The 227,866-nt window shown below is 71.9% G+C and carries 211 protein-coding genes, 5 tRNA genes and 3 pseudogenes (2 of these 219 only partly in view); 125 read left to right on the plus strand and 94 right to left on the minus strand.

Annotated elements, in window-relative coordinates; all coding sequences use genetic code 11:
- From O7611_RS27530 to O7611_RS27545, 4 genes are all read left to right on the plus strand, one after another.
- Positions 1-810, plus strand: the 3' portion of a protein-coding gene (locus O7611_RS27530; protein WP_269697813.1) for an inositol monophosphatase family protein. The gene continues 15 nt to the left of window position 1, outside the view; the window shows 810 of its 825 coding nt (coding positions 16-825); its start codon lies beyond the left edge, outside the window; its stop codon occupies positions 808-810.
- Entirely contained in the window at positions 807-1,541 is a 735-nt protein-coding gene (locus O7611_RS27535) for a sulfotransferase family protein (RefSeq protein WP_194803454.1), read from the plus strand. Before O7611_RS27530 ends, O7611_RS27535 begins: the two co-directional genes overlap by 4 nt.
- Before the next feature lie 28 nt (positions 1,542-1,569).
- A complete protein-coding gene (locus O7611_RS27540) occupies positions 1,570-2,322 on the plus strand; it encodes a hypothetical protein (RefSeq protein ID WP_269697814.1) in 753 nt (250 codons plus the stop codon).
- Between the two features lie 97 nt (positions 2,323-2,419).
- Complete coding sequence (locus O7611_RS27545; RefSeq protein WP_194803456.1) at positions 2,420-3,100, plus strand: response regulator transcription factor; 681 nt, start codon at positions 2,420-2,422, stop codon at positions 3,098-3,100.
- A 75-nt stretch (positions 3,101-3,175) separates the two neighbouring features.
- Here the strand turns inward: O7611_RS27545 and O7611_RS27550 are convergent, their stop codons facing one another.
- From O7611_RS27550 to O7611_RS27560, 3 genes are all read right to left on the minus strand, one after another.
- Positions 3,176-3,847 (minus strand): helix-turn-helix transcriptional regulator, encoded by a 672-nt coding sequence (locus O7611_RS27550; protein WP_194803457.1) that lies wholly within the window; start codon positions 3,845-3,847, stop codon positions 3,176-3,178.
- 146 nt (positions 3,848-3,993) lie between these two features.
- The gene (locus O7611_RS27555) at positions 3,994-4,662 is read right to left on the minus strand and encodes a response regulator transcription factor (RefSeq protein WP_194803458.1); all 669 of its coding nucleotides are present in this window, start codon (positions 4,660-4,662) and stop codon (positions 3,994-3,996) included.
- Complete coding sequence (locus O7611_RS27560; RefSeq protein ID WP_228533084.1) at positions 4,629-5,987, minus strand: sensor histidine kinase; 1,359 nt, start codon at positions 5,985-5,987, stop codon at positions 4,629-4,631. Before O7611_RS27560 ends, O7611_RS27555 begins: the two co-directional genes overlap by 34 nt.
- 837 nt (positions 5,988-6,824) lie before the next feature.
- On the opposite strand from O7611_RS27560, the gene O7611_RS27565 reads away from it, so the two are divergent.
- Positions 6,825-7,346, plus strand: coding sequence for an alpha/beta hydrolase (locus tag O7611_RS27565; protein ID WP_194803460.1), 522 nt, complete (start codon positions 6,825-6,827; stop codon positions 7,344-7,346).
- A 146-nt stretch (positions 7,347-7,492) separates the two neighbouring features.
- On the opposite strand, the gene O7611_RS27570 is transcribed toward O7611_RS27565, so the two are convergent.
- The gene (locus O7611_RS27570) at positions 7,493-7,786 is read right to left on the minus strand and encodes a DUF4287 domain-containing protein (protein ID WP_194803461.1); all 294 of its coding nucleotides are present in this window, start codon (positions 7,784-7,786) and stop codon (positions 7,493-7,495) included.
- 181 nt (positions 7,787-7,967) lie between these two features.
- Positions 7,968-9,509, minus strand: coding sequence for a non-reducing end alpha-L-arabinofuranosidase family hydrolase (locus tag O7611_RS27575; RefSeq protein WP_269697815.1), 1,542 nt, complete (start codon positions 9,507-9,509; stop codon positions 7,968-7,970).
- A gap of 306 nt (positions 9,510-9,815) precedes the next feature.
- On the opposite strand from O7611_RS27575, the gene O7611_RS27580 reads away from it, so the two are divergent.
- The 7 genes from O7611_RS27580 (at position 9,816) to fxsT (ending at position 22,948) form a co-directional block, all read left to right on the plus strand.
- On the plus strand, positions 9,816-11,861 hold the full coding sequence (locus O7611_RS27580; RefSeq protein ID WP_269697816.1) for a hypothetical protein: 2,046 nt from the start codon (positions 9,816-9,818) through the stop codon (positions 11,859-11,861).
- 10 nt (positions 11,862-11,871) lie between these two features.
- The gene (locus tag O7611_RS27585) at positions 11,872-14,133 is read left to right on the plus strand and encodes a hypothetical protein (protein WP_269697817.1); all 2,262 of its coding nucleotides are present in this window, start codon (positions 11,872-11,874) and stop codon (positions 14,131-14,133) included.
- 273 nt (positions 14,134-14,406) lie between these two features.
- The gene (locus tag O7611_RS27590) at positions 14,407-14,580 is read left to right on the plus strand and encodes a hypothetical protein (protein WP_194800416.1); all 174 of its coding nucleotides are present in this window, start codon (positions 14,407-14,409) and stop codon (positions 14,578-14,580) included.
- 6 nt (positions 14,581-14,586) lie between these two features.
- Complete coding sequence (locus tag O7611_RS27595; protein ID WP_269697818.1) at positions 14,587-16,893, plus strand: FxsB family cyclophane-forming radical SAM/SPASM peptide maturase; 2,307 nt, start codon at positions 14,587-14,589, stop codon at positions 16,891-16,893.
- Complete coding sequence (locus tag O7611_RS27600) at positions 16,890-17,696, plus strand: aminoglycoside N(3)-acetyltransferase (RefSeq protein WP_194800414.1); 807 nt, start codon at positions 16,890-16,892, stop codon at positions 17,694-17,696. The genes O7611_RS27595 and O7611_RS27600 overlap by 4 nt, the downstream gene beginning before the upstream one ends.
- A 129-nt stretch (positions 17,697-17,825) precedes the next feature.
- Positions 17,826-19,016, plus strand: a complete 1,191-nt coding sequence (locus O7611_RS27605) for a TIR-like protein FxsC (protein ID WP_194800413.1) — start codon at positions 17,826-17,828, stop codon at positions 19,014-19,016.
- Positions 19,013-22,948, plus strand: coding sequence for an FxSxx-COOH system tetratricopeptide repeat protein (gene fxsT / locus O7611_RS27610; RefSeq protein WP_269697819.1), 3,936 nt, complete (start codon positions 19,013-19,015; stop codon positions 22,946-22,948). The genes O7611_RS27605 and fxsT overlap by 4 nt, the downstream gene beginning before the upstream one ends.
- Here fxsT and O7611_RS27615 read toward each other — a convergent pair.
- On the minus strand, positions 22,926-23,846 hold the full coding sequence (locus tag O7611_RS27615) for an alpha/beta fold hydrolase (RefSeq protein ID WP_194800411.1): 921 nt from the start codon (positions 23,844-23,846) through the stop codon (positions 22,926-22,928). The two genes, fxsT and O7611_RS27615, sit on opposite strands and share 23 nt — an antisense overlap.
- 34 nt (positions 23,847-23,880) lie before the next feature.
- Positions 23,881-27,294 (minus strand): NACHT domain-containing protein, encoded by a 3,414-nt coding sequence (locus tag O7611_RS27620; protein ID WP_194800410.1) that lies wholly within the window; start codon positions 27,292-27,294, stop codon positions 23,881-23,883.
- Positions 27,295-27,459: 165 nt separating this feature from the next.
- Here O7611_RS27620 and O7611_RS27625 point away from each other — a divergent pair, with 165 nt between their 5' ends.
- The 5 genes from O7611_RS27625 to O7611_RS27645 all read left to right on the plus strand — a co-directional run bounded on the left by O7611_RS27625 (position 27,460) and on the right by O7611_RS27645 (position 30,960).
- A complete protein-coding gene (locus O7611_RS27625; protein ID WP_194800409.1) occupies positions 27,460-28,068 on the plus strand; it encodes a class I SAM-dependent methyltransferase in 609 nt (202 codons plus the stop codon).
- Between the two features lie 72 nt (positions 28,069-28,140).
- Positions 28,141-28,671 (plus strand): hypothetical protein, encoded by a 531-nt coding sequence (locus tag O7611_RS27630; protein WP_194800408.1) that lies wholly within the window; start codon positions 28,141-28,143, stop codon positions 28,669-28,671.
- Between the two features lie 48 nt (positions 28,672-28,719).
- Complete coding sequence (locus tag O7611_RS27635; RefSeq protein WP_269697820.1) at positions 28,720-29,061, plus strand: DUF1330 domain-containing protein; 342 nt, start codon at positions 28,720-28,722, stop codon at positions 29,059-29,061.
- A 47-nt stretch (positions 29,062-29,108) separates the two neighbouring features.
- Positions 29,109-30,101, plus strand: coding sequence for a P1 family peptidase (locus O7611_RS27640; RefSeq protein WP_194800441.1), 993 nt, complete (start codon positions 29,109-29,111; stop codon positions 30,099-30,101).
- Positions 30,102-30,276: 175 nt separating this feature from the next.
- On the plus strand, positions 30,277-30,960 hold the full coding sequence (locus tag O7611_RS27645; protein WP_269697821.1) for an excalibur calcium-binding domain-containing protein: 684 nt from the start codon (positions 30,277-30,279) through the stop codon (positions 30,958-30,960).
- A 41-nt stretch (positions 30,961-31,001) separates the two neighbouring features.
- Here O7611_RS27645 and O7611_RS27650 read toward each other — a convergent pair whose 3' ends face one another.
- Complete coding sequence (locus tag O7611_RS27650) at positions 31,002-31,379, minus strand: winged helix-turn-helix transcriptional regulator (RefSeq protein ID WP_194800406.1); 378 nt, start codon at positions 31,377-31,379, stop codon at positions 31,002-31,004.
- Between the two features lie 78 nt (positions 31,380-31,457).
- Here O7611_RS27650 and O7611_RS27655 point away from each other — a divergent pair, with 78 nt between their 5' ends.
- The 3 genes from O7611_RS27655 (at position 31,458) to O7611_RS27665 (ending at position 33,918) form a co-directional block, all read left to right on the plus strand.
- Entirely contained in the window at positions 31,458-31,868 is a 411-nt protein-coding gene (locus tag O7611_RS27655) for a RidA family protein (RefSeq protein WP_194800405.1), read from the plus strand.
- A gap of 388 nt (positions 31,869-32,256) precedes the next feature.
- Positions 32,257-32,793 carry a hypothetical protein gene (locus O7611_RS27660; RefSeq protein WP_269697822.1) on the plus strand — a complete coding sequence of 179 codons (537 nt, stop codon included), beginning with the start codon at positions 32,257-32,259 and terminating at the stop codon, positions 32,791-32,793.
- A gap of 96 nt (positions 32,794-32,889) precedes the next feature.
- Positions 32,890-33,918, plus strand: a complete 1,029-nt coding sequence (locus O7611_RS27665) for a WD40 repeat domain-containing protein (RefSeq protein ID WP_269697823.1) — start codon at positions 32,890-32,892, stop codon at positions 33,916-33,918.
- A 168-nt stretch (positions 33,919-34,086) separates the two neighbouring features.
- Here the strand turns inward: O7611_RS27665 and O7611_RS27670 are convergent, their stop codons facing one another.
- The 4 genes from O7611_RS27670 to O7611_RS27685 form a co-directional block, all read right to left on the minus strand.
- The gene (locus tag O7611_RS27670; RefSeq protein ID WP_194800402.1) at positions 34,087-35,157 is read right to left on the minus strand and encodes a polysaccharide deacetylase family protein; all 1,071 of its coding nucleotides are present in this window, start codon (positions 35,155-35,157) and stop codon (positions 34,087-34,089) included.
- A gap of 449 nt (positions 35,158-35,606) precedes the next feature.
- Positions 35,607-36,041 carry a DUF6228 family protein gene (locus O7611_RS27675; RefSeq protein ID WP_269697824.1) on the minus strand — a complete coding sequence of 145 codons (435 nt, stop codon included), beginning with the start codon at positions 36,039-36,041 and terminating at the stop codon, positions 35,607-35,609.
- Positions 36,042-36,205: 164 nt separating this feature from the next.
- On the minus strand, positions 36,206-36,430 hold the full coding sequence (locus O7611_RS27680) for a hypothetical protein (RefSeq protein ID WP_269697825.1): 225 nt from the start codon (positions 36,428-36,430) through the stop codon (positions 36,206-36,208).
- 424 nt (positions 36,431-36,854) lie between these two features.
- On the minus strand, positions 36,855-37,412 hold the full coding sequence (locus tag O7611_RS27685) for a MarR family winged helix-turn-helix transcriptional regulator (protein WP_269697826.1): 558 nt from the start codon (positions 37,410-37,412) through the stop codon (positions 36,855-36,857).
- Positions 37,413-37,545: 133 nt separating this feature from the next.
- On the opposite strand from O7611_RS27685, the gene O7611_RS27690 reads away from it, so the two are divergent.
- Positions 37,546-38,478 carry an NADP-dependent oxidoreductase gene (locus tag O7611_RS27690; RefSeq protein WP_194800398.1) on the plus strand — a complete coding sequence of 311 codons (933 nt, stop codon included), beginning with the start codon at positions 37,546-37,548 and terminating at the stop codon, positions 38,476-38,478.
- A gap of 132 nt (positions 38,479-38,610) precedes the next feature.
- Positions 38,611-39,629: pseudogene (locus O7611_RS27695) on the plus strand (alkene reductase).
- A gap of 70 nt (positions 39,630-39,699) precedes the next feature.
- Here O7611_RS27695 and O7611_RS27700 read toward each other — a convergent pair.
- The 4 genes and pseudogenes from O7611_RS27700 to O7611_RS27715 all read right to left on the minus strand — a co-directional run bounded on the left by O7611_RS27700 (position 39,700) and on the right by O7611_RS27715 (position 41,419).
- Positions 39,700-40,536, minus strand: coding sequence for an LLM class flavin-dependent oxidoreductase (locus O7611_RS27700; protein ID WP_269697827.1), 837 nt, complete (start codon positions 40,534-40,536; stop codon positions 39,700-39,702).
- Between the two features lie 63 nt (positions 40,537-40,599).
- A pseudogene (locus O7611_RS27705) lies at positions 40,600-40,991 on the minus strand (LuxR C-terminal-related transcriptional regulator); the annotation flags it as partial.
- A 228-nt stretch (positions 40,992-41,219) separates the two neighbouring features.
- Positions 41,220-41,292: transfer RNA gene (locus O7611_RS27710), tRNA-Arg, on the minus strand.
- Positions 41,293-41,328: 36 nt separating this feature from the next.
- Positions 41,329-41,419 (minus strand) — tRNA-Ser (locus tag O7611_RS27715).
- A 645-nt stretch (positions 41,420-42,064) separates the two neighbouring features.
- On the opposite strand from O7611_RS27715, the gene O7611_RS27720 reads away from it, so the two are divergent.
- Entirely contained in the window at positions 42,065-42,886 is an 822-nt protein-coding gene (locus O7611_RS27720) for a hypothetical protein (protein ID WP_269697828.1), read from the plus strand.
- Positions 42,887-42,986: 100 nt separating this feature from the next.
- On the opposite strand, the gene O7611_RS27725 is transcribed toward O7611_RS27720, so the two are convergent.
- Entirely contained in the window at positions 42,987-43,760 is a 774-nt protein-coding gene (locus tag O7611_RS27725; RefSeq protein ID WP_030499361.1) for a CPBP family intramembrane glutamic endopeptidase, read from the minus strand.
- A 122-nt stretch (positions 43,761-43,882) separates the two neighbouring features.
- On the opposite strand from O7611_RS27725, the gene O7611_RS27730 reads away from it, so the two are divergent.
- A complete protein-coding gene (locus tag O7611_RS27730; RefSeq protein WP_194800394.1) occupies positions 43,883-45,004 on the plus strand; it encodes a globin domain-containing protein in 1,122 nt (373 codons plus the stop codon).
- A gap of 68 nt (positions 45,005-45,072) precedes the next feature.
- Here the strand turns inward: O7611_RS27730 and O7611_RS27735 are convergent, their stop codons facing one another.
- Positions 45,073-46,605 (minus strand): peptide deformylase, encoded by a 1,533-nt coding sequence (locus O7611_RS27735; protein WP_194800393.1) that lies wholly within the window; start codon positions 46,603-46,605, stop codon positions 45,073-45,075.
- A gap of 321 nt (positions 46,606-46,926) precedes the next feature.
- Here O7611_RS27735 and O7611_RS27740 point away from each other — a divergent pair, with 321 nt between their 5' ends.
- Entirely contained in the window at positions 46,927-47,709 is a 783-nt protein-coding gene (locus tag O7611_RS27740; RefSeq protein WP_194800439.1) for a hypothetical protein, read from the plus strand.
- 4 nt (positions 47,710-47,713) lie between these two features.
- Here O7611_RS27740 and O7611_RS27745 read toward each other — a convergent pair whose 3' ends face one another.
- Positions 47,714-49,492: a hypothetical protein gene (locus O7611_RS27745; RefSeq protein WP_269697829.1), complete on the minus strand. Its 1,779-nt coding sequence runs from the start codon at positions 49,490-49,492 to the stop codon at positions 47,714-47,716.
- Between the two features lie 208 nt (positions 49,493-49,700).
- On the opposite strand from O7611_RS27745, the gene O7611_RS27750 reads away from it, so the two are divergent.
- A complete protein-coding gene (locus O7611_RS27750; protein ID WP_194800391.1) occupies positions 49,701-50,411 on the plus strand; it encodes a class I SAM-dependent methyltransferase in 711 nt (236 codons plus the stop codon).
- Positions 50,412-50,443: 32 nt separating this feature from the next.
- Here the strand turns inward: O7611_RS27750 and O7611_RS27755 are convergent, their stop codons facing one another.
- The 3 genes from O7611_RS27755 to O7611_RS27765 all read right to left on the minus strand — a co-directional run bounded on the left by O7611_RS27755 (position 50,444) and on the right by O7611_RS27765 (position 52,234).
- A complete protein-coding gene (locus O7611_RS27755; RefSeq protein ID WP_194800390.1) occupies positions 50,444-50,977 on the minus strand; it encodes a YbhB/YbcL family Raf kinase inhibitor-like protein in 534 nt (177 codons plus the stop codon).
- Positions 50,978-51,017: 40 nt separating this feature from the next.
- Positions 51,018-51,707 (minus strand): DNA alkylation repair protein, encoded by a 690-nt coding sequence (locus O7611_RS27760; RefSeq protein ID WP_269697830.1) that lies wholly within the window; start codon positions 51,705-51,707, stop codon positions 51,018-51,020.
- A 437-nt stretch (positions 51,708-52,144) separates the two neighbouring features.
- Positions 52,145-52,234, minus strand: a tRNA-Ser gene (locus O7611_RS27765).
- A 183-nt stretch (positions 52,235-52,417) separates the two neighbouring features.
- Between O7611_RS27765 and O7611_RS27770 the strand changes: the two genes are divergently transcribed.
- Entirely contained in the window at positions 52,418-53,392 is a 975-nt protein-coding gene (locus tag O7611_RS27770; RefSeq protein WP_194800388.1) for an NAD(P)H-quinone oxidoreductase, read from the plus strand.
- Between the two features lie 2 nt (positions 53,393-53,394).
- Here O7611_RS27770 and soxR read toward each other — a convergent pair whose 3' ends face one another.
- Positions 53,395-53,847: a redox-sensitive transcriptional activator SoxR gene (soxR, locus tag O7611_RS27775; RefSeq protein WP_194800387.1), complete on the minus strand. Its 453-nt coding sequence runs from the start codon at positions 53,845-53,847 to the stop codon at positions 53,395-53,397.
- 46 nt (positions 53,848-53,893) lie between these two features.
- Here soxR and O7611_RS27780 point away from each other — a divergent pair, with 46 nt between their 5' ends.
- Together O7611_RS27780 and O7611_RS27785 are read left to right on the plus strand one after the other, a co-directional pair.
- Positions 53,894-54,577 carry a transketolase gene (locus tag O7611_RS27780; protein ID WP_194800386.1) on the plus strand — a complete coding sequence of 228 codons (684 nt, stop codon included), beginning with the start codon at positions 53,894-53,896 and terminating at the stop codon, positions 54,575-54,577.
- A 14-nt stretch (positions 54,578-54,591) separates the two neighbouring features.
- The gene (locus O7611_RS27785; protein ID WP_269698175.1) at positions 54,592-55,467 is read left to right on the plus strand and encodes a transketolase family protein; all 876 of its coding nucleotides are present in this window, start codon (positions 54,592-54,594) and stop codon (positions 55,465-55,467) included.
- 67 nt (positions 55,468-55,534) lie between these two features.
- On the opposite strand, the gene O7611_RS27790 is transcribed toward O7611_RS27785, so the two are convergent.
- The 6 genes from O7611_RS27790 to O7611_RS27815 form a co-directional block, all read right to left on the minus strand.
- Positions 55,535-56,245, minus strand: coding sequence for a glycosyltransferase family 2 protein (locus O7611_RS27790; protein WP_135242490.1), 711 nt, complete (start codon positions 56,243-56,245; stop codon positions 55,535-55,537).
- 79 nt (positions 56,246-56,324) lie between these two features.
- On the minus strand, positions 56,325-56,912 hold the full coding sequence (locus tag O7611_RS27795; protein WP_269697831.1) for a hypothetical protein: 588 nt from the start codon (positions 56,910-56,912) through the stop codon (positions 56,325-56,327).
- Between the two features lie 57 nt (positions 56,913-56,969).
- The gene (locus tag O7611_RS27800; RefSeq protein WP_194800384.1) at positions 56,970-58,376 is read right to left on the minus strand and encodes a sensor histidine kinase; all 1,407 of its coding nucleotides are present in this window, start codon (positions 58,374-58,376) and stop codon (positions 56,970-56,972) included.
- A complete protein-coding gene (locus O7611_RS27805) occupies positions 58,369-59,052 on the minus strand; it encodes a response regulator transcription factor (protein ID WP_194800383.1) in 684 nt (227 codons plus the stop codon). Before O7611_RS27805 ends, O7611_RS27800 begins: the two co-directional genes overlap by 8 nt.
- A 68-nt stretch (positions 59,053-59,120) precedes the next feature.
- On the minus strand, positions 59,121-59,633 hold the full coding sequence (locus O7611_RS27810; RefSeq protein ID WP_194800382.1) for a hypothetical protein: 513 nt from the start codon (positions 59,631-59,633) through the stop codon (positions 59,121-59,123).
- 108 nt (positions 59,634-59,741) lie between these two features.
- Positions 59,742-60,914, minus strand: a complete 1,173-nt coding sequence (locus O7611_RS27815) for a thiolase family protein (RefSeq protein ID WP_013289257.1) — start codon at positions 60,912-60,914, stop codon at positions 59,742-59,744.
- Positions 60,915-61,013: 99 nt separating this feature from the next.
- On the opposite strand from O7611_RS27815, the gene O7611_RS27820 reads away from it, so the two are divergent.
- Entirely contained in the window at positions 61,014-61,445 is a 432-nt protein-coding gene (locus O7611_RS27820) for a PH domain-containing protein (protein WP_194800380.1), read from the plus strand.
- Positions 61,446-61,448: 3 nt separating this feature from the next.
- Here O7611_RS27820 and O7611_RS27825 read toward each other — a convergent pair whose 3' ends face one another.
- Positions 61,449-62,390 (minus strand): rhomboid family intramembrane serine protease, encoded by a 942-nt coding sequence (locus O7611_RS27825; protein ID WP_181726503.1) that lies wholly within the window; start codon positions 62,388-62,390, stop codon positions 61,449-61,451.
- A gap of 25 nt (positions 62,391-62,415) precedes the next feature.
- Positions 62,416-62,946 (minus strand): peptidylprolyl isomerase, encoded by a 531-nt coding sequence (locus O7611_RS27830; RefSeq protein ID WP_194800379.1) that lies wholly within the window; start codon positions 62,944-62,946, stop codon positions 62,416-62,418.
- An 84-nt stretch (positions 62,947-63,030) separates the two neighbouring features.
- On the opposite strand from O7611_RS27830, the gene O7611_RS27835 reads away from it, so the two are divergent.
- Positions 63,031-63,852: a hypothetical protein gene (locus O7611_RS27835; protein WP_269697832.1), complete on the plus strand. Its 822-nt coding sequence runs from the start codon at positions 63,031-63,033 to the stop codon at positions 63,850-63,852.
- 97 nt (positions 63,853-63,949) lie between these two features.
- Here O7611_RS27835 and corA read toward each other — a convergent pair whose 3' ends face one another.
- Together corA and O7611_RS27845 are read right to left on the minus strand one after the other, a co-directional pair.
- Entirely contained in the window at positions 63,950-65,098 is a 1,149-nt protein-coding gene (gene corA, locus O7611_RS27840; RefSeq protein WP_194800377.1) for a magnesium/cobalt transporter CorA, read from the minus strand.
- 344 nt (positions 65,099-65,442) lie between these two features.
- Positions 65,443-66,537, minus strand: a complete 1,095-nt coding sequence (locus O7611_RS27845; RefSeq protein ID WP_194800376.1) for an aminotransferase-like domain-containing protein — start codon at positions 66,535-66,537, stop codon at positions 65,443-65,445.
- A 198-nt stretch (positions 66,538-66,735) separates the two neighbouring features.
- Here O7611_RS27845 and O7611_RS27850 point away from each other — a divergent pair, with 198 nt between their 5' ends.
- Positions 66,736-67,614, plus strand: a complete 879-nt coding sequence (locus tag O7611_RS27850; RefSeq protein ID WP_194800375.1) for a 3'(2'),5'-bisphosphate nucleotidase CysQ — start codon at positions 66,736-66,738, stop codon at positions 67,612-67,614.
- A gap of 101 nt (positions 67,615-67,715) precedes the next feature.
- Positions 67,716-69,272, plus strand: coding sequence for a hypothetical protein (locus O7611_RS27855; RefSeq protein WP_194800374.1), 1,557 nt, complete (start codon positions 67,716-67,718; stop codon positions 69,270-69,272).
- 58 nt (positions 69,273-69,330) lie between these two features.
- Here the strand turns inward: O7611_RS27855 and O7611_RS27860 are convergent, their stop codons facing one another.
- The 4 genes from O7611_RS27860 to O7611_RS27875 are packed head-to-tail and all read right to left on the minus strand — an operon-like array spanning position 69,331 to position 72,288.
- A complete protein-coding gene (locus O7611_RS27860; RefSeq protein ID WP_013289266.1) occupies positions 69,331-70,245 on the minus strand; it encodes a glycosyltransferase family 2 protein in 915 nt (304 codons plus the stop codon).
- Positions 70,242-71,243, minus strand: coding sequence for a sulfotransferase family protein (locus O7611_RS27865; protein WP_194800373.1), 1,002 nt, complete (start codon positions 71,241-71,243; stop codon positions 70,242-70,244). Before O7611_RS27865 ends, O7611_RS27860 begins: the two co-directional genes overlap by 4 nt.
- Positions 71,240-71,815 (minus strand): glycosyltransferase, encoded by a 576-nt coding sequence (locus tag O7611_RS27870; protein ID WP_194800372.1) that lies wholly within the window; start codon positions 71,813-71,815, stop codon positions 71,240-71,242. The genes O7611_RS27865 and O7611_RS27870 overlap by 4 nt, the downstream gene beginning before the upstream one ends.
- Entirely contained in the window at positions 71,812-72,288 is a 477-nt protein-coding gene (locus O7611_RS27875; protein WP_013289269.1) for a polysaccharide biosynthesis protein, read from the minus strand. Before O7611_RS27875 ends, O7611_RS27870 begins: the two co-directional genes overlap by 4 nt.
- 499 nt (positions 72,289-72,787) lie before the next feature.
- Between O7611_RS27875 and O7611_RS27880 the strand changes: the two genes are divergently transcribed.
- From O7611_RS27880 to O7611_RS27920, 9 genes are all read left to right on the plus strand, one after another.
- Positions 72,788-74,620 (plus strand): Wzz/FepE/Etk N-terminal domain-containing protein, encoded by a 1,833-nt coding sequence (locus tag O7611_RS27880; RefSeq protein ID WP_269697833.1) that lies wholly within the window; start codon positions 72,788-72,790, stop codon positions 74,618-74,620.
- Positions 74,617-75,624: a DUF3048 domain-containing protein gene (locus O7611_RS27885; RefSeq protein WP_194800370.1), complete on the plus strand. Its 1,008-nt coding sequence runs from the start codon at positions 74,617-74,619 to the stop codon at positions 75,622-75,624. The genes O7611_RS27880 and O7611_RS27885 overlap by 4 nt, the downstream gene beginning before the upstream one ends.
- On the plus strand, positions 75,621-77,105 hold the full coding sequence (locus O7611_RS27890; protein ID WP_194800369.1) for an O-antigen ligase family protein: 1,485 nt from the start codon (positions 75,621-75,623) through the stop codon (positions 77,103-77,105). The genes O7611_RS27885 and O7611_RS27890 overlap by 4 nt, the downstream gene beginning before the upstream one ends.
- Complete coding sequence (locus O7611_RS27895; RefSeq protein ID WP_269697834.1) at positions 77,105-78,310, plus strand: hypothetical protein; 1,206 nt, start codon at positions 77,105-77,107, stop codon at positions 78,308-78,310. The genes O7611_RS27890 and O7611_RS27895 overlap by 1 nt, the downstream gene beginning before the upstream one ends.
- A 16-nt stretch (positions 78,311-78,326) precedes the next feature.
- A complete protein-coding gene (locus tag O7611_RS27900; RefSeq protein WP_013477472.1) occupies positions 78,327-79,190 on the plus strand; it encodes a sulfotransferase family protein in 864 nt (287 codons plus the stop codon).
- Positions 79,157-80,770 carry an oligosaccharide flippase family protein gene (locus tag O7611_RS27905; RefSeq protein WP_194800366.1) on the plus strand — a complete coding sequence of 538 codons (1,614 nt, stop codon included), beginning with the start codon at positions 79,157-79,159 and terminating at the stop codon, positions 80,768-80,770. Before O7611_RS27900 ends, O7611_RS27905 begins: the two co-directional genes overlap by 34 nt.
- A 28-nt stretch (positions 80,771-80,798) precedes the next feature.
- Positions 80,799-81,728: a sulfotransferase family protein gene (locus O7611_RS27910; RefSeq protein ID WP_194800365.1), complete on the plus strand. Its 930-nt coding sequence runs from the start codon at positions 80,799-80,801 to the stop codon at positions 81,726-81,728.
- Positions 81,729-81,872: 144 nt separating this feature from the next.
- Positions 81,873-82,916 (plus strand): glycoside hydrolase family 26 protein, encoded by a 1,044-nt coding sequence (locus O7611_RS27915; RefSeq protein WP_194800364.1) that lies wholly within the window; start codon positions 81,873-81,875, stop codon positions 82,914-82,916.
- A 188-nt stretch (positions 82,917-83,104) separates the two neighbouring features.
- On the plus strand, positions 83,105-86,191 hold the full coding sequence (locus O7611_RS27920) for a malectin domain-containing carbohydrate-binding protein (protein ID WP_442929375.1): 3,087 nt from the start codon (positions 83,105-83,107) through the stop codon (positions 86,189-86,191).
- A 98-nt stretch (positions 86,192-86,289) separates the two neighbouring features.
- Here the strand turns inward: O7611_RS27920 and O7611_RS27925 are convergent, their stop codons facing one another.
- Positions 86,290-86,682, minus strand: a complete 393-nt coding sequence (locus O7611_RS27925) for a CBS domain-containing protein (RefSeq protein WP_135242510.1) — start codon at positions 86,680-86,682, stop codon at positions 86,290-86,292.
- A gap of 112 nt (positions 86,683-86,794) precedes the next feature.
- Here O7611_RS27925 and O7611_RS27930 point away from each other — a divergent pair, with 112 nt between their 5' ends.
- The 4 genes from O7611_RS27930 to O7611_RS27945 all read left to right on the plus strand — a co-directional run bounded on the left by O7611_RS27930 (position 86,795) and on the right by O7611_RS27945 (position 89,804).
- The gene (locus O7611_RS27930) at positions 86,795-87,250 is read left to right on the plus strand and encodes an NUDIX domain-containing protein (RefSeq protein ID WP_269697836.1); all 456 of its coding nucleotides are present in this window, start codon (positions 86,795-86,797) and stop codon (positions 87,248-87,250) included.
- 70 nt (positions 87,251-87,320) lie between these two features.
- Positions 87,321-88,052 carry a phosphocholine cytidylyltransferase family protein gene (locus tag O7611_RS27935; protein ID WP_269698176.1) on the plus strand — a complete coding sequence of 244 codons (732 nt, stop codon included), beginning with the start codon at positions 87,321-87,323 and terminating at the stop codon, positions 88,050-88,052.
- Positions 88,040-89,107 (plus strand): iron-containing alcohol dehydrogenase family protein, encoded by a 1,068-nt coding sequence (locus O7611_RS27940; RefSeq protein WP_269697837.1) that lies wholly within the window; start codon positions 88,040-88,042, stop codon positions 89,105-89,107. The genes O7611_RS27935 and O7611_RS27940 overlap by 13 nt, the downstream gene beginning before the upstream one ends.
- On the plus strand, positions 89,082-89,804 hold the full coding sequence (locus tag O7611_RS27945; protein WP_194800360.1) for a CDP-alcohol phosphatidyltransferase family protein: 723 nt from the start codon (positions 89,082-89,084) through the stop codon (positions 89,802-89,804). Before O7611_RS27940 ends, O7611_RS27945 begins: the two co-directional genes overlap by 26 nt.
- A gap of 12 nt (positions 89,805-89,816) precedes the next feature.
- Here O7611_RS27945 and O7611_RS27950 read toward each other — a convergent pair whose 3' ends face one another.
- The 3 genes from O7611_RS27950 to O7611_RS27960 all read right to left on the minus strand — a co-directional run bounded on the left by O7611_RS27950 (position 89,817) and on the right by O7611_RS27960 (position 91,806).
- Complete coding sequence (locus O7611_RS27950) at positions 89,817-90,209, minus strand: type II toxin-antitoxin system VapC family toxin (RefSeq protein WP_194800359.1); 393 nt, start codon at positions 90,207-90,209, stop codon at positions 89,817-89,819.
- Positions 90,206-90,490 (minus strand): type II toxin-antitoxin system Phd/YefM family antitoxin, encoded by a 285-nt coding sequence (locus O7611_RS27955; RefSeq protein ID WP_194800358.1) that lies wholly within the window; start codon positions 90,488-90,490, stop codon positions 90,206-90,208. Before O7611_RS27955 ends, O7611_RS27950 begins: the two co-directional genes overlap by 4 nt.
- A 65-nt stretch (positions 90,491-90,555) precedes the next feature.
- Positions 90,556-91,806, minus strand: coding sequence for a glycosyltransferase family 4 protein (locus tag O7611_RS27960; RefSeq protein ID WP_269697838.1), 1,251 nt, complete (start codon positions 91,804-91,806; stop codon positions 90,556-90,558).
- A 24-nt stretch (positions 91,807-91,830) separates the two neighbouring features.
- Between O7611_RS27960 and O7611_RS27965 the strand changes: the two genes are divergently transcribed.
- From O7611_RS27965 to O7611_RS27995, 7 genes are all read left to right on the plus strand, one after another.
- The gene (locus O7611_RS27965; protein ID WP_269697839.1) at positions 91,831-92,691 is read left to right on the plus strand and encodes an Fpg/Nei family DNA glycosylase; all 861 of its coding nucleotides are present in this window, start codon (positions 91,831-91,833) and stop codon (positions 92,689-92,691) included.
- Positions 92,692-93,015: 324 nt separating this feature from the next.
- Positions 93,016-94,521, plus strand: a complete 1,506-nt coding sequence (locus O7611_RS27970) for a sugar transferase (RefSeq protein WP_262012985.1) — start codon at positions 93,016-93,018, stop codon at positions 94,519-94,521.
- A gap of 33 nt (positions 94,522-94,554) precedes the next feature.
- Positions 94,555-95,778, plus strand: coding sequence for a sensor histidine kinase (locus O7611_RS27975; RefSeq protein WP_194800354.1), 1,224 nt, complete (start codon positions 94,555-94,557; stop codon positions 95,776-95,778).
- Positions 95,775-96,542 (plus strand): LytR/AlgR family response regulator transcription factor, encoded by a 768-nt coding sequence (locus O7611_RS27980; protein WP_013289288.1) that lies wholly within the window; start codon positions 95,775-95,777, stop codon positions 96,540-96,542. Before O7611_RS27975 ends, O7611_RS27980 begins: the two co-directional genes overlap by 4 nt.
- A gap of 95 nt (positions 96,543-96,637) precedes the next feature.
- The gene (locus O7611_RS27985) at positions 96,638-97,300 is read left to right on the plus strand and encodes a DUF5701 family protein (RefSeq protein WP_228531859.1); all 663 of its coding nucleotides are present in this window, start codon (positions 96,638-96,640) and stop codon (positions 97,298-97,300) included.
- 262 nt (positions 97,301-97,562) lie between these two features.
- Positions 97,563-97,913, plus strand: coding sequence for a DUF485 domain-containing protein (locus O7611_RS27990; protein WP_194800436.1), 351 nt, complete (start codon positions 97,563-97,565; stop codon positions 97,911-97,913).
- Complete coding sequence (locus tag O7611_RS27995) at positions 97,913-99,553, plus strand: sodium/solute symporter (RefSeq protein ID WP_194800352.1); 1,641 nt, start codon at positions 97,913-97,915, stop codon at positions 99,551-99,553. The genes O7611_RS27990 and O7611_RS27995 overlap by 1 nt, the downstream gene beginning before the upstream one ends.
- 44 nt (positions 99,554-99,597) lie before the next feature.
- Here O7611_RS27995 and O7611_RS28000 read toward each other — a convergent pair whose 3' ends face one another.
- Together O7611_RS28000 and O7611_RS28005 are read right to left on the minus strand one after the other, a co-directional pair.
- Positions 99,598-100,452 carry a hypothetical protein gene (locus O7611_RS28000; protein WP_269697840.1) on the minus strand — a complete coding sequence of 285 codons (855 nt, stop codon included), beginning with the start codon at positions 100,450-100,452 and terminating at the stop codon, positions 99,598-99,600.
- On the minus strand, positions 100,445-100,945 hold the full coding sequence (locus O7611_RS28005) for a SigE family RNA polymerase sigma factor (RefSeq protein ID WP_269697842.1): 501 nt from the start codon (positions 100,943-100,945) through the stop codon (positions 100,445-100,447). The genes O7611_RS28000 and O7611_RS28005 overlap by 8 nt, the downstream gene beginning before the upstream one ends.
- 151 nt (positions 100,946-101,096) lie before the next feature.
- On the opposite strand from O7611_RS28005, the gene O7611_RS28010 reads away from it, so the two are divergent.
- Genes O7611_RS28010 through O7611_RS28020 form a run of 3 tightly spaced genes read left to right on the plus strand, consistent with a single transcriptional unit; the run spans position 101,097 to position 104,031 of the window.
- Positions 101,097-101,861 carry an ABC transporter ATP-binding protein gene (locus O7611_RS28010; protein WP_135242523.1) on the plus strand — a complete coding sequence of 255 codons (765 nt, stop codon included), beginning with the start codon at positions 101,097-101,099 and terminating at the stop codon, positions 101,859-101,861.
- A complete protein-coding gene (locus O7611_RS28015) occupies positions 101,846-103,540 on the plus strand; it encodes an ABC transporter permease (protein ID WP_194800350.1) in 1,695 nt (564 codons plus the stop codon). Before O7611_RS28010 ends, O7611_RS28015 begins: the two co-directional genes overlap by 16 nt.
- Entirely contained in the window at positions 103,540-104,031 is a 492-nt protein-coding gene (locus tag O7611_RS28020; protein WP_269697843.1) for an SRPBCC family protein, read from the plus strand. The genes O7611_RS28015 and O7611_RS28020 overlap by 1 nt, the downstream gene beginning before the upstream one ends.
- Before the next feature lie 21 nt (positions 104,032-104,052).
- Here the strand turns inward: O7611_RS28020 and O7611_RS28025 are convergent, their stop codons facing one another.
- Positions 104,053-104,310 carry a hypothetical protein gene (locus O7611_RS28025; RefSeq protein ID WP_269697844.1) on the minus strand — a complete coding sequence of 86 codons (258 nt, stop codon included), beginning with the start codon at positions 104,308-104,310 and terminating at the stop codon, positions 104,053-104,055.
- A gap of 46 nt (positions 104,311-104,356) precedes the next feature.
- Between O7611_RS28025 and O7611_RS28030 the strand changes: the two are divergent.
- The 12 genes and pseudogenes from O7611_RS28030 to O7611_RS28085 all read left to right on the plus strand — a co-directional run.
- Positions 104,357-104,896, plus strand: a pseudogene (locus tag O7611_RS28030) (flavin reductase family protein); the annotation flags it as partial.
- 240 nt (positions 104,897-105,136) lie between these two features.
- A complete protein-coding gene (locus O7611_RS28035) occupies positions 105,137-105,505 on the plus strand; it encodes a DUF485 domain-containing protein (RefSeq protein ID WP_194800346.1) in 369 nt (122 codons plus the stop codon).
- Positions 105,483-107,156, plus strand: a complete 1,674-nt coding sequence (locus O7611_RS28040; protein WP_120572582.1) for a solute symporter family protein — start codon at positions 105,483-105,485, stop codon at positions 107,154-107,156. The genes O7611_RS28035 and O7611_RS28040 overlap by 23 nt, the downstream gene beginning before the upstream one ends.
- Before the next feature lie 67 nt (positions 107,157-107,223).
- Positions 107,224-108,201 carry an NAD-dependent epimerase/dehydratase family protein gene (locus O7611_RS28045; protein WP_269697845.1) on the plus strand — a complete coding sequence of 326 codons (978 nt, stop codon included), beginning with the start codon at positions 107,224-107,226 and terminating at the stop codon, positions 108,199-108,201.
- A gap of 74 nt (positions 108,202-108,275) precedes the next feature.
- Complete coding sequence (locus O7611_RS28050; protein ID WP_269697846.1) at positions 108,276-109,523, plus strand: LCP family protein; 1,248 nt, start codon at positions 108,276-108,278, stop codon at positions 109,521-109,523.
- A 203-nt stretch (positions 109,524-109,726) separates the two neighbouring features.
- A complete protein-coding gene (locus O7611_RS28055) occupies positions 109,727-110,941 on the plus strand; it encodes an LCP family protein (protein ID WP_194800343.1) in 1,215 nt (404 codons plus the stop codon).
- Between the two features lie 290 nt (positions 110,942-111,231).
- Positions 111,232-112,056 (plus strand): LCP family protein, encoded by an 825-nt coding sequence (locus tag O7611_RS28060; protein WP_442929376.1) that lies wholly within the window; start codon positions 111,232-111,234, stop codon positions 112,054-112,056.
- 28 nt (positions 112,057-112,084) lie between these two features.
- Complete coding sequence (locus tag O7611_RS28065) at positions 112,085-112,420, plus strand: rhodanese-like domain-containing protein (protein WP_013289303.1); 336 nt, start codon at positions 112,085-112,087, stop codon at positions 112,418-112,420.
- A gap of 15 nt (positions 112,421-112,435) precedes the next feature.
- Positions 112,436-113,227, plus strand: a complete 792-nt coding sequence (locus O7611_RS28070; RefSeq protein ID WP_194800342.1) for a glycerophosphodiester phosphodiesterase — start codon at positions 112,436-112,438, stop codon at positions 113,225-113,227.
- A 76-nt stretch (positions 113,228-113,303) separates the two neighbouring features.
- Complete coding sequence (locus O7611_RS28075; RefSeq protein WP_194800341.1) at positions 113,304-114,758, plus strand: sensor histidine kinase; 1,455 nt, start codon at positions 113,304-113,306, stop codon at positions 114,756-114,758.
- Between the two features lie 64 nt (positions 114,759-114,822).
- The gene (locus O7611_RS28080; RefSeq protein ID WP_370584918.1) at positions 114,823-115,239 is read left to right on the plus strand and encodes an ATP-binding protein; all 417 of its coding nucleotides are present in this window, start codon (positions 114,823-114,825) and stop codon (positions 115,237-115,239) included.
- An 86-nt stretch (positions 115,240-115,325) separates the two neighbouring features.
- Positions 115,326-116,210, plus strand: coding sequence for a DUF5926 family protein (locus O7611_RS28085; protein ID WP_194800339.1), 885 nt, complete (start codon positions 115,326-115,328; stop codon positions 116,208-116,210).
- A 10-nt stretch (positions 116,211-116,220) separates the two neighbouring features.
- Here O7611_RS28085 and O7611_RS28090 read toward each other — a convergent pair whose 3' ends face one another.
- Entirely contained in the window at positions 116,221-117,435 is a 1,215-nt protein-coding gene (locus O7611_RS28090; protein WP_269697847.1) for an arginine deiminase, read from the minus strand.
- A 162-nt stretch (positions 117,436-117,597) separates the two neighbouring features.
- Here O7611_RS28090 and O7611_RS28095 point away from each other — a divergent pair, with 162 nt between their 5' ends.
- The 4 genes from O7611_RS28095 to pheA all read left to right on the plus strand — a co-directional run bounded on the left by O7611_RS28095 (position 117,598) and on the right by pheA (position 120,522).
- Positions 117,598-118,335, plus strand: a complete 738-nt coding sequence (locus tag O7611_RS28095; RefSeq protein WP_194800337.1) for a hypothetical protein — start codon at positions 117,598-117,600, stop codon at positions 118,333-118,335.
- Positions 118,336-118,479: 144 nt separating this feature from the next.
- Positions 118,480-118,929 carry a hypothetical protein gene (locus tag O7611_RS28100; protein WP_194800336.1) on the plus strand — a complete coding sequence of 150 codons (450 nt, stop codon included), beginning with the start codon at positions 118,480-118,482 and terminating at the stop codon, positions 118,927-118,929.
- Between the two features lie 50 nt (positions 118,930-118,979).
- Positions 118,980-119,555, plus strand: coding sequence for a hypothetical protein (locus O7611_RS28105; RefSeq protein ID WP_194800335.1), 576 nt, complete (start codon positions 118,980-118,982; stop codon positions 119,553-119,555).
- A gap of 10 nt (positions 119,556-119,565) precedes the next feature.
- Complete coding sequence (pheA, locus tag O7611_RS28110) at positions 119,566-120,522, plus strand: prephenate dehydratase (RefSeq protein ID WP_194800334.1); 957 nt, start codon at positions 119,566-119,568, stop codon at positions 120,520-120,522.
- Between the two features lie 43 nt (positions 120,523-120,565).
- Here pheA and O7611_RS28115 read toward each other — a convergent pair whose 3' ends face one another.
- The 3 genes from O7611_RS28115 to O7611_RS28125 form a co-directional block, all read right to left on the minus strand.
- A complete protein-coding gene (locus O7611_RS28115; RefSeq protein WP_064448083.1) occupies positions 120,566-121,285 on the minus strand; it encodes an AIM24 family protein in 720 nt (239 codons plus the stop codon).
- 95 nt (positions 121,286-121,380) lie between these two features.
- Complete coding sequence (locus O7611_RS28120; RefSeq protein WP_194800433.1) at positions 121,381-121,725, minus strand: metallopeptidase family protein; 345 nt, start codon at positions 121,723-121,725, stop codon at positions 121,381-121,383.
- A gap of 89 nt (positions 121,726-121,814) precedes the next feature.
- The gene (locus O7611_RS28125) at positions 121,815-122,243 is read right to left on the minus strand and encodes an OsmC family protein (protein ID WP_013289315.1); all 429 of its coding nucleotides are present in this window, start codon (positions 122,241-122,243) and stop codon (positions 121,815-121,817) included.
- 163 nt (positions 122,244-122,406) lie between these two features.
- Between O7611_RS28125 and O7611_RS28130 the strand changes: the two genes are divergently transcribed.
- From O7611_RS28130 to O7611_RS28140, 3 genes are all read left to right on the plus strand, one after another.
- Positions 122,407-123,096 carry a hypothetical protein gene (locus tag O7611_RS28130; RefSeq protein WP_228531856.1) on the plus strand — a complete coding sequence of 230 codons (690 nt, stop codon included), beginning with the start codon at positions 122,407-122,409 and terminating at the stop codon, positions 123,094-123,096.
- Between the two features lie 167 nt (positions 123,097-123,263).
- Positions 123,264-124,085 carry an HAD family hydrolase gene (locus tag O7611_RS28135; protein WP_269697849.1) on the plus strand — a complete coding sequence of 274 codons (822 nt, stop codon included), beginning with the start codon at positions 123,264-123,266 and terminating at the stop codon, positions 124,083-124,085.
- Positions 124,085-124,897 carry an HAD family hydrolase gene (locus O7611_RS28140; RefSeq protein WP_194800331.1) on the plus strand — a complete coding sequence of 271 codons (813 nt, stop codon included), beginning with the start codon at positions 124,085-124,087 and terminating at the stop codon, positions 124,895-124,897. The genes O7611_RS28135 and O7611_RS28140 overlap by 1 nt, the downstream gene beginning before the upstream one ends.
- 36 nt (positions 124,898-124,933) lie before the next feature.
- Here O7611_RS28140 and O7611_RS28145 read toward each other — a convergent pair whose 3' ends face one another.
- Complete coding sequence (locus O7611_RS28145) at positions 124,934-125,524, minus strand: bacterial proteasome activator family protein (protein ID WP_135242545.1); 591 nt, start codon at positions 125,522-125,524, stop codon at positions 124,934-124,936.
- A 57-nt stretch (positions 125,525-125,581) separates the two neighbouring features.
- On the opposite strand from O7611_RS28145, the gene O7611_RS28150 reads away from it, so the two are divergent.
- Entirely contained in the window at positions 125,582-126,409 is an 828-nt protein-coding gene (locus O7611_RS28150; protein WP_269697850.1) for an alpha/beta hydrolase family protein, read from the plus strand.
- A 49-nt stretch (positions 126,410-126,458) separates the two neighbouring features.
- On the plus strand, positions 126,459-127,682 hold the full coding sequence (locus O7611_RS28155) for an ABC transporter substrate-binding protein (RefSeq protein WP_194800329.1): 1,224 nt from the start codon (positions 126,459-126,461) through the stop codon (positions 127,680-127,682).
- Between the two features lie 78 nt (positions 127,683-127,760).
- On the opposite strand, the gene ddaH is transcribed toward O7611_RS28155, so the two are convergent.
- Complete coding sequence (ddaH, locus tag O7611_RS28160; protein WP_269697851.1) at positions 127,761-128,594, minus strand: dimethylargininase; 834 nt, start codon at positions 128,592-128,594, stop codon at positions 127,761-127,763.
- Positions 128,595-128,653: 59 nt separating this feature from the next.
- Here ddaH and O7611_RS28165 point away from each other — a divergent pair, with 59 nt between their 5' ends.
- Both O7611_RS28165 and O7611_RS28170 read left to right on the plus strand, forming a co-directional pair.
- Positions 128,654-129,112: an Lrp/AsnC family transcriptional regulator gene (locus tag O7611_RS28165; protein WP_013289323.1), complete on the plus strand. Its 459-nt coding sequence runs from the start codon at positions 128,654-128,656 to the stop codon at positions 129,110-129,112.
- A 61-nt stretch (positions 129,113-129,173) separates the two neighbouring features.
- Positions 129,174-130,130 (plus strand): zinc-binding dehydrogenase, encoded by a 957-nt coding sequence (locus O7611_RS28170; RefSeq protein ID WP_269697852.1) that lies wholly within the window; start codon positions 129,174-129,176, stop codon positions 130,128-130,130.
- Positions 130,131-130,137: 7 nt separating this feature from the next.
- On the opposite strand, the gene O7611_RS28175 is transcribed toward O7611_RS28170, so the two are convergent.
- The 3 genes from O7611_RS28175 to mobA all read right to left on the minus strand — a co-directional run bounded on the left by O7611_RS28175 (position 130,138) and on the right by mobA (position 132,370).
- Positions 130,138-131,292: a T3SS (YopN, CesT) and YbjN peptide-binding chaperone 1 gene (locus tag O7611_RS28175; protein ID WP_269697853.1), complete on the minus strand. Its 1,155-nt coding sequence runs from the start codon at positions 131,290-131,292 to the stop codon at positions 130,138-130,140.
- A 65-nt stretch (positions 131,293-131,357) separates the two neighbouring features.
- Positions 131,358-131,615: a DUF6457 domain-containing protein gene (locus tag O7611_RS28180; protein ID WP_013289326.1), complete on the minus strand. Its 258-nt coding sequence runs from the start codon at positions 131,613-131,615 to the stop codon at positions 131,358-131,360.
- A complete protein-coding gene (mobA, locus tag O7611_RS28185; protein WP_194800324.1) occupies positions 131,612-132,370 on the minus strand; it encodes a molybdenum cofactor guanylyltransferase in 759 nt (252 codons plus the stop codon). Before mobA ends, O7611_RS28180 begins: the two co-directional genes overlap by 4 nt.
- A gap of 259 nt (positions 132,371-132,629) precedes the next feature.
- Between mobA and fdhD the strand changes: the two genes are divergently transcribed.
- Positions 132,630-133,484, plus strand: coding sequence for a formate dehydrogenase accessory sulfurtransferase FdhD (gene fdhD / locus O7611_RS28190; protein ID WP_194800323.1), 855 nt, complete (start codon positions 132,630-132,632; stop codon positions 133,482-133,484).
- A 39-nt stretch (positions 133,485-133,523) separates the two neighbouring features.
- Here the strand turns inward: fdhD and O7611_RS28195 are convergent, their stop codons facing one another.
- Positions 133,524-134,687, minus strand: coding sequence for a DUF4192 domain-containing protein (locus tag O7611_RS28195; protein ID WP_194800322.1), 1,164 nt, complete (start codon positions 134,685-134,687; stop codon positions 133,524-133,526).
- Positions 134,688-134,839: 152 nt separating this feature from the next.
- Between O7611_RS28195 and O7611_RS28200 the strand changes: the two genes are divergently transcribed.
- The 5 genes from O7611_RS28200 (at position 134,840) to O7611_RS28220 (ending at position 141,578) form a co-directional block, all read left to right on the plus strand.
- Positions 134,840-135,754: a fructosamine kinase family protein gene (locus O7611_RS28200; RefSeq protein ID WP_194800321.1), complete on the plus strand. Its 915-nt coding sequence runs from the start codon at positions 134,840-134,842 to the stop codon at positions 135,752-135,754.
- On the plus strand, positions 135,751-136,767 hold the full coding sequence (moaA, locus tag O7611_RS28205) for a GTP 3',8-cyclase MoaA (protein WP_194800320.1): 1,017 nt from the start codon (positions 135,751-135,753) through the stop codon (positions 136,765-136,767). Before O7611_RS28200 ends, moaA begins: the two co-directional genes overlap by 4 nt.
- A 2-nt stretch (positions 136,768-136,769) precedes the next feature.
- Complete coding sequence (locus tag O7611_RS28210; RefSeq protein WP_194800319.1) at positions 136,770-137,015, plus strand: MoaD/ThiS family protein; 246 nt, start codon at positions 136,770-136,772, stop codon at positions 137,013-137,015.
- 20 nt (positions 137,016-137,035) lie between these two features.
- Positions 137,036-138,298, plus strand: coding sequence for a metallophosphoesterase (locus tag O7611_RS28215; protein ID WP_269697854.1), 1,263 nt, complete (start codon positions 137,036-137,038; stop codon positions 138,296-138,298).
- Between the two features lie 94 nt (positions 138,299-138,392).
- Positions 138,393-141,578, plus strand: coding sequence for a UvrD-helicase domain-containing protein (locus tag O7611_RS28220; protein ID WP_269697855.1), 3,186 nt, complete (start codon positions 138,393-138,395; stop codon positions 141,576-141,578).
- A 30-nt stretch (positions 141,579-141,608) separates the two neighbouring features.
- Here O7611_RS28220 and O7611_RS28225 read toward each other — a convergent pair whose 3' ends face one another.
- Both O7611_RS28225 and O7611_RS28230 read right to left on the minus strand, forming a co-directional pair.
- Positions 141,609-142,238: a prepilin peptidase gene (locus O7611_RS28225; protein WP_194800316.1), complete on the minus strand. Its 630-nt coding sequence runs from the start codon at positions 142,236-142,238 to the stop codon at positions 141,609-141,611.
- Between the two features lie 11 nt (positions 142,239-142,249).
- Positions 142,250-143,257 (minus strand): EamA family transporter, encoded by a 1,008-nt coding sequence (locus tag O7611_RS28230; protein WP_228531854.1) that lies wholly within the window; start codon positions 143,255-143,257, stop codon positions 142,250-142,252.
- An 85-nt stretch (positions 143,258-143,342) separates the two neighbouring features.
- On the opposite strand from O7611_RS28230, the gene O7611_RS28235 reads away from it, so the two are divergent.
- Both O7611_RS28235 and O7611_RS28240 read left to right on the plus strand, forming a co-directional pair.
- Entirely contained in the window at positions 143,343-144,194 is an 852-nt protein-coding gene (locus O7611_RS28235) for an LppU/SCO3897 family protein (RefSeq protein ID WP_228531853.1), read from the plus strand.
- A gap of 143 nt (positions 144,195-144,337) precedes the next feature.
- Positions 144,338-145,573: an ATP-binding protein gene (locus O7611_RS28240; protein WP_194800315.1), complete on the plus strand. Its 1,236-nt coding sequence runs from the start codon at positions 144,338-144,340 to the stop codon at positions 145,571-145,573.
- Positions 145,574-145,593: 20 nt separating this feature from the next.
- Here O7611_RS28240 and O7611_RS28245 read toward each other — a convergent pair whose 3' ends face one another.
- A complete protein-coding gene (locus O7611_RS28245) occupies positions 145,594-146,142 on the minus strand; it encodes a GNAT family N-acetyltransferase (protein WP_194800314.1) in 549 nt (182 codons plus the stop codon).
- 135 nt (positions 146,143-146,277) lie between these two features.
- Between O7611_RS28245 and O7611_RS28250 the strand changes: the two genes are divergently transcribed.
- Positions 146,278-146,823, plus strand: a complete 546-nt coding sequence (locus O7611_RS28250) for a DoxX family protein (protein ID WP_194800313.1) — start codon at positions 146,278-146,280, stop codon at positions 146,821-146,823.
- Positions 146,824-147,029: 206 nt separating this feature from the next.
- On the plus strand, positions 147,030-148,454 hold the full coding sequence (locus O7611_RS28255) for a glycosyltransferase 87 family protein (protein ID WP_194800312.1): 1,425 nt from the start codon (positions 147,030-147,032) through the stop codon (positions 148,452-148,454).
- A 10-nt stretch (positions 148,455-148,464) separates the two neighbouring features.
- Here O7611_RS28255 and O7611_RS28260 read toward each other — a convergent pair whose 3' ends face one another.
- The 5 genes from O7611_RS28260 to O7611_RS28280 form a co-directional block, all read right to left on the minus strand.
- Complete coding sequence (locus O7611_RS28260; protein ID WP_194800431.1) at positions 148,465-148,890, minus strand: molybdenum cofactor biosynthesis protein MoaE; 426 nt, start codon at positions 148,888-148,890, stop codon at positions 148,465-148,467.
- A 35-nt stretch (positions 148,891-148,925) separates the two neighbouring features.
- Positions 148,926-150,185, minus strand: a complete 1,260-nt coding sequence (locus tag O7611_RS28265) for a molybdopterin molybdotransferase MoeA (RefSeq protein WP_194800311.1) — start codon at positions 150,183-150,185, stop codon at positions 148,926-148,928.
- 37 nt (positions 150,186-150,222) lie between these two features.
- Positions 150,223-150,693: a MogA/MoaB family molybdenum cofactor biosynthesis protein gene (locus O7611_RS28270; protein ID WP_194800310.1), complete on the minus strand. Its 471-nt coding sequence runs from the start codon at positions 150,691-150,693 to the stop codon at positions 150,223-150,225.
- Positions 150,690-151,181, minus strand: a complete 492-nt coding sequence (moaC, locus tag O7611_RS28275) for a cyclic pyranopterin monophosphate synthase MoaC (protein ID WP_013289345.1) — start codon at positions 151,179-151,181, stop codon at positions 150,690-150,692. Before moaC ends, O7611_RS28270 begins: the two co-directional genes overlap by 4 nt.
- Before the next feature lie 236 nt (positions 151,182-151,417).
- Positions 151,418-154,423 carry an AfsR/SARP family transcriptional regulator gene (locus tag O7611_RS28280; RefSeq protein ID WP_269697856.1) on the minus strand — a complete coding sequence of 1,002 codons (3,006 nt, stop codon included), beginning with the start codon at positions 154,421-154,423 and terminating at the stop codon, positions 151,418-151,420.
- Between the two features lie 596 nt (positions 154,424-155,019).
- Here O7611_RS28280 and O7611_RS28285 point away from each other — a divergent pair.
- The 5 genes from O7611_RS28285 to O7611_RS28305 all read left to right on the plus strand — a co-directional run bounded on the left by O7611_RS28285 (position 155,020) and on the right by O7611_RS28305 (position 160,755).
- Positions 155,020-157,548 carry a putative bifunctional diguanylate cyclase/phosphodiesterase gene (locus tag O7611_RS28285; protein WP_370584913.1) on the plus strand — a complete coding sequence of 843 codons (2,529 nt, stop codon included), beginning with the start codon at positions 155,020-155,022 and terminating at the stop codon, positions 157,546-157,548.
- A gap of 40 nt (positions 157,549-157,588) precedes the next feature.
- Positions 157,589-158,932, plus strand: a complete 1,344-nt coding sequence (locus O7611_RS28290) for a glycosyltransferase 87 family protein (RefSeq protein ID WP_269697857.1) — start codon at positions 157,589-157,591, stop codon at positions 158,930-158,932.
- The gene (locus tag O7611_RS28295; protein WP_194800307.1) at positions 158,929-159,561 is read left to right on the plus strand and encodes a phosphoribosyltransferase; all 633 of its coding nucleotides are present in this window, start codon (positions 158,929-158,931) and stop codon (positions 159,559-159,561) included. The genes O7611_RS28290 and O7611_RS28295 overlap by 4 nt, the downstream gene beginning before the upstream one ends.
- A 23-nt stretch (positions 159,562-159,584) precedes the next feature.
- Positions 159,585-159,980 (plus strand): TFIIB-type zinc ribbon-containing protein, encoded by a 396-nt coding sequence (locus O7611_RS28300; RefSeq protein WP_030499471.1) that lies wholly within the window; start codon positions 159,585-159,587, stop codon positions 159,978-159,980.
- A 94-nt stretch (positions 159,981-160,074) separates the two neighbouring features.
- A complete protein-coding gene (locus tag O7611_RS28305; RefSeq protein ID WP_194800306.1) occupies positions 160,075-160,755 on the plus strand; it encodes a maleylpyruvate isomerase N-terminal domain-containing protein in 681 nt (226 codons plus the stop codon).
- 6 nt (positions 160,756-160,761) lie between these two features.
- On the opposite strand, the gene dnaB is transcribed toward O7611_RS28305, so the two are convergent.
- A complete protein-coding gene (dnaB, locus tag O7611_RS28310) occupies positions 160,762-162,165 on the minus strand; it encodes a replicative DNA helicase (protein WP_194800305.1) in 1,404 nt (467 codons plus the stop codon).
- 397 nt (positions 162,166-162,562) lie between these two features.
- On the opposite strand from dnaB, the gene O7611_RS28315 reads away from it, so the two are divergent.
- Positions 162,563-164,239, plus strand: coding sequence for a hypothetical protein (locus O7611_RS28315; RefSeq protein ID WP_194800304.1), 1,677 nt, complete (start codon positions 162,563-162,565; stop codon positions 164,237-164,239).
- 66 nt (positions 164,240-164,305) lie between these two features.
- Here O7611_RS28315 and rplI read toward each other — a convergent pair whose 3' ends face one another.
- The 4 genes from rplI to rpsF all read right to left on the minus strand — a co-directional run bounded on the left by rplI (position 164,306) and on the right by rpsF (position 165,948).
- Positions 164,306-164,752, minus strand: a complete 447-nt coding sequence (gene rplI, locus O7611_RS28320) for a 50S ribosomal protein L9 (RefSeq protein WP_135242573.1) — start codon at positions 164,750-164,752, stop codon at positions 164,306-164,308.
- A gap of 14 nt (positions 164,753-164,766) precedes the next feature.
- Complete coding sequence (gene rpsR, locus O7611_RS28325) at positions 164,767-165,006, minus strand: 30S ribosomal protein S18 (RefSeq protein WP_013289355.1); 240 nt, start codon at positions 165,004-165,006, stop codon at positions 164,767-164,769.
- A gap of 41 nt (positions 165,007-165,047) precedes the next feature.
- Positions 165,048-165,575 (minus strand): single-stranded DNA-binding protein, encoded by a 528-nt coding sequence (locus O7611_RS28330; RefSeq protein ID WP_018788497.1) that lies wholly within the window; start codon positions 165,573-165,575, stop codon positions 165,048-165,050.
- 82 nt (positions 165,576-165,657) lie between these two features.
- A complete protein-coding gene (gene rpsF, locus O7611_RS28335) occupies positions 165,658-165,948 on the minus strand; it encodes a 30S ribosomal protein S6 (RefSeq protein ID WP_013289357.1) in 291 nt (96 codons plus the stop codon).
- Positions 165,949-166,579: 631 nt separating this feature from the next.
- On the opposite strand from rpsF, the gene O7611_RS28340 reads away from it, so the two are divergent.
- Together O7611_RS28340 and O7611_RS28345 are read left to right on the plus strand one after the other, a co-directional pair.
- Positions 166,580-167,362: a deoxyribonuclease IV gene (locus tag O7611_RS28340; protein ID WP_262012929.1), complete on the plus strand. Its 783-nt coding sequence runs from the start codon at positions 166,580-166,582 to the stop codon at positions 167,360-167,362.
- Positions 167,359-169,359: a hypothetical protein gene (locus O7611_RS28345; protein ID WP_269697858.1), complete on the plus strand. Its 2,001-nt coding sequence runs from the start codon at positions 167,359-167,361 to the stop codon at positions 169,357-169,359. The genes O7611_RS28340 and O7611_RS28345 overlap by 4 nt, the downstream gene beginning before the upstream one ends.
- 21 nt (positions 169,360-169,380) lie before the next feature.
- On the opposite strand, the gene O7611_RS28350 is transcribed toward O7611_RS28345, so the two are convergent.
- From O7611_RS28350 to O7611_RS28360, 3 genes are all read right to left on the minus strand, one after another.
- The gene (locus O7611_RS28350) at positions 169,381-170,937 is read right to left on the minus strand and encodes a glycosyltransferase family 87 protein (protein ID WP_194800302.1); all 1,557 of its coding nucleotides are present in this window, start codon (positions 170,935-170,937) and stop codon (positions 169,381-169,383) included.
- A gap of 120 nt (positions 170,938-171,057) precedes the next feature.
- Positions 171,058-173,865: a transglycosylase domain-containing protein gene (locus O7611_RS28355; protein ID WP_194800301.1), complete on the minus strand. Its 2,808-nt coding sequence runs from the start codon at positions 173,863-173,865 to the stop codon at positions 171,058-171,060.
- A 194-nt stretch (positions 173,866-174,059) separates the two neighbouring features.
- Positions 174,060-174,506, minus strand: a complete 447-nt coding sequence (locus O7611_RS28360; protein WP_013289362.1) for a DUF5318 domain-containing protein — start codon at positions 174,504-174,506, stop codon at positions 174,060-174,062.
- A gap of 175 nt (positions 174,507-174,681) precedes the next feature.
- Between O7611_RS28360 and O7611_RS28365 the strand changes: the two genes are divergently transcribed.
- Positions 174,682-175,320 carry a PadR family transcriptional regulator gene (locus O7611_RS28365; RefSeq protein ID WP_120572535.1) on the plus strand — a complete coding sequence of 213 codons (639 nt, stop codon included), beginning with the start codon at positions 174,682-174,684 and terminating at the stop codon, positions 175,318-175,320.
- Between the two features lie 23 nt (positions 175,321-175,343).
- On the plus strand, positions 175,344-176,423 hold the full coding sequence (locus O7611_RS28370) for an inositol-3-phosphate synthase (RefSeq protein WP_013289364.1): 1,080 nt from the start codon (positions 175,344-175,346) through the stop codon (positions 176,421-176,423).
- A gap of 65 nt (positions 176,424-176,488) precedes the next feature.
- Here the strand turns inward: O7611_RS28370 and O7611_RS28375 are convergent, their stop codons facing one another.
- Complete coding sequence (locus O7611_RS28375) at positions 176,489-176,968, minus strand: methylated-DNA--[protein]-cysteine S-methyltransferase (RefSeq protein ID WP_269697859.1); 480 nt, start codon at positions 176,966-176,968, stop codon at positions 176,489-176,491.
- A gap of 79 nt (positions 176,969-177,047) precedes the next feature.
- Between O7611_RS28375 and O7611_RS28380 the strand changes: the two genes are divergently transcribed.
- Both O7611_RS28380 and O7611_RS28385 read left to right on the plus strand, forming a co-directional pair.
- Positions 177,048-177,590: a hypothetical protein gene (locus O7611_RS28380; protein WP_269697860.1), complete on the plus strand. Its 543-nt coding sequence runs from the start codon at positions 177,048-177,050 to the stop codon at positions 177,588-177,590.
- Positions 177,591-177,615: 25 nt separating this feature from the next.
- Positions 177,616-179,124 carry a flotillin family protein gene (locus O7611_RS28385; RefSeq protein ID WP_194800298.1) on the plus strand — a complete coding sequence of 503 codons (1,509 nt, stop codon included), beginning with the start codon at positions 177,616-177,618 and terminating at the stop codon, positions 179,122-179,124.
- 56 nt (positions 179,125-179,180) lie between these two features.
- On the opposite strand, the gene O7611_RS28390 is transcribed toward O7611_RS28385, so the two are convergent.
- Together O7611_RS28390 and O7611_RS28395 are read right to left on the minus strand one after the other, a co-directional pair.
- On the minus strand, positions 179,181-181,217 hold the full coding sequence (locus O7611_RS28390) for a S8 family serine peptidase (RefSeq protein ID WP_269697861.1): 2,037 nt from the start codon (positions 181,215-181,217) through the stop codon (positions 179,181-179,183).
- A gap of 177 nt (positions 181,218-181,394) precedes the next feature.
- On the minus strand, positions 181,395-182,855 hold the full coding sequence (locus O7611_RS28395) for a CCA tRNA nucleotidyltransferase (RefSeq protein ID WP_194800296.1): 1,461 nt from the start codon (positions 182,853-182,855) through the stop codon (positions 181,395-181,397).
- A gap of 132 nt (positions 182,856-182,987) precedes the next feature.
- Between O7611_RS28395 and murJ the strand changes: the two genes are divergently transcribed.
- From murJ to O7611_RS28430, 7 genes are all read left to right on the plus strand, one after another.
- Positions 182,988-184,736 (plus strand): murein biosynthesis integral membrane protein MurJ, encoded by a 1,749-nt coding sequence (gene murJ / locus O7611_RS28400; RefSeq protein ID WP_194800295.1) that lies wholly within the window; start codon positions 182,988-182,990, stop codon positions 184,734-184,736.
- A gap of 411 nt (positions 184,737-185,147) precedes the next feature.
- Positions 185,148-186,758 (plus strand): protein kinase family protein, encoded by a 1,611-nt coding sequence (locus O7611_RS28405; protein WP_194800294.1) that lies wholly within the window; start codon positions 185,148-185,150, stop codon positions 186,756-186,758.
- Between the two features lie 43 nt (positions 186,759-186,801).
- A complete protein-coding gene (sigM, locus tag O7611_RS28410) occupies positions 186,802-187,506 on the plus strand; it encodes an RNA polymerase sigma factor SigM (RefSeq protein ID WP_194800293.1) in 705 nt (234 codons plus the stop codon).
- Complete coding sequence (locus O7611_RS28415; protein WP_269697862.1) at positions 187,503-188,450, plus strand: hypothetical protein; 948 nt, start codon at positions 187,503-187,505, stop codon at positions 188,448-188,450. The genes sigM and O7611_RS28415 overlap by 4 nt, the downstream gene beginning before the upstream one ends.
- Positions 188,451-188,627: 177 nt before the next feature.
- Positions 188,628-189,581: a thioredoxin-disulfide reductase gene (gene trxB / locus O7611_RS28420; protein WP_194800291.1), complete on the plus strand. Its 954-nt coding sequence runs from the start codon at positions 188,628-188,630 to the stop codon at positions 189,579-189,581.
- Between the two features lie 38 nt (positions 189,582-189,619).
- Positions 189,620-189,943, plus strand: a complete 324-nt coding sequence (gene trxA, locus O7611_RS28425) for a thioredoxin (protein ID WP_013289375.1) — start codon at positions 189,620-189,622, stop codon at positions 189,941-189,943.
- A 162-nt stretch (positions 189,944-190,105) separates the two neighbouring features.
- On the plus strand, positions 190,106-191,266 hold the full coding sequence (locus tag O7611_RS28430) for an N-acetylmuramoyl-L-alanine amidase (RefSeq protein WP_194800290.1): 1,161 nt from the start codon (positions 190,106-190,108) through the stop codon (positions 191,264-191,266).
- 8 nt (positions 191,267-191,274) lie between these two features.
- Here the strand turns inward: O7611_RS28430 and O7611_RS28435 are convergent, their stop codons facing one another.
- Positions 191,275-191,940: a hypothetical protein gene (locus O7611_RS28435; protein WP_013289377.1), complete on the minus strand. Its 666-nt coding sequence runs from the start codon at positions 191,938-191,940 to the stop codon at positions 191,275-191,277.
- Between the two features lie 282 nt (positions 191,941-192,222).
- On the opposite strand from O7611_RS28435, the gene O7611_RS28440 reads away from it, so the two are divergent.
- Together O7611_RS28440 and O7611_RS28445 are read left to right on the plus strand one after the other, a co-directional pair.
- Positions 192,223-193,536: an aminotransferase-like domain-containing protein gene (locus O7611_RS28440; protein WP_194800288.1), complete on the plus strand. Its 1,314-nt coding sequence runs from the start codon at positions 192,223-192,225 to the stop codon at positions 193,534-193,536.
- A gap of 7 nt (positions 193,537-193,543) precedes the next feature.
- The gene (locus O7611_RS28445) at positions 193,544-194,536 is read left to right on the plus strand and encodes a D-alanine--D-alanine ligase family protein (RefSeq protein ID WP_194800287.1); all 993 of its coding nucleotides are present in this window, start codon (positions 193,544-193,546) and stop codon (positions 194,534-194,536) included.
- A 2-nt stretch (positions 194,537-194,538) separates the two neighbouring features.
- Here the strand turns inward: O7611_RS28445 and O7611_RS28450 are convergent, their stop codons facing one another.
- The 9 genes from O7611_RS28450 to rpmH form a co-directional block, all read right to left on the minus strand.
- Positions 194,539-195,405 carry a hypothetical protein gene (locus O7611_RS28450; protein ID WP_269697863.1) on the minus strand — a complete coding sequence of 289 codons (867 nt, stop codon included), beginning with the start codon at positions 195,403-195,405 and terminating at the stop codon, positions 194,539-194,541.
- Positions 195,406-196,973: 1,568 nt separating this feature from the next.
- Entirely contained in the window at positions 196,974-198,014 is a 1,041-nt protein-coding gene (locus tag O7611_RS28455; protein ID WP_194800285.1) for a ParB/RepB/Spo0J family partition protein, read from the minus strand.
- 27 nt (positions 198,015-198,041) lie between these two features.
- Entirely contained in the window at positions 198,042-199,379 is a 1,338-nt protein-coding gene (locus O7611_RS28460) for a ParA family protein (RefSeq protein WP_269697864.1), read from the minus strand.
- Positions 199,380-199,624: 245 nt separating this feature from the next.
- Positions 199,625-200,488, minus strand: coding sequence for a 16S rRNA (guanine(527)-N(7))-methyltransferase RsmG (rsmG, locus tag O7611_RS28465; protein ID WP_228531913.1), 864 nt, complete (start codon positions 200,486-200,488; stop codon positions 199,625-199,627).
- Between the two features lie 236 nt (positions 200,489-200,724).
- On the minus strand, positions 200,725-201,312 hold the full coding sequence (locus O7611_RS28470) for a Jag family protein (RefSeq protein WP_135242593.1): 588 nt from the start codon (positions 201,310-201,312) through the stop codon (positions 200,725-200,727).
- Positions 201,313-201,523: 211 nt separating this feature from the next.
- Positions 201,524-202,525, minus strand: coding sequence for a membrane protein insertase YidC (gene yidC / locus O7611_RS28475; protein ID WP_194800284.1), 1,002 nt, complete (start codon positions 202,523-202,525; stop codon positions 201,524-201,526).
- Positions 202,526-202,765, minus strand: coding sequence for a membrane protein insertion efficiency factor YidD (gene yidD, locus O7611_RS28480; protein WP_013477538.1), 240 nt, complete (start codon positions 202,763-202,765; stop codon positions 202,526-202,528).
- A gap of 44 nt (positions 202,766-202,809) precedes the next feature.
- Positions 202,810-203,223: a ribonuclease P protein component gene (gene rnpA, locus O7611_RS28485; RefSeq protein WP_194800283.1), complete on the minus strand. Its 414-nt coding sequence runs from the start codon at positions 203,221-203,223 to the stop codon at positions 202,810-202,812.
- 34 nt (positions 203,224-203,257) lie between these two features.
- Positions 203,258-203,395, minus strand: a complete 138-nt coding sequence (gene rpmH, locus O7611_RS28490; RefSeq protein ID WP_018788530.1) for a 50S ribosomal protein L34 — start codon at positions 203,393-203,395, stop codon at positions 203,258-203,260.
- Between the two features lie 576 nt (positions 203,396-203,971).
- Between rpmH and dnaA the strand changes: the two genes are divergently transcribed.
- From dnaA to O7611_RS28515, 5 genes are all read left to right on the plus strand, one after another.
- Entirely contained in the window at positions 203,972-205,804 is a 1,833-nt protein-coding gene (gene dnaA, locus O7611_RS28495; protein ID WP_269697865.1) for a chromosomal replication initiator protein DnaA, read from the plus strand.
- A 1,014-nt stretch (positions 205,805-206,818) separates the two neighbouring features.
- A complete protein-coding gene (dnaN, locus tag O7611_RS28500; protein WP_194800281.1) occupies positions 206,819-207,952 on the plus strand; it encodes a DNA polymerase III subunit beta in 1,134 nt (377 codons plus the stop codon).
- A 39-nt stretch (positions 207,953-207,991) separates the two neighbouring features.
- A complete protein-coding gene (gnd, locus tag O7611_RS28505) occupies positions 207,992-208,864 on the plus strand; it encodes a phosphogluconate dehydrogenase (NAD(+)-dependent, decarboxylating) (protein ID WP_013283213.1) in 873 nt (290 codons plus the stop codon).
- Between the two features lie 16 nt (positions 208,865-208,880).
- The gene (gene recF / locus O7611_RS28510; protein ID WP_013473313.1) at positions 208,881-210,011 is read left to right on the plus strand and encodes a DNA replication/repair protein RecF; all 1,131 of its coding nucleotides are present in this window, start codon (positions 208,881-208,883) and stop codon (positions 210,009-210,011) included.
- Entirely contained in the window at positions 210,004-210,609 is a 606-nt protein-coding gene (locus O7611_RS28515) for a DUF721 domain-containing protein (RefSeq protein ID WP_194800280.1), read from the plus strand. Before recF ends, O7611_RS28515 begins: the two co-directional genes overlap by 8 nt.
- On the opposite strand, the gene O7611_RS28520 is transcribed toward O7611_RS28515, so the two are convergent.
- Positions 210,600-210,839 (minus strand): hypothetical protein, encoded by a 240-nt coding sequence (locus O7611_RS28520; protein WP_013283216.1) that lies wholly within the window; start codon positions 210,837-210,839, stop codon positions 210,600-210,602. The two genes, O7611_RS28515 and O7611_RS28520, sit on opposite strands and share 10 nt — an antisense overlap.
- Before the next feature lie 84 nt (positions 210,840-210,923).
- Here O7611_RS28520 and O7611_RS28525 point away from each other — a divergent pair, with 84 nt between their 5' ends.
- Positions 210,924-211,412 carry a MarR family winged helix-turn-helix transcriptional regulator gene (locus tag O7611_RS28525; protein WP_194800279.1) on the plus strand — a complete coding sequence of 163 codons (489 nt, stop codon included), beginning with the start codon at positions 210,924-210,926 and terminating at the stop codon, positions 211,410-211,412.
- Here the strand turns inward: O7611_RS28525 and O7611_RS28530 are convergent.
- Positions 211,397-211,951, minus strand: a complete 555-nt coding sequence (locus tag O7611_RS28530) for a hypothetical protein (RefSeq protein ID WP_013283218.1) — start codon at positions 211,949-211,951, stop codon at positions 211,397-211,399. The genes O7611_RS28525 and O7611_RS28530 overlap by 16 nt on opposite strands.
- A 548-nt stretch (positions 211,952-212,499) precedes the next feature.
- On the opposite strand from O7611_RS28530, the gene gyrB reads away from it, so the two are divergent.
- The 6 genes from gyrB (at position 212,500) to O7611_RS28560 (ending at position 218,501) form a co-directional block, all read left to right on the plus strand.
- A complete protein-coding gene (gyrB, locus tag O7611_RS28535; RefSeq protein ID WP_120572508.1) occupies positions 212,500-214,446 on the plus strand; it encodes a DNA topoisomerase (ATP-hydrolyzing) subunit B in 1,947 nt (648 codons plus the stop codon).
- A gap of 131 nt (positions 214,447-214,577) precedes the next feature.
- Complete coding sequence (gene gyrA / locus O7611_RS28540) at positions 214,578-217,097, plus strand: DNA gyrase subunit A (protein WP_064448044.1); 2,520 nt, start codon at positions 214,578-214,580, stop codon at positions 217,095-217,097.
- A gap of 3 nt (positions 217,098-217,100) precedes the next feature.
- Positions 217,101-218,027: a DUF3566 domain-containing protein gene (locus O7611_RS28545; RefSeq protein ID WP_194800278.1), complete on the plus strand. Its 927-nt coding sequence runs from the start codon at positions 217,101-217,103 to the stop codon at positions 218,025-218,027.
- A gap of 143 nt (positions 218,028-218,170) precedes the next feature.
- Positions 218,171-218,244, plus strand: a tRNA-Ile gene (locus tag O7611_RS28550).
- A 43-nt stretch (positions 218,245-218,287) separates the two neighbouring features.
- Positions 218,288-218,416 (plus strand): DLW-39 family protein, encoded by a 129-nt coding sequence (locus O7611_RS28555; protein ID WP_013283222.1) that lies wholly within the window; start codon positions 218,288-218,290, stop codon positions 218,414-218,416.
- Between the two features lie 9 nt (positions 218,417-218,425).
- Positions 218,426-218,501 (plus strand) — tRNA-Ala (locus tag O7611_RS28560).
- A gap of 55 nt (positions 218,502-218,556) precedes the next feature.
- Here O7611_RS28560 and O7611_RS28565 read toward each other — a convergent pair.
- Positions 218,557-218,853: a tyrosine-type recombinase/integrase gene (locus O7611_RS28565; RefSeq protein WP_269697868.1), complete on the minus strand. Its 297-nt coding sequence runs from the start codon at positions 218,851-218,853 to the stop codon at positions 218,557-218,559.
- Positions 218,854-218,969: 116 nt separating this feature from the next.
- Here O7611_RS28565 and istA point away from each other — a divergent pair, with 116 nt between their 5' ends.
- Together istA and istB are read left to right on the plus strand one after the other, a co-directional pair.
- Entirely contained in the window at positions 218,970-220,196 is a 1,227-nt protein-coding gene (gene istA / locus O7611_RS28570) for an IS21 family transposase (protein WP_269697870.1), read from the plus strand.
- Complete coding sequence (gene istB / locus O7611_RS28575) at positions 220,196-220,984, plus strand: IS21-like element helper ATPase IstB (RefSeq protein WP_178062895.1); 789 nt, start codon at positions 220,196-220,198, stop codon at positions 220,982-220,984. The genes istA and istB overlap by 1 nt, the downstream gene beginning before the upstream one ends.
- Before the next feature lie 47 nt (positions 220,985-221,031).
- Here istB and O7611_RS28580 read toward each other — a convergent pair whose 3' ends face one another.
- Positions 221,032-221,742, minus strand: coding sequence for a tyrosine-type recombinase/integrase (locus tag O7611_RS28580; RefSeq protein WP_269697871.1), 711 nt, complete (start codon positions 221,740-221,742; stop codon positions 221,032-221,034).
- Positions 221,739-221,921, minus strand: coding sequence for a helix-turn-helix domain-containing protein (locus tag O7611_RS28585; RefSeq protein ID WP_269697872.1), 183 nt, complete (start codon positions 221,919-221,921; stop codon positions 221,739-221,741). Before O7611_RS28585 ends, O7611_RS28580 begins: the two co-directional genes overlap by 4 nt.
- A gap of 105 nt (positions 221,922-222,026) precedes the next feature.
- On the opposite strand from O7611_RS28585, the gene O7611_RS28590 reads away from it, so the two are divergent.
- Positions 222,027-222,419 (plus strand): Imm32 family immunity protein, encoded by a 393-nt coding sequence (locus O7611_RS28590; protein ID WP_269697873.1) that lies wholly within the window; start codon positions 222,027-222,029, stop codon positions 222,417-222,419.
- A 734-nt stretch (positions 222,420-223,153) separates the two neighbouring features.
- Here O7611_RS28590 and O7611_RS28595 read toward each other — a convergent pair.
- The 6 genes from O7611_RS28595 to O7611_RS28620 all read right to left on the minus strand — a co-directional run.
- A complete protein-coding gene (locus O7611_RS28595) occupies positions 223,154-224,611 on the minus strand; it encodes a HEPN domain-containing protein (RefSeq protein ID WP_269697874.1) in 1,458 nt (485 codons plus the stop codon).
- A 146-nt stretch (positions 224,612-224,757) separates the two neighbouring features.
- Complete coding sequence (locus O7611_RS28600; protein WP_269697875.1) at positions 224,758-225,918, minus strand: XRE family transcriptional regulator; 1,161 nt, start codon at positions 225,916-225,918, stop codon at positions 224,758-224,760.
- The gene (locus O7611_RS28605) at positions 225,915-226,532 is read right to left on the minus strand and encodes a hypothetical protein (RefSeq protein WP_269697876.1); all 618 of its coding nucleotides are present in this window, start codon (positions 226,530-226,532) and stop codon (positions 225,915-225,917) included. Before O7611_RS28605 ends, O7611_RS28600 begins: the two co-directional genes overlap by 4 nt.
- Before the next feature lie 349 nt (positions 226,533-226,881).
- Positions 226,882-227,229, minus strand: a complete 348-nt coding sequence (locus O7611_RS28610) for an ImmA/IrrE family metallo-endopeptidase (RefSeq protein WP_269697877.1) — start codon at positions 227,227-227,229, stop codon at positions 226,882-226,884.
- A gap of 162 nt (positions 227,230-227,391) precedes the next feature.
- Positions 227,392-227,613 carry an NUDIX domain-containing protein gene (locus O7611_RS28615; protein ID WP_269697878.1) on the minus strand — a complete coding sequence of 74 codons (222 nt, stop codon included), beginning with the start codon at positions 227,611-227,613 and terminating at the stop codon, positions 227,392-227,394.
- A gap of 27 nt (positions 227,614-227,640) precedes the next feature.
- Positions 227,641-227,866 carry the final stretch of a DUF4240 domain-containing protein gene (locus O7611_RS28620; RefSeq protein ID WP_269697879.1) on the minus strand. It continues 362 nt past the right edge of the window, so the window shows 226 of its 588 coding nt (coding positions 363-588); its start codon lies off the right edge, out of view; its stop codon occupies positions 227,641-227,643.

The raw sequence follows: 227,866 nt of genomic DNA on the forward strand, positions 1-227,866 counted from the left end.
CAGGACCTCATCGACGTGGCGGCGCAGTCCGCCGTGGACGCCGGCCGCCTGGTCCGGCAGCGGTTCGGCGACCCGGTGGAGGTGTCCCGCAAGCAGGCGGCCCACGACGTCGTGACCGGGACCGACCTGGCCGCCGAGGAGTTGATCCGCGCCGCGTTGGGCGACGTCGGCGCGCGCTCGACGGTGGTGGGCGAGGAAGGCGGCCGGCCGGCCGGTGCCCCGGCCGGTCCGGACGATCCGGTGTGGCTCGTCGACCCGATCGACGGCACCTACAACTTCGTCCGGGGCATCCCGTTCTTCTGCGTGTCGATCGGCCTGCGGATCGGCGGTCGTACGGTGGGCGGTTGCGTCTACGACCCGCTGCGTGAGGAGCTGTTCACCGCGGCGGACGGCCGCGCGTGGTTGAACGGCACTCCGCTGCCCACGCGTACCTCCGCGTCGTCGGCGCCGCCGCTCGTGCTGTGCGACATCCCGAACGCCGGGGGGCCGCCGTCCACCGCCGAGACCGACCTGCTGGCCGCGCTGCTCACCGCCGCCGCGGACGTGCGGCGGCTCGGTTCCTCCGCGCTGGCGCTGGCGTACGTGGCGGCGGGCCGCGCCGACGTGGCCGCCAACGCGGACGTCTACGACTGGGACACCGCCGCCGGGCGGGCGCTGGTCACCGCCACTGGCGGCGGTTACCTGAGTCATCCCGATCCGCTGCCGACCCGTCGGCGGGGCAGCTTCGTCGCATGGGCCCCGGCGTACGCGGCCCTCGGCCGCGCGGTCGGCGAGGCCCTGCGCCCCGACAGCCTCGCGGAGGTCGCGTGACACGCCGGCGTTTTCTGATCATGGGCGGCCTGCACCGCAGCGGCACCACCCTGCTGGCCGCGCTGGTCGGCACGAATCCGCAGGTGGCCGGGTTCCGGCAGACCGGCGCGCCGATGGACGAGGGCCAGTACCTGCAGACCGTCTGCCCCTACGACGAGCAGCACGGCGGTCCGGGGCGGTTCGCGTACGCGCCCGAGGCGCACATGACCGAACACCACGAGCTGGCCGGCCCGGCCACCGCCCGGCTGCTGCGCGAGCAGTGGGGCCGCTACCTGGATCCCGGCCGACCGGTGGTGCTGGAGAAGTCACCGCCCAACCTGCTGCGCTTCCGGTTCTTCCAGCGGCTCTTCCCGGGCTCCCGGTTCGTGCTGGTCATGCGGCATCCGGTGGCGGTGGCGATGAGCACCCGGAAGTGGACGCCGGCGCTCACCGTGCGGCAGCTCGTCGAGCACTGGCTGCACGCCCACGAGTTGGCCCGGGCCGACGCCGCCCACGTCGACGCGATGCTGACCGTCCGTTACGAGGACCTGATGGACGACCCGGACCGCACGTTGGGGGGCATCGCGGCCTTCGCCGGCCTCCCACCCGCCTTCGACGTCGGCGGCCTGGACCGGGACACGAACACCCGCTACCTGCAGGCCTGGCGGCAGGGGCCGGGGGCCGGCGACGACCTCGCCGACCTCACCGACCGGGTCGCACGGTACGGCTACCGGCTGCCCGCGCCCGCCTGAACCGGCTTCGTCTGAGAGGGGAGAACGGATGTCCCGGCTGCTCATCGTGCACGGTACCGGCGGACCGCGGCGCTCCGACGACTCGGTCCGCCGGGAGTGGATCGGCTCCGTCGAGGACGGTCTGGCGCTGGCCGGCTATCCCGCGGCGGCACCTGATGCCGCCCTGGTCAACCTCGACGCTCCGGATCGCGTGCCGGCTGTCGGCGACAGCGATCCGGCCGCCGAGGCCGCACTGCTGCGGCGCTGCTGGCAGGCCGCCACCTTCGACACCGAGGCCGGTGCGGAGCCGGTCGGCGTGGACGCGTTGGCCGGGCGGCTGGCCTGGTCCCGGTACTTCTGCGGCCTGACCGCCGAGGAGCTGACCGGAACCCTGCGTCAGGTGCTGGCGTTCGCCACCGGCGCGGCGGCCGGGCATCCCGCGATCGACGCCGTACGCGCCGCGCTCACCCCGGACACCGAGATCGTGATCGGCCACTGCCTGGGCGGGGTGGCCGCCGCGCTGGCCCTCGCCGACGCCGGTGCCGCCGCTCCCGCGTTGATCACCCTCGGCGCACCGCACCCCCCGGCCTTGGGGCCGCCCGCCTTGGGGCCGGCCGTCTGGGTGGATGTCGCCGACGTGCAGGACACGCTGCTCCTGGCGGCCGGGAGCGGCCCGGCCGGCGTCACCGGGAGGGTGTCACTCGACTGCGACCCTCGGCTGCGCGGCGCTCGCAACTATCTGGCCTCGCCGGAGTTCGGCAAGGTGCTCGGCAGCCTGCTGGAGACGTGCGACGGCGGTTGACCTCCGGAGCATGTCCGGAACGAGACATGGTCCTGGAAGGGGTGTGCCGCACTCCGTTTCGATGATTCGTGTGACTCCGAGTGAGAGGAGCGCGGTCATGACCGCGACGATCGTCGAACACCATCCGCACCGCGAGTCGGCAAGCCTGCGCATCGCACTCGTCATGATCAACGACATCCTGCGGGACGGTCTCAGCGTGGCGCTGCGCGGCCTGGCCCTGACCACGTCCGTCCGTTCCTACCGCTCGATGCCCGAGTTGCTGACCGAGGCCGTCGACAAGCGACCGGAAGTGCTCGTCGTCAACGCTGCCGACGGCGTCGCGGGCATCGCGGCCGCCGGGCTGATCGCCCCGGAGAGCAAGATCGTCATGCTGATCCACGACGCCCACGCCGCCGAGTCGGTGCTGGCCGACGGTGTCGTGGTGGACGGCTTCCTGCTCCAGCAGGACCTGTCCGGTCGCACCTTGGAGAACGCGCTCCGGGCGATCATGACCGGTGAGGTGCCGATGCCCGCCGTCCTGGCGCAGCAACTGCTGGCCCGGGCCGGCATCCGCCGTACGCCGTCGTCGATGGCGCCCATCAAGCTGACGCCGCGCGAGCACGAGACGTTGTTGCTGCTCGTCGAAGGGTTGAGCAACAAGCAGATCGCGCGACGCCTCAAGATCTCCGACCACGGCGCGAAGCGGCTGGTGGCAGGGGTGCTGCTCAAGCTCGGCTGCACCAATCGGACGTCGGCGGTGGTCACCGCCATCCGCTCCGGCCTGGTGGAGTGCGCGTAGCGCGAGCTTCCGCGCCGGCGCGCGGGACCACGAAGGTGGCGGCACCGGAAGTGGTGCCGCCACCTTCAGGGTTCCTCAGACCGCCTGACGTAGCGGCGGCCGCTCGTAGAGGCCGTGCGCGGCCAGCTTGATGCCGAGTTCGAGCCGGCTCCGGGCACCCACCATCTGCATGATCTGCGTGACCTGCCGCTGGACGGTACGGGTGGACACGGCCAGCGCCCGCGCGACCACGTCGTCGGTGGCGCCGCCGGACAGCCGCCGCAGCACGTCACGCTGCAACGGGTTGAGCCTGCCGTGCAGGTCGCTCACGTCCGCCCGCGCCTCGGACCAGTGGTGGTGGAAGATCGTCGTCAGCGCCTGCACAGCGGTCGGCGATCGTACGGCCAGCGGTGACGCGGCCCCGCCCCGCGACACGATCGCCAGGTTGCGGTCCAGCACGACCATCAGAGTGGGCGAGTGCTTGCCGCTCCGCACGTCGGCCCGGACGCCCAGCAGGGCCCGCAGCCGGGCGCCCCGGTCCAGCAGGGTCTCCCCGGCCACCACCGCGCGCACCCGGGCGGCGCCGGACCATCCCGCCCGGTGCGGCCAGGCCCGGCCCGGCTCCTGATCGGACAGCAGCGCACAGTTGGCGGGTATCAGCGCGAGCACCTCGTCGCGCGCGGCTCTGATCACCCGCGCCGCCAGGCGCCAGCCCGCAGCCTCGGCCTCGACGACCGTCGGCTTCGGTTCCACGGCTTCGTTCTGCATCAACTCTCCCCCGAGTTGCCGTCGCACGCACGTGGTCATGCGACAAGCGGACAGTGATTGAAACGTAGCGATGGGCGAACGTCGCGGGTACCGGGGAATCCCTCCCTCGCCCAGCCGGGTTTCACCGGCTCACCCCCCGGACGGGCCTAGGGTCCCCAGCCGGCGGAGGTGTTCGACCGGAGGTACATCAGCACCGCCCGCACCCGCCGGTGCACACCCTCCGACGCGTCGATCTGCAGCCGCTCCAGAATGCTCGTCACGTACGACTCGATGGTCTTGCTGCTCAGACGCAGACGGTCGGCTATCGCCCGGTTGGTGAGCCCCTGCGCCATCAGCGCCAGCACCTCCTGCTCCCGGACGGTCAGGCGGTCGATCCGGCCACCCGTCCGACGCCGGGCCATCAGCTCCTCGACGAGGGCCGGATCGATGACCGCTCCACCGCTCGCCAGCTCACGCAACGCGGTGACCACCTGCTCGACGTCGAGGATGCGCTCCTTGAGCAGATATCCGACGCCACCCTCACCCGAGTTGACGATCGCCAGCGCGTACTCCGTCTCGATGTGCATGGAGAGGACCAGCACCGCGATGCCGCTGTAGTCCCGCCGGATCCGCTCGGCGACCGCCAGCCCCTCGGTGGTGTAGGTCGGTGGCATCCGGATGTCGACGATCACCGCGTCCGGGCGGTGCCCGGCGACCGCGTCCAGCAGTTCGTGCGCGTCCTTGACCGCCGCGAGCACCGTCATCCCGGCCTGCCGCAGGAGGGCTGACAGGCCCTCCCGGATCAGCACCGCGTCGTCTGCGATGACGATGCGCACGGGATCACCGTCCGCAGCGTCGTGCCGACACCTGGTCGGCTCTCCCACTCCAGCCGGCCGCCGAGTGCCTCGGCGCGGCGGCCGAGGTGACTCAGGCAGTCTTCGTCCTCAAGGGTCCGGGTCGAGCCGGAGCCGTCGTCGCACACCTCCAGGTGCAGGCAGTTCTGCTCCATCCGCATCCGGATCACCACTGTCGAGGCGCCTCCGTGCCGGACCGCGTTCGTCAACGCCTCCGCCGCGACGAAGTAGGCGGCTTCCGCCACCTCACGCGGAACCAGGCGGGGCCGGCCCTCGATCCGCACCGTCACCGGCGTGTTCGTGGTCAGGACGGCCAGCGCCTCGTGCAGCTCACGCCGCTCCAGCGCGGGCGGACGCATCCCGCGGCTCAGCAGCCGCAACTCGGTGAGTGCCATGGCGAGTTCGGTGACCGCCGCGTCCAGGTGGGCGTCCGCCTCGGCGGTGTCCCGCATCGTCCGCCGCGCCATCTGCAACAGCAGGGTCGCGTTGACCAGCCGTAGCTGCGCGCCGTCGTGCAGGTCCCGTTCGATCTCGCTGCGCGCCCGGTGCCGGCCGTTGCGCGCCTCCTGCTCGTATCGACGTTCCCAGAGCGCGGCGTCGGCCCGCCAGCCGCGAGCCTTGGCCAGCAGCACCAACGGTGGTATCAGGATCTGCAGGACCACACCTGCCGCATTGCTCACCAGCCAGGCCGGATGGGACGGGGTGGTGAACAAGGGCACCATCGCTGCGGCGCCCACCTGCAGGCAGAGCAGGACGCCCGGGAGCACGACGATCCGCTGCGCGCCCTGCCACCGCCTGACCAGGTGGACGGCGAGCCAGATCGCCACCACCGTGACCACCAGCCGCGCGACCACCGGCTGGTACGGCGCGGCGGCCCAGCCCGGTTCGGGAAGGCAGGCCAGGCACGGGTCGATCGCGCCGGCCGGTGCGGTATAGCTGTCGATGACCAGCAGCGGCAGCCCGCCGAGCGCGACGGCCAGCAGGACGCGGTCCGCCCGGTTACGCGTACGGCCGCGCGGCTGGGTGACCAGGATGGCCACCAGGAGGGTCCAGATCAGCGGGTGCGCGACGGCGGCCACTCCGGTGCCTGTCTCACCGTGCAGCGGCCCGGCGCTGCGGGCCAGCCACACCATCGCGACGGCGAAGAACAGCATGCCGGTCAGCGGGTTGGCGGCCGACCCGATCAGGATCATCCCGGCGGTGCCGTAGGAACAGACCAGGGCCAGAGCGGTAGCGACGAAGAGCGTGGTCTCCGGATCACCGGATTGGATCACCCGAACCGCGGCGACCAGGCTCCCGCCCAACATCACACAGACCAGCATCGCGACAGCCGCGCCCCGCAACGCTGGTCCCGCGTCGACTCGGCTGACTCTGCCGGGCATCGCAAGCCGGACCAATCATCCCTCCGCGGTCGGTAGCCGATGGGAGCCGACCAGCGGACGGTGGTGAACCGATGAACGGTCGCTCGACGGTCGCGACACGATCCCTGAAGATGACCAGACCGCCCGAATCGATCTCCTCGATCGGCGTCAATACTATCGCATCGTCGATTAATCGGGGGCCGGTAAATCGTAAAAGAGATTCCGCAAAAGCGGTCATTACTCACCCACAGCCGCCGTAGCGGCCCCAAGCGCTCGAACCGGACACCGCCGAGCCGTAGCCCGATATCACCTATGATTCTGAGGGTATTTACCTTCCGTTCGGAACAGCAGGTCGACGCACTCCTTATCCGCCCTGCCCCGGTCGCACGGCATCGCATTCCACCCTGCGGGCACGCTTCGGCGATGGAGCAGGTGGACAGACCAGCAGGCGATCCGCCGGGCGGAGGCGACGACACATCCCGGCAATCAGGATAATTGTCGTCCACTCCCCGGAAACAGGCCCCGCGCATACCACCTGCGGCCAGATGTCGGGGGCCCGACACAATAGAGGGACCTCGGCGGGCGATCCCCGCAAGGCGTGATCGGAAACCCGACCCGCCCGCAATTCGCCTGGCCATCCGCCGCATGGAGCCGAACTGCACGTCCGAAAGGCGACACTGTTCCGAGCACGACTCGCGACTGCGGCCCTCCGGGAACGGCGGACAGCATCGATCGAGACGAGGCACTAGCGTGACGCATCGATCGAACGAGAGGGAGGCGATCATGGCGAATCGGCGCGCGGTACTCGCACCGGGACGGGGCTACGACACCCGGGGGCCGCTCTTCGTCTACATCGGGGAGGCGTTGCGCCGGCTCGGTTTCGAGGTGCACGAGGTGACCTGGCGGTCGCTGGGCGAGCTGCGCCTCGACAGCGCGCCGGAGTGGGTCGCCGAGCAGCTGGACCCGGTCCTCGACGCCGGGGTGGACCTGCTCGTGGGAAAGTCGCTCGGCAGTTTCGCCGCGCCGCTCGCCGCCGACCGGGGCATCCCGGCGGTCTGGCTGACGCCGCTGCTGACCGACCCCGCCGTACGGGAGCCGCTGGGCCGGGCCACCGCGCCGTTCCTGCTGGCCGGCGGCACCGGCGATCAGGTCTGGGACGGCGCGGTGGCGCGCCGGCTCACGCCGTACGTGGTGGAGGTCGCCGACGCCGACCACGCGATGATGGTGCCCGGACCGCTGGCGGCCTCGGCCGAGGCGCTCGGGCGGGTCTGCACCGCGGTGGAGGAGTTCGCCGCCGGCCGTTGACAGGTCAGCGGCGACCCCGTCGCGTCCACACCACCGCCGCCACTGCCGCGATGAGCGGCAGCAGGCAGCAGAGCGTCAGGACGAACAGGTGCCACGGCTTGATCGCTCCCATGTGGCGAACGATAGGCGTCGCTGTCCACGCCCCGCTACGCGGAGGCTCGGGCGGCCTTGCCGTCCAGCCACAGGGTGTCGGTGTCGTCACGATGGGATCCGGTGGTTCCGACGTGCCTGGCGCTGATCGTCGGCCCGTTCCTGATCACGTGGACCAGCGCCATCGCGTGTCCCCGGCCGAGTCCGTACTCGTCCTTCAGCCAGCCCACGATCACGGCGGCCTTCACGTCGGCGGCGTCGTAGCCGCGTTCCCTGGCCTGGTCGACGAGCGTGCGCGGGGTCTTGCCGGTCTTGTCCTCGATCGCGTCGAGGTATGCCTGGAAGGACATCTGCCCAACCCTTCGCTCGGGAGGTGGTGACGACTCCAGCCTCCCGGGCGGGGCGGCGCCGATCAACGACGGACCGGGCCACCGTCGTTGCCTCCAGGGCAACGATCGCCGTCGGGCGGGACGCCGGAGAGCCCGGCCCGCGTGGTCGCGGGCCGGGCTCTCCAGATCTCGGGGTACGCGCTCAGCGCTGGAGGGTGAGCAGTCCGGGTCGGTAGGGCAGGAGGCCGTAGTCGCCGCCGGAGTTGGGGGAGCGGCCCTGGTAGAGCAGTTGGAGGTTGCAGGGGTCGACGGTGAAGGTCTGGTCGGCGGTGGTGCGGATGAGTTCGCCGTGGCTGATGTCGTTGGTCCAGGTGGCGCCGCTGTTGGCCTTGCCGGCGAACGGGTTGGACTCGGTGGCGGCCTGCGGGGTCCAGGAGCCGCCCAGGCTGGTGGCGGTGAAGGAGCGGAAGTAGCGGCCCTGGGAGCCGATGGCCTCGACGATCATGAGGTAGCGGGTCTGGCCCTGGAGTTTGTAGACCTGCACGGCTTCGAACAGGTTGTTCGTCGAGTCGCTCATGATGGTGGTGTAGTTGGAGCCGAAGCTGCCGGGGAAGTTCCCGATCGGCATGCTGGAGCGGTAGATCTTGCCGTTGTCACCGGCGAAGAACAGGTACATGTTCTGGTCGTCGGCGATCAGGGTCTGGTCGATCGGGCCGGTGCCGGAGCCGGAGATGCTGCCGGTGAACAGCGGCTGCGCCGAGGACCACCCGTTCGGGTTCGTCGGATTCGTCGAGGTGCGGTAGGAGAACGCGGTCGGTCCCCACTGGTAGGCCAGGACCCAGATGTTGCGCGGCGCGAAGTAGAACAACGTCGGCGCCACAGTCCCCGACGACATCGCGTTCTGCGACGCCGTGGCCATCTGCGACCAGTTCGAGAACAGACCGAAGTTCATCGACCCCCACGACGACCCGGTGTCGTGCGTGGTGGCGTAGACCAGGTGCTGCCCGTTGTAGGGCACCACGGTGAAGTCCTTCAGCGACACCCAGCCCGAGCGCGGCTGCGCCAACGCACCCGTCGACGACCACCGGTACGACGACGGCAGGTTGCACGTACCGCCCGGCGGCGGGGTCGTCGGAGGCGGCGTGGTGGGGTTGCCGCCGCCACCGTCCACCCGGACGAGCTGCCACTGCTGGTTGGCGCCGTTCCAGTCGTCGTACTGGACGATGTTTCCGCCGTCGGCGGTCGAGGCGCCCTGCACCTCCACCACCTTGTTGCTGTTGCGGTTGATCAGCCGGACGTAGCCGCTGTCGGAGTCGGCCAGCCGGAACTGCTGGTTGGTCCCGTTGAGGTCGGAGTACTGCACGATGCTGCCGCCGTTGGCGGTCGACCAGTTGTAGACGTCGAGCACCTTGCCGGACAGCCGTGACTTCAGCCGGTAGTAGCCGCCGCCGGAGTCGACGAACTGCCACTGCTGCTGGTTGCCGTTGTTGCGAGACCACTGCACGATCCGCGCGCCGTCGTTCGTGGCCAGGTTGTAGACGTCGAGCGCCTTGCCGCTGTTGCGGTTGACCAGGACGTACCAGGCGTTCGTGTCGACGCTCGCGGCGGCGGCGGGCGCGGACACGGCAGCCACCGCGGCGGCGCCGACGAGGACCGCGGTCGCGCCGGACGCGACGACTCGCGGCAGCCATCCGCGCCGTCGCGGCGGCGACACCGTCGATGGGGACCTACCGAATGCAAACATGTTCCTCCCTCTGATCACATGTTGTGAGCGCTAACAATTCGTCGTAGCGCACTGATCCCACACCCGGCCTGCCACGCGGCCACCCGCGCCCGCCCGGTGGGCCATCGATGCCGCCGTCCCGTGCCATCGACTGTGAGCGATAACACGTCGTTCGTCAAGTCGTAACAGTCGATGGACCGGGGAGCGCGCCGTCGGGGGACCATGTCAGCTTCTCGACCCAGCACTACCGCCGCCCGCACCACGGCCCGACAGTGCACACGGCTGGAGGGGGTGGGGGAATTGGGGCAGCCGGCGAACGAATCCGTCATGATCCGGGACTGGTTCAGCGTGCCGCGGGTGCCCGCCGAGGACCGGGTCGCGGTCTTCGGCGCACGTACCCAGGACCCACGGGTGGAATTCGTCGCGCTGACCGTCAAGTACTGGATGGACGCACACGCCACACGCTCGATGACCCGCGAGCGCGTGCTGGCCGCGATGACCGGCCGCATCACTCCGGAGAACGTCTGGGACCTGGTCTCGATGCTCGCGCGACTGCGACTGGCCGAGGCGTTCTTCGACCTGGCCGCCTCCGACGTCGACTCCGACGGCACGTTCCGTCGCTACCTGCTCGGTCTCGACCCCGCGCTGCTCGACGCGATGCGGCACTACGCGGCCTGGAACGGGATCAACCCGAAGCTGTTCCTGGACGGCTTCGCCGTCGGCGTCGGGGAGTCCGTGGCGACGGTGGTGGTCGACCTCGGCAAGCTCGTGCACTTGATCGGCCGCCTCCAGCAGGAGCAGTTCACCACGCTCATCGTGCTCACAGTCGACCCCCGCGCCGGTGTCCAGCGCCTCGCCGACCAGGCCACTGTCGTACGCCAGGCGCTGGCCGGCATCGTCGCCGCGCTGGACCCGACCACGGTTCCGGAACGGCTGCTGGCGCTGTGGCGCGGCTGGGCGGCCGAGTTCGCCCGGCACCTGGAGAACCTCGACCCGTTCGCCGCCGGCCGCCTGCTCGGCCGCGTCGCCGGCGACCTCTATCAGGTGCTCACCGGGCTGGTGCATCTCGCCCGGCTGCTCGGCGGCGTCGCGGTCCGCGCCGCCGTCCGGTACGTGCCGCTGCTGCTCGCGGGCGCCCGGGAGGCGCGCCTGCTGACCGCCCGGACGGCCGCGCTGCTGGTGGCGATCGGCCGGGCAGCGATCCTCGCCGCGCCCCAGGTGGGCCTCGCGATGCTGCGGACGCTCTTCCCGCCGAAGGTGCTCGACGCGCTGTTCCGGCAGGGCCGGATGCTGCTCGCCGACGCCGAACTCACACTGACCCTGTTCAACCAGGCGGCGCACGCCGAGGCGTTCGCCGGCGCCGGGGCGGGCACCCGGCTCGGCGCGCTGGTGAGCCTCGACGGCCGGCCCGTGCTGATGGCGAGCATGTCGGAGACGGTGTCGTCGGCCGGCCGGGCCGCGACCCGCGCCGAACTGAACGAGGCGCTCGACGAGATCATCAAGCGGGTCGAGGACCTGCGCGAGTTGACACCACCGAAGACACCCCGGGACATCCGGGCCGCCGTCGTACGCGCCGCCGTCGCCCGGCAACTGGAGCAGCGGCTGACCACCGCGTTCAACAGGGCGCTCCAAACCGTCGCGTACGAGGAGTACCGCGCGTTGCGCAAGGCCGGGCAGGCGCAGCCGTGGCGGCTCGGTCAGCAGGTGCACCGGCGGATGGCCGCCGAGGTCGCGCAGCTCGCCGGCCGGTCACCGGGCCTGGAGCCGTTCGCGGAGAAGTCGCTGGCGACGGTCGTCGAGGCGGTCCGCGCCGCCCACCCGGAGCTGGCGCCCGCGCTGCGCGGCTCCGAGACGGTGCTGCGCCGGACGGTCGCCCAGATGCTGCTCGGCCACCCGGACCGGGATCTGCTGCTGCGCCTCGTCGGGTTCACCGGCAACCCGGCCGCGACCGGCGCGGAGAAGGCGCTCGCCGGCCACCTCGCCGAACGGTTCCGGTGGAAGGCGTCGACCACTGTCGGGGACCTCCGCTCCGACCTGCTGCTCGTCGACCCCGAGGCGGCCCGCGTCACGAACGTCGACTGGACCTCCTCGACGAAGCTGGAGCGCTTCGAGAAGACCTGGGGGATCGTCGCCGACGACCTCGGGGAGACGTTCGACGGGCGCTGGGAGGCCGTCGCGGAGGCGTACCAGCGGGCCGCGAAGGGCGGTGTGCCGGCGGAGGTCGTCGCCGGCCTCGACGAGCTGACCGCGCACGCCGTACGCGAGACGGTCGTCCGCCAGGCCGCCCTCAGCCAGTTGTTCCCCGGGTTCTTCGTCACCTCGCACGAGATGGCGTACCGGGGCCTGCAAGCCCTGTTCAACCTGCCGCTGTAAAGGAGCACCGATGGGCAGAGTCGTCGTCGCCGACGCCGATCCGGCGACGCTTGGTTTCAGCACCGCGCATTCCGACCGGTACGTCTACTCCAACTACTTCGTACCGGTCCGGCTCACGTTCGGCGGTGGCGAGACGCCCATCCTGCCGTTCTACGTCAAGCAGGCGCTGATCGAGGCGATCCGCTACGGCGGACTCGACGGCGACCGGCTGCCGCACCTGCTCAAGGAACTCGGCCTCTACGACCTGTGGAAGGCCAACGACATGGACGCCGCCACCGAGGCGCTGCCGGGCGCCGACTCGGGCATGTCGTACCGGGAGCCGCCGGCGCGGCGCCAGACGCTGCTCGGCGACCAGCAGGCGGAGTTCCTCGCCGGCCTGCTCCAGTCCGACGTGGGCATCGCGTTCCTCGACCGCACCCGGATCCGGCCGGTGGGCTTCGCGCTCGGCGAGCACGTCTACGCGCTGGCGCTCGCCCCCGGTGAGGAGGCGGTGCTGGAGCAGCGCACCTACACCAAGCGCGAGCTGACCCTGGAGGAGCAGAACGAGTCGGAACAGCAGACCGATGTCGAGCTGACCAGTGCGCTCACCACCGAACTCCAGGAGGGCTTCGAGCGGCAGAAGTCGCTCACCGACACCTGGGGGCTCAACGCGAGCCACACCGGCCAGTACACCAGCCCGACCGGCATCTGGGGCACCTTCAACGCCAGCCACACGATCGGCTTCGCCAGCAGCGTCACCGCGGCGAGCCAGGAGACGAGCCGCCGTGCCGTGAAGGACAGCCGGACCGCCACCTCGAAGGTCGCGGCGCGCTACCGCACCCAGCACAAGACCGACTTCAAGCTGGTCACCGAGACCGGCGCGGAGTCGTCCTCGAAGCGCACCGTCCGCAACCCGAACCGGGCCACGCCGATCACGCTGCACTACTTCAAGGTGCTGCAACGGCTGGAGCTGGCCCACGAGCGGTACGGGGCACGGGTCTGCTGGGCCCCCACGATCAAGGATCCGGCGTTCGCCTTCGCCCAGAAGATCGTCGACGGACGGCAGCGGATCCGCGACAACGCGGTCGCCGCGCTGCCCCCGATGCCGGTGAAGCCGGAGCGCCCGCCGCGTGGCGCGCCCGCCGCGGTGGAGACGCGCGTCGTGTACTCCCCCGTGGTCACGCTCGACAAGTGGGGATTCACCGGCGACATGAGCGCCGACTACGACGTCGACGTCGCGTTCGAGGCCGGCTGGGAGTGGGACGGCGACGTCGACACGATCCGGCAGAACCTCACGCTGATCACCCGCCGTCCGCCGGACGCGATCGCCGCCCGGGTGGTGGGCGTGCCGGTGGTCACCGAGGCGGACGGCCGGCCGGTGCTCCGCGTACGCGTGCACGTCGGCGCCCGGAGCTGGCTGGCGGGTCCGGGTGCCGACGTGCAGCTCGCCGCAGGCTTCCGGCGTACCCCGACGGTGGTGGACCAGACCGCCGACGACGCGGCGTACAACGCGCTCGTCGCGGGTCACCTGACCGATCTCCAGGAGTGGCAGGACCGGCGCGACGAGGCGCTGGCCGCGGCAGAGGCGGCCGGGGACGAGTTCGAGGCGCGGCTGCGGGCCGGTTTCTCGCCGGTGAACGAGATGGTCTCGCAGATCGTGGAGACGCACTTCCCGGCCAGCGTGCGGGACGAGGCGTGGGAGATCGACTTCTGGCACCGCGTCTTCGACTGGGAGCGCGCGTCGTTCGTGGCGTACCCCGGCTGGTGGTCCGGCGGCGACGCCCGCGCCCCGGAGCGCGACCCCGGCGACTTCGTCAACGCCAGCTGGGCGAAGCTCTACCTGCCGGTACGGGCCGGGATGGAGCTGACCGCGCTGCGGTGGATCTTCGGCAAGGTGGTGGCGACGCGCCTGGCACCGGCGGTGGAGCGGGAGCTGGAGGCGTTCGTGGACGAGCTGACGACGTACCGGACCGGCCACCTCGGCTCCGGCGACGAGATGCCCGAGCTGACCACCGAGTGCCAGGACGTGCCCGAGCGGGTGTACTGCCTGGCGAAGTGGACCGAGCTGATGCCCACCGACGGCACCCACCTGGAGGTGGTGCAGGGCGTCACGACAGCGGCCGACGCGGTGACCGCCAAGGAGATCAGCGACGCGGAGGCGCTGCGGGCGGCGCTGCTCGACGGCGAGGTGCAGACCAACCGGCTCCGGACCAAGGCGTACGACCAGATGACCGAGCCGGCCGACGTCGACATCCGCCTCGGCACGCCGTCCGGGAGCGGCCCGGCCGTCTGAGCCGCTCGTCCACCCCGGTCCCTCGGCTGACCAGGGGATCGGGGTGGACGATTTCTGCAAAAGTCTGGACTTTTGATTCGTAGCCTAGATCGGTAAAAAGGCGCATAATTGATCCCTTACGGTCGCTCTCCCGGGCGACGACGACGCCGGCCGGCGAACCGTCCAGAGATTCACCTTCGCGCCGATGGGTCCATTGTGCTGGATCCCCCGGAGCTAATAGTGTGCCGTCGCTGCTGTGCTCGACGGGCGCATACACGAACCTAAGGAAAAGTCATGACAACCGTCCCCATGCGCCAGGAAGAGCCCCCGGTGTCGCTGGGCAGGGTCCGCGCGGAGCCCCTCGACCGGCTCTCCGCAGCGGACATATCCCCGATAGTGCGCCGGGTGATGGCGGCTCATCTCGACAAGACCCGGGTCCCCGCGGCGAAGTTCGGCTCGTTCATCTGATCTGCGATGTCCCCCGGGCCGGCCCGCGCGGCGCTCACCGAGTTCGTCCTGAAGGTGCACGCCAGGTGTGACCTGGCGTGCGACCACTGCTACGTCTACGAACACGCCGACCAGAGCTGGCGCCGCCGCCCGGTGCGGATGACGCCGGACGTGCTCCGGGCCGCGGCCGGACGGATCGCCGAGCATGCCGCCGCCCACCGGCTGCCGGACGTCACTGTCGTCCTGCACGGCGGTGAGCCGCTGCTCCTCGGCCCCGAACGACTGGGTCAGGTGCTCGCCGACCTGCGGCGTGTCATCGGCCCGGTCACCCGGCTGCGGATCGGCATGCAGACGAACGGCGTACTGCTCTCCGAACGGTTCTGCGACCTGCTCGCCGACCACGACGTCGCGGTCGGCGTGTCGCTCGACGGCGACCGGGCCGCCAACGACCGGCACCGGCGCTTCCGGTCCGGCGCCGGCAGCTACGACCAGGTGCTGCGCGCGCTCGCGCTGCTGCGCCGCCCGGCGTACCGGGGGATCTACGCCGGCCTGCTGTGCACGGTGGACGTGCGCAACGACCCGATAGCGGTCTACGAATCGTTGCTCGCCCAGGAACCACCACGAATCGACTTCCTGCTCCCGCACGCCACCTGGGACGACCCACCGTGGCGGCCGGCCGGCGGCGGCACCGCGTACGCGGGGTGGTTGCGCACCGTCTACGACCGCTGGCGGGCGGACGGCCGGCCGGTCGCCGTCCGCCTCTTCGACTCGCTGCTGTCCACCGCCGTGGGCGGACCCAGCGGCACCGAGTGGCTCGGTCTCGATCCGGTCGACCTGGCGGTGATCGAGACGGACGGCGAGTGGGAGCAGGCGGACTCGCTCAAGACCGCGTACGACGGCGCGCCGGCCACCGGTATGACCGTCTTCTCGCACGCGGCCGACGACGTGGCGGCCAGCCCGCTCCTGGCCCGCCGCCGCTCCGGCCGGGCCGGTCTCAGCGACGAGTGCCGGCGGTGTCCGGTGGTCGACCAGTGCGGCGGCGGACTGTTCGCCCACCGGTACGGCGCCGGGCACTTCGACCATCCGAGTGTCTACTGCGCCGATCTGAAAGAGCTGATCGTGCACGTGAACGAGAACCCACCGGCACCCGTCCGGCTCGACGCCGGCCTGCCCGACGACTTCCTCGACCGCCTCGCGGCGCCGACCGGCGACCGGGTCGCCATCGGCCGGCTCGTGGAGGCACAGATCGCCATCGTCCGCGCGCTGCTCGCCGAGGTGGCCGACCGGCTGCCGGCCGGCGGGGCCGGAGCCGACGGCTGGGCGGCGCTGGCCGCGCTCGACCGTGGTGCGCCGGATTCCGTGGCCCGGATCGCGGCCCACCCGTACGTGCGGGCGTGGGCTGTCGACTGCCTCGCCGGCACCGGCACCGGCGCCCGGCAGGGGCCGGACTACCTGAGCGCGCTCGCGGCCGCCGCCGCGCTCGACGCCGGCACCCCGGTACGTCTCGACGTGCCGGTGCGGCACGGCCGCCTGCACCTGCCGACGGTGGGCACCGTCCTGCTGCCCGAGGTGGGCGACGGCACCGCGCGGGTCGAGACCGGCCCGGGCTCGCTGCGGGTGACCGCCGGAGACGTGAACGTGGCGATCCGCACCGGTACGCCCGGGGACGCGCCCCGGTGGTGGCCCACCCGCGTGCTCGCCGCCGCGGACGTGAGCGTCCTGCTGGAGGACGGCGATCCGCACCGCGACTGCCACCGGCTGCCCGCCGGCGACCGGCTCGACGACGCGGGCGCCGCGCGCTGGGCCGAGACGTTCGCGGCGGCGTGGCAGGTGATCCGGGACGAGGTGCCGGGCCACGCCGAGGAGCTACGTACCGGGCTGCGGGCCGTGGTCCCGTTGCGGCGCAGCGGCGCGGGTGTCAGCGAGGCGTCGACCGCGCGGCAGGCGTTCGGCGGCGTCGCGGCCACGGAGACCGACGCGGGCTCGCTCGCGGTGCTGCTCGTGCACGAGTTCCAGCACAGCAAGATGAACGCGCTGCTGGACGTCTGCGACCTGGTCGACGGCACCCGCCCGATCGACATCACAGTGGGCTGGCGGCCCGACCCGCGGCCCGCCGAGGCCGTCCTGCACGGCATCTACGCGCACGTGGCGGTGGCCGACATCTGGCGGATCCGGGCCGACCGTCAGGTCGACGGCGCGCAGGCGGTCTACCGCCGGTACCGCGACTGGACGGCCGAGGCGATCGGCGCGCTGCAACGGGCGGACGCGCTCACCCCGGCCGGTTCGCGGCTGGTCCGGCAGGTCGCCCGCTCGATGTCCGGGTGGCCGTCGTGACCACCGCCGTCCCGCCCGCGTACCGGGTCGACACGCTCACCGCCGACCTGCGCGCGCTCGGGCTCGGCCCCGGCGACGTGGTGCTCGTGCACTGCTCCCTGCGCGCGCTCGGACCGGTCGACGGCGGGCCGGCCACGCTGGCCGGCGCCCTGCGGGCCGCCGTCGGCCCGTCCGGCACCGTCGTGGTCCCGGCGCAGACCCCTGACAACTCGGTGAGCAGCCCGGCGTACCACGCCGCGACCGCCGGGCTCACCGACGAGGAACGTCTGGCGTACGAGGAACGGATGCCCGGCTTCGACCCGGCCGTCACGCCGTCGTTCGGGGTCGGCGCGTTCGCCGAGCACGTACGCCGGCTGCCCGGCGCGGTCCGCAGCCGGCACCCGCAGACGTCGTTCAGCGCGTGGGGGCCGCGGGCGGCGGAGCTGATGCGCGTCCACGACCTCGACTCCCATCTCGGGGAGCGGTCCCCGCTCGCCGCCCTGGAGGCGGCCGGCGCCCGGACGCTGCTGCTCGGTGTCGGTTATGCGACATGCACCGCGCTGCACCTCGCCGAGTACCGGCTGCGGCGCCCGCCGCCGCGTCGTCCGTACCGCTGCTACGTGCTGCGCGACGGCCGCCGGGAACGGCTCGACTTCGAGGCTCCGCACCTGGATGCGGCCCCTTTTCCGGCGATCGGCGCGGAACTCGACCGGGCGGCGTTCACCCGGCGCGGGACGGTCGGTGACGCACCGGCCCGGCTGCTGCCGATATCCGACGCGGTCGGCGCCGCCGTCACGTGGATGGACGCCCACATCGGACGGTGAGGGCCTGGTAACCCGGGCGCAACCTCTCTACCCTGATCGATAGACGCCGCATCGTGTCGACTGGGGAGCAGCGCGTGATCATTACCGGTTGGGGGTCAGACACTCGTCCCGTGGAACGGTCGTGTCGTCGTGACCTCTGAGCGGCCCACGCTGCCGGGCCCGCCCTATTTCTTCCTCAGCTATGTCCCCCCGCCGACACACAACGACCGCACCCCGGGCGACCACTGGGTCCGCCGCTTCTACCACGATCTCAACCTGGCGATCGACGGCCGGCCCGGCGACCGGGTACGCCGGCAGGGCTTCGCCGACTTCATGGTGCGGCCGCCGGAGGCCCGGACGGAACGAAAACGCACCGCGCTGGCCGAGGCGGAGGTGTTCGTCCCGCTGTATTCGCCGGACTACCTCAACCGGGACGACTCGCGCCGGGAACGGGAGTGGTTCCGGCAACGGCTGATCCGGGCCGGTCGCCCGCCGGACGGCGACAACATCCTGCCGGTCCTGTGGATCCCGTCGCCCGCCGCGCTCCACGCGCCGGACCAGGCCCGGGCCGTGGCGATGGCCGCCGACGTGGACGTGTACGCCGCGAACGGCATGAGCGCGCTCTGCCGGCTCCAGAAGTTCCAGGACGCCTACAAGGAGGTGCTGGGCCGCCTGGCGCAGCACATCGTCGACACCGCCGAGCAGACGCCGCTGCAACCGGCCGAGCCGCCGACCGGGCCGACCGACCTGCCGTCGTCCCCGACCAGCGAGGTGCCGTTCCGGGCGGTGGTGATCGCACCCGACCAGCCGGCCGACCCGGGGCGGCTCAACGGCCGGTCCGACACCCACGCCGGCCGGTGGCGCCCGTTCCGCGGCCGGCCACCGGTGATCGAGGACGTGACCGACGCGGTGCAGCGACTGCGGATGCCGATCGACGTCCGCGACTTCGTCCCCGACGCCGGACTGTTCCGGTCCTGTCCGGGCGTACTCATGATCGATCCTCTGGTGGTCGAGACGCCGGACGGCGCGGAGGCCGTCCAGGCGGCCGTCGACTGCCTGCACGGCTGGGTGGGGGTCGTGCTGATCAGCGAGGACGCCCACCACGCCCACCGCTCGCACGCGGCCGGGTTGCTCGACCGGGCGGTGAGCATGCTCTCCGCCACCACACGCCCGCTGAAGATAACCACGTGGGACGACTGGCGGACCGAGATCCACGATCTGGTCCGCCGGATGCGACGCCGCTACCTGGAGGCGGGACCGACCTACCCGCCACCGGGACCGCCCATCAACAAGCCCCGGCTCTGGGAGAACCCGCCGTCCGACGAGGGAGTGGACACATGACCCGACGTGAGGGACAGGTCGTCACCTTCTACTCCTACAAGGGCGGCACCGGCCGGACGATGGCGCTGGCGAACGTCGCCTGGATCCTCGCCGCCAACGGCAAGCGGGTGCTCGCCGTCGACTGGGACCTGGAGTCCCCCGGCCTGTCGCGCTTCTTCGCGCCGTTCATCGACCGGGACGCGCTGGAGAGCACCGGCGGGGTGATCGACCTGATCCGGGAGTACGAGTGGGCGACCACCACCAAGCAGGACAAGGGCGACGACCGCTGGCACGAGCAGTACGCCCGGGTGCACAAGTACTCGTTCTCGCTGAACTGGTCCAACTTCCCCGGTGACGGGACGCTTGACTTCCTCGGCGCGGGCCAGCAGAACAACGACTACGCGGGCGCGCTCGCCGGGATGAACTGGGACGAGTTCTACGAGCGGCAGGGCGGCGGCTACTTCTTCGACGCGCTGCGCGCCGACATGAAGCGCAACTACGACTACGTGCTGATCGACAGCCGCACCGGGTTCTCCGACGTCGCCGACATCTGCACCATCCAGTTGCCGGACGTGCTTGTCACCTGCTTCACCCTCAGCGAGCAGGGCATCACCGGCGCGGCGAAGGTCGCGCGGCTGGTCGAGCACCGGTACGGGTCGCGGCGGATCCGGGTGCTGCCGGTGCCGATGCGCATCGACCCGGCGGAGAAGGTGAAGGCGGACACCGGGCGGGCGGTGGCGCGGCAGCGCTTCAGCGGTCTGCCCAGCGCCATGAGCGAGGCCGAACGGGACCGGTACTGGGCCCGAATGCAGGTGCCCTACCAGGCGTTCTACGCGTACGAGGAACTGCTCGCCACGTTCGCCGACCAACCAGGCGTCAACGGGTCGCTGCTGTCCGCGTACGAGCTGCTGGCCCGGGAGATCACCCGGGGTGAGGTGGAGTCGCTGCCGCCGATGAGCAGCGCGATCCGCGAGCGGGTCAACGCGCGGTTCACCCGTACCTCCAACTCGGTGGAGAACGAGATCATGCTCCGGCACGCCCCGTACGACCGGGTGTGGGCGGAGTGGATCGGGCACCTGCTGGTCTCGGCGGACGTCCGGGTGACCGACCCGTGGTTCACCGACGACGAGGCGCCCCGGACGGCCCGGGAGCTGATCATCGTCTCCGAGGCGAACGCCAACGAGGAGGCGGTGCTCGCCGCGCCGGACCGTTCGCCCGACCAGGTGCCGCTCGTCGTCTACGTGGCGGACGTGCGGCGCCTGGCGAACGTGCCGGCCGCGCACACCGTCTCGGTCGCCGGGTTGGAGGCGCGGACCGCCGCCGCGCGGATCCTGCGCCTGGTCGGCCGCGAGGGTGTGCCCGCGGACCTGGAACTGCCTACCGGTCCCCGGTTCCCCGGCCGGGACAACACGGTGTTCGAGGTGCCGGGCCGCAACAAGCGCTTCACCGGCCGCGAGGCGGACCTGCGCGAGCTGCGGACGCTGCTGCGCAGCAGCCCGAAGGTGGTGCTCTCCGGCACCGGGCCGGTGGCGTTGCAGGGCATGGGCGGCATCGGCAAGAGCCAGCTCGCGCTGGAGTACGCCCACCGCTACCGGGCCGCGTACGACATGGTGTGGTGGATCGACGCCGACCAGGTGCCGTTCATCGAGTCCGCCATCGGTGACCTCGCACCCTACCTGGGCGTGCCGTCGTCGGAATCGAACCGGGAGAACGCCCGGCTGGTGCTCCAGGCGCTGCGCCGCACCGACCTCCGGTGGCTGCTGATCATGGACAACGCCGACGAGGTCGACGGCGTCCTGCCGTACGTGCCGGACGGCAAGGGCCACGTCGTCATCACGTCCCGGAACCTGCAGTGGGTCGAGCGGGCCACCACGATCCCGGTCGACGTGTTCAAGCGCGCGGAGAGCATCCAGCACCTCACCGAGCGGGTGCCGACGATGCGCGTCGACCAGGCCGACCGGATCGCCGCCCTGCTGGGCGACCTGCCCATCGCGGTGACCGCCGCCGCGGCGTGGCTGGCCGACACCGGCCACTCGGTCGACAGCTACCTCACCGAGATCGCCAAGTTCGGGCCGGGCGCGGTGATGGAACCGAACAGCAACGTCTCGGTGGAGGCCACCTGGGAGCTGTCGCTCAACCACCTGCGGACCCGGAACCCGGCGGCCTACCGGGTGCTGCAACTGTGCTCGGTGTTCGCGCCGGAGATCTCCGCCGACCTGGTCTACAGCGACGAGTTCGCCGAGGCGCTGGTGCCGTTCCACCCGCAGGCGAAGGAACGGCTGGTCCGCCAGCAACTGGTGCAGCAGGCCAACCGGCTCGCCCTGGTCCGGGTCGACCTGCGGGCCGAGAGCCCGTCCGGCGGCGAGCGGGGCCGGGGCGGCCTGGTGCTCATGCACCGCCTGCTCCAGCACGCCGTCCGGTCCCGGATGACCGAGGAGGAACTCGACGAGGCGCGCCGCCAGGTCCACCTCGTGCTCGCCGCCGCCCGTCCCGAGGGCGAGGTGGACGACCCCGACGGCTGGCCCCGGTTCCGGGTCATCTGGCCGCACCTGGAGGCGTCGAAGGCGCCGCTTAGCCACCGGGTGGAGGTGCGGGCGCTGATGATCGACCGGGTCCGCTACCTCCAGTTGCGCGGCGACCTGGAGACCGGCCGGCGGCTCGGTGAGGAGGTCGCGCAGACCTGGGAGCAGATGCTCGCCGAGGAGACCGACGCACGGGCGCGCGACGACCTGCGCCGGCAGTTGCTGCACCTGCAGTTCAACCTCGCCAACATCCTCGCCTTCCTCGGGCAGTTCACCGAGTCCCGGGCGCTGGACGAGGAGGTCCTCGCGGCCCAGCGGGAACTGCTCGGCGAGGACCACCCGCACACCCTGATGACCGCCGGCGGGCTCGCACGCGACCTGCGCGGCATGGGCAAGTACAACGAGGCGCTGCGCCTGGACGAGATCACGTTCAACGCGTGGAAGCGGAACTTCACCGAGGAGCACCCGCGCACCCTCGTCGCGCTGAACAACCTCGCCACCACCCAGCGCCTGATGGGCGACTTCCGGGAGGCCCGCAAGAACGACGAGATGGTGCTGGCCGGGCGCCGCGCAATCCTCGGCGAGGACCACCCGGACACGCTCGCCTCGTCCGCGTACGTGGGCATCGACATGCGCGACGCCGGCGACTACGAGCAGTCCATCGCCCGGCTCCGCGGCGTCCACCGGGACCTGCTGCGCACGGCCGGTGCCGAGCACCTGATGACCCTGCGCGCGCAGACCAACCTGGCGGTGTCGCTGCGCTCGGCGGGGCACGCGGTCGAGGCGGGCAAGCTCCTCGAAGCGGCGTACGAGCTGCTGAACGAGCGGTTCGGGCCGGACAACCCGGAGACGCTGACCTGTCGGCTGAGCCTGTCCGTCAACCTGCTCACCGTCGACCTGTTCCAGCGGGCCAGCCGGGAACTGACCGAAGTGCACCGCGTCTACCAGAACAACCTCGGCCCGGGGCACCCGCTGACGCTCGTCTGCTTGGTCAACCTCGCCATGGTGGCCCGCCGCGCCCGGGACTTCGTCGAGGCCCGGCAGCTCGCCGGCCAGTCCGCCGACGCGCTCGCCGACGTGCTGGGCGACGAACACCCGTACCCCCTCTCGGGGTGGATGAACCAGGCCATCTGCATCGCCGAGCAGCCCGACCCGCCGGAAGGCCGGGAGGCGGCGGACCTGGAGGCGCTGGCGCTGTTGCGACGTGCCCACGACGGCCTGGACCGGATGCTCGGCCGCGACCACCCGAACACACTGCGCTGCCGGGCGAACCTCCTGGTGATGCAGGAGCGGGTGGAGGGCGGTCGGCGGGCGGAGCTGGAGGCGGTCACCCGCGAACTGACCTACCGGCTGGGCGAGAGCCACCCGGCGGTCGAAACCCTCCGGGAGAACCGGTTGCAGCGGCGCATCATCGACCCGCATCCGATCTGACGGTGGCCCGCTCCACCGGATCGGCCAGCCAGGCGAGGATCTCCGGCAGCACCTCCACCGCGCCGAAGTGCGCGCTGCGCGGCTGCACGTGCAACTGCGCGCCGGGGATCTGTTCGGCCAGCCAGCGGGTGTGGCTGGCCGGGGCGAAGTTGTCGTCCGCGCCGTGCCAGAGACGTACCGGCATCCGGATGTCCGGGAGCGTGACGCCCCAGTCGGCGCGCAATGCCAGCACGTCGTCGATCCAGCCGTGCGGCCCCTGGCGCAGCGCCTCGGCATAGGCGTCGGTGAGCTGCCGGCGGATCGGCACCCCGGCCACCACCCGGCGGTCGGCCTCGGTCATCTGCCCGACCAGCAGCGCCAGCAGCGAGCCCGGGTCGTCCATCGTGCGCTCGGCCCGCAGCCGCAACTGCTCGGCGAGCATCGGCACGTCGTGCTCGGCGGCGCCGTAGTCGCGCACGTTGGCGTCGGTCATGCCGCCGAACCAGTCCAGCCCGGTCGCGCCGGCCGGGGCGAGGCCGACCAGGACCGCGGTCCGCCGTACCCGGTCCGGCAGCAGCGCGGCGCAGGCCAGGGCGTGCGGACCGCCGCCGGAGCGCCCCACCACCGAGAACCCGTCCAGGCCCAGGTCGTCGGCGATGGCCGCGACGTCCGCCGCGGCGTCCGCGACGCGGCGGCCGGGCAGCCGGCTGGAGCCGCCGTAACCCGGCCGGTCGTACGAGATGAGCCGTACACCGAGCCGGTACAGCACGATGGACCGTGGTCGTGGACCGTTGCGGCTGCCGGGTGTGCCGTGCATGAGGAACACGGGCCAGCCGCGTTCCGCCCCGGCGATGTCGACCGCCAGGTTCCTCCTTCCCGTCCGGACGATGTGCTCTCGGTGCCTGGGCGAGTGTGCCAATCGGGGCCTCCGGACGGGTGGTGGCGGTACGGGGTCACACCGCGGCGCGCAGCGTGTCGAGGGCTGACGCCAGCGAGACCTCGGCGGGCACCCGGTCGTGGGCCCGCAGGTAGTCCACGAGCAGCCGGCACAGGCTCGCCTCGTCGAGGAACTCGTCCGGCAGCCGGTGCGCGAGCAGGGCGTGCATCGTCTTCGGCGGGATCTTCGGCCAGGCCAGGTCGGCGTACTCGTCCAACGCCATCAGCAGCCACAGCGCGGTGCGGTTGTCGACCCGCGCGGCGGCGAACTGCTCGGCCATCTCGGCCGACACCACGCCGTCCTCCAGCGGCAGCTCCGCGAGCCGGTCCTCGATGTCGGCGAGCACCCGCCGGACCCGGGGCACGTACCGCTGCGGCAGCCGGTGCAGCCCGTGCCGCAGGATGAGGGCGTGCAGCACCGCGTGGTCGTCGGTCGTGCCGAGCGAGTCGACCAGCTCCGGGAACTCGTCGATCAGGTACGGGCACGAGATGATCAGCTCGGGTGGCGCGGTGGGCGAGTCGGGCAGCCGGCTCAGCGCCACCCGGGTCAGTCCGCACACCACCTCGCGGGGCAACTGCGCGCCGTCCTCGGCGAGGCATTCCAGCAGGACCGTGGCGCTCGTGCTGGACACCGCCTCCGGTGACTCGACGGCACGCGCCCACAGCCGCCGGTAGCTGCGCTCGTCGTACAGGATGAGCTGGTGCAGCGACGGCACCGGCCAGCGGCGGGTGGCGAGCGACACCAGGTCGGCGTGGAACCGGCCGGCCTCGAAACTGTCCGGCTGCTGGCCGCGCCACGTCCGCGCGCCCGCCTGCAACTGGCCGTAGGTGGTGATGTCGCCGAGCAGCCGCGCCTCCTCGGCGGCCACGTTCACCGTCTCCCCCCGGCGTTCGCGCCGCCGCTCGGCGATGATCCGGCCGTCGGCGTCCCGGTTCAGCCAACTGATCATCGCGAGCTGGCCCTTCTCGTCCAGCCCCGCCCGCCACAGCCGGACCGTGGACACCCAGGTCGCCTCGTCCATCAGGTCGGTGTGGCGTACGCCGTCGGGTGACACCAGCGCGGCGAGCGCGACCAGGTTCGCGGTGTACGCGGCGAGCAGCCGCACCGGGTCGTACGGCGCCGGCCGGTAGCCGTCCACGCCGGCCAGGTCGGTCCGCTGCCGGGCCTCGGCCAGCAGGCCGGCGATGGTCTCCACGATCGCGTCCCGCTCCTGCGGATGGCGGGAGCTGAGATCCCGCGCGAACTCGACCAGCGCCTCCCGCTTGACCAGCGGCTGGTGGGAGAGCAGCGCCCGGAACTGACCGGTGTCCAGCTGATAGCCGAAGCCGGCCGGGCTGCGGGTGTGCCGGCGCAGCTCGGCCAGGCTCCGCAGCGCCCCTACGACGTACTCGGCGATCAGGAAGTCCCCGATCGTGGTGTGCAGGAACTCGTACGTGCGCCGGGCGTCCTCACCCTGCACGTCGTCCGGGCCGTACACCACGAAGAACGCGGCGGTGACAAGCTGCTCCGGGCCGAGCACGTCGCCGAGTTCGAACCGGGAGCCGTCACCGCTGCGGGAGCCGAAGCAGTCCAGGTCGAGGCGGAGCGCGGCCCGGTTCACCAGTTCCCGGTTGCGGTTGAACATGGCGAACGCGGTGATCGCCAGGTCGCGCCGGAGCTGGTGCTCGCGGGCCTCCCGCTCGTGGTGCGCGAGCGCGGTCGGCGCCTTCTCGCTGACCTGCCGCCTGATGAACGCGGTCAGCAGGCCGGTGAACAGGTCGGACCGGGAGATGGCGGCGCCGGGACGACGGTCGGCCCAGTGCTCGTTGTAGTAGATCGCGAGCAGCGTGAGCAGCAGCGGCTGGCGGGCCAGCTCGCCGTGCGACAGCAGTTCCCGGGCGGACAGCCGGCGGTAGCCGGGCCGGTCCTCGTTCGCCGCGTTGACGGCGGCCAGCCAGGCGGTCACCTGGGCGTCGGTCAGGTCTTCCAGCCGGACCAGCACGGTGCCCTGCGGCACGCTGGCGCGGTCCATCACCAGGATCCGGGACGTGATGATCGGAATGATCGAGTAGCCCAGGTCCCACTGGGCCTCCTGGAACTCGGCCACCCGGTCGATGTACTGCGAGTGGGCGGTGCCGGTGACCTGGACGAGTTCGTCGAACCCGTCGAAGATCACCACGACGGTGGTGTGCTGGGTGGCCCGGCGCAGGTCCGCCCAGCGGATGCGCTCGTCCATCACCTGCTCGATCGCGGCCTCGATCTGCTCGGTCGGCGACGTGTCCCCGGACATCCGGCGCAGCGGCACCACTATCGCGGTGAACCGGCTCGCCGGCAGCCGGGCCGCGATCACCCGGGTCAGCAGCGTCTTGCCGGCGCCCGGCTGGCCGAGGAGCAGCAGCGGACGGTGCAGGCTCGCCGGGTCGGTCAGGTACCGGGAGAGGAACCCGACGAGGTCACCCCGGCGCGGCTGGTCGTCCCACCAGGCCTCCCGCTCGGGTGACGTGTGCTTGCCGTACTCGGCGGCCCGGAAGTCGGGGCTGATGAAGCCGCTGTCGACGTTCGGCAGCCGCAGGTGGAAGTCGACGTCCTTGATCCGCAGCAGCGGCTGCCGGAACACCGCCGCGAGCGAGCCGGTGAGCCGGTCGAGGGACTCGCGGAGCAGGTCGGGCCGGTCGGCGGCGACCGGCCCGGACAGCTCGGCGAGGTTGCGGTAGAGCTCCGCCAGTGCGTCCAGCCGGGCCGAGACCTCGGTGGTAAGCGTGCGGTTGTCGATCAGGTTGTGCTCGATCGCCTGGCGCATCATGCGGAACCCGAACTCGGGGAGGTCCGTGGCGAGCCGGTCGAAGCGGTCCTGGTAGTGCGACATGGCCCGGGTCACCACGCGGGAGCGCAGCGACGTGAGGTCGAGCCCGCGCCGCACCGACGGCCAGGCGGCCAGGCCCTCGCAGAACGCGATGGTGGCGTCGTAGAGCCGGACGTACGCGACCTCGACGTCCCGGCGGGTGTCGTCCATGCCGTACACCGAGGAGGGCAACGGGAAGTAGCCGCCGTCGATCTCCTGCGGAAGCGTGTGGTGCCGCCGCTCGGCCGACACCATGCCGACCTTTTCCTCGTCGGTCAGTTCCAGCCTGTCGAAACCCGGCCCGACCTCGTCCCGGAAACCGTCGAAGAACGCGGAGAGCGCCAGCACGGTGTGGCTGGCCTCCAGCAGCTCGTAATACGATTTTCCGCCGGTTGTCCGGATGCGGCCGGCCTGGTTTCCGGTGGCGTCCCGGACGAGCTGCACGAGTGCGTTCTTCGGGCCGAGCAACGCGAGCGCCGTACCGTGGGAGAGGGCCCCAGCGCCCAGGATCCCCGCGCTGACGACCTTGTCGGTCTCGGTGATGCGCGTGCTGCCCGGGGCCAGCAGTCGTAACGCATCTCGATAGCTGAGGCTCGAACGGCGCGGCATGCCGCCCCTTCCGCTGCTGGCGATCGGATTCTTCAAGGATAGAAACTTCAGTGACGGAAAGCTATCGATTCCTCACCGGGCGGCGGCTTTACGACGACTTTTCCATTCATTCATCTCATTCATCCGGTAAATGCGGCGAAGGCGTCCGACCCCTATGGTCGACGGATGGACCACACACGGGTACGGCAGGCGTACGGGGCGGTCGCGACGCTCTACATCGAACTGTTCGGCACCACCGGCAAGGTGCACGCGGACGACCTCGCCCTCATCGGCCGGCACCTGACCGTCCGGACCGGTCCGGTGTTCGACCTCGGATGCGGACCCGGTCACCTCACCGACCATCTCCGTTCGCTCGGCGTCGACGCCACCGGGATCGACATGGTTCCCGAGTTCGTCGCGCACGCGCGGGCGACACATCCGGACGGCGCGTACCGGCTCGGGTCGCTGGACGACCTCGCCGTCCCCGACCACTCCGTCGCCGGCATCCTCGCCTGGTACTCGCTGATCCACCTCCCGCCACCGGAACTCGACGGCGTGCTGGCGGAGTTCCGCCGCGCGATCGTGCCGGGTGGACGGCTCGTGGCCGGCATCTTCGTCGGCGACGAGGTGGGCACCTTCGACCACAAGGTCGCCACCGCGTACCGCTGGCCGGTGGAAGAGTTCTCCGCGCGCCTGCGGCGGGCGGGGTTCGCGGAGGTCGAGCGCCTGACGCGCCTCGACGACGAGGCCCACCGTCCGCACGCCGCCGTCGCGGCCGTGGCGTCCGGGGCCTGAGCGCGCACCATCGTCACCAGGCCGCAACCGAACGCGGATCGCGGAGTGACACGGCGCTGTCACCGTCGGAGCATGGCCGCGCCAAGGGGTACGAGGACACGCCGGGCCGTCGCGACACCGGCCGCCGCCCTGATCGTGCTGGCCGGGCTGAGCGCCTGCACACCGGAGGTGAAGGGCGTCACCGGCCTCACAGTGGACGCCCGTGGCCGGCCGCACGCGGCGCTCGCCTGGTGCGGGGACCGGCCGCCCGACCTCGTGGTGCTCACCTCCGTGGCGGAGTCCGCCTCGCCCGGTGCGCCCACGCCGGAGCGGTCGTACCGGCCGAGACGGAAGTACGACGTGCCGCGCGACGCGACCGCGCCCGCCCTCGTACCCCTTGCGGGTTTCCCGCCCGGGCCGGTGGTCGACGCGCAGGCGGCGTTCCGGGTCTCCGGCGCCACCCACGACAACAGCTTCCGGACCGAGGGCGTGGACTTCCGGATCGCCGAACTGGCCGAGCTGCGGCCGGGGTCGGTCCTGGTCACCGATTTCGACGACGACGGGGAGGTGCTGCGGACGGTCCCGCTCGACGAGTTCACGGAAATGGGCGAGAACAACTGCTGACCGCCGTGTCAGGATCGGCGTTCGTAGTTCGACGGCCGGAAGGACACCATGCCCGCGTACGCCATCGCCCACCTCCAGGACGCCGCCCCGCACCCGGACATCGCCGAGTACGTCGAGCGTCTCCCCGGCACCCTCGCCCCGTACGGCGGCCGTTTCCTCGTGCACGCCACGCCGCACGAGGTGAAGGAGGGCACGTGGCCCGGTGCCGTCGTGATGCTCGGCTTCCCGGGCATCGCCGAGGCCCGGGCCTGGTGGGACTCGCCCGCCTACCAGGAGATCGCGCCGCTGCGCTCGCGGCACATCGAGGGCGACATCATCCTGGTCGAGGGCGTCCCCGACGACTACTCCCCGACCGGCATGGCGCAGGCGATCCGGGCGGCGGCGTCCTGAGTCGGTCCGGCCGGCGCTCCCGCGACCTGGGGATCGTCGTCGGGTCGCTGCCCACCGGGCCGGACAACGCGATCACCGACGTGCCCGGCGTCCTGGTCGGTCACACCACCGTCGACGACGGCGCCGACCTGCACACCGGCGTCACCGCGATCGTGCCGAGCGGGCTCGGCCCCGGACGGTGGACGCTGCCCGCCGCGGTGTACGCCGGCAACGGCCACGGGAAGCTCGTCGGCTCGACGCAGGTGGACGAGCTCGGCGTACTGGAGTCCCCGGTGGTCCTGACCGCCACGCTGTCGGTGTTCCGGGCGGCGGACGCGCTGCTCGGGCACCTGATGGAGCGCCGGCCGGACGGGCTGTCGTTCAACCCGCTGGTCGGTGAGACCAACGACGGGCACCTGTCGGACATCCGCCGCCGCCCGATCACGAAGGCCCACGTCCTGGCGGCACTCGCCGGGGCGAGCGGCGGACTCCCCGCCGAAGGCTGCGTCGGCGCCGGTACCGGCACCACCGCCCTGGGCTACAAGGCGGGCATCGGCACCTCGTCCCGCACGGTCAAGACCGCCGGCCACACGCGGACGGTCGGGGCGCTGGTCCAGTCCAACTTCGGCGGCGTCCTCACCGCGCTCGGGGTGCCGCTACCGGTCGACGAGCTGGTCCCGGCCGCCGACCGGACCGAGCCGCCCGGCAACTCGTGCATGATCGTGGTGGCGACCGACGTACCAGTGGACGCGCGCCAGCTCCGCCGGCTCGCCCGCCGGGCCGTGTTCGCGATGGCCCGGGTGGGTGCGTCGTTCAGCAACACCAGCGGGGACTACGCGATCGCGTTCACCACCTCGGATCAGCAGCCGATCCCGGACGCCGCAATCGATCCCGTGTTCGCCGGCGTGCTGGACACGGTCGAGGAGGCGCTGCTCAATTCGCTGTTCACCGCCGTCACCACTACCGGTGTGGGCGGCCGTACCAGTCACGCGGTTCCCCATCGGGCCGCCGTCGAGCGGCTGGCGGCAGCGGGACGGCTCACGGCCCGGCCGTACGCCTGATCCACCGTGCCCCTCGCCGTCGGCCGTTCGGCGAGGGGCCGAGTCCGATCATCCGCCGCATCGATGCCGATGTTCCGGCCGATGCCGACCGTTTCGTCGCTTATCACGCCGGTAAGGTCCGGTCTGTCGGCTCAGTGACACTGCGGGCCGCAGGCGTCGCTCCACACTGCCCGCTGTGACCGAACTCCCTCCCCAGGATCCGCGGCGCGAACAGGCGCCGCTGCCCGACAAGCCCGGCATCCCGCTCTCGGCACCGCCACGGCCGTCGTGGTGGAGCCGCCGACCGGCTGCGATCAAGGTGTTCCTCGGCCTCGCCTGCAGCGGCGCGCTGCTGGGCATCGGCATGACCGGATGCGCCACTTCCGAGCCGAGCGGGTCGCCGGAGAAGGTGGCCCAGGGGGTGCCGACAGTGGCGGCGCCCACCACCACGGCCCCAGCGCCCGAGCTCAGCACCGTGTCGCCCGAGCCGTCGCCGTCACCCACCACGGCCGCGCCGGCCACCGCGAAGCCCGCGTCGAAGCCGAGCCCGCGCAAGACCACGAAGCCCGCCGTCTACTACAAGAACTGCGATGCCGTACGCGCAGCCGGCAAGGCGCCGCTGCTGCGCGGCCAGCCGGGGTACCGGACCGGGCTGGATCGCGACCTCGACGGCGAGGCGTGTGAGCCGAGTGGCGGCAACGGCGAGTCCGGCGGTGGCAGCACGGGCGGTGGCGGCAGTTCGGGTGGCGGCGGCAACGACCCGCGCTTCGGCACCTGCAAGGAGGCGAACGCCAACGGGTACGGGCCGTACCGGCAGGGCAAGGATCCGGAGTACTACTGGTACATCGACCGGGACAACGACGGCATGGTCTGCGAGTGACGTCCGGCACCGGGGCGGACCGGACGGTGCCGCCCCGGTGGTCACTCCAGCTCGTCGTCGAATGCCCTGCGGGCGCGCTCGATCTGCGCCATGTGGGCGTCGGCCCAGTCGAGCAGGACGTCGACCGGTGCACGCAGCGTCTTGCCCAGCGGGGTGATCCGATACTCGACAGCGACCGGGCGCGTCGCCACGACGTGCCGTTCCACGATGCCGTTGCGTTCGAGTCGCCGCAGGGTCGCCGTCAGGGACTTCTGCGTCACCGCCGGGATCGCGCGGCGCAGCTCGTTGAAGCGGCACGGACGCTCGCACAGCTCGTTCAGGACGCTCAGCGACCACTTGTCCAGCACCTGATCGAGCAGTTCGCGGTGCGGTGCGTCGACGCGCAGCTCGGCGGCACCGGCGGCGGCGGTATCGCTCATGAAACCAGGTCTCCTTGAAGTGTCCTCCGTCAACTAGGTATCAATGGTAAACCTCAGTTGCCCAGTGGAGGAGCACCGATGTCCGTCACCCGTCTCAGCCCTGCCGGTCTTCAGCCGAACACGCCGTACCACCACGTGGCAGTCGCCACCGGATCGCGCCACATCCACGTCAGCGGCCAGGTCGCACGACTGGGCGACGGCTCACCCGTCGCCACCGGGGACCTGGCCGGGCAGGTCGCGCAGGTGCTGCGCAACACCGGCCGCGCCCTCGCCGGCGCCGACGCCTCGTTCGAGGACGTGGTCCGGCTGACCTTCTACGTCACCGACTGGACGCCCGAGAAGATCGGGCCGTTCATGGCCGGGATCGAGTCGGTCGCCGAGGAACTCGGACTGCCGCAGCCGCTTCCGCCGGCGTCGCTGATCGGCGTCGATCACCTCTTCGAGCCGGACGTGCTGGTGGAGTTGGAGGCGACAGCGATCGCACACTGAGCAGCTTTCTGCTCGACGTACATCACATCCATCGTCATTCGCGCATCCATGGAACGAGCCCTGCCCTCGGGTAGATCCACCACCACAGGACGTGCGCGGGTGGCCAGTAGGTCACGGCGGCGATGGCGAGATACCAGGGACGTCATCCGTCGAGCAACCCGCGGTAGCCGTGGGCGTCGGCCCAGCCGTGCACGGCCCAACTCCACAGCGCATAGCCGGCAAGGAGAGCGAGGGACCAACCGATCCGTGCGGACTTCCCGAGCCTCCGCCCACGTCGGCGGCCCGGTGCCTCTCGCGCAGGCCACGCCACGCGTACATCATGATCCTGCCTTGCAAGGTCACCCGATCCGCGCGGGGCGGTCACCCGACCTGATGGGAAGTTGAGGCCATGATCCGGCGGAATGACCCGCTCGCCCTGTTGGCGATCGCCATGGGCACGGCGGCCGGCGCCTTCGTCCTCGTGACGCCCTCCCGCGTCCCCCATACCCCACAGACGCTGCTGATGGGTCTCACGCTGCTCGGCACGCTCGTACTGTTCATGTACCTCGCGGGGCCGGCTGCCTTCGTGGCGGTGACCCACACGCACGTCGTCGTGGGTAACCCGCTCGTCGGATACCGCGTCCCCCGGTCACTGGTCGACGGAGTCCGGCTCGACGGGTTCGACATCGAGCTGCGGGTCTCGGGGCACGCGCCCATTCCGATTGCCGCCCTGATCCCGGCCCTGGGCGGCCACAACCGACTGCGTCCCGAGGATTACCAGACGCGCTTGAACAGGCTCGCGGCGCTCTTGAACCACACGCCGGCGACGCTCGTAGCCGGCACGATGGCGCGCCGGTACCGGTATGTGCACCTCGTTCTCTTGGCGGTGGACGTGCTGGCTCTGGTCGGGATGGTGCTCTCCATCAGCACCGACCCCCTGGCGTAGATGTACGGCGCCGGAAGCGTCGGCCCCACCGGCCCACGGTCACGTGGCGTCGTCTGGGAAGCTGGCCCGTCGATCTTCATGGATGATGGGAGCGGGATGTCGCAGGACTGGGAACTGGACGACAGGCAGGCGTTGACCTCGGTGGCGGTGGACACCGGAGACAGCGGCTTCATAACCGCATTGGCCGCCGGTACCCGCAACGGTCAGCCGGTGTTCGCCTCCGGCTCCGAGGACGCGACGATCCGGCTGTGGGACGCGGCCACCGGCGGAATCATCGACTCCCTGGACGCCGGCGGCGCGGTCACCTCGGTGGCCTTCGGCGGGCCCGACCGGGACATCGTGGTGGGTGTCACCGACCAAGGGGTGGTGCAGCGCTGGGACGCCAACTCGGGCGCGAAACTGGGCGACCCGCTGCATCACGGCGACCATCCGATGTATGCGGCGGTCACTGTCGACATCGGCGGCCGCTGCCTGCTCGGCGTCAGCGGAGCAGACCAGACGCTGCGAATCTGGGACATCGTGACGGCCGAACCGCTGGCCCAGGTTCCGGTGGGCCAAACCGTCCGATCCCTGTCGATGGCCGCAGCCGGCGAGAGACTCCTGGCGATGGTGCACGGCGACATTGTCGGCGACGCGGATTGCCTGGCGGATTCCATGGCTGCGCTGTGGGACGTATGGGCCGCAGAGCGGGTCAGGCAGCCGCTACAGCTCAGCGACCGCGCCGACGTCGCCGTGCTCGGCGTGCTGAACGGCCGGGCGGTGCTCGTCCAGGGCCTGGACGTCGGCGCCGACGACTTCGACTTCGACCCGGCGGGCATGGACGATCTGCAGTTGCGGGACGCCGTGACCGGCGAACTCCTCCGCGAGTTCGACGATCACGGGAACGGCCGTTGCAGCACGGTGGAGCTGATCACCGCCGCCGGACGGACCTGGGTCGTCTCAGGCCACGAGGGTGGTGTCGTGCTGCTCGACGACGGACTCCGGCCGGTCGGCGACGCCTACGACGGGCACGACGGCGAGGCCGTCGACCTGGTTGCCGGGACGGAGGCGGGCGGTGACCTGGTGATCGCCTCCGTCGGCGACGCGAACAGCGTGCAGATCAGGCGGGCCACGCTCCCGGGCTGAGCCGGCCCGCCCCGGGCCTCCGGCACGGGGTGTGGTGGCAGACGGTGACGACGGCGACATCGCCCCATCGTGAACGCCGCGATGGGGCGATGCCCGAACGTCAAGTCCGCCGCTTTCGACCGAGCCCAGCCCTGAGCCGTTTCCAGTGGCCTGGGCAGGTTACCGGGGTCAGCCCGCGGTGCAGGAACGGATCTGGGGCCTGGCGCTGCTGTTGCCGTTCATCATCGTGGTGAAGCCGAAGGTGTTGCCGCTGCCGTTGGACCGCATCGTCATCACGTAACCGGTGCTGTCCCAACTGGGGGAGCCGTTCCAGGTGGTGGAGACCCGCTGCGGCGGGGTCAGAGCCACGACCACGGTCCAGTTGCCGGCCCCCTGAACCGTCACCGAGGTGTTGTACCGGTCACCCCAGACGTTGGGGGTCGTCGCCGTCGCTGTGCACCCGCCGCCGCTGGGAGGCGGAGTGGTCGGCGGCGGAGTGGTCGGCGTGCCGGTCGGCGCCGGAGTGGTCGGCGGCGGAGTGCCGTCCGGGGCCACCGCTCGGCCGGTGCTCGGTGAGATCATGCCCGGGCAGAGGTTGCGGCTGGTCAGGTTGGCCATGATCTGCGGAATCGCGTCGCGGGTGTTCTGAATGCCGTCGTGCATCAGGATCACCTGGCCGGCCTGGAGGCGGCTGGCGTTGGAGACGATCTGGCTGACGCTGGCGCCGTTCCAGTCCTGGGAGTCGACGTCCCAGATCACCTGGCGCAGGCCGAGCGACGAGGCGACCGACTGGAGGGTCGAGTTGGTCTCCCCGTAGGGCGGGCGGAACAACTGCGGCCGGACGCCGGTCGCCGCCTGGATCGCCGAGTTGGTCTGGGAGAGGTCCGACTGCATCTGACTCTGACTCATCGAGGTCATGTGCGCGTGGTTCCAACTGTGGTTGGCCACCCACATGCCCGCGTCGACCTGGGCCCGCGCGGCGGACTGGTTGCTCTGCACGTTCTGCCCGACGTTGAACATGGTCGCCCGTACGTTGTTCGCGCGCAGCACGGACAACAGGGCGCTGGTGCTGCCGGTCGGCCCGTCGTCGAAGGTGATGCCGACGTACCCGTTGCAGGTGGCGGCGCTGGACGGAGTGGCGGCGACCGCGAGACCGGCGGCACTCAGCGCCACAGTGGAGGCGAGCACTGCCAACCGGACGGTGAGACGCGATGTTCGAGGTGCGGACGGGCGGCGGGAGCCGCGGATGCTGGCGTACATGCGCAGGTCCTCCTTGGGACGGGTGATACCTGACGACGCATGGCGTCAATCGAAAGAGATTGATGTTGCCGGCGCTCGGAGTATTGCAGCGGCGTTTCGAGCACGTCAATGATTTTCCGGAATTTTTCCGGAAGTACGTGCCTGGGTGACGTGCCGGATTCCCTGGACAATGCCCATGAACTGGCCATTCACCGTCTCACCTAACCGGTAGCGCAGCGAACAGCGGCGGCAAGGAACCGCCCTGCACATGCTGCGAGAACCAGAAGGCCACGTGATCCCCAAGTGCATGTCCAGGCCGTCCGGGGGTCGCCTGGTCCGGGTCCTCAAGCACTCGGCAACTCGATCGCCCGTTCCGGGGCTCGGCGGGCTGGTCGCTCCGGTCCTACGTGGTCTGCCCCACCGGTCTGCCCTCACCAGTGGCACGCAGAGACATGTCGTCGCCGTGGCGGCTACGTACGGAGGAGGTGCGTGAGGTCAGCGGCGAAGCGGGTCATCTCCTCCCCCGCTTCGAGCACGAGGACCGCCCTGGCGGACCAGGCTTTGTCCTCCACGTCGAGACCAGGAGCCCGGAGAGTCACGCCCAGCGACACGTAGCCACGTCCGTCGTGCCGGGCATCGATAGCGAGTTCGCGCTCCACGGACGTCCAGGTACGAGTCCCGTTCCAACCACGCCAGTCCGCTGCGAGCCGCTCAACGAACGCCGGCAGCGTCGTCGCCAGGTCGGCATAGCGGCCGTCGATCTTGGCGACCGTCGAAGCGGTCACACCCTCTTCGTGCAACGCAGTCGCGATCGTGAAGACGTAGCCGTCACCGTACGGATCCTGCGGCGGATGGACGACCCATCGCGCGCCGCCGTAGGGCTGCAGAACGAACGGCTCAGTCATGGTGGCTCGCAGTATGCAGGGTCACTGACGCCCTCGCCTCTGTGAGGGGGCCAATGGCTCCCACAACCACACCGAGCCCGCCGAGGACGGATACGAGAAAGCCCTCCGGGTGGCTCCGTCCGTACCCCGTGGTCCGAGTTGTTGCTGTCAACAGCTGCTGTCAGTCATTGCGCCCGGTCCCGGCACCCGCAGCGGTTCATGACGCCGCGGTACGCGTCCACTCGCCCATCGAGCCGCTCCACCAAGAGGTGGTCGTCTTCGCGCCAGATCGTTTCGCCGGGATGCACGACGACCGGTTGGTCCAGTACGAAGTGGCGCCAGCGATCAATCAGCGTGAGGCGGTCTGCCCGCTCGCGCGACGATGGGCTCTTCCTCCTGGCCGTGCTCATGCTCGACAGCATCGATCAGGCGGCGGACGGGCTGCAACAGCTAGCCGAGAAGTCCTGACCGTAACCGCAGTGACCTACGAATTACGAGATGATCAAGTTGCTGACCACGGTCTACCTGCACCAATGTGGCTGGCCTGCGGAAACCGTCGCGGCATCTCTCGGCGCCAGCCGCCGGGGCTCGACCTCTTGAGGACTGTAGCGGGCGGACGTCGCCGCCACCATCGACGACGCCGAGGCGCGGATCCGGCGGGCGCTGCCCATCGCCACCGCGATCTACCTCGAACTCGACATCGACCGGCAGCCCGCCCGCACCAGCGCCACCTGACCCGGAGGTCCGGGTCGCGGTGCCCGGGTCGCCGACGTCGGCGTAGTGCCGAGGAAAGCGGCGGGGACTGCCGTCCGGGCGGGCTGACGGCGGAGCGCGTCAGTCGGCCTGGGCCGGGGTGTCCGGCGTGGACCTGGGGCGGCGCTTGCGTGGTGCGGCCGAGCGGGGCGGCAGCGCGCGCATGTGGTCGCGTACCCGGGTCATGATGTCGCCGAGGTGACGTACGTCGTCGTCGGAGAGCGGGTTGAACAGCAGCAGCCGCGACACCTCGATGTGGCCGGGCAGGATCCGGCGGAACAGGGCAGCACCCGCGTCGCTCAGGGCGACGAGGGTGGCCCGTTCGTCACCGGGAAAGCTGCTGCGAGTGATCAGGCCGGCCTTCTCCAGCAGTCCGGCCTGATAGGTCAGCCCACTGCGGCTGTAGACGACGCCGTCGGCGAGCTGGGTCATGGTCAGCGGCGTCTCGGACCGCGCGAGGTTGGCCAGCAGTTGGAACTGCACGTAGCTGATGCCGCCCTCGGTGCGTAGCTGCTGCTCGACGTGGTGTTGCAGCAGGCTGACGGCCTCCAGGAGCGCGAAGTAGGTCTGCAGCTGTTCGGGGTGCAGCGGCGGCACCCCGTCGTCGCTGTCGTCCCCCGCCGTGCGGGTGGATGTCATGTGCGCACCTTACCTGCTTCGAACTCGCAGCATTGTGAGTGGTGTCACGCCTCGCGTGGCTTTGCTTCGAACTCGAAGCGACCTAGCGTCGAGTCATGCTTCGAGTTCGAAGCGATTATCCGAGGAGGACACCATGAAGGCAGTGCGCTACCACTCCCACGGCGGCAGCGACGTGCTCACCTATGAGGACACCGAACGGCCGGTGGCGGGAGCCGGAGAGGTCGTCGTCCAGGTGGCCGGCACCTCGTTCAACCCGGTGGACGTGGCGATCCGCGCCGGCTACCTGCGGGACGTCTTCCCGCTGACCTTCCCCCACACGCCGAACTTCGACGTCGCCGGAACCATCACCGAGGTGGGCGAGGGCGCCGGCAACTGGAACGTCGGTGACGCGGTCCTGGCGTTTACGCCGATGGCCGCGCCGGGAGCGGCCGCCGAGTACGCGGTCGTCCCCGCCGAAGCGCTTGCCGCCGCGCCGCGTACCGGCGAACTCGCCGACGCCGCGGCCCTGCCCTCCGCCGGCCTGACGGCCTGGCAGTCGCTGTTCGAGCACGCCGGCCTGACCAGCGGGCAGCGCATCGTCGTCAACGGTGCGGGTGGCGCGGTCGGCGGATACGCCGTCCAGTTGGCCAAGCAGGCCGGTGCCGAGGTGACCGCAACCGCCAGTGCGCGCAGCCGCGACCGGCTGCTCTCCTACGGTGCCGACCGGATCGTCGACCACACCACCACCGCGCTCACCGACGCCGTGGCGGGCGAACGGTTCGACGTGGTGCTGAACCTGGTGCCCATCACTCCCGAACAGGGCGCCGAGCTCGTGGATCTGGTCGCCGACGGCGGCGCCTTCGTGAGCACCACCGCTCCGGGCCCGGAGCAGCCCGGACGCGGCATCCGCACGGTACGGGTGTTCGCCCGCAGCGACGCCGCCCAACTCGCCCAGCTGGTGGCCCGCGTCGACGCCGGTGACCTGCGCATCGACGTCAGTCAGCGGCGGGCCCTGCGCGAGTTGGCCGCCGTGCACGACGAGTCCGAGGCCGGCCGGCTGGCCGGCAAGACCGTCCTCATTCCGTGAGTCACCCGCCCCCTTCGCGGGGCGTCTGCCACGACCCACCCCCTGCACGGAGGACAGATCACGATGACGACCGCATTCGAACCCGTCAGCCTCGCCGGCACCAAGCTGAGCAACCGGATCGCGATGGCGCCGATGACCCGCAGCCGCGCCCACGGCCCGGGCGCCGCGCCGACCGCCGACACCGCCACCTACTACGCCCAGCGCGCCTCCGCCGGTCTGATCGTCACCGAGGGCATCCAGCCCTCGGTGATCGGCCAGGGCTACCCGAGTACGCCGGGCCTGCACAGCGCCGAACAGGTCGCGGCGTGGCGTCAGGTCACCGATGCCGTCCACGCCCAGGGCGGGTCATCTTCGCCCAGCTCATGCACACCGGCCGGATCGGTCACCCCAGCCTGCTGCCCGAGGGCCTCGTCCCGGTCGGTGCGTCACCGGTCGCCGCCGCCGGAAAGGTGCTCACCGCACAGGGCCCACAGGACTTCGTCACGCCCCGCAAGCTGACCGACGCGGAGATCCTCACGACCATCGGCGATTTCGCCGCCGCTGCCCGCAACGCCGTTGCCGCCGGGTTCGACGGCGTGGAGGTGCACGGCGCCAACGGTTACCTGCTGCACCAGTTCCTCTCCACCAATGCCAACCAGCGCAACGACCGCTGGGGCGGCACGGTCGCCGGCCGTATCCGGCTGACCGTCGACGTCGTCCACGCGGTCGCCGACGCGATCGGCCCCCACCGGACCGGACTGAGGATCTCTCCCGCCAACCCGTTCAACGACATCACCGAGGACGCACACCAGCACACCTACACCGCGCTGGCCGACACTCTCAACCCGCTCGGCCTGACCTACCTGCACATCGCCGAGGCCGACGACCGCGACCTCACCCGTGAGCTGCGCCGCCGGTGGGACGGCCCGCTGATCCTCAACCCGTTCACGCCCGGAACGGTCACCGGCCCCGAGCAGCTCGCGCTGATCGAGGACGGCACCGCCGACCTGATCAGCTTCGGCGGCCTGTTCCTCGCCAACCCCGACCTGCCCGCCCGGCTCGCCGCTGGCGGGCCCTACAACACACCCGATCCGGCCACCTTCTACGGCGGCGACGCCCGCGGCTACATCGACTACCCCACGCTCGACGGCAGTCCGAGCGCGGTGAGCTGACCACCGCCGCGCGCAAGGCCTGCCCCACCGGACGCCGCGGGCAGGCCTTGCGCGGAGCGACATCGGCCGCCTACCGCACCAGTGGACCGACCTGCTGTGCGGTGAACCGGACGAAGCCCTCGAGGTCGGGTTCGTCAGCGGTGGGCTGCAGGATCACGGCGTCGGCTCCGGCGTCCCGGTAGCGGTTCACGACAGCGGCAATGGCGGCTGCGTCGCCGGCCGCTGCGGCGTCCCAGCCGTCCGACTCGTTCCACGACTCCAGCTCGCGTGCCATGCGTGCCTCGGCGTCGGGGCCGGTCGCCGCATGGACGTACACGGTGACGGCCTTGGCCGTCGCACTGACGGCGGCCACCTCCTGCGGAGGCGTGCCGGCGGTCAGCAGGATCCCGTCGGCGGCCTCGCAGACGAGAGCACGCGTCTTCGGCCCGGTCGCGCCGGCGTAGATCCGGGCCGTGCCCACCGGCGGGTAGTCCAGCTTGACCTTGTCGAGCTTGACGTACCGACCCGACGTCGTGACCGTCTCGCCGGCCAGCAGCGCCTTCAGCGCCTCGACGTGCTCGCGCAGCAGCGTCAGCGGCGAGCCCACCCGCGCTCCGACCTGCTCCATCCAGTCCTGGACGCCGTGGCCCACGGTGAGCAGCACCCGGTCGGGGAAGAGCCGGTGCAGCGTGGCGGCCTCCATGGCGAGTGCCGCGACGTTGCGGAACGGCACCGGCAGCAGCCCGACGCCCACCGCCAGCCGGTCGGTCCAGGCCAGGGCCGCGGCGGCGGTGGCGATGCCGCTTTCGAGGAAGCAGTCCTCCCAGAGCCACAACTGGTCGAGGCCGGCCTCGTCAGCGGCGCGTGCGACGGAGCGGAGGCGTTCGGGTGGATTCTGGGGCCGGAACACCACGCCGAGGGTCGTCATGACGGCCAAGCCTAGCCGCGGAGGGGCCCCGCCATCCATGCACTTTCCGGGAGGACGACCCGCTCAGCGTGGGCCGCCCGGCCCGACCAGGCCGGTTTCGTAGGCGACGATGACCAGTTGAGCCCGGTCCCGTACCGCCAGCTTGGTCAGCAGCCGCCCGACGTGCGTCTTCACGGCGGCCAGGCTGATACCGAGGTGCCCGGCCAACTCCGCGTTGGACAGGCCCCGGCCGATCAGCGTGAGGACCTCCCGTTCCCGCTCGGTCACCCGAGCCGTCGTGGCAGCGGCCGGGCCGGTTCGGGCCGACGGGCGAACTCGTCGATGAGCCGCCGGGTCACCGTCGGCGCGAGCAGTCCTTCTCCGGCGGCCACCACCCGGATGCCGGCCAGTAGTTCCGCCGGCGGGGTGTCCTTGAGCAGGAACCCGCTGGCTCCGGCCCGCAGTGCCCCGTAGACACCGGCGATGCCGGGCCGGTGGGGCAGGGCCTGGTCGGGGCCCAGCTCCGCTCGGGCGAAGGAGAACCGGGCCAGCGCGGCGCACGCCAGGTAGCCGACCGGCGCGAGCAGCGCGATCCCGGCGTCGCCGTGCGTCGCCGGCGGGGAACAGGTGCCACCGTCCACCCAGGCCAGACAGCACAAAGGGCCTGACCCGCGTTTCCACAGGTCAGACCCTTCACGATCTTGTGCGCCCGAAGGGACTCGAACCCCTAACCTTCTGATCCGTAGTCAGATGCTCTATCCGTTGAGCTACGGGCGCCTGGTGCTCGGCCAGTCTACACAACCGGCTTTCGCGCGGAGACTCCGGGATTCGAACCCGGGAGGGGCTTTAAGACCCCAACCGCATTAGCAGTGCGGCGCCATAGACCAGACTAGGCGAAGTCTCCCTGGTGACCCACGAGGTCACCGCGCCCGAGGATACAGGCCCGCACCCGCCCGGGGCAAAGCGGATACCGGGACCGGCCCTCGCCACCGCGTTTCCGTCGTGTGCCGGATCACGTCCACGGCTACGCTCCATCGATATGCAGGAGCAGCCGCCGAGCGATCCGCCCCGTCGCGAGCCCGCCCCCAAGGCCCGGCGGAGCCGCTCCCCACGACCGACGTTCAACCCACCGACACCGGATCCCGCCGCGGAGAACGCGACGAGCGACACACCGCCGCCCCGGCGTCCGCGCCGGTCCGCGCCCACTGTCGTCTTCCAGCCGCCGACGCCGGCCACCGCCGCACCGCCGGCACCGCGCCCGCGTCCGGCCGCCGATCCCTCACCAGCCGATCCGGGTACGCCCGCCGAGCAGGCCACCCCGGAGGCTTCCACGGCTCCTTCGGGTACGACTGCCGCACAACCTCCGCCGAGCGCCGGGGAGGGCACGGCCCCGACCGATGAGAGGCCAGTCACGGCGGAACAGGATCGAGCCGTCGAGCCTCCGGCAGCGCCGGGCGCACCACCGGTCGGGGCAGAGGCGCCGAAACGGACGCGCCGCGCTCCCGCCGCCAAGAAGGCCGCCCCGGTCGCGAAGAAGGCGACCCCGGCGGTGAAGAAGGCCGCCCGGAAGGCGTCGCCCCCGAGGCGGGAGACGGCGATCACTACCCCGGAGCCCACAGAACACGAAGCGCCACAGATCGAGGTCACCGCCGCCGACACCACGGCATCCCACGCGGGGCAGTCCGCCGAGACGACGCACGGCACGGTCGTCGCGCGGGCACCCGGACAACCCGACGTCACGCGTACCCCGGAAACGGGCTGGCGGGCGGTGGGGCCGCAGCTGCGCGACCACCCCGGGTTCGCGCCGGAGCTGCTGGCCCTGGCGGCGGTCGACGCGCTCGGGCCGCGGGCCTCGGCCTGGGCGGAGCAGGTCCGTCGGGCCTACCCGGAGGCGGACGCCGACGGGGTGGCCCGGCTGGCGACGCGGCGGTTCGTCCGGATGGCCGGTACGGGTGGGGCGCTGGCGGCGGGCGCCGGGTTGTTCGCGCCGGTCGCGGAGCTGGCGTCGGTGCTGTGGACGCAGGCGAACCTGGTGCTGCATCTGGCGGCTGCGTACGGGCGGGATCCGGCGCACCCGGATCGGGCGGCCGAGCTGCTGGTGCTCACGCTGGTGCACCCGGATGACGGCACCGCGCGGGCGGCGCTGGCGGCGGCCCGTGCTGCCGACGCGCCAGCGGACGGGCCGTGGGGGCGGGTGGCGGAGGCGGCCTGGCGGCTGGCCACGCCGGTGGCCGCGCAGGCGGGTGGCTGGCTCGGGCTGCGGTTGGCCGCCCGGTTGCTGCCCGGTGCGGCGGCGCTGGCGGCCGCGACCGGCGGTACGGCAGCCGCGGAGCGCCTCGCCGCGCGGGCGGTCGCCCGGTATCGGGTGTGATCGACACCGGTTCGGCGAGCTGGCGTGGTCAGGCGGGGCCCGATGCCGCCACTTCCCCGACCTGGCGGCGGACGGAACGCGTGCCGGGCCGGCAGCCGGATCAGAGCCAGTCGAACCAGGACTTCGGCAGCATCGCGTAGCCGACGAACGCGAAGATGTCGAGCAGCGTGTGCGCGACGATCAGCGGGGCGACCCGGCGGGTGCGCAGGTAGAACAGCCCGAAGATCACGCCCATCACGGCGTTGCCGACGAACGCGCCGAAGCCCTGGTAGAGGTGGTAGGAGCCGCGCAGCAGCGCGCTCGTGGCGAGCACGGCACCGATCCGCCAGTTGAGCTGCCGTAGCCGGGTGATCAGGTAGCCGACCACGATCACCTCCTCCAGCACGGCGTTCTGCACGGCGGCGAGGATCAGCACCGGCACCGTCCACCAGAGGTCCGGCAGCGCGGCCGGGACCAGCGTGGCGTTCAGGCCGAGCTGTGCCGCCGCCCAGAACAGCGCCAGCCCGGGCAGGCCGATGAGCGCGGTCAGGCCCGCGCCCCGGGCCAGGTCCGAGCCGGGCCGGCGGAAGTCGACACCGAGCGTCCGTGCCGGGTCGCCGGGGTCGCGCGCCAGCAGGTGTACGGCGAGCAGCACCGGCAGCAGCGCGAAGACGATCCCGAGCAGCTGGTACGTGAGGTCGAGGTACGGCCGGGCCGACGCGGAGGTGTTCAGGGCCGCGGTCTGCTTGGACAGTCCGCCGGTCGCGGTGAGCTTCGCGATCAGGGACACCAGGGCGTACACGGCCGACTGGCCGAGGGACAGACCGAGCACGAGCAGCGTCTCGGTGCCCAGCATCCGGCGGGAGACCGGACGGGCCAGCTCGTCAACCGTCACCGGACCATGAAAGCACTTCGGTGACCGGGCCGGACGGTCGCACAGCCTGTGCGACCGGCGTACACGCTCCGTGGACATTCTATGCGGGCCGATCCGCCCGTACGGAGAAGGAGCGTGCCCCTGTGGAGAACTTCGCGCGGCTGCTGAAGGAGAGCTGGACCCTGGTCGAGGAGCACCGGGAGCGGCTCAGCGGTCACTTCTACGCCCGGCTGTTCCTCCTCGATCCGGAGCTGCGCAAGCTCTTCCCGGTGCAGATGAACGGCCAGGGGGACCGCATCCTGGAGGCCATCGTCACAGCCACCCAGACGGTGGGCGACCCGGAGAGCTTCGACGAGTACCTCCGCGCGCTGGGCCGGGACCACCGCAAGTACCACGTGTCGGCCGAGCACTACGCGACGATGGGCGTCGCGCTGCTCGACGCGCTGCGCAGCACCGCCGGGGACGGCTGGAACCTGGAGTACGACCAGGCGTGGCGGGAGGCGTACGCGGGCATCAGCGAGCGGATGCTGGCCGGCGCGGAGGCGGACGAGAACCCGCCGTACTGGCACGCCGAGGTGCTGACGCACGAGCGGCACGGCCCGGACACCGCGGTGCTGACAGTGCGCGCGCTCCAGGATCCGCTGCCCTGGCGGGCCGGGCAGTACGTGAGCGTGGAGGTGCCGCGCTACCACCCGCGGGTGTGGCGGACGTACTCGGTGGCGAACGCGCCGAACGAGGAGAACGTGCTGGAGTTCCACGTGCGGACCCCACCGGGTGCGGCCGGGTGGGTGTCCGGCGCGCTGGTACGCCGTACCAAGCCGGGTGACCTGCTGCGGGTGGCCGCGCCGATGGGCTCGATGACGCTTGATCCGGGGTCCACCCGGGACGTGCTCTGCGTGGCCGGCGGTGTCGGCCTGGCGCCGATCAAGGCGCTGGTGGAGGAGCTGACCCGGGTCAACCGCACGCGCTGGGTGCACGTCTTCTACGGCGCGCGCCGCCCGGACGAGCTGTACGGGCTGCCCGGCCTGGAGGACCTCGTCGCGTCCCACCCGTGGTTGTCGGTGACGCCGGCGTGCAGCGAGGACCCGGACTTCGGCGGCGAACTCGGTGACGTCTCCGAGGTGGTCACCCGGTACGGCCCGTGGACCACGCACGACTGCTACGTCTCCGGCTCGGCCGCGATGGTCCGGGCCACCCTGCGGGCGCTCGCCGCCGACGACGTCCCGCCGGACCACATCCGGTACGACACGTTCGGCAACCTCTGAACCTTGCTCCCCCCGAGCCGGGTCGCGTGCCCCCGCCCCCTGGGGCACGCGACCCGGCCCCCCGTTTATCAGTAACGCCAGGGGGTGCCGGTCTCGCGGTACTCCTCCACCGGCACCAGCGGCACGCCGGGCGCCATGCGGTCGACGTAGAGCCGCCCCTCCAGGTGGTCGATCTCGTGCGCGACCAGCCGCGCCATCGCGTACTCGAAGGACGTGATCACCCGGCTGCCGTCCCACAGGGCGTGTTCCACGTCGATCCGCAGCGGCCGGGGCACCAGGCCGCGGTGGTCGAAGAAGGACAGGCAACCCTCGTACTGCTCGTCGGTCTCGGCGGCGGCGTCGACCACCCGGGGGTTGAGCAGCACCACCGGATCGGCCGCCCGGTCGGCCGGGCGCACGAGCGCCGCCGACCAGCCGATGCCGAGCTGGGGCGCGGCGAGGCCGACGCCCTTGCTGAACGGGTGCAGCTCGTCCAGCCGGACCAGCATCGCGGCGAGCCGGTCCATCACCTGCCGGGCGTGCGCCTCGTCGGCCGGCAGGTCGAACTGGCGGGCCCGCTGCCGCAGCAGGTCGTCGCCGCGCTGCACGATGCCCACCGCGCGCATCCGGTCGCTGGCCCGCACCCGGGCGCCGCCGGTGGGCGCGCTGTCCGGTTCGGCGTCCGGCTCGGGGCTGCGGAACCGCCACTGCATCCGGTAGCGGGCGTTCAGCGGCGGGTCGTCGGTCCCCCAGTCGAAGACCACCCGGCCGCCGTCCACCGAACGCTGGATCGGGGTACGCAGCGGCCCCTCCTCCGCCGACAGCGAGGTCTCCGCGCCCCACACCTTGGGGTCGAGGTCCGCGGGCAGGTCGAGCCGCACCGCCAGGTGCCGGGTGGGCAGGCGTACGGCCCGCTGGAACCAGGGGCCCCACTTGTCCCGGCCGACGCGGTACGCGTACTCGATGGTGACCCGGTCGCCGGGGTAGAGCGGGAAGCGTCCCTCGTCGTTCTCGAACAGCAGCCAGATCTCCTTGAACGCGTCCCGGTCGTGTTTGGCCCGCCAGTGCATCGGCTCGCGTCCGTTGCCGTCGTCCCGGTACGCGGTGAGTTGCAGCTCGGCGAAGGTGAGCGGGTGTTCCCGGTGGTGCCGGTTGGAGCGGCCGGGGTCGTTGGGGTAGCGGTCGACGGCGACCCGGACCAGGTAGCGGGTGACCGGTTCGGTGCCCGCGTTGTACAGCTCCCGCCGGATCGCGCAGTGGTAGCCGTCACCGGTGTGGGTGAGCGTCGCGACCTCCCGTTCCACCACGAGGCCGGTCCCCGGGGGCAGCCACTGGCCGGGGACGGGCGGGTCGCGGTGGGCCACGCCGGTGCGGCCGTGCCGCAGCTCGTCGTACTCCCGGAAGCGCTGCCAGATCGCGCCGCTGGCCTCCAGGACGGCCTCGGCCCGGCGGGCGAAGTCCTCGGTGGGCCGGTGCCGGCGGCCTTCGACGTGGCTGACGTAGGACGGGTCGAAGCCCATCATCGTGGCCAGTTGCTTCTTGGACAGCCCTCGGCCGGTCCGGTGCCGGGCGAGTTCGGCCGCGAACGAGTCGGCGGCACGCTCGATCGGTGAGGTCGTCATCAGCTTCCTCGTACGCGGGAAGACCATTTTCACGTTGAGTGGCCGAACGTGTACGGAAACTGCCTCGTATTCGACACTCACCTTGACTTTTCAGCGGCACACATCGATCCTTATGCCGTCTGCCGCCGGTTCTCCGGCGGCGTTTTCCGTCTCCGAGGCCGGGTAGTACCCGACGGCCGTGGAGTGACGGGGGCCTCCCCTCGATACCGCGGCATCTCTTCCCCTCCCGCCGGGAGGGTGGTTAGGCTAGCCTTAGCTTGGGTCGACGGCACGCGCCGACCGCAGGGCGACAGGACAGGGGACGGCCAGGTGACTGCGGTGATGCCGGGGCGCGACGCCGCCACCCCGCTCGCCCCGGTGACAGCGACCCTGCGCGCCATGTTCGGCACCGACGATCTGCCCGGGCTCGCGCCCGGCCTGCTTGTGCACGACGAGCTGGACCGCTGGTCCCCCGCCACCCGCCTGATCGACGGCGCGCTGCTGTCCGAGTTCCTGACCCGCGCCGGGCGCCGCTGGGGCGGCACCCCGCACGCGTGTGCCGCGCTGGCCTGGAAGTCCTACAGCTACTGGACCGCGCTCCCCGCCGTGCTCGGCTGGGCGTCCGCCCGCCGGGTGCCGCTGCTCGACCCGGCCGACGTGCTCGTGCACTTCGAGGACCACCACCAGCTCCTCACGCTGGGGCTGCGCGCCTCCACCCCGGTGGCGGTGCTGCCGAGCGACCCGCTGGCTCTCGCCGGAGCTCCGGGCGTACTTGTGGTCCCGGACGAGGCGGCGCTGCTCGGCGCGCTGCGCGCGTCCCTGCTCGACGCCCACTTCGCGCCGCTGATCGGCGCCATCCAGGGCGAGGTCCGGATCGGCACCCGTACGCTGCTCGGCTCGGTGGCCTCCGGCATCGCGCACGGCGTCCTGCGCGCGTCGGACGCGCTGCCCGGCTCGGCCACGGCGGCCGTCGGCACGCTGCTCGCCGCGCTCGACCTGAGCGACCTGGTCGAGCTGGTGCCCGGCCCGGCCGGCGAGCCGACGGTGCAGCGGCGCACCTGCTGCCTGGCGTTCACGCTGCCCCGGCCCAAGGTGTGCCAGGGTTGCTGCGTCCGCCAGGGCTGACCGCTCAGCCGGCCAGCGGCCGGACGTCCCACAACCACACCCCGCCGGTACGCCTCGGTGTGATCCCGCTCAGCTCCGTCATCGCCCGGCGCAGCGCCTCGGTCTGCGGCAGCCGGGGGTCGAGGATCACCGCGCCGGCCCGCCAGTAGCGCAGGTCGTCCACGGCGGCCACCCGGTCCTGCGGCGTGATCGGCGGGACCGCGTCGGTGCGCCGTACCGTCTCGAAGAACGTGCTGGTGGGACGCGGCGGCGCGGTGAAGAGGGCGATCCGGTCCCCGCCGGGGCGGGTGTCCGGATAGAGGAAGTAGCCGCGGGCCAGCGGCATGTCCAGCCGGGTCTCGGCGGACCAGCGCAGCGGGACCGCGTACGTGGTGTCGGGTAGCGGCAGCGTGACGATGCTCCGCCCGTCGGCGACGTAGGGGCGCCAGGCGCCGGAGGTGACGAACGCCGGGGTCGGGTCGAGGCGCTTCGCCGGCAGCGGGGTGGGCAGGATCGGCAGCAGCGACATGGCGAGCACGGTGACGGTGGCGAACCGGATCTGGTCGCGCGTGTCCGGGTGCCGTACGGCCAACTGCCGGACCCGCTCGGCGCCGAACGCGAGCAGCACGCCGATGATCGGGGTGAGCGCGAGCGACCAGCGGGTGGGCACCACCGAGTGCAGGACCGGCAGGTTCTCCAGCGCGGCCCAGGGGCCGGGGATGCCGGTGTCCTGCCCGTCGTAGCGGATCTCCCGGCCGAGCGAGAAGAGCGCGAACACGAACCCGACCGCCGCCAGCCCGAGGACCACGGCGTTGCGGCGCAGCCACCAGACGAGCGCGACCACGAGGACCACCAGCGGCCAGCCGAAGAACGCGTTCTCCTCGGTGGCGTTCTTGACCAGCGGCTCGCTGCCCCGGGCGTCGCCCGCCACCGACTCCCGCGACCAGGCCACGTACGCGGCGAGGTCGGTGGAGTAGCCGCGGATCAGCGTGGAGAGCCCGCTGTACGCGCCGGGGCCGAAGAACTGGACCCAGAGCGGGTACGCGAGCAGCGCCCCGGCGACCACCGCGGCCACAGCGAGCCCGGCGGCGAACGGGCGGGCCGCCGAGCGCAGCGCGGGACGGCCGAGGGCGAGCGCGAGCACCACCACGCCGAGCCCGATCGCGGTCATCAGCAGGATCTCCAGGTTGAGGAACGCCTGCCAGACGATCACCAGGCCGAGCAGGACGCCGTTGCGCAGCCACCGGCCGGGTTCGGCCAGGCGCAGCGTCCGCCAGATGATCAGCGGCACCACGAACTGGCTGACGATGTTGGGGTGCGAGTTGGCGTGCGAGATCATCGCCGGCGCGAACGCGCAGAAGGCGGCACCCAGCCAGGCCGGACCGCGGGACTTCACGACAACTCGGGAGAGCAGGAAATACCAGGACACGCCGGTGGCGGCGAGCCCGAGAGTGAGGAAAATCAGAAAGGACCAGCGCGGACCTGCCCAGAGCGTGATCGGGGTCAGCGGCAATGAAACGGATAATACGGACGTATTAGCCATGAGATTGACGACATCCGGCACATTCATCCGGTTCGAGGTGAACGGATAGGCGAAATCAGTGACGACGCGGGCACCATGCGCCATCATCCATTCGAATTGCGCCTGATCTGTCCGGTTGTCCCGGATGCCATTGCGCGGATCGACCCATAGTCGAGCGGTCACCCAGAACGCGAGCAGCACGAAGCTGAGCACGGCGAGCGCGTCGATCCGCCTACCCTGCCCCGATTTCGGCGCACTCGCGCCGCTTTCCGGAGTAGTCATGACATTTCAGAGCGTAGTCAGGGTATGGCGGGCACGTGCAATGTTCCGGGGAATCACGTACTATGTGCCGAGTTCGCCGAACGCCGAACAGGCACCCCTCCGGATCACAATTCGGCCCCCCTCCGTCCCCCGATTTCCCCCTCAGCCATCCAGATGGTTGACTCTGACGGTCCAGGCGCGGGTCAGTCATATCGTGAGGAATCGACGCATGGCAGAAATCACTGGGGATCAGCGCGTCCAGTCCGAGGTGCTCGAAGGCCTGGCGACGGCTGTCAACCACCGGCAGTGGTTCGTCGAACTGGCGGTGCCCTACCTCGGTGACAACCCGATCGAGATCGGCAGTGGCCTCGGCGACTACGCCTCCGCCTGGGCGGCGTACGCACCCCGGATCACCGCCACCGAGGCCGACCCGGACCGGCTGATCCAGCTCAAGGAGCGGCTGTCCGACCACCCCGGCGTCGAGGTCCGGCAGATGCTGCTCCCGCACCACGAGCGCGGTGACTACAGCGCGGCCGTGTCCTACAACGTGCTGGAGCACATCGACGACCACGTGGGCGCGCTGCGCAGCATGCGGGATCTGGTCCGCCCCGGCGGCGCCGTGGTCATCATCGTGCCGGCGTTCCAGTTCGCCATGAGCCCCGCCGACATCGCCACCGGCCACGTCCGCCGCTACACGAAGAAGACGCTCGCCGCGGCGATGACCGAGGCGGGCCTCACCGTCGAGCGGATCCACTACGCCAACGCGCTCGGCCTGATCGGCTACTTCATGGCCACCAAGGTCTTCCGGCTGATGCCGAAGGAGGGCCCGATGGTCAAGGTGTACGACACGCTCGTGCTGCCGGTCACCAAGGCCGCCGAGCAGCGCGTCCGGCCGCCGTTCGGCCAGTCCGTCTTCGCTGTCGCCCGCGTACCGGCCTGAGGCCGGGGGCCGCGACGGCCCCCGGCCGCCGGTCACTCCTTGATCTGGTACGTGGGGCGGATGACCGCCCGAGCCAGGGTGTGGAACGCCAGGTTGAAGCCGACGAAGGCCGGGCTGGCCCCGGCGGGGATGTCGAGGCGGTCCACGTCCACCGCGTGCACCGCGAACACGTACCGGTGCGGACGGTCCCCGGCCGGCGGCGCCGCGCCCCCGTAACCGGTGTCGCCGTAGTCGTTGCGGACGCTGAACGCGCCGTCCAGGTCGGCCTCACGCACGCCGGTGGGCAGCTCGGTGACGGACACGGGCAGGTTCACCAGCACCCAGTGCCAGAAGCCGCTGCCGGTCGGGGCGTCCGGGTCGAAGCACGTGACCACGAAGCTCTTGGTCTCGGCCGGGAAGCCCGACCAGGACAGCTGCGGTGAGACGTTCTCGCCGCCGGTGCTGCCGTGCGCGTACCGCGCGTCCATCGGCTCGCCGTTGTGCACGTCGTCGCTGGTGAGGTCGAACGACGGCACCGTCGGCAGCAGCTCGTACGGGTCCGGGGCGATCGGTCGTTCCAGGGTCATCGAAACGGTCCTTCCGGGTACGCGAATGTCCTGCGCCCCTTCATACCCCGTTGTCCGCGCCACCGTGCTGCCGGCGCACCATCTCGTTGATCCAGACCGGCGCGTAAGGCGACGTGCACCCGGGCGGCGTCGGATAGTCCTTGAGGACCCCGAGCCGCTCGCCGATCTCGATCGCGCGCTCCCGGTACGCGGCGTGCTCGATCCCGATCTGCGCCAGGCAGTGGTTCATCGCCCACTGGAGGCGCTCCGGCGCATCCGCCATCTCCGCCTCGATCACGTCGAGCAGACCGGCCAGGTCCAGCCCGTCCGGGTTCCGCGCCACCCGCTCGGTGGTCAGCGCCCAGCCGGCGCTCGCCACGACCGGATCGGGATCGGCCGACCAGGCCAGGCGCAGCGGCTCGGCGTGCGGGCTCTTCTTCACCACGTAGTTCACGAGCCAGTCGTGCACCTTCGGCGTCCGCGCCTCGCGCAGCATCGCGTCCAGCTCGTCCCGCCCGTACGCCTTCGGCCGGCAGATCAGCATCGCCAGCAGCCGCGCCGCGCTGTCGCCGGTCGCCCACAGCTCGCGGGCCAGCTCCTGCTGCGTCTTCAGCCGCTTGGCGACCGCCCGCAGCTTGCCCAGGTTGACCCCGTGGTCGTCGCCGTGCCGCTCGTTGATCGCACGGATCTTCGGGTCGTCGAGCGAGGCCAGCTCGGCCGTCACCCCGGCCATCGTCGTCGTCTCCGCCAATCCGGCCTCCCACCGTCGCCGCGACCCGCAGCCTACGACCGGCGCGACGCTCCCGCTGTTTCTCCCCTCCGCCGCCCTGCCGTGTCGTGCCGTCGCCACATCACGGCATCCCATATCCGTCGCGCTGGTCGTGATGCCGGGCTGACCGACGGATGCGCGCTTGCCCTCAACGACCCAGTAACGGGTGATCGGGGAGTGGGGGATCGGAGAGGCGGCTGGCAGTCGCGGTTGCAGCATCGACGTCTGATGCTCGGCGCCCCGGGAGAAAGAACATCTCTCGTTAAGGCTTATGCCTCTCGGTCATATTTATGCCTGAGAGGCATAAGCCGTAGAGGTCATGACTTCTCTCCAGCCGACACGCCCGGCGGGGCCGCCCACCAGCCGACTACTTCCGCCCCTGGAGCATGGGCTGAGCTGTGTGAAAGGCGATCAACTACTGGCGGAGGGTGTGGGATTCGAACCCACGAAGACATCGCTGCCTTACCGGTTTTCAAGACCAGCGCCATCGGCCACTAGGCGAACCCTCCCGGCACGCCCCCGAGGGGTGCGCGACCGGGGACCAGTCTGCCACGAACGCCGTACCGGGCAAGCCGCCGTCCCACCTCCGAATCATGGCCGCCGGCAGGTCCACAGTGGCCGAAGGGCCGGCGAGGCGGCTGCCCCGGGCGGTGCACCTGCGCGGCGACGGGCGGATCGGGTAAGACTGAGTCATGCGCGCGATCACGATCACGGAACCCGGCGGACCCGAGGCGCTCGTCTGGACCCACGTGCCGGACCCGGAGCCCGGTCCCGGCGAGGTGATCGTGGAGGTGCGGGCGAGCGCGGTTAACCGGGCCGACCTGTTGCAGCGGCAGGGGCACTACCCGCCGCCGCCGGGCGCGTCCGCGTACCCCGGTCTGGAGTGCTCGGGGACGGTGCGTGCCCTCGGTCCCGGCGTGACCGGCTGGTCGGTGGGCCAGGAGGTGTGCGCGCTGCTCGCCGGCGGCGGCTACGCCGAGCAGGTCGCGGTGCCGGCCGGGCAGTTGCTGCCGGTGCCGGCCGGGGTGGATCTGGTCGACGCGGCGGCGCTGCCGGAGGTGGCCTGCACGGTCTGGTCGAACGTGGTGGACCTGGCCCGGCTGGCCGAGGGCGACACGCTGCTGGTGCACGGCGGCGGCAGCGGGATCGGCACGTTCGCGATCCAGCTCGGCGTGGCGCTCGGCGCGACGGTGGTGGTGACCGCCCGCTCGGCGAAGCACGACCGGCTGCGGGAGCTGGGCGCCGCGCACACGATCGACTACCGCGAGCAGGACTTCGTCGACGAGGTACGCCGGATCACCGACGGCCGGGGCGCGGACGTGATCCTGGACATCATGGGCGCCTCCTACCTGCCCCGGAACGTGGCCGCGCTGGCGACCGGCGGGCGGCTCGTGGTGATCGGCATGCAGGGCGGCCGCAAGGGCGAACTCGACCTGGGGATGCTGCTGGCGAAGCGCGCAGCGGTGCACGCGACCGCGCTGCGGTCCCGCCCGGTCGAGCAGAAGGCGGCTATTGCCCGGGGCGTACGGGAGCAGGTGTGGCCCCTGGTGGAGGCGGGCCGGATCCGGCCGGTGGTGCACGCCCGGGTGGACATGGCCGACGCCGCCGCCGCGCACCGCCTGGTGGAGACGAACGACCACCTGGGCAAGGTGCTGCTGGTCCGGTGAGGTCAGCCCTGGCCGGGGCGCGGGAGCATGAGGCGCGGGCCGGGGCCCTCGGCGGCGAGTGAGTCACCGGGGTTGTAGAGCGTGCAGCGCTGCAACGACAGGCAGCCGCAGCCGATACAGCCGTCCAGGTCGTCGCGGAGCTTGCCGAGCAGCCGGATCCGCTCGTCGAGCCGGTCCCGCCAGGCGCGGGACAGCGCGGCCCAGTCGTCGGGGGTGGGGGTACGCCCCGCCGGCAGCGAGTCGAGCGCCGCCCGGATCTCCTCCAGCGAGACGCCGACCTGCTGGGAGATCCGGATGAACGCGACCCGGCGCAGCTCGGTGCGGGCGTAGCGGCGCTGGTTCCCGCCGGTGCGGGCGGCGTGGATCAGGCCGAGCCGCTCGTAGTAGCGCAGCGCCGAGGCGGCGACGCCGCTGCGGTCGGCGAGCTGTCCGATGGTCAGTGTTGCTTCGTGCATCACACGGCCTTGAGTTGAAGTTCGCTTCAAGTCCGAGGCTATCGGTATGACGACGACCACCGCCACCGACCTGGGCGCGTTCCTGGATCGGGTGCGCGCCGGCCGCGAGTTCGGCGCCAACGTGTACTCGACGCTCGACGTGCTCCAGGTGCTCTACGACCGGGTGCTCCGGATCACCCCGGCCACCCTGGACGACCCGGACCGGGACCGCTTCCTGCTCTCCAAGGGCCACGCGGTCGCCGGGTACTACGCGCTGCTCGCCGCCCGCGGCTTCCTGCCGGCCGAGTGGCTCGACGACCAGGGCGGCCCGGCGAGCCGGCTCGGCGACCACCCGGACCGCACACTCGTGCCGGGTGTGGAGATCGGTTCCGGTTCGCTGGGCCACGGGCTCGGGCTGGGCGTGGGCACCGCGCTCGGGCTCCGGGCCCGGGGCCGCACCGGACCCCGGGTGTACGTACTGCTCGGCGACGCCGAACTGGACGAGGGCTCCAACCACGAGGCGATCGCGTACGCGGGCGCGACCGGGCTGGACAACCTCACCGCGATCGTGGTGGACAACCGCTCGGCCACGTACGGCTGGCCGGGCGGCGCGGCGAGCCGGTTCACGGTGAACGGGTGGAGCGCCGCAACAGTCGACGGGCGCGACCACGACGCCCTGCACGCCGCCCTCACCGGGCACGACGGTCACCGGCCGCACGTCGTCGTCGCGGTCGTCACGGACGGGGAGTGAGAATGAGCAGCACCATGCGGGACGCGTTCGTCACCAGCACCGAGGAGGTGCTCGCCGATCCGCGGACGACAGTAGTGCTCGCCGACATCTCCGCCGCCGCGTTCGAGCCGGCCGCCGCCCGCTACCCGGACCGGGTCGTCAACGTGGGCATCCGCGAGCAGCTGATGATCGGGGTCGCGGGTGGGCTGGCGCTGACCGGCCAGCGGCCGATCGTGCACAGCTACGCCCCGTTCCTGGTCGAGCGGGCGTACGAGCAGATCAAGCTGGACCTCGACCACCAGGACGTCGGCGCGGTGCTCGTCGGCATCGGCGGCTCGTACGATCGCGCGGCGGCGGGACGCACCCACCTCGGGCCGGCGGACGTGGCGTTGCTGGACACGCTCGACGGCTGGACGGTGCACGTGCCGGGGCACCCGGACGAGGTCCGGCCACTGCTGCGCGACGTCGTGTGCGGGCAGGACTCGGCGTACCTGCGGCTGTCCATCCAGGCCAACGCGCAGGCGTACCCGCAGGCGGGTGACCTGCATGTGGTGCGCGACGCCGGGCCGGGCGCGCCGCTGCTGGTGGCCGTCGGTCCGGTGCTCGACGCGGCGGTGGCTGCGACGGCCGACCGCCCGGTCACCGTGGCGTACACCCACCGGCCCCGGCCGTTCGACACCGCCGGGCTGCGGGCGCTCGCCGCGACCGAGGTGATAGTGGTCGAGCCGTACCTGGCGGGCACCTCGACGCGGGTGGTGTCGGAGGCGCTCGCCGACCGGCCGCACCGGCTGCTGGCGCTCGGCGTGGGCCGTAAGGACCTGCGCCGCTACGGCAGCGCCGAGGACCACGAACGCTGGCACGGCCTGGACGCCGCCGGGCTGCGCCGCTCGGTCGACGCGTTCCTCACCTGAGCGGCCCGGACACGACGGAACCCCGCGACCTCGGCTCGTGCCGGGCTCGCGGAGTTCCGTCGACGGCTCAGTGCGCGGCGGCGGGACCGGCCGGGCGGCGGCGGGCGCGCTCGCGGGCCAGGATCCAGATCGCCTCGACGCCGTCCTTCCAGGTGATCTTCTTGCCCTCCTCGCGGCCCCGGGCGCGGTAGCTGATCGGCACCTCGTACGGGCGGATGCGGCGGCGCAGCAGCTTGCCGGTGACCTCCGCCTCCATGCCGAAGCCGCGGGAGCGGACCTGCAGCGAGCGGTACAGCTCCAGCGGCATCAGCTTGAAGCAGGTCTCCAGGTCGCCGATGTAGGAGTTGTAGAGCACGTTCGCGGCGAGCGTGACGCCCTTGTTGCCCATCACGTACCAGAAGCTGTACGAGCTGTGGCTGCCGAAGGTCCGATTGCCGTAGACGACGGTCGCCCGGCCGTCGAGCACCGGCTCCAGCAGGCGCGGGATGTCCTGCGGGTCGTACTCCAGGTCGGCGTCGAGGATGACCATGTACTCACCCTCGGCGCTGTCGACGGCGGTCTTGATGGCCGCGCCCTTGCCGGCGTTGCGCTGATGGGTGATCACCCGCAGGCGGGCGTCGTCCACGCGGCCGAGAACCTCGCCGGTGCCGTCCCGGCTGCCGTCGTCCACGACGACGAGCTCGATCTCGCAGGGGTAGTCCACCGCCAATGCCTGCTTGAGGGCATCCGCGATACGTTCTTCCTCGTTGTAGACCGGCATGAGGATCGAGAGCTTCACGGAATCTCCACGGAGGCGATGGCAGGTCGGGGCATAGCGTAGCCTGGCACATTGCTCAGGTCACGACAGCCCGGGCACCCTATTCCTGGCGAAGTGGTACGACCACGAGCCGGGCCACGCTCCGGTCGCCCTCCTTGGCGCCGGCTACCCCGACCGTCGTACCGATCTTGATGTCGCTCGATCGGATCGTGGTCCGGCGCTCGACCACCCGCAGCTTCTCGCCGAACGTCCACGTCACTGTGAAGCCGTCGGTGGACTTGACGGTCATCGACCTGTCGTCGATCGCCGTCACCTCGCCGCGCTGGACCGTGACGGTCTTCGTGCCGCCGTCCCTGGTCCGCACCACCGCCTCGCCGTGCAGCGTGTTGCGCCGCAGCAGCACCCGCGCCCGGTGCCGCTGGTGTCCCTGCTTCGCCCGCTCGCCCTCGCCGCCCGGCCCGGCCTTCGGGCTGCCGGAGGGCGCCGGCGCGGCCAGCGGATCCACGTCCAGTTCTCCGGCGTCGACGCCGAGCGCGGCGAGCGCCTGACCCTCCGTACCCAGGGCCGCGCTCACCTCGACCGCGTCGTCCGGTGCCGCGCCGGGCCGGGCCGCGCCGCACCCGGCGAGCCCGAGCGCGGCCGCGGCGAGCAGTGCGGTGGCGCCGGTGACGATTCGCTGACGTGCCATCAGTGGTCCTCTCTCGCGGTGACGACCCGAGCGTTCCGCACCGATGCGAGGAGACGGTCAAGCCGATGTTCGAGCCGCGTAAGGATCCGGCGGCACCCGGACGGTGAACGCGGCCCCGCCCTCCGGGGCGTGCCCGGCGGCGATGTCCCCGCCGAGCCGGCGGACCAGCCCGGCGGCGAGCGCCAGGCCGAGTCCGCTGCCCACCTTGCGCACGCCCCGGTACCGCTCGTGCAGCGCACCGCGCTCGAACGCCACCCGCAGGTCGTCGTCGGTGAAGCCGGGCCCGCCGTCCCGGACCTCCAGCACCCCGCCGCCCGCCGGGCCGTCGGCGCGGACCGCGAGCACCACCGGCGCCCCCGGCGGTACGACCCGCAGCGCGTTCTCCAGCAGCCCGTCCACCACCTGCCGGATCCGGCCCGGATCGGTGTACGCCGGCACCGGCACACCCGGCGTCTCCAGCCGGAACGGCACCCCGAGCGCCGCGTACCGGCCGGACCAGGCGCGCTCCGCGTCGGCGGCGAGCCCGGCCAGGTCGACCGGCACCGGTTCCAGGGGGAAGTCGACCGCCTCCAGCCGGGCCAGCGCCAGCAGGTCGCGGACCAGCCGGTCCAGGTGTTCGGCCTCGGCGAGCACGGTCCGGCCGGTCGCCGGCACCGCGTCGGCCTCGATCACGCCGTCGGCCAGCGCCTCGGCGTAGCCGCGGATGGCGGTGAGCGGGGTCCGCAACTCGTGCGAGACGGAGAGCAGGAACTCGCGCTGCCGCCCCTCGCTCGTGGCGAGCGCGGCGGCGAGGCCGTTCAGCGCGTACGCCAGGTCGGCCACCTCGTCGGGCGGCTCGACCGGTACGCGGACCGCCCGGTCCCCGGCACGCAGCCGCGCGGCGGCGGTGGCCGCGGTACGGATCGGCCGGGCCAGCCGGCGGGCGAGCAGCAGTCCGGCGGCGGCCCCGGCGGCGAGCCCGGCGAGCAGCGGCAACCAGAGTCCCCGCAGCACCTGCCGCCAGGGCGCGGCGCTGCGGGCCCGGGTCAGCACCACACCGTCCCCGCCGGGCAGCGCCCGCGCCTCGACCAGCCGGCGTTCCCCGTCGACGAGCCGCCGGCCGGAGACGTTCTCGCCGCCGGCGACCCGCGTCACGAGCGGTCGGGGCAGGCCCGGCCGGTCGGCCCGGCCGTCCCGGATCACGTACACCTCGATCTGCTGCTGGCGTAGTTGCCGGATGAGCCGGTCCCCGGCGCCGTCGCGCTGGCGTGCCGGCCGTACCCGGAGCACGTCGGCGGCGAGCCGGGCCTGGGCGGCGAGCGCCTCCTGGTCCCGGCGTTCCGCGCCGCGTACCGCGAGGGGCACCGCGACGAGCGCGGTGACGAGCACCGACACCAGCGCCACCGCGCAGGTGGCGAGCACGGCGCGGGCGGTGAGCGTCCGCCCGGGTCGGCGCGGCATCGGTCGGGTCGGCTGGTCAGGCATCGGCGGCGTACCCGACGCCCCGGTGGGTGCGGATCACGCTGTCCGGGCCGAGCTTGGCCCGCACCTGCGCCACGTGCACGTCGACGGTCCGGGTGCCGGCGTGCGCCGCGTACCCCCACACGCCCGCCAGCAGCTCCTCCCTGGTGAACACCCGGCCGGGCCGCGCCATCAGGTGGGCCAGCAGGTCGAACTCGGTGGAGGTGAGCTGCACCGGCGTACCGGCGGCGGTCACCGTGCGGCGGGCCGGGTCGAGCGTGACGGCGCCGAGCGTGCGGGGCTGCTCGGCGGGCACGCCCGCGGTGCGGCGCAGCACCGCCCGCAGCCGGGCGAGCAGTTCGCGCGGGCTGAACGGCTTGGTGACGTAGTCGTCGGCGCCCAGTTCCAGCCCGACGACACGGTCCACCTCGTCGTCGCGGGCGGTGAGGAAGATGACCGGCGTCCAGTCGCCGGCCGCGCGCAGCCGGCGGCAGATCTCGGTGCCGGCCAGGCCGGGCAACGCGATGTCGAGCACGCAGGCCACCGGGCGCAGGCGCCGCGCGGCGGCCAGCCCGGCCTCGCCGTCACGTTCCAGGTGTACGCCGAACCCGTCCCGGGTCAGGTAGAGCCGGACCAGGTCGGCGATGGCCGGCTCGTCCTCCACCACGAGGACGAGCCCGGGCGGGGCGGCGGTGGTCACCGGCTCATGATGACCGACCGGCGACCGGCGGGCCGGTCAGGAAATGTTCGGATCAGGTAAGGAGAAGGTCAGCGGGCCGGGGCGGGCCGCAGCACCGTCGGGCGGGCGCCCGCCGCCGGCTCACCGATGGTCGCCACCACCCGCTCGGCCGGCGTACGCAGGCGGGTGCGGAAGGCGTGGTTGAGCAGCGCGTCGAGCTGCCACACCTGCTTCGGGTGGTGGGTACGCAGGACGAAGCGCTCGCGCACCCCGTCGATCGCGGTGGCCGCCAGCTCCACGCTGTGCGCGCGGGCGTCGGGGCTCCACGTCACGTTGCTCAGCTCGCGCAGTTCGGTGTTGAGGTGCAGGCGCAGCCGGTGCAGCACCCGGGTCTGCCGGGTGACCACCAGCCGCCGGTGGGTGAGGAGCATCAGGTAGTCGCCGCCCACCGGGTCGTCCGGGCGGCTGCACCGGGTGACCAGGATGGTCGCGTCGCCGGAGCCGACGCACCGGCGGAACACCGGCATGTGCCGGGTGACGGTCTGGGTCGCCAGGCCGGTCTCGGCGGCGGCCGGGAGGAACGTTCGCGAGAACACGTCCATGCCCGGTCCAACGAGCCGATGACCAGGGGTGATATGGGTCACGCCCGATTTCTGGAACTTCCACACGTGCAAGTCGCACCCGCGGTGCGACACCGGCGGCCCGTCGGATCAGAGCAGCTCGACGATCGTGGCGTTGGCCATGCCGCCGCCCTCGCACATGGTCTGCAGGCCGTAGCGGATGCCGTTGTCCCGCATGTGCTGGAGCATCGTGGTCATGATCCGCGCGCCGGACCCGCCGAGCGGGTGACCGAGCGCGATCGCCCCGCCCCGGGGGTTGAGCCGCTCCGGGTCCGCCTCGGTCTCGGCCAGCCACGCCAGCGGCACCGGGGCGAACGCCTCGTTCACCTCGTACACCCCGATCTCCTCGATGCCCAGCCCCGCGCGGCGCAGCGCCTTCGCGGTGGCCGGGATCGGCGCGGTGAGCATGGTGACCGGGTCGTCGGCGGCGACCACGGCGGTGTGCACCCGGGCCAGCGGGCGCAGGCCGTGCCGGCTGGCCCACTCGGCGGTGGTGACCGCGAGCGCGGCGGCGCCGTCGGAGATCTGCGACGCGGACCCGGCGGTGACCACGCCGTCGGCGCGGAACGGGGTGGCCAGCTCGCCCAGCTTGGCCAGCGAGGTGTCGCGGCGGATGCCCTCGTCGGCGGAGAACTTGCCGCCGTCGGCGAGCGCCACCGGGGCGAGTTCGGCCTCGAACGCGCCCGCGTCCTGCGCGGCGGCCGCCTTCTCGTGGCTGGCCAGCGCGAACTCGTCGAGCTGGGTACGCGAGAAGCGCCACCGCTGCGCGATCAGCTCGGCCCCGACGCCCTGGTTGAACGGCAGTGGCGAATCCTCCGCGACGCCCTCGACGCCGCGGTAGCGCTCCAGGATCGCCGCGCTGAACGGCATGCCACCGGCGACGCTGGAACCCATCGGCACCCGGGTCATCGACTCGACGCCACCGGCGACGACCAGGTCGGCCTGGCCGGAGAGGACCGTCGCGGCGGCGAAGTGCAGCGCCTGCTGGCTGGACCCGCACTGGCGGTCGAGCGTGGTGCCGGGGACCGACTCCGGCCAGCCGGCCGCGAGCACCGCGTTGCGGGCCACGTTCCAGGACTGCTCGCCGACCTGCGACACGCAGCCCCACACGACGTCGTCGACCTGGCCCGGGTCGATGCCGGTGCGCTCGGCGAGCGCGCGCAGCACGTGCGCCGAGAGGTCGACCGGGTGCACTCCGGCGAGGCTGCCCTTGCGCCGCCCGACCGGGGTCCGTACCGCGCCGACGATGACCGCGTCACTCATGTCTACTCCCCGGTAACCTCGCTTGCCCCGATCCTACGTGCTGATCCGACCGGTCGTCCTCCCCCGGTGTGCGGCAGGTGCGGCTGGCATGCTGAGCGGATGGATCCACAGTCGCCGCCGATCAGGCAGTGGCGGGTACCGCGCGAGGTGCCGGTGCTCAAGGCGGTGGGCGCGCTCGCGCTCGTGGCCCTGGGGCTGGTCTTCGCCGGCGGTGACCCCGTCCGGCCGGCGCTCGCCGGCCTGGCCGCCGCCGGTCTGCTCGCCTGGGCGCTGCGCGACGTGGTCGCCCCGGTCCGCCTCGCCGTCGACAGGGACGGGCTCACCGTGCTGCGGGGGTTCGCCGGGCGGCGCCGGCTGCCGTGGGACGCCGTGGAGGCGATCCGTCTGGACCGGCGCAGCCGGCGCGGGATCACCGCCGAGACGCTGGAGATCGACGCCGGAGAGTCGCTGCACCTGTTCGGCCGCCGCGACCTGGACGCCCCGCTGGACGAGGTGGCCGCGGCGCTGGACGAGGCCCGCCCCGCGCGCTGAGGCTCAGCCGAGCAGGGCGGCGGTGCGGACGAGCGTCAGGCCGATCAGTGCGACCAGCACGATCGCGCAGCCCGCCACCTGGAACACGGTGCGCCGTGACCGTGGCGCGTACGCCAGGACCAGCGCCACCAGCGCGCCGGCCACCAGACCGCCGAGGTGCCCGGCCACCGAGATGCTCGGCACGGTGAACGTGAAGATCAGGTTGATCACCAGGATCGGCACGATCGCCGAGGTGTCCCGGCCGAGCCGCCGCATGATCACGAAGACGGCGGCGAACAGGCCGAACACGGCGGTCGAGGCGCCGGCCGTGAACCGGTTCGGCTCGGTGAAGACGTACGCGGCGACGTTGCCGCCGAGCCCGGCGAGCAGGTAGAGCGCCAGGAAACGCAGCGGCCCGAGCACCGCCTCCAGCGTCCGGCCGAGCACCCAGAGCGCCCACATGTTCAGCAGCAGGTGCAGCACGCCGTAGTGCAGGAACATGGCGGTGACCAGCCGGTACCACTCGCCGTCGGCCACCCCGCCGACGTGCCCGTCAGGGAAGCGCGCCAGGCCGAGCACCGCACCCCACTCGGTGAGCGGCGTCCCGTTGCCCATCAGGCCGCCCAGGCCACCGCCGGCCACCGCGGTCCCGCTGCGGGCCGAGAGGATGGACAGCAGCATCATCACCACGTTCAGCGCGATCAGCGCCTTCGTGACGTTGCCCTGGCGGCCGGCGGCACCGCCACCGAAGGCGGTACGCGCCGGCCGCACGCTGCGGCGGCCCTCGGCGACGCACTCCGGGCACTGGTGGCCGACGGACGCGTCGCGCATGCACTCGGTGCAGATCGGCCGGTCGCACCGGGTGCACCGGATGTACGTCTCCCGGCCGGGGTGCCGGTAGCAGACCGGAGTGGTCGGCACCGGACCCCCGGTGGCGTCGCCTGGCTGGCCGGAGCGCTCAGTCATGCGAGCAAAGGTACCCGCGTGCCGCTCAGGACTGCTTGTGCTCGATCTCGACCCGCTCGATCACCACGTCCTGCAGCGGCCGGTCGCTCGGGCCGGTCGGGGTGTTGGCGATCGAGTCGACCACCTTCGCGGACTGCTCGTCGGCCACCTGGCCGAAGATGGTGTGCCGGTTGTTCAGGTGTGGCGTGGGCGACACCGTGATGAAGAACTGCGAGCCGTTGGTGCCCGGCCCGGCGTTCGCCATCGCCAGCAGGTACGGCCGGTCGAAGCGCAGCTCGGGGTGGAACTCGTCGGCGAACTTGTAGCCCGGACCACCGCGGCCGGTGCCGGTCGGGTCGCCCATCTGAATCATGAAACCGCTGATCACGCGGTGCGAGACGGTGCCGTCGTAGTACGGCCCGCTGCCCGGCTGACCGGTACGCGGGTCGATGTACTCCCGGGTGCCCTCGGCCAGCTCCACGAAGTTGCGGACGGTCTTCGGCGCGTGGTTCGGGAAGAGCTCCAGCCGGATCGGGCCGGCGTTGGTGTGCAAGGTGGCGTAGACAGCCTCGGCCACGGGTACTCCTCACTCGTAGTTCAGTTCCTTGCGGATCCTCCCATGTGCCCGATCTGGCCATGCGGAGGCATTCGAAGGTGGAGGATGACGAAGGAACAACTCCCAGGAGGTGGGACCGTGTTTGGAATCGGGCGGCGAAAGACCCAGGGCCAGCTCGCGAAGGTCGAGTTGAACCAGGGCATCGGTCACCTGAGGCAGGCCGCCACGCACGCGGCGAAGGGTGCCGGCGCCACTGTCGGCCCGCGGGTCCAGGCAGCCCGGGTCGCCGTCGCGCCGACCGCGGTCCTGGTCCGGGACCGCGCGTCCAGCGGGTTCGCGTCGACCGCCGCGGCGCTCGCGCCGGTTCTGCTGGCCGTGCGCAACGCCCGGGTCGAGGCCGCCGGCAAGGCGTCGGACGGCCGCAAGGTGATGGCCAAGAAGCAGGCCGCGATGACCAAGAAGGCGAAGAACATGAAGGCCGGAAAGAAGAAGCAGCGCAGGTCGCGGGGCATGACCGCGGGCCTGATGGTGGCCGGCACCGTCGCCGGCCTGGCCGGTGCGATGGCCATGCGCCGCCGCCGCGAGCAGCAGGAGTGGGCCGAGTACGACCCGACCGGCACGCTCGGCGCGAGCGGTCGGGACAAGCTGGAGCCGATGCGGGAGGACGTGGACACGATCGTGGTGGAGACCCCGGACGCGAGCGCGAAGGTGACGCAGGCCGGCCCGACCGGCGCCGGCTCCTCGGCGGTGGCCAAGGGCAGCAGCGCGTCGACCGCCACCTCCGGCAGCCAGCCGGTGATCCACCCGACCGACCAGGTCCCCTCCGTCGCCGAGGGCGCCCGGGACGTCTCCGGCCGCCCGGCCGACGACATCACCAAGGCCGTCCAGGCCGGCAAGAACGCCGCGAAGGCCGGCGGCCGCCGCTGACCTCGTACCGTCGGATCAGCGCCGGCACGCGGGGCGACCCGCGTGGCCGGCGCTTCCGCGTGTACGGGCGGCGCGGCGGCCCGCCGTGACGCTGCGGTTACAGCCAGCCGTTGCGGCGGAACAGACGGTAGAGCGTGAAGGACGCCACGAGCATCAGCGCCCAGACGCCCGGATAGCCGTACGTCCATTTCAGCTCGGGCATGTTGTCGAAGTTCATGCCGTAGATGCCGGCGATCGCCGTCCACACCGCACCGATCGCGGCCCACGCGGCGATCTTGCGCATGTCGTTGTTCTGGTCGACGGTGACCTGGGCCAGCCGGGCCTGGAGGATCGAGTTGAGCAGGTCGTCGTAGGAGTTCACCTGCTCGACGGTGCGGCTGAGGTGGTCCTGCACGTCGCGGAAGTAACGCCGTACCTCCTGCGGCACCGCACGGTTGACCTGCGAGGTGAGCGTGATCAGCGGGCGCTGCAACGGCACCACCGCCCGCTTGAACTCGACCAGCTCCCGCTTCATCTGGTAGATCCGCTGGATCCGGCCGCTGCTCTGCCTGTCGAAGACGTCCGCCTCCAGCACGTCGAGGTCGTCCTCCAGCCGGTCGGCCACCTCCAGGTAGAGGTCCACCACGCGGTCGGTGATCGCGTACGCGACCGCCCACGGGCCGTGCCGCAGCAGGTCCCGCTTCGCCTCCAGGTCGGCGCGAACCGGCGCCAGCCGGCAGGCGTCGCCGTGCCGCACGCTGATCACGAAGTGCGGCCCGATGAAGAGCATCACCTGGCCGGTCTCCACCACCTCGGAGTTCTCGGTCAGCTCGGCGTGCTCGCAGTAGCGGGCGGTACGCAGCACCAGGAAGACGATCTCGCCGAAGTGTTCCAGCTTCGGGCGCTGCTGGGCCTTGACCGCGTCCTCCACCGCCAGCTCGTGCAGGCCGAAGGTGGCGGCGATCTCGGTCATCTCGGTCAGGTCCGGCTCGTGCAGGCCGAGCCAGACGAAGCCGTCGCGTTCCTGCCGGGCGGCGGCCAGGGCCTCGGCGTACCCGGGGCGGCCGGGGCGGCGCTCGCCGTCGACGTACAGCCCGCAGTCGACGATGCCGCTGCGTTCCGGGCCGGCCGGCCGGGGCGTACGCGGGGAGCCGTCCGCGTTGAGGATGCGGGACATCGCGCGTACCGGGGCCGACCAGGCGCGGGGGCGCAGGGCCCGGCTGCCGTCGGTGCCGGCGGTTCGGTCGCGTGCCACCCGGTCCGTCATCTCTCGCCCCCTTCCCCTGAAGCTGCGGCTTGCAGGTTACGCCGACCGGCGGGAAGCGCAGCGCGGCCGTGGGTGCGGGGGACTGGTGGTTGCGACGGGCGTCACGCGGCGGCGCCGGGCGGGCCGGGCCGCGTCAGGGGGGTGAGGGGCGACACGGCCCACCCGGCACCCCTTGGGGGCGGGAGTGATGCTGGGCGTGCCGCCGGCCCGGCCGGTCGTCCGGCGTGCGGGCTGGTCACCGGCAGAAGGTGAGCGGCACTCGCAGCATTGTGGGGGTGCCGGCCGGTCCGGCGGGAGTGCCGAACCGGCCAGCGGGGCCTTTTTGTCAGAAACCCGACAGAAAATCAGCCGCGAACGGCGGCCATCGCCTCGGCGAGACGCCGCACACCCTCGTCGATCCGGTCCGCCGTCACCGCCGAGTACGCCAGGCGCAGCGCGTGCCGGCCGCCGTCGACCATGAAGTCGCTGCCCTTCACCACCGCCACGCCGCGTTCGGCGGCCGCCGGGGCGAGCCGGTCGACGTCGACGTCCTCGGGCAGTTCCACCCAGAGGAAGTAGCCGCCGTCCGGCTCCACGAACCGGGCCTCCGGGATGTGCCGGCGCAACGACTCGGCCAGCACCGCCGACCGCTCGCCGAGCGCCGAACGGACCGTCCGGATCGACTCGTCGATCGCGCCCGAGACGCAGAACTGGTGCACGATCGCCTGCGCCACCATGCCGGGCGAGATGTAGAGGTTTGTGGCCCGCTTGGCGATCGCCGCGATCAGCTCGGCCGGGCCGACCAGGTAGCCGACCCGGACGCCCGGGCAGACCGTCTTGGTGAAGCTGGAGGCGTGCACCACCACGCCCCGGGTGTCCATCGACAGCATCGAGGGCAGCGGCTCGCCCCGGAACCGGATGTCCGCGTACGGGTCGTCCTCGAAGATCGTGAACTCGTACTCGGCGGCCAGGTCCAGCAGCTCACGGCGCTTCTCCAGGGAGAGCGTCACGCCGGCCGGGTTCTGGTAGTTGGGGATCACGTGGGCCAGCCGCGGCCGTACCCCGGACTCCAGCAGCTTGCGCAGCTCGGCGGTGTCCAGACCGTCCGGCTGGATCGTCACGCCGTGCACCTCGCCGCCCATCTGCTTGAGGTTGAGCAGCGTGCGGTCGTACGTCGGGCGCTCGACCACCACCGCGTCGCCACGGCGGACCAGGTGGTCGAAGAGGAACGCGTCGGCCTGCAACGAACCGTTGGTGATCAGCACCTGGTCGGCCTCGACACCGTGCTTCTCGGCGATCCACTTCCGCAGGGGCGGGTAGCCGACGGAGGTGCCGTACGCGGTGACCCCGGCGGGGTCGGCGTCGAAGGCGCGGACGGCGGCGGCCTTGAGCCCTTCGACATCGACGATGTCCAGCGAAGGCGCGCCACGGGCGAACGAGATCAGCTGCTCGGCGGTCATGCGCAGAGCCTAGGGCCTGGCCCGGCGGGTCCGACCGCGATACACGCGAAGTTCAACATGCGGGCGGCCGGCCAGGTCACCGGTGCGTCCGGGGGATCCGAGACCGCCTCGCGACTGTCTACGATCCGACGGACGCTGGCGCCGGTCCGACCGGACGCCGAAGGATGACGGGTCGCGGCAGACCCGGGAGAACAAGGGATGAGGCTCGTGACCGAGGACGAGGCGGGACGGCTCGACGACCAGCGGTTCGCGCAGTGGCTGGCGACCGAGGCCGGCAAGGCGCTCACCGCGCTGCGGGACCGGCAGGGCTTCGCCGACCCGAAGGCGCTCAAGGACGCCGGCGACCGCGCGTCGCACGAGCTGATGACGGCGGCGCTGGCCCGGCTGCGGCCGGCCGACGCGGTGCTCTCCGAGGAGGAGGCCGACTCGCGCCGCGCGTGGGCGGACGGCGAGTGCGCGCCCCGGCACGAGGCGGACCGGGTCTGGATCATCGACCCGCTGGACGGCACGCGCGAGTTCTCCGAGGAGGGACGCGACGACTGGGCGGTGCACGTGGCGCTCTGGCAGCGCTCCGCCGCCCCGGACGGCGCCCTGGTCGCCGGCGCGGTCGGCATGCCGGCCCGGACCACGGTGGACGGTGCGCCGCTCGTGCTCGGCACCACCTGCCCGCAGCCGAAGGCGTCCGACGGGCCGATCCGGATCGCGGTGAGCCGCAGCCGCCCGCCGGCGTTCGTGGGCGAGCTGGTCGAGATGCTCGGCGCCACCGCCGTGCCGATGGGCTCGGCCGGTGTGAAGGTCTGCGCGGTGGTGACCGGCGAGGTCGACGCGTACGTCCACGCGGGCGGTCAGTACGAGTGGGACAGTGCCGCACCGGTCGCCGTGGCGCTGGGCGCGGGCATGCACGCGTCCCGGATCGACGGTTCGCCGCTGCGCTACAACCGGGCCGACCCGCGGCTGCCCGATCTGCTGGTCTGCCGGCCCGAACTGGCCGACCAGTTGCTCGACGCGATCGCCCGGACCGGGGTCGAGATGCCCGCTTCGACCGTCACCGGTGACCAGGGTGAGGCGTTCGGCTGAGTGTCACGGTACGTACGGCCAGGTGGATGAGGGTTATCGTCGGGCAGGTATGCGTGGCGATCTGAGCCCCGACCACGGGCCGCCGACAGCCAGGGAGGGTCATGCCGGCCGACCGAGAGCCGCACAATGCCTTCGGGCAGCCGACCGGCCTGTGGCCGGGTCAGGACATTCCACGCCAGGTGGGCGGCCCGTCGCTGCCCTGGCCGGAGGCCGAGAGCGCGCCACCGCCACCACCGGCCCGGCTGGGCGGTGACCTGCCCTGGCCCGAGCGCGACCGGCCCGACGCCGGTCACCACGACGGGCCCGGGCACGACCCGGCCGGCTGGGACGCCGCTGCCGGCACGACGAACGGCTGGGCGCCGCAGCACGGGCCGGCGGGCCACGGCGGTGACGCCTGGCCCCCGGGTGAGCCGCACGACGACGCCTGGGCCACTCAGGCCGGTCCGGCGGGTGAGGCGGGCTGGGGGGCGAGCACCACGGCGACCGCCACGCTGACCGGACCGCCCCCGGTGGACGCTCCGCACGGACCGGCCACCGGCGGTCCGGGCGACCCGCCCGCGCCGCCGCTCGCCCCGGCCCCCGTGCCGTCGTCCGGCGGCTCCCGTCGTCGCTGGCGGGTCGCCCTCGCGGCGGCACTGGTCCTGGCCGTGGCCGGCAGCGGGGTCGCGGTGGCCACGCTGCGACCCGACGCTGCGGAACGGCAGGCCGGCGGGACGCCCGGCTCGGTCGGGCCGGCCACCTCGATGGGCCCGGGCGCGCCCGCCACCCCGGGCGCGTCCCCGACCGCCGACCAGGGTCTCGGGGGCAAGCCCTCGACGCGCCCGTCGCCCTCCGCCGCCGCCGGGCCGGCCTTCAGCGGTACGCGACTGACGCTGCCCGGCGCCTCGATCGGTGTGCAGAGCGGGGAGACGTTCGGTCAGGCGCTGGCCCGGTCCGACCGGACCTTCGGCAAGCTGCGGATGGCCCGGATCTTCTTCCCCGGCCTGCCGCCGGCCTGGTCCGGCAGCCGTGCCGACGTGGTGGACCGGACCGTCGTGGTGTCGTTCAAGGCGTCGCCGCAGGAGGTGAACACCGGCAAGTTCGACTCCCGCCTGACCTCCTGGTTCTCCTCGATCCCGCGCGAGCACAACGTCTACTGGTCGTACTTCCACGAGCCGGAGGACGACGTCGAGCGCGGCGCGTTCAGCACGACGGCGTACCGGACGGCGTGGAAGCGGATCGCCGGCCTGGCCGACCGGACCGGCAACCCGAAGCTGATCAACACGCTGATCCTGATGTGCTGGACGCTCGACCCGAAGTCCGGCCGCAGCTTCGACGCGTTCTACCCCGGCGGCGACGTGATCGAGGCGCTCGGCTGGGACTGCTACAACTGGGGCAAGAAGTGGAAGCGGTACGCCTCGCCGCAGGAGATCTACGGCCCCATGATCAGCAAGTCGAAGGCGCTCGGTAAGCCGTGGGGCGTCGCCGAGACCGGCAGTGACCTGGTGCCCGGTGACGCGGGCACCGGACGGGCGGCCTGGATCCGGTCGATGACCGGCTTCCTCAACGGCCAGCGGCCGGAGTTCGTGGCGTACTACAACCAGACGGTCAGCCAGGGCGACTTCCGGCTGCTCGACCAGCCGAGCATCCAGGCGTGGAAGTCCTTCTGCACGGCCTGATCGCAGCGGAACGAGAACGGGCGGGCGACCGAGGTCGCCCGCCCGTCTCGCGTACGGCTCAGATGCCCCGGCCGCGCTTGTGCAGCGTGCGCAGCACCCGGTCGGCCTGCACGGCCCGGCTCGCCACCGCCAGCGCCAGGTAGGCGCGCGGCTCCTTCGGGTTGCGGGCCAGCGTGCGCCGGGCCCAGCGGACCGCGTCGCGCCGGTTGCCCATCGCGGCCTGCGCGAAGGCGATCTGCCCGGCCACCCGCGCCTCGCCGTGCGGCACGGTGGCGAACTCCGGGTAGCGGCGCAGCAGCCACTGCAACGCGGTCGAGATGGTCTCCCAGCGCTGCGCGAAGTAGGACCGCTTGTGCCAGCGGACCAGCACGTACGGGCTCTCCACGTTCACCAGCGGGGCGTACCGGGCGGCGCGGAGCAGGAACTCGTAGTCCTCCGCGTAGCTGCCCGGGATCTGCTCGTCCACCAGGCCGATCGCGTCGAGCAGCGCGGCGCGGCGGATCAGGAACGTGGACGGGTGCAGCTCGGTGAGCCGGTCGCGCAGCAGCGCCTCCAGCGAGATCCGGGCCCGGTCCAGCGAACGGTCCACCGTACGGTCGTCGTAGCTGACCCGGATGCCGCAGCTCACCAGCGCGCCGTCCGGGTGCGCGTCGAGCGCTCCGAACTGGGCGGCCAGCTTGCCGGGCAGCCATTCGTCGTCGTCGTCGCAGAACGCCACCCAGTCGCCGGTGGCCGCCTCGATGCCGGTGTTGCGCGCGCCGGCCAGCCCTGCGGTACGAGTATTCGTGATCACCCGGATCCGCCGGTCACCCCGGTCGGTCTCCAGCGACCGGTCCGGCTCGGACTGGTCGTAGACGACGATCGCCTCGATCAGGCCCGGGTGGGCCTGGCTGAGGATCGCGTCGAGCGCCGCACGCAGCAGCTCCGGACGGTCCCGCGTCGGTACGACGACCGAGATGCTCGGCCCACTCATGCTCTCTCCACGGACTCGTCGGATCCCCGCTGGCCCAGATAGCCGTAGCGGACCCGCAGGGGAAGCGTGGCCAGGCTGACCACGGCACGGCTGCGGCGCGGCAGGCGGTCCCGCCACGCCTCGTCCCGGCGCACCGTCAACGGCCCGCCGCTGAACCGCAGCGGGTTGCCGGCGACGCTGTGCGCCCGGAACGGCGCGGCCGGCTCGGGCGCCGCGCCGGTGTCGTCGGCCCCGGCCAGGATGCGCAGCGCCGCCGGGTCGTCCGGCAGGCCGGCGAAGTCCCGCACCCGGCGTACGGTGCCGGCCGGGTCGGCGGTGAAGTCCTCGTAGCGCAGCCGCAGCACCTTCGCCCGGGACGCGAGCAGGTGGAACGCGGCGTTCTGCGCGGTCCACAGTTTGCTCACCTCGAACGGCGAGAAGGTCGGCATGTAGTCCTCACCGTCGACCACCTCGGGGCGGCGCACCTGCTTGCCCCACGAGTACGCCACCGCCCGGCTGTCCCGGACCAGGTGCAGCACCCGCAGGTCGAGCCCTTCGGCCCAGCGCAGCGCGAAGGCGAGCGAGGCGTGCTTGCTGGAGTCCACCACCACCCGGGCGCCGGTCGCCGACAGCGCGGCCCGGTAGATCCGGGTGTACAGGTCGGCGTAGCGGCGCACGTCGGCCAGCTGCTCCGGCGGGAGCGCGTCCTTCGCGAGCCGGGGGATGTGCCGGGTCCGGTCGACGCGGTCCTTCAGTGCCAGCACGTCGTCCCGGTCGACAGCGGCCCAGCCGCCGAACGCCTGGTCGCCGACCTGGCGCCAGAACGGGCAGGCGGTGAACCGCTCGCCGCAGCCGCACCGCTCGTCGGCGCCGAGTGCCCGCTCCCACAGGTGCACCACCTCGCCGACGGCGCACACGTCGGCGCTCTGCGCCAGCAGCAGCTCCAGCAACGTGGAGCCGCTGCGCCCGAGGCCGCCGACGAAGAGGACCCGCGGCGGCGCCGGATCCGGGGCGCTCATCCGCGACGCCCGACGGCTCGTCGCCGTACCCGGCGGGCCACCAGCTCGTCGATCACCGCGCCGACCCGGGCGACCGCCTCGGCGCGCGGGTCCGGGCGGTTCGGGTCGGCGGCCAGCACGAACCGGTTCGGGTCGGCCAGGCCCTCGTCCAGCGCGGCGAGCAACTCGGCCTCGGACTCGCACAGCCGCACCATGCCGGCCGCGCCGAGACGGCGGGAGAACAGCTGCTGGTGGTTGTCGACGTGCTCGTCGTGCGACGGGTCGCGGGGCACCACGATCGGCAGGTGGCCGTTGCGCCGCGCCTCGGTGATGGTGGCCGGGCCGCCGTGGCTGACCACGAGCGTCGACTCCGCCATCGCCCGCTGGAGTTCCTCGTGGCCGAGGAACGGGGTGGCCTCGGGCAACGCCGGGGTGCGGCTGTGGCCGTACTGGAGGACCAGCCGGACCTCGGGCCGCGACGCGTGCCAGCGCTCCAGCCAGCCGACCAGCCGGTCGAAGCGGTGCACGTCGGTGCCGACGACGACAAGCACGTACGGCGCCGCGGAGCGCCGGTCCCGCTGCCGGGGGATCACAGGAGGTTCCCCACGACGGTCGCCTCCGGGTACATCCGGCGCTGCTCGTCCCACTGCACGAGCATCGCGGAGAGGAAGGGACGGCAGAGCCGGGCGGTGAGCGTCGCGCTGTCGATCCGGTCGTACACCTCGATGTAGACCGTCGGGATCTTGCGCATCCGGGCCGCCACCACGAACGGCAGGGCGACCCCGGCGCCGGTGGTGACCACCGCGTCGACCTGACGCCGGCGGATCACCTTAAGCGCGAGGAACGCGTTGCGTACCAGGTTCTTGACGTTGCGTGTGGTGGGGTGGTGCGCCCAGACCACGTCCTCACCGGCGAGCAGCGAGCGCGCGTCGGGGGTGTCGAACGTTACCCATGCGCGGCGCCGATCCCGGTACCACGGTTCCAGGGCCAGGAGCTGGGCCAGGTGCCCGCCACTGGAACCCACCAGCAGGACCTGCCCCGAGTCCTCGGTTGACCCGCTCACCACAGAGTTCCTCCCGTACGCGGATGACGCGTCCGGATTTTGTGAAAGCCCCTCGGACGCGTCCTGACAACCTACTGGCGCGCCCCTGGGCAACTGAAGGGGCCATTGGACGGATCCTGGCGCGCCGGTCGGCTCACCTCTCGATTCCCGTCGCTGGGATGCCCACCCGCCGGTCACCGTCCAGGTCAGCCCGGTTCGCCCCGCGCCGCCGGGGCGGGCCACCGGAAGAAAGTGAGATGTGTCAGGATTCCGTCACCGCTCCGCACGAGAGCCGTCGGCGACGCCGGCTTATCCGGGGACAGGTCGGGCCCGACACCGGGAAACCCGCCGAATGGTCAGCGCCGATCGGCCATTTCTACGCGGGCTGCCCACACCCGGGCAGGCTTACCGGAACGTGAGCAGACTTTCCCTCGTCGTTCGGATCGGGGACACTCAAGGCCACGGTCAGGTCCAGCTGTGCCGTGGACTGCCCGGCTCGGTCGAAAGGGAGCGACAGACTCTGATGCCCTCACCCCATTTGGCCGAGAGCGACGCCGACGGTCTTGCCCTGATGGCCTACCTGGGCTGGCTGCGCCGCCGCTGGTGGATCCTGCTGCTCGCCGCGGTCCTCGGGCTGGGCGGTGGGCTCGTGCTGAACCAGATCCAGGAGGCGCGCTACACCTCGACCACGTCGCTGCTGGTGCGCCCGCTCGGCTCGGGCGCGGAGAGCAACCCCAACACCAAGGTCAACCTCGACACCGAGGCCCAGGTGGTCCGTTCCCTGGTCGTGGCCGAGCGGGCCAAGGCGCTGATGAAGGTCGACACCGGGGCCGACCAGCTCGTCAAGTCGGTGACCGTCAAGGTGCCGCCGAACAGCCAGATCCTCCAGGTGGTCTACGAGACGAACAGCCCCGAGGGCGCCCAGTCGGGCTCGCACGCGTTCGCCCAGGCGTACCTGGACCTGCGCAAGGCCACCGCGCAGAAGACGCTGGAGAACGAGACGAACGCGCTCAAGCAGCAGATCGCCGAACTGAACAAGCAGCTCAGCGCGGTCGCCGGGCGGATCGCGGCGGCGCCGTCGAACTCGCCCGAGCGGGAGCGGGCCGAGGCCGAGCGGAGCGTCCTGACCAACCAGATCACCGGCCTGAACAACCGTCTCAGCCCGCTGGTGTCGGCCGGCTCCGACCCGGGCGAGATCATCTCCGACGCCCGGCTGCCCGACTCGCCCAGCTCGCCGAACCGCACGCTCAACCTCGCCAGCGGCATGGGCGCGGGCCTGCTGCTCGGCATCGTGCTGGCGCTGGTGCTGGACCGGCTCGACACCCGGATCCGGCGCGGTCGTGACATCTCCGACCGGGTCGGCCTGCCGCTGCTCGTGGAGCTGCCGTCGCGGACGCCGTCGCTGGCCGTCCTGCCGGCCACCCACCGGGTCTCCCGCGAGCTGGGCCGGCTGCGGAACGTGCTGCTGTCCGCCGTGCCCGAGCCGGCACAGGGCGGACGCGGCCGCCAGCTGCTGCTCTGCGACGCCTCGGCCGGCTCCGCCGCCGGGTTCGTCGCCGCCAACCTCGCCGCCGCGTACGCCCGTACCGGCCAGCAGGTCGCGCTGATCACCACCAAGCCCGACTCGACGGTGGGCGCCATCACCGGCGTGGCCGAGGGCCGGCACAACCTGGCGTCCGTGCTGCGCCGCGACGTACCCCCGCTCAAGGCGCTCGCGCCGGTCCCGGGGCTGGGCCAGCTCCGGGTGCTGGTGCCGGGCGACCTGGACGCGGAGGTCGAGCTGCCGGTCGCCGGTCTGCTGGAGATCCTGCACGAGCTGTCCGCGCGCTTCGACCACGTGATCATCGAGACCGCGCAGCCCACCTTCGCCGTGGAGGCCCAGGCCCTGGGCCGGTACGTCGACGCCGTGATCATGGTGGCCGAGGCGGGCAAGACCCGCAGCGGCGAGATCACCGCCGCCCTGCAGCAGTTCGAGCAGGTGAACGCACCGGTGATCGGTGCCGTGCTGGCCCCGCGCCTGGCCGCCCAGCCGGCCGGCGCCGCCCGGCCGGCGTCCTCGGGCGGTTCGGGCACGCCGAGCACGCCGAGCACCCCGGTGGCACCGGCCAACCGGCCCAAGCCCCGGCCGAGCCCCGGCCCGTCCGCCGAGTCGACGATGGTGCTGCCGCGCATGCAGTCGTCCCGCCCCGCCCCGGCGAAGCCGGCACCGGGCAAGGCCACCCCGCCGCCGAGCCCCGGCAACCAGGGCATGCCGGGCAAGCCGGTGCCGCTCAACGGCACCGGCGGCACGTACCGCTCCCGGGGTGACGGCGACGGCCGCAGCTACGCCCTCGACTCCGGCGAGGACCTGGGGTGAACCGCCGGCAGATGCTCCGCGCCGCCATCGCCCCCGCCGTCGTCCTCGGCGTCGGTACCGGGTGCAGCGAGCCCGAGCCCAAGCCGGGCAAGGTCCAGGTGGTGGACCCCGGCGACGTCACCGCCTCGCCTTCTGCGGCCAGTGCCTCGCCGACCCTGCCCACCGGCCCGCTCACCGGCGCGCCGGTGAGCACCCCGGCCGCTGCCACCCGCCAGGCGGTCGCCGTGCCGCTGCGGGTGAGCCCCGCGACCACCCCGGCCGGCCTGGACGCCGCCGACCTGGTCTACGCCGAGTTCGCCGAGTCCGACACGCTGCACCTGACCGCCGTGTTCCACTCCAAGGACGCCACCAAGATCGGCCCGGTCACCGAGATCCGGCCGGTCGACATCCGGTCGCTCGCCGTGCTGCGCCCGTTCGTCGGCTACGACGGCGGCCCCACCGGCTTCCTCACCCAGTTCGAGAACTCCGACCTCGACGGCGTGACGCCCGACGACGACAGCAAGGTCTTCTCCGGCGACTACACGTCGACCGCCGCGCTGCTCAAGGCCGCCCCGAAGGGCGGCCAGCCGCCCACCCCGCCGATCGACCACGCCGGCGAGGGCGACGCGCTCGCCGTCCGCGACCTCGCACCGGCCACCGAACTCACCGTCACCGTCTCCGGCGGCCCGCCGATGGTCTGGCGGTACGACCAGGCCAAGTCCGTCTGGGTCGGCAAGGTCGGCAAGGTCACCGTGACCGCCGCCTCCGTCATCGTGCTGACGATGGAGTACCGCACGCTGGAGGTGCGTAAGCCGTCGGCCCGCTCACTGCCGTCGGCGAACGTCTTCGGTGAGGGTGCCGTGGTCGCGGTGTCCGGGCCGAACAGCGCGAAGGGCCGGTGGCGCAAGCCCGGCCTGAGCATGGTCTGCACGCTCGCCGACACCGGCGGCGACCTCCTGCACCCCCGGCCCGGCAACGCGTGGGTGATCTACGCGCCGACCACCGCCAAGGTCACCGTGAAATGAGCACCGCCACCCCGCCCCGCACCGCGCGCGGGACGGTTCCGGTCGGGGCGGTGTCGCCTCCGGACGGGAACCGCCTGCGGACGGTGACGGTACGGCCGGAGAGCTGGTCGTGGCGGCTGCCGACGGCATGGCCGCTGATCTCGGTCTTCCTGCTGTACCCGCTGTGGTGGGTGCTCGGCGTGTCGAGCTTCGTCTTCGTCATCTTCGCGGTGCCGATGGTGGTGCAGATGCGCAAGCGGGGCCCGATCCGGGTGCCGCCCGGCTTCGGGATCTGGATGGTCCTGCTGCTCTGGGTGTTCCTGTCCGTGCTCACCCTCGACCTCACCGCGCCGAACACGCTGCCCCCGGGCGGCAGCGGCAAGTACATCGGCTGGGGCATCCGGCTCGCCAACTACGTCGCCATGACGGTGACCATGCTCTACGTCTACAACCTGCGGGAGCGGGAGCTGTCCCAGCGCCGGATGGTCCGCCTGTTCGGGTTCATGGGCGTGGTCGTGGTGCTGGGCGGCTGGATCGGCTCGCTGTACCCGAACCTCACGTTCGTCGCGCCGCTGCGTTTCGTCCTGCCCCAGTCGATCGCCGGCCACCCGTACGTCACCTCGCTCATGGAGATCAAGTTCGCCCAGGTGCAGCAGGTGATCGAGGGGGAGGCCAGCTCGCCCCGCCCGTCCGCGCCGTTCACCTACACGAACTCGTGGGGCCAGAACACCGCCATCCTGCTGGTCTGGCTGATCGTCGGCTGGGTCGTGCTGGGCAAGCCGATGCGCCGTACCGCGGGCGTGGCGATCGCCCTGGCGGCGATCTTCCCGATCGTCTACTCGCTGAACCGGGGCCTCTGGATCGGTCTCGGCATCGCCGCCGCGTACGTCGCGCTGCGGCTCGCGCTGCGCGGCCGGATGGTGGTGCTCGGCGGGCTCGCCCTGGCGGTCGGGCTGATCGGGGTGCTGATCGTCGCCACACCGCTCGGCCGCACCTTCGACGAACGCCTCCAGAACGGCCACAGCGACGACATCCGGACCACGCTGTCCCAGGGCGCGGTCACCGCGGCAAACCATTCGCCGATCCTCGGGTACGGCGGCAACCGGGCGCTGATCGGCAGCAACCGGTCCATCGCCATCGGCAAGTCCGAGGACTGCAAGCAGTGCGGCAACCGGGAACTCGGCAGCAACGGCCAGGTCTGGGCGCTGCTCGTCGGGCAGGGCTGGGTCGGGGCGATCTGCTACAACGCCTTCTTCATCTACTGCATCTGGCGCTACCGCCGCGACCACAGCGCGGTCGGCATCGCCGGCACGCTGGTGCTCATCCTCATGCTCTTCTTCCAGTTCACCTACGGTGCGATGGAAGCGACACTCGCCTACGCCCTGATCACTGTCGCCCTGCTGGCCCGCAACGACCGGATACGCCGGTCGCTCGCGCCGGCGCCACCCCAGGGCACGATCGCCGGGCTACGGGCCCGACTGGAAAAGACCGGTGACAGCTGATGGTGTTCCGCGTACCCCCGGACGGCGACGGCCGTGCCGCGTACCTCGGTGAACTGGCCGGGCTGATCTGGCCCGCGCCGGCCGAGCCCAGCCTGCGCCGCGGCGGCGCCGGCTGGGTGGTGGTGCCCTCGGCGTCCCGCCCCCGGCTGCTCGTGCCGACCGGCTCGGGCCGGGCGGCGGCGAGCGCGGTCCGGCACTCCACCGAGGCGGTCGGCCGCAAGGCCAAGCTGGTCCGGCAAGGGCTGTCCACCGCGTTCCGGCTCGGGCTGGGCCCACTGGTGTTCCGCGACCGGCTGGTGGTCGACGGCGGCGGGCTGGACGCGTACCTGACCGAGGTGCTCGGCGAGCCGGCGCTGGTGAGCCTGCACATCGGGCCGGCCCGGGCGAACCGCAAGCCGGTGCTGCAACTGCTCGCCCCGGACGGACGGGCCCTCGGGTACGCCAAGCTCGGCGTCGACCCGCTGACCCGCGCGCTGGTGCACGCCGAGGCGGACGCGCTGCGCCGCCTCGCCGAGGTGCCGCTCGGCCCGGTGGTGCTGGCCGGGGTACGCCACCACGGCGACTGGCACGGCCACGCGCTGCTGGTGCAGGAGGCGCTGCCGGTGCGGCTGCCCCGGGCCGCTCCCGCCGCCGCGGAGGCGGCCGAACGCGACGCGATGGTGACGGTCGCGGGCTGTCTCGGCGTACGCCGGCAGTCGTGGGCGGCAAGCGGGCACGCGGCCCGGCTCACCGCCGCGGTGGACGCGCTCGGGCCCCGGCCGGAGGCCGGGCGGCTGCGCGCGGCGCTGAAGTCCGTCGCGGACGCCGACCCGGTGGTGGCCTTCGGCGCCTGGCACGGGGACTGGAACGGCGGCAACAGCGCGGTGCTGGCCGACGGCCGGGTGCTGGTCTGGGACTGGGAACGGTTCGAGGCGGACGTGCCGGCCGGGTACGACGCGCTGCACCTGGCGGTGCAGGGCGCGATGAGCCACGACGGGGTGGAACCGGTCGAGGCAGCCCGCGCACTGATCGCCGGCGCCGGGGCCACCCTGGCGCCGTTCGACCAGACCGGTGGGGGCGCCGATCTGGTCGCCGTGCTCTACCTGGTGGAGCTGGCGGCGCGCTACCTGCGGGACCGGCAGGCGGAGGCGGGTGCGCGACTGGGGCACGTCGACACCTGGCTGCTGCCCGCCGTCGAGGAACACCTGGCCCGCCGGGCCGGCTGAGTTGAGGAGTGGGGACGTGACGCTGGCCAAGGAGCAGGCGCTCCGCGCGGTGAAGTCGGTGAGCCGGACGGTCGGCCGGCTGACCGCCGGTTCGCGGATGGTGCCGGGATTCCTGATCGTGGGGGCGCAGCGCTGCGGCACCACCTCGCTGTTCAAGACGCTGTCGCAGCATCCCGGTGTGCTGCCGCCCGCGTACCACAAGGGCGTGCACTACTTCGACATGGACTACCACCGGGGGATGAGCTGGTACCTCGGGCACTTCCCCACCACCGGCAAGGCCGAGGCGGTGAAGGCACAGATCGGGGTACGCGGGATCACCGGCGAGTCCAGCCCGTACTACATGTTCCACCCGCTGGCCGGGCAGCGCATCGCCCGGGACCTGCCCTCGGTGAAGCTGCTGGTGCTGCTGCGTGACCCGGTGGAGCGCGCCTACTCCGCGCACTCGCACGAGCTGGCCCGGGGTTACGAGACCGAGGCGGACTTCGAGCGGGCGCTCGCGCTGGAGGAGTCCCGTACGGCGGGCGAGCGGGAGCGGATGATCAGCTCCGCGTCGTACGCCAGCGAGCACCTCCAGCACAACGCGTACCTGGCCCGGGGCCGCTACATCGAGCAGCTGGAGCGCCTGGAGGCGCTGGTCGGCCGGGACCGCATGCACGTCATCGACAGCGACGACTTCTTCGCCGACCCGCGTCCCTCCTTCGACGCGGTGTGCGACTTCCTCGGGCTGCCCCGCTGGGCGGACATCGCGTTCGGCAAGCACAACTCCCGGTCCCGTTCGCCCATGTCGGCGGAGCTGCGGACCCGGCTGGAGGACCACTTCGCGCCGTACGACGAGCGGCTGGCGACGTGGTGGGGACGCGTGCCGTCGTGGCGGCGGTGACGCGGGCGGACGCCGGCGGCACCCCGACGCTCACCGCACCACCCCCCGGGCCGGGCGCGGGGCTGGGCGGCGCGGCCCGGCAGGGCTTCGCCAACCTGGTCGGGGTCGGGCTTGCCGCGGTTGCCGGCTTCGGCCTGAACATCGTCATCGCCCGCGGCTGGTCGGTCCGCGAGGCGGGCATGTTCTTCGCCGCCACCAGCGCGTTCATGATCGCCGCGTCGGCGGCGCGGCTCGGCACCGACGTCGGCACCGTCTACTTCGTCAGCCGCCAGCGCACCCTCGACCGGCGCGACCAGATCCGGGGCACCATCCTGGTCGGGTTGCTGCCGGTGCTCGTGGTCGGCACGCTGCTCGGGCTGGCCGGCTGGCTGGCCGCGCCGGCCCTGGCCCGGGCCACCATGCCGGAGGCCGGGCCGGAGGCGGTGACCGCGCTGCGCATCCTGCTGGCGTTCGTGCCGCTGGCCGCGCTCAACGACTACGCGCTCGCCGCCTGCCGCGGCTTCGGCCAGATGCGCCCGCTGCTGACCGTGGAGCGGCTCGGCCGCACGCTGGTGCAGTTCCTGGCCGTCGCGGTGGCCGCCTGGCTCGGGCTGTCCGCCACCGTCGCGCTGCCGCTGGCCTGGGTGGTGCCGTACCTGATCGCCGCGGTGGTCGCGCTGTTCTGGCTGAGCCGGCTGGTCGGCCGGGCCGGGCGGCAGGTGACCCGGCCGGTGCCGGCGCGTGAGCTGGCCGGACCGTTCTGGCGCTTCACCGGGCCCCGTGCGGTCAGCAGCCTGGCCGCGATCGTGGTGCAGCGGCTCGACATCGTGCTGCTCAGCGCGTTGCGCGGCCCGGCCGACGCGGCGATCTACACGGCCGCGACCCGGTTCCTGGCGCTGGGTCAGCTCTCCAGCGTCGCGCTGTCCAGCTCGGTGCAGCACCGGCTGGCCGCCGCGTTCGCCCGTAACGACCGGGCCGAGGCAGGTCAGCTCTACCAGGTCGCCACCGGCTGGCTCGTGATCCTCTCCTGGCCCGCGTACCTGATCTTCGCGGCGTTCGCCACGCCGATGCTGGCGCTGTTCGGATCCGGGTACGGCGACGGCCGCCGGGTCGTGGTGCTGCTGGCGCTGACCATGCTGCTGGCCACCGGGTGCGGCATGGTCGACATGGTGCTCAACATGGCCGGGCGCACCGCGTGGACGTTCTACAACGCGATGACCGGCACCGTCCTCAACGTGGTCGGCAACGTGGTGCTCATCCCGCGTTACGGCATCCTCGGCGCGGCCCTGGCCTGGACCGTCTCCATCCTGGTCACCAACCTGGTGCCGCTGACCCAGCTCTGGTGGTCGATGCGGCTGCACCCGTTCGGCGCCGGTACCCGGGCCGCGATGGCGCTCGCCGTCGTGACGCTGGGCCTGCCGCTCGGCGTGGCGACGCTGCTCGGTGCCGGTTCGCTCGTGCTCGCACTGGTGACGGTCGCCGGGCTGGTCGCGTACGCGGCGGGGGTCTGGCGCTGGCGGCGCACCCTGAACCTCGACGCGCTGCGGTCCCTGCGCCGTGGCCGTAACCGGGCCGGGGCGGACCCGGCCGCCCAGTCCTGACCGATCCTGCGCACCGATGGGACCTTCGATGACAAGCGACTCCCCCGCCCCGCACTCCGGCCTGTCCACCGTGAAGGCCGCGAAGCTCGCCGCGGTCGGTCTGCTGGCGGACCGCAAGGAACGCCGCGAGCTGGAACGGCCGGTCGAGGGGGGCGGCCGCCGGCTCACCCTGAAGGTGGAGCGTCCGATCTTCATCCTGGGCGCCCCGCGCTCCGGCACCACGTTCCTCGGCAGTTGCGTCGGCGCGCTGCCGGACGTGTCGTACCACTTCGAGCCGCGCCTGACGAAGGCCGTCGCGCGCTGTGTCTACGAGGGAAGCTGGACGCCGCAGCGGGCGGCCCGCTACTTCCGCGGCTACTACGGCGCGCTGCTCGCCGCGTCCGGGCACGGCGGACTGCGGTTCGCCGAGAAGGACCCGGAGAACTGCTTCATCGTGCCGTTCCTGACCGAGGTCTTCCCGGACGCGGTCTTCCTGCACGTCTACCGGGACGGGCGGGACGTAGCGGTGTCGCACGCCGAGCAGCCCTGGCTGAACGCCGCGTCCACCGGTACCGGCCGCAGCGGCCGGGGCGGTACGCCGTGGGGCGCCGCGCCCCGGTTCTGGGTGGAGCCGGAGCGGCGCGAGGAGTTCACGCAGGTCTCCGACCTGGGCCGGTCGGCCTGGATGTGGCGGCGGTTCACCAGCAGCGCGCTGACCCAGCTCGCCGAGCTGCCCGCCGAGCGGGTGAGGCACCTGCGGTACGAGGACGTCGTCACCCGCCCGGCCGAGGCGGCCGAGGTCGTGGCCGACTTCCTGGAGGTCGGTGACCCGGCCGGACGGGAGGCGCTGCACGCCCGCTTCGCCAAGGCGCGGCCGGGTTCGGTGGGCCGCTGGCGGCAGCGACTGACCGAAAAGGATCTGGCCGACGTGATGACTCAGGCCGGGCCGCTGCTGACGCGACTCGGCTACCCCGCCTGAGCGCCGCGTCACAGGTAGAGTGCCAGGGGTCGCCCGCCCGGCCCGGCGTGCCTCTCCGCCCACGCGGATCCGTCAGGGCCCCCATACCGTGGCCGGCGACCGTCCTGGGGAGAGGTTGCGGTGGTACGACGGTTACGACTGACGATGGCTGCCGTGTTGGGCCTGGCCTTCCTGGCCCCGGCCGTGGCGGCCTGTGACATCGGCTCGGAGCGATCCGACGAGACGGCGACGGCGGTGCCGCCCCCGCCGACTGTGACACCGCGGACCGCTCCGGTCCGCACCACCGGATGGGGGCCGGAGCCGCCGGAGAAGGGGGCCTGGCTCGGCACCTGGGTCAAGCCGCAGTACCACAACGCCAGCGGGCGGGCCGCGGCGTTCGACGCGTTCAACCAGGCGGCCGGCGGCAATCTCACCATCGCGCACATGTTCCACGAGTGGAACGAGCCGTTCCCGAGCGCCACCGAGAAGTTGTTCCAGTCCCGGGGCAAGCTCCAGATGATCTCGTGGCAGGGCACCGACACCCGGTCCACAGTCAGCGGCGTCTACGACGCGCTGATCCGGGAACGCGCGAAGGACGTCAAGGAGTTCGGCGTTCCGGTGCTGCTGCGCTACCGGTGGGAGATGGACCGGCCGAACCTGGCCGCGAGCATGCACTCGCCGGAGGACTACGTCGCCGCCTGGAAGCACGTCCGCGGCATCTTCGCCGAGATGGGCGTCACCAACGCGGGCTGGGTGTGGTGCCCGCACGCGGACGGGTTCGCCGAGCCGCAGCGCCGGGCCGCCGCCTACTACCCGGGCGACGACCAGGTCGACTGGCTCTGCGCGGACGTCTATCCCAGTCCGGAGTGGAACAGCTTCTCCAACCGGATGGACCACTTCATGGCGTTCGCCAAGAAGCACCCGCGACCGGTCATCATCGGCGAGTACGGCCTGACCCAGGAGGGGCGGCCGGGCCAGCGGGCCGAATGGATGCGCGAGGTCGGGCCGTACCTGAAGAAGCACCCGCAGATCAAGGCGGCGGTCTACTTCGCGGCCCGGCAGACGGAGAAGCCCATCTACGACAGCACGTTCGGCAACGACCCGGAGAGCGAGCAGGTCTTCCGGGAGATGGCGACCGATCCGTACTTCCAGCCACCGATGCCCGACCTGAGCGTTTCCTCAGGAACACCCTCCGTGTCCGGGGACTGATAGTCGCTCGTCTTTTCGTGTGACCCGGGCCCTTTCCTCGGCCAAAAAGGCCGAACCCGGGTGGACGGGCGACGGCCGAATGCGAGAAGGTATTGCTCTCACGTCTGCGGTCGGTCGAGTGACGCCCCGCCTCATGTCGGCACCGACCACGATCGCAGCGCCTCCGACGTTTCCCCCCGGAGTAGCCTGTGGCTTCCTCGATCCTGAGACACCGCTCGGTGTCCGCATTCGGCGCTGCCGTGCTCGGCATCGCCACCTTGTTCACACCGGTGCCGGCGCTGGCCGCACCGGCGGCGGCGCCCGCGCCCGACCACAGCACGTTGGTCGGCGAGGTGCCCTCGGACAAGACGCCGAACATCAACGACGGCAACGTCGTGGCCATCCACGACGCCGGCAGCAAGGTGATCGTCGGCGGCTCGTTCACAAACGCGCAGAACCGGGGCTCCTCACCCACCCCGGTCGACCGCCGCGGACTGCTCGCCTTCGACAAGGCGACCGGCAAGATCGACAACGCGTTCGCGCCGGTGCTGGACAACGACGTCACCGCGATCATCGCCGGACCGACCCCCGGCACGGTGTACGTCGCCGGCAAGTTCAACAAGGTCGGCGACAAGAACTTCCGCAAGCTGGTGCTGCTGAACGTCGCCGACGGCACCCCCGTCGAGGGGTTCAAGGGCCCGGCGTTCAACGGCACGGTGAACGACATCGCGCTCGTCGACGGTCACCTGCTGGTCGGCGGCATCTTCACCACGGCGACCGCGACGATCAACCGCAACGGGCTGGCCTCGCTGAACCCGACCACCGGCGCGGTGGACGAATACCTCACCGTGGCGCTGACCGAGAACCACAACTGGACCCCGACCAACAACGGCGCCTCGGCCGGTGTCGGCGTGGAGAAGCTCTCCGTCTCCCCCGACGGCAAGCACCTCGTGGTGATCGGCAACTTCAAGAAGGCCGACGGCGTCGTGCACGACCAGATCGTGCGGATCAACCTCGGTGAGAGCTCCGCGACCGTCGCCGACTGGAACACCGACGGCTACTCCGCGGCCTGCAAGTACACCGCGTTCGACTCGTGGGTGCGCGACGTCCAGTTCTCCCCGGACAGCAAGTACTTCGTGGTGGTCACCACCGGCGCGTCGTACCCGGGCACGCTCTGCGACTCCGCCGCCCGCTGGGAGACCTCCGCCACCGGCGCCGGCCAGAAGCCGACCTGGACGAACTTCAGCGGCGGCGACACCTTCCTCTCGGTCGGCATCAGCGAGAAGGCCATCTACGTCGGCGGCCACTTCCGCTGGTCGAACAACCCGCTCGCCCGCGACAAGGCCGGACCGGGCGCGGTGCCGCGGGCCAGCATCGCCGCGCTCGACCCGGTGAGCGGCCTGCCGCTGTCCTGGAACCCGGGCCGCCACCCGCGCGGCTACGGCGTCACCGAGATGCTGGTGACCCAGGAGGGCCTCTGGCTCGGCAGCGACCAGGAGTACATCGGCAACTTCGACTACCAGCGCAAGCGGATCGCCTTCTTCCCGCTGGACGGGGGCAGCACCCCGCACTCGACCAGCACGAAGGGTCTGCCGGGCAACGTCTACCAGGCCGGCCGCGCGGCGCAGACCGAGGTGCTCTACCGGGTCAACGCCGGCGGTCCGGCCATCCCGGCGACCGACGGCGGACCGGACTGGGCCGCCGACAGCGCCACCGAGCCCAGCCCGTACCACAACACGGGCAACCAGGTCACCAGCTACACCACGAACGCGACGTTCGACCCCACCGTGCCGGCGAGCACGCCGGCCACGCTGTTCAACACCGAGCGGTGGGACGAGGCGACCGCGCCGGACATGCAGTGGGACATCCCGGTCGCCGCAGGCACCCGGGTCGACGTCCGGATCTACATGGCCAACCGCTGGTCCGGCACGAGCAAGCCGGGTGCCCGCAAGTTCGACGTCAGCATCGACGGCGTCCTCAAGCTGAACGACTTCGACCCGGTCGTCGCCGCGGGCGGAACCGACCGCGGCACCATGCAGTCCATCTCGGTGGTCAGCGACGGCGTCGTCGACATCGACTTCGGCCGGGTGCTGCAGAACCCGCTGCTGCACGGCATCGAGATCGTGAAGACCGCGCCCACGCCGGACGCCTCCGACGTGCTCTACCGGGTCAACGCGGGCGGCGACCAGCTCGCCGCGCCGAGCGGCCCGGCCTGGGCCGCGGACACCGCCGCCGCGCCGAGCACCTACCACAACGCCGGCAACCAGGTGACCAGCTACACCACGAACGCCACGCTCGACGGCACGGTGCCGTCGGGTACACCGGTCGAGCTGTTCAACGCGGAGCGGTGGGACGAGTCGCCCGCGCCGGACATGCAGTGGGACTTCTCGGTCCCGGCCGGCACGCCGGTGCAGGTGCGCCTCTACCTGGCCAACCGCTGGTCCGGCACCGCCACCGCCGGCAAGCGCAAGTTCAACGTGTCGATCGACGGCGTGGTCAAGCTGAGCAACTTCGACCCGATCGCCGCGATCGGCGCCACCAACCGGGGCACCATGCGGGCGTTCCCGATCACCAGTGACGGCAACATCGACATCGACTTCGGTCGCGTCCTGGAGAACCCGCTGGTGCAGGGCATCGAGATCGTCAAGCTGCCCCCGGTGCCGCCGGCCACCACCGTCGACAGCATCACCAAGCGGACGTACGACGGCGCCACCTCGGTCGGCAACGCGATGTCGGTGCCGAACGGCGACAACACCGGCTGGTCGAACATCAAGGGCGCGTTCTGGGTCGGCGGTGACCTGTTCTACGGCGTCGGCGGCGACCTCTACAAGCGCTCGTTCGACGGCAGCGAGTTCGGCACCCCGAAGAAGCTGGACCCGTACCACGACGCCAAGTGGGACCTGGTCGTCACCGGCTCCGCGCCGGAGGGCTCCACCTACGCCGGCATGACCGGCAACTTCTCCGCGGAGCTGCCGAACGTGACCGCGATGTTCTACTCCAGCGGCCGGATCTACTACTCGCTGGCCGGTCAGAGCACGCTGTTCTGGCGCGGCTTCACGCCGGACACCGGCACCGTCGGCGCCGAGCGCAACACGGTCACCGGCACCACCGCCTTCGCCGACGCGGGCGGCCTGTTCCTGGACGGCGACACGCTCTACGTCGTCTCCCGGAGCACCGGCAACCTGTCCACGATGGCGTGGTCCGACGGCGTGCCGACCGGCTCCGCCACGGTGCGCAGCGGTCCGAGCGTCGACGACGTGGACTGGCGCGGCACCTCGGTCTTCGTCGGCCCCTGACGGGCGGGCACGACCGAAACGGAACAGATACGACGATGGCCCGGCCGATATCGGCCGGGCCATCGCCCTTTCTCCGGCGCCGCTCGCGCCGGACCACATCAGGTACGGGTCGGCGCGTGCTCACCCGCCCAGACCCGCATCAGGTCCCGTACCGAGATCACTCCCGCCACCTCCCGGCCGTCGAGCACGACCAGGTGACGGAACCCGCCGCGGGCCATCGCCGCGGCTGCCTCCTCGATCGTCCAGTCCGGGCCGGCGTAGACGACGTCCCAGGTCAGGTGCGCCCCGGTGCGCTCGACATCCGGGTCGAGCCCGGCGCCGATCGCCTTCAGCACATCGCGTTCGGTCATGATCCCCACTCCCTCGGAGTCCGGGTCGATCACGACCGCCGACCCGACACCGCGGGCCGACATCATCCGGGCCGCCTGCCGGAGCGTGTGCTCCGGCCCGACCACCAGTACCTCGCTGGACATCGCTTCCCGTACCTGCATCACACATCACCCCTGTGGGACGGCGACTGAGTACGGACATGGTGGGCCATCGATGCGTACCGGGACAAGAACGGGCATCGCCGGAGACGGCCCGGATGGCTACTGTCGGAGGGTGCCCACCGAGCCCCTCCGCTGCGCCGGCGCGCTGATCGTCGACGACGACGGCTGCATCTTCATCCAACGCCGATCCCCCGACCGACGCCTCTTCCCGAACTGCTGGGACATCGTCGGCGGCCACCTCGAACCGGGCGAGGAGATCGACGACGCGCTGCGCCGGGAGGTCACCGAGGAGACCGGCTGGGCCGTGTCGCACGTGCTCGGCCTGGTCGGGGAATACCGCTACACCGCCGACGACGGGCTGACCCGGGTGGAGACCGACTTCCTGATCCGGGTGGACGGCGACCTCAGCCGGCCCCGGCTGGAGGTCGGCAAGCACACCGAGTTCCGCTGGCTGGCGGAGTCGGAGATCGCGCTGCTCGACGAGCACCGGGACGTCAACGACGGGCTGATCCGGCGGATCGCTGAGGACGGCTTCGCCGCGCTGCGCTCGATCGGTCTGACGGGCTGAACCACTGCCGCTCCGCGCCCGGCGATATCCTCGCCGGGTGGAATCGGGTCGAGAAGAGGAGCGTGTCGGCATGATCGGGATGGTGCTCGCCGCGGGAGCGGGGCGCCGGCTGCGGCCGTACACCGACACCCTGCCCAAGGCCCTGGTGCCGGTCGACGGGGAGACCACCATCCTCGACATCGCGCTGCGCAACCTCGCCGAGGTGGGGCTGAACGAGGTCGTGATCGTGGTCGGCTACGCGGCCGACGCGGTGCGGCAGCGCCAGGCCGCCCTGGAGGAGAAGTACGGCGTCACGATCACGCTGGTCCACAACGACAAGGCCGAGGAGTGGAACAACGCGTACTCGCTCTGGCTGGCGCGGGAGCACTTCTCCCGTGGTGTGCTGCTCGTAAACGGCGACACCGTGCACCCGGTGAGCGTGGAGAAGACGCTGCTGGCCGAGCGCGGCCCAAGCATCCTGCTCGCCGTGGACACGCTCAAGCCGCTGGCCGAGGAGGAGATGAAGACCACCTTCGACGCCGCCGGCCAGCTCACCCGCATCACCAAGCTGATGGACCCGGGCGAGGCGTACGGCGAGTACATCGGCGCGACGCTGATCGAGCCGCAGGTGGCGGTGCCGCTCGCGGACGCGCTGGAGGCGACCTGGCGGCGCGACCCGAACCTCTACTACGAGGACGGCTACCAGGAGTTCGCGGAGCGCGGCGGCGAGGTGCGGGCGGCCCCGATCGGTGACGTCTCCTGGGTCGAGGTCGACAACCACGCCGATCTGGCCCGGGCCCGGGAGATCGCGTGCCGCTACTAGCCCGCAGCGTCCTCACCCCACTGCACATCGACGTGCGGCGGGGCGCGGTGGCCGACCTGGCGGCGATCCTCTCCGACGGGCGGATCTCCGCCGGCGGCGACGTCGCCGTGGTGGTCGGGCCGGGGCAGGGCGAGCGGATCGCCGAGCTGATCCGGCCGTCGCTGCGCTCGGCCGACGTGTTCACGGTCGCCGGGGGCACGCTCGACGCCGCCGACGACCTGGGGGCGAAGCTGCGCACCCGGTCGTACGACGCGGTCGTCGGCATCGGCGGCGGCAAGACGATCGACGTGGCCAAGTACGCCGCGACCCGGCGCGGTCTGCCGATGGTCTCGGTGGCGACCGCGCTGGCGAACGACGGCATCGCCTCCCCGGTGGCGAGCCTGATCACCGAGGGCCTGAAGGGCTCCTACGGCGTGCACATCCCGATCGCGGTGATCGTGGATCTGGACTTCGTGGAGGCCGGGCCGGAACGGCACAACCGGGCCGGCATCGGCGACGTGGTGAGCAACATCAGCGCCCTGGCGGACTGGGATCTCGCCCGCCAGGTACGCGGCGAGCGCGTCGACGGGCTGGCCGCCTCGCTGGCCCGGGCCGGCGCGGAGGCGGTGCTGAACCACCCGGGCGACATGAGCGACGACGCGTTCGTGACCGTCCTGGCCGAGGCACTGATCTCCAGTGGCCTGGCGATGGCGATCGAGGGCACCAGCCGGCCGTGCAGCGGCGGCTGCCACGAGATCATGCACGCGATCGACGCGCTCTTCCCCGGCACCGCCTCGCACGGCGAACTGGCCGGGCTCGGTGCGCTGTTCTGCACGTACCTGCGCGGCGACGAGCGCCGGTTCGCCGAGATGGCGGCCTGCCTGACCCGGCACGGGCTGCCCCGGCTGCCCGCCGAGGTCGAGCTGACCGACGACCAGTTCGTCGAGGCGGTGCAGTTCGCGCCGGCCACCCGGCCGGACCGCTACACCATCCTCGAACACCTCACGATGTCGTCTACCGAGACGCGGGAGCGGCTGGCAGACTACGCCGGTGCCCTCCGCGACCACATTGGCTGAGCCCCGCCCCACCGTCGCCGACTTCCACCGGGTCAACCGGGGAGGCGGCCTGTTCAGCGAGTCGATCAGCCAGTGGATCGGGGCGGCCTTCGCGCTTGCCGCCCAGCGCCTGGGGTTGCGCCCGACCGCGTTGACGCTGACCAACCTGGTGCTGGGGCTGGCCGCCTCGGTCACCGTGGTGGCGCTCGCCGACGACGTGGCCGCCGGCACCGTACCGGCCTGGACAGTGGGGCTGTTCGCGCTGGTCGCGTGGCAGATCGCGTACGCGCTGGACTGCGCCGACGGGCAGCTCGCCCGGGTGACCGGTCAGGGCAGCGCGGCCGGTGCCCGGATCGACGTACTCTGCGACGTGGCCGCCCAGATCGCGCTGGTGGCTGCCATCGGCGCGACAGCCGTGGCGCAGCGCCCGTCCACGCCGGTGTGGCTGGTGGCGGTGTTCGCGGGCACCTGGATGGTCAACCTGGTGACCTCGGTGATGCAGTCGGGGCCGAACGCGGCCAGCATGGTCACCTCGACCTCGTTCCCGGTACGCCTCGTGAAGCTGGTCCGCGACTACGGCGCGGTGATCTTCGTGGCCGGTCTGGTGCTGGCCTTCGCGCCCGCGCTGGCGTTCTGGGTGATGGTGGCGTTCACCGTCGTCAACGGCGGCTTCCTGCTGGCGAGCATCGCCTTCTCCGCCCGCGCCTCCCTGCGCTGAGGTGCGGGAGACCTAGTCCGTGCCGGGAGCCGCGACCGGTAAGCCCACCGAGACTGCGACGTCCGACATCCGCTTGTCGTATGTGACCAGCGTGTCGAGCGCATCTCCGAGGGCCTGGGCACTCGCCACGTGTAGCGCGTCCAGCGTCCGGATGCCGGCGGGCAGGGCAGCCGCCGAATCACGGACCTCCTCGGTCACCAGGATCTCGGTGAAGTTCCGTACCAGCATCTGCATGGCGTCCGGGTAGTCGCCGATCCGGTCGAGGGTGCGTACCGTCTCGACGAATCCGACTGAGCTGGTTCCCATCGGCATGCCCGCCCGGCTCGCCAGGAACTCCTGAAGTTCCGTCACGTAGGTACGGCCGGCGATCAGAGTGATCAGGGCGGACGAGTCCAGATAGATCACCGCTCGTCGTCCTCGCGGTCGGCCAACAGCAGCTCGAGGGGCGACACGTCGGGCGGCACGTCGTAGCGGGCCAGCCGGTCGATGTCGCTCGTGGTGGTCGCCTTGAGGCGGATCACCCCTTTCGCCACCAGGGACGCGTACCTGCCCAGCGTCCCCGAACCCGGCAGCAGCACGGCGATCACGCTGCCGTGCCGCGTGACCTCGATCGTCTCGCCCTGTTCCACCCGGGCGAACATCGCGCTGGGGTTGTAGGAGAACTCGCGCACGGACACGGTGCTCACCACGCACCTCCCTTGTGCCGACAACAGCGCGATTGTACCTACAAGCCGGCCGCACCGACCGACGCTCAGGTGAGCGAGGCGTAGATGTCGATCAGGCGCTTGGTGATCACGTCGGGGTGGAAGGTGCGCTCGTAGCGGGACCGGGCCGGACCGGCGAGCATTCCCGCCTCGGCGGCGGCCAGCGGCAACGCTGCGGCCAGCGCGTCCACCTCCGGCGCCACCACCCAGCCGGCTTCGCCGCGCTGCACCCCGGCCGGCAACGCGACCCGCCCGTCGCCCGGCGCCGCGGTGGCCACCTCGGCCGGGCCGGTGCCGGCGGGCTCGCGCGGGCCGTCCGCGCCCACCAGGTACGGGATGCCGCCGAGTGCGGTGCCGAGCACCGGCCGCCCGGACGCCAGCGCCTCGATGATCACCGTGGGCAGCACGTCGTGCCAGGTGGAGGTGGCCAGCACCACGGAGCTGTCGGCCAGCACCGCGCGTACCCCGGAGCGGTCGAGCTGGCCCAGGTAGTGCACGTCGGGCCGTTCGGCGGCGGCCGCCTCGGCGAGCGGACGCAGCTCGCCGTCACCGGCGATGCGCAGCGGGCCGAGCGCGCCCACCGGGTGCCGCCGCCACGCCGAGAGCAGCAGGTCCAGGCCCTTCTCCGGGCTGAGCCGCCCCATGAAGAGGAAACCGTTCCCGGCCGGCGCCGGGGTGCCCGGGTCGGGCACCGCGTTCGGCTTGACCACGATCCGAGCGTCCGAAATGCCGTAGTCGCGCAGATGATCAGCGACCGCCGTGGTGAGCGCGATGTACCGGTCCACCGACTTCCAGGTCGGGCGGTGCACGGCGAGCGTGGTGGCCATCAGCGCGCTCTGCGCCCGGGAGTTGCGGTAGCAGCGGTGCACGATCGCCGGCACACCCAGCGCCCGGCCCCGGCAGTCCTGGCAGATCACGCCGTCGCGGAAGTACAGGCCCGAGGAACAGACCTGCCGGTAGTTGTGCACCGTCTGCACCACCGGCACCCCGCGCCTGTGCGCGGTCCGCACCACCCAGGGCGAGAGCAGAGGGTACGGGTTGTGCAGGTGCAACGCGTCCGGCCGATGCTCGGTCAGCAGGCGGTCGAGGTCGTGCTGGGCCTTCGGCGCCCAGATCGGCGAGATCGGCAGCAGCGCCTTGGCCGGCTTGGACATCGACGGGATCTCGTCCGAGCTGCGCAGGAACGGCAGCACCTCCACGCCGGCGGCGGTGAGCTGGGCGATCTCCGCGTCGACGATGGTGTTCTCGCCGGAGGGCTGGGCTTCCCGGTACCGGTTGTGCGCCACCACGATTCTCACGGGAAAGAAGGCTACCGTTGTACCGTGCCCGAACTACCGGAGGTGGAAGCGCTCGCCGGTTACCTGCGCGAGCGTGCGGTGGGCCGCCGCGTCGAGCGGTTCGAGGTCGCCGCGATCAACGCGCTGAAGACGTACGACCCGCCGCCGAGCGCGGTCGCCGGCCGCGCCGTGACCGGCGCCGGCCGGTACGGCAAGTTCCTGGACGTCCGGTTCGACGAGGGCCTGCACCTGGTGGTCCACCTGGCCCGGGCGGGCTGGCTGCACTACCGGGAGGCGTTCCCGTCGGCGGCCCCGCTGCGGCCCGGCAAGGGCCCGATCGCGGTGCGCGTACGCCTCGACGACGGCTCCGGTTTCGACCTGACCGAGGCCGGCACCCAGAAGAAGCTGGCCGCCTACCTGGTCACCGACCCGGCGACGGTGCCGGGGGTGGCGAAGCTCGGGCCGGACGCGCTGGAGGCGGATCTCCCCACCTTCGCCGAGCGGCTGCGCAGCCGTAAGGGCCAGGTGAAGGGCGTGCTGACCGACCAGTCGGTGCTGGCCGGGGTCGGTAACGCGTACTCCGACGAGATCCTGCACGCGGCGCGGCTCTCGCCGTTCGCGATCACCGACCGGCTCACCGACGACCAGCTCGCCGGCCTGCACGCGGCGACGCGCACGGTCCTCGGCGACGCGGTGCGCCGGTCGATGGGCCAGCGGGCCGCGGAGCTGAAGGGCGAGAAGCGTTCGGGCCTGAAGGTGCACGCCCGGAAGGGGCTGCCGTGTCCGGTCTGCGGCGACACCGTGCGGGAGGTATCGTTCGCCGATTCGAGCCTCCAGTACTGCCCCACCTGTCAGACCGGCGGCAAGCCGCTGGCTGACCGAAGGTTGTCCCGGCTCGTACGGTGAGTAACTGGATTCGCCGGTTACCGAGCGGAATCGACCGGCGATCGCCGAAGGTCCGGTCCGCCCCTCTACCTGAGTCGTCATCCATCGGTATAGTGGCTCGGTCCCCGGCTTCACAACTGATTCGGAGCCGGCCAGATCTCACCGAGCACCAGCGGAACGGCTTCCTCGCGGGGGCCGGTCCGGGCCGGGCCCGCGTGGGAGACTGGGACGGTGAGCGACCCGGGCCCTCACGGCGAGTGAGGACGCGGGTCATGCGGGAGGACATGGGTTGAGGTGACGACAAGCCTCCAGCGCCCGGTAACCGACAGAGGCCGGAGCAAGAGCGTGCGGCACGTCGACAGCTTTGAGATCCAGCCGCCGACTCCGCCGTCGCACAACGGCGTACCGCGGTCGGCGTGGGCCCGCGCCCGCCGCCGGGTGTCCCGGTGGCACCGGCCGTACATCGCCCTCCTGCTGCTGCTGGACTTCGGTGCGGCCGCCCTGGCCAGCTTCCTGGCCGTACAGATCTTCGAGCAGGCCGCCTCCGGCTTCCGCGACGCGCCCGAGGCGTGGTTCTACACAGTGGCGTTCGTGCTCCTGCCGCTCGGCTGGGTGCTCATCCTCTGGGGCAACCGGGCCTACGACCGGCGCTACCTGGGGCTCGGCCCGGACGAGTACAAGCGGGTGATCCGGGCCGGCGTGGCGGTCGCCGCGACGGTCTCCTTCCTCGCCTTCGCCACGAAGACCACCCTGTCCCGGTGGACGGTCGGCTTCGCGCTGCTCGGCGCCCTGCTACTGATCCTGCTCGTCCGCATGATCGCCCGGGCCTGCCTGCACACGCTGCGCCGCCGCGCTGGCCACGCCGGGCACCGGATGGTGCTGGTCGGCACGCTTCCGGAGTGCCTGGAGGTCTACACCACTGTCACCCGGAACCCGTCCGTCGGCCTGGTGCCGGTGGCCATCCACCTCACCGACGGGTACGCCGCCGCGCGCGGCCTGGAGACCCCGGTGCCGGTGTACGCGGGCCGGGACGTCCTGGCCCTGGTACGTGAGGTCGGCGGCGACACCATCGCGGTCTGCGGCTCGGCCAGCGCCGAGCCGGGTGAGCTGCGCCGGCTGGCCTGGCAGCTGGAGGGCTCCGGCGTCGACCTGGTGGTCGCGCCCCAGCTCACCGACATCGCCGGTCCCCGGGTGCACATCCGCCCGATCGAGGGCCTGCCGCTGCTGCACGTCGAGGAGCCGACCCTGTCCGGGCCGGCGCTGCTGGCCAAGAACCTGATGGACCGGGTCGCCGCCGGACTGGGCCTGCTGCTGCTGGTCCCGCTCTTCCTCGCCGTCGCCGTGGCCATCCGGATCTCCGACCCCGGGCCGGTCTTCTTCCGCCAGCCCCGGGTGGGGCACGAGGGGCGGACGTTCCGGGTCTGGAAGTTCCGGACCATGTACGTCGACGCCGAGGAGCGGCTGGCCGGCCTGGTCGACCGCAACGAGACCGACGGCATGCTGTTCAAGATGAAGCAGGACCCCCGGGTCTTCCCGGTGGGCCGCTTCCTGCGCGCCACGTCGCTGGACGAACTGCCCCAGCTGATCAACGTGCTCTGGGGCGAGATGTCGCTCGTCGGCCCGCGCCCGCTGCCCGCCGACGACGGCGACTTCCTGGGCGACGTCCGCCGCCGGCTGCTGGTCCGGCCGGGCATGACCGGTCTGTGGCAGGTCTCCGGCCGTTCCGACCTGTCCTGGGACGAGGCGGTCCGGCTCGACCTCTACTACGTCGACAACTGGTCGCTGGCGTACGACCTGAGCATCCTGTGGCGGACCGTGGGCGTGGTGCTGGCCCGCAAGGGCGCGTACTAGCGCTACCGGGCCGGCACCCGGCAGGATCGCTGCGTGGGTGGCAACCTCTCCGCCGTCTTCGCCGTCGTCTCGCTGGTCACCGCGTTGGCCGCGGCGCTCTGGGCGGTGCTGCGGCTGCGCGGCCGGCGGGGCATCGCCACCGCCACGCAGCGGGCCACGTACGAGGTGCTGCACACCGCGGGGCTCGCCGCCGAGCCGCTGCGCGCCGGCCTGACCGAGGCGGACGCGGCGAAGGCCGTACGCCATCTGCGGGCCCTCGTCGGCGCGGCCGGGCTGGCGCTGACGGACCGGGACGCGTTGCTCGCGATCGACGGGCAGGGCGCGCACCACGGTGACCAGCTGGTCGCGGCGGCCCGGCGGGCGGCCGAGGGCGGGCGCTCGACCGTGCTGGGCGAGTCGGAGCTGCGCTGCGACCTGGTCGACTGTCCGGTACGCGGCGCGGTGGTGGCGCCGCTGCGCGCGGACGGGCGGGTGGTCGGGGCGCTGGTGGCGGTGGCCGACGAGCGCCCGGCCCCGGGTCTGGTGCAGGCGACGCTGGAGACCGCGCACTGGGCCGGTGACCAGCTCGCGCTGGCCGAGCTGGAGTCGTCGCGGGAGCGGCTGGCGCGGGCCGAGGTACGCGCGTTGCGCGCCCAGATCAGCCCGCACTTCATCTACAACGCGCTGACCGCGATCGGCTCGTTCGTGCGCACCGACCCGGAGCGGGCGCGGGAACTGATCCTGGAGTTCGCCGAGTTCACCCGTTACTCGTTCCGGGCGCACGGCGAGTTCACCACGCTCGCCGAGGAGCTGCGCTCGATCGACCGCTACCTGACCATCGAGCGGGCGCGTTTCGGCGAGCGGCTCCAGGTTCGCCTCCAGATCGCGCCGGAGGTGCTTCCGGTGACGTTGCCGTTCCTCTGCCTCCAGCCGCTCGTGGAGAACGCGGTCCGCCACGGGTTGTCCCGCAAGCCGGGCACCGGCATGGTGAGCATCGAGGCCCGGGACGCGGGCGCGGAGTGTCACATCACGGTGGAGGACGACGGGGTGGGGATGGATCCGACGACGCTTACCGCCGGCATCGCCGAGGTGTCGGGCGCGACCGGCGACCCGGCCGACGACCCGGGGCAGCACGTCGGCCTCTCGAACGTCGACGAACGGCTCCGGTCGGTCTTCGGGGACGGGTTCGGCCTGGTCGTGGAGACCGGCCTGGGTTCGGGTACGAAGGTCAGCATGCGCGTACCGAAGTTCCACCCCGGCGTCCGGGCGTCGTCGTGACAGTCACCGGCACCGGATTCCTCCGGGTGCTGGCGGTGGACGACGAGCCGCCCGCACTCGACGAGCTGGCGTACCACCTGCGCGCCGATCCCCGGGTGGCCCGGCTGCACACGGCCGGGGACGCGACCGAGGCGCTGCGGGTGCTGCGCGACGACGACGTGGACGTGGTGTTCCTCGACATCCGGATGCCGGGGCTGGACGGCATGGAGCTGGCCCGCGTCCTGCGCCGGTTCGCCCGGCCGCCGGCGATCGTGTTCGTCACCGCGTACGACGACGGCGCGGTGGACGCGTTCGACCTGGGCGCCACCGACTACGTGCGCAAGCCGGTACGCGCCGAGCGGCTGGCCGAGTCGCTGCGCCGGGTGATCGGCTCCCGGGTGGTGCCGTCGCATCCGGCCGCGCTGGCCCGGGCGGAGGAGGATCCGACCATCCCGATCGAGCTGGCCGGCACCACCCGGATGCTGCCCCGCTCGGCGGTGCGGTGGGTGGAGGCGCAGGGCGACTACGCGCGGCTGCACACGGCGGAGGGGTCGCACCTGGTCCGGGTCTCGCTGGCGACGCTGGCCGAGCGCTGGGCCGACGCCGGTTTCGTCCGGATTCACCGCTCGTATCTGGTGCAGTTGCGGCTCATCGCCGAGCTGCGGCTGGTCAACTCCGGTTACGTGGTGGTGATCGACGGATCGGAGCTGCCGGTGAGCCGCCGGCACACCCGGGAGCTGAAGGACAAGCTGGTGCGTGCCGCGAAGCAGGACTGGAGTCGCTGAGGGCCGGGCCGCCGTCGGCGCGCGGTCGTCGGCTTGTCGCTGCCGCGCGCTGGCGTACAATGTACGGCAGACCGTACGACAGGGTGGGGGACCGCATGTCCGACGACCGCTTCGACGCCGCTACCGAATTCGACAGCCAACTCGACCGCCTCGTGCAGCTCGGCTACCCGGCACTGGCCGGGCAGACCGAGGAGGAGTTCCGGACGCTGCTCACCCCGCTGCGGGACGCGGCGGTCACCGGTGCCGCCGGCCTGGCCGGGCCCACCGACGCGCGGGTGCCGTTCCTGCTGGTGACCACGCGGGAACTGGTGCCGGTGCCGGAGCGCATCGCGCTCACCACGCTGGCCGGCAAGCGCAAGACCGGCGTCCTCGACCGCAACTTCCCCGCCGACGACCTGCCCACCTTCCACCCGATCAAGGAGTTGGAGGTGCCCGCCGGGCCCGCGTACCTGCTGTTCGACGTGGACCGGGGCGAGGAGTACCGCAACGTGCCGCCGTCGGCAGCGCTGGAGGACATGACCGCGAAGGACCGGCTGCCGATCACCATCGACGAAGGGCTGGCGTTCGTCACGCTGCACCCGCAGGCACTGGCGAGCAACAGGTGCTTCTCGCTCGTGGGGTCGCGCTGCGGCGACCGCCGGGTGCCCGCGCTGTGGATCAGCCAGGGCGCGCCGAAGCTCGGCTGGTGCTGGTTCGGCAACCCGCACACCTGGCTCGGCTCGGCGACCGCCAACCCGGTACGGGTGGCCCTGGGCTGAGGCCGTCCACAACGTCTCCGCGTCATCCACCGGGTTATCCACAACAGTGAAGCGTTATCCACAGGTTGTGCACAGGGCTCGGAACCGTGCTCTTGACATTCCCGCTGAGCGGGCGAGACTGCCGGAGGTGACCGGAGCCGAGGAACAGCATCTGACGGGGCGGCCCACCGAGGCCGCCCCGGTTCCCGGTCCGCGCGCGTCCCCACCTACCGCCGAGCCGGGAAGCGCGCCGGCGCCGGCCGCCGCGCCGAAGCGGACCCGGATCGTGCTGGCCGAGGTCTCCCGGGTCGGCAATCCGGCCGACCGCACCCGCTCCGAGCTGACCCAGCAGACCCCGGTCGGTGAGACGCTGGTGCAGGGGCTGATGCGCGCCCAGCTCTCCCTCGCGCTGCGGCTCAGCCTGCTGGTGCTGGTCGCGCTCGGCGGCCTGCCGTGGCTGTTCGCCATCGCACCCACCGTAGGCCGGGTCACCGTGCTCGGGGTCAACCTGCCGTGGCTGCTGCTCGGCGTCGTGTCCTTCCCGTTCCTGATCGTGGTCGGCTGGGCGTACGTGCGCCTGGCCGAACGAAACGAGCAGGACTTCGTCGACCTGATTCGACGGCCGGAACGCTGATGTCAAACGGCTACGTGGTCCCGGCGATCGTCGCCGTCACCCTGGTCACCGTCGGCATCGGCTTCTACGGGCTGCGGCTGGCCCGCACCACCTCGGACTTCCTGGTCGCGTCCCGGGCGGTCAGCCCGACCTGGAACGCCGCCGCGATCGGCGGGGAGTACCTGTCGGCGGCGAGCTTCCTCGGCGTCGCCGGGCTGATCCTCAAGTACGGCGTGGACGTGCTCTGGTACCCGGTCGGCTTCGCGGCCGGATACCTCGCGCTGCTGCTGTTCGTGGCCGCGCCGCTGCGCCGCTCCGGCGCGTTCACGCTGCCCGACTTCTGCGAGGTGCGGCTCGGTTCCCGCCGGCTGCGCACGCTCGCCACCGTCTTCGTGATCTTCATCGGCTGGCTCTACCTGGTGCCGCAGTTGCAGGGCGCCGGGCTGACGCTGGCCACGCTCACCGGCTCGCCGTATCCGCTCGGGGCGCTGCTGGTCGCCGTGGTGGTGACGGCGAACGTGGCGCTGGGCGGCATGCGGGCGATCACGTTCGTGCAGGCGTTCCAGTACTGGCTGAAGCTCACCGCGCTCGCCGTACCCGCGGTCTTCCTGGCATTGCAGTGGCAGGCCGACGCCCGCCCCGCGGTGACCCCACCCGACGGGCCGACGTTCCGGACCGCGACCACAGTCGTGGTCGAGCACCGCGCGACGCTCACCCTGCCCGACGGTGACATCCGGGAGGTACGCCCCGGCGACCGCCTCGAGTTCGCCGCCGGTGACCCGGTGCCGGAGGTGTCCGGCGCGGCGACCGGCGTCACCGAATGGCTGCTGCCGGACACCGCGGGCGAGGACGACAGGGGACTGTTCGCCACGTACTCCCTGATCCTGGCCACGTTCCTCGGCACGATGGGCCTGCCGCACGTGCTGGTCCGCTTCTACACCAACCCCGACGGCGCCGCCGCCCGCCGGACCACGCTCGTGGTGCTGGCGCTGGTCGGCGTCTTCTATCTGCTGCCGACGGTCTACGGCGTGCTTGGCCGCATCTACACCCCGCAACTGCTGGTGAGCGGCCAGACCGACGCGGTGGTGGTGCTGCTGCCCGGTGCGGCGCTCGGCGACGGCACGACCGGTCGGCTGCTCGCCGCGCTGGTCGCGGCCGGCGCGTTCGCGGCGTTCCTGTCCACCTCGTCCGGCCTGCTCACCAGCGTCGCCGGGGTGATCTCGACGGACGTGCTGGGCCGCGGCTCGGTACGCGGGTTCCGGCTCGCCACGGTGATCGCCGGTGGGGTGCCGGCGGTGCTCTCCCTGAACGTCTCCGGGCTGGACGTGTCGCAGGTGGTGGGGCTGGCGTTCGCGGTGGCCGCGTCCAGTTTCTGCCCGCTGCTGGTGCTCGGCATCTGGTGGCGCGGCCTGACCGACCTGGGCGCCGCCGCCGGGGTGCTGGTCGGCGGCGGCGCGGCGGTCGGTGCGGTCCTGCTCACCGTGCTGGGCCCGCCGTTGACCGGCTGGCCGGCGACGCTGACCACCCAGCCGGCGGCGTGGACGGTGCCGCTGGCGTTCACCGTCATGGTGGTCGTGTCGATGGCGAGCCGGCGGCGGCTGCCCCGCGACGTCCGCGCGACCATGCTCCGCCTGCACACCCCGGAGTCCCTGCGCCTGTGAGGCGGGGCCGCTCGCGCCGGCCACGCCGCACACCCGAGCACCGGTCAGCAGGTGTCCGTGCCGGCGCAGAGGCGGTTGACCACCCACCCGACCACTCGCCTGGCCTCGCTCGGCGTGGTCTGATGATCGACTCGCAGTTGGGCGACCAGGTCGCCCTGCCGCACCACCACCCAGCGGGCAGGCGTCCCCATGTCGCCGCCCACGAGCACCGCGTCGTCGCCGCCGAGCGACTCCGCCATGATGGACAACGAGTCCTCCGGGCGCGTCGGCCGGCAGCCCGTGACCAACTGGCGGACCCGCTTCATGACAGTGTCGGCCGAGGTGCCCGAGTGCCGCGTCACCCGCTCGACGATCCAGTCGCTGGGTGAGTCGAACTGCACCGACCTGCTGGCCACCTGACCGGCGTTCAGCGCCGGCGACTCGTTCTCGCAATAGATGGTCACGGACTCCAGGGACCAGTCCCCCTCCACCTTTGTCGTCATCGTGAAGCCCGTCGGCAGGTCGGCGAGCTGAAGCATCGCCGCCGCCGGAATCGTCCTGGTCGGCGCGCGGCCGGTCTCGCCGCCGGTCGTGCCGGGTGGCCGTCCGGTGGTGCGGCTCGGCGTCGGCGACCCGCTCTCGGACGGCTCGGCCGACGGCGTGGAACTCGGCGTGGGCGCCGGCGTCGGTTTCGGCGGGGTGGGAACGACGGTGGCCGGCGGCACGGGTGGCGGTGCGGCGTCGGGACGGGCCAGCGCCACACCTGACGCGACGACGCCCACCGCTACCGCGGCGGCCAGACCGGCGGCGAGCTGGATACGCCGCGTCCGCTGCCGGCCTCGACGCCGCACCTGCTCGGTGGGTGGCCAGACGAGGTGCTCGGTGTCCCGGTAGAGGTCCGAGAAGATCGGATCAGGCATTGCGGATCTCCTCCGGCAGGGTCATGTCGAGCAGGGCGGCGAGGGCCTTGCGGCCCCGGGAGAGGCGAGCCTTGACCGTCCCGCTGGGTACGCCGGTCTGCGCGGCGATCTCCGCGACCGAGAGGTCGGCCAGGTGATAGAGGACCACTGCCTGCCGCTGGTCCGCGGAGAGCTGCCGCAGTGCGGCGACCAGCGCCACGGTGTTCTCCGAGGGTGGCCGCACCGGCGGTGGTGGACCGTGCCGCCGGTAGGCGACGACGCTGTTGCGCACCTTGCGCCACCGGTTGACCAGCAGGCGGTGGCCCACGGTACGGACCCATGCCTCCGGGTCGTCGTACTCGCTGACCTGCGACCAGCGTTGCCAGGCCCGCGCGTACGCCTCCTGGGCGGCGTCCTGCGCCTCGGCCCGGTCACCGCCGAGCGCGTACAGCACCGTCACCACGCGTTGTCTGCTGCTCCGGTAGAACTCCTCGAACGCACTGTCCGGATCCATGTCTCTCCCCGCTGCCGTCCCTGGGACTGACACCCACCGCCCGGGTCGCCGGTTGCAGGCCGTCGGCAATGCGACTCGTACCTCTCAGGGATGATGCGAGATCATCCTGCCGCCCGAGCGGCCGCTGGCCGGAGCCCGATACGGTCGGACCATGACCGATCAGCACCCGGCACTGTCCCTTCGTGGTCTGGCCAAGCGCTTCGACACCAAGGTCGCGGTGGCGGGCGTCGACCTCGCGGTGCCGACCGGCTCGTTCTACGGCCTGCTCGGCCCGAACGGCGCGGGCAAGACCACGACCCTCTCCATGGCCGTCGGCCTGCTGCGGCCCGACGCCGGTGAGGCGCGGGTCCTCGGGTACGACGTCTGGGCCGACCCGGTACGCGCCAAGAGCCTGCTCGGCGTGATGCCGGACGGCGTACGCCTCTTCGACCGGCTGAGCGGGGCGGAGCTGCTGGCGTACCACGGTCTGCTGCGCGGCATGGACCCGGCGGTGGTCGACCAGCGGGCGGCGGAGCTGCTCGACGTGCTGGCGCTCTCCGACGCCGGCCGCACGCTCGTGGTCGACTACTCGGCCGGCATGAAGAAGAAGATCGGGCTGGCCTGCGCGCTGCTGCACGGTCCGCGCCTGCTGGTGCTGGACGAGCCGTTCGAGGCGGTCGACCCGGTCTCGGCGGCGCTGATCCGCGACATCCTGCACCGGTACGTCGGCGGCGGCGGGACGGTGATCTTCTCCAGCCACGTGATGGAGGTGGTCGAGCGGCTCTGCTCCCACGTGGCGATCCTGGCCGAGGGCCGGATCAAGCGGGTGGGCACGCTCACCGAGGTGCGCGGCGACCGGTCGCTGGAGGACGTCTTCGTGGAGGTGGTCGGCGGCCGGACCGCCACCGGCGAGGAGCTGTCGTGGCTGTCCCGGTGACCGTGCCCGAGCGCCCGGCCCGGCGGGTGTCGCCCTGGCACTTCGTCCGGCTCAAGCTGCGGGTGCTCGGCAACAACTTCCGGGGCCAGACGTGGCGGGTCGCGTTGTTCGTCCTCGGCCTGCTGTTCGGGCTCTGGTTCGCCGCCGTCGGGTTCTTCCTGCTGGCCGCTCCGGGCCTGGCCGGTGAGTCCCGGTACGCGTTGATGATCGCCGCCTTCGGCGGTGGCCTGCTCACGCTCGGCTGGCTGCTCCTGCCGCTCGTCTTCTTCGGCGTGGACGAGACGCTCGACCCGGCCCGGTTCGCGCTGCTGCCGCTGTCCCGCCGCACCCTGGTCACCGGCCTGCTCGCCGCCGCGCTGGTGAGCGTGCCGGCGCTGGCGACGGCGATCACGGCGGCCGGGCTGGTGGTCACCGCCGGCGCGCTCGGTGGGTGGGCGGCCGCACTGGTCGGCGTGCTCGGCGTGGTCGTCGGGCTGCTCGTCTGCCTGGCCGGTGCCCGGGCGCTGACCAGTGCGTTCGCGACGATGCTGCGCTCCCGCCGGGTCCGCGACCTGGCCGCCGTGCTGCTCGCGGTGCTGGCCGCGCTGCTCGGGCCGTTGCAGTTGCTGGTGCTCGCCGCGGTACGGCAGACCGACTGGGACCGGCTGGACGGAGTGGCAGGGGTGGTCGGCTGGACGCCGTTCGGCGCACCGTGGACCGCTGGTCTGGACGTGGCCCAGGGCCGGGCCGGCGCGGCGGTGGTGAAGCTGCTGATCGCGCTCGCGACGCTCGGCGTACTCCTGTTCTGGTGGTCCCGGTCGCTGGAGACGGCGATGGTGGGCGCGGCGAGCAGCGGCCCCGCGCGGACGCCGCGCGCTGTGGCCGGCGGCGCGGTCGCGCAGCTCTTCCCCCGCGCGGTGGGCTGGGCCCGGCGGGACCGGTTCGGCGCGATCGTCGCCCGGGAGTGCCGCTACTGGTGGCGGGACGCCCGCCGCCGGGCCAACCTGATCACCATCGCCGTGGTCGGCGTGTTCGTGCCGCTGATGGTCAACCTGGGCGGCCCCGCGTTCCTGTCCGAGGGCGGCGCCGCGTTCGACCAGGCCACAGCCGATTCCTCACCGGCGATGGTCAGCCTCACCATGATCTTCGTGGGGGCGCTCGCGTCGTTGACGCTCGCCAACCAGTTCGGCTTCGACGGCAGCTCGTACGCGGCGAACGTGGTCGCCGGTGTGCCGGGGCGGGTGGAGCTGCGGGCGCGGATGGCCGCGTTCTCGATCTACGTGGTGCCGATGCTCGTGGTGATCGCGGTGGCGCTGGCGATCGTCCTCGGCCGGCCCGAATGGCTCGGCGTGATGGGTGGCGCGTTGTTCGCGGCGTACGGCTGCGGGCTGGCGATCAACGCATTCGTCTCCGTGCTCGGCGCGTACTCGCTGCCCGAGTCGAGCAACCCGTTCGCCCTGAACAGCGGCGCGGGCTTCACCAAGGGTCTGCTCACGCTGGTCTCCATGATCGGCTCGGCGGTGGTGGCGGTGCCGTTCGTGGTGGCCGCCGCGCTGCTCGGCGACGTGTGGCTCTGGCTGGCGCTGCCGCTCGGCCTGGCGTACGGCGGGGGCGCGGCACTGCTCGGCGCGTACATGGCCGGGGACACGCTCGACCACCGGCAGCCGGAGCTGCTCGCCAACGTCACCCCGAGGCGCTGATGCCGGTCGTCGAGGCGGTCACCACCGTCCCCGTTCCCCCGGAGCTGGCGTTCGCCGTCTCCCAGACCACCGCCCCGGTGCGGTACCGCTGGGACCCGTTCGTCCGGGAACAGCACTTCGTCGACGGTGCGACGCGGCCCGGCCGGGGCGTGCGCACGTACACCCGCTCCCGGCACGGCCTGGTCATGGTCAGCGAGTACGTCTCCTGGTCGCCGCCGACGAACGTCGGCATGAAGATGGTGCGCGGACCGTGGTTCTTCGAACGGTTCGGCGGCGGCTGGCGGTTCGCGCCCGGCCCCGATCCCGGCACCACGATCGCGACGTGGCGGTACAACTTCCGCTGCCGCCCGGCGTTCCTGCGCCCGGTCGCCGAGCGGATCGGGGAGTGGTTGCTCGGGCGCGACATCCGGCGCCGGATCGCCGGGTACGCGGACGGCTGCGCCGACCCGGAGGTGCTGGCCGCCGCCCGCCGGTTGCTCGCCGACGATTGATCCGCGCGTCTCGGCCCGCCGTCAGGCGGTGCGGCGCATCGCCGCGTAGACGTGGTGGCCGTCGCCGACGCTGGTCATGGTGACCAGCTCCCAGCCGTAGTTGGACAGGTGCTCGACCGCTTCCATCAGCGGCTGGAACGCCCGGCGACCCCAGGTGTTGTTCGCCCGGAGCAGCAGGTGCCGGTGCGGATAGGCGCGCAGGTCGACCTGGCCGCCGAGGACGGCGTCGGCGGTGACCACCCGTTCCTGGGCGAGCTGCTGCGGGGGGATGAGATTCATGCCCGGAAGGGTAGGGCGTTCCGTCGAACCTCGCCCGCCGGCGGGCGGCACAATGTTTCACGTGAATCCAGAGCCGGGCGCGCAGATCCACTCCACCGACCCGTTCGCGGCACCGACCGCGCAACGCTCGCCGGTACGCCGGCTGCGCGGCCGGCTGGCCGCCCCGGTGACGCTCTGGACCGCGCCCGGCCCGGCCGGGCTGACCGTCTCCTCCACGCTGGTCGCCGAGGGCGAGCCGGACCGGCTGCTCGGTCTGGTCGACGCGGAGTCGGACCTGTGGGCGGCGATCGAGGAGGCGGGACGGTTCGCGGTGGCCCCGCTGGGCCCGCAGCACCGGCAGCTCGCCGACCGTTTCGCCGGACTGTTCCCGTCGCCCGGTGGCCTGTTCGCGCTGGACGCCTGGACCGAGACGCCGTACGGGCCGGTGCCCGCGGACGCCGGCGGGTGGGCGGGCTGCCGCCTGGACACCGCCCGCGAGTACGGCTGGGCCCTGCTGGTGGAGGCGACGATCGAATCGGTGGACCTGCCCCGTGACACACCCCCGCTGCTGCACTACCGGGGCCGCTACCGCGACCTCCCCGGCTGACCCCTCCGCTCCGTCGATCATGAGGTTGGCCGCGTTCCGCGTTCGATTTGTCGCCGTCAACCTCATGATCGACGGGGTGGGGGTGACCGGTTAGCGGAGTGACGTGGGTCACTGGGCGCAGTGGGGGTGCCGTTCGGCGCAAGCGTCGACCGGCCCTCGGCGGAGCCTTCCCGGGCCGGGAGCGCGCTCTTTACCGTGCGCGAAACTCCCCCCACGCCTTGCGAAGGTGGTGATCCACAGATGTCCACGGACACACCCGCGTCCGCACCCGCCGAGTCGGCGGCGGAACGGTACCTCGCCGTCCAGCGGTCGGACGAGTTCGCCGGGTTGCGGCGCACGCTGCGCGGCTTCGTCTTCCCGATGACCGTCGCGTTCTTCCTGTGGTACGCGCTCTACGTCATCCTCTCCGCGTACGCGCGGGGATTCATGGGCACGAAGCTGATCGGCAACATCAACGTCGCCCTGGTCTTCGGCCTGCTCCAGTTCGTCTCCACGTTCCTCATCGCCTGGTTCTACTCGCGGTTCGCCAGCCGCCGGATCGATCCGGTCGCCGACCGGCTCCGCGACGAGATGGGGGAGGTGACCCATGAACACGGTCCTCGCGGCTGAGGCGGGCAGCACCACCGCCCGGAACCTCACCATCACGCTGTTCCTGGTCTTCGTGGCGATCACGCTGGCGATCACCGTCTGGGCCAGCCGGCAGACCAAGACCGCCACCGACTTCTACGCCGGCGGCCGGTCCTTCTCCGGCTTCCAGAACGGCATGGCGATCGGCGGCGACTACATGTCGGCGGCGTCCTTCCTGGGTATCGCCGGCATCATCGCGCTCTACGGCTACGACGGCTTCCTCTACTCGATCGGCTTCCTGGTCGCCTGGCTGGTGGCGCTGCTGCTCGTGGCCGAACTGCTGCGCAACTCCGGCCGGTACACGATGGCGGACGTCCTGGCGTTCCGGATGCGGCAGCGGCCGGTCCGGACCGCGGCGGCGGTCTCCACCATCACGGTGTCGATCTTCTACCTGCTGGCCCAGATGGTCGGCGCCGGCGCGCTCGTCGCCCTGCTGCTCGGCATCAAGCCGGGCACCACGTTCCTCGGCATGGACGCCGACACCGCGAAGGTCGCCACCATCATCATGGTCGGCGCCCTGATGATCATCTACGTGACCGTCGGCGGCATGAAGGGCACCACGTACGTCCAGATCGTCAAGGCGTTCCTGCTGATGGGCGGCGCGCTGGCGATGACGCTGCTGGTGCTCGCCAAGTACAAGTTCAACCTGTCCTCGCTGCTCGGCGACGCGGCCAGCGCCTCGGGCAAGGGAGCGGCGTTCCTCGAACCCGGGCTGCGCTACGGCGTGGAGACACCCGGCGACGCACTGAAGACCTTCTACAGCAAGATGGACCTGCTCTCGCTGGGCATCGCACTGGTCCTCGGCACGGCCGGCCTGCCGCACATCCTGATCCGCTTCTACACCGTGCCGACCGCACGGGCGGCCCGTAAGAGCGTGCTCTGGGCGATCGGCATCATCGGCACGTTCTACCTGCTCACCCTGGCGCTGGGCTTCGGCGCGGCGGCGATCGTCGGCGGGCAGGCGATCACCGAGCAGGACAAGGCGGGCAACACGGCGGCGCCACAGCTCGCCGAGGCACTGGGTGTGGACTTCCTCGGCGGGAACCTGGGCGGCGCCACACTGCTGGCGATCATCGCGGCGGTCGCGTTCGCCACGATCCTCGCGGTGGTCGCCGGACTCACCCTGGCGTCGTCGTCCAGCCTGGCGCACGACTTCTACGCCAACGTGATGAAGAACGGGCAGGCGTCGGAGCGGCAGGAGGTGAACGTCGCCCGGATCTCCGCGCTGGTGATCGGCGCGGTGTCGATCGTCCTGTCGATCTACGCGCAGAACCTGAACGTGGCGTTCCTGGTCGCACTGGCGTTCGCGGTGGCCGCGTCGGGCAACCTGCCGGCAATCCTCTACAGCCTGTTCTGGAAGCGGTTCAACACCTCGGGCGCGGTCTGGGCCATCTACGGCGGCCTGCTCGCCGCCGTGGTGCTCGTCTTCTTCTCGCCGGTCGTCTCCGGCGCGCCGACGGCGATGTTCCCCGACCACGACTGGCAGTGGTTCCCGCTGTCGAACCCGGGCATCATCTCGATCCCGTTCGGCTTCCTGTGCGGCTGGCTCGGCACGATCCTGTCCAAGGAGAGCGACGAGGAGAAGTACGCGGAGCTGGAGGTGCGCTCGCTCACCGGAGCCGGCGCCCACTGAGCACCACGGTCGAGCGGGGCCCCTGCCTTACGCGGGGGCCCCGCCTCGCGTGTATAGGCTGACCGCCATGAAGGTCGCTCCCCGCTTCGGTACCGGACACCGCATCCTCGTCACCGGCGGCGCCGGTTTCGTCCCGTCCCACCTCGTCGACCGGCTCGTCGAGCGCGGCTGCACCGTCGTGGTGCTGGACAACTTCGTGACCGGGTCCAAGGACAACGTGGCCCACCTGCTGGACCAGCCGACCTTCACGCTCGTCGAGGCGGACATCTCCGACGGCCTGCCGCAGCACCCGGCGATGGCCGAGCGGTTCGACGCGATCCTGCACATGGCGTCCCCGGCCAGCCCCACCGACTTCGAGAAGCTGCCGGTGGAGATCCTCCGGGTCGGCTCGGTGGCCACGCTGGCGCTGCTGGAGCGGGCCACCGACGACGGCGCGCGGTTCCTGATGGCCTCCACCTCCGAGGCGTACGGCGACCCCAAGGAGCACCCGCAGCGCGAGACGTACTGGGGCAACGTCAACCCGATCGGCATCCGGAGCGTCTACGACGAGGCGAAGCGCTTCTCCGAGGCGGCCACCATGGCGTACCACCGCAGCCGGGGCACCGACACCGCGATCGTGCGGATCTTCAACACGTACGGCCCGCGGATGCGCCCGGACGACGGCCGCGCCATCCCGACGTTCATCTCCCAGGCGCTGCGCGGCGAGCCGATCACCGTGCACGGCACCGGCAACCAGACCCGCTCGATCTGCTACGTCGACGACCTGGTGCGCGGCATCCTGCTGCTGCTCGACTCGACCCAGACCGGGCCGATCAACTGCGGCACCGAGCACGAGATGTCGATGCGGCAACTGGCCGAGACGATCGTGTCACTCACCGGAAGCACATCCGAGGTGAGCTACATCACTCGTGCCTCCGATGACCCGGAGATGCGCCGCCCGGACCTGACCCTCGCCCGCGAACTGCTGGGATACGAGCCGAGCGTCACGCCCGAAGACGGCCTCCGACGCACGATCGAGTACTTCCGCGGGCGTCTCGGGTACTGAACCCGCCGGGGACGCGGCTGACATCGGCGCGCGTACGAGGGCGTCGGTGGCCCGGCCGACCTACCCTCGGTTACATGTCAGCGACCTCGTCTGCCGGCGCCCCGATCCCCCGACACCTCAGCCGGGGCGCGGGCCGCGCCTCGGTTCCCGGCTCCGGCCGGGCCGCCACCGGGCGCGCCCGGCCCTCCGAAACCAGGTGGTACCCCGCACACGACGAGGCGCCCCGCTCGGGCGGTCCCGGCGGCCCGGCCGGACCGGCCGGGCCCGGTGGTCCGGGCGGTGACGGTCCAGGCGGGTCCGGGCGGCGTGGCCCCCGGCCGCGCTGGGGGCGCATCGGCCTGGTGGCGGGTGTCGCGGTGCTGGTGCTGGCGCTGCTCGGCGGCCTCGGCGCGTGGTTCTACGCCCGCAATCTGGACGACGACCTGGCGCGCACCGACCCGTTCGCCGGGATCACCGGCGGCCGGCCGGCCAAGCAGGTCGAGGGCGCGTTCAACATCCTGCTCGTGGGCAGCGACTCGCGGGATCCGGACGCCCCTGTCGACGGTTCCGGCAAGTGGCGCGCGGACACCGTGATCGTCATGCACATCCCGGCCGACCACAAGAGCGCCTACCTGGTCTCGGTGCCGCGTGACCTGTACGTGCCGATCCCGGAGAGCGCCGGCGCGTCCTGCGACTCGGGCTCGCGCAACAAGATCAACGCCGCGTTCGCGTTCGGCGGCCTGCCGCTCGCGGTGAAGACCGTGGAGTGCTTCACCGACGTACGGATCGACCACGTCATGGCCATCGACTTCGGCGGTTTCAAGGAGGTCACCGACGCCCTGGGCGGGGTCGACCTCAAGGTGGAGCGGACCATCACCTCGATCCACAAGCCGTACCGGACGTTCACCAAGGGCGTGAACCACATGAACGGCGCCGAGGCGCTGGACTGGGTCCGGCAGCGCAAGCAGTTCCCGGACGGCGACTTCGCCCGGATGCGGCACCAGCAGGAGTTCCTGAAGGCGCTGATGGACAAGGCGGCCAGCACCGGGACGCTCACCAACCCGAAGAAGCTGAACGACTTCCTCAAGGCGGTGACCGCCGCCGTCACGGTCGACCAGGGATTCTCGTTGACCGACATGGCAGTGCAGTTCCGCAGCCTGCGGGGCGAGAACCTGACCTTCGTCACCAGCCCGCACCTGGGCGGCCAGACCATCGACGGCCAGTCGGTGGTGGTCTCCGACCGGGAGAAGGCGCTGGCGATGTACAAGGCGATCGCCGCGGACCGGATGGCCGAGTGGATGCAGGCCAACAAGAAGGGTTCGGGCGACAACGCGGGCGGCTGACGTCGGCACGACATGACCGGCAACGAGCGCTAGAGCCTCGCCACCACGGAGGCCAACCGCCGACCGGCTCCTTACTCCTGCCCGTTCGGCCACAACCCGAGGATGTAGGCCGGTATTGACGGGAATTGCGAGCCTACGAGGTCGCGAATACGGGAACAGATACGTAAAGTGGTCCCGCCCCCGATCACCGAGCTGGAGCACGCATGTCGGTCCAGACCAGCCGTCGCCCGCAGTCACCGGCACCCGGATCATCCGGGCGGGTCCCTCCGGTCATCCCCACACAGCCCGGTTCCGGCGGTCGCGGTCCCGGCGGTGGCAAGAAGAAGCGCACCAAGCGCAAGGACCCGCTCTGGGCGAAGCTCACGCTGGTGCTCGGCGCCGTGCTGATGGTGACCAGTGGCGTCGCGATCGTCGGCAGCAAGGCGGTGATCGGCCAGGCCACCGACAACATCGCCCAGCGCAACCTGCTCGGCGGAGCGGGCAAGAGCGAGGCCGAGGGCGGTAACAGCCTCGAAGGCCCGATCGACATGCTGCTGCTCGGTGTGGACGCCCGCGAGCGCTGGGCCGCCGATGACGTACGGTCGGACACGATCATCATCCTGCACATCCCGGCCAGCCACGACCAGGCGTACCTGATCTCGATCCCCCGGGACACCGAGGCGCGTATCCCGGCGTTCGAGAAGAGCGGCTACAGGGGCGGCACCGACAAGATCAACGCGGCCTTCTTCCACGGCGCCCAGAACGGCGGCGGCTGGGAGGGCGGCGCTCAGCTGATGGCCAAGACGATCAAGTCGATGACCGGGATCGGCTTCGACGGCGCCGCGATCATCAACTTCGGCGGCTTCAAGAGCGTGATCGACGCGCTCGGCTCGGTGCGGATCTGCGTGAGCCACGAGGTCAAGTCGCACCACATGTCGTACGTCGACGGCAAGCCGATGTGGAACGCCGACGCGAAGAAGACCGGCAAGCCGTACAAGGCAGTGGTGCACAAGAAGGGCTGCCGGGAGATGGAGGGCTGGGAGGCGCTCGACTACTCCCGCCAGCGCTACGGCCTGCCGAACAGCGACTACGACAGGCAGCAGAACCAGCAGCAGCTGATCAAGGCGATGGCCAAGAAGGCCACCGAGGGCGGCATGCTGACCAACCCGCTGAAGCTGAACTCGCTGATGAAGGCCGCGGGCAAGGCGTTCGTCCTGGACACCGGCGGCGTGCCGATCGCCGACTTCATCTTCACGCTCAAGAACCTCAACGGGAACGACCTGGTCACCCTGCGGACCAACGGTGGCACCTTCGCCGGCAACGACAACGGCCGGGAGACGTTCAACGAGACGACGATGGACATGTTCCAGGCGGTCAAGAACGACAAGCTGGCCGACTTCGTGGTGAACAACCCGGACGTCCTCTCCACCCGGAAATGACCCGCTGACCTGCGCGAAAGCGATACCGGTCAGCCGATCCCCCCGTAGCCTGACGTGAGCGGGTCTCATGTCGCGGCTACGGGGGGATCGTCACGTCCAGGCCAGCACGGAACCGACGCGGGCGGGGTGGACCCGCCCGCTGGGCCCGGTTCCTGCTCGGCACCGGCCTCGTCCTGGTCCTGCTCGCCACGCTCGGCGTCGCCGGGCTGCACTGGCTCACCTCGCGCTACGACCGCACCGTCGCCAAGGAACAACTGCTCGACCCGGCCGCCCGCAAGAAGCGGACGGACTTGGACGGCGCACTCAACTACCTGCTGATCGGCTCGGACCACCGGCCCGGCGCGAACCCGGAGGACCAGCGCTCCGACAGCATCCTGATCGTGCACGTGCCGGCCGGGATGCGGCAGGCGTACCTGATCTCCGTGCCGCGCGACCTGCTGGTGGCGCTCCCCCCGGCACCGGGCTTCCCCGGCGGCCAGGACAAGGTCAACGCCGCGTACGAGCACGGCGGCGGCGGTGAGGGCGGCGCACGCCTGCTCAGCACCACCCTGAACCGGCTCACCGGGATCCGCTTCGACGGCGCGGCACTCGTCGACTTCTCCGGCTTCAAGGAGGTGATCGACCAGCTCGGCGGCATCCGGATGTGTGTGGACACGCCGGTCCGCTCGATCCACACCCGGTACCAGTTCGAGGCCGGCTGCCAGCAGATGGACGGCGCGCGGACGCTCGACTACGTGCGGCAGCGCTACGACCTGCCCGGTGGCGACTTCGACAGGCAGCGGCACCAGCAGCAGATGCTGCGGGCGGTGCTCGACCGGGCGGGCGAGACGCGGCTGCGCAGCGACCCGGTCAAGCTGGACCGGGTGCTGCGCGCCGCCGGCGGGGCGCTGACCGTGGACACCAACGGCGTACCCCTGGACGAGCTGTTGTTCGCGTTGCGCGGCCTGCCCGCGGACGCCGTGCGCGGGGTTCAGGTGCCCTCCTACCCGCAGACCATCGACGGCGTCTCGTACGTGGTGCTGGACGACGGCGGCGCCGGGCTGTTCGGCGCGCTGCGCGACACGCGCGTGCCGGAGTGGGCCGGCGCCAACCCGCGCTGGGTCAACCGGCTGTGAGCGCCACGGGCGACTAGGCTTGGTTACCGTGTTCGGAGCCTCACTACCCAGCGTGCCCGCGTCGGCCGTGCCCGACGACGTCTACCTGCTCGACGTCCGCGAGGACGACGAGTGGGCCGCCGGCCACGCGCCGGCCGCCCACCACCTGCCGATGACCGAGTTGCCCGCCCGGATCGCCGAGATCCCGCAGGACCGCGACGTGGCGGTGATCTGCCGTTCCGGCGGCCGGTCCGCCCAGGTGGTCGGCTACCTCATGCGCAACGGCTGGGACCAGGTCCGCAACGTCGACGGCGGGATGGGCGACTGGGCCGCCGCGGGCCGTCCGGTGGTCACCGACGACGGGCAGCCGGGCCGGGTCGCCTGAGCCGGTGACACGGCCATGACCGTCCCCCTGGTCTTCGCCCATCGCGGCGCCTCGTACGACCTGCCGGAGCACACTCTCGCCGCCTATCTGCGCGCCCTGGACGAGGGCGCGGACGGGCTGGAGTGCGACGTCCGGCTGACCCGCGACGGGCACCTGGTCTGCGTGCACGACCGCCGGCTGGACCGCACCAGCAACGGCCACGGCCTGGTCAGCGCGCGGACTCTCGCCGAGCTGGAGTCGCTTGACTTCGGTTCCTGGCACCGGGCCGCGACGCTCGCCGAGGACGACGTGCCGCTCGACGAGTCGCACACCCGGCTGCTCACGCTCGAGCGGCTGCTCGACGCGGTGCTGGCCGCCGGGCGGCCGGTCCGGCTGCTGATCGAGACCAAGCACCCGTCCCGCTACCGGGGCGAGGTCGAGCGCCGCCTGGTCGAGATGCTGCGCCGGTACGGGCTGGCCGAACCACGGCCGGACCATCCGGTCCAGGTGACGGTGATGTCGTTCTCGCCGCTCGCCGTACGCCGGGTCCGGGAACTCGCACCGGCGCTGCCCACCGTGCTGCTGCTGGAGGTGCTGCCGCGCCTGCTGCCGCTGGGCCGGCTGCCGTTCGGCGCCCGGATCGCCGGCCCCGGCGTGGACCTGGTCCGGGCCCGCCCCCGCCTGGTCCCCTCACTGCGCGCCGCCGGCAACTCGGTGTACGTCTGGACCGTCAACGAGCCGGAGGACCTGGAACTCGTGCTGGAAGCGGGCGTGGACGGGGTGATCACCGACCGGCCGGCCCACGCGCTGGCCCGGTTGGGCCGGTGAGCCCCGTCGATCGGTACCGGAGACGGTCGACCGGCCGGGGGTGTCCCGGACGCGGACGGCGCGGCACACTCGGGACATGCCGGAGCGAACCGACTACCCCGCCCTCATCGCCGGCCACACCGCAGTGATCAACATGATCAACTCGGGCGAGTCCGGCCTCGCCGTCCTCACCCGCCTGCTCCGCGAGGTCGAACCCGCGGTCGGCGCGGCCGGCCTGGTCTTCGTGGAGTTCACCCCGGCCGGCGGACGGGTCGTCGCCGCGACCGGCAGCGCCGAGTTCGTCCTCGGCCGCCCGCTGCCCGCCACCGACCCGGCCACCGTCTGCCTGCTCGCCGGCCCGCCGGTACGGGAGGTCCGGGTCGACGCGATCCCCGGTGCGCTCGCCGACGAGGTCGCCGGCCGAGGCCTCTGCCGGATGATCGTGGCGCGCGCCGAGATCGGCGGGCTCACCATCGGCAGCCTGCACGCGCTCTACCCGCTGGGCGAACCGCTGCAACCCTCGCAACGCGCCGTCATCGGCTACATCGCCGCCTGCATCGCCCACATGTACGGCGACCAGACCGGCCTGCCCGTACACGGGGACGGCCCGGTCGTGGCGGCGCTCGCCGACGGCCTCGCGGTGGTGGACCGGGACGGCCGGGTCCGGCTCTGGAACCCGGCCGCGGTCGAGGTGACCGGGCGACCGGCGGACGAGGCGCTGAGCCGGCCGCTGCCGTTCCCGCTGCCGCCGCCCGGTCAGGTGCTCGACCACCGGCTCCCGGACGGCCGCTGGCTGCGCATCACGTCCGGCGAACTGCCCGGCCCGAACGCGCTGCGCGTGGTCAGCTTCCGCGACACCACCGACCAGCAGCGGCGCGACCACGACCGGGACCTGTTCGTCGCGGTGACCAGCCACGAACTGCGGACCCCGGTCACCGTCATCAAGGGGTACGCGGACACGCTCACCGACCACTGGGACTCGCTGAGCGACGGCGACCGCAGGCAGGCCGCCCGGATCATCGGCCAGCGCGCCAACGAACTGGCCCGCCTGGTGGACCGGCTGCTGACCACCGCCACCGAGAACCGTCCCGGTGGCGAGCCGGCCGCGCCGTTCGACCTGGTCGACGCGCTGCGCGCGGCGGTGGTGGACCTGCCGGCGGACGTCCGGCACCGGGTCGTGCTCGATCTGCCCGCCGACCTGCCCAAGGCGCTCGGCGACCGGCACAGCCTCGCCACGGTCCTCACCGAACTGGGTACGAACGCCGGGAAGTACTCGCTGCCGGACACACCGATCGAGATCACCGCCGAGGCCAACGAGCGGACCGTCTCGTTCCGGGTCGCCGACCGGGGCATCGGCATCCGGCCGGAACACGTGGAGCGGGCCTTCGACCGGTTCTGGCAGGGGGAGTCCGGCGACCGCCGCCGGTATCCCGGTGCCGGGCTCGGTCTCTATCTCGTCCGCCAGATCGTTGAACAGCAGAATGGATGGGTATCCCTCCGGCCCAGAGCCGGTGGCGGTACGGTCGCAGAGGTGCGGCTGCCCCGGGGTTGACCGGGGCGCTCACGGGCGGGGAAGGAACGACGTGTCGACTGGTCCGGCCGAACGGTCGTGGTGCGTGGTGGTGCCCCACGACGCCACCGGCGCGCGCCTGGCCCGGCATCGGCTCGCCGACGAGCTGACCGGTGTCGTACCCCCGGTCCTGGTGGCCGACCTGGTCGCGGTTCTCGCCGAGCTGGTCGGCAACGCGGTCCGGCACGCCGACTCCCTGCCCGGCGGGGTGGTGCGGGTCGCCTGGCGGCTGCGCCCGACCGAGCAGGGGCCGAGCGTCGAGCTGCGGGTCACCGACGGCGGTTCCGGTGCCGGCCCGTGCATGCGTACCGCCTCGCCGGACGCGGCCGACGGCCGCGGGCTGCACATCGTCGCCGGGCTCGCCAGCGGCTGGGGCGTGGAGCGCGACGGCCTGGGCCAGAGCGTGTGGGCGCGGTTCGACCCGGTCCCGGCGCAGCGGACCGACCTGGTCGCCGCCGGCTGACCGACGCGGCGGACGGGTCCGGCCCCCGCCGCCGAGACCCGGCATCTAGGCTGTCTCGCCATGACCGAGCGGAGCGGAGCGGGCGCATGAGCAAGCGTCGGAAGAACCAGCGGGCCGGCGAGGCCACCCCGAAGCGGGAGAAGGTGCGCGACGTCTTCGTGCCCCGGCCGTTCGAGGGCCTGGCGGACGAGCCGGAGTGGATCGCCCTGCGCGAGTTGGTCCCGGCGGCGTCCGCGCCGCTGCGGCTGACCCCGGAACTGATCGAGGAGTACGGCGACCGGCCGGTCACGCTGGCGACAGTGCTGCCGATGGCCGCACCGGCGATGACCAAGCCGGACGGGCGCGTCTTCATCGGCCTGCAGCGGCACCAGCAGTCCGGCGACGTCTCCCGCGACCTGGCCGACGCGCTGATCTCCGCGCTGCGCACCGAGCCGGGCGGCCAGGTGAGCGTGCCGCCGCTGCCCGGGCCGGGCCCCCGCCTCCAGGACATCCTGGTGGACGGCCCGCTGGAGATCACCATGCACGACGGTTTCGACTTCTGGCTCGACCCGGGCGCCGCCGACGACCCGAACGTCCAGGCGTCCCTGGAGCGGGCCAACTCGGCCATCTACCCGACCGTCAAGCTGGCCGCCGCGCCGGCCGCGTACTGGTGCCAGGTGCCGGAGAAGGCCCACGTGCGCCTGGTCCTGCCGGAGGACGAGGACACCGCGCTCGACGCGCTGTCCCGGCTCGCCGCGGCGGGCGCGCTGACGCTCGGTGACGACACGAAGTTCGCGGGCATGTTCCGGGCGCACGGGCGCCTCGCGCCGGTCTGGGACCTGCCGGAGGACACCCCGGCCGCCGAGTGGGAGGCGCCGGTGGCGGAGTTCGCCAAGCGCTACGCCGAGGCGGTCGCGGAGCGGGAGCCGCTCGACGCGGCCGGCCGCCGGGCCCGCCAGGGTCTGCTCGGCCGCCAGCTGACGCTGCGCTGACGTCTCCGGGTCAGGCGGCCCCGCCCTCCTCCCGCACCAGCGGGCAGGACATGCAGCGCGGGCCGCCCCGCCCGGAGCCCAGTTCGGACCCGGCGATGGCGATCACCTCGATGCCGGCGCGTTCCAGTTGCGCGTTGGTCTCCACGTTGCGCTCGTAGCCGACGCACAGCCGGGGCGCGAGCGCGAGCGTGTTGTTGCCGTCGTCCCACTGCTCGCGTTCGGCGGTGACCGGGTCCAGACCGGTGTCGATCACCCGGAGCTGGTCCAGGTCCATCGCGTCGGCGGCGGCCCGCAGGAACGGCGCCGGGCCGTCGACCCGCAGGTCGTCGCCGTCCGCGCCGGCGATGACCGTGTACGCGGACAGCTCGTGGGCGACGTTGGGGTACATCAGCACGGCGTCCACGTCGACCATCGTGCAGATGGTGTCCAGGTGCATGGTGGCGCGTTCCTGCGCGATCGGCACCACCAGGATGGTGTGCGCCAGGCCGGCCGCGAACACCTGCCGGGCCAGCCGTTCCGCGCCGGCCGGGGTGGTGCGTTCACCGACGCCGACGGCGAGCACCCCCGGCGCGAGCAGCAGCACGTCGCCGCCCTCCAGGTGCTCCATCCGGGGGTGGTAGACGAATTCGGTGCCGACGAAGCGCGGGTGGTAGCGGTAGATCGCGTCGGTGAGCGTGGTCTCCCGCCGCCGGGCCGGCATGGCCAGGCTCGTCACGCCGACCCGGTCGCCGATCCAGACCGACGAGTCGCGGGTGAACAGCAGGTTGGGCAGCGGGTCGATGACGAAGTCGTGCCGGTCCATGAGCGTCCAGACCAGACCGCCGGGGCGGTCGGCGCCGAGCCGCAGTTCCTCGTGGGCGAGCCCGGCGGTGAGCACGTCGGCCAGCCCGGCCGGATCGAGGAACGCCAGATGGTCGGCGACGCGGCGCCGCAGGGTGTGGCCGAGCCGGCGGGACCGCAGCACCTGCTCGGTCAGTTCGGCCCGGGCGTCGGGCACGGCGAGCATCTCGGCCAGCAGGTCGGCCAGATAGAGCACCTCGACCCCGCGCGACCGCAACGCCGCCGCGAACGCGTCGTGCTCCTCCTGCGCGCGTCCCACCCACGGGATAGCGTCGAACAGGAGGCTGTCGTTGTTGCGTGGGGTGAGGCGGGCCAGTTCCGGCCCCGGGCGGTGCAGCAGCACCGTCCCGAGCCGGGCGACTTCGCTGTCCACATAGTGGGTCACCCCCGCAGCCTAGGGCAGGCTTACGCACCATCCGGAAAAGAAGTGTGAATGAATATGGCATTCATCCGCACTCACTCCGGCGGTCCAACTTGCCGAGCCCCCGGGGGCGCAACGTAGGGTAGTGGAGACATAACTTCGAGAGACCTTTTGCCGGAGGTCGCGATGACTGTCTTTCCCGCTCGTCAGGCTGTACCGAGCAGGGCACTGCCGCCCCGCACGGTGCCGCACTCCCGGGTCGAGCCCACCTCGGTGCTCGAGCCGGCCCGACCGACTCCATTGGAGTGGGCCCGGCGTCGCCGGGCGGAGCGGGGGGCCCGCCGGTTGGAAGCGGCAGGGGCTCGCGCCCTCGGCCAACTCGACCACCTCGGTCCCGCCTGGCACGTCATCGAGTGGCCCCGGACGGACCCGGCCGACATGCTGCTCGACCGCGGCCGCGACGACCGGGCCGGGTTCCTGGCCATCGGCCCGAGCGGTCTGTTCGCGGTCACCATCGCCGACCACGGCCGGGCCCGCGTGCTGGTGGCCGGCGACGTGGTCCAGATCAACGGCAAGCGCCCGCCGTACGTGCAGGAGGCCCGCCGGGACGCCAAGCGCGCCAGCAAGGCCCTCTCCGACGCGGTCGGCCTGCCGATCCCGGTGACGCCGGTGCTGACGTTCGTCGGCTCCGGGGTGATCAGCGTCTACGGCCTGCCGAAGGACTGCCTCATGGCCACCCACCGCGAGCTGGACCGCCTGCTCGTGGCCGGTGGGAACCGGATCAGTCCGGCCACCGCCGAGAAGCTCTCCCGCGTCGCGCAGGCGCCGGCCACGTGGTTCAACGGCACGTACCGTCCAACCGCCGACTACCGGTGGTATGACGAGGGCCGAACGGCCGCTGACAAGCGGGCCGCCCGCCGGTAACGTCTCCGGCGACGCCACGCGGCCCACGGCACCGCCCCCGGCTGGTTCCGTCGGTCCGCGCCGTCGCCGGCCGCCCGGCAGCCGATGCTTCCGCCGCACCGACCGGCTAGCGTGGACAGACCGTCGGTGTACATAGGAGGCGCGGTGGCCCACGTCGAACTCTCACTCTCGGAAGTGTTCGCGCCCGCGGCATCCACCGAGCAGGAGTCCGACAACTTCGGGCACTGGTCCGGCATGGTCTCCCGGGCCGCCGAACCGTGCCTGCTGATCGACGCCGGCACCACTGTCGTGGCGATCTCCTCGTCCGGCTGCGACCTGCTCTGCCTGGGCGCCCCGGAGGACGTGATCGGCCTGCCGCTGCTGGAGGGCGGCCTGCGCCTCGTCGACTTCACGGCGAGCCCGAGCGAGCTGACCGAGCAGGAGACCGACAAGATCCCGCCGTTGCTCGCGCTGCACTCCGGGCGGCTCGCCCGCGGCCTGCTGCGGGTGCAGGGGCCCGGCTCCGACGCCGGCCGGACCGTCGACGCCATCTCCACGCCGGTGCTGACCGACGGCACGGTGGCCGGCTCGCTCACCTTCCTCTCCGCCGTCTGATCCGCGACCAGACCCGGCGCCCTTCACCCGGGCCGGTTCATCCTCCTACGATGGCCTCGGCCCCACCACACGACGACACCCCTCGATGCCCCGAGGACGCCCCCGTGCCCCGCACCCCACACCCCCGGCGCCGCCACCGCCCGCTGGCGCTGCTGACGCTGCTCGCCCTCACCGCCTGCGGCGCCCCGCCCGAGCTGCGCGCGCCGTCCGCCGCCGCCACGCCACTCCCGGTCCCGTCGGTGTCCGCCACGCCCACGCCGAGCGCGAACTCGGCCGCACCCGTGCCACCGCCGGCACCGACGCTCTCGCCGGCCGTGCCGGTGTCGGCGGCGCCCTGCCGGGGACGGCCGTCCGGCGACCGGATCGTCGCGCTGCTGCGCGGATCCGCCGGCGTCCTGCCCCGCGACGTCCGGGTCACCGTGGCGACCGGTCCGCTCTGCGCCGAGGGCTGGCAGTACACCGTGCTGACGGTCACCGGGCACGAGGAGTTGCAGGTGGTCACGCGCGGCGAGACCGGCACGCCGCAGCTGGTCACGGCCGGCACGGACGTGTGCGGCGTCGAGGTGCGGACCCTGGCGCCGGTCGGCATCCGTACCCTGGCCTGCGACGGCACGCCGGGTGCGTAGGCTGGTCGACATGCCGGGAACACCGCCGACCCGCTTCGTCTACCTGGGCCCCGAGGGCACCTTCGCCGAGCAGGCCCTGCGTACGGTGCCCGCCGCCGAGCGCGGGGACCGCACACCGGCCCGCAGCGTCGGTGAGGCGCTCGACGCGGTACGCGCCGGAGAGGCGGACGCGGCGCTGGTGCCACTGGAGAACTCCATCGGCGGCGCGGTCGGGGTGACGCTCGACGAGCTGGTCGAGGGCGACCCGCTGGTGATCACCCGCGAGGTGGTCCTCCCGGTGGAGTTCGTGCTGGCCGCCCGCGCCGGCACCACGCTGTCCGGCGTCCGTTCCGTCGCGGCCCACCCGCAGGCGTCCACCCAGTGCCGGGGCTGGCTGCGGGAACATCTGCCGGACGCCACAGTGGTCGACGTGCTCTCCAACGGCGCCGCCGCGGCCGGGGCGGCGAGCGGCGAGTACGACGCCGCCATCTGCGCCCCGATCGGCGCGAGCCGGCACCGCCTGGCGGTGCTGGCCGACAAGATCGCCGACCACCCCGACGCGGTGACCCGGTTCGCGCTGGTGTCCCGCCCCGGGCCGCCCCCGCCGCCCACCGGAGACGACCTGACCTCGCTCGCGGTGTGCCTCGCACACGACCGGGTGGGCGCGCTGCTGGCGGTGCTGATGGAGCTGGCCGTACGCGGCGTGAACATGACCCGGATCGAGTCCCGCCCGACCGGCGAGGCGCTCGGCCGCTACGTGTTCTTCCTTGACTGCGCCGGGCACGTCGCCGACGTACGCCTCGGCGAGGCGTTGCAGGGGCTGCGCCGGGTCTGCGCCGACGTGCGGTTCCTGGGGTCGTACCCCCGGCACCGCTGGAGCACGGCGGCGGGCGACCAGCAGACGCCGGTGCCGCCGGGGCTCACCGACGCCGACTACGCCGACGCGGCGGCCTGGGTGGCCCGGCTGCGGTCCGGTGAGCTGAGCTGACCGGCCCGGGGCGACCTCGGCGGACGCCCCGGGCACCGGACGGTCACTGCAACAGGCCGCCGAGCACGCCGCCCTGCTGCTGGGAGCCGCTGCCGGCCACCGGAGGCTCCTCCGAGGGCTGGACCACGACGAAGCCCTGACCGGCGAAGCTCATCGTGAACGCCTCACCGGTGCTGCGGCCGAGCAGCGTGCCCAGGCCGAGCTGCTCCGCGCGGTGGTAGCCGGTCTGGAGGTTCGCCGACCAGCACACCGCCGCCTGCGGGTCCACGTACGTCGGGGCGTCCACGTTCAGCACCACCGGGGTGCCCTTTGTGGTGATGGCGATCCGGCCGTGGCCGGTGAAGACGCAGTTGAACAGGCCGGACGAGGACGCGAAACCGGCACCGCCGACCATCTTGATGTCGTACTGGAGCGTCGAGTCGAACGCCAGCACGCTGGAGCCGTTGATGGACAGCGCGTCGCCCGGCTCCAGGTCGATGACGTGCACGTCCTTGGCGAAGTCGGCGAGGAAGACGTCGCCGCGCCCGGAGACCTTCATCAGCGGCACGCCCTCACCGGTGAGCCGCTGCTTGATGAACTTGCCGATGCCGCCGGAGCCGAGCGCCTGGAACTGCACCTGCCCCTGGTAGGCGACCATCGACCCGACCCGGGCCATCGCCTCGCCGTTCAGCTCGATCTTCAGCATCTTGGAGTTCTGCAACCGCATGCCCGGCTGCTGGGACTCCTTCTCAAGGTTCTCCGCGGAGAACAGCGCGCTGCGCATGGGTTTTCCTCCTGCATCAGGATCTGCCTGACCCGCAGGTTAGGGGACCGGCGCAACCGCCGGAATCAGCCGGGCGGGGACGCGCCGGAGGCCGGTCAGCCCCAGCCCAGGGCGTGCAGACGATCGTCGTCGATGCCGAAGTGGTGGGCGATCTCGTGCACCACTGTGATCGCGACCTCGTCGACGACGTCGTCGTCGGTGTCGCAGATCGCCAGGATCGGGTTGCGGTAGATCAGGATGCGGTCGGGCAGCACACCGGAGTAGTCCCAGCCGCGAGAGGTGAGCGCGTGCCCCTCGTACAGGCCGAGCAGGTCCTCACCCGGCGGCGGGTCGTCCTCCACCAGGATGACCACGTTGCTCATCAACCCGAGCAGTTCCTCGGGCACCTCGTCGAGCGCCTCGCCGACCAGTTCCTCGAACCGGTCCCGGCTCATCTCCACGGCCACGCGGCCCGGTCACTCCCTCCGGATCGGGCACACCGCACGGCGAGGGCGTCCCGCAGGACACCCCCGCCGTGCCGTACGCGATGTCAGGCCAGACGGGCGTTCAGCGTGATCTGCGCGCCCGGCGACAGCAGCCGGGAGATCGGGCAGTTCTCCTTGGCCGCCTCGGCGAGCTTGGTGAACTCGGCCTGGTCGATGCCGGGAACCTGGCCCACGGTCTCCAGGTCGATGCGGGTCACTGTCATGCCGGCGTCGGTCTTGTCGAAGTGCACCTTGGCGGTGGTCTCCACCGCGGTCTCCTGGGCGCCGGCGTCGGCGAGCTGCTTGGAGAGGGCCATCGAGAAGCAACCGGCGTGCGCGGCGCCGATCAGCTCCTCGGGGTTGGTGCCCTCGCCCTCCTCGAAGCGCGACTTGAAGGAGTAGTTGCCGGACAGGCCGCCCTTGCCGGTGCGGACGGTGCCGGACCCCTCGGTGAGGTTGCCCTGCCAGCGAGCGGATGCGGTACGGATAGGCATGGCACCGACGCTAACCGAAAGCGAGCCGCCCCGCACCGGACCCCGGGGTCGCGATCCGGGCCGGCGGGAGCGGGCTGTGCCATGATTCGACGCAGGCCCGCGTACGGGAAGGGTGGCCATGTCGCAGGATCTCCCCGTTCCCCGGCAGGACAAGCGAATCCCCATGCAGGACACCAGGTCCGACGACACCACGATCGTCGAGTGGGGCGACACCGAGCCGGAGTCGTCCGGCCGGGCCGCGCGCTCGCTCGCCGCGCTGGGCCGGGACCGCCGCCTGCCGCCCGTGCTCACCGGGCTCGGCGCGGTAGCCGCGCTCGCCTCGCTGATCGGCGAGTGGCTGGCGATCACGGTGCCGGCCGAGACCCGGGGCGAGGACGCACCGGCCCGGCTGACCAGCGGCATCTCCGAGATCGGCGGGCTCGGTACGGCGTACCTGGTGGGCCTGCTCGGGCTGTCGGTGGCGGTGGGGCTGGCGCTGCGCGGTGCCCCGGCGGTGCGGCAGCATGCCCGGCTGGCCGGGCTGGGTCTCGCGGCGGCCGTGCTCGGAGTGCTGGTCGCGACCGCCGCCTCCCTCGAACAGTTGGCCCGGCGCATCCTGTTCTTCGTCAGCGAGCAGAGCCTTCAGGTCGAGCACGGACGCGGCCTGGTCAGCGCGTTCGTCGCCGTCGCACTGCTGGCGGCCGCGCTGCATCTGGCCGGCCGGGCAGCCGGCGGGACGCCCACCGACGGGGAGCCGGACGAGGACCGGCCCGAGCGCCGCCGCCGGGCGGACGAGGACGACGTGCCGCCGGGCCCGGCGGACCTGACGGTGCAGCCCACGGTGCCGTTCGCAGGCCCCGAACGGGCGTACTGAACCAGCTCCGGCAGCGCGTCCGGCGGCCACCGGAGCTTCGCCGCCGATTCGCCGGAAAGCCGTGGTTGCCGCCCGTTCCGCGAGATACGGTTGCTGCCCGCCGTCCCATGGTCGCGGCACCGAGGACCTGGTCGGCCGGCGTGACGGCGGCGGGCGAAGGAGGAACCATGACCCGCCCGGGACTGCCCAAGCTGATCGCCACCGACCTGGACGGCACGCTCGTCCGCAGCGACGAGACCGTCTCCGCGTACACCCATCGGGTGCTGGACCGGGTGCGGTCCGCCGGGATCCCGGTGGTCGGCGCGACCGGCCGTGGACCGCGCCTCACCGAGCTCACCCGTAACGACATCCGGGCCGCCGACTTCCTGGTGATGGCCGGCGGCGGCCGGGTGGTGGACCAGAGCGACCCGGAGGGGCCCCTGGTGCTGCGGGACGAGCGGCTGCCCGGCGAGGTGCTGGCCCGGATCCTCACCGACCTGGAGGCGGCCGTCGGCCCGCTGACGGTCATGGTGGAGGCGTCGGACGAACACGACGCGCCGCTCTGGGGCGACTACCACCCGAGCTGGCCCTACCCGGACCGGTTCGAGGCCCGCAGCCGGGTCGAGTGCCTCTCCTGCGACGTGATCAAGGCGTTCGCCCGTACCGCCGACCACCACGTGGACGAGCTGCTGGCCGCGGCGCGGACGATCGTGCCGCCGGACGTGGCGACGCTCACCCAGGCCGGGCTCGGCTTCATCGAGATCTGCCCGCCGCGTACCGACAAGGCCAGCGGGCTCAGCGTCATCGCCGAACGGCTCGGCGTGGACCCGGCCGACGTGCTGGTCTTCGGCGACCAGCCGAACGACCTGCCGATGTTCGGCTGGGCGGGATGGGCCCGGGTGGCGGTGGCGAACGCCCACCCGGAGGTACGCGCCGCGGCGGACGAGATCACCTTGCGCAACGACGACGACGGCGTCGCGGTCTACCTGGACCGGCTACTCTCCCGGTGATGGAAGATCCACCTCGGCTCGTCGCCTCCGACATCGACGGCACGCTGCTGCGCGACGACCGGACGCTCAGCCCGCGTACCGCCGCGGTGCTGGCCCGCATCGCCGCCGCCGGCACGCCGGTGGTCCTGGTCACCGGCCGTCCGATCCGCTGGCTCCAGATGGTGTACGAGCAGCTCGCCGAGCCGTTGCCGGCGATCTGCGCCAACGGCGCGGTGGTGTACGACCCGGCCACCGACCAGGTGCTGCGGGCCGACCCGCTCGCCCCGGAACTGCTGGCGGAGGTGGCCCGGCGGCTGCGCGCCGAGGTGCCCGGGGTGAGCTTCGCGGTGGAGATCGTGGACAGCCGGCAGATGCGGCACGAGGCGCACTACCCGCTGCGCTGGGACGCCGACCTCGACGCGATCCGGGCCGTCGAGTCGCCGGAGGAGCTGCTGGCCGCGCCCGCGGTGAAGCTGCTGGCCCGGGCCGGGGAGCAGGACCCGGACGTGTTCGTCCAGGTGGTGGCGGGCGCGCTGGAGGGGCTGGCCGAGGCGACCCACTCGTCGTACAGCGGGCTGATCGAGATCTCGGCCGCCGGCGTGACCAAGGCGGCTGGCCTGGCCTGGTACGCGGAGCGGCTCGGCGTCGACGAGCGGGACGTGGTGGCCTTCGGCGACATGCCCAACGACGTGCCGATGCTGGCCTGGGCCGGACGGGCGGTGGCCGTCGCCAACGCCCACCCGGCGGTACGGGAGATCGCCGACGAGGTCACCGGGCCGAACACCGAGGACGGCGTGGCCGCGTACCTGGAGAAGGTCTTCGAGCTGGACTGAGCGGCCGGGGCACCGTGCGGCGCCCCGGCCGACGGGTCACAGGTACTGGCCGGGCGCGTGGCCCTCGCCGGCGCCGGGCATCCCCGGCATGCCCGGCATCACGCCGCCCGGGCCGCTGGGCAGCGCCTGGCGGCCGGAACGCATCTGCTCGAGCTGGACGCGGGCGGCCATCTGCTGGGCCACCAGTGCGGCCTGGATGCCGTGGAACAGCCCCTCCAGCCAGCCCACCAGCTGGGCGTGCGCGATCCGCAGCTCACCCTCGCTCGGCGCCTGCTGCTCGGTGAACGGCAGCGAGATCCGCTCCAGCTCCTCGCGCAGCTCGGGGGCGAGGCCCTCCTTCAGCTCGACGATCGAGCGCTCGTGGATCTCCCGCATCCGGTGCCGGCTCGCGTCGTCGAGCGGCGCCGCCTTCACCTCCTCCAGCAGCTGCTTGATCATGCTGCCGATCCGCATCACCTTGGCCGGCTGCTCGACCAGACGGGTCGGGTCCTCGCCCTTGCCCTCGTCGGTCTGCACCGTGCCGACCGGGCGGCCGTCCGGCCCGACCACCACCACGGTGCCCGGGATGCCATCGTTGCCCTGTTCGTCGTCGTGTCCGGCGGAGTGCGCTTCGGTCATGGCACCCATCTTTACCCACGCCGACCATGTGCACGCGGCCGGTCCGGGGGACGCTACGGTCGCCGCATGCTCTCCGACCCACGCGAGGTGCTGACCCGCCCGTCCCCGCCCCCGGATGCCACCGTCTCCTACGGCGACCACCCGGACCAGTGCGCCGACCTGCGACTGCCGGCCGGCGACGGGCCGCCGCGGCCGCTCGTGGTCGTGGTGCACGGCGGTTTCTGGCGGGCGGAGTACGACCGGGCCCACACCGGCCCGATGGCGGCGGCGCTGGCCGCGCTCGGCCACCCGGTCGCGCAGATCGAGTACCGGCGGACCGGCCGGCCGGGCGGTGGCTGGCCGCACACGCTCACCGACGTCCGCGCCGGGATCGCCGCGCTGCCGGCACTAGCCGCCGCCGCGCTGCCCGGCCGGGTGGCGCCCGTACCGCCGATCCTGGTCGGTCACTCCGCGGGCGGGCACCTGTCCCTGTACGCGGCCGCGCACGCCCCGGAGACGGTCGGCGGGGTGCTCGCGCTGGCGCCGGTGGCCGACCTCGCGCAGGCGTACCGGCTGGACCTGGACGAGGGTGCGGTGACCGCGCTTCTCGGCGGCGGCCCGGACGACGTGCCGGACCGGTACGCGGCAGCCGATCCATCCACATTGGTACCCATCCGAACACGCACAGTAGTCATTCACGGTGATCAAGATATCCAGGTTCCGATCGCGATCAGCCGGTCCTGGGTGGCCGCAGATCACGCTGCCGGAGGCTCCGCCACGCTCATTGAGCTGCCCGAATGCGAGCATTTCGGGCTGATCGCACCGGGCTCCACCGCGTGGCCGCAGGTGGTGGCGGCGTTGCGGTCGCTTCACGATGATCTTCAAGGCATTGACGCAGCGTCGTCGACCAGGTAGAACGCCGAAGGGGTGTGCACCATGGCCACCCCGTCGGGAAGGAAATTCGGTGGCACAGATGAACCGCAGGCGGGCGCTGCAACTGCTGGCCGCGCTGGGTACCACCGGACTGGCGGCGGGTTGTGGCTCCGGGGACGACGAGTCCGGGGACCAGGCCGGATCCGGCAGCCCGATCAAAGTCGGGCTGATCGTGCCCGGCAGTGGAGCGAACAAGGCCATCGGTGACGAGATCACCAACGGCTTCCAGCTCTTCCTCAGCATGCGCGGCCAGCAGATCGCCGGCCACCCGGTCACGCTCGTGACCGCCGAGGAGGGCGACACCGCCGCCACCGGAAAGGCCGCCGTCGACCGGCTGCTCAAAGAGGGCGTGCTCGCGCTCACCGGCGTGGTCAGCCCCACCGTGATGACCGGTATCAAGGACGCGGTCGAGGAGGCCCGGGTGCCCCTGCTGGGCTCCAACGCCTCCCCGTCGACGCTCCAGGGCGTCGTCTACATCTGGCGTACCTCGTACGTGCTGACCGAGCCCGGCGAGGCGCTCGGCGAGTACCTGCGCCAGAAGCTGGACGCCTCCAGCCGGATCGCCATCTTCGGCACCCGGGGCCCGGGCAGCCAGGACGTCATCGAAGGGCTGCGGCGCGCGTACGAGCGGGGCCGCCGGCTCACCGAGGACCCGATCTTCACCGAGGACGACCCCAACCCGTCCCGGACGCTCTACTCGGGGCCGATCCGCAAGGCGCTCGAACGCAAGCCGGACGCGGTGTTCTGCCACTACTCCGGCGCGCAGGCCGTGCAGTTCGTCAAGCAGCTCTACGCCCAGGGCTACCGGGGTCCGATCTACGCCCCCGGGTTCCTCACCGAGGGCACCGCGCTCGACCAGCTCGACGACGGCGAGAAGGGCCGCGAGCGCAAGCTCATCCAGACGTACGGGATCGAGACCGCGCTGAACTACTCGGCCGACCTCAACAACACCGCGAACCGGATCTTCGCCTCGGCGTACCGGAAGACGTTCAACTCGGCGCCCACCACGTACGCGATGGCCTCCTACGACGCCGCGCTGGTACTGGACAAGGCGATCCGGCTGGCCGGGGGGAACCCCTCGCCGCAGCAGGTCAACCTGGCGCTGGGCAAGGTCGGCCAGGTGGACAGCCCGCGCGGCACCTGGCAGTTCAACCAGACCCGTACCCCGCAGCAGAAGTGGTACCTGCGCCGGGTGCAGACCGACGGCCGGCTGCTCTCCAACGTCGTGATCAACGAGCTGGCGACGCTGGGCTGACCGGCCCCCGTACGCGCGCAAGGGCGGTCTCCCACCGGGAGGCCGCCCTTCGCGCCGAGGCGTGGCGTCGAGCGTGGCTCAGTGCCGCAGCTCGGCGATGCAGCACTTCACGCTGCCACCGCCCTTCTTCAGCTCGGCCAGCTCCACCGGGACCGGGTGGTAGCCGGCCGCCTTCAGCTTGCCGGCGAGCCGGGTCGCCTCGTTGTTCAGCACCACGTTGAGCCCGTCGCTGACCAGGTTCAGGCCGAACGCCAGCGCGTCCTCGTCGTCCGCGACGATCGCGTCCGGGAAGAGCTGGGCCAGCACCTTCTGGCTGGCGGCGGAGAAGGCGCCCGGGTAGTAGACGACGTTCTCGTCGTCGATCGAGGCCAGCGCCACGTCCAGGTGGTAGAAGCGCGGGTCGACCAGGTGCAGCGAGACCACCGGCCGCCCGAGCGCCTCCTGGGCCTCGGCGTGCGCGGCCGGCTCGGTCCGGAAGCCGTACCCGGCGAGGATCAGGCCGCCGTGCGCCTCCGGCAGGTACGCGAAGTCGCCCTCACCCTCGTTCGTCTCGCTCGGCGCGATGAACCGCCAGCCCTGCTGCTCGTAGAACGCGCGGTGCGCGGCGGCCTCGGCGGAGCGCTGCTCGTGCTTGAACCGGGCGCCGTAGACCGTGCCGTCGACCACGAACGCGCCGTTCGCGGCGTAGACCATGTCCGGCAGGCCCGCCGCGGGCGTCAGCAGGTTCACCTCGTGGCCCAGCCCGACGAGCGTCTCGCGCAGCCCGTCCCACTGCTTGACCGCCAGGTCGGCGTCGACCGGCGTGGTCACGTCCATCCACGGGTTGATCGCGTACTCGACCGTGAAGTGCTCGGGCGAGCACATGAGATATGTCCGCTTTCGCGAGACTCGCTGCTGGTTCACGGTCACCAAGAGTAGGTACGGTACAACTTTGGTAACAGCCACAAGCATTGCTTCCCGGGAGCGGAACGTTGCAGATAGACGCGGTCGACCAGCGAATCATTGCGTTACTCGTCGCGGATGCTCGCGCCTCGTATGCGGACATCGGCAGCCGGGTGTCACTCTCCGCCCCCGCCGTCAAGCGACGCGTCGACCGCCTCCGATCCGCCGGGGTGATCCGGGGATTCACCGCCGTCGTCGACCCGGCCGCGGTCGGCTGGACCACCGAGGCGTTCGTCGAGCTGTTCTGCGCCGGCCGGACCACACCGGCGCAGATCGGCGCCGCCGCCCGCCGCCACCCCGAGGTGGTCGGCGCGTACACCGTCTCCGGCGAGGCGGACGCGCTCGTGCACCTGCGCGCCGCGGACATCTCCCACCTGGAGGAGGCACTGGAACGGCTGCGCGCCGAATCGTTCGTCACCTCGTCCCGCAGCACCATCGTGCTCTCCCGGCTGGTCGAGTCCCCCGGCGTCGGCCCGTCCACGCCTTGACCTCAACCCCGCTTCATGTCGTGCACTGACACCCGTGACCGGCGAGACGCGAGGGGGCGGTATGCGTGCGGTGTGGCTGCGGGAGTTCGGCGGACCGGAGGTGCTCGTGCCCGGGACGGCACCCGACCCGGCACCCGGACCGGGCCAGGTCCTCGTCGACGTGGCACACGCGAACATCACGTTCGTCGAGACGATGTTCCGGGCCAGCGGCTTCGGGCCGTTCGGCACCGAACTGCCGGTGATTCCCGGTAACGGCGTCGGCGGCACGATCACCGCGCTGGGACCGGACGTCGACCCGGCGCTCGCCGGCCGCGTCGTGGTCACCGCCACCGGCGGCACCGGCGGGTACGCCGAGCGCGTCGTCGTCGACCGGGGCGCGCCTGTCCCCGTACCCCCGGGGTTGCCGCTGGACGCGGCGGTGGCGCTGATGGCCGACGGCCGGACCGCCCTGATGCTGGCCCGGGCGGCCGGGCTGCGCCGAGGCGACCGGGTCCTGGTGGAGGCGGCGGCCGGGGGCGTCGGCTCGCTGCTCACGCAGTTGGCGGCGGCGGCCGGGGCGACTGTGGTGGCCGCCGCCGGCGGCTCCCGGAAGGTGGCCGTGCTCCGCGCCGCCGGCCTCGACGTGGCGGTCGACTACCGGCAGGCGGGCTGGACCGACCGGGTCCGGGACGCCGTGGGCGCCGTCGACGTGGTGTTCGACGGCGTCGGCGGGCCGCTCGCCCGGGAGGCGTTCGACCTGCTGGACCGCGGCGGGCGGATGCTCAGCTTCGGGCTGGCCGGCGGCACCTGGGCGGACATCCCGGCCGAGTCGGCAGCCGCGCGCGGGGTGACGCTGCTGCGCCCCCGGCCCGGCCCGGACGAGCTGCGCGCCCTCACCGAGGCGGCGCTCGCCGAGGGCGCGGCCGGGCGGCTGCGGCCGCTGATCGGGCAGCGCTTCCCGCTGGAACGGGCCGCCGCCGCGCACGCCGCGATCGAGGCCCGTCAGACCGTGGGCAAGACGCTGCTCGACGTGCGGTGAGCAGCGCTCACAGGTACATGCCGGTGCGGTGCTCCTCGGCCCGGGCCGGCTTGTCGCCCTCGCCGAAGAAGCGCTTGCCGCCGAACTCGCCGTGCAGACGGTCGTCCAACTCGTCGGCGAGACCGGTCATCACCTGCACCGCGAGCATCAGATGGGTGGCCTGGAAGTTGCGGCCGAACACCGGGATCGAGGCCCACACCGTGTCGTCGGCGCAGTACAGCCGGCCGATCGGCATCCGGTTGGTCAGCTCGGAGAGCTTCACGTAGAGGCGCTCGGTCGGCTCGACCTCGGTCAGCACCGGCGAGAAGACGTCCACGAGCGGCGGGTTGTCGCGCACCCGGACGAAGACCATGGCCGAGCCGGCCCGGATGTTGATGTCGCCGTCGGAGTCGACCTGGAGCTGGTCGGACGCGGACTTCAGCATCGTCGACACGACGGTGCGGACCCGCTCCTCCAGGGCCAGCACGTCGTTCTCGCCGGACTGCGCGGCCGCCGCCGCGGCCAGCGCCTCGTCCAGGTCGGCCTCGACGTCGCGGTCCGGGCCGAACTCGCTGCGCGCGGTACCGAGCGGCTCCACGGGAAGCGCCTCGCCCTCGGCGTCGTGCACCAGGTAGACGAGGAAGGCCGGGTGCGGGGCGCCGTAGACGTCGCGCAGCGTGCGGGACAGCACCGCGGCCAGCCGGGTCGCCTCGTCGGTGCCGCAGTCCAGCCCGAACTGCTCGCCGGAACCCGGCACCACGCCCGGCGGCGACCAGCCGAGCGCCACCATGTCGGCCACCGCCGCCCGGTCCAGCCGGTAGCCCTGCGGCAGCGTGGCGTTTCCGACCGCGCGAGCCGAGAGACGCCCCTCCCCGCCGGCGTCCACGCTCACCGAGTAGACGGCGTCGCCGGTGCCCGAGGCGGTCGGGTCGAGCGTGACCTCCAGGTGCCCGCCGGAAGGCAGCCCGCGCAGCCGGTCGGCGAGCGCCCGGGCGAACTCCCGCCACGCCTCGGTGACCTTGGCCCGCAGATCGGCTGTGGTCGGCTCGTCGAGCAGGATCGACTCGTGGTGCTCCGGCGTACCGCCGGTTGCTTGATGCGCCGGCGTCGCGCCGGCGGCGTGGTGCTCCGGCGCGCCGCCGGCAGGCTCGTCGACCGGCTCCGAGGGGTGGTCCGCCGTCATGATCGCCTCCGTCCGTTCCCGCCACCCTACCCAGGCGCGAAGGGGACCGAATCCCGCGCGAGGCGCTAATCCTCAGGCGTGGAACCACCCAGGTCCACCGGCCAGGAACCGGCCAGCGCACTGAGCCGCTCGGCCGCCGCGGCCGGGTCCGCGCCGCGCCCCACCGCCAGCCCGAGCAGGTACGCGGTGACCGGCGCGCCCGGCCGGACCACCTGGTGGGCCACGTCCCGGGCCACGTCGAGCACCGTCGGCACGGGCACCCCCGCCGGGTCCAGGTCCAGCTCGGCGCAGACCGCCGTGACCCAGTCGTCCAGCACCGTCATCTCGTCCACTCCTCCGCCCGGCGTACGTCCTCGTCAGTGTCGCAGTCGAACCAGGGCGGCGGCCCCGAGCCGGACCAGGACACCTCGCGTACGGCGAGGTCGGCCAGCAGCCCGCGTACCGGCGCCCCGTCGAGCGAGCCGTCCCGCGTCGCGGCGAGCCGGTCTAGGGCGGATCGCAGGGCCGGTACCCGCCAGAGGGCGCAGAGGTGCTGGCGCCGGCCGTCCCCGTCCACGTAGCAGGCGAGCGCGGCGGACCGGCCGTCCAGCGCCTCCCGCCGGGCGGCGGCTACGTCTTCCGGCCCGGCGGCTGCAGGTGCGTCTTCTGGCCCGGCGGCTGCGGCGCCGAGCGCGGGCGGCGGGTAGTCGCGGGAGTGACGGGCGGCGAGCGCGGGCGGTGGATCGTCGCGGGAGTGAGCGGCGGCGAGCGCGCGTCGCAGCTCGGCCACCGCCGCGGTGGTGAGCAGCGGCAGGTCGGCGGCGAGCACCGCGACTGTCGTCGTACCGGGGTCGAGCAACGCCAACCCGGCTGCCGTGGCGGCCACCGGACCGCCCCCGGGCGGCTCTTCCCGGGCCGTCCGGACTCCCCTGGGCAGCGGGCCGGACGAGCCGACCACGATCCGCTGGTCCGCGTCGGCCACCGCATCCAGCACCCGGTGCAGCATCGGCCGGCCGCCTACTGCCCGGGCCGGCTTGTCCACCCCGCCCATCCGCCGGGCCGCGCCACCGGCGAGCAGGATCGCTGCGTACCCCGTCACCGCCTCACAGTAGCCACAGCCACGTCGCCGCATCCCGGCTCGGACCTCTGCCCGGCGTTGTCGGCGGTTTTCCGACGTTGATCGACTGCTTTCCGCCGAAGTGGTGGCATCCAGGGCCCTCCGATACCGCCACTTCGCCGAACTGGTGTCGATCATCGGGCCCCGGCCGGCCCTGGGGCGGCCGGGGGCCGGGGTGGGTGGGGGGTGGGAAGACCTGGGGCGAGGTGCGGGCGGCGGGGTGGCCGGGGAGGATGGCGGCATGGGACGGGCGACTGATCGGCGTGGTGTGCTGCGGATCGACCTCGACGCGGCCGGGGACGGCCGAGGACGGATCCGGCGGCAGGACACCCTGGCCGTGGAGGAGCCGCTGGAGATCCGCGTCGGCGCGGCCGGCCCGGGTCGACGCCGGCCGCTGGCGGTGACGATGCGTACCCCCGGCGACGACCTGGACCTGGCCATCGGCTTCCTGCTCACCGAAGGGCTGATCCGGTCGGCGGAGGACGTGCACACCGCGCAGCTCTGCGCCGGGGCGGAGACCCCGAACACGTACAACGTGGTCGACGTGGTGCTCTCGCCCGGCGTTCCGGAGCCCGTCACCGACCCGTCGCGCAACTTCTACACCACCAGCTCGTGCGGCGTGTGCGGCAAGGCGAGCATCGACTCGGTACGCACCCGCTCGCAGTTCGCGGTGCAGGACGACCCGCTGGTGGTCACCGCCGACCTGCTGGCCGGGCTGCCGGACCGGCTGCGTGCCGCGCAGCGTGCCTTCGACCGCACCGGCGGCCTGCACGCCGCAGGCCTCTTCACCCCCGCCGGGGAACTCGTCGTGCTGCGCGAGGACGTCGGGCGGCACAACGCGGTGGACAAGGTGCTCGGCTGGGCCACCCGGGAAGGGCGGCTGCCGCTGGCCGGGCACGTGCTGCTGGTCTCCGGACGGGCCAGCTTCGAACTCACCCAGAAGGCGTGGATGGCGGGCGTGCCGCTGCTCGCGGCGGTGTCCGCGCCGAGCACGCTCGCGGTCGAACTGGCCGAGGAGGCCGGAATGACGCTTGTGGGCTTCCTGCGCGGACCGACCATGAACGTCTACACCGGGGCGGCGCGCGTCGCCGGCTGACGGCACCGGGATCGCGGACGTGGCCGGCCCGGCGGGCGCTCATCCGCGTGGCCGGCGTCGGCGGCGCCGCAGCACCGCGCCGTCGTTCGAACCGCCCCGGCCGTCCAGCGCGGACGGGGCGACTCCGCGCCGGAGCGCCTCGTCGAGCAGCACCGCGAGCGAGTAGCCGGGGTGGGCGGACAAAACCCGTTCCAGGGCGACAGCGGCCAGTGCCCCGTGCCCCGAGCGCCACGCGGCGAACGCGAGCAGGCAGCCCGGCGCGGCGATCAGGTCCGGCTCGGCGCGTCGCAACACGTCCGTCCAGAGGCTGATGTCCTCGTCCCGGCCGTCGGTGCGCGACCAGGCGTGATCGCGTACCGCGACGTGGACGAGGAGCACTGACAGCCAGGCGACCTCGTCGTCGTCCAGCCGCTCGCCGCGCCGCTGGCGGCGAAAGGCGGCTCGCACGGCTGCCGTGCCCGCCGCCCGCACCGCACGCGGCGCCGCACCCGATGCCGGACCGTCCGCCGGAACCGGCAGTTCCCCGTCCGATCCGGGGCCGTCGGCCGGGACCGGCGACTGTCCGCCCGACCCGGAGCCGTCGGCCGGTACGCCGCTCACCTGGCTTCCGGCCGATGATGCGGACGGGGATCCGGTGAGCGCGGCCAGGCGGAGACGGGCCCGAGCGGTGGCCCGGCGCATGGCGAGCCGGACCGGCCCGTCGAGCGGGGACACCTGTGCCGCGAGCGCGGCCCGGTCGGGCAGCGCGACCTGACCGGCGAACACGGCAGCCGCGCTGACCTCGCTGGCGGCCGGGTCGTACGGGGTGCCCTCGGGCGGGCAGCAGGACGGCTCGGCGCACAGGTACGACCACCAGCGCCCGTGGGTGACCCGCAGCGCGTCGAGGACCACCAGCCCGGTGGCGGTCAGCGCGTCACCGATCGCGTCCACGATCCCCGTCACCCGGGCGGCCGGACCGTAGCCGACGACTGTGGCGGCGTCGGCGTCCTGCCGGGCCACCACCTGCGCCAGGTGCCGGGCCGCCGGGCCGGGGTCGGCGCCCGGTGCGGGCAGGTCGCCTCGGGCGGCGAAGACGACGCGGCGGCCGCGTACCGCGACCACCACGACGCTGTCGGCGGGGTGGAAGCCGAGCAGGTAGGGCACGGCCGCGACCATGTCGGCCGGCGAGCGGACGGAGAGGCGCGCTGGCTCGGTGGAGTTCATGCCGGGAGCGTGGGCGGTGCAGTGCCACCGCGTCCGCCCCTGTGGACGACACGCCGTCCGTCCACAGATACGGAGCGTATCTGTACAGCTCAGTGGCGATCGGCGGCGTCGCTCGGCACACGGATGTCCGGGGTACCGGCTACCTTGCGCACATGGACCTGGCGTACCTGCGGGCACACCCGGAGCACCTGCCGACCTTCCTGACCCACCAGCGGATCCGGGAGACGCCGGTCTCCGGTGGTGACATCTGCGCCGCCTCCCGGCTCACGCTGGACGACGGGCACTCGGTGTTCGCCAAGACGTGGCCGGAACGGGCCGCGCGTCCGCTGCCGGAGGGCTTCTTCGCCGCCGAGGCGGCCGGGCTGCGCTGGCTGCGCGAGGCCGGCTCGGTGCCCGTACCGGATGTGTTCGTCGTGTTGCCCGACCTGCTGGCGCTCGACTGGGTGGAGCCCGGCGAGCCGACGCCGGAGGCCGCGGAGGCGTTCGGCCGCGACCTGGCCGGGCTGCACCGCGCCGGCGCGCCCGCGTTCGGTGCGGACTGGCCGGGGTTCATCGGTTCGCTGCCGCAGGACAACACGCCCGACCCCGGTCCCTGGCCGGACTGGTTCGCCCGGCGCCGACTCCTGCCCTACCTGCGCCTGTCGGTCGACCGTGGCGCGCTGCACAGCGCCGGGGTGGCGCTCGTCGAGCAGGTCGTCGACCGGATCGGTGAGTTCGGTGGTGACGAGCCGCCGGCCCGGCTGCACGGCGATCTCTGGCCGGGCAATCTGCTCTGGGGCGCCGACGACCGGGTGTGGCTGGTCGACCCGGCCGCGCACGGCGGCCACCGCGAGACCGACCTGGCGCAGCTCGCGCTGTTCGGCGGCCCGCCGCACCTGGACCGGATCATGGCGGCCTACCGGGAGGCGTGGCCGCTCGCCGACGGGTGGCGGGAGCGGGTGCCGCTGCACCAGTTGCATCTGCTGCTCGTGCACGCCGCGATCTTCGGCGCGGCGTACGCGGACGCCGTGGGTTCCACCGCTCGTGCCGCCCTCCGCGGGCTCGACCGCGCTACGGTCGACCGATGAGCACCCCCCGGACGACGACCGACGGCGTTCTCGCCGACCGGTACGGCCGTGTCGCCCGGGACCTTCGGGTCTCCCTCACCGACAAGTGCAACCTGCGCTGCACCTACTGCATGCCGGCCGAGGGCCTGCCCTGGCTGTCCGGTCCGCAACTGCTCAGCGACGACGAGATCGTCCGGCTGGTGGGTGTCGCGGTGACCCGGCTCGGCATCACCGAGGTGCGCTTCACCGGCGGTGAGCCGCTCATCCGGCCCGGCCTGCCCGGCATCGTGGCGGCGGTCGCCGCGCTCACGCCCCGGCCGCGCATCTCGCTGACCACGAACGGCATCGGCCTGGCCCGCATGGCGTCCGCGCTGCGCGCGGCCGGGCTGGACCGCGTCAACGTCTCGCTCGACACCCTCGACCGGGACCGGTTCACCGCGCTGACCCGCCGCGACCGGCTCGGCGACGTGCTCGCCGGCCTGGCCGGCGCGGCGGAAGCCGGGCTGACCCCCGTGAAGATCAACTCGGTGCTGATGCGGGGCACGAACGACGACGAGGCGCCCGCGCTGCTCCGGTTCGCGCTCGCGCACGGCTACGAGCTGCGGTTCATCGAACAGATGCCGCTCGACGCGCAGCACGGCTGGGACCGATCGACGATGGTCACCGCCGACGAGATCCTGGCCTCCCTGCACGCCGCGTTCGCGCTGACGCCGGACCCGTCCGAGCGGGGCGCGGCACCGGCCGAGACGTGGCTGGTGGACGGCGGGCCGGCCCGGGTCGGGGTCATCGCCAGTGTGACCCGGCCGTTCTGCGGCGACTGCGACCGCACCCGGCTCACCGCCGACGGCCAGGTGCGCAACTGCCTGTTCGCCACCGAGGAGTCGGACCTGCGCGGCGCGTTGCGCGCCGGCGCGGACGACGAGGAGCTGGCCCGGCGCTGGCGGTCCGCGATGTGGGCCAAGCGGGCCGGGCACGGCATCGACGACCCGACGTTCCTCCAGCCCGCGCGCTCGATGTCGGCGATCGGAGGCTGAGGGTGGAGCTCACAGTCCGCTACTTCGCCGGCGCCCGCGCGGCCGCCGGACGACCCGAGGAGACCGCATCCGCGGGCGTGTCCCTGGACGAACTCCTCGATGAACTGGCCGCCCGGCACGGCGAACGCCTCGCGGTGGTGCTGAAGGCGGCGAGTTTCCTGGTCGACGGCGTGGCCTGTCATGATCGACGGGCACTGTTGCCGGCCGGGGTGACGGTGGACGTGCTGCCGCCCTTCGCGGGCGGCTGAGGGGGGCACACGTGCTGGCCATGGCGACATTCCTGGGCTTCGTCGTGCTCGTGATCGGCCTGATCCACTTCTACCTGTGGCAGCGGCTGGTCCGGGACACCACGCGTCCCGGGCGGTGGCGCCGGGCCGGTGGCGTGGCGATCGCGGCGCTGGCGGTGCTCGTACCGGTGACGATGGCGGGCACCCGCAGCGGCTGGTACTGGCTGGCCTGGCCGGGCTACCTCTGGGTCGCGCTCATGTTCTACCTGCTGGTGCTGCTGCTGGTGCTGGAGGTGCCGACCGCTGTCGTCCGGCTCGTGCTGCGCCGCCGGGCCCGCGCGGCGGTCGCCGCCGGCCCGGAGCCCGAGCCCGCACTCGTGGGCGCGGCGACGGCGGAGGGTGCGACGACGCCGCCGGTCGACAACGCCGACGTGCCCCCGGCCGGCACCCCCGCGCCGGACCACGACCCCTCCCGGCGGTTGCTGCTCGCCCGTGGGGCGGCGATCTTCGCCGGGCTCACCGCCGCCGGCGTCACCGGGTACGGCGTACGCACCGCGATGGGCCCGCCGCGGCTCGACCGGGTGCAGATCCCGCTGGCCAAGCTGCCCCGGAGCATGGACGGCCTGCGTATCGCCACCGTCTCGGACATCCACCTCGGGCCGCTGCGCGGCAGAGCGCACACCGAGCGGATCGTCGCGATGATCAACCGGATGGACGCCGACCTGGTCGCGGTGGTCGGCGACCTGGTCGACGGCACGGTGGCCGAGCTGGGCGAGGCCGCCGAACCGCTGCGCGACCTGCAGTCCCGGTACGGCAGCTTCTTCGTCACCGGCAACCACGAGTACTACTCGGGCGTCGAGGAGTGGGTCCGCGAGGTGGACCGGCTCGGCCTGCGGGTGCTTCAGAACGAGCGGCAGGAGATCCAGGCCCGGGGCGGTGTGCTGGACCTGGCCGGGGTGAACGACGTGAGCGCCGCCGGCACCGGGGTGGCCGCGCCCGCCGACTACGCCGCCGCCCTCGGCGACCGCGACCCGAGCCGCCCGGTGGTGCTGCTGGCGCACCAGCCGGTGGCCGCGCAGGAGGCGGCGAAGTTCGGCGTCGACCTGCAACTCTCCGGGCACACGCACGGCGGCCAGATGGTGCCGTTCAACCTGGCGGTGAAGCTCGAACAGCCGGTCGTCTCCGGTCTCGGCGAGGTCGACGGCACGAAGGTCTACGTCACGAACGGCGCCGGCTTCTGGGGCCCGCCGGTGCGGGTGGGCGCGCCTCCCCAGGTGACGCTCGTCGAGCTGCGCGCTCAATAGCGTGCATGGGCCGCCGAGTCCAGCACCGCATTGCTCAGGTCACCCGTACGCGTGGCGACGGGCGGGCGGGGGACCGGACGTGACAGGATGCGGCGTGCCTCCGTTCAGCGCCGCACCCCCCGGTGGCCTCCCGCCGTACGTCGCGGATCTGCACATCCACTCGAAGTACTCCCGCGCGTGCAGCCGCGACCTGACCCTGCCGAACCTGGCCTGGTGGGCCCGGCGCAAGGGCATCGGCGTGCTCGGCACCGGCGACTTCACCCATCCCGCCTGGTACGACCACCTGCGGGAGACGCTGCACCCGGCCGAGCCGGGCCTGTACCGGCTCTCGCCCGAGGCGGAGCGGGACGTCGCCCGGCGGCTGCCGCCCCGGCTCGCAAGCGAGGCGGAGGCCGACCCGGTCCGGTACATGCTGAGCGTGGAGATCTCCACGATCTACAAGCGTGACGACCGCACCCGCAAGGTGCACCACCTGATCTACCTGCCGGACCTGGACGCGGTGGCCCGGTTCAACACCGCGCTGGGCCGGATCGGCAACCTCGGCTCGGACGGCCGGCCGATCCTCGGGCTTGACTCCCGCGACCTGCTGGAGATCACGCTGGAGGCGAGCCCGGACGGCTACCTGGTGCCGGCGCACATCTGGACGCCCTGGTTCTCCGCGCTCGGCTCGAAGTCCGGCTTCGACGCGATCGCCGACTGCTACGCCGACCTGGCCGAACACATCTTCGCGGTGGAGACCGGTCTGTCGTCCGACCCGGAGATGAACTGGCGGGTCGGCAGCCTGGACCGCTACCAGCTGGTGTCGAACTCGGACGCGCACTCGCCGCCCGCGCTGGCCCGGGAGGCGACGGTCCTGACCGCCGCCCGCGACTACTTCGCGATCCGCGAGGCGCTGCGGACCGGCGACGGTCTTGCGGGCACCGTGGAGTTCTTCCCGGAGGAGGGCAAGTACCACGCCGACGGGCACCGCCTGTGCGGCGTGAACTGGTCGCCGGAGCGGACCCGCGAGGCGGGTGGGCGCTGCCCGGAGTGCGGCAAGCCGCTGACAGTGGGCGTACTCAGCCGGGTCGAGGAGCTGGCGGACCGGCCGGTGGGGCACCGTCCGGCGCACGCGCGCGAGGTGACGCATCTGGTGCCGCTGGCCGAGATCCTGGGTGAGCTGAACCGGGTCGGCGCGCGGTCGAAGAAGGTCGAGGGCAAGCTCAACGAGCTGATCGCCGCGCTCGGCCCGGAGCTGGAGATCCTCACGCGTACCCCGATCGAGGAGATCGGCCGGGTCGGCGGCGAGCTGCTCGCGGAGGGCATCGGCCGGCTGCGCCGCGGCGACGTGCGCCGGGTGCCGGGCTACGACGGCGAGTACGGCGTGATTACGCTGTTCGACCCGGCGGAGCTGGGCGCCTCGGGTGCCCGCGCGGGGCAGGAGACGCTGTTCGACGTACCGGTGCCCGCGCAGCGGCGGCCGGCGGAGCCGGCGCCGAAGCCGAAGGCCAAGCGCCCGGCGGCGGCCCGGCCCGAGCCGAAGCGCACGCCGCCGCCCGCGCCCCCGATCGCGCCGCCGCCGTCCCCGCACGAGCCGTTCGAGCCGATGCTCGCCGGGATGGAGGAGGTCGGCACCGGCCTGCTGGACCGGCTGGACGCGATGCAGCGGGTGGCCGCGTCGGCGCCGGGTGGTCCGCTGCTCATCGTGGCCGGTCCGGGCACCGGCAAGACGCGGACGCTCACCCATCGGATCGCGTACCTCTGCGCGGAGCTGAACGTCTTCCCCGACCAGTGCCTGGCGATCACGTTCACCCGGCGGGCGGCCGAGGAACTGCGGCACCGGCTGGACGGGCTGCTCGGCCCGGTCGCCGAGGACGTCACAGTCGGCACGTTCCACTCGCTCGGCCTGACCGTGCTGCGGGAGAACGCGGCGGCGGCCGGGCTGCCGGCGGACTTCCGGATCGCCGACGACGCGGACCGGGCGGCGGCGCGCGCCGAGGCCGGTGACGACGACGAGCGGTACGTGGCACTGCTGCGCAAGCGGGACCTGGTCGACCTGGACGAGCTGCTGACGCTGCCGGTGGCCCTGCTCAAGGGGGACCGGAAGCTGGTGCGGGAGTACCGCGAGCGGTGGAAGTGGATCTTCGTCGACGAGTACCAGGACGTCGACGCGGTGCAGTACGACCTGCTGCGGCTGCTCAGCCCGCCGGACGGCAACCTGTGCGCGATCGGCGACCCGGACCAGGCGATCTACTCGTTCCGGGGTGCGGACGTGGGCTACTTCCTGCGCTTCTCGCAGGACTTCACCGACGCCCGGCTGGTCCGCCTGAACCGCAACTACCGTTCCTCGGCGCCGATCCTGGCCGCCGCCGTGCAGGCCATCGCGCCGTCGTCGCTGGTGCGCGGCCGGCGCCTCGACCCGGCCCGCCTCGACCCGGAGGCGCCGCTGGTCGGCCGGTACGCGGCGAGTTCCGCCCACGACGAGGCCGACTTCGTGGCCCGTACCGTGGACGAGCTGGTCGGCGGCCTGTCCCACCGCTCGCTGGACTCGGGGCGGATCGACGGGCGGGCCACCTCGCTGTCCTTCTCCGACATCGCGGTGCTGTACCGCACCGACGCTCAGGCCGCACCGATCGTGGACGCGCTGGCCCGGGCGAACATCCCGGTGCAGAAGCGCTCGCACGACCGGCTGCGCGACCGTCCCGGCGTGCCGGCGATCGCCCGCGAACTGCGCCACGCCGGTCTTGACGGCTCGCTCGCCGCCCGGGTACGCCAGGCCGGGCAGATCCTGGCCGAGCGCTTCGCGGTGCCCACGCTCGACGGTTCCGGCGCGGTACGCCCCGAGGACGTCCGCACCGCGGTGGACCTGCTCACCCCGCTGGCCCGGCGCTGCGGCGACGACCTGGAGCTGTTCCTCAACCAGCTCGCCACCGGCGCGGAGGTGGACGCGCTGGACCCGCGCGCCGAGGCGGTCACGCTGCTCACGCTGCACGCCGCGAAGGGCCTGGAGTTCCCGGTGGTGTTCCTGGTCAGCGCCGAGGACGGCCTGCTGCCGCTGCGCTGGCCCGGCTCCGAGCCGGACGACGACGCGGTGGCCGAGGAGCGGCGGCTGTTCTTCGTCGGGCTGACCCGGGCGCAGGACCGGCTCTACGTCAGCCACGCGGGCCGCCGCGCCCGGCACGGCGCGGAACGCGACACCCGCCCGTCGCCGTTCCTCGATGTAATTGACCCGGCGTTGTTCGAGCGCCTGGACGCAACCGAGCCCCGCCGCCCGAAGGACCACCAGCTCCGGCTGATCTGACCGCCCGTGGCGCGCGGCCGACCGCGCAGGTCAGTTGAGGACGGCGGCGAGCCACGCGCCGCCGAGCAGCGCCGGGCCGAACGGCACCGGCGTGTCCCGGCGTACCCGGCCGGCGGCGAGCAGGACCAGCACCGCGACTCCGGCGAGCACGTGCGGCAGGAGCAGCCCGAGCCGCAGCGCCGGCCAGCCGAGCCAGCCCAGCGGCAGCCCGAGCGCGGCGGCGAGCTTCACGTCGCCGAAGCCGAGCCGGGCGCGAGGCAGCAGCGCCAGCAGCGCGTACCCGATGAAGGAGAGCGCGGCCCCGGCCACCGCGACGGCCAGGCGGCGCGGTTCGCCGGTCGCCGTCGCGGCCGCGGTGAGGCCGAGCCCGCCGCCGAGCGCGACCACGCCGACGAGCGGATCGGGCAGCCGCAGCGCGGTCAGGTCGGTGACCGTGAGGACCAGCCCGGCGGCGGCGACCAGCAGCAGCGCGGGCAGTGCCGGGTCGGTGCCCCTGGTGGCGGCGAGCCCGCCGAACACCACGACACCGACCAGGGCGAGCGTGCTCCGGCGCGGAGCGCCGCCAGGGGGAACCGCGACGAGCGACCGGCCGGCCGGCACCGCCACCCACCCGGCTGGTGCGCCGAGCAGGGCGATCCCCGTCACCAGCAGCGCCGACACGGGCGGGGACGCTACCGCCCGGCGGGCTCCCCGGCCGTCCCGTCGACGGCTGGTGGCGGGGACCGGCGGGGACGCTCGGTGCTCACCACCACCGCGACGCCGACCACGATGACCGCGCCGCCCATCAGCACCTGCGAGGTGATCGGTTCGGCGACGAACAACGCGCCGAGTGCCACCGCGACCACCGGGTTCACGTACGCGTAGGTGGAGACCAGGGAGATCGGCGCGTGGGCGAGCAGCCAGACGTACGCGGTGAAGGCGACGAGGGATCCGGCCACCATCAGGTAGGCCATCGCCGCCCAGGACCGGCCGGTCACCTCCGCGAAGGAGAAGCCGCGCAGCTCACCCCGGGCCACGCCGACGAGCGCGAGCACCGCCGCGCCGGCGACCATCTCGTAGACGGTGGCCACGAACGGGTCCGCGGGCATCAGGATCTTCCCGGACAGGTACGAGCCGACCGACCAGCTCGTCGCCGCGGCGACCACAGTCAGCGCGCCCGCCACCGGCACGCCGTCGACCCCGTCGCGGGGCAGCACGAGCAGGACCAGACCGGCGAAGCCGAGCGCCACCCCGAGGAACGTCCAGGGTCGCGGCCGGTCCCCGCCCGTCGTCCGCAGCAGCACCACGAGCAGCGGCACGGTGGCGACGAGCAGCGCCGCCACACCGGACGGTACGGCGGTCCCGGGCGGGCCGGACTCGGCGAGCACCACCAGACCGTTGCCGCCGGCGAGCAGCAGCACGCCGATCAGCGCGGCGGAGCCGACGCGACGCGCGGGCACCCGCAGCGCGCCGGGTCCCCGCCGCAGGCGCAGCACGACGGCGAGCACCACGGCCGCGCCGGCGAACCGCATCGCCGCGGAGATCAGTGGCGGCAGGGACTCGACGGCCACCCGGATGCCCAGGTACGTCGAGCCCCACAGCAGGTAGACCAGCACGAGGGCGGTCCAGATCAGCGCGGTGCGGGCCGGCGGCGTCGCGGAATCGACGACGTTCGTCGCACTCGTGGGGCGTGAGCTCATCGTCTGTCCACGCTACGGTGGCCACGGCGTCGGCGTCCCCAGTTGGTGGCCGGCCTCTCAGCACTGGCGTACGCAGGAGGCGTTCATGTCGAACTTCGGTCCACCGGGCGGCGGCTCTCCCGACCCCTGGGGACGGCCCGACGACGGCTACGCCCCGCAGCCCGACCCCCGCTACGCTCCGCAGGGCGACCCGCGTTACGCCCCGCAGCCGGATCCGCGGTACGGCCCGCCGGGCGCGCAGCCGTACGGGCCGCCCGCCGACCAGTACGGCCCGCCCGACCAGTACGGGCCGCCCACCCAGCAGTACGGGCCCGCCGACCGGTACGGCCCGCCGGCCGATCAGTACGGGCCGCCGACGCAGCGCTTCGAGCCGGGCCCGGCCTGGTCCCCGCAGCAGGGTCACCCGGGTGACCTCTATGCCGGGCCGCAGTACGGGGGTGGTCAGCCGCCGTACGCCGAGCCGACGCCGCCGCCGAAGCGCGGGAAGGGCCCGCTGCTTGTGGTGGTGATCGTGCTGGCCGTGCTGCTGCTGGGCGGCGCCGGGGCGTACTGGATGCTGGGCCGGGACGAGCAGACGCCGACCGGCGGCACCACGGCCGCCACTGGACCGGCCGCGGATCCGACCGGCGAGGCCGCGCCGCCGAGCGAGCCGGCCGACACGACGCCTACGACGGCGGCTCCGGCCTCGTCGACCGATCCGCGTTTCGTCAAGGCGGGCCAGTGCGTCGCCAACGAGGGTGGCGGCGGCCAGCCGAAGCTGGTGATCGCCGACTGCGCCCCGAAGACGTACGAGGTGCTGCGCCGCATCGACGGCGCGACGAGCGGCAAGAAGGACGCGGAGGCCAAGTGCGGGAAGGTGGCCGGTTACACCGACTGGTACTTCTTCGACAGCGAGCTGGACACGCTCGACTTCGTGCTCTGCCTGAAGCGCCGCTGACCCTGTCCGCCTGTCGGTAACCAAAACTAGGGCTGTCTAGCATCCACGCTAGACAGCCCTAGTTTTGTATCGAGGCCGACACGCGGTAGCCGCCTCTACGCGCATCTAGCCTGGTCGCTAGAGAACCCGATACTGTGCGATTCGTGGATCCGGTCCGCAACCCGTACGCACCGGGCGCCGGGCAGCGCCCGCCCGAACTCGCCGGGCGGGGGCGGGAACTGGACGTCTTCGACGTGGTGCTGGAACGGATCGCCCGTGGTCGCCCCGAACGCAGCCTGATGCTCACCGGCCTGCGGGGAGTCGGCAAGACGGTCCTGCTCAACACGCTGCGTTCCGAGGCGATCAACCACCTCTGGGGCACCGGCAAGATCGAGGCCCGGCCGGACCAGTCACTGCGCCGCCCGATCGCCGCCGCGCTGCACATGGCGGTCCGCGAACTCGCGCCCCGGCACCGCGCCCCGGACCGGATCGACGCGTTCCTCGGCGTCCTCAAGGCCTTCGCGCAACGCTCCGCGCCCACCGGTCGGGGCGGCGCGGCGCCCAAGCTGCGCGACCGCTGGCAGCCCGGCATCGACGTACCGGCGAGCAGCGGACGCGCCGACTCCGGCGACATCGAGATCGACCTTGTCGAGCTGCTCAGCGACGCGGCGGCGGTCGCCACCGACGTCGGCACCGGCATCGCGATCTTCATCGACGAGATGCAGGACGTCGGCGCCGAGGACGTCTCCGCGCTCTGCGCCGCCTGCCACGAGCTGTCCCAGCTCGGCGCGCCGCTCATCGTCGTGGGCGCGGGTCTGCCGCACCTGCCGGCCGTGCTCAGCGCCGCCAAGTCGTACTCCGAGCGGCTCTACCGCTACCAGCGCATCGACCGGCTCGACCGGATCGCCGCCGACCAGGCGCTCTGCGCGCCGGCCGAGCGGGAGCAGGTCGAGTACGAGCAGAAGGCGCTCGACCTGCTCTACGAGAAGTCGGGTGGCTATCCCTACTTCGTCCAGGCGTACGGGAAGGCCACCTGGGACCACGCGCCCCGCTCACCGATCACCGCGGCGGACGTCCGGGTGGCCGCGCCCGAGGCGGAGGCCGAACTGGCGGTGGGGTTCTTCGGCTCCCGGTTCGAACGGGCCACCCCTGCCGAACGCGAGTACATGCGCGCGATGGCGACGCTGGCGCTGGTGGACGGTGAGGAGGGCGGCCGGGACGACATGGACGCGGCGGTGCCGACCGCCGAGATCGCCCGCGCGCTCGGCCGCAAGCCGGCCAGCCTCTCCCCGGCGCGTGACGCGCTGATCAAGAAGGGGCTGATCTACTCCGGCGAGCGGGGGACGGTGGCGTTCACCGTGCCGCACTTCGGCCGCTACCTGCGTACCCAGCCCGCCTGACCGCTGCTCTTGAAACGGCCTCAGACCCGCGACCACGGTGGCGGGAAGACCACCTCGCCGGCCGGCGGTGACGGCTCGCCGCTCGCCGACGGCGGCAGTACCAGCGCCTGCCACGGCTCCCCCAGCCCGGACCAGGGGCTGGTCAGCCCCAGCCGGTCCGCCGGGCCGAACCCGAACCGCCGGTAGTAGGCCGGGTCGCCCAGCACCACAACCAGCCGCTCGCCCAGCTCCGTCGCGGCGTCCAGCGCCGCCTGCACCGCCGCCGTGCCGTGCCCCAGCCGCTGCCGGTGCCGCGCCACCGCCACCGGACCCAGGGCGAGCGCCGGCCACGTACGACCGTCGTCGGTGCGTACACCGACGCGTGTGAGCAGCGCGTACGCCACCACCTCGCCGCCGTACTCGGCGACCACGGCCAGCTCCGGAATCCACGCCGGGCTGTGCCGCAACTCCTCGACCAGACCGACCTCCGGTGGGGTGGCCACGTCGGGGCGGGCGAAGGCGGCGGCCAGCACCCGGGCCACCGGCGCCTCGTCGGCGGGGCCCTCCGGGCGCAGTCGCAGCGTCGTCACCCGCGCGACCTTACCGAACGCGACCGGTCCATCCGCGACGGTCGCTGAAATCGATACCGTTCGGACGTCCACGTCGGCCGATACCTTTCGTGTGTTGCGGGGATGACGACGCCCCCGACGGGGTAAGACTGAGCCATGAAGCCCGTGCGCTCCCTCGCCCGAGTCATGTTGAGCGGCATCTTCGTGGTCAGCGGCGCCCGCAACCTGCGCAACCCGGAACGCCTGGTGCAGGCCGCGGAACCGGTCACCGGGAAGGTCGCCCCGCTGATCCGGAACGTGCACCCCCGAATCCCCACCGACACGGTCTCGCTGATCCGCGCCAACGCCGCCACCCAACTCGTCGGCGGCCTGATGCTCGCCACCGGCCGGTTCACCCGCCCGGCCGCGCTGGTGCTCGCCGGCTCCCTGATCCCGACCACCGCCGCCGGGCACGCCTTCTGGAACAACGACGACCCGGCCGCGCGCAACAACAACCAGGTCCACTTCCTGAAGAACCTCGGCCTGCTCGGTGGCCTCCTCCTCGCCGCCGCCGACACCGAGGGCAAGCCGGGCCTGCGCTGGCGCGCCGGCCACCGCATCGACCACTCACGCCGGTCGGTCAAACGCGCGGTCCGCACCGCTCGTCGCGAGGCGAAGATCGCCGTACGCTCCGCAGCCACCGCCCGCCGCATGCCCGGCTGACCAGGCATTTCGTACGACCCACCACCCCCGCAAGGCCATCAATCACCTGAACCGTCCGAGACCCGTTAACGCGGTGGAAATGTCGCAAACACGTGTGGGATCGGACACGGTCGCGTAACGCGGGAGGCAGCAACGTGAGGCGCCGTTCTAGGCTCCGTGCTGGACCTGGACGGGTACGACGACCTTGGTACGGGGGTGGCCACGCCATGCCGACGACAGTCGGTAGACGGACCAACCGCCTCGCCCCGACCTCCCGCGTCGACCGCCGGATCGTGGTGCGCCTCGGCGTCGTCGCCGTCGTCTCGTACGCCGCGTGGCTCGCCATCGGCGCTTTCGGACGGCCGTACAACTTCTTCGACATGAAGATCTACCACGGCGCGGTGCTGTGGTGGGCCGGCGGCAACGAGCTGTACGACTTCGTCGCACCGTCGACCACGCTGGGCTTCACCTACCCGCCGTTCGCCGCCCTGGTCATGCTGCCGATGACGTGGCTGCCGGTGGACGGCGCCGGTTTCGTCAACGCGCTCGCCAGCATCGGCGCGCTCGCCGTCGTCCTCGCCGCGCTGCTACGCCCCATCGTGGACCGCCTCGGCTGGCCGCTCTGGTTCGCCGTCGGCATCGCCACCCCGCTCGCCGTCGCCATCGAGCCGTCCCGGGAGACGCTCGGCTACGGGCAGGTCAACCTGCTGCTGTTCGCGCTGATCATGGCGGACATGGTGGGCCTGCGCTGGCGGGCCAAGCGGGGCACCCACTACGAGACGGCCGACTCGCCGCTGGCCCGGTTCGTCTACAGCGGCGCCTGGGCCGGTGTCGGCATCGGGCTCGCCACAGCGGTCAAGCTCACCCCGGCGCTGTTCGTGGCCTACCTGATGCTCACCCGGCAGTGGCGGGCCGCGCTCACCGCTGTGGGCACCACGATCGGCGTGACCATCGCGACGTTCGGCGTGCTCGGTGAGGAGTCCCGCGCGTACTTCACCGGCGTGCTCTGGCAGACCGAGCGGGTCGGCGCGGCGGACATGACCGCCAACCAGTCCCTCGCCGGTCTGCTGGCGCGGCTCTACGACTCGATCGAGACGCCCGGCCTGCTCTGGCTGGCGTTCTCGGTGCTGATCCTGGCGCTGGGCCTGTCCCGGGCGATGAGCGCCCGCGCCGACGGCGACGAGCTGACCGCGTTCACGCTGGTCGGGCTCACCGCCAACGTGATCAGCCCGATCTCCTGGTCGCACCACCTGATCTGGGTCATCCCGTCGATCATCGTGCTGGCCGACGCCGCGGTACGCCGCCGCGAAGCCAGCCGCGGCCTGCCCCTGCGCGGCACCGGCGGCCCCTCGGCAAACGGCGTGCCGGCACTGCGCCCACCGATCTGGTACCCGACGTTGACCGGCCTGCGCCACGGCGTCGGCGCGCTCGGGCTCTACCTGCTGTTCCTGATCTCACCGATCTGGCCGTACGAGCACCAGCTCCCCGAGGTGTCCCACTACCAGGACGGCCTGTTCGGCGCGCTGATGGAGAACTCCCTGGCCATCGCGCTGATCGTGCTCGTCGCGGCGCTGCCGTGGCGTCCCGGCGCCGAGCCGGCGTTCTACCACGAGCGGCTGGGCCGCACCGCCGCGCTCGCCGGCCGGCGCTGAGCCGGCCGGTTCAGGGGCAGTTCACCCACTCCTCGGTGCCGTCGTCGAAGACCTGCCGCTTCCAGATCGGCAGCCGTGACTTCACCTCGTCGACCAGCCGGGCGCAGGCGGCGAACGCGGCCGCGCGATGCGCCGTGCTGACCGCCGCCACCAGCGCCACGTCCCCGATCTCCAGCGGGCCGATCCGGTGCGACACCGCCACCGCGTACACCTGCGGGTCGGCCGCTATCTCGGCCGCCACTTCGCGCAGCACCGCCTCGGCGGTGGGATGGCCCTCGTACTCCAGCCGGGTGACCGCCCGCCCGTGGTCGTGGTCGCGGACCACGCCCTGGAAGGACACCACCGCACCGGCCCGGCGGTCGGCGACCGCCGCCTCGTGTTCGGCCAGGTCGAGCGGCCGGTCGGTCACCGCGCCGAGCACCACGCCTGCTTCCACTGTCACGACGTCTCCCGTCGGCTCGTTCGTCGCGCTCACCCGAACCGCTCCCCGGGGGTCAGCGGCAGCGGCACGAGCGGCACCCGGTCGCCGGCCGCGCCGCTGGTGCCGGGCCGGATCACCGCGAACCCGTCCGCGCCGGCCAGCCCGCGCAGCATCGCCGAGCCGACGTGCCGCACCGGGTACGCGGTGCCGGCGACGCGGTCCCAGCGGGCCAGCGCCAGATGGGTGTAGTCGCCGCGCCCGGGAATCGGCTCGGCCAGCGTCACGTGCGGGAGCACCGGCATCTGCCGGCCGGTGAGACCGGCGAGCAGGGGCGCGACGAGCGACACCAGCGCCACCACTGCCGACTGCGGATTGCCGGGCAGACCGGCCACGAACCGCACCCGCCCGTCGCCGTCCACCAGCCTGGCCAGCAGCATCGGGAAGCCCGGACGCACCGCCACGGTGTTCACCACGTAGTCGGCGCCGAGCGCCTCCAGCGTCGGGTGCAGGTGGTCGACCGGGCCGTGCATGGTGCCGCCGGTCGTGCAGACCAGGTCGGCGTTGGCGAGCGCGCCCCGCAGCGCCGCCACGTGCGCGGGCAGCGTGTCGGCGACCGGGCCGACCACGTCGGCGGCACGCACCTGGCAGCCGTAGCGGCGCAGCCAGGCCGGCACCGACGGGCCGAGCGCGTCGCGGACCCGGCCCGCGCCGGGCGGACCCGAGGTGAGCAGTTCGTCGCCGAAGACCAGCAGCGCGGCCCGGGGTGGGCGGCGAACCCGCAGCGTGTCGTGCCCGCAGGAGGCGGCCAGGCCGATCACCGCCGGGTCCACCGGCGTGCCGGCGGGCAGCAGTTCCTCCCCGAGGTACGCCTCCTCGCCCGGCTCCCGCCACTCCGGCGCCGGGCGGGGCGTGCCGGCCACCAGGCCGTCCGCCGTACGCGTCGACTCCTCGATCCGCAGGATCGCCGTCGTGCCCTCGGGAACCATCGCGCCGGTGGCGATCTCCACCGTGCTGCCGTCGGTCTCCAACGGGGGTGCGGTCTGCCCGGCGAGCACCCGGCCGGCGACGCGCCACGGCCCCGCGCCGCGCACCGCCCAGCCGTCCACGCTGGAGGTGGGGAACGCCGGCAGGTCGGTACGCGTGGTCAGCGGCTCGGCCAGGGTGTGCCCGTCGGCCTCGGCCAGCGGCCGGGCGACCGCGGGGAGCGCGGCGGACAGGCCCACCGCGTACACCCGGGAGCGGGCCTCCTCCCACCCGGCCGGTGGTGGCGTACCCGCCTCGACCGCGGCGGCTTCGGTTTCCGTGCTCATCCGGCGAGCCTAACGCCGGGGCACGTGCCTCGCGGGTTCAGTGGTCGCCGCCGCGAAGCTGGTCGACGGCGTGCCGCAGGATCGGCCCGAGCACCGCCAGACCGTCCCGGGCGCCGCCGCGTGAACCGGGCAGGTTGACCACGAGCGTCCGGCCGGCCACCCCGGCCAGGCCCCGGGACAGCGCCGCCGTCGGCACCGTGTCGCGGCTGTGCGCGCGGATCGCCTCGGCGATGCCGGGGATCTCGTAGTCGAGCAGCGTGCGGGTCACGTCGGGTGTGCGGTCGGTCGGGGTGATGCCGGTGCCGCCGCTGGTCAGCACCACGTCGACGCCGTCGGCGCGGGCCGCGCGCAGGGCGTCGCCGACCGGTTCGCCGTCCGGCACCACCACCGGCGCGTCGACCTCGCACCCCAGCTCCCGCAGCCCGGTCACGAGCAGCGGGCCGCTGGTGTCCTCGTAGACCCCGGCGGCGGCCCGGTTCGAGGCCACGATCACCCGGGCCCGGATCACGGCCGGTCCTCCGGCCGGACCCACTCGCCGGTCTTGCCGCCCTCCTTGCGGAGCACCCGGACGGCGTCCACCGACGCGGCCGGGTCGACCGCCTTCACCATGTCGACAAGCGCCAGCCCGGCGACCGCCACCGCGGTCAGCGCCTCCATCTCGACGCCCGTGCGGTCGGCCGTCTTCGCGGTTGCGGTGATCTCCACCGTGTCGGCGGTGAGGTCGAGGTCGACTGTGACGCCGTGCAGCGCGATCGGGTGGCAGAGCGGGATCAGGTCGGGGGTGCGCTTGGCGCCCATGATGCCGGCGAGCCGGCCGACGGCGAGCGCGTCGCCCTTGGGCAGGCCGTCGCGGCGCAGCAACTCCACCACCTCGGCGGTGGTGCGGAGGCGGCCGGCGGCGACCGCGAGCCGGCCCGAGACCGGCTTGGCGGAGACGTCGACCATCCGGGCCGCACCGGCCGGGTCGACGTGGGTGAGCTGCGCGGGTTCGGTCACGGCCCGACCCTATCCGCCGGGTACGACGGCGTGGGTGCTCCGGCCGGCGGCGGGGAGGAACGTCGTGTCGGGTGCCGGTGCACGACGCTCCTCCCTCACCTGCCCACCGCCGATTCGCTGGGGGGAACTGACGGTGGGGGCCTCGTTCGGCCGGGTCCGCTCTGGCGGTGAACCCTCCCCGTGGCCGATGCCCCGGGACGCTAACGAACGCCGCGATAAGAAATCGATAAGCCGGTTCAGGCAGGGGTCTCGGCGAGCTGTCGGCGCAGGTCGTGGCGCTCGGGCGCACCCATCCGCTCGAAGATCGCCAACGCGCGCTGCCGGTACCGTCGTGCCTGCGCCGGCTGCTTCTCCGCCAGGTGTCCGGCCAGGCCGTCGAGGGCGCGGGCCTGCTCGTAGGGATGGCCGATCCGAGTGGCGATGGCGAGTGCCTCCTCGAAGACGGCCACCGCCTCGGCGGCTCGCCCCGTGGCTCCCAGGGTGACGGCCAGCTCGTTTCGTGCCCGAGCCTGGACGTCCCGCTCGCCGGACGCGGCGGCGGCCTCGATGGCGGCTTCGTGATGCCGCAGCGCGTCGTCGTAGCGGCCGAGTTGCCGGTAGGTGCCGGCGAGGTCGCTGAGCGTCTCGGCACGGCCGAAGCCATTGCCGGTGCGATCCCGGAGCGCGAGCGAGGCTCGGAGCAGGCGCTCCGCCGCGGCGTTCTGTCCCAGGCGGTATCTGAGGCCACCGAGATGCCCCAGTGCGTTCGACATGTGGAACGGATCCTGCTTGATCCGGGCGGCGAAGAGGTGCAGCCGATGAACCGCCATCGACTCGGCGTAACGACCGAGGTGGCGCAAGGTGAGGCCGAGGTTCGGCAGGACCGGAAGGGTGTCCAGCGCGTAGCTGCGCAACGTCATGCGATTGGCTTCGAGCGACTGGTGGAGTCGCCCGGTCAGCCAGTGCACGGCGCCGAGGTTGAACCGTGCCCGCTGCGCGCCCGATTCGTCACCGAGCCCGGTGAGGATCGACACGACCTCGTGCAGGTGTGCCGAGGCGTCCTGGTAGGCGCCGGTGCGTACGCACGCCGAGGCGAGATAGTTGTGCATGAGGGCCACGGCGTGCCGGTCCCCGCACCGCTGGGCGGCGGCGAGACCCACCGCGTGCGTGGCCGATATGTCGTCGAAGTAACCGCGGATGTAGAAGAACCGCCAACCGGCGCGAGCCAGGCGCCATGCCATCGGTTCATGGCCCTGGTCAGCCGCCTGACGGACGAAGGCGTCCAGGTTCGACCGCTGTTCCTCCAGCCAGTCCAGGTCGCGGTCGACGCGTCCGGCGAGCAGATCCGGTCGAAGCGGTTCTCCGAGCCGCAGGTGCTGCGCGAGCACCCGGCCGTCCTCGATCGACGCGGACGCCCGCACCACCGAGTGCAACACGTGATCCAGCAGCTTCCGGATCGCCGGTCGTCCGGTCGTCGGCTCGTCCTCCTGCCGGGCCAGTTCGGCGGCGTAACGCCTCATCAGGTCGTGCAGGCGGTACCGGCCGGCCGAGGTCTCCTGCACAAGGTGGCGGTCCACCAGTTCGTCGAGGACGTCCGCCGCGTCCCGCAGGGGCAGGTCGGTGAGGGCGGCGACCATGGCGGTGTCGAGGTGGTTCCCGGCCGCCAGCCCGAAGGATCGGAAGGCTTTCCGGCACGCCTCGTCGAGCGGCTCGTACGACTCGGCGAACGCCTCCATCACGCTTCGCGCCTCGGCACGGAGACCGGGGAGGAAGATCGACCTGTGGCTCAGCCTGTCGACGAGGTCGGAGATCCGCCAGTCGGGCCGATGTGCCAGCCGGGTGCCGGCCAGTCTGACGGCGAGCGGGAGGCAGCCGCAGATGTCGACAAGTTGTCGCGCGGCCTTCGGCTCGGCCGCCACCCGGCCGCTCCCGATGAGGGTGGCGAGCAGTTCGAGCGCCTCGGCCTCGGTGAGGACGGCGAGGGACACCGGCGGTCGCTCGGTGAGTGCCAGCAGGCGCCGCCGGCTGGTGACGAGGACGACTGCCGATCCGGAGACGGGTAGCAGCGGCTCGACCTGCCGGCTGTCGGCGGCGTTGTCGAGCACCACCAGCACCGAACGCGCGGCCAGTTCGCGCCGCCACATCTCCTGCCGGTCGGGCAGTTCCAGCGGTATCCGGCCGGTCGGCACACCCAGTTGGCGAAGCAGCGTGTCCAAGGCCGCCGCAGGCCGCATCCGCGTTCGCACGCTGTGTCCCCGAAGGTCGATGAAGAGTTGCCCGTCCGGGAAGCGCTCGGTCGACCGGGCGGCCACGTGCAGGGCGAGAGTGGTCTTGCCGCAGCCCGCCATGCCGTCGATCACGCGAATCGTCGGGCCGGAGCCGGGCGCCTCGAGCACTTCGCGCAACAATCGATCGACCATTTCCTCCCGGCCGACGAAATCCATCACTGTCCGGGGCAACCAATTGCGCTTATGCGCAGCACTCCGGATCGCTTCCACCTCGTGCGCCGATTCCGGAATCCGGCGTCGGGCCCGGGCCGCGACCATACGAAGTCGCTCCATCTCCGCGCTCGGTGGCACGCCGAGCTGGTCGGACAACGCCTCGCGAGTGGCGCGGTGGACGGCGAGGGCGCCTCCCGGGTCACCCGCCTGGATGAGCGCGCGCATCAGGAGACACTGCGCCCGCTCGCGCAGCGGCTGATGCGAGACGTGGTCACGCAGTAACGACACCGCTGATTCGGGGCGCCCGAGGCTGAGATACGCCTCGGCCAACAGTTCCAGCGCCGCCTGGTGTTCCTCACTCACGGCCTCGCGCTGAACGGCGAGCGCCGGCCCCAGCGCCAAGCCGGCGAGCAGCGGGGCCGACGCGTCGACCACCTCGACGAGCACGGGGGCCGCCTGCGCGGCCTCCCCGTCGCGCATCAGATCCCGGGCACGGCGCAAGTGGGAGCTCAATCGATGAAGATCGATCAGACTTGCATCGACGAGGAGTCGGTAACCGCCGGACTCCCGGACGATCCTCGGCGCGTCGCCCACACCCGGGTCGAGGCTCCGACGCAGATTGGCGGCGTAGGTCCGGACGTTCGCGACAGCCGACCGAGGCGGCGCGTCCGGCCACAGCTCGTCCACCAGATGGTGCAGCGTGACCAACTGGTTGGCCCGTACGGCGAGTAGCGCGAACACCAACTGCTGCTTGGGGGTTCCAAGCGGAAGGTCCACGTCGCCGAGCCGTACCGCCAGACCCCCGAGTACCCGGATTTCCACGCCGCTGTTCCAGCCTCGGCCGGCAACCTGCCCACCTTCAGCGACAGCGTAATCGATTCGTCACAAAGGCGTCGCCCCGGCTCAGACGCCGGGCGGACGGACGGTCGGCGCACTCGTCCGACACGGCTGCCGAAGTGGCCCGAAGCACGGTTGTAATGTTTCGCCGCCGACGCGACGCTACTGACGGACTGAGCGGTCCCGCGCTATTCGATGCATTCAGCGACGGCGCGGGTACCCAAAGGAGACAGCCTGGCTTCGCTCTGCGAGCAGGTCATGGACAGAACGTCATTTAAGCTGCAATAGTTACTTATATTGCGCATACCGACATTAATTCTTTCAGACTCACTCGAATATCCCCTAATCTGCCCTCAGTCAGCAAGGCGCGGGAACGCACCGAGAAGGCACACGGCAGCCGGCGGCAATGCGCGGCAGCGGATCGAAGTAACGACTTCGGTCCGTGACCATTCCGCCCCGGAGCGATATTTGAGGAGGGCAGCACAATGCGCAGCACCGAATGGGGATGAGTTTCCCGGACCCGGGTGAAGCGGTAGGCTGCCGCTCATCGCATACCGACGGTGAGCGGCGGGTGACGCGGGTTGAGCCGAACCACGGAAAGCCGGACGGCTGTCGGCCCGCACCTGCGCGGGATCATCTACACGTTGGTCGCGGGGGCGACGATCGTCGCCCTCACCGCGATCCACTCCGCCCGTACGCAACCCCCCGACTCCGCACGTGACTTCGTCACCGTCATCGCACTCGTCGTCACGGTGACGCTGGCCACCGTCATCAAGACCCGTCTGCGGATCCGCTCCACCACCTTCTACTTCGCCTGGGTCGAGACCGCGATCGTCATCGGCCTCGCCGTCGCTCCACCCTCGTGGGTCGTCCTGGCCACCGGGATCGGCGTGGCGTGCGGATCAGTCACCCGCCTGGCACCCATCAAGGTGGCATTCGCCATCGCGAAGCACACCCTGGTGGCCGGCGGAGCCACTGTCGCCACCCTGTTGCTGGGAAGCGCCTGGCCCCCTCGGGAGCCACTCGGCATCGTCCTGCTGCTGGGGTTCGTCTACCTGGTGGCCGCAGTCCTCGACGACGTCCTCGCGATCCCGGTCATCGCGCTCGCCTCCCGCACGCCGATCCTCCAGCAGTTCCGCGACGACCTCGACCTGCGGATCGCCGGATTCGGCCTGCGCTTCCTGGTGGCCGCCAGCACCGTACTCATCCTGCGGGTCGACCCCCGCCTGTTGCCCGCCGTACCCGCGCTGGTGCTCAGCCTGCACCTGGCCTACTCCAGCCGGATCCGCACCCGCACCGAGCAGCAGGCATGGCAGCGCCTGGCCCGCGCCACCGACGCCCTCAACGTGGTCGACCTCGACCAGGTGCTCACCACAGCGGTCACCGAGGCCAGCGAACTCTTCTCCGCCGACGAGGTCGAGATCGAACTGCGCGACGGCGGACGCACCATCCGGGGCAACGGCACGGACATCGCCTACGACGGAACAGCCCCCCGGCCCAGCGCCGTCGACGGTCAGATCATGCCGGTCGTGCTGGAGGGCCACGACCGCACCGACGACGTCGGCGTGCTGCGGCTGCGGTTCGCCGGCCCGGTCGAGCTCTCCGAACGCGAGCAGTACACCCTGCGTACCTTCGCCTCCGCCCTCTGCACCGCGGTCCGCAACGCCCAGGCGTACGCCGAACTCGCCCGCATCGCCGAGGACCACGCCTACGCCGCCACCCACGACGCCCTCACCGGCCTGTCCAACCGGCGGCACCTGCTCGACGAGGGCAGCGCCCAGCTCACCAGCCGGCACGCCGACGGCGTCACCGCCCTGGTGCTGATCGACCTCAACCACTTCAAGGAAGTCAACGACACCCTCGGGCACGGCGCCGGCGACCAGGTGCTGATCCAGGTCGCCGAACGCCTCCGCGGTGCCGCGCGCCCCGACGACCTGGTCGCCCGCCTCGGCGGCGACGAGTTCGCCGTACTCCTGCGCGGCCTGCCCGCCCCCGCCGTCGCCGCCCACCGCGCCGAGGCCCTGCTCGCGGCGCTGCACGACCCGCTCGACCTAGACGGCATGCGGATCAGCGTGGAAGCCAGCGGCGGCATCGCCGTCGCCCCCGCCACCGGCGGCATGGCCGAACTGCTGCGCCGCGCCGACGTGGCCATGTACCAGGCCAAACGCGCCGGCCAACGCGTCGCCACCTACGCGCCGGCCCGCGACACCGCCGACCTGAGCCGGCTCACCCTCGGCGGCGAACTGCCCCGAGCCGTCGCCGACCACGAGTTCACCGTCAACTTCCAGCCCATCGTCGACCTCGGCAGCGGCGAGGTGATCGGCGCCGAGGCACTCGCCCGCTGGCACCACCCCACCCACGGGCTCATCGACCCGCTGCGCTTCCTCGAAGCCGTCGAACGATCCGGGCTCCTCCCCGCGTTCGCCGAGGCGATCCTCGACCAGGCCCTCATCGCCGCCGGTTCCTGGCGCGACGCCGGCTTCGACCTGCCCGTCTCGGTGAACGTGTCCCCGCGCAGCCTGCTCGACGCCCGCTTCCCCGGCGCCGTACTGGCCCGGCTCCGCGCCCACGACCTACCGCCGGACCGGCTCGTCCTGGAACTGACCGAGACGCTCACCCTCAGCCAGCTCGACGTCGTCGACCGCGTCCTCAGCCGGCTGCGGGACTCCGGCGTCCGGCTCGCGCTCGACGACTTCGGCACCGGATACTCGTCGCTCTCCCTGCTCTCCCGCATCCCCGTACACGAACTGAAGATCGACCGCAGCTTCGTCGGCGTCATGGAGACCGCGCCCGAAGCCGCCGCCGTCATCCGCTCCACCCTCGACCTCGGCCGCAGCCTCGACCTCACCGTCGTCGCCGAAGGCGTGGAGAGCGAACCGCAACGCCGCGCGCTCTGGGAACTCGGCTGCGCCGCCGGGCAGGGCCACCTGTTCGCCCGGCCACTGCCCGCCGCCGCCCTCCTCGCCGCCCTCCAACGCGGCCACGGCGGCCGGACCGGCGCGCTCGCACCCGCACTGCACGACACCGGCGCCGTCATCCGCCTCCCCGGCCGCCGCACCGGCCGCACCCGCCCGGCACCCCCCGCCGCCAGCGACGCCCGGCAACCCTGACCCGGCCGGGGCACCCCGCCGGTCTGCCACACTGGCCCGCGTGACCGCCCACGCCGACCCGGCAACCCCCGTCTCCCGCCGCTGGTCGGCACTCGACACCGCCGCCGGCGGCCTCGCCCTCGACCTGGGCCTCTACGCCGCCGCCACCGTCTTCGCCGCGATCACCGCCGCCACCTCCACGCTGCCGCCGCACCGCGCCTGGGGCGCCGTCGCCACCATCGGGTACGCCCTCGCCACGCTCGCCGCGACCACCCAACTGCTCGCCCGACGCCGCGACCCCGGCACGCCCCTGGCCGGCCTGCCCGCACGCTGGACCGTCGCCGGCCTCACCTGGGCCGCCACCGCGCTCCTGCCGATCGTCACGCAGAGCGTCGAACGCGCCGGCGGACGCACCGACCGCGCCCAGGAGGAGGTGATCGTCGTCGAACACGCCGGCGCCCGCCTCGCCGAACACGGCACCCCCTACCTCGGACCCGACGCCATCGCCGCCCTGCCCCCCGGCGAACAGCTCCTCGGCTACACCCCCTACCAGCCCGGCATGGCACTGTTCGGGCTGCCCCGCGCCGCCGTGGACGCCTGGTGGACCGACTCGCGCGTCTGGTTCGCCGTGGTCACCGCACTCACAGTCGTCGCCCTCGTCGCCACGCTGCGCACCGGCGGCGGCCCGGCCGCGCCCCGCCGCGACGCCGCCGTCCTGCGCGCCGTCCAGGCCGCCACCGTCCTGCCCGTCTGCGCGCTCACCCTCGCCACCGGCGGCGACGACCTCCCCGTACTCGCGCTCTGCCTCCTCGCCCTCGCACTCGCCGCCGCCGGCCGACCCGGCCGGGCCGGCCTCGCAGTCGGCGCCGCCGGCGCCCTGAAGCTCTTCGCCTGGCCGGTCGCCGTCGTGCTGATCGTCTGGGCCGCCACCCGCCGGGCCGCGCTCCGCACCGCCCTCGGCGCCATCGGCCTCCCCGTCCTCGCCCTGATCCCGGTACTCCTCGTCGACCGCGACGCCCTCGTCGAGAACGTGCTGCGGTTCCCGCTCGGCCACGGCCTCGTCACCAGCCCCGCCCAGTCACCGTTCCCGGGGCACCTCATCGCCGAGGCACTCCCGGCCGGCCGCGCCGTCGCCGCCGCGCTGCTCGTCGCCGCCGGACTGGCCATCGCCGTCCGGCTGCTGCGCCGCCCGCCCCGCACCGCCGCCGCCACGGCCCTCATCTGCGGGTACGGGCTGCTCGCCGCGATCCTGCTGATGCCCTCCACCCGCTTCGGGTACCTGCTCTACCCGGCCGCCCTGCTCGTCCTCGCCCCCGCACTGGCACTCACCCGACCGGACGACAGGGCGACATTCCCGGCAACCGCCCCGCGCGACCCGGCCGGAAGGCGTACACCTGAGGAATGACCACCTACCGCGACCGGGCCGAAGCGGGACGTGAACTCGCCGAGCGACTCACCGACCTCGCCGGCCGCCCCGACGTCATCGTCCTCGGCCTGGTCCGTGGCGGCGTACCCGTCGCCCGGGTGGTCGCCGACCGGCTCGGCGCACCACTGGACGTTCTCGTCGTCCGCAAGCTCGGCGTGCCCTGGGCACCCGAGGTCGCGTACGGCGCACTCGGCCCCGGCGGCGTCCAGGTCCTCAACGAGATGGTCGCCGGCCGGATCAGCGAGAACGACAGGGCCCAGGTCCGCCGCCGCGAACAGGCCGAACTGGAACGCCGCGAACAGCGCTACCGCGGCGGCCGCCCACCGCTCGACCTCACCGGCCGCACCGCCGTCATCGTCGACGACGGGCTCGCCACCGGCGCCACCGCCCGCGCCGCCGCCCAGGTCGCCCGCCACCTCGGCGCCGCCCGCGTCCTCGTCGCCGTCCCGGTCGGCTCCGAGCAGGCGTACGACATGCTCGCCGCCGAGGCCGACACGGTCGTGAGCTGCCAACTCCCACACGACTTCGCCGCCGTCGGCGCGTACTACGAGGACTTCCACGAGGTCTCCGACGACGAGGTCACGCAGGCGCTGACCGCCACTGCGTGAAAACACCCGGTACCGTCGTTGTCATGCAGATGACCTGTCCCAAGTGCCGCGGAGAAATGCGCCAGTACGAGCGCAGCGGAGTAGTCATCGACCAGTGCGGCGAATGCCGGGGCATCTTCCTCGACCGCGGCGAGCTGGAAAAGCTGTTCGATGCCGAGGCCAACTGGAACCAGCAGCACGGCGGCGCCCGGCAGGCCGCGCCCTCCGGAGCCGGCTACCCACCGCCCCCGCCGCCCCCGCCCGCCGCCGCGCCGCACCAGCCCGGCTACGGCGCCGTCCCCCCGCCCCCTCCTCCGCCGCCGCCCGGCCACGGCTACGCGCAGCCCGCGTACGGCCACGGTCAGCAGCAGCACTACGGCTACCACGGCCACTACCGGCGCAAGAAGAAGCACGGCTTCCTCGGCGAACTGTTCGACTGACCGCCGATCACGCGCACGCCGGGCCGGTGCACCGCATCGACCCGGCGCGCTCGTCGGCGTGCCGTGCCCGCCACACCGTGGCAGGCTGCTCGGCATGAGCCCGATCCGGCAGCACGAGGCGCTGGCCCAGGCGTACGACGGCATCACCGCAGTGGTCACCCCGCTCGACGACGCCGGCCTGCAACGGCCCACCCGCTGCCGCGGCTGGCTCGTCGCCGACCTGCTCTTCCACGTCCTCTGCGACGCCCAGCGCGCACTCGTCGCCCTGGCCAGCCCCGCACCCGGACCGGCCGACGTGGACGACGTCAGCTACTGGCGCGCGTTCACTCCCGGCGACGACGACGCGGCCGGCGGGCATGCCTGGTGGGCACGCCGCTCCGCCGCCGCCTTCGACCGGCCCACCGGCGTGGTCCGCCTCTGGGCCGACACCGCGCCCGCCGCCGTCCGCGCGGCCACCGCAGCCGACCCCGACGGGCACGTGACCACGCAGGGTCACGTGCTGCGCGTACCCCATCTGCTCGCCACCCTGACCACCGAGGCGGTCATCCATCACCTGGACCTGGTGGTGGACCTGCCGGACGCGCCGCGGCCGGCGACGGACCCGACGCGGGTCGCGGTGACCACGATGGACGGCCTGCTCAGCGACGACGCGGTACGGCCGGTCGGCTGGGACGACCACGACTACCTGTTGAAGGCCGCCGGGCGGGTGCCGCTCACCGACCGGGACCGGCTGGAGCTGGGCGAGGCCGCCGGCTGGTTCCCGCTGCTCGGCTGACGCCGCTCAGACGATCGCCATGTCCACGAAGCGCGACAGGTGCAGCTGGGCCGCTACCGTGACCGTGTCGGTAGGACCATTTCTGTGCTTTGCAACAATAAAGTCCGCTTCGCCCGCTCGCGGCGACTCCTTGTCGTAGTAGTCATCGCGGTGCAAAAGGATGACAACGTCTGCATCCTGCTCAATCGAGCCAGATTCACGCAAGTCGGACAATTGCGGTCGTTTGTCGGTGCGCTGCTCGGGGCCACGGTTCAGCTGGCTCACCGCGATCACCGGGCACTCGACCTCCTTGGCCAGCAGCTTCAGGCCACGCGACAGGTCCGCGACCTCCTGCTGCCGGCTCTCGGTGCGCTTCGGCGAGGTCATCAGCTGGAGGTAGTCGACGACGATCAGCTTCAGGTCGTGCTTCTGCTTGAGCCGCCGCGCCTTCGCCCGGATCTCCATCAGGTTCATGCTCGGCGTGTCGTCGACGAAGAGCGGCGCCTCGCTGATCTCACCCATGCAGCGGGCCAGCTTGGTCCAGTCGTCGTCGGAGAGCTGCCCGCTCCGCAGGACGTGCAGCGGAACACGCGCCTCGGCCGAGAGGAGTCGCATGACGATCTCGACCTTGCTCATTTCCAGCGAGAAGATCGCCGACGCTTGATTGGCTCGAATCGCCGCATTTCGGGCAAAGTCCATAGATGCGGTCGATTTGCCCAAGCCAGGCCTGCCGGCCACGATGATGAGTTGGCCGGCGTGCAGGCCGTTGAGCAGGCGGTCGAGGTCGGTGAACCCGGTCGGCACACCCGTCATCACCCCGCCCTGGGCGCCGACCGCCTCGATCTCGTCGAGCGTCGGCTGGAGCATGTCGGCCAGGACGGCGAAGTCTTCGCTGACGCGCTTCTCGGTGATCTCGTAGACGGCCTGCTGGGCGAGGTCGACGATGTCGTCGACGTCGCGGCTGCCGCTCGGGCCGGTGCCGTAGCCGAGCTGCACGATCCGGGTGCCGGCCTCGACCAGCCGGCGGAGCACTGCTCGTTCGCCGACGATGCGGGCGTAGTAGGCGGCGTTCGCGGCGGTGGGCACGCTGGCGATCAGCGTGTGCAGGTAGGGGGCGCCGCCGATCCGGGCGAGGTCGCCGGAGTCGGCGAGCGCGGCCGCCACGGTGATCGGGTCGGCGGGTTCGCCGCGACCGTAGATGTCCAGGATCGCGTCGAAGATGGTGGCGTGGACCGGGCGGTAGAAGTCGTTCGTCTTCAGGATCTCCACGACGTCCGCGATGGCGTCCTTGGACAGCAGCATGCCGCCGAGTACGCACTGCTCGGCGGCGACGTCCTGGGGTGGTGTCTTCTCGAACGCAGATTCGCGTGGCGGCGGCTCGGGCGATTGTCCCCCGGTCCGTTCCGCACGCGTCTCGTCGGTGACCGACACGGGTTCCCCCCTCGCTGCGTCGGATCGAGTCCAGCTCTATCGCCGGGGTATGACAACTCTCCGCCGACCCTCCGGTCGATCGGGGGTCATCGCCCGGCGGTCGGTGGACCACGATACGGAACCCGAGGTCAGCCGCTCAACAAGGCCGGTGGATGAGCCTCGGGACAACCTGTGGACGCCTGGGGACAGGCATGTGCGCAGGGTGTGCACAGGGGTGTGGAAAAGTGATGGGGAATTCCGGGCTTATCGCCTCTGACCTGGGCTTTTCCTATCCCCACCCTGTGGACGGAAGATTTCCGGCCAAGCTTTGTCGTCGTTCGTCCCGTACTATCGCTGCGAACGGCGACACCTGGGACAGCGGGTTTACTTTCGGGTTGAGAGAGGTCACGCTCCGGCCGTGAGACACCGGGACTGGGGAAGCGGGGAGGACAGCCCGCGCGAGCGACGACCGAGCGGTTCCTGGGATGAGCCCGCCGGGTCGCGCCGGGTCGACTCGTACGCGCCGGAGGGCCACCGCACGGCAAGCCGGCGGCGGGCGATCGAGCGCGGCCAGGACGAGCCGGTGGAGACGTACCTTCCGCGGTGGGCGCTGGAGTCCGGGGTGAGCCGGGCGGACGGCGGTGGCCGGCATGCCGCGCCCGACGACGAGGAGGTGGAGACGCCGTCCTCCGGTGGTGGTCGGCGGGCGGAGGCCGGCCGGCGGGATCTGCGCGCGATCGGCGCGGGTCCGTTGTCGGACCACACCGCCGAGTGGACGATGGACGCCCCGCAGGAGCGGGGGTACGTGGGTAACCGGCGGGCGGACGAGGACGACGAGCCGGTGTCGGGTGCGGCGCCTCGAAGCCGTCCGCGCCGGGCGGCGACGCGCCGGCCGCAGGTGATCTGGTCAGGGCTGCCGGAGTCGGCGGGTTCGGGCGAGGAGCCGGCCGGGCCGGACGGTGGACGGCCGGCGGGTCGGCGGCGTCGGTCGGCGCCGGGTTCCTCCTGGCCGCCGCCGGCGGCGTCGGACTCCACCTGGTCGCGTCCGGCGGCCTCGGACGGCGCGTGGTCGCGCTCGGCGACGGAGGCCGAGTGGCCGGCGGCGTCGGACGCGGGCCGGTCGCCGTCGAGCGTCACCGATTCGGAGCCTGCCTGGGGGCGGGCGACCGATTCGGAGCCGACCTGGTCACGGGCGGCGCCGGAGTCGGCGCGGCCGCAACCGGCGGCGGATCCGTGGCAGCGTCGGCGGGGTGCTGAGCGTGAGCCGGTGGATCCGCCCGCTGTCGACCCGTGGGACGCGTCGGGGGTGCACGCCTGGGACCGGCCGGTACCCGCGAGCCGCTGGGAGCGGGCGGAGAGCGGGTGGGACCGTACGGAGCACACGGGTGAGTGGGACCGGTTCACCGACACCGGTTTCCTGGAGCCGGTGCGGGACACGGACGACCGGTATACGGGGGCGGATCCGTGGGATCGTTCTGCGCCGCCGGTGCGGGAGGGCTGGGCGTCGCCGGCGCGGGCCGAGGCGTTCTGGTCGGGTACCCGGCTCTCGGGTGACGATCCGCGGTGGATGGAGACGCCGTCGACGGCTCCGCGTTCGCCGGCGGTGGCGTACTCGGCGCCGCGTCCGCGTGTCGTGCCTCGCCGTCGCCCGGTGGAGCCGGCGCCGTCGACGTTGCGGCGTGGGGTGGACTCGATCGGTGGCGGTTCGTGGGGTCGTCGGCTGGAGGACGACCTGCTGGACCCGGATCCGGGTGGTCCGTTGCGGCCGCTGGTCTACACGGTGGCCTGTTATCTGGTGCCGGCGGTGCTGCTCGTGCTCGGTCTGCTGTTCCTCAGTGGTCAGCCCCCGGCGGGGTGCGTCACGGACATCACCGGTGGGGGTTGTGACTCGCCGCGTGCGCACGCCCTGGAGTCGTTGGTGTCGGCGGCGCCGCGGTTCGGGTTGGCGATGGTGAGCAGTCTGGTGGTGGCGGTGCTGCTGCGGCAGGTCGGTACGACGTGGCGGTCGGCGACTGTGGCGCTGGCGGCCGCTGTGGTGGGTGGTGGCCTGTCCACGGTGGTGATCAGCGCGGTGACGGGCAATCCGCTCGGCTGACCGGCGGGGATGCGGAAAGGCCCGCACCGGCAGCCGGTGCGGGCCTTTCGCGTCGTGCGTCGGGTGTCAGCCCTTGACCACGTTCAGGTCGAACTTGGCGGTCACCTCGGGGTGCAGCCGGATGCTGACCGGGTAGGAGCCGAGCGCCTTGATGTGGCCGGGCAGCTCCAGCCGGCGGCGGTCCAGGGTCGGGCCGCCGGCGGCCTTGACGGCGTCGACGATCTCGGCCGGGGTGACCGAGCCGAAGAGCCGCCCGCCGTCGCCGGCGCGGGCCTTCAGGTTGACCTTGAGACCCTCGACCTGGGTCTTGACCTCGGTGGCGTGGCCGAGGTCGCGGATCTCGCGGGCCGAGCGGGCCCGCTTGATGACCGTGACCTGCTTCTCCGCGCCCTTGGTCCAGGCGATCGCGAAGCCCTGCGGCAGCAGGTAGTTACGGCCGTAGCCGTCCTTGACCTCGACGATGTCGCCCGGAGAGCCGAGGCCGGACACCTCCTGAGTCAGGATGATCTTCATGTCCGTGCCTCCTCTCAGCGGGTCGTGGCCGTGTACGGCAGGAGCGCCATCTCGCGGGCGTTCTTGACCGCGCGGGCGATCTGCCGCTGCTGCTGCGAGGTGACGCCGGTCACCCGCCGAGCGCGGATCTTGCCGCGGTCGGAGATGAACTTGCGCAGCAGCGCGGTGTCCTTGTAATCGATGTAGGTGATCCCGTCCTTGTCGAGCGGGTTCACCTTCTTCTTCGGCTTGCGAAGGGCCGCAGCCTTAGCCATTGCTCGTGCTCCTGGTTTGCGATCGCGGGCGCTCGGCGCCATTAGAACGGAGGCTCCTCGTCGAAGTTGCCGCCCGAACCACCGCGGGAGGGGGCGGGGGCAGCAGAGGCCCAGGGGTCGTCGAAGTTGCCTCCGCCGCCGCCCTGGCCGCCACCACCACCGAAGCCGCCGCCACCGCCACCGGAGCGGGACATCTTCTGCACCTTCGCCGTGGCGTAGCGCAGCGACGGGCCGATCTCGTCGACCTCCAGCTCGATGACGGTGCGCTTCTCACCCTCGCGGGTCTCGTACGACCGCTGGCGCAGTCGGCCGGACACGATCACGCGAGCGCCGCGCTGCAGCGACTCGGCGACGTTCTCGGCGGCCTGGCGCCAGACCGTGCACGAGAGGAACAGCGGCTCGCCGTCCTTCCACTCGCCGGAGGCCTTGTCCATGAAACGGGGCGTCGAAGCGACCCGGAACTTGGCGACCGCCGCGCCGGAGGGGGTGAATCGCAACTCGGGGTCATCGGTCAGGTTGCCGATGACCGTGATGGTGGTGTCTCCTGCCATGACCATCTCCTCGCGCACTCATCTTTGTGTCGTACAGGCTCTCAGAGCCGTACGACAGCGTGGATGAGGCTTGTGATCCGGACGTGCCGGGTCTAGATGCTCAGCGCATCTCCGGGCGGATGACCTTGGTGCGCAGCACCGACTCGTTGAGTCGGAGCTGACGGTCCAGCTCGCCAACGGCCTCCGGCGTCGCCTGGAGGTCGATGACGGCGTAGATGCCCTCGGCCTTCTTGTTGATCTCGTACGCGAGGCGCCGGCGGCCCCACACGTCGGTCTTCTCCACCGAGCCACCCGCGGTCCGGATCACGTTCAGGTACGTGTCGAGCGACGGGGCGACGGTGCGCTCCTCGAGGCTGGGGTCGAGGATCACCATGACTTCGTAATGACGCAAGACGTGCTCACCTCCTGTGGGCTAAGCGGCCACGGTCCTTCCGTGGCAGGAGGTCGTGCGTCGTTGCCCGCGCCGATACCGGGGGAACCCGGCCGGACACACGGACAACCGGACCAGGATAGCCGGTCCGGACGATCATGGCCGGGCCGGTGGTCCCGGTGCCGGTGCGGCGACAGGGGTCCACCCCCGGGCGAACCGGCGGGTGGACCCCTGTCCACGGGACCGCGGGGCGTCCCGTCCGCATTCCTTGGGTGGGACCTGGGGAGGAACGACCACACCGATGAGGTTGGATCGAAGACGCCCCGCGGAGCTTTATCGTGTTGTCACCTGGTCTGACCATACAATGGCTATCGTCACCGCTTGGGGTAAATGGAGGAATTGGTCCGACTGCCGGTTCCCGTGCCTGGATGACGAGCGGATCCCGCCCCGTCGTGCCGGGCCGCACGGCGGGGCGTCCCGTTGCCGGGGGTCCACCCTCGCCCGTCCGTGCTGTGGACCACGTGCGGGCGGAGCGTCGACCATCGATCCCACCTCGGACAACGACCGCCGGGCCGGGTGGTGACGCGTCCGACCCGCCGGGTGCCTCCCGCGAGCGCGCCGGCCGTCGCAGGCGCGACGTAGGCTGCCCTGCATGCGAATCGGAGCCCACGTCGACCCGACCGACCCGCTGGCCGAGGCGGCCGCCCGGCAGGCCGAGGCGGTCCAGTTCTTCCTGGCCGACCCGCAGGGCTGGAAGGCCCCGAAGCCGCGCGAGGACGCCGAACGCCTGCGCTCCGCCGACGTCGACCTCTACGTGCACGCGCCGTACGTGATCAACGTGGCCACGCTCAACAACCGGATCCGCATCCCCAGCCGCAAGCTGCTGCTCGCCCACGCCACCGCCGCGGCGGACGTCGGGGCCAAGGGCCTGATCGTGCACGGCGGCCACGTCAACGCGGGCCACGACGTCGCCGTCGGCTTCGACAACTGGCGCAAGACCTTCGCGTACGCGGCGGACTCGGGCGGCTTCCCGCTGCCGGTGCTGATCGAGAACACCGCCGGCGGTGACAACGCCTGTGCCCGGCACCTCGACTCGCTGGCCCGGCTCTGGGACGCGCTCGGCGACCACGAGGTCGGCTTCTGCCTGGACACCTGCCACGCGTACGCGGGCGGCGAGGAACTGCTGGGCCTGGTCGACCGGGTGAAGGCGATCACCGGCCGGATCGACCTGATCCACGCGAACAACTCCAAGGGCGCGTTCAACTCCGGCCAGGACCGGCACGACAACCTCACCGGTGGCACCATCGACCCGGAACTGCTGGTGGCGCTGATCCGCGCGGCCGGCGCACCGGTGATCGTGGAGACCCCCGGCGGCGTCGAGGGCCAGGCCGCCGACATCGCGTTCCTGCGCGGGCAGTTGGGCGCGGCGGCGTGACGACCGAGCAGTCCGGCAAGGCAGGCGGCGGCGCCGAGGCGGCGGACGCCGGGCCCGGCGACGGCACCGCAGACGAGGCCACCGGCGGGGAGAAGACCGACGCCCGGGACCAGGGCGCCGACGACACGGGCGACGCCAAGGACGGCGCCGCCGCCGCCGGAGATGCCGCCGCAGCCGAGAAGGCCAGGAGCGGCGACAAGGACACCACGGGTACGGCCGGTGACGAGCCCGCCGATCCGTGGTCCGCGTTCGGGCCCGCACCGGAGCCGGTGCTCGGCCGGCCCCGGCGGGCGATCCGCGCGGTCGGCCGGTTCCTGGTGCACGAGTGGACGCTCGCCGCCGTCGCCGCGCTGGCGCTGGCCGCGGCGATGACCTGGCCCACGTTGCGCTATCCGCGGCACACGCTGCCGCAGGACTACTGGGATCCGAGCCTGCAGGCGTGGCAGATGGCGTGGTCCGGCCACATCCTGCGCACCGACCCGGCGATGCTGTGGCACGCGAACACGTTCTATCCGGAGAACTGGAGCTTCGCGTTCTCCGACACGCTCCTCGGGTACGCCCCGGCCGGCCTGATCGGGGTCGGCCCGGAGCACGCCGTGCTGCGCTACAACATCATGTTCGTGCTGGCGCACGCGCTCGCCGCGTTCGGCGCGTACGTGCTGGCCCGGCAGCTCGGCGCGGGCCGCATCGGCGGCGCGGTGGCCGGGGCGGGCTTCGCCTACGCGCCGTGGCTGCTGGCCCAGGCGGGGCACCTGCACATCCTCTCCAACGGCGGCATCCCGCTGGCGCTGGCCATGCTGGCCCGGGGTCACGGCTGGTCCCTGCGCTACGGCTACCGGCCGCGTCGCCGGCAGGCGGGCTGGGCGTTCGCCGGGTGGCTGGTGGCCGCGTGGCAGCTCAGCCTGGGGTTCGGCATCGGGCTGCCGTTCGCGTACATGCTGGCCGGCACCGTTCTGGTGGCGGTGGTGCTGTGGTTCGTGCGGCGGCGCCGGGTGCGGCGTCCGTTCGGGCGGCGGCTGTTCCTGGCCGACGTGTTCGGCGGGCTGGCCTTCGCCGCGGTGGGCGCGGCGCTGGCGGTGCCGTACTTCAAGGTCGCCGAGCTGCACCCGAACGCGGAGCGGACGCTCGGTGACATCGCGCTCTACTCGCCGCCGGCGAGCGGGTTCTTCACCGCGCCGGCCGAGTCGCGGGTCTGGGGCGGGCTGCACGAGGGCGCCCGGGCCGTGCTGCCCTGGCATCCGGAGATGACGCTGCTGCCGGGTTTCGTGCTCTACGCGCTCGCCGCCGGTGGCCTGTTCTTCTCGGTCTGGCGGGTCCGGCACCGGATCTTCCTGCTGGCCGGCGTGCTCGTGACGATGGCGCTGGCGATGGGCACCCGGTTCTTCGGCGGCCGGTTCACCTACGTGCCGTTGTTCGACTACCTGCCGGGCTGGAGCGGGCTGCGCACGCCGGGCCGGATGATGCTCTGGGCCACGCTGCTGCTGGGCCTGCTCGCGGCCGGCGCGGTCACCGCGTTCTGCATGCGGGTACGCGAGCTGGCCGCCGAGCGGGTGCCGCCGTGGCCGGGCCCGTGGCTGCGTCTGGCCACGCTGCTGCCGTTGGCGCTGGTGATCGTGGAAGGGCTGAACGCGACGCCGCAGCCGGTGGTGCCGCGGCAGCCGGCGGCGATGCGGACGGTGGACGGCCCGATGCTGGTGCTGCCGAGCAGCCAGAACCTGGATCAGCCGGTGATGCTCTGGTCCACCGACCGGTTCCAGCCGATGGTCAACGGCGGCAGCGGTTTCACGCCGCGTTCGCAGGCCCAGATCCGCGAGGCGACTGTCAGCTTCCCGGACTACGCGAGTGTCGACTACCTGCGGCAGATCGGCGTGAAGAACGTGGTCGTGTTGCGCGACGAGCTGGCGGGCACCCCGTGGGAGGGGATGCTCGACCGGCCGGTCGACACGCCGGGCGTGACCCGGGAGCAGGTCGGCGAGGCGGTCGTGTTCCGGCTGTAGACCGGAACACGACCGGCTCGGTCACACCGGAACGGGTTCGACGGGCCGTTCGGCGGCTCGCGCGCGCCAGCGCTGATGCCAGGGCGCGTCGGGCGCGCCGTCGAGCACCCCGCCGTCCGGGTCGTCGGCGTAGGTGTGCCGGACCACGTCCAGCTCGGGCCGCACGATGTCCCGGATCACGAACCCGCAGAGCACCACCACGGTGATCAGGCGCAGGCTCGACGCGAGCACGAAGACGCCCTCGGGGAAGACCGGCCGGGACATGGCAGTGCCGAGCAGTTCGCCGTAGAAGGCGGCGAAGTAGCCGACCTCGGCGACCTGCCAGGCCAGGAACGCACCCCAGCGCGGCCGGGCGAGCACCGCGAGCGGCAGCAGCCAGAGCACGAACTGCTGGGACCAGACCTTGCTGAAGATGAGGAACGCGGCGACCACCAGGAAGGCGAGCTGGGCCAGCCGGGGCCGGCGCGGCGCCAGCAGGGCCAGCCCGGCCACGCCGAGGCAGGCCAGCCCGAACAGCAGGTACGACAGCCAGTTGAGGGTGGGGATGTTCGCGTTCAGCCACTCGAAGGGCCCGAGCTCGCCGGGTGCGGACGGGCTGATCCGGCCGTCCAGGTAGCGGCCGATGTACCAGAGCGTGCCCCAGTCGATGGGGCGCGTGGTGTTCAGGTCGAAGAAGCGTTCCCAGTTCTCCCGGTACGGGATCGCCACCGGCAGGTTCACCGCCACGAGCGTCACCAGCGCGGTCGCCGTGGCGACGAGCCCGGCCAGCATCTTGCCGGCGCGCAACGCGAGGACCAGGATCGGGCCGAGGATGAACAGCGGCCACATCTTGGCCGCGCCGCCCAGTCCGATGAGGACGCCTGCTACTCCGGGCAGCAGCAGCGCGTACCGGTCGGGCCGGGCGCGTGCCCAGGCCAGCAGGCCGAACGCGGCCAGGCCGATGGCGAGCAGGTCCCAGTTGACGGTGGCGGTGAGCACCAGCGCCGGGGAGAGCGCGAACAACGCGGCGTCCCAGGGTCGTCGTCGGCGCAGGCTGAGGATCACCGCGACGGTGGCGACGGCGAGCGCGCCGAGCACCAGCGCGTTCAGGTTGTAGAACCACTGGCCCTGGTTGATGGCGGGGTTGTCGGAGCCGAGGGCGTGCACCGGGAGGCCGAGGGCGCCCATGAAGTAGCCGGTCAGCACCGGGTACTCCACCGGGTGGTCGGCGTAGGGGACCTTGCCCTCGTTGAGCCCCTCGGCGTAGTAGAGCGCCAGCACGTCGGTGTAGCACATCCGGGTGTACTGGATGTTGTTCTGCCAGGCGCCGTCCTGGCAGGGCGACTTCTGCACCCAGTGCAGGGCCAGCGTCAGGCACACCAGGGCCAGCACGATCCGGCCGGCGGTCCAGAACCGGCTCTCCCGGCCGGCGCGCCGGTCGAGAGCGGCGGCGTGGTCGCCGAGCGGCCCGCCGATCAGGCCGGAGGCGCCGCGGACGAACCAGTCCGAGCGGGAGGGATGGTCCACCGTCTCGGCGGGTCGTGGCGCCGCCTCGGACGCGCCGGGCTCATCGATGCCTGCGGGCGACTGAGTGCTCATGGAGAGGCATCCTGCCGTACACCGGGGGTCGCCGTCCCGTCGCGCGCGGAGAAATTCCGGTACACGAAACGCGGCGGCGGCCGGACCCGAGGTCCGGCCGCCGCCGTCAGGTGGTACGCGTCAGTTCTGTCGTGTCGGTGGTGTGCTCGGTAGCAACCCACCGCCGCCACCGCCGCCACCGGGCCGTCCACCACCGCCGGGGAGCCCGCCTCCACCGGGGTTGGTGCCACCCTGGTCGCCGCCACCCGGGGTGCCGCCGCCGGGCGTGCCGCCGGGGCAGAACAGGCCGAGCGGGTCGCAGTTCTGGCCCGGCTGGCCGGGCTCGTTCGCCGGCGGTGGCACTTCGCCGTTGCCGGCGTCGTCCTTGCCGATGTTCGCCGCGGGCGGGAACTCTTCCTTGTCCTTGCCCTTGAGCGCGTCGTTCATGAAGCGCTGGAAGATGTCACCCGGCATCCGGGCGCCACTGATGTCCCGGCCGTCCTTGTACTTGATCGCCTTGCGGTCCTTGACGTTTCCGACCCAGACCGCGGTGGCGAGCTGCGGCGTGTAGCCGATCATCCAGGCGTCACCGTTGGCGGTCGTCTTGTCGTTGAGTTCCCAGGTGCCGGTCTTCTCGGCGACCTGACGGCCGTCCTCGAGCTTCTTGTTGATCTGGCCCGGGTACTGCTTCAGCACGGAGGTGACGTCGGCGACGATCTCCTTGTCGATCCGCTTTTGCGGATCGAGCTTCTCCCCGCCGAGCGTGTCCCACTGGCCGGTGTTCGGGTTCTGCTTCTGCACCTTCCGGACGAAGTGCGCCTTGTGGTAGATGCCCTCATTGGCGAACGTGGCGACGCCGTTGGCGTGGTCGAGCACCGTGATCGGGTACTGGCCGTAGCCGATGACGTGGAAGAACGGCGAGGGAGCCAGGTCCTTCGGGTCGGCCTTGGTCAGGTCGTGCGCCTTGGCCGGGTTGGTGTCGGTCTGCCACATGGTGGTGACGCCGGCCCGCTTGGCCATGTCGAGCACCTTGTCCGGCCCGATCTGCTCGGTGATGTAGTAGAACGGCACGTTCAGCGACTTCAGCGTCGACTGTTCGAGGGTGCAGGAGTCACCGCACTTGACCGTGTCCGCGCCGGCGTTGCTGACCTTGAACTTGGTGCCCTTCGGCGTGAACGCCGTCCCCTTCCACCGGGACTTGAGCGAGATGCCTTCCTTGAGCGCCGCGGCGAGCGTGTAGATCTTGAAGCTCGAACCCGGCGAGTGCCCGCCGCTTACTACGCCGTTGTCGACGTTCTTCCCGGCGTAGTCGGTGCCGGTGCCGTTGTCGCCGCCGTAGTAGGCGAGCACCCGGCCGGTCTTCGGGTCGATGGCCACCACGGCAGCCATCAGGTTCGACGGCTGGCCGGCGAGCTCGGAGCCCTTCTTGGCCCGTTGGGCCGCGGCGAGCGCCGCCTCCTGCATCTTCCGGTTGATCGTAGTGGTGATCTTGTAACCACCCCGGCTCAGCGCCTTGGAGCACAGAGGCTTCTTCTCGGTCGCCTCGGCCTCCTTGTCGGTGCAGAGCTTCATCTCGCGCAGTTCCTGCGAGACGTAGTTGACGATGTTGCCGTACGGGGTGTCGATGCCGAAGCCGCCGCCGCTGTTCTTCGACGGCTTCGCGATGTTCGTCGGGTACTCGGTGGGGTGCACCGGCGTGTTCGGCGCATCGAGCCACTTCTCCGTGATCATGCCGTTGATCACGTAGTTCCACCGGTCCAGCGCGGCGGTCGGGTTGATCGCCGGGTCGTAGCCCTGGTGGGTGGCGCTCGGCTCCGGCTGCTTGATCAGCGCGGCGAGCACCGCGGCCTCGGCCACGTTCAGGCTCTTGACGTCCTTGCCGAAGTAGGTCCGTGCCGCCGCCTGGATGCCGTACGCGCCCCGGCCGAAGTAGATGACGTTCAGGTAGTGCTGCATGATCACGCGCTTGTCGTACTTGTCGTTCAGCTTGGAGGCGAGGATCGCCTCCTTCACCTTGCGGCCGTACGTGTCCTGGTTCAGGTTCTCGAACGCGTTGCGCGCGTACTGCTGGGTGATGGTCGAGGCGCCCTGCTTGTCGCCGCCGGTGAGGTTGTTCCACGCGGCCCGGGCGATGCCCTTGTAGTCCACACCGGAGTGCTTGTAGAAGTTCCGGTCCTCCGCCGCGGCGACCGCGTGCTGGACGTGCTCCGGAATCTGGTCGATGGTGACGAGCTGCCGGTTCTGGTCGCCGATCCGGGCGATCGCGGTGCCCGTCGAGTCGTAGATGGTGGTGGACAGCGGCGGGATGGTGTCCTCCGGGAGCACCACCTTGGTGGAGTACCAGGTGAAGCTCACCACGCCGATGCCGGCGAGCATGATGAACACGGCGAAGCCGGCGATCAGGATGTTGATCCGGCGGCGCTTCTTGGCGCGCGCCGGGTCCTCACCGCGGCCACGCCGGCCGGGACCGAGCGGACCGCCGGGGCCGCCGGGACCACCGGGGCCACCGCCGGCGGCACCTGGTACCCGGGCGCGGCCACCGACTGCTGCCGCGCCGACGCTCGCGCGTCCGCCCACGCTCGCACGCCCGCCCACGCTCGCCGCGCCCACCGAGGCCCGCCCGGCCGGAGCGGCCGGGGACACCGGCACCGACGCCCGGCCGGCGCCGGCGCGCCCGGAGGCGCCGGGAGCCGGCGAGACGGGCACCGAGGCGCGGCCGCCCGTACCGGCCCGGCCGACCGAGGCCGAGCCGCGCGGGGCCGGAGCGGCGCCGCCGACCGAGGCCCGGCCGCCCGCGCCGTACGGTGTCGCGGAGGCGCGCGCCGAGGCGCCGCCGTCCGCCGCGCCGGACCAACCGTTCCCGCCCCGGCTCCCTTCGGAACCGGGGTCGCCGTTCGGGCCCGGGATCTGGGCCCGCCCACGCGAAGAACTGGGATCGCCGTAGTTCATTCCTCACACCCTGCCGGTCGCGGTGGGGCGCGGGGGCGCCGCCACCGGGTTGCCGTGAGCTGGAACACGGGACGTTACCCGCCGGCGGTACCGGCGCGTGCCCGTCAAATCCGACCTATTCGGACCAATTACGCTTAAAGGCTGTCGCTTCTGCCACCCGGGGAATGGGCCGGCAGCGATCGGGACAGCCACGTTCACCGTTGCGCCTCTCGCCTTCGCCGAGGGGTGGAGCCGTTGGCCGCGACCGACTCGTCCGCGTCCTCCGCCTCGCCCGCGAGACCGTCCCGGCCGAGCAGGAACTGCTCGACGAGATGGTTCCAGTCGCAGCCGGGGCAGACCTCCACCACGAACACCTGGAACTCACGCAGCGTCATGGCCAGGACGGGCAACTCGGCCCGGGTACGCGCCTGGCCGGCCGACTGCTTGAGTTCGTCCCCGTAAATGTAGTGGACGTGGATCAGGTTCTCGCTGCGGCAGATCGGGCAGCGGTGGTCGGTCGGCTCGCCGTGGAAACGAGCAGCGTTCTTCAGGTACGGCGAGGCGTCGCAGACGTCGTACGTGCCGATCCGTCCGGCGAGCAGTTCACGCAGCACAGCCCGCTTCTGAAGCGAGTAGTCGACGACCTGGCGCTGCGTACGCATGCGGGAAAGGGTACGCGCTCCGGCGAACCCAGGCGACCACGGTCACGATCCGTGATGATCGCGTCGCGTAAGCAGGGGTTTGCCCCACCCTCCCCTCTCCGCTAACGTGCGATGTATCGGTCCGATACATCGCGGTGGTTAGCTCTCCGCGCAGGGGGAAAAGAAGGGATGGCCCGTGCTCGAGCTCGCCATCCTCGGCCTCCTGCAGGAGGCGCCCATGCACGGCTACGAGCTGCGCAAGGAGCTGACCGCCAAGCTCGGCGCCATCCGGGCGGCGATCAGCTACGGCTCTCTCTACCCGACCCTGCGCCGGCTGCAGGCGGCGGGATGGATCGCCGAAGCCGCCGAGACACCCGCGACCGCCGAGGAGGTTCCCGCGCTGACCAGCCGACGCGGTCGGGTGGTCTACACCATTACCGCGGAGGGCAAGGAACGCTTCGCCCAGCTCATAGCGCAGGCTGGACCCGAGACGTACGACGACACGGGCTTCGGCGTGCACTTCGCGTTCTTCGCCCGGACCGACCAGGCCACCCGGCTCCGGATCCTGGAAGGTCGTCGCCGCAAGATCGAGGAACGTCGCGAAGGTCTTCGTGACGTGCTCGGCCGGGCAGCCGAGCGCCTCGACGCGTACACCCTGGAACTGCAACGCCACGGGCTCGACGCCTGTGAGCGCGAGGTCCGCTGGCTGGAGGAGCTCATCGCCAACGAGCGCTCCGGCCGGGCCCCGGCCGACCCGCGACCCGGGACGGCCGGTGGCCGAGGAGACAACGACAGCCCGCCCACGCCTGGAACGTCCAGGACAGAGCGGCCGTGATGAAGAAGAAGGAGGCAGACGCTATGGGCTCCGTCCGCGTCGCCATCGTCGGTGTGGGTAACTGCGCCTCGTCCCTCGTACAGGGCGTGGAGTACTACCGGAACGCCGACCCGAACGACCGCGTCCCGGGTCTCATGCACGTCACCTTCGGCGACTACCACGTTTCCGACGTGAAGTTCGTCGCGGCGTTCGACGTGGACGCCAAGAAGGTGGGCATGGACCTCGCGGAGGCGATCGTCGCCAGCGAGAACAACACGATCAAGCTGTGCGACGTGCCGCCGACCGGCGTCACCGTGCAGCGCGGCCCGACCTTCGACGGTCTGGGCCAGTACTACCGCGAGATCGTCGAGGAGTCGGACGCCAAGCCGGTCGACGTGGCGCAGGCGCTGCGCGACGCGCAGGTCGACGTGGTCGTCTCCTACCTCCCGGTGGGCTCCGAGGAGGCCGACAAGTTCTACGCCCAGGCCGCGATCGACGCCGGCTGCGCGTTCGTGAACGCCCTGCCGGTGTTCATCGCCTCGGACCCGGAGTGGGCGAAGAAGTTCACCGACGCCGGCCTGCCGATCGTCGGCGACGACATCAAGAGCCAGGTCGGTGCCACCATCGTGCACCGCGCCCTGGCGAAGCTCTTCGAGGACCGCGGGGTCGAGCTGCTGCGCACGTACCAGCTCAACTTCGGCGGCAACATGGACTTCATGAACATGCTGGAGCGCAACCGCCTGGTCTCGAAGAAGATCTCGAAGACCCAGTCGGTGACCTCGCAGATCCCGCACGAGATGAGCAAGAGCGACGTGCACATCGGCCCGTCCGACCACGTGCCGTGGCTGGACGACCGCAAGTGGGCGTACATCCGCCTGGAGGGCCGCTCCTTCGGTGACACCCCGCTCAACGCTGAGCTGAAGCTCGAGGTGTGGGACTCGCCGAACTCGGCCGGTGTCATCATCGACGCCGTCCGCGCCGCGAAGATCGCGCTGGACCGGAAGATCGGTGGCCCGATCCTCTCCGCCTCCTCGTACTTCATGAAGTCCCCGCCGGAGCAGTACGCCGACCACGACGCGCACGCCGCCGTCGAGGCGTTCATCGCCGGCGAGATCGAGCGCTGACACGCTGACACGCACAGGAAGGAAGGCCGGGTCCGCGCGGACCCGGCCTTCCTTCTTCGCGTACGTCAGGACCAGGCGCGCCGCAGCGCCACCGACGCCTCCAGCTCCAGCAGCGTCACCTTGCGCGGCAGCCCGCCGCCGAAGCCGACCAGCTTGCCGCCCGCGCCGACGATCCGGTGACAGGGCACGATCACCGGCACCGGATTGCGGTTGCAGGCCACCCCGACCGCCCGGGCGCCGCCGGGATCACCGACCGCCTTCGCCACCTCGCCGTAGGTAGCCGTCTCCCCGTACGGGATGCGGGTCATCTCCCGCCAGACGGCGCGCTCGAACTCCGAGCCCCGGGGCGCCGACACCGGGACGGTGAACTCGGTCAGCTCACCGGCGAAGTACGCCCGCAGCTCCGCCACCGCCAGCCGGGCCACCGCGTCGCCGGGTTCGCCCGAGGCCCCGTCCACCCGGCCGAAGTGCGCGCCGCGCACCGCGTCGTCGTCGGTGCCGACGGAGAACTCCCCGATCGGGGAGTCGAGCACGGTCCAGCGCATGTCACCTATTGTCGCGCGGCCGCCGACATTCTCCCCGAACGGCCCTGACCCGCCGCTGGACGTCCGCTGAACGAAGTCGATGTTGCACGGCGTCGATACCGTGCAGGTCATGGCCACCGGGACGCTCATTTTCCTGATCATCGGCGGGGTCGGTGTGGGCGTGCTGACGCTCGCCCTGCTCGGCTCGGGAGTGCTCCACCTCGGCCAGCCGGACGTCGACGGGCCGGTGTCGCTGGAGGCGGCCGCCGGGTTCACCGGGGCGTTCGGGTTCGGCGGCGCGATCGTCAACGAGTTGCTCGGGGGTCGTACCCCCGGAATGGTCGCGGCGGCGGTGGCCGGCGGCGCGCTCGCCGCCGTGCCCACCGGCTGGCTGGCGGCCCGGCTGAGCCGCGCGGCCCGCAACATGCGCACCGACGCCACACCCACCCGCGACCACCTGGCCGGCGCGATCGGGCTGGTGGTGACGCCGATCCCCAGCGGCGGCTACGGCGAGGTGCGGGTACGCCTCGCCGGTCAGCCGGTCAAGCTCAACGCCCGCGCCGACGGGGCGATGCCGGTCGGCACCCGGATCTTCGTGGTCGAAGCCCTGAGCGAGACCAGCGTGCACGTCGAGACCTACTGACCCCACCACACAGACGGGAACCCCCATGCCCCTGCTCGTCGCCATCGGCGGCGCGGTCCTCCTCGCCGTCGTCCTCGTCCTCTTCGTGTTGTCCCGGATCAAGGTGGCCGGGCCGAACCAGGCGTTCATCGTCACCGGCCGCAAGGGCCGTACCACCCAGACCGCCGACGGCGGCCGGGCCACCGACATGTCCGGGCAGAAGGTCGTGCTCGGCGCCTCGGTGTTCGTGCTGCCGGTGGTGCAGAAGCTCCAGTCGCTCGACCTGTCCAGCCGCCGGATCGACGTCAGCATCCGCGGCGCGGTGAGCAAGCAGGGCATCCGTACCGAGCTGCACGGCGTCGCGATCGTCAAGGTGGGCGGCACCGAGGACGCGATCCGGGCCGCCGCCCAGCGCTTCCTGAACCAGCAGGAGGAGATCGACAACTTCACCCGCGAGGTGCTCGCGGGCGCGCTCCGTTCGATCGTCGGGCGGCTCACCGTCGAGGAGATCATCCGGGACCGGGCGGCGTTCGCCAGCGCGGTCGCCGAGGAGGCCGAGCACTCGATGACCAACCAGGGCCTGGTGCTGGACACCTTCCAGCTTCAGGACATCCTGGCCGAGGGCTCCTACCTCCAGGACCTGGGACGGCCGGAGGCGGCCCGCGTGCTCAAGGACGCGGCCATCGCCGAGGCGCGGGCCCGCCAGCAGGCCGAGCAGGAGCGGCTGCTCGCCGAGGAGGCGATCGCCGAGGCGAACCGGAACCTGGCGCTCAAGCAGGCAGGCATCCAGGCCGAGATCGACGCGGCGAAGGCGAAGTCGGCGGCGGCCGGTCCGCTCGCGCAGGCCGAGCGGGACCAGGCGATCCTCTCCGAGCAGCAGAAGGTGGCCGAGCGCAACGCCGAGCTGAAGCAGCGCCAGCTCGACACCGAGGTGCGCAAGCCGGCCGACGCCGCCCGGTACAAGGTGGAGCAGGAGGCCGAGGCGAACCGCAACGCGGCGGTGCTCAACGCCGACGCGCAGCGGCAGGCCACGATCGCTGCCGCGCAGGCCTCCGCCGAGCAGGCCCGCCTCACCGGTGAGGGCGAGCGGGCCCGCCGGGCCGCGCTGGCCGAGGCGAACGCGATCGAGGGCGCCAAGGAGGGTGAGGCCGAGCAGCGTCGCCGTTCCGCGATCGCCGAGGCGGTCGAGCGGGAGGGCCAGGCCGAGGCCGCGGCGATCCTCGCCAAGGGTCAGGCCGAGGCCGACGCGATGGCCCGCAAGGCCGAGGCGTTCGCCGCGTACGGCGAGGCGGCCGTCCTGGACCTGCTGGTCAAGGTGCTGCCCGAGGTGGTCGGCGCGGCCAGCGCCCCGATCGGCGCGATCGACAAGATGACGGTGATCTCCACCGACGGCGCGTCCTCGCTGACCAAGTCGGTGGCCGGCAACGTCGCCCAGGGCCTCCAGCTCGGCAGCGACCTGACCGGCATCGACCTGGCCGGGCTGCTGGCGCGGCTGGGCAGCAGCGCCCAGCACAACGGCAAGACCACTGTGGACGGCAGCACCGTCACCCAGTGACGACGACGCCCGCCGGTTCCCCTCGGGAGCCGGCGGGCGTCGTGCTGTGGTACGGGTCAGAGCACGGCGACGACGAACTTCTCGCCGACGCCCAGGCCGAGGGTCGGGCTGTTCCAGTCGATCGTCCGGCCGGCGATGAGCTGGCTGGTGCCGGCGCTGCCGGCGGTGACCGCCTTCTCGTTGATGTTCGCGTACAGGTAGACCGAGCCGTCGGCGTTGTAGTCGAGGAACGACATCCCCTCCCACGCGCCGATCGAGGCGCCCCGGGCGATCAGCGGCTTCGCCCCGGCGCTCTCCGCCGTGACGAACTTGCCGTTGATCTGGGCCTTCAGGCCGAAGGTGCCGTAGCCGTCACCGACGTTCACCAGCTCGTACTTCTCCCAGGCGCCGACGGTCGCCGAGCGCGCGATCAGCGGCTTCGCCCCGGCGCTCTCCGCCGTCACGAACTTGCCACTGGCCACCGACTTGATGCTCACGAGGGGCGCCGGGGCGTCGAAGTCGAACTTCTCGGCGGTGCCGATCGCGGTCTTGCTGGCGATCAGCGGGGAGGTGGCGCTCGGCGCGGTGACGTACCTGCCGTTGATCGCCGCCTTCAGGCTGATCGTGCCGTCGGTGTTGTCGACGATCTGGAACTTCTCCCACGCGCCGATGGTGGCCGAGCGGGCGATCAGCGGCTTCGCTCCGGCGCTCTCCGCCGTGACGAACTTGTTCGTGACCCGCGCCCGCAGGCCGAACAGGCCTCCGCCGGCGTCGACCACGTCGTACTTCTCCCAGGCGCCGATGGAGGTGCCCCGGGCGATCAGCGGCTTCGCCCCGGCGCTCTCCGCGGTGACGTAACGGCCGTTGACGCGGGCCTTGAGCCCGTACGAGCCGCGGGCCGTCACGGCCGAGCCGATGTGCAGCAGCCGGTCGGTGGAGCCCATGATGTCGTGTACCGCGCCGCCGATGCCGGTGGTCACGACCGAGTCGCGTACCTGCTGCGGCGACCAGGCCGGGTGCTCCTCCAGCAGCAGCGCGGCGGCGCCCGCCACGTGCGGGGACGCCATCGAGGTGCCGCTCATCGACTCCGTGCCGGCGCTGCTGCCGGCCTTGGCCGAGACGATGCCGGTGCCGGGCGCGAACAGGTCCAGGCAGCGGCCGTAGTTGGAGAACCAGGCACGCATGTCGACCCGGTCGGTGGCGCCGACGGTGATCGCGGCGGGCACGCTCGCCGGCGAGGAGCCGCAGGCGTCCTGCATGCTGTTGCCGGCCGCGACGGCGTAGGTGATGCCGGAGGCGATCGAGCGGGTGACCGCGTCGTTCACGGCCTGGTCGACGCGATCGACGCCGAGGCTCATGTTGGCGACGGACGGCCCGGTGGCGTTGGCGGTGACCCACTCGATGCCGGCGATCACCTGCTCGGTGTCGCCGCTGCCGGAGCAGTCGAGGACCCGGACGGCGACCAGGTCGACGGCCTTCGCGACGCCGTACGTCGTACCGCCGATCGTGCCCGCCACGTGGGTGCCGTGCCCGTCGCAGTCCTGCGCGACGTCGTCCTGCTCGACCGCGTCGTAGCCGTTGCGGGCGCGCCCGCCGAAGTCCTGGTGGTCGATGTCGATGCCGGTGTCGATCACGTACGCGGTCACCCCGGCGCCGGTGGCCGGGTAGGTGTACTTGCCGTCGGTGCGGGTCTTGAGCTGGTCGATCCGGTCCAGGCCCCACGGCGGAGTGGTCTGGGTGCCGGCGGTGCTCCAGCGCTGAACCTGCTGGACGTACTCGACGTCCGGGTCGGCGGCGAGCCGCGCGGCCTGCCGGGCGTCCATGGTGGCCGAGTAGCCGTTCAGCGCCTTGCCGAAGACCCGGCGGACGGTGCCGCCGTGCTCGCCGGCCAGCGCGGACGCGGCGGACTTCACCTTGGCCGGGGTGGTCTTGCCCTTCTTGAGGACCACGATGTACCGGCCGGGCACCGCCTCGGCCGTGCCGGCGCCACGGACCGACGGTCGTTTCGGGTCGGCGAGGGCCGGCCCGGCGACTGTGGCGCAGAGGATGGAGGTGGCGCTGGTGAGGGCCAGCCCCACGAGCGCGGAGCGGCGCAGGCCGCCGTGACGTGTCATGAATCGACTCCCCGTGTCCAGCGACCGTCCGGAGCGGACGGGCGGATGAGATCGGACCAGCCGCATCTGTCGATCCGGCGGCTGCCGATGACTCATCATGCGGGAGACATCGACCGGAACGGGTCACCCGTTCGGTCGACACGCCGCCGTATCGTCGTCAGATCACGGACGCCGGTCTCAGCCGGTGATGCCCTCGTCGCGCGCCCAGCGCAGCAGCTCCGCCTCGGCCTCGTCGCGGTCCAGCGGCCCGCGCTCCAGGCGCAACTCCTTGAGGTACTGCCAGGCCCGGCCGACCACCGGCCCCGGCGGTACGCCGAGCAGCTCCATGATCGCGTTGCCGTCCAGGTCGGGCCGGACCCGGGCCAGGTCCTCCTCGGCGGCGATCCGGGCGATCCGCTCCTCCAGCGCGTCGTAGTCGGCCGCGAGCTGCGCGGCCTTGCGCCGGTTGCGGGTGGTGCAGTCGGACCGGGTCAGCTTGTGCAGCCGGGACAGCAGGTCACCGGCGTCGGTGACGTACCGGCGCACCGCCGAGTCGGTCCACTCGCCCCGGCCGTACCCGTAGAAGCGCAGGTGCAGCCCGACCAGCTTGACCACCTGGGAGGTGATCTCCTTGGAGTAGCGCATCGCCTTCATCCGGTTCTTGGTCAGCCGGGCGCCGACCACCTCGTGGTGGTGGAAGCTGACCCGGCCGTCCGCGCCGACCGCCTTTGTGGCCGGCTTGCCGACGTCGTGCATGAGCGCGGCCATCCGCAGCACGAAGTCGCAGCCGTCGGACTCCAGCGACATCGCGTTGCTGACCACTGTGAGCGTGTGCTCGTAGACGTCCTTGTGCTGGGCGTGCTCGTCGATGGTGAGCTTCAGGCCGGTCAGCTCGGGCAGGAAGCGCTCGGCCAGCCCGGTGTCGACGAGCAGGCGCAGCCCGGTGATCGGGTCGGCGCCGCAGAGCAGCTTGGTGAACTCGTCCCGGATCCGCTCGGCGGTGATCCGGTCCAGGTCGCCGGCCATCTCGGTCATCGCCGCCCGGACGTCCGGGTGGACGGCGAAGCGGAGCTGGGCGGCGAACCGGGCCGCGCGCAGCATCCGCAGCGGGTCGTCGCGGAACGACTCCTGCGGCGTCCCCGGGGTACGAATGATCTTGGCGGCCAGGTCGGCCAGCCCGCCGTACGGGTCGGTGAACCGGTGGTCGGGCAGGCTGACCGCCATCGCGTTGACGGTGAAGTCGCGGCGCTTGAGATCCTCGGTCAGGCTGGTGCCGTACTGCACCACCGGGTTGCGGCTGACCTGGTCGTAGACCTCCGCCCGGAACGTGGTGATCTCCAGGTTGAGGCCGTCGCGCTGGCAGGCGATGGTGCCGAACTCGCGTCCGGTCTCCCAGATCGACTCCGCCCAGCCGCGGATGACCTTGATGGTCTCGTCCGGGTGGGCGTCGGTGCAGAAGTCGAGGTCGTTGCCGAGCCGCCCGAGCAGTGCGTCGCGGACGGATCCGCCCACCAGGTGCAGTTCGTGACCGGCCCGGGCGAAGCGCCGGCCCAGCTCGTCGGCGACCGGCGAGACTCGGAGCAGTTCGGCGACGGCGTTGCGCTGCGCGGCGGTCAGTTCGCGGCGGTCGGCGGCGTGGGAGGCGGAGGCTTCGGACATGGGATCGCCAGCCTATCGGGCCGGAGGTGGATCGACCGCGCCGGGCGCGGGTAACGGGTCCGGGTTGACTAAGGTTCCGGTTGGGCAGGGCCGGCCGGGCCCGGTCGCCACGTACCCACTGGAGGCTGGCAGATGAGCGGCGGGCTCTACCGCAGCGCGAACGCGTCCGGCGGCGGCCTGCCGCCGGACGACGGCGCCACCTTCATCTCCGCCGAGCCGCTGAACCAGCCCGGCGTCGAGGCCGTCGCGCCGCCGCAGGAGGTGGTCGCCGAGACCAGCGCCGCGGCGAACAGCGCGGTGATGGCGATCGGCAGCCTGGTGAGCCGGGGTACGGGGTTCATCCGCAACCTGATGATCGGCGCCGCGCTCGGCACGATGGTCGGCGACGCGTTCACCACCGCCCAGTTCCTGCCCAACCAGGTGTACGAGTTCCTGCTCGGCGGCGTGCTGACGAGCGTCCTGGTGCCGGTGCTGGTGCGCCGCCGCAGGATCGACGCGGACCGGGGCGAGGCGTACGCGCAGCGCCTGCTGACGCTCGCGGTGCTGGCGCTCGCCGTGACCGCGCTGATCGCGGTGCTGCTGGCCCCGCTGCTGACCGCCGTGTACGCGGCCGGCGGCGACGATCCGGCGTACACCAAGCTCGTCACCCGGCTGTCGTACCTGATGCTGCCGATGCTGTTCTTCACCGGCATCAGCGCGCTGATCGCCGCGGTGCTGAACACCAGGGGGCACTTCGCCGCCCCGATGTGGGCGCCGATCCTCAACAACCTCGTCTCGATCGGCACGTTCGGCCTGTACATCGTCGTCTTCGGCGCGACCGGCCTCCGGCCCGACGAGGTGGGCTGGGACCGGATCCTGCTGGTCGGCGGCGGCACGCTGCTGGGCGTGGCGGTGCAGGCCGTCGGCCTGCTGCCCGCGCTGCGCAAGGTCGGCTTCCGGTGGAAGGCGCGGTTCGACTTCCGCGAGCTGGGGCTGCGCGAGCTGGCCCGGCTCGGCGCCTGGATGTTCTGCTACGTCGCGGTCAACCAGCTCGGCCTCTTCGTGGTGGTCAACCTGCTCAACCGGGCCACCGGCGGGGACGGCGAGAACGCCGGCCTGCTGATCTACAACAACGTGTTCCTGCTGCTGATGATGGCGCACGGCATCATCGCCGTCTCGATCATCACCGCGCTGATGCCGCGGATGAGCGCGGCGGCGGCCGAGAACCGGTTCCACGACGTCACCGCCGACCTGTCCCGGGGCACCCGGATGGTCACCGCGGTGCTCGCGCCCATCGCGGTCTGCTACGCGGTGCTGGCCGCCCCGATCTCGGTGGTGGTGTTCCGGTACGGCGCGTTCACCGGCGACAACGCGGTGGCCACCTCGACGGTGCTGCTGGTGGCGGCGCTCGGCCTGGTGCCGTTCGCGGTGAGCCAGCTCTTCACCTTTGCGTTCTACGCGCTGCCGGACACCCGTACCCCGGCTCTGATCAACATTCCGGTGGTGGCGCTGCGCGTGCTGCTCCAGGTGGGTTTGTTCCTGCTCTTCTCGAACACGTTCGCGGCGGCCGGGATGATGCTCGGCAACGCGGTGTCGTACCTGGCGGCGGCGATCATCTCGGCGATGCTGCTGCGGCCCCGGGTGGGCCGGATCGGGCTGGGCGGGATCATGCGGACGCTCGGCCGGGTGGTCGTGGCCGCCCTCGGCGCGGCGGTCGTCGGTGTGCTCGTGGTCGCGGTGCTCCCCGGCGACCCGGAGAGCCTGAGCTGGCTCGCCGCAGCGGTCCAGTTGGTGATCGGCGGCGCGGCGATCGGCGCGACCTACCTCGGGCTCGCCGTGGTGCTGCGGATCGGCGAGATCACCGAGGTGGTCGGGATGGTCCGGCGGCGCCTCGGGCGTTGACCCCCTCGCGGTGACCGACGGTGAACGAGGATCACCAGGCTGGGGATACGGCTGTGGATAACTTGGAATTCCGCCGTCCAATGGGCCTCTCGGCCTGTGGACAACCAACCGTACGGACGAGGGAGCGCAGGCCGGGGCGGGGAAAACCTCCCCGCCGCCGCACCGGTACGCCCCTGTGCCGCCTCCTTGCCGTCAACCTCTAGATTGGCGGTGCGTGTCCGGCTCGCCCGCCGGGTGGGCGGGCGACCCGGCCGGGGCCCGCGGCGACTGGCCTTCCGGCCGGTCACAGCGGGAAGATGACATGTCGGAGAACCGGGCATCCCGGGTAAGGTCGCTCTCGACGGGTACGACCGGGATCGACGCGGGTGTCGACACCGCGGCCGTTCCACCGAAGGCAGAGCGGGAAGCCACATGCCCAGCAGCACGGGTCCATCGATCGACGCGATCACCGAGGGAGGACGGGTGACCCAGGTCGGCGAGGGTCAGGAAGCGGAGGAGACCTCTCCTGCGGTCGTGACCTTCGGTGCTCCCACGGTCGGTGAGCTGCTCGCCGAGCGGTACGAACTGGTCGAGCACATCAACAACGACAGCGCGGGCCGGCTGGTCTGGCGCGGTGTCGACGTGGTGCTCCGCCGTCCCGTCGCCGTGGTCCTCCGCTACCCGGGTGGCGACTCCGCCACCGAGATGCTTCAGGCTGCGGTCGCCGCGAGCCGCGTCATCCACCCCAACCTGGTCGGCGTCTACGACGCGATCGACGAGGACGACCGGGCGTACGTGGTCCGCGAGTGGGTCGACGGGCAGTCGCTGCGCGAGATGGTCGCCGCCGACGGGCCGCTGGACCCGGCCCGGGCCACCGCGATCGGCAACGCCGTCGCCAGCGCCCTCGCCGCCGTGCACGCCACCGGCATGGTGCACGGCAACCTCCACCCCGGCACCGTCATGATCAGCGACGACGGCCGGGTGGTGCTCGCCGACGCGCGTACCGACGGCGCGGACAGCCAGGAGAACGACCTGCGCGCGGTCGGCGGGGTGCTCTACTTCGCCCTGACCGGGCACTGGCCGCACGGCGAGGCCCCGCTGCACGGCGCCACCGCCGGGCACGGCCGCGCCGCCCTGCCGGACGCCGTCCGGGACGCCGGCGGCGCCATCGCCGCGCCCCGGCAGATGCGCGCCGGGGTGCCGGCCTACCTCGACGACCTGACCATGGACCTGCTCGACCCGGAGATCCCCGCGCCGTCGTCGGACGTGCTGGCCGCCGAGCTGAGCCGGCTCGACATTCCGGCCGACGAGCAGTTCCTGGAGCAGGCCGGCCCGCTGCGATTCGCCGCCGACCCCGGCGAGGAGCCCTCCCCGCTGGCCGCGGCCGGTGGCCGCAAGGTCGCCATCGGCATCGCCGGCCTGCTGGCGGTCGCCCTGGTCGGGCTGCTCATCGGCATCAACGCGCTCGGTGGCGGCGACGACGGCGACAAGGAGCCGGTCGCCCAGCCGTCGAACAGCGCGCCGGCCACCGAGGGCGGGGCCGAGCCCGCCGCGCAGGTCCGCAAGCTCACCATTCAGGACGTACGGATCATCGACCCGGACGGCGACCGCGCCGAGGTGCGCAACGCCGAGAAGGTCATCGACGGGGACGACGACGAGGGCTGGGAGACCAACACCTACCGGACGAACGCCAAGTTCGGCGGCATCAAGAAGGGCATGGGCGTCTGGATCGACCTGGGCGCCCCGCACTCGGTCAAGCAGTTGGAGGCCACGCTCTCGGCCACCGGCGCCACCGTCGAGTTGCGCGCCGGCACCCGCGGCGACTTCCCGTCCACGTCCTCCGGTGACAAGCAGCTCGTCAACGCCTACTCGACGATGATCGGGCCGGCGAACGAGGACGGCGGCACCAAGATGATCTTCAACGCCTTCGAGCCGGACCAGAAGTACCAGTACCTGCTGTTCTGGATCACCAAGCTGCCGGTGAAGGACAACGGCAACACCTGGAAGCTCGGCGTCCAGGAGATCGTGGTCCAGGGCTCGTGACCCGGCTGCCGTCCCCGCCGCGCCACCGCCGCCGGATGTGGTGATGGCGGACCGCGACGGCACGCGTCCCGGCCGCTCCGACCTGGAGCTGCTGCGGGCGCACGCGGCCGGCGACCGGGACGCCTTCACCGAGCTGTTCCAGCGGCATCGGGACCGCCTCTGGGCGGTCGCGCTGCGGACGATCGGCGACCGCGAGGAGGCCGCCGACGCCCTCCAGGACGCCATGCTGTCGGCGCACCGCGCCGCGGCCCGGTTCCGGGGCGACTCGGCGGTCACCACCTGGCTGCACCGCATCGTGGTGAACGCCTGCCTGGACCGGATCCGGCGGCGGCAGACCCATGCCACCGTCCCGCTGCCGGACGGCGTGCACACCGACGGCGAACCGGGCCGGCACACCGGCGGCCCGGAACCGGCCGCACCGGCCCGCGACCACGACACCGCGCTCGTGGTCCGGCAGGCGCTCGCGGCGTTGCCGGCCGAACAACGGGCCGCGCTGGTCCTGGTCGACGTGCAGGGCTACCCGGTGGCCGAGGTCGCCGCCGTGCTCGGCGTCGCCGAGGGAACTGTCAAGAGCCGGTGCGCCAGGGGCCGGGCCCGCCTCGCCGTGCTGCTCGGGCACCTGCGGACCGGCACCGACGCACCGGCCGAGGACGTGCCGCGGCTCACTCACGGGAACCGCAGGCGCCCCGAGGGCGTCGGATCCTCGTCGGGAGCGTCCCGTCAGGCCGTCAGCCAGGAGGAGCCGTGACTTCCCGGGAGTTCAGCGAGGTCGACCACGACCTGCTCGCCGACTACCTCGGCGGGGCGCTGGACGGCACCCCCGAGCAGGCGACAGTGGCCCGGCTGGTCGAGGAGGACCCGGCGTGGCGGGCCGCGTACGCGAATCTCGCCGACGCGGTCGACCTGGTCGGCGCGGATCTGGCCGGCTGGGCCGCGGGCCCCGCGCCGGAGATGCCGCAGGCCGTGGCCGACCGGATCACCGCGGCGCTCGCCGGGGCCGGTCCCGCGCTGCGCGACGGTACGCCGCTCGTGCCGGCGCAGCCCGGCGGCGCGAGCCGGCCACCCGGCACGGCCCTCCGTCGCGACCGGCACAGCGGACCCGGTCGCCGTCCTCGGCGCTGGGCCCGCATCGCCGGGCCGGTGGCGCTGGCCGCGGCCTCGGTCGCCGCGGTGGGGCTCGGTGTGGGCCGGATGGCCGACTCGGGCGACGGCGGCGTCAGCACCGCCGACCGGGCGGGCGGGGAGGCGGCACCGATGGCCGCCGCGCCGTACCGGACCACCGGACCGGCAGTGCGCAGCGGCACCGACTGGACACCGGAACGCCTCGCCGCCGACCGGGCGGCCACCGGAGCGAAGTCGATCCCGGGAGACATGGCCGGCCCGTCCGGCGCGGCGCAGGACGGCGCGGAGACGCCCCTGTTCCGCGAGGATCAGCGCCTCAGCGCGCTCGGCGGGCTGGACCGGCTGTCCCGGCCGGAGACGCTCGCCGCGTGCCTCACCGCGATCGGGGCCGAGCACGGCGGCGGGCCGCTCACCGTGAACATGGTCGACTACGCCCGCTTCCGGGGCGCCCCGGCGCTCGTGGTGACGTTCGCGGACGCGGGCGGCGCCCGCTGGGGCTGGGTGAGCGGGCCGGAGTGCGGGGTACCCGGGTCCGGCGCGGACACGCGGTTCCGTACGCGGGTAGGGTGAAAACGCGGTCCCGACGCTTGTCCCGCCACGTGACCTGACCCACCGGATGACCGGCTCGGGAATCCCCGCTTCGTACGATGGCGTTCTGCAAGTCAGGCGCCGGCGTCCCTAGAGCCGTCGGCACTCGGGATCGACATCGGTGCGGCCGGTGACGAACACACACATCGGGAGACGGCAGTGGACGAGGTCCGCAACCTGATCATCATCGGCTCCGGTCCGGCCGGCTACACAGCGGCGGTCTACGCCGCCCGCGCCAACCTGAAGCCCCTGGTGATCGAGGGCGTGCAGTCGGGTGGCGCGCTGATGACCACCACCGAGGTGGAGAACTTCCCCGGCTTCGCGGACGGCATCCTCGGCCCCGAGCTGATGGACAACATGCGCAAGCAGGCCGAGCGTTTCGGCGCCGAGTTCCTCACCGACGACGTGACCCGGGTCGAGCTGAAGGACACCGGCGAGATCGGCTCCGACGCGGTGAGCACCGTGTGGGTGGGCGAGACCGCGTACCGCGCCCGCGCCGTCATCCTCTCCACCGGTTCGGCCTGGCGTCCGCTGGGTGTGCCGGGCGAGCAGGAATACCTCGGCCACGGTGTGTCGTCCTGTGCCACCTGTGACGGCTTCTTCTTCCGCAACCAGCACATCGTGGTGGTCGGCGGCGGCGACTCGGCGATGGAGGAGGCGAGCTTCCTCACCCGCTTCGCCGAGTCGGTGACGATCCTCCACCGCCGCGACTCGTTCCGCGCCAGCAAGATCATGGCGGACCGGGCGCTGAGCAACGAGAAGATCAAGGTCGAGTGGAACACCGTGGTCGAGGAGATCCTCGGCGACGACGGCAAAGTGAGCGGCGTACGGGTGCGCAACGTGCACACCGGCGAGAGCAAGGTGCTCGACGTCACGGGCGTGTTCGTGGCGATCGGGCACGACCCGCGCAGCGAGCTGTTCCGCGGTCAGGTGGAGCTGGACGACGAGGGGTACGTGAAGGTGCAGGCCCCCAGCACCCGTACCAGCGTGCCCGGTGTGTTCGCGGCGGGTGACGTGGTCGACCACACCTACCGGCAGGCCATCACGGCGGCCGGCACGGGCTGCGCCGCCGCGCTGGACGCCGAGCGGTTCATCGCCACCATCCAGGGCTGAGAGTTCCACGAGCAAGGTTCGGAGGAGGAGAGTTCATAGTGGGAGCAACCAAGGCGGTCACGGACGCCAGCTTCGTCAGTGACGTGCTGCAGTCCGACAAGCCGGTGCTGGTCGACTTCTGGGCGGAGTGGTGCGGCCCCTGCCGCAAGGTCTCGCCGCTGCTGGAGGAGATCGCGGGCGAGATGAAGGACCAGGTCACCATCGTCAAGCTCAACATCGACGAGAACCCGGAGACGGCACGCGCCTACCGGGTCATGTCGGTGCCGACGCTGACCATCTTCAAGAACGGCCAGCCGGTGCAGTCGATCGCCGGCGCTAAGCCGAAGGGCGAGCTGGTCAAGCTCATCGAGTCGGCGCTCTGAGCCGTACCGACACCGCCGGAACCCCCGTCACCACCCCCGGTGGCGGGGGTTCCGGCTTACCTGACCTGCATGAACGCGAACCCGCCGGGTATCGGCCACGGTACGCTCCGTAAGCATCCGTCGGAGTTCCGGTCCGCCAACGTCCGTGCAGAGGGGGTCGTCGTGCGTCCGATCCGACCCGGTGACCAGGGACCGGCGGTGGCCGAGATCCGTACCGTCCTCGCCGGCCTGGAGCTTCTCCCCGCCGAGGCCGCAGGTGACGACTACGACGCCCAGACCGAACGCGCGGTACGGGCCTTCCAGCAGTCCCGCGGCCTCAGTGTCGACGGGCGGGTCGGCGCCGAGACCTGGCGGGCGCTCGACGCGGCCCGCTGGCGGTTCGGCGCCCGCGCGCTCTACCACGCCGTACCCGAGCCGCTGACCGGCGAGGACATCCGCTCGCTCCAGGAACGGCTGCTGGAGATGGGGTACGACGTGGGCCGCGCCGACGCCATCTACGGCATCCGCACCTCCCGTGCGGTGGCGCAGTTCCAGCGGGAGATGGGCCTGAAACCGGACGGCTCGTGCGGGCCGCACACCGTCAACGCGCTGCGCCGCCTGGGCCGCAAGGTGGTCGGCGGCCGCCCGCAGTGGCTGCGCGAGTCCGACGCCATCCGGCAGGCCGGTCCGACGCTCGTCGGGCGGACCGTGGTGATCGACCCGGGGCACGGGGGCACCGACCCGGGCGTGGTGGTGCCCGACGGCACGCTGCGCTGGACCGAGGCGGACCTCGTGCACGACCTCGCGAGCCGGCTGGAGGGGCGGCTCGCCGCCGCCGGCGTACGGGTACAGCTCACCCGGGGCCCGTCGCCCGGCGCCTGCCTGCCGGACGCGGACCGGGCCCAGCTCGCCAACTCCCTCGGCGCCGACGTGTTCATCTCCCTGCACACCGACGGGCACGCCAACCCGGAGGCCGAGGGGGTGGCGACCTACCACTACGGCACCGACAACGGCGTCACGTCGGCCACCGGCGAGCGCCTCGCCGGGCTCGTACAGCGGGAGATCGTGGCCCGCACCGGGCTGCGCGACTGCCGTACCCACGCCAAGGCGTGGGAGCTGCTCCGGCTCACCCGGATGCCCGCGGTACGCGTCGAGGTCGGCTACCTCACCTCACCGGACGACAGAGGGCGGCTCGTCGACCCGCGTTTCCGGGACCGGGTGGTCGAGGCCATCGTGGCCGGCGTGCAGCGGATGTACCTGCCGATCGAGCGGGACGTGCCGACCGGCTCGATCGACGTGAGCGAACTGCGGGCGATCGTGGCCGCCGGCACCGTCGTCGACTGAGCCGCGACTCAGCTCGTCGAGCGGGTGGCGGGCGCCGGGCGGACCGGCCGCAGCAGCGTCTCCGGGCTCATCGAGCCGAGCAGCTTCTCCAGCGCGTACTCCACGTCCGACTTCCAGCTCAGCGCCGTCCGCAACTCCAGCCGCAGCCGGGGGTAGCGCGGGTGCGGCCGGACCGTCTTGAAGCCCACCGAGAGGAAGAAGTCGGCGGGCGCCACGCACGCGCGCGCCGGGTCGTCCGCGTCGTCGCCGAACTTGGCGTCGCCGAACGCCTCGATCGCCTTGATGCCGCGCTTGGTCAGGTCGCGGGCCACGCCCTGCACCAGCATCCGGCCCAGGCCGCCGTCGGCGAAGGCGGGCACCACGTGCGCCGTCATCAGCAGCGCCGCGTCCGCCGAGACCGGCGAGGTGGGAAACGCCATCGAGCGCGGGACGTACGCCGGTGGGGCGTACATGACGAAACCGGCCGGCATGCCGTCGACGTAGACGAGCTTGCCGCAGGAACCCCACTCCAGCAGCGTCTGGGAGACCCACGCCTCCTTCTCCAGGCCCGGGTCACCGGCCGCACAGGCCCGCTCCGCGGAGACCGGATCCAGCTCCCAGTAGACGCAGCTCCGGCAGGATCGAGGCAGGTCCTCCAGCGTGTCCAGGGTCAGGCTGACCAGACGTCGCGACATGAGCGCACCCCACCACTAGGCTCGGAGCGCCGGTTCCTCCCGCGCCCTCCTGCTCCCGACGAGCGATCGTACGCCCCTGTCCGGCGGTACGGGAGGGAACGCGCGAACCCCCGCCCGGACGGCCGACGGCGGGTCCGGGATGTGGACGTGTCCACACGGCCGGTGCCGCGACCGTCACCGGGGACTACGATCGACCAACCGGCCCCCGCCGCCAATGGATGTCGGCATCGCGGGTACCACACCGGGCGGCAGCCCCGCCGACACCCGATCGAGGTGATGTCCATGACCGGCACGACGCTCGACGACTACACCGACCGGTACGCCCGGCGCGTCCGCGGGATGACCGCCTCGGAGATCCGGGCACTCTTCGCGGTGGCCAACCGGCCGGAGGTCGTCTCGCTCGCCGGTGGGGCCCCCTACATCGCGGCGCTACCACTCGACGCGGTAGGCGAGATGCTCGGCCGGCTCGGCTCCGAGCACGGCGCCACCACCCTCCAGTACGGCGTCGGCCAGGGTGCCCCCGAGCTGCGCGAGCGGATCTGCGAGGTGATGTCCCTGTCCGGGATCGACGCCTCCTGCGGCGCCTCGCCGGAGGACGTGGTGGTCACGGTCGGCGGCCAGCAGGCCCTCGACCTGGTGGCTCGCCTCTTCCTGGACCCGGGTGACGTGGTGCTCGCCGAGGGCCCGACCTACGTCGGCGCGCTCGGGGTGTTCCAGGCCGCCCAGGCCCAGGTGGCCCACGTGCCGATGGACGACGAGGGGCTCATCCCGGAGGCGCTGGAGACGGCCATCGCCGACCTGGCCCGGGCCGGCCGGCGGGTGAAGTTCCTCTACACCATCCCCACCTACCAGAACCCCGCCGGCGTGACGCTGAGCGAGGAGCGGCGCGAGCGGGTGCTGGACATCTGCGAGCGCGCCGGTCTGCTCGTGGTGGAGGACGACCCGTACGGTCAGCTCGGTTTCGAGGGCGAGGCGCCCCGGCCGCTGCGGGCCCGGCGGCGCGACGGGGTCTTCTACCTGAGCACGTTCTCCAAGACGTTCGCGCCGGGCCTGCGGGTCGGCTGGATCCTGGCCCCGCACGCGGTCCGCGACAAGCTGGTCATCGCCAGCGAGGCGCAGATCCTCTGCCCGAGCGCCTACGCGCAGTCGGCCGTCTCGACCTACCTGGGCACCATGCCCTGGCGGCAGCAGCTCAAGGTCTACCGCGAGATCTACCGCGAGCGCCGGGACGCGCTGCTCGACGCGATGGCCGACCTGATGCCCGAGGGCACCACCTGGACCAGGCCGCAAGGCGGCCTGTTCGTCTGGGCGACGCTGCCCGACGGGCTCGACTCCAAGGCGATGATGCCGCGGGCAGTGGCCGCGCGCGTCGCGTACGTGCCGGGGACGGGCTTCTACGCCGACGGCACCGGCGCCGGGCACATGCGGCTCAACTTCTCCTTCCCGACGCCGGAGCGGATCCGCGAGGGCGTCCGCCGGCTGGCCGGGGTGATGGAGCAGGAGATCGCCATGCGCAAGGTCTTCGGCGCGGTCGGCGGTGCCGGACCGCGCCGCCGCCAGGGCGGCTCGGACGCGCCCGGCCCCGACTTGGCATGATGCCCGCATGTCCGACAGCCCCGCCGCAACGCCTCCCGTGACCGGATCCGCCGTCGACGAGCTGCATGTGCTCGTACTCGCGGGCGGCCTCTCCTACGAGCGGGACGTCTCCCTGCGGTCGGGCCGCCGGGTGCTCGACGCGCTGCGCGCGGTGGGCGTCGAGGCGGAACTGCGCGACGCCGATGTGGCGCTGCTGCCCGCGCTGACCGCCGACCCGCCGGACGCGGTGGTGATCGCCCTGCACGGCGCCACCGGCGAGGACGGCTCGCTGCGCGGCGTCCTCGACCTCTGGGACGTGCCATACGTCGGCTGCGACGCCCGGTCGTCCCGCCTCGCCTGGGACAAGCCGTCCGCGAAGGCGGTGCTGCGCGAGGCGGGCATCCCGACGCCCGACTGGGTGGCGCTGCCGCACGACCGCTTCTCCGAGCTGGGCGCCGTCGCCGTCCTGGACCGGATCGTCGACCGCCTCGGGCTGCCGCTGATGGTCAAGCCGGCGCAGGGCGGTTCCGGACTGGGCGCCGCCGTGGTCCGGGAGGCGGCGTCGCTGCCGGCCGCCATGGTGGGTTGTTTCGCGTACGACCAGACCGCGCTCGTGGAACGCTACGTACCCGGGATGGACGTGGCGGTCTCCGTGCTCGACCTCGGCAAGGGGCCGCAGGCCCTGCCCCCGGTCGAGATCGTGCCGCGCAACGGCGTCTACGACTACGCGGCCCGCTACACCGCCGGGCGTACCACCTGGCACGCGCCCGCCCGCCTCGACGCCGCGACGACCGCTCGGGTGACCGAGGTGGCGCTCGCCGCGCACACCGCGCTCGGGCTGCGCGACGTGTCCCGGGTCGACCTGATCGTCGACGCCGGCGGTGACCCGCACGTGCTGGAGGTGAACGTCTCCCCGGGCATGACCGAGACGTCGCTCCTACCGCTGGCGATCCAGGCAGCGGGGCTGGACTTCGGCCGGGTCCTCGGCACGCTCGTGACCCGGGCCGCCGCCCGCCGCTGACCTCAGCTCTCCCGGGTACGCGCTGCGTCCGGCCGGTCGTTCTCGTCTCCGCCCTCGTCCCCCGACTCGTCGTCGCCTTCGCTCGTCGGCGCGCTGCCCGGCGCGGATACCGGCATCGAGCCGGCCTGCGGTGCCGGGTCGGGCTCCGACGGGCCCGCCGAGGGGTCTGAGACGTCCGCTGCCGCGTCGGACTCCGGGATCTCGTCCGCTGCCTCGATCACCGAGACGGACTCCTCCTCGGGCTCCTCAGCGGCGTTCGCGGGCGAGGTCGCGGAGAGACTCGACGGCGCCTGCCACTGGATGCGCGGCGGCTCGGCCAACGGACGACCGCCGAACTCGGCGAGCCACGCGGCCACCATGGCGAGGTTCTCCCGCCACTGGTCCTCGGAGATCGGCGGCAGGATCGAGTCCCACAGCGACAGGAACGTGCCCCGCAGTTGCAGCCGCCCGTACGGCCGCGCCAGGAACCACAGGTGCAGGTGCGCCGACCCGTCGCCCCACCGGTTCACGTGGACCCGGGCCACCCCGTCGAGCGACCGCACGGCCCGCTCCAGGCGGACGGTCATCACGCCCAGTTCGGCGGCGAGCAGGTTCGGCAGGTCGCCCAGATCCAGGTGGGAACGGGACTCCAGGATCAGGACCATCGGCAGGCCGGTGGGCCGGTCCATGGCGCGGACGCGCCACCGCTCGCCGACCCAGATGTACGCCTCGTCGGGCGCGTTGCAGGCGGTGCACTCCCGGTCCGCCTCGCCACGGCGGGGAGGTTCGAACGGTACGGGCTCGTCGAGCTGCTTGACGCGGAGATCGCCCTCGAAGGGGAAGGACGGCCACTGGGTGAAGTCGGGAACTGAGGGAGGGGTGTCCGGCACGACGCTGACCCTAACCGAGTTGGCGACGCCTGTCCCTACCTGTTCCACTGGCCGCCCACCGGTTGTCCACCGCGTTGTCCACAGGCTGCCGAGATCACCAGTACAGCGCGTCATGCACTGCTCAGCAAGGGTTTCCTCGCTTCGTTTCACGTGAAACAGGGAGTGCCTGTGGACAACTGCTGTGGATAACCTCGGGTGTCTCCGGGCTCGTTCTTCCAACGATCCGGCGACCGATCCGCACCGGGGTGTCGGCGGCTCCTTCTAGCCGTTTCACGTGAAACGCGAGTGCGCGTCGGTGCGCTTCTCGGCTCGGTGGCTCGGCTCACCGGCGCCGGGCCGGCCGTGTTCCGTGACTGAGTCCTCGGCGGGTGCGGCCGATCGAACGAGGCGCCGCGAGGCGACGGGGAAGTAAGTCGAGAGGCGAACCATCCCGCGGTTGTTCGGTGGGAACGGACCGGGCCGCGCGGATCTCAAGCCGCGCCGATCACCGCTCGGCTTAATGGCTGGCGCCGCGCCTCATGGCTTGTACTCGGCACAGCCGGCACTCGATCGGATGAGGATCGGGTCGGTCGCCGCGTTTCACGTGAAACAGCAGACGGGTTCGAGCCGACCGGCCGAGCCGGGCCACACGGCCTCGGGTTTGCGCTCGATCGCTGATAGGGCTCGCCACCGCCCTGAAGTCTGCGACCATCCGGCCCGGGGCGGGGAGAGCTGGCAGGTCATTCGAGGGCGGCACCGACGACTCAGCGGGAAGCCGTCCCGAGAATGCTGACGGGCCGCACGCCTCGGCCCGCTGCCCGGGCTCCTCGCGAGAGTCCTCGGCTCGGCGGTCCCCGGTCCGGCGCTCCCCGGCTCCGTCCCCTCCTGGCTCCGTCCCCTCCCGGGTTCGGCAGCTCTCCGGTTCGGCACTCCTCGGCTCAGCGACCCTCGCTCGGCGCTCCCCGGTTCCGCGGAGCGCGGCTCGATGCGCCGGGATCGGCTCACATGCGCAACCGGATCGGGCTCGGCAGAGCGACTCCCGCGCGACCGCCACGGCCTAGTGTGCTCAGCCCTTTGGGTCTGGGCCGTCGCCGTCAGCCCTCCTGCCAGACCAGCGAAGTGGGCGCGCACCGACTCGTCAACGCCGAAGGCGCCCTCGAAACCTTTGCACACTCCGCCCTCGCGCACTCGGCCGCTCAGCGCTCGGGCGCACGGCGTGCCACCAATCAGCAGCGCGGCGAGTGGGTCCACCCGCGCCCCATCTCCCAGTCACCGGTCCCCGTTTCACGTGAAACGCGGAACGAGGCGCGACAGCTCACCAACGGATGCGACCCGACGCTCCCGCCCGCTTCGGCCGCGTCAGCGCGGGAGGGCACCCCGGGCCTTCAGTGAGCACCATCGGCACCGGACAGCCCGGCCCGTCGTCGGAGACGGCAATGACTTCCGAGTGGTCGTTCTCTCCGTCGACCGGAATCGCCGCGACCCAATGCCGCCGCTGGCGAACGAGCGGCACCGAACCGGCCCGGATACGGATCCGGCCGCATCCTCTCGTCGGGATGCGGCCGGATCGACAGCCGGAGAAGGAAGGACTACGCCTCGGGCGTCCCGTCCTCACCCATGCCGATGATCCCGACGATCCGCTCCAGGTCGTCGACGGTGGCGAACTCGATCGTGATCTTGCCCTTGCTGCGGCCGATGTCGACCTTCACCCGGGTGTCGAACCGGTCGGAGAGCCGGTCTGCGAGATCGGTGAGCGCCGGGGCGTGCGGCTTCGGCCGGCGCTTGGCAGCGGCCGACTTCGCCGGCTCCTCGGCGAGCGCCAGGTGCACCAGCTCCTCGGCACCGCGTACGGTGATGCCCTCGCGGACGATCCGCTCGGCGAGCGCCTCCTGCGCCTCGGCGTTGTCGAGGCTGAGCAGAGCTCGGGCGTGACCGGCGGAGAGAACACCGGCGGCGACGCGGCGCTGCACGGCGGGCGGCAGGTTCATCAGCCGGATCGTGTTGGAGATCTGCGGACGGCTGCGGCCGATCCGCCGGGCCAGTTCCTCGTGTGTAGCGCCGAACTCCTCCAGCAGTTGCTGGTACGCCGCCGCCTCTTCGAGCGGGTTGAGGTTGGCGCGGTGGATGTTCTCCAGGAGCGCATCCCGGAGCATCGCGTCGTCCTTGGTGTCCCGGACGATGGCGGGGATGGTCTCCCGGCCGACCGCCTGGGCGGCACGCCAGCGCCGCTCGCCCATCACGAGTTCGAACTTGTCGGGGTCGAGCTGGCGAACCACGATCGGCTGGAGGAAGCCGACCTCCTGGATCGAGGTCTTCAGTTCCTCCAGTGCCTCCTCGTCGAAGACGTGCCGGGGCTGCTTCGGGTTCGGCACGATCGCGTCGACCGGGATCTCCGCGAAGCGCGCGCCGGGAACCGGGCTCAGCTGCGGCTCGGGCTCGGCGGCCGGCGAGGGGGTGCTTGCGACGCCACCGGTGATGGCAGCAGTCGCACCAGCGGCCGGAGCCGACGGCGCCGCAGCAGCCGGCGACGAGTCCGGTTCGGTGGCCGCCGGTTCGGCGCCCGGTACCGGGCCGGTGGGGATGAGGGCGCCGAGCCCTCGGCCCAGTCCGCCGCGGGGACGGTTCTTCATGCGACGCCTCCCAGCGACATCTCCGCACTACGCATTCCGGCTCACCGGCTCCTTGACGCCTCGCTCCGCGATCTCCTGGGCGGCCTCGAAGTAACTCGTGGCTCCCCGCGAACCGGGATCGTAGGTCATCACCGACTGGCCGTAGCTCGGCGCCTCGGAGACACGCACGTTGCGGGGGATGACCGCCTGGAGCACCTTGTCGCCGAAGTGGTTCCGGACGTCCTGCTCCACCGCGTCGGCGAGCCGGGTACGCCTGTCGTACATGGTGAGCAGGATGGTGGAGACCTCGAGCTTCGGGTTGAGGTGCTGACGAACCAGGTTGATGTTGTTTATGAGCTGGTTGAGACCCTCCAGTGCGTAGTACTCGCACTGGATCGGGATCAGCACCTCCTGCGCGGCCACGAGCGCGTTGACGGTCAGCAGGCCGAGCGACGGCGGACAGTCTATGAAGACGTAGTCGAAGTGCCCCGGGTACGCGGCGATGGCCCGCGCCAGGCGCGACTCCCGCGCCACCACCGAGACGAGCTCGATCTCGGCGCCGGCCAGGTCGATGGTCGCCGGTACGCACCAGAGGTTCGGGATGCCCTCGACGGCCTGGGCCACCTCTTCGAGCGGCACGCTGTCGATCAGGCAGTCGTAGACGTCGGGCACGCCCGTGTGGTGCGGCACGTTCAGGCCGGTGGAGGCGTTGCCCTGGGGGTCAAGGTCGACCACGAGCACCCGGTTGCCGTGCAGCGCGAGCGCCACGGCGAGGTTCACGGTGGTGGTCGTCTTACCCACGCCGCCCTTCTGGTTGGCGACGCACATCACCCGGGTCCGGTCGGGGCGCGGCATGGTGACCTCGCCACTGGGATTCAGGATCTGCACGGCGCGCATCGCCTCCATAGCCAACGGTGGATCATCCTCTTCGCGCGTCGGGGTTTCACGTGAAACGTACGTGCTGACGTCTACCTCGTCCCCGTACCCGTCTGCCTGTGGCGTGTCGGACGGCGCCACGGTGGCCTCGGGGGCGGCCGGGTACGGCACGGCCGAGACGGGCGGCTGGGGTTCGTAGCGGGTGGGTACCGCGGCGTTCGCTCGCACCGCGGGCGGGCGCGGGGTCGGTGCGTTCACCGGACCGTCGGCCGGATCGAGCGGATCGCGGGCCGGCGGTACATTCGCCGGCGCGGACGAGACGGGACGCGCCGGCCCGCCGACGGACGGTTCCCGTCGCTTGGGCGGCTGTGCCGGATGCGGGGAGGACGGTTCGCCGGACTCGTTCACCGTCCACTCCTGGTAGTTGGTTTCACGTGAAACGGGGTCGGCGGAGGGCTGGCCTCCTGGTCCGGTCAAACGTGGATCGTCGTACCTGCCGTCGTCATGCACCTGTCATCCCTACCCGCTCCGGATGGTCGGTCCGCACCCGTCGAATCGCGTCCGCGCCTTGCACGGCGCCGTCGGCTCGGCGGGAACCATCGGGTTCGGGTGCCGCCCGGCACCGCCGTTCCACACTATCGACGCGCGGTCAGCCTACGGCCGACGGGCGCGGTGGGTCCATGTCGGGTTGCGATCGATCGCGTCACGCCCACCGGTCCAACGACCGGACCGGGCATGCGGAATGGCGTACCCGCTCAGCGGTCGCCGCGACGGCGACCGCCACGCGACCGCTTCGGCTTCTTGGGACGGCGCGGGTTCACCACGCGCTCCCGGACCACCTCGACCACAGTCGCCGGGGGGTCGATCACCCCTTCGCCACAGCGGTGCAGTTCGGGGGTCCCGCCGCCGAGGCGGATCACGGCCTCGGTGTGCTCGGTGATCTCGTCGGCCGCCGAGGCGCCCTTGAGCGCGACCAGCCGTCCGCCGGGAGCCACGAGCGGCAGGCACCAGGAGGCGAGCCGGTCCAGCGGGGCCACCGCGCGGGCGGTCACGATGTCGGCGCTCAGCGGTTCCCGGTCGCGCGAGCCGGCCGCCGCCTCCTCGGCCCGCCCACGGAACACACGCACATCCCGGGTCACGCCGAGGCGCTGCACCGCCTCGATCAGGAAGGCGGTCCGCCGGGCCAGCGGCTCCACGAGCGTCACGGTGAGGTCCGGGCGCGCGATCGCCAGCACCAGACCTGGGAGCCCGGCGCCGGAGCCGACGTCGATCACGCTGGCTCCCTCCGGGATCCGTTCCGCCACCACCGCGCAGTTGAGCAGGTGCCGCTCCCAGAGCCGCGGCGTCTCGCGGGGCCCGATCAGGCCGCGGACCACGCCGTCGGTGGCGAGCAGTTCGGCGTACGCGGCGGCCAGGTCGAGCCGGTCGCCGAACAACGCGCGGGCGGCCTCCGCCAGCTCGGGCGGCAGCGTCGCCGTCGCCGGGTCGGGGGCACCGGCGTCGCCACCGTCCACGAGGGACGGTGCATCCGCCGACGGCTCCGCGAAGACCGGGTCGGCCGCCGCGGCCGGAGCCGCCGGTGCCACGTCCGCCGCCGGCTCACCGGAGAAGGCGGGCATCACGTCCACCGCCGGGTCTGCGGGCTCGACCCCGGTCACCACCCCCGGCTCGCCGGAGAAGGCGGGCTCGCCGGGGTCGGTCACTGCCTTTCCCGGGTACGCGGGGTCGGCCGGCCCGTCGTCGTCGGAGAAGACCGGGTCGACAGTGGGGTCGGGGCGCACAGCCGACGGCCCGGGCGGCGTACCGCCCGGGCCGGTCACGGCTCCTGCCGTCGTCTCGTCGGAGATCACGGACCTCAGTCCACCGGCCGGACGACGATGCGGCGGTTGGGCTCGACGCCTTCGGACTCGCTCTCCACCCCGCTCATCGCGTTCACCACGTCGTGCACGCACTTGCGCTCGAACGCGGACATCGGCTCCAGGCGCACCGGCTCACCGTGCTCCTTGACCTTCTCGACCGCGTTCTTCGCCACGGCGGCCAGCTCCTTGCGGCGGGCGGCCCGGTAGCCGCCGACGTCGAGCAGCAGCCGGCTCGGCGTACCGGTCTGGCGGAACACGGCCAGCCGGGCCAGTTCCTGGAGCGCCTCCAGGGTTGCGCCACGCTGGCCGACCAGGTTCTGCAGCCGGCCGCCGACCACCTCGACCACCGGGCGGCCACCCGACACCAGCTCGTCGATGTCACCGTCGTAGTCGAGGATGTCCAGCAGACCCTCGACGTAGTCGGCGGCGATCTCGCTCTGCCGGAACAGGTCGCTCTCGGCCGGGGCCTTCTTCTCCCGGGCCTCGCCCGCGGCGTCCTCGGTCTCGGTGGCGGCGGTAACGGGGGTCTCCTCGTCCAGGGACTGGTCGGCGCTGGGGATGCTGGTCTCGGTCACGGGTCTCATCTCCGTACTCGCTCGGCCGGACCGTCGGGGGTCCGCTGGTCTCCCGGGGCCGGCGGGAGGTTCGCCGGGTGCCCTCGGGCACGTCTGTACGGGCCAGTTTCGCCCGTGTCCGCGCTCCGCGCGGTGATTCCGGCCCGGCGCCGACTCCTCGGATGGCAGCACGCGGCCGGAACGGGCCACCGCCGACGTCGCCGACGGTGGCCCTGTGGGCTCAGCCCTGTCGCTTGGCGGGCTTGCTGCCACCCTTCTTCGGGTTGACCGGCTTGGCACCAGGCTTCGGGCCGGCCACCTTCGGCGCGGCGGCCGGAGCCTTCGCCGGCGGCTGGGCCGCCTTGCGGCCGAACAGGCCACCGGCCTTGGCCTGCTGCACCGGGTTCTTGCCGGAGGTGCTCTTGGCGGCGCTGGTGCTCTTCGCGGTCGGCGGCGGCGGGAACTTCCGCAGCACCCACTGCTGCTGGCCGAGCGTGAAGAGGTTGTTTGTGACCCAGTAGATGATCACACCGATCGGGAAGATCGCACCCGAGATCAGCAGCGACAGCGGGATGCCGTAGAGCATCAGCCGCTGCACCATGCGCTGCTGCGGGTCCTCGGCCCACCCGGTCTTGAGAATCATCTGACGGCTGGTCAGGTAGGTGGTGGCGATCATGATCAGCACCAGGATGCCGGCGACCACCTTGACCGTGCCGGTGTTCGCACCCAGCCGGCTCAGTTCCTCGGCGGTGGAGCCGAACTTGCCGGAGATCGGCGCGGTGAACAGTGTCGCGTTGGAGGCGCTGTTGAACTGGTCGACGGTCCAGCCGTACAGGGTCTTGCCCTGGTTGTCGGGGCTGAGGCGGCGCAGCGTGTGGAACAGGCCCAGGAAGACCGGGATCTGGAGGAACATCGGAAGGCAGCCCATGAGCGGGTTGGCCTTTTCCTTCCGATAGAGCTCCATCATCTCCTTCTGGAGCGTCTCCCGGTCACCCTTGTGCTTCTCCTGGAGCTCCTTGACCTTCGGCTGGAGCGCCTGCATGGCACGCTGCGACTTGATCTGCTTGACGAAGACCGGGAACAGGATCACCCGGACCGTCACCACCAGGAAGACGATGGCGAGGATCCAGGCCCAGTTCGTACCGATCACGGCCCCGACCGGAACTCCGATGGCGTCCCAGGCCGAGTGCCAGGTCAGCAGGATCCACGAGATCGCGTAGTAGATCCAGTCGAGACTAAACACTCAGGCTCCAGTCACGTCGGAACGGCGGCGGTCGCCCGGCTCCGGAACCGGGTCGTGTCCACCAGGGTGGAAGGGGTGGCAGCGCGACAGCCGACGGACCGTCAGCCAGGCTCCCCGCAGCGCACCGTGCCGGGACACCGCCTCCACGGCGTAGGCACTGCACGACGGGTAGAACCGGCAGCGGGCCGGCAGTGCCGGACTTATCCACCGACGGTACGCGATGATGGGCGCCAGCAGCATGCGGGCACCGGTTGTGGGCGGCGGAGTCGCCGTCGTCGGGCCGCTCACCGCGACCGCCGTCCCCGGGGGGCCCGCGCGGCGGCGATGGCCGCGTCCAGGTCGGCCCCGAGCCGGGTGTACGTCGCGTCGGCCGATGCGGGCAGCGCGCGTACCACGAGGGTCGTGCCGGCGGGCAGCTCGGCCAGCCGCTCGCGGACCAGGTGCCGGAGCCGGCGGCGGACCTTGTTGCGGACCACCGCGCCGCCGACGGCCTTGGACACGACGAAGCCGGCGCGGCTCGGTGCGGAGGTCTCCGCATCGAGGGTCCGCGCCGGCTCCGGCGAGGGTGTCGCGGTGGTGCCGATCGGCTCGGGGAGGGTCAGGTGGACCACGACGGCGCCGCGGCCGACGCGTCGGCCACCGCGAACCGCTGCGGCGAAGTCGCTACTGCGCCGCAGTCGTTGCGCGGCGGCCAGCACGACTGCCCACGTCCCCGGACCGGACCTGTCGGCGTCAGGCCGACAGGCGCGCGCGGCCCTTGGAGCGACGGGTAGCGATGATGGCGCGGCCGGCACGGGTGCGCATGCGCAGCCGGAAGCCGTGGGTCTTCGCGCGCCGGCGGTTGTTCGGCTGGTAGGTGCGCTTGCTCACGTCAGGCTCTCCGTTGTCGTACGCCCCGCGCGGCGGATCGCCCGGGGTCGTGTGCTGGTCCAGATCACCTGTCGGTGACCTCCGATCGGCGCTGCCGTGACACGCTCCCCGGCGATGCGGGATGACAGCCACGGACAGCAAGCATCAATCACCCTAGCAGAGGGCGAGAGAGCAGCCGCTCCAGCCTACGCAGGGGCGCAATGACCGTCAAACGTCACACTCGGGCGTCCGACCTGCGGGCAAGCGCGACCGAAGGGGCGGTTTTCACTGATGTTGCCAAGGTCGTCAGGGTGTCGCCGGTTGATGCTGTGGGGTCCGCGCTGTTAGCGTGCGCGATTGCGGTCGGCGTCGGGGGTCCGGGGTTTGTCGCCGATCGGCAAGACCGGACACGCTGTTGAATCGTTCGGCACGGTGAACCCGCTTCAACGCCTCCGTGGATCGAGGGGGGCAGGTCCGACCCGCGTCCGGTGGGCGGCCACAATCGGTCGGTACACAGGCTGTGGATAACTTGTGGATGACGACCGGTCAGCCGTCCGGGCGGGCGTGAGAAGGAGCAGGCGAGGGGGTGGCACGACGGTGACCGGAGCGACCGACCTTGCCGCGGTGTGGACGGCGACCACCGACGAACTCGCCGACGAGATCATCTCCGCGCAGCAACGGGCGTACCTCCGGCTCACCCGCCTGCGGGCGATCGTCGAGGACACCGCGCTGCTCTCGGTGCCGGACGCCTTCACCCGGGACGTGATCGAGTCCCGGCTCCGCCCGGCCATCACCGAGGCGTTGAGCCGCCGGCTCGGCCGGCCGATCCAGGTGGCGGTCACCGTACGGGTCGCCGACGACCCGAATGCCCGCCCGGCCGGCACCGTCTACCGCAGCAGCCCGGAGCCGCTGCCCGAGCACGACGGCGCCGCCCCGCTGCCCGGCTTCGACCAGCCCGGCCCGCCCGCCTCCGCCCAGGCCTTCCCGTCGCCGCGCCCGGAACCCGGGTACGCCGAGGCCGGATATGGCGAACCGCGCCCGGAGCAGCCACTCGACGAGCCGGCCCCGCGGCAGCGGACCGCAGACGGCGGCCGCCCGCACCTCATCCCGGCCGGCCGGGACGCGCAGGACACGCTCTTCAGCGCCGCGTTCGCCGAGCCGGTACGCACCGCGCCCGAGCGCCGCGCCTTCGACGAACGCACCCGCATCGAGCCGCCCGTGCCGGACGCCGGCGGATACGAGCCCCGCTACCGGGAGAGCCCGCCCGCCGACCCCGCGCCGATGCGCGGCCTGCCCCGCGACGGCGCCACCGACAACGGCCCCGGCCGGGGTGGCGCCGACCACCACCGTCCGGGAGGCGGCCAGGCCGACCGCAGGCTCCCCGGCGGTACGGAGAGCGGCGGCAACCGGCTCAACCCGAAGTACATGTTCGAGACGTTCGTCATCGGCTCGTCCAACCGATTCGCGCACGCCGCGAGCGTGGCGGTGGCCGAGTCGCCGGCGAAGGCGTACAACCCGCTGTTCATCTACGGCAGCTCCGGGCTGGGCAAGACCCACCTGCTGCACGCCATCGGGCACTACGCCACGACGCTCGGCAACGCCCGCTCGGTCCGGTACGTCTCGACCGAGGAGTTCACGAACGACTTCATCAACTCGCTGCGCGACGACAAGACGAGCGCGTTCCAGCGCCGCTACCGGGACGTCGACATCCTCCTGATCGACGACATCCAGTTCCTGGAGAACCGGGAGCGGACGCAGGAGGAGTTCTTCCACACCTTCAACACCCTGCACAACGCCAACAAGCAGATCGTGATCACCTCGGACCGCTCGCCGAAGCAGCTGGCGACGCTGGAGGACCGGCTGCGTACGCGCTTCGAGTGGGGTCTGCTCGCCGACATCCAGCCGCCGGACCTGGAGACGCGGATCGCGATCCTGCAGAAGAAGGCGGCCCAGGAGCGGCTGTTCGCCCCGCCGGACGTGCTGGAGTTCATCGCGTCCCGGGTGTCGAACTCGATCCGCGAACTGGAGGGGGCGCTGATCCGCGTCACCGCCTTCGCCAGCCTCACCCGTTCCTCGGTCGAGCTGTCGCTGGCCGAGGAGGTGCTGCGGGACTTCATCCCGGACGGCGCCGGCCCGGAGATCACCGCGGACCAGATCATGGTGTCGACGGCCGATTACTTCGGCGTGAGCCTGGAGGACCTGCGCGGCCATTCCCGCTCCCGGGTGCTGGTGAACGCGCGCCAGGTGGCCATGTACCTGTGCCGGGAGCTGACCGACCTGTCGCTGCCCCGGATCGGGCAGGCGTTCGGCGGCCGGGACCACACGACGGTGATGCACGCGGACCGCAAGATCCGTCAGCAGATGGCGGAGCGGCGCTCGCTCTACAACCAGATCGCCGAGCTGACGAACCGCATCAAGCAGAACACCTGACCGTCCCGCTCCCGCCGCTCCCGCCGCTCCAGCGGTGATCAAGGAGTTCGGGTAGCGAACACACGTCATTCCTGCCCCCAGACTCCTTGGTCAACAAGAAGGGGCGGACGCGCGAGCGATCTCGCCAGAGCTGAGCGTCACGCTCACGCGTGCCCCGAAAGCAGCCACGGTCCCGCCCTCACCGGCCGACCGTTCGCGTCGATCATGAGGTTAGCGGCGACAAACCGGACGCCAGATGCCGCCAACTTCATGGTCAACCCGTGCAGGGCTGGGCGCGGCCGGGCGGGCATGGCGGGTGGCAAGTAGCCGACAGCGGGGAACTGTTGACCCTCGACCCGGTGGAGGGCCCAGGATCTGTCGTGTGTTCGTCCACAGCTCGTACCCGTTGTCCACAACCCCTGTGTCACAGGCGGTGGACAACCACCCTTTGCACTCGGCCGGTTACCCACAGACTGTGGACAACTCCTGGGGACGACGCTGTGGACGCCTGGGGATGACGGTCCCGTTGTCCCCAGACAGCGGCCAACCTGTGGGCGAGCTGTTGAAGGTTCTGGGGACGACGGCTGTGGACGTCTCCGGCGCTGTCCACAGCGCTGGGGAGAAAACCGGTGGATTACCGGTGGACAACCAGTGGACAGCCGTGGAAAACCCGGCGGCCGGCGAGGGCTGTGGACCGGGACACGAGTTTTACCCCTGGTTCTCCACAGCCAAACCACCGGTGGATAACGTGTATGACCTGCGCGGACGGCGGTTCTCCACAGTTTGCACAGGTGCGATGAAGACGATGAGTTATCTCTTCTAAACAACAAAAACCAATCATCACCGTTGGACTTCCTGTGGATCGGGCCGGAGCACTGCTGTCGGCAGTCGCCCGGGGCACCTGGATCCACGGGGTCGGGCGCACAGCCGATGCCCCAGCGCCTTAAGGTGCGATGGGTACCCGCACGGTCGGGCGGGACGGGTGGCAGCGGTCGGCATGAGAGAGTTGTCGCTGACGTCGACGCGGAGGCATTGATGAAGTTCCGAGTGGAGCGCGACGCGCTCGCCGAGGCGGTCGCGTGGACCGCCAAGAGCCTGCCCAACCGACCCTCCGTACCGGTGCTGGCCGGGGTGATGCTCCGCGTCACCGACGGCAACCTGCAGGTCTCCGGCTTCGACTACGAGGTCTCCAGCCAGGTGACTGTCGAGGTGCAGGGTGACGCGGACGGCGCCGCCCTGGTCTCCGGCCGCCTGCTCGCCGAGATCACCAAGGCCCTGCCGGCCAAGCCGGTGGACATCGCCGCCGTCGGCGCCCACCTCGAACTGGTCTGCGGCAGCGCCCGGTTCACGCTGCCCACCATGCCGGTGGAGGACTACCCGACGCTGCCGGAGATGCCGGAGAGCGCCGGCACCGTCGACGCCGCCGCCTTCGCCTCCGCCGTGGCCCAGGTGGCTGTCGCCGCCGGCCGCGACGAGACGCTGCCGATGATGACCGGTGTACGGATCGAGCTGAGCGGCAGCACGATGGCCATGCTGGCGACCGACCGTTACCGCCTCGCGCTGCGCGAGATGGAGTGGAACCCGGACGACCCGGAGATCAGCCTCAACGCGCTGGTGCCGGCCCGTACGCTGCACGACACCGCGAAGGCGCTCGGCCCGCTCGGCGGCCACGTCACCATGGCGCTGTCCTCCGGCGGCGCCGGTGAGGGCATGATCGGTTTCTCCGGTGGCACCCGCCGCACCACCAGCCGGCTGCTCGACGGCGCCAACTACCCGCCGGTGCGCTCGCTGTTCCCGGCCGACCACAACGCCGAGGCCCGCGTCGCCGTCTCCTCGCTCATCGAGGTGGTCAAGCGCGTCGCGCTGGTCGCCGAGCGCACCACGCCGGTGCTGCTCAGCTTCAGCGCCGACGGTCTCGTGGTCGAGGCGGGCGGCACCGAGGAGGCCCGGGCCAGCGAGGCCATGGAGGCCACCTTCAGCGGCGAGCCGCTGACCATCGGGTTCAACCCGCAGTACCTCATCGACGGTCTGGCCAACCTGGGCGCGCAGCACGCCCTGCTCCGGTTCGTCGACGCGTTCAAGCCCGCGGTCATCTCCCCGGCAGGCGAGGATGGCGAGGTCATCCCGGGGTACCGGTACCTCATCATGCCGATCCGCGTGTCCCGCTGATCGCAGCAGCACGACCCTGACGTACGGAGGTAGGAGCAGATGCAGCTCGGCCTGGTAGGACTCGGCCGCATGGGCGGCAACATGCGGGAGCGGTTGCGGGCCGCCGGGCACGAGGTGGTCGGCTACGACCACAACCCGGAGATCAGCGACGCCGCCAGCCTGGCCGAGCTTGCCGAGAAGCTCCAGTCGCCCCGCGCGGTGTGGGTCATGGTCCCCGCCGGCGTCACCGACGCCACCATCGACGAGCTCGCCGGTGTGCTCGGCGAGGGCGACATCATCATCGACGGCGGCAACTCCCGGTTCAGCGACGACGCCCCGCGCGCCGAGCGGCTGAACGAGCAGGGCATCGGCTACATCGACGTCGGCGTGTCCGGCGGCGTCTGGGGCCGGCAGAACGGGTACGCGCTGATGGTCGGCGGCGCGCAGGAACACGTCGAGCGGCTGATGCCGATCTTCGAGTCGCTCAAGCCCGAGGGCGAGTTCGGCTTCGTGCACGCCGGCCCGGTCGGCGCCGGTCACTACGCCAAGATGGTGCACAACGGCATCGAGTACGGCCTGATGCACGCGTACGCCGAGGGCTACGAGCTGCTGGCGGCCTCGGAGCTGGTGACCAACGTCCCCGGCGTGTTCAAGTCGTGGCGCGAGGGCACCGTCGTGCGCTCCTGGCTGCTCGACCTGCTGGACCGGGCACTCGACGAGGACCCGGAGCTGGCCGAGCTGAGCGGCTACACGGAGGACACCGGCGAGGGCCGCTGGACCGTGGACGAGGCGGTCCGGCTCGCCGTGCCGCTCAACGTCATCACCGCGTCGCTGTTCGCCCGGTTCGCCTCCCGGCAGGACGACTCGCCCGCGATGAAGGCCGTCGCCGCGCTGCGCCAGCAGTTCGGCGGCCACGCCGTCCACAAGCGCTGACCGGTATCCACAGGCTGTGTACGTCCGCCGGCTCGAACTGGTCGATTTCCGCTCGTACGAGCGCGTCGGCGTCGACCTGGAGCCGGGGCCGAACGTGCTCGTCGGCGCGAACGGCGTCGGCAAGACCAACCTGGTCGAGGCGCTGGGCTACGTGGCGACCCTGGATTCGCACCGGGTCGCCACCGACGCGCCGCTGGTGCGGATGGGTGCCGCCTCGGCGGTGATCCGCTGCGCCGTGGTGCATGAGGGCCGGGAGCTGCTGGTCGAGCTGGAGATCGTGCCGGGCAAGGCCAACCGGGCCCGGCTCGGCCGGTCTCCGGCCCGGCGTGCCCGGGACGTGCTCGGCGCGCTGCGCCTGGTGCTGTTCGCGCCGGAGGACCTGGAACTGGTCCGCGGCGATCCGGCCGAACGCCGCCGCTACCTGGACGACCTGCTGGTCACCCGCCAGCCCCGCTACGCCGGTGTCCGCGCCGACTACGAGCGGGTGGTCAAGCAACGCAACGCGCTGCTGCGTACGTCGTACCTCGCTCGGAAGACCGGTGGCACGCGCGGCGGTGACCTGTCGACGCTGGCCGTGTGGGACGCGCATCTGGCGCAGCACGGCGCGGACCTGCTCGCCGGCCGCCTGGAACTGGTGGCCGCGCTGACCCCGCACGTGGCGAAGGCGTACGACGCGGTGGCGGCCGGCCGTGGCGCGGCGGGCATCGCGTATCGGCCCTCGGTGGAGCTGCCCGAACCCGGCGCGGACCGCGCGGCGCTGGCGGAGGCGCTCGCCGCCGCGCTCACCGCGAACCGGGCCGCCGAGATCGAGCGCGGCACCACGCTCGTCGGCCCGCACCGCGACGACCTGGCGCTGACGCTCGGCCCGCTGCCCGCCAAGGGGTACGCGAGCCACGGCGAGTCCTGGTCGTACGCGCTGGCGTTGCGGCTGGCCGGGTACGACCTGCTGCGCGCCGACGGGATCGAGCCGGTACTGGTGCTGGACGACGTCTTCGCCGAACTGGACACCGGCCGGCGGGAGCGGCTGGCCGAGCTGGTCGGCGGCGCCAGTCAGCTCCTGGTCACCTGTGCCGTGGACGACGACGTGCCGGCGACGCTGCGCGGCACCCGGTACGCGGTGGGCGAGGGGACGGTGCGGCGTGCCTGATGACGAGGTGCAGCTCCCGCCCGCACGGCTCGGGCCGGGACGCGACGCGCGTACCCCGGGAAAGCCCGCGGGCGGTGAGCCGGCCGCGAACCTGCCGGAGGGCTCGACCGGGCCGGAACTGGCCCGGGCGGTGCTCGACGCGGCGAAGGCCCGGCGGCAGGCGGCGGCCCCGCGACGGCGCGGCGCGGTCCGCGGCGACGGCGAGAAGCGGCTGCGCGGCTACTCCGGCCCGGGTCCGGACCCGCGCGACCCGCAGCCGCTCGGCGCGGTGCTGGACAAGCTGATGAAGGCGCGGGGCTGGCAGAAGCCGGCGGCCGAGGCGACGGTGTTCGGCGCGTGGGAGAAGGTGGTCGGCCCGGAGGTCGCGCAGCACAGCCGCCCGGTCAAGCTGGAGGACGGGGAGCTGACCGTGGAGGCGCGTTCGACGGCGTGGGCGACCCAGTTGCGCCTGCTGGCGGGCTCGCTGTTGCAGCAGATCGCCCGCGAGGTGGGCCACAACGTGGTGCGCAAGCTGCACATCCACGGGCCGGCGGCGCCGTCGTGGTCGCGCGGCCCCCGACGGGTACGCGGGCGCGGCCCCCGCGACACCTACGGCTGACCGACACCGCCCGAGCGCCGTGCCTCACGCCGGGCGCGCTTGAGTTCGCGCTGCTCACGGCTCCACTGCTTGCGGCGCTCCAGGTCTTCCTTCCACGCGTCGCGGGCCAGCTTCGAGCCGCCCTGCACCGCGCCCTGCACCTGGGACGGGCCGGCGAGGTTGCGGAACACCCAGCCCAACAGGCGGCCACCCTTGCCGGAGGCGTCGCCCACCTGCTCGTCGTCGCTCATCCCGCCGCCCTCTCGCTGTTTTGTGTGCAAACCATTGGTACACCAATCGTTGCTACCATCGCAACGACGACGAGGAGGACGCCGGTGACCGACGGCATCGAGGAGGACCCCCTGGCGCTGGAGCAGCAGGTCTGCTTCGCGCTCTCCGTCGCCGCCCGGAGCGTCGTCGCGGTCTACCGCCCGCTGCTGGAACCGATGGGGCTCACCCACCCGCAATACCTGGTCATGCTGGCGCTCTGGCAGCACGCGCCGCTGTCCGGGCGGGATCTGAGCCGGCTGCTCCAGCTCGACCCGGGCACGCTGTCACCGCTGCTCAAGCGGCTGGAGGCGGCCGGCTACATCAGGCGGGAACGCGACGCCGCCGACGAGCGCAGCCTGGCCGTCTCGCTCACCGACGAAGGGCAGGCGCTGCGGGCGCAGGCCGAGCGGATCCCGCCCGCCATCGTGCAGCGCCTCGGCCTGCCGCTGGCCGACCTGCGGCACCTGCACACAGCGCTGACCGAGGTGATCGCGGCCGCCAACCGGGCCACGTCTCCTCCCGGCACTGCGGCGCCCGGTCAGGCGTCGGCGTAGACCGCGAAACCCCGCTCCGCGCAGCGCCGGTAGAAGGCCGCCAGCACGCTCAGCTCGGCGCAGGTGAAGTTCCACTGCGGCGGATCGCCGCTCTCGTCCCGCAGCCGGTCGAGGCGGCTGTCCAGCCAGCGGAGCTGCTGCTCGGCCAGCCGACCGTCGCCGAGAAGCGCGCGCAGCACCTCGCTCACCGACTCGAACGTGACCGGCTCGCCGTACGGCCGGTGCCGGGCGACGAACTTCTCCACGCCCTCGGCGATCCAGGAGCAGCCGTCCGGGTCGATCACCGGGTCCTCGTCCTCGACCGCGTTCTCCGTGGCGTAGAGCACATTCTCCAGCCCGAGGATCAGGTCGACCAATTCGGTGTACGCGGTCGCGCGTACCGTGCCGGTCTTCGCGATCAGCTCGGCGAGCGCCGCAGTCGGCGCGGAGATCCGGGGCATGTCCACGATCTCGCCGAAGTCCACGAACTCAGCCGGCGCGACCGGGTCGTAGAAGCGGCCGGTCCGCGGCCAGTGCACCGCGACGTTGTCCAGCCCCATCTGGCGTCACCTCTCACCAAGCGTTTTCGGACCATCTCCGACGATCGTCCCGGTTCCGGGCGCAAAAGATCAAGACCGCAACGGCGGCGCCGCAAAAGCTACGGCACGCCGGGCCCGGCCGCGACCCCCGGTCGGGGCACCCGCCGATCACCGGTCGGATGATCGTCACGGCTCACGGTGGCCGGTGGCGCGGTACCGGCCCGTTGGCGTGTAGGGGGAGTCGCGGGCGACGCGGTTCGTCCGGCTACGGCATTCTCAGCCGCCCCGGAGAGGGTGCCGAGTGGCGGTTTGGTCGGCTCCGCACAGTAAGATTGAGGGCGAGACGAAAGACCCGAGACGGAGCGACGGACAGGGGCCCGCATGAGCCCTCGATCATAGTCCCGTATCAGGTCCGAGCCGATCGCGATCCGCGGGCAACCGCGGCGCCCGGCGCACACGATCCGAGCCTGGCGACCCCAGGGGCGGACCATGCGCGCCGACGTCGCGTCCTGTCCGCCGAACCCGCGCCCCCGCGCCCACGCGCGGCCGGTGCGAGAAAGTGGCCGAGCGTGGCAGCGGAGGACAACAAGAAGTACGGTGCCGAGTCGATCACCGTGCTCGAGGGCCTGGAAGCGGTCCGGAAGCGGCCCGGTATGTACATCGGGTCCACCGGCGAGCGCGGTCTGCACCACCTGGTGTGGGAGGTCGTCGACAACGCGGTGGACGAGGCGCTGGCCGGGCACTGCGACACCATCGACGTGGTGCTGCTGGCCGACGGCGGCGTCCGGGTGACCGACAACGGCCGTGGCTTCCCGGTCGACCTGCACCCCAAGCTGAAGAAGCCGGGTGTCGAGGTCGCCCTGACCGTGCTGCACGCGGGCGGCAAGTTCGACGGCAAGGCGTACGCCGTCTCCGGCGGCCTGCACGGCGTCGGCGTCTCCGTGGTGAACGCGCTGTCCACCCGGATGGCCGTGGAGATCCACAAGGACGGCTTCGTCTGGCGTCAGCAGTACGACCACTCCAAGCCGACGCCGCTGGAGAAGGGCGAGGAGACCGACCGCACCGGTTCGGCCGTCTCCTTCTGGCCCGACCCGGACGTCTTCGAGACCGTCGACTTCGACTTTCACACCATCTACCGGCGCCTCCAGGAGATGGCCTTCCTCACCCGGGGTCTGACCATCCACCTGCTCGACGAGCGGGTCCCGGAGGACGAGGACGGCAAGACCCGCGAGGTCACCTTCCACTACGAGGGCGGCATCGCCGACTTCGTCCGGCACCTCAACGCCTCCAAGAGCCCGATCCACAAGACGGTGGTCGAGTTCGGGGCCGAGGAGACGGGCATGTCGGTCGAGATCGCCATGCAGTGGAACGAGTCGTACGGCGAGTCGGTCTACACCTTCGCCAACAACATCAACACCCACGAGGGCGGCACCCACGAGGAGGGCTTCCGGGCCGCGCTGACGAGCGTCGTCAACCGCTACGGTGCCGAGAAGAAGCTGCTCAAGGGCGACGAGCGCCTCTCGGGTGAGGACATCCGCGAGGGTCTGGCCGCGATCATCTCGGTCAAGCTCACCGACCCGCAGTTCGAGGGTCAGACCAAGACCAAGCTGGGCAACACCCCGGTAAAGGGCTTCGTGCAGCGGGTCTGCAACGAGTCGCTCGTCGACTGGTTCGACCGCAACCCGGCCGAGGCGAAGATCATCATCCAGAAGGCGTCCCAGGCGGCACGGGCCCGAATCGCCGCCCAGCAGGCGCGCAAGCTCGCCCGGCGCAAGTCGCTGCTGGAGTCCGGCTCGATGCCCGGCAAGCTGGCCGACTGCCAGTCCACCGACCCGCGCGAGTCCGAGGTCTTCATCGTCGAGGGCGACTCGGCCGGCGGCTCGGCCAAGCAGGGCCGCGACCCGCGCGTCCAGGCGATCCTGCCGATCCGCGGCAAGATCCTCAACGTGGAGAAGGCCCGGATCGACCGGGTGCTGAAGAACAACGAGGTGCAGGCGCTGATCACCGCGCTCGGCACCGGCATCCACGACGACTTCGACATCGAGAAGCTGCGCTACCACAAGATCGTGCTGATGGCCGACGCTGACGTCGACGGCCAGCACATCCAGACGCTGCTGCTCACCCTGCTGTTCCGCTTCATGCGGCCGCTGGTCGAGCTGGGCCACGTCTACCTGGCCGCGCCGCCGCTCTACAAGATCAAGTGGAACAAGAAGGGCGACGACGCCCAGTACGCGTACTCGGACCGGGAACGCGATGGCCTGATCGCCCTGCGCCAGCAGAAGAAGCCCAACGCCCGCCCGGACGACATCCAGCGGTTCAAGGGTCTCGGCGAGATGAACTACCCCGAGCTGTGGGAGACCACGATGAACCCGGCCACGCGTACGCTGCGCCAGGTCACGCTCGACGACGCCGCAACCGCGGACGAGTTGTTCAGCGTCCTGATGGGCGAGGACGTCGAGGCTCGCCGGTCGTTCATCCAGCGCAACGCCAAGGACGTGCGGTTCCTGGACATCTGACGGACCCACCCGGGCCGGCCGGGCATCCACCGGTCGGCCCGGGAGTCCACAGAGTTATCCACAGCCTGAACGCTTTCCACAGCCGTTATCCACAGCGAGACCACGACTGAAGAGTCTGATAAGGGTTAACAGTGACCGATACTCCCGAGTCCACCCCGAACGAGCCGGAGACCCCGGAGACACTGGCCGCGGTCGTCCAGCACGACCGGATCGAGCCGGTCGGCCTCGAGGTCGAGATGCAGCGCTCGTACCTCGACTACGCGATGAGCGTCATCGTCGGGCGGGCCCTGCCGGACGTCCGGGACGGGCTCAAGCCGGTCCACCGCAAGATCCTCTACGCCATGTTCGACTCCGGCTACCGTCCGGACCGCGGGTACGTGAAGTGCTCCCGCGTCGTCGGTGACGTGATGGGCCAGTTCCACCCGCACGGCGACTCGGCCATCTACGACGCGCTGGTCCGGATGGCGCAGCCGTGGTCGCTGCGCTACCCGCTGGTCGACGGCAACGGCAACTTCGGCTCGCCCGGAAACGATCCGGCTGCCGCCATGAGATATACAGAATGCAAGCTCGACCCGCTGGCGATGGAGATGCTGCGGGACATCGACGAGGACACCGTCGACCTGCAGGACAACTACGACGGCCGGGCCAAGGAGCCCACCATCCTGCCGTCGCGGATCCCCAACCTGCTGATCAACGGCTCCGAGGGCATCGCGGTCGGCATGGCCACCAAGATCCCGCCGCACAACCTGCGCGAGATCGGCGCGGCGGTGCAGTGGTGCCTGGAGCACCCGGAGGCCGACGAGGCCACCACGCTGGAAGCCCTTCTCGAGATCGTCAAGGGCCCGGACTTCCCGACCCACGGCCTGATCGTCGGTCAGGCGGGCATCCAGGACGCGTACCGGACCGGGCGTGGCTCGATCCGGATGCGCGCCGTGGTCGAGGTCGAGGAGGACAAGCGGGGCCGGCCGGCGCTCGTGGTCAGCGAGCTGCCGTACCAGGTCAACCCGGACAACCTCGCCGAGCGCATCGCCGAGCTGATCAAGGAGGGCAAGCTCGCCGGCATCGCCGACATCCGGGACGAGTCCTCCGGGCGTACCGGCATGCGGATCGTGCTCGTGCTCAAGCGCGACGCGGTCGCCAAGGTGGTGCTGAACAACCTCTACAAGCACACCCAGCTCCAGGAGACGTTCGGCGCCAACATGCTGGCGCTCGTCGACGGCGTGCCGCGCACGCTCAACCTGGCCCAGTTCATCCGCTACTACGTCGAGCACCAGATCGAGGTGATCCGGCGGCGGACCGCGTTCCGGCTGCGCAAGGCCGAGGAGCGGGCACACATCCTGCGCGGTCTGTCAAAGGCGCTGGACGCGCTGGACGAGGTGATCGCCCTGATCCGGCGCTCGCCCACCGTCGAGGACGCCCGGCAGGGTCTGATCCGGTTGCTGGACATCGACGAGGTCCAGGCGACCGCGATCCTGGACATGCAGCTGCGCCGGCTGGCCGCCCTGGAGCGGCAGCGCATCCTGGACGACCTGGCGAAGCTGGAACTGGAGATCGCCGACCTCAAGGACATCCTGGCCAAGCCGGAGCGGCAGCGGCGGATCGTCTCGGAGGAGCTGGGCGAGATCGTCGCGAAGTGGGGCGACGACCGGCGTACCAAGATCGTCCCGTTCGACGGCGAGGTCTCCATGGAGGACCTCATCGCCCGCGAGGACGTGGTGGTGACGATCACGCGCACCGGGTACGCCAAACGGACCAAGGTCGATCTCTACCGGTCGCAGCGGCGCGGCGGGAAGGGCGTCAGCGGGGCGACGCTCCGCCAGGACGACATCGTCAGCCACTTCTTCGTATGCTCTACCCACGACTGGATCCTGTTCTTCACGAACAAGGGTCGGGTCTACCGGGCGAAGGCGTACGAGCTTCCCGAGGCCAGTAGGGTGGCCAAGGGCCAGCACGTGGCCAACCTGCTCGCGTTCCAGCCCGACGAGCAGATCGCGCAGATCATTGAAATCCCGAACTACCAGGTGGCCCCCTACCTGGTACTGGCCACGAAGAACGGCCTGGTGAAGAAGACGCGGCTCGAGGAGTTCGACTCCAACCGTTCCGGCGGCATCATCGCGATCAACCTGCGCGATGAGGACGAACTGGTCGGTGCGGTCCTGGCCGCTCCGGAGGACGACCTGCTGCTCGTGTCGAAGAACGCCCAGGCGATCCGCTTCAACGCCACCGACGAGGCGCTGCGCCCGATGGGCCGGGCCACGTCCGGGGTGATCGGCATGCGCTTCAGCGGCGAGGACGAGTTGCTCGCGGTCGAGGTGGTGCGAGAGGGTCTGGACGTTCTGGTCGCGACGAACGGGGGTTACGCGAAACGTACCCCGATCGAGGAATACCCGGTCCAGGGCCGGGGAGGTAAGGGCGTGCTGACCGCGAAGATCACCGAGCGACGCGGTGGCCTGGTCGGCGCGGTCGTGATCGATCCGGAGGACGAGCTGTTCGCCATCACGAGCAACGGCGGCGTCATCCGGACTCCGGTGAAGCCTGTACGCCGTACGCGTGACCGGAACACAATGGGGGTCAAGCTGATGGACCTCCCGGACGGCGTGACTATCGTGGCGATTGCTCGCAATGCCGACGAGCCTGACGAACAGGACTAGTTGATGACGGAGACACAGGCGAAGTCGGGGAACAAGGGGACCTCGGCCACTCCGGTCGAGGAGGAGGCCGCGCAGGGCGGCACACCAGCGACCGGCCGCGCGGCTGTGGGCCGGGCCACGGTTCCCGCCGACGCGCCTGCCCCGAAGTTCACCCGGGCTCCCGGCATGGCCCCGCCTCCGGACAAGCCGGCCGAGGACTCCGGTTCCCGGGACTCGGCCGAGACCAAGGTCGACGCGCCGACGTCGGCCGACGGTCTGGCCGCCCCGGCCGCCAAGCCCACGAACGCCACGAGCACCCAGCCGATCAAGGCGCCGTCGGCCGCCGGCCGGGCCTCCACCGGTACGACCGGCACGCAGCCGCGGATCGGCGCCGGCCTGGGTACCGCCCCGAAGGCGTCGCCCGACGGCTCGCGCCCGGGCGGCGCCGCGAACGTCCAGTCCCGGCCCGCCAACGGCGGCGGCCTGCCGCCGGGCATCAGCGGCGCGGCGGCAGTCGGCGCCGCGCGCGTGGGTGAGGCGGTACGCGCCGCGCGTACCTCGGTCAGCTCGGCCGCGTCGCGCGGACCGCGACGGGCCCGGCTGAACCTGAAGCGGATCGACCCGTGGTCGGTGATGAAGTTCGCCTTCGCGGTGTCCGTGGTGCTCTTCATCGTGGTCGTCGTGGCGACGTCGGTGCTCTACCTGGCGCTCGACGCGATGGGTGTGTTCAAGAGCGTCAACGACAGCCTGACCGACCTGGTGAACGCCGGTGGCGGCCAGGGCGGCGGTGGCTTCCGGATCACCGCCAAGGGCGTGATCCTGACGTCGTCGCTGATCGGCCTGGTGAACGTCGTGCTGTTCACCGCGCTGGCGACGCTCAGCGCGTTCGTCTACAACGTCTGCGCCGACCTGGTCGGCGGCATCGAGCTGACGCTCGCCGAGCGGGACTGATCGACCGGCGCCGGGGCACCGCGTAAAGCGGTCGCCCCGGCGTCGTACGTCCGGGTAGGTTCGAGATGGCGCGGGCGCTTCCACTACGCACCCCCGATTTGGGCGCGGTGGAGGCGATGGGTTAACCTAGCTCGTCGCTACGCGGGGCTATAGCTCAGTCGGTTAGAGCGCAGAGCTGATAACTCTGAGGTCGCTGGTTCGATTCCAGCTAGCCCCACCGCACATCGTCCGACGACAGTCGAGCGCGAGGGGTCAAGCACATGTTCAAGAAGCTCCTGATCCTGGCCGGCATCGTCGGTGTGGCCGCCGTCGTGGCCAAGAAGGTCAAGGCCTCGAACGACGAGCGCGCCCTGTGGCACGAGGCGACCACGGCGCCCGACCTGCGCTGACGCCGTCACGGGGCCCTAGCTCAACTGGCAGAGCACTGCCTTTGCAAGGCAGGGGTTAGGGGTTCGAGTCCCCTGGGCTCCACCAGCACTTCTCTTCGCTGATCTCGGATCCGAGTACAGCCATTCGTACAGCCAAGCGGTCACGCCGTCCCCTCCTCGCCCAGCACCCGATCGATGGCCGAGGCAGCCTGACGAGCCCGCGCCGGCAGGACATGCCCGTAGGTGTCGGCCGTCATCCGGATCGTGGAGTGCCCGAGCAGCTCCATCACCGTCCGCAGCTCCTCGCCCTGGTCGAGCAGGAACGTGGCGAACGCGTGCCGCAGGTCGTGCAGGTGCAGCCGTTCCTTAGCCTGGCGCACCCGCTGCGACTCCAACGCCCGCACCGCGAGAGACGACAGCGGCAGCGGGCGGGTCGACCGGTGCGTCTTCGGTGGCACGAACTCCAGGCCGCGATCCGTGCGCTGGACCGTCTGCCGAACGAACTGTCGGCTCCGCCTGAAAACTGACCCCGTGGTTCCGGCTGAATTTTGACCCCTTCCGGAAGCATCGGGAGGTGCTGAGCGTGGAGGACTGGGCGGAGATCCGTCGGTTGTACCGGGCGGAGCGGATGGCGATCAAGGCCATCTGCCGTCGGCTGGGGGTCTCGCGGAACACGGTGCGTAAGGCTTTGGCCAGTCATGAGCCGCCGCGCTATCAGCGGGCGGCGAAGGGCTCGATCGTGGACGCGGTGGAGCCGCAGATCAGGGCGTTGTTGGCGGAGATCCCGGACATGCCGACGACGGTGATCATGGAGCGGGTCGGGTGGACTCGCGGCAAGACGGTGTTCTCCGATCGGGTGCAGCAGCTGCGGCCGTTGTTCCGCCGGCCGGATCCGGCCCAGCGGACGGAGTATCTGCCGGGTGAGCTGGCGCAGTGTGATCTGTGGTTCCCGCCGGCGGACGTGCCGTTGGGCTTCGGGCAGGTCGGTCGGCCGCCGGTGCTGGTGATGGTGTCGGGGTATTCGCGGTGGCTGTCTGCGGTGATGATCCCGTCGCGGCAGTCGCCGGACCTGCTGGTCGGACACTGGACGCTGATCTCCGGCTGGGGGCGGGTGCCCAAGGCGTTGGTGTGGGACAACGAGTCCGCCGTCGGGCAGTGGCGGGCCGGTCGGCCGCAGCTGACCGAGGCGATGAACGCCTTCCGTGGCACCCTCGGCATCAAGGTGATCCAGTGCCGGCCGGCGGACCCGGAATCGAAGGGCATGGTCGAGCGGGCCAACGGCTATCTGGAGACGTCGTTCCTGCCCGGTCGCCGGTTCGGTTCACCCGGCGACTTCAACGCTCAGCTGTCCGAGTGGTTGGTGCGGGCGAACAACCGCCAGCACCGGATGTTGGGCTGTCGGCCGGTGGAGCGGTGGGACGCCGACCGGCAGGTGATGCTGCCGCTGCCGCCGGTCGCGCCGGTGGTCGGGTGGCGGCAGGCCACCCGGCTGCCCCGCGATCACTACGTCCGCTTGGACGGCAACGACTACTCGGTGCACCCGTCAGTGGTCGGCCGGCGGGTCGAGGTCACCGCCGACTGCGACCACGTGACGGTGCTCTGCGACGGCCGACCGGTGGCCCGGCACGACCGTTGCTGGGCCAAGCATCAGAGCATCACCGATCCCGCACACCGGCAAGCCGCCGTCGATCTGCGTGTCGCCGCCCAACGCACCCCGACGGCCGCCGTTGACGCCCAGGTCGAACGCCGGCCGTTGAGCGACTACGACCGGATGTTCGGCCTGGACGAGGTGGCTGCGTGATGGCCGCCAAGACCAGCCGCAACGTCGCATCCGAGATCGCGTTCCTCACCCGTGCCCTGAAGGCGCCGTCCCTGGCCGCGTCGGTGGAGCGCCTGGCGGAGCGGGCCCGGGCAGAGTCGTGGACGCATGAGGAGTTCCTCGCCGCCTGCCTGCAACGCGAGGTCGCCGCCCGCGAAGCCCACGGCGGAGAAGGACGCATCCGGGCAGCCAGGTTTCCGGCCCGCAAGAGCCTGGAGGAGTTCGACTTCGACCACCAACGGTCGTTGAAGCGGGAGACGATCGCCCATCTGGGAACCCTCGACTTCGTCGCGTCGAAGGAGAACGTCGTCTTCTTGGGCCCGCCCGGCACCGGCAAGACCCACCTGTCCATCGGCCTCGGGATCCGGGCCTGCCAGGCCGGACACCGGGTCGCGTTCGCCACCGCCGCCCAGTGGGTGTCTCGCCTGGCTGATGCCCACCATGCCGGCCGGCTGCAGGACGAGCTGGTCAAGCTCGGCCGGATCCCGCTGCTGATCGTCGACGAGGTCGGCTACATCCCCTTCGAAGCCGAAGCCGCGAACCTGTTCTTCCAGCTCGTCTCCAACCGCTACGAACGAGCCTCGCTGATCGTCACCAGCAACAAGCCCTTCGGCCGCTGGGGCGAAGTGTTCGGCGACGATGTCGTCGCCGCGGCCATGATCGACCGCCTCGTCCACCACGCCGAGGTCATCTCGATGAAGGGCGACAGCTACCGACTCAAAGACCGCGACCTCGGCCGCGTCCCCGCAGCCACCAAGACCAACGACTGAACATCAACAACCAACGAGGGGGTCAACATTCGGCCGGAACAGAGGGGTCAAAGTTCAGCCGGCGTTGACACGAACAGCGCCTTCCCCGGCAGGTCAACATCCGACCATCGCAGGCCCAACAGCTCAGCCCGCCGCAGCCCGGTCGCCAGCGCCAGGACGAACAGCGATTCCAACCGGTCCCCGGTCAGCACTGACAGCAGCGTCTTGGCTTTCTCCGGCGTCAGCGCACGTCGCTCGGTCCGGCCGAGAGCCGGCGGCTTGGCGGCCTTGGCGACGTTGCGCGGCACCAGGTCCATCCGCTCGGCATCGGCCAGGGCCACCCGCAGCACCGCGTGCACCTTGATGATGCTGGCCGGCGCGAGCTTGCCCCGCAGACCGGTGAGGAACCGCTGCACGTCCCGAGGCGTCAGCCGGTCGAGCTTCACCCGGCCCAGGCCCGGCAACAGGTGCTTACTCAGGGCCAGGCGGTAGCGCACCAGCGTCGACGGCCGGGTGCCATCGTGCGCCTTCACGTCCCGCAGCCACTCGGTCAACCAGGCTTCCAGCGTCCGAGGCTGCGCAGTGAGGTCGACCCCGAGCTGAAGTTGGCGCCGCAGATCGTCCCGCTTCCGGACCGCCTCAGCCTCGCTCTTGGCATAGACGTGCTTCCGCTTTCGCTTCCCGTCGATCCACCCGAGGTCGACCACCGCAGCCCACACTCCCGGCCGCTGCTCGTACACCGAGCCCTCACCATGAGCACGACGCCGCTGGCCGGTCATGTCGCGAACTCCTCATCTGCCGACAGGAACTGGTCGATTGCCGTGACCGGTATCAGCCGAGCACGGCCCGCCTTTATCGACCGCAGGCGACCGGATCGCATGAGGACGTAGATGGTGTCTCGACAGACGCCGAGCAGGGCCGCAGCCTCAGCCGGGCGGACGCTCTTCTTCTCGCTCATGCTGCGGTCCCTTCCTGTTCTGCGGACTGACGTGAGGTGGTTGCGGCAGATCCGGAAGGCGGTGCCGGCGACGCGAGGGGCCGCGAGGTGAGGGACAATGCGCCGATGGACGATCACCGGCGCTGCCGTCTCTCCGTCAGCGACGGCGAGTTGGAGCTTGCCGGTCCGCTGGCTGCCCTCCGCGCCCTCGGCCGGCTGCTACGCCAACATCCTGAGCCCTTTGAGGTGGCGATCACCGGCGGGGTCGTCAGTCAAGAGGCGACCGCCGGCCCGCTGCTTGTCAGTCTGCAAGGCGGGACCACGCTGCATTTCTCCGGTGGTCGCGAGTATCTCGACATCCTCTGGGACGGGCTCGATGGAGTGGCTGAGCAAGCCGAGACCGCCGATGACCGGGCAGTCCGCCGGCATCAGCACATCGAGTACCTTCCTGGGGACGACTACCGGTCGCCGGACTCAGTTCCATTGGTCATCGTGGCCGACTGGCCAGACGCGCCTTAGCCAGATAACGCACTGATCTCGGCAGATCCGTACGTCCCGACGCCCACTGGTGCGCCCCTGGGCTCATCGAGCTGTCGCGCATCACGTGGCGGAGATGTGTCGCGCATCAGTTGTCGGATGACAAACCCTTGCGGTCTGCGTTGCCGAATTCCGCTCTATCAGATCAAGCGCGCTCCGCGCGGCGCGGGCCGGGGCGGAAAAGTCAGCCGGCCCGAACCCCACGCCCCGCCCCGCGCGTCACTTCTGGGTCAGTGAGGTGACCCGGTGACGAGTCCCTGATAACGACCAGGGCCAGGCGGACAAGCTCTCACCCGTTCCCGACGATCCAGAGACCCACGAAGAGCAGGGCTACCACGGGTGGACGAAGTTGCCGAACGACCGCGGTTGGCCGCTGGAGACCCAAGGAGGGAAGGGGTGAGGTGGTTGGAGGGGGTGTGGGGTGAGTGAGGGGACCGGGTTAGAGCTGTGCCTCCGGCGGGGGCCAGACGACTCCAAGATGGAGTTGCCGAACGGTTCCGGTGGGTGGGTGGTTGAGGTGGGATGCCATCCCGCCAGCCACCGACCCAGGCAAGCCGAGCAGACCAGGGCCAGGGCGACAAGGTCGTACGTCCGGTGGGGCGCTCCACCTTGTCGCCCTGGCCCTGGCCCGCTCCACGGTGTGTGGGTCGGCGGCAGACGGGATGGCAGTCGGGAATCCTTGATGCCGTGCGTGCCCGAGCGTTACTGGTTCTAGCTCAGCTTTGCGATTCGCCGGAATTAGGCTTGACTGAGCGGGATGCTGAGAAGGCGTCAAGCAGGGGAAGGTATTCGTGAACAATTAGCTTACGGTACCCGGAACTGCTTCTCCTTTCTTGGAGTTCGGCGATTCTCGTGGGCGTAAAGCCAACTCGCTCAAGGAACAGGCACTCCAGCAGGTGGAGCAGCACTTCGGTGGCAACCTCCGGTGCTCTCGTGTCCCCTACGAACTGCTCCGCATCCTCTAAGCCGTGACTCGCTACATGCCGGAGCCGGGCTATCCTTTGTTCCCAAGCGTGCTCACCTACCAAGGCTTCCATTGCCACGCTGACACGTTCCGCAAGTCGCGTCATGCGAGCGTCAAGTGAAGCCTCTCGCGGCCTCAACAAGGATTCTTTTACTTTGCTTCTGACGACCTTATTGAAATGCGCCTCCTTCAGCGCCTCGTTTACCCTTTCCGCCAGCTCAGTGTCCGGCGTGAAGGGTGCAGCAGGATAAAGAATGCGATCCAGCGCCTCTACCGCTTGCACAGAATTTGCGAAGCGCGCAAGTGGCCAAAACAGCTTCGAGCTTGCAAGGCTTGCCCAGAGCTCGATTGGATAAGCCCACTCATCGGTAATATCGAAGAAGTGTGGGGCCTGCGTCTTCCAATCAAGGTCGCCCAAGTTGAACAGCAAGTCGTGGATGCTTAGCGGCTTGGTATCCTGCGAGCTCTTCCCGACTCGCATGATCACCCATCGGTCACCTGGATGGCGCTCACCCTTGACCACCCACTCCGAAGAGGTGCATCGCACCTCCAGGACTCCGCAATCTCTTCCGGTAGCAGCAGTCATCATCAGCAGGAGACTGCGAATGTGCCGCTTGGCAAAATCTTCGAAGGAAACTTCCTTGTCGAACTTCAGCTTGAACTTCGACCGTGATTGCAACGAGAGGTTGGATCCCTGTGGGTGGTAAGCGGAGGCGTCCTCAACGGAAATTTCCCCGCCCGGAATTTCAGCAATTTCGGTTTGGAGTGGAGTGTAGGTGAAGGTGGAAGGGAACCCGCTCTTCCGAAGGGCTGAAGGGCGAAAGCTATCGTAGTTGTCCCAAAGATCTTGATTCTCAACGCGCACCGTCGCATCGGTTAGGCAGAGTTCTCCATGGTTCAGCCTAATGCCCTCTACCGCAACCCACGGGCGCAGCGTTGTGTTGACGTGTCTGCTAGTAAGGCTGGCCTTTCGGCCGATGGCCCGCGAGTTGATCAGCGTTACAGGCAAGCCAAAGGCGGCACCATGAATTAGCGGGTACTCGATATCTTCGTTTGAGAATAGGTCCTCCAGGCCCTGATTCGGTAGGGCGCGGTGAAGCTCCACCCTGACCTGTCCATTCTCTGTCACCTCATATGTGCCCGGGACGGCATCCTCAGGGTTCATATCAGGGAGCCACCACTCCGCCGTGCGCTTCTCCCCGCGCTCCACGAAAGCTCACTCCTAATTAGGTGATGGTTGAGGCGGTCTGCTCTTTCTTGGGGGTTAAGGAACCCGTTAAGGGGCAGGGTGAAGGCGATTACCGATTCCTCGGACCCTGACCCTGTGAAGCCAGATATTGCCTTCCTTGTCTGAGGCTAGCGCCGCTCGCTAATCTTGTACACGTTGTCCGCTCTGCTGCGCGTCGGTGTCGGGGCCTTCTTTTGAGACCAGATTTGGCTTGCCAAAACGCGCCGAATGTAAATTGCGGGCCAATAGCCAGTTGCGGCAGACATCTCGCTTAGGCGGAGTCCATCTCCGAAGACCGCTTCGGACATGCGCGCCACCAACCGCGGACGTTCCACATCTCTGTCCTCGTGGCCGGGTTCCTGTTCCCGCCACCTCAGACCAGTGCGAGGATCCTTACGGTTCGACAACTGTTTGTAGAAGTTCAGTCGCCTGTCCTCGTCTATAAGGCCGGTCCGCCATGCATGTTCAATGATGCTCGCCAGCGACATACCGTACTGCGCCTTAATTGGCATGATGCTGTTGAGCGTCGCCGCCCGAGGCCACAACTCTTTAAGAACTCCCGATGGGAGCATGAAGCTCCGAGCAAAGTCGAACGCTTCCTGCTCTGCCTGCTTGTCTTCGGGGGCCCCATTGCGATGTAGCACCAAGTGGCCCAATTCATGCGCTACCGAGAACCTGGTTCGCTCCCAGGAGTCCATTACACGGACTACGGTAAGCGGCCATTCGGTTAGGTCGCCCCAAGTTCGGCCAACCCAACAGCTAACAGCATCGTGCTTGGCGATATCCGCTTCGATCTGTAGCGCAATGATTGGTATTCCATTGCGTTCCATGACGCGCATTAGGTGTGGGATAGGAGAGGCTTCGTCCAGCCCGAATCGTCGGCGCGTTGCTTGAGCGGCGCTGTCGGCGTCTTCGAAATCCATACGAGCGGGCAAGGCTAGGGAAGGGATTTTCACCTTGGATGTGGTTGCCATCAGCATCTCGCCAGCGAGCCTCAGCCAAGTGTGTAGCTGCTCTTCTTCCCTCTTCGGCATTGTTCTTCGAGCGCGAAAGAGAGTTGACCCTGGCTTGACGTATGCTACCGCTTCATAGGAAAAGAAGTCGAGCGGAAAGGCTAGGCATTCCGCCAGCCTTTCCGCTGTGTCCTCATTAACTTCAGTATAGGCAGCGCGTTCCAAGCGGGTCAGCTGGGATGGAGCTATACCCGCTCGGTCGGCTACGTCTTTAGAAAGCAGAGATTGAACTACGCGTGCATCCCTTAGCCGTTCGCCATAAATGCGAACCTTCATGCGGTATCAATATCCTCCGTTCCGGTTCGGTCGTCCACCGAATTGACCACATCGGCCAAATCGTCGTCGTCATTGGAGGATCCAGCGGGCGGCGCGTAGGACTTCGCAGCCGGCGGAGGAAGCGGTGCCTCCTCGAAGATCACCCACTCCTTCTTGTTCCACGACGCCGCATCCACCCGTGCCAGCACAATGGTGCGCAACTGCTGCTGCTGCTCGTCCGGTTCCCAGAGGATCGCGAGCTCGCCCGGACGGAAGCCGGCGAACATCTCCAGCTGTGGCATGTTGCTCAGGACGAGGGAGTTCGGGTTGCGCTTGCGGACCCGTGCCACGTCGCCTCCGTGAGCAGAGAAGATCAGCCTGACCGCATCAAACTGGATGACCTTCAAGGCGAGCCCCGTGTCGGCCAGGTCCGCTCGCAGCTGAGGGCCCAGACCGCGACGCACCACCGGTGCCAACACGTGGCCAGGATGCTCGCCGGCGTCGGCAGCGTTGACCTCATCCAGGGCCCCGGCAGCGAGGCTGACCTTGTCGAGGATGGCGCGGTGGAGGATGGCGAGGCCGGCTTCGTACAGCTCGACCACATCAGCCACGGGCAGGACCAGGAGTGAAGTCACGGTGTGAATTTTGACGGCACTTCTTCACCTCGGTCAAGCTGAGCATCCTTCACCGGCGTGTCGCGGACGATGAGGGTGCAGGTTAGAACGCCCGTTCTAGAAGGTCAAGATCCATATGGCCGCGAGGATCTTGCGCTAGTCCGAGCACGGGAGCTGTCGGCGACGGTCGACGCCCTAGGAGTTGGCTGTACAGCCATTCGTACAGCCAAGCCCGTGGGCGGACCGCGACGGCGATCGGCAGCAACAGGCAGTCCGAGCAGGTCAGCAGCAGTGGCAGACGCCGGCCGACACCAGGCTTGATCTTTGCAAGGCATGGGTTAGGGGTTCGAGTCCCCTGGGCTCCACCACATCATTTCGCCTGATTACCAGCGGCTGTTTCGAGTGCCGCCTGGGCGGTCGGCTTCCATCGATCAGCGAAAGCCTCGGCGAACCGTTCATGATCTGATCGGCGTTGCACCCGGCCGACCTTCCGGCTGCGGTGTTGGAGCACGTGATGTCCGAGCTCGTGCAGCAGTACGTCGAACCGCATGAAGTCCCGCAACGCTACGGCCTCCGATAACGGTTGCTCGTAGAGGACGATCTCGCCTGGCACTCGGGTCCTGCCGTAGACGACGAATCCGGGCCGGAAGTCCTCGGTCTGCCGCAGCTCGAGAGCGCGCAACCCGTACCACGCCCAGGACCCGAGGGCCTTCAGCACGTCGCGAACGTCTTGTCCGCTCGCCGGGTGCGCGAACCCGGGCCGCGGTGCGTGAACGTGGATCCGCACCCGGTCGAGCCGGGGCGCCCGTCGGAGTGCCTGGCGGGAGCGGGGATCTGTTCGGAGGCTTCGGCTCACAGCGGCCATGCTCGGCGGGCGGCACTACCTACGACAACGGGTTTCTCCGCGAAGCAGCTCGACGATGACGTCGAGTCCCTCACGTAGTTCGCGCCGTACGGTTGCCTCGGCCGTCTCGCCGAAGTCGAGGCCCCCACCCAAGGGCCGGTAGAACGTCTCATCCTTGGTGGAGTCGTGGTACTCGAACACGAGCACGTCCTCACCGCGCCGCGGTACGGCCAGGGCAACCGGGCGGATCGACGCCATCCGTGGAGGTTATCGAAGTCTTTCGCGTCAGGGCGTCACGTACTGCCGGCGGGGGAACAGGCGTGCGAGGCGCGGCAGGCGTTGCGCGATCTCGGTGAGGCTGTCGCTGTCCCACGGCTGATCGTTCGGTTCCGGGTCGGCGTACGCGCGGTGACCTCGGGCGTCCAGCGCTTCGTGGAGCCCGTCACTCTGGCCGGTGGCGCGTCCGTACGCGTCGGCCGCGACGTAGGCGAGTTCCTCCCACTGTGGCCAT

Source organism: Micromonospora sp. WMMC273, assembly GCF_027460285.1.
In the GTDB taxonomy this organism is placed as follows: domain Bacteria; phylum Actinomycetota; class Actinomycetes; order Mycobacteriales; family Micromonosporaceae; genus Micromonospora; species Micromonospora aurantiaca.

Bases quoted from the DNA above. Each gene is read 5' to 3' on its own strand.
- O7611_RS28370 (WP_013289364.1), top strand. From the start codon at position 175,344: ATGGGCTCCGTCCGCGTCGCCATCGTCGGTGTGGGTAACTGCGCCTCG.
- O7611_RS28020 (WP_269697843.1), top strand. From the start codon at position 103,540: ATGCCGGTCGTCGAGGCGGTCACCACCGTCCCCGTTCCCCCGGAGCTG.
- O7611_RS27910 (WP_194800365.1), top strand. From the start codon at position 80,799: ATGACAAGCGACTCCCCCGCCCCGCACTCCGGCCTGTCCACCGTGAAG.
- O7611_RS27860 (WP_013289266.1), bottom strand. From the start codon at position 70,245: ATGAGTGGGCCGAGCATCTCGGTCGTCGTACCGACGCGGGACCGTCCG.
- O7611_RS28010 (WP_135242523.1), top strand. From the start codon at position 101,097: ATGACCGATCAGCACCCGGCACTGTCCCTTCGTGGTCTGGCCAAGCGC.
- dnaN (WP_194800281.1), top strand. From the start codon at position 206,819: ATGAAGTTCCGAGTGGAGCGCGACGCGCTCGCCGAGGCGGTCGCGTGG.
- O7611_RS27675 (WP_269697824.1), bottom strand. From the start codon at position 36,041: ATGACTGAGCCGTTCGTTCTGCAGCCCTACGGCGGCGCGCGATGGGTC.
- O7611_RS27865 (WP_194800373.1), bottom strand. From the start codon at position 71,243: ATGAGCGCCCCGGATCCGGCGCCGCCGCGGGTCCTCTTCGTCGGCGGC.
- O7611_RS27540 (WP_269697814.1), top strand. From the start codon at position 1,570: ATGTCCCGGCTGCTCATCGTGCACGGTACCGGCGGACCGCGGCGCTCC.
- O7611_RS27740 (WP_194800439.1), top strand. From the start codon at position 46,927: ATGCCGGGGCGCGACGCCGCCACCCCGCTCGCCCCGGTGACAGCGACC.
- O7611_RS27700 (WP_269697827.1), bottom strand. From the start codon at position 40,536: ATGACGACCCTCGGCGTGGTGTTCCGGCCCCAGAATCCACCCGAACGC.
- O7611_RS27585 (WP_269697817.1), top strand. From the start codon at position 11,872: ATGGGCAGAGTCGTCGTCGCCGACGCCGATCCGGCGACGCTTGGTTTC.
- O7611_RS28085 (WP_194800339.1), top strand. From the start codon at position 115,326: ATGAGCAAGCGTCGGAAGAACCAGCGGGCCGGCGAGGCCACCCCGAAG.
- O7611_RS28005 (WP_269697842.1), bottom strand. From the start codon at position 100,945: ATGGATCCGGACAGTGCGTTCGAGGAGTTCTACCGGAGCAGCAGACAA.
- O7611_RS27825 (WP_181726503.1), bottom strand. From the start codon at position 62,390: ATGACTGAGCGCTCCGGCCAGCCAGGCGACGCCACCGGGGGTCCGGTG.
- O7611_RS28130 (WP_228531856.1), top strand. From the start codon at position 122,407: ATGCAGGACACCAGGTCCGACGACACCACGATCGTCGAGTGGGGCGAC.
- O7611_RS28590 (WP_269697873.1), top strand. From the start codon at position 222,027: ATGGACGATCACCGGCGCTGCCGTCTCTCCGTCAGCGACGGCGAGTTG.
- O7611_RS27845 (WP_194800376.1), bottom strand. From the start codon at position 66,537: ATGACCGCCGAGCAGCTGATCTCGTTCGCCCGTGGCGCGCCTTCGCTG.
- O7611_RS28115 (WP_064448083.1), bottom strand. From the start codon at position 121,285: ATGCGCAGCGCGCTGTTCTCCGCGGAGAACCTTGAGAAGGAGTCCCAG.
- O7611_RS28585 (WP_269697872.1), bottom strand. From the start codon at position 221,921: ATGAGCGAGAAGAAGAGCGTCCGCCCGGCTGAGGCTGCGGCCCTGCTC.
- O7611_RS28615 (WP_269697878.1), bottom strand. From the start codon at position 227,613: ATGGCGTCGATCCGCCCGGTTGCCCTGGCCGTACCGCGGCGCGGTGAG.
- O7611_RS28355 (WP_194800301.1), bottom strand. From the start codon at position 173,865: ATGAACTACGGCGATCCCAGTTCTTCGCGTGGGCGGGCCCAGATCCCG.
- O7611_RS27560 (WP_228533084.1), bottom strand. From the start codon at position 5,987: ATGTTGGGCGGGAGCCTGGTCGCCGCGGTTCGGGTGATCCAATCCGGT.
- rsmG (WP_228531913.1), bottom strand. From the start codon at position 200,488: ATGCCCGCCTTCTCCGGTGAGCCGGCGGCGGACGTGGCACCGGCGGCT.
- O7611_RS28140 (WP_194800331.1), top strand. From the start codon at position 124,085: ATGGAAGATCCACCTCGGCTCGTCGCCTCCGACATCGACGGCACGCTG.
- O7611_RS28555 (WP_013283222.1), top strand. From the start codon at position 218,288: ATGTTCAAGAAGCTCCTGATCCTGGCCGGCATCGTCGGTGTGGCCGCC.
- O7611_RS27580 (WP_269697816.1), top strand. From the start codon at position 9,816: ATGATCCGGGACTGGTTCAGCGTGCCGCGGGTGCCCGCCGAGGACCGG.
- O7611_RS27880 (WP_269697833.1), top strand. From the start codon at position 72,788: ATGCCCTCACCCCATTTGGCCGAGAGCGACGCCGACGGTCTTGCCCTG.
- O7611_RS28170 (WP_269697852.1), top strand. From the start codon at position 129,174: ATGCGTGCGGTGTGGCTGCGGGAGTTCGGCGGACCGGAGGTGCTCGTG.
- O7611_RS27550 (WP_194803457.1), bottom strand. From the start codon at position 3,847: ATGCAGAACGAAGCCGTGGAACCGAAGCCGACGGTCGTCGAGGCCGAG.
- O7611_RS28405 (WP_194800294.1), top strand. From the start codon at position 185,148: ATGCCCAGCAGCACGGGTCCATCGATCGACGCGATCACCGAGGGAGGA.
- rpsR (WP_013289355.1), bottom strand. From the start codon at position 165,006: ATGGCTAAGGCTGCGGCCCTTCGCAAGCCGAAGAAGAAGGTGAACCCG.
- O7611_RS28195 (WP_194800322.1), bottom strand. From the start codon at position 134,687: ATGAACTCCACCGAGCCAGCGCGCCTCTCCGTCCGCTCGCCGGCCGAC.
- O7611_RS28440 (WP_194800288.1), top strand. From the start codon at position 192,223: ATGACCGGCACGACGCTCGACGACTACACCGACCGGTACGCCCGGCGC.
- O7611_RS27985 (WP_228531859.1), top strand. From the start codon at position 96,638: ATGTCCGACGACCGCTTCGACGCCGCTACCGAATTCGACAGCCAACTC.
- O7611_RS28295 (WP_194800307.1), top strand. From the start codon at position 158,929: ATGACCACCTACCGCGACCGGGCCGAAGCGGGACGTGAACTCGCCGAG.
- O7611_RS28545 (WP_194800278.1), top strand. From the start codon at position 217,101: ATGACGGAGACACAGGCGAAGTCGGGGAACAAGGGGACCTCGGCCACT.
- O7611_RS28235 (WP_228531853.1), top strand. From the start codon at position 143,343: ATGTCGAACTTCGGTCCACCGGGCGGCGGCTCTCCCGACCCCTGGGGA.
- O7611_RS27895 (WP_269697834.1), top strand. From the start codon at position 77,105: ATGGTGTTCCGCGTACCCCCGGACGGCGACGGCCGTGCCGCGTACCTC.
- O7611_RS28265 (WP_194800311.1), bottom strand. From the start codon at position 150,185: ATGAGCACGGAAACCGAAGCCGCCGCGGTCGAGGCGGGTACGCCACCA.
- O7611_RS27575 (WP_269697815.1), bottom strand. From the start codon at position 9,509: ATGTTTGCATTCGGTAGGTCCCCATCGACGGTGTCGCCGCCGCGACGG.
- O7611_RS27810 (WP_194800382.1), bottom strand. From the start codon at position 59,633: ATGGACGTGTTCTCGCGAACGTTCCTCCCGGCCGCCGCCGAGACCGGC.
- O7611_RS28520 (WP_013283216.1), bottom strand. From the start codon at position 210,839: ATGAGCGACGACGAGCAGGTGGGCGACGCCTCCGGCAAGGGTGGCCGC.
- O7611_RS27770 (WP_194800388.1), top strand. From the start codon at position 52,418: ATGCGCGCGATCACGATCACGGAACCCGGCGGACCCGAGGCGCTCGTC.
- O7611_RS27795 (WP_269697831.1), bottom strand. From the start codon at position 56,912: ATGGCACGTCAGCGAATCGTCACCGGCGCCACCGCACTGCTCGCCGCG.
- O7611_RS28135 (WP_269697849.1), top strand. From the start codon at position 123,264: ATGACCCGCCCGGGACTGCCCAAGCTGATCGCCACCGACCTGGACGGC.
- O7611_RS27855 (WP_194800374.1), top strand. From the start codon at position 67,716: ATGCCGGCCGACCGAGAGCCGCACAATGCCTTCGGGCAGCCGACCGGC.
- O7611_RS28250 (WP_194800313.1), top strand. From the start codon at position 146,278: ATGAAGCCCGTGCGCTCCCTCGCCCGAGTCATGTTGAGCGGCATCTTC.
- O7611_RS28305 (WP_194800306.1), top strand. From the start codon at position 160,075: ATGAGCCCGATCCGGCAGCACGAGGCGCTGGCCCAGGCGTACGACGGC.
- O7611_RS28385 (WP_194800298.1), top strand. From the start codon at position 177,616: ATGCCCCTGCTCGTCGCCATCGGCGGCGCGGTCCTCCTCGCCGTCGTC.
- O7611_RS28105 (WP_194800335.1), top strand. From the start codon at position 118,980: ATGGCCTCGGCCCCACCACACGACGACACCCCTCGATGCCCCGAGGAC.
- O7611_RS27800 (WP_194800384.1), bottom strand. From the start codon at position 58,376: ATGCCTGACCAGCCGACCCGACCGATGCCGCGCCGACCCGGGCGGACG.
- O7611_RS27630 (WP_194800408.1), top strand. From the start codon at position 28,141: ATGGCCGCGCCAAGGGGTACGAGGACACGCCGGGCCGTCGCGACACCG.
- O7611_RS27655 (WP_194800405.1), top strand. From the start codon at position 31,458: ATGTCCGTCACCCGTCTCAGCCCTGCCGGTCTTCAGCCGAACACGCCG.
- O7611_RS27620 (WP_194800410.1), bottom strand. From the start codon at position 27,294: ATGCCGCGCCGTTCGAGCCTCAGCTATCGAGATGCGTTACGACTGCTG.
- O7611_RS27750 (WP_194800391.1), top strand. From the start codon at position 49,701: ATGGCAGAAATCACTGGGGATCAGCGCGTCCAGTCCGAGGTGCTCGAA.
- O7611_RS27665 (WP_269697823.1), top strand. From the start codon at position 32,890: ATGTCGCAGGACTGGGAACTGGACGACAGGCAGGCGTTGACCTCGGTG.
- O7611_RS27680 (WP_269697825.1), bottom strand. From the start codon at position 36,430: ATGAGCACGGCCAGGAGGAAGAGCCCATCGTCGCGCGAGCGGGCAGAC.
- O7611_RS27995 (WP_194800352.1), top strand. From the start codon at position 97,913: ATGTCAAACGGCTACGTGGTCCCGGCGATCGTCGCCGTCACCCTGGTC.
- O7611_RS28040 (WP_120572582.1), top strand. From the start codon at position 105,483: ATGAACACGGTCCTCGCGGCTGAGGCGGGCAGCACCACCGCCCGGAAC.
- O7611_RS28125 (WP_013289315.1), bottom strand. From the start codon at position 122,243: ATGCCTATCCGTACCGCATCCGCTCGCTGGCAGGGCAACCTCACCGAG.
- pheA (WP_194800334.1), top strand. From the start codon at position 119,566: ATGCCGGGAACACCGCCGACCCGCTTCGTCTACCTGGGCCCCGAGGGC.
- O7611_RS28530 (WP_013283218.1), bottom strand. From the start codon at position 211,951: ATGGGGCTGGACAACGTCGCGGTGCACTGGCCGCGGACCGGCCGCTTC.
- istB (WP_178062895.1), top strand. From the start codon at position 220,196: ATGGCCGCCAAGACCAGCCGCAACGTCGCATCCGAGATCGCGTTCCTC.
- soxR (WP_194800387.1), bottom strand. From the start codon at position 53,847: ATGCACGAAGCAACACTGACCATCGGACAGCTCGCCGACCGCAGCGGC.
- O7611_RS28050 (WP_269697846.1), top strand. From the start codon at position 108,276: ATGTCAGCGACCTCGTCTGCCGGCGCCCCGATCCCCCGACACCTCAGC.
- O7611_RS28380 (WP_269697860.1), top strand. From the start codon at position 177,048: ATGTTGCACGGCGTCGATACCGTGCAGGTCATGGCCACCGGGACGCTC.
- O7611_RS28455 (WP_194800285.1), bottom strand. From the start codon at position 198,014: ATGAAGAACCGTCCCCGCGGCGGACTGGGCCGAGGGCTCGGCGCCCTC.
- yidD (WP_013477538.1), bottom strand. From the start codon at position 202,765: ATGCTGCTGGCGCCCATCATCGCGTACCGTCGGTGGATAAGTCCGGCA.
- O7611_RS28470 (WP_135242593.1), bottom strand. From the start codon at position 201,312: ATGAGACCCGTGACCGAGACCAGCATCCCCAGCGCCGACCAGTCCCTG.
- O7611_RS28255 (WP_194800312.1), top strand. From the start codon at position 147,030: ATGCCGACGACAGTCGGTAGACGGACCAACCGCCTCGCCCCGACCTCC.
- O7611_RS27935 (WP_269698176.1), top strand. From the start codon at position 87,321: ATGATCGGGATGGTGCTCGCCGCGGGAGCGGGGCGCCGGCTGCGGCCG.
- O7611_RS28035 (WP_194800346.1), top strand. From the start codon at position 105,137: ATGTCCACGGACACACCCGCGTCCGCACCCGCCGAGTCGGCGGCGGAA.
- O7611_RS28350 (WP_194800302.1), bottom strand. From the start codon at position 170,937: ATGAGCACTCAGTCGCCCGCAGGCATCGATGAGCCCGGCGCGTCCGAG.
- O7611_RS27735 (WP_194800393.1), bottom strand. From the start codon at position 46,605: ATGACGACCTCACCGATCGAGCGTGCCGCCGACTCGTTCGCGGCCGAA.
- O7611_RS28435 (WP_013289377.1), bottom strand. From the start codon at position 191,940: ATGTCGCGACGTCTGGTCAGCCTGACCCTGGACACGCTGGAGGACCTG.
- O7611_RS27670 (WP_194800402.1), bottom strand. From the start codon at position 35,157: ATGTACGCCAGCATCCGCGGCTCCCGCCGCCCGTCCGCACCTCGAACA.
- fxsT (WP_269697819.1), top strand. From the start codon at position 19,013: ATGACCCGACGTGAGGGACAGGTCGTCACCTTCTACTCCTACAAGGGC.
- O7611_RS28045 (WP_269697845.1), top strand. From the start codon at position 107,224: ATGAAGGTCGCTCCCCGCTTCGGTACCGGACACCGCATCCTCGTCACC.
- O7611_RS27595 (WP_269697818.1), top strand. From the start codon at position 14,587: ATGTCCCCCGGGCCGGCCCGCGCGGCGCTCACCGAGTTCGTCCTGAAG.
- sigM (WP_194800293.1), top strand. From the start codon at position 186,802: ATGGCGGACCGCGACGGCACGCGTCCCGGCCGCTCCGACCTGGAGCTG.
- O7611_RS28070 (WP_194800342.1), top strand. From the start codon at position 112,436: ATGACCGTCCCCCTGGTCTTCGCCCATCGCGGCGCCTCGTACGACCTG.
- O7611_RS27625 (WP_194800409.1), top strand. From the start codon at position 27,460: ATGGACCACACACGGGTACGGCAGGCGTACGGGGCGGTCGCGACGCTC.
- moaA (WP_194800320.1), top strand. From the start codon at position 135,751: ATGAGCACCCCCCGGACGACGACCGACGGCGTTCTCGCCGACCGGTAC.
- O7611_RS27635 (WP_269697820.1), top strand. From the start codon at position 28,720: ATGCCCGCGTACGCCATCGCCCACCTCCAGGACGCCGCCCCGCACCCG.
- O7611_RS27570 (WP_194803461.1), bottom strand. From the start codon at position 7,786: ATGTCCTTCCAGGCATACCTCGACGCGATCGAGGACAAGACCGGCAAG.
- O7611_RS28095 (WP_194800337.1), top strand. From the start codon at position 117,598: ATGACTGTCTTTCCCGCTCGTCAGGCTGTACCGAGCAGGGCACTGCCG.
- O7611_RS28580 (WP_269697871.1), bottom strand. From the start codon at position 221,742: ATGACCGGCCAGCGGCGTCGTGCTCATGGTGAGGGCTCGGTGTACGAG.
- O7611_RS27545 (WP_194803456.1), top strand. From the start codon at position 2,420: ATGACCGCGACGATCGTCGAACACCATCCGCACCGCGAGTCGGCAAGC.
- O7611_RS27915 (WP_194800364.1), top strand. From the start codon at position 81,873: ATGGCTGCCGTGTTGGGCCTGGCCTTCCTGGCCCCGGCCGTGGCGGCC.
- O7611_RS27925 (WP_135242510.1), bottom strand. From the start codon at position 86,682: ATGCAGGTACGGGAAGCGATGTCCAGCGAGGTACTGGTGGTCGGGCCG.
- O7611_RS27745 (WP_269697829.1), bottom strand. From the start codon at position 49,492: ATGACTACTCCGGAAAGCGGCGCGAGTGCGCCGAAATCGGGGCAGGGT.
- O7611_RS28215 (WP_269697854.1), top strand. From the start codon at position 137,036: ATGGCGACATTCCTGGGCTTCGTCGTGCTCGTGATCGGCCTGATCCAC.
- O7611_RS27590 (WP_194800416.1), top strand. From the start codon at position 14,407: ATGACAACCGTCCCCATGCGCCAGGAAGAGCCCCCGGTGTCGCTGGGC.
- O7611_RS28200 (WP_194800321.1), top strand. From the start codon at position 134,840: ATGGACCTGGCGTACCTGCGGGCACACCCGGAGCACCTGCCGACCTTC.
- O7611_RS28340 (WP_262012929.1), top strand. From the start codon at position 166,580: ATGCGAATCGGAGCCCACGTCGACCCGACCGACCCGCTGGCCGAGGCG.
- O7611_RS28055 (WP_194800343.1), top strand. From the start codon at position 109,727: ATGTCGGTCCAGACCAGCCGTCGCCCGCAGTCACCGGCACCCGGATCA.
- O7611_RS27890 (WP_194800369.1), top strand. From the start codon at position 75,621: ATGAGCACCGCCACCCCGCCCCGCACCGCGCGCGGGACGGTTCCGGTC.
- gnd (WP_013283213.1), top strand. From the start codon at position 207,992: ATGCAGCTCGGCCTGGTAGGACTCGGCCGCATGGGCGGCAACATGCGG.
- O7611_RS27650 (WP_194800406.1), bottom strand. From the start codon at position 31,379: ATGAGCGATACCGCCGCCGCCGGTGCCGCCGAGCTGCGCGTCGACGCA.
- O7611_RS28600 (WP_269697875.1), bottom strand. From the start codon at position 225,918: ATGAAGGTTCGCATTTATGGCGAACGGCTAAGGGATGCACGCGTAGTT.
- O7611_RS28150 (WP_269697850.1), top strand. From the start codon at position 125,582: ATGCTCTCCGACCCACGCGAGGTGCTGACCCGCCCGTCCCCGCCCCCG.
- O7611_RS27690 (WP_194800398.1), top strand. From the start codon at position 37,546: ATGAAGGCAGTGCGCTACCACTCCCACGGCGGCAGCGACGTGCTCACC.
- O7611_RS28300 (WP_030499471.1), top strand. From the start codon at position 159,585: ATGCAGATGACCTGTCCCAAGTGCCGCGGAGAAATGCGCCAGTACGAG.
- murJ (WP_194800295.1), top strand. From the start codon at position 182,988: ATGAGCGGCGGGCTCTACCGCAGCGCGAACGCGTCCGGCGGCGGCCTG.
- O7611_RS27685 (WP_269697826.1), bottom strand. From the start codon at position 37,412: ATGACATCCACCCGCACGGCGGGGGACGACAGCGACGACGGGGTGCCG.
- O7611_RS28390 (WP_269697861.1), bottom strand. From the start codon at position 181,217: ATGACACGTCACGGCGGCCTGCGCCGCTCCGCGCTCGTGGGGCTGGCC.
- O7611_RS28360 (WP_013289362.1), bottom strand. From the start codon at position 174,506: ATGCGTACGCAGCGCCAGGTCGTCGACTACTCGCTTCAGAAGCGGGCT.
- O7611_RS28230 (WP_228531854.1), bottom strand. From the start codon at position 143,257: ATGAGCTCACGCCCCACGAGTGCGACGAACGTCGTCGATTCCGCGACG.
- fdhD (WP_194800323.1), top strand. From the start codon at position 132,630: ATGGGACGGGCGACTGATCGGCGTGGTGTGCTGCGGATCGACCTCGAC.
- O7611_RS27785 (WP_269698175.1), top strand. From the start codon at position 54,592: ATGCGGGACGCGTTCGTCACCAGCACCGAGGAGGTGCTCGCCGATCCG.
- O7611_RS27820 (WP_194800380.1), top strand. From the start codon at position 61,014: ATGGATCCACAGTCGCCGCCGATCAGGCAGTGGCGGGTACCGCGCGAG.
- O7611_RS28180 (WP_013289326.1), bottom strand. From the start codon at position 131,615: ATGACGGTGCTGGACGACTGGGTCACGGCGGTCTGCGCCGAGCTGGAC.
- O7611_RS28395 (WP_194800296.1), bottom strand. From the start codon at position 182,855: ATGTCCGAAGCCTCCGCCTCCCACGCCGCCGACCGCCGCGAACTGACC.
- O7611_RS27835 (WP_269697832.1), top strand. From the start codon at position 63,031: ATGACGAAGGAACAACTCCCAGGAGGTGGGACCGTGTTTGGAATCGGG.
- corA (WP_194800377.1), bottom strand. From the start codon at position 65,098: ATGACGGACCGGGTGGCACGCGACCGAACCGCCGGCACCGACGGCAGC.
- O7611_RS28145 (WP_135242545.1), bottom strand. From the start codon at position 125,524: ATGGGTGCCATGACCGAAGCGCACTCCGCCGGACACGACGACGAACAG.
- O7611_RS27755 (WP_194800390.1), bottom strand. From the start codon at position 50,977: ATGACCCTGGAACGACCGATCGCCCCGGACCCGTACGAGCTGCTGCCG.
- O7611_RS28445 (WP_194800287.1), top strand. From the start codon at position 193,544: ATGTCCGACAGCCCCGCCGCAACGCCTCCCGTGACCGGATCCGCCGTC.
- O7611_RS27660 (WP_269697822.1), top strand. From the start codon at position 32,257: ATGATCCGGCGGAATGACCCGCTCGCCCTGTTGGCGATCGCCATGGGC.
- rplI (WP_135242573.1), bottom strand. From the start codon at position 164,752: ATGAAGATCATCCTGACTCAGGAGGTGTCCGGCCTCGGCTCTCCGGGC.
- O7611_RS27565 (WP_194803460.1), top strand. From the start codon at position 6,825: ATGGCGAATCGGCGCGCGGTACTCGCACCGGGACGGGGCTACGACACC.
- O7611_RS28175 (WP_269697853.1), bottom strand. From the start codon at position 131,292: ATGACGGCGGACCACCCCTCGGAGCCGGTCGACGAGCCTGCCGGCGGC.
- O7611_RS28075 (WP_194800341.1), top strand. From the start codon at position 113,304: ATGCCGGAGCGAACCGACTACCCCGCCCTCATCGCCGGCCACACCGCA.
- O7611_RS28000 (WP_269697840.1), bottom strand. From the start codon at position 100,452: ATGCCTGATCCGATCTTCTCGGACCTCTACCGGGACACCGAGCACCTC.
- O7611_RS27815 (WP_013289257.1), bottom strand. From the start codon at position 60,914: ATGAGTGACGCGGTCATCGTCGGCGCGGTACGGACCCCGGTCGGGCGG.
- O7611_RS27850 (WP_194800375.1), top strand. From the start codon at position 66,736: ATGAGGCTCGTGACCGAGGACGAGGCGGGACGGCTCGACGACCAGCGG.
- O7611_RS27780 (WP_194800386.1), top strand. From the start codon at position 53,894: ATGACGACGACCACCGCCACCGACCTGGGCGCGTTCCTGGATCGGGTG.
- O7611_RS28025 (WP_269697844.1), bottom strand. From the start codon at position 104,310: ATGAATCTCATCCCCCCGCAGCAGCTCGCCCAGGAACGGGTGGTCACC.
- O7611_RS28375 (WP_269697859.1), bottom strand. From the start codon at position 176,968: ATGCGCTGGACCGTGCTCGACTCCCCGATCGGGGAGTTCTCCGTCGGC.